The 225,617-nt window shown below is 71.0% G+C and carries 200 protein-coding genes and 4 pseudogenes (2 of these 204 cut by a window edge); 102 read left to right on the forward strand and 102 right to left on the reverse strand.

Annotated features, from left to right (window positions below):
• The 7 genes from ACTMTF_RS17445 to ACTMTF_RS17475 all read right to left on the reverse strand — a co-directional run.
• A protein-coding gene (locus ACTMTF_RS17445) for an AMP-binding protein (RefSeq protein WP_441111609.1) crosses the window boundary here: on the reverse strand, positions 1-8 show its beginning. Its footprint begins 1,627 nt before the window's first position; the window shows 8 of its 1,635 coding nt (coding positions 1-8); the start codon lies at positions 6-8; its stop codon lies off the left edge, out of view.
• 16 nt (positions 9-24) lie between these two features.
• On the reverse strand, positions 25-1,197 hold the full coding sequence (locus tag ACTMTF_RS17450; RefSeq protein WP_441111610.1) for an acyl-CoA dehydrogenase family protein: 1,173 nt from the start codon (positions 1,195-1,197) through the stop codon (positions 25-27).
• A 22-nt stretch (positions 1,198-1,219) separates the two neighbouring features.
• Positions 1,220-2,419 carry an FAD-dependent oxidoreductase gene (locus ACTMTF_RS17455; protein ID WP_397007219.1) on the reverse strand — a complete coding sequence of 400 codons (1,200 nt, stop codon included), beginning with the start codon at positions 2,417-2,419 and terminating at the stop codon, positions 1,220-1,222.
• Entirely contained in the window at positions 2,419-3,537 is a 1,119-nt protein-coding gene (locus ACTMTF_RS17460) for an alpha/beta hydrolase (protein WP_441111611.1), read from the reverse strand. The genes ACTMTF_RS17455 and ACTMTF_RS17460 overlap by 1 nt, the downstream gene beginning before the upstream one ends.
• Positions 3,538-3,622: 85 nt before the next feature.
• The gene (locus ACTMTF_RS17465; RefSeq protein ID WP_397007223.1) at positions 3,623-4,126 is read right to left on the reverse strand and encodes a VOC family protein; all 504 of its coding nucleotides are present in this window, start codon (positions 4,124-4,126) and stop codon (positions 3,623-3,625) included.
• A gap of 90 nt (positions 4,127-4,216) precedes the next feature.
• Entirely contained in the window at positions 4,217-5,302 is a 1,086-nt protein-coding gene (locus ACTMTF_RS17470) for a zinc-binding dehydrogenase (RefSeq protein ID WP_441111612.1), read from the reverse strand.
• A gap of 27 nt (positions 5,303-5,329) precedes the next feature.
• Complete coding sequence (locus ACTMTF_RS17475; RefSeq protein WP_441111613.1) at positions 5,330-6,844, reverse strand: aldehyde dehydrogenase family protein; 1,515 nt, start codon at positions 6,842-6,844, stop codon at positions 5,330-5,332.
• A 164-nt stretch (positions 6,845-7,008) separates the two neighbouring features.
• On the opposite strand from ACTMTF_RS17475, the gene ACTMTF_RS17480 reads away from it, so the two are divergent.
• A complete protein-coding gene (locus tag ACTMTF_RS17480; RefSeq protein ID WP_441111614.1) occupies positions 7,009-8,010 on the forward strand; it encodes an aldo/keto reductase in 1,002 nt (333 codons plus the stop codon).
• Between the two features lie 22 nt (positions 8,011-8,032).
• On the opposite strand, the gene ACTMTF_RS17485 is transcribed toward ACTMTF_RS17480, so the two are convergent.
• From ACTMTF_RS17485 to ACTMTF_RS17505, 5 genes are read right to left on the reverse strand one after another with little or no spacing between them, the layout of a single operon-like run.
• Entirely contained in the window at positions 8,033-8,914 is an 882-nt protein-coding gene (locus ACTMTF_RS17485) for a CoA transferase subunit A (RefSeq protein ID WP_397007229.1), read from the reverse strand.
• The gene (locus ACTMTF_RS17490; RefSeq protein WP_441111615.1) at positions 8,911-10,494 is read right to left on the reverse strand and encodes a class I adenylate-forming enzyme family protein; all 1,584 of its coding nucleotides are present in this window, start codon (positions 10,492-10,494) and stop codon (positions 8,911-8,913) included. The genes ACTMTF_RS17485 and ACTMTF_RS17490 overlap by 4 nt, the downstream gene beginning before the upstream one ends.
• 20 nt (positions 10,495-10,514) lie before the next feature.
• On the reverse strand, positions 10,515-11,285 hold the full coding sequence (locus tag ACTMTF_RS17495) for an alpha/beta fold hydrolase (RefSeq protein WP_441111616.1): 771 nt from the start codon (positions 11,283-11,285) through the stop codon (positions 10,515-10,517).
• Positions 11,285-12,130 carry an alpha/beta fold hydrolase gene (locus tag ACTMTF_RS17500; RefSeq protein WP_441111617.1) on the reverse strand — a complete coding sequence of 282 codons (846 nt, stop codon included), beginning with the start codon at positions 12,128-12,130 and terminating at the stop codon, positions 11,285-11,287. Before ACTMTF_RS17500 ends, ACTMTF_RS17495 begins: the two co-directional genes overlap by 1 nt.
• Positions 12,131-12,136: 6 nt before the next feature.
• Positions 12,137-12,931 carry a CoA-transferase subunit beta gene (locus ACTMTF_RS17505; protein ID WP_441111618.1) on the reverse strand — a complete coding sequence of 265 codons (795 nt, stop codon included), beginning with the start codon at positions 12,929-12,931 and terminating at the stop codon, positions 12,137-12,139.
• A gap of 193 nt (positions 12,932-13,124) precedes the next feature.
• Between ACTMTF_RS17505 and ACTMTF_RS17510 the strand changes: the two genes are divergently transcribed.
• The 6 genes from ACTMTF_RS17510 to ACTMTF_RS17535 are packed head-to-tail and all read left to right on the forward strand — an operon-like array spanning position 13,125 to position 17,814.
• Positions 13,125-14,015, forward strand: a complete 891-nt coding sequence (locus ACTMTF_RS17510) for a DUF6282 family protein (RefSeq protein ID WP_441111619.1) — start codon at positions 13,125-13,127, stop codon at positions 14,013-14,015.
• A gap of 17 nt (positions 14,016-14,032) precedes the next feature.
• Positions 14,033-14,968, forward strand: coding sequence for a hypothetical protein (locus ACTMTF_RS17515; protein WP_441111620.1), 936 nt, complete (start codon positions 14,033-14,035; stop codon positions 14,966-14,968).
• Positions 14,965-15,732 carry an HpcH/HpaI aldolase family protein gene (locus ACTMTF_RS17520; RefSeq protein ID WP_441111621.1) on the forward strand — a complete coding sequence of 256 codons (768 nt, stop codon included), beginning with the start codon at positions 14,965-14,967 and terminating at the stop codon, positions 15,730-15,732. The genes ACTMTF_RS17515 and ACTMTF_RS17520 overlap by 4 nt, the downstream gene beginning before the upstream one ends.
• Positions 15,729-16,139, forward strand: coding sequence for a lipocalin-like domain-containing protein (locus ACTMTF_RS17525; RefSeq protein WP_441111622.1), 411 nt, complete (start codon positions 15,729-15,731; stop codon positions 16,137-16,139). The genes ACTMTF_RS17520 and ACTMTF_RS17525 overlap by 4 nt, the downstream gene beginning before the upstream one ends.
• Positions 16,136-17,002, forward strand: a complete 867-nt coding sequence (locus ACTMTF_RS17530) for an amidohydrolase family protein (RefSeq protein WP_441111623.1) — start codon at positions 16,136-16,138, stop codon at positions 17,000-17,002. The genes ACTMTF_RS17525 and ACTMTF_RS17530 overlap by 4 nt, the downstream gene beginning before the upstream one ends.
• On the forward strand, positions 16,999-17,814 hold the full coding sequence (locus tag ACTMTF_RS17535; protein ID WP_441111624.1) for an amidohydrolase family protein: 816 nt from the start codon (positions 16,999-17,001) through the stop codon (positions 17,812-17,814). The genes ACTMTF_RS17530 and ACTMTF_RS17535 overlap by 4 nt, the downstream gene beginning before the upstream one ends.
• 74 nt (positions 17,815-17,888) lie before the next feature.
• Here ACTMTF_RS17535 and ACTMTF_RS17540 read toward each other — a convergent pair whose 3' ends face one another.
• The 10 genes from ACTMTF_RS17540 to ACTMTF_RS17585 all read right to left on the reverse strand — a co-directional run bounded on the left by ACTMTF_RS17540 (position 17,889) and on the right by ACTMTF_RS17585 (position 30,393).
• The gene (locus ACTMTF_RS17540) at positions 17,889-18,776 is read right to left on the reverse strand and encodes an SDR family NAD(P)-dependent oxidoreductase (protein WP_397007251.1); all 888 of its coding nucleotides are present in this window, start codon (positions 18,774-18,776) and stop codon (positions 17,889-17,891) included.
• Positions 18,777-18,792: 16 nt separating this feature from the next.
• Positions 18,793-20,331, reverse strand: coding sequence for an ABC transporter substrate-binding protein (locus ACTMTF_RS17545; protein ID WP_441111625.1), 1,539 nt, complete (start codon positions 20,329-20,331; stop codon positions 18,793-18,795).
• 179 nt (positions 20,332-20,510) lie between these two features.
• Positions 20,511-21,707: a cobalamin-independent methionine synthase II family protein gene (locus ACTMTF_RS17550; RefSeq protein ID WP_441111626.1), complete on the reverse strand. Its 1,197-nt coding sequence runs from the start codon at positions 21,705-21,707 to the stop codon at positions 20,511-20,513.
• On the reverse strand, positions 21,704-22,795 hold the full coding sequence (locus tag ACTMTF_RS17555; protein ID WP_441111627.1) for a peptidyl-alpha-hydroxyglycine alpha-amidating lyase family protein: 1,092 nt from the start codon (positions 22,793-22,795) through the stop codon (positions 21,704-21,706). The genes ACTMTF_RS17550 and ACTMTF_RS17555 overlap by 4 nt, the downstream gene beginning before the upstream one ends.
• Positions 22,753-24,003: an amidohydrolase family protein gene (locus tag ACTMTF_RS17560; RefSeq protein WP_441111628.1), complete on the reverse strand. Its 1,251-nt coding sequence runs from the start codon at positions 24,001-24,003 to the stop codon at positions 22,753-22,755. The genes ACTMTF_RS17555 and ACTMTF_RS17560 overlap by 43 nt, the downstream gene beginning before the upstream one ends.
• A 113-nt stretch (positions 24,004-24,116) precedes the next feature.
• Positions 24,117-26,537 (reverse strand): CaiB/BaiF CoA transferase family protein, encoded by a 2,421-nt coding sequence (locus ACTMTF_RS17565; protein WP_441111629.1) that lies wholly within the window; start codon positions 26,535-26,537, stop codon positions 24,117-24,119.
• The gene (locus ACTMTF_RS17570; RefSeq protein WP_397007263.1) at positions 26,534-27,556 is read right to left on the reverse strand and encodes an ABC transporter ATP-binding protein; all 1,023 of its coding nucleotides are present in this window, start codon (positions 27,554-27,556) and stop codon (positions 26,534-26,536) included. Before ACTMTF_RS17570 ends, ACTMTF_RS17565 begins: the two co-directional genes overlap by 4 nt.
• Complete coding sequence (locus tag ACTMTF_RS17575; RefSeq protein WP_441111630.1) at positions 27,549-28,580, reverse strand: ABC transporter ATP-binding protein; 1,032 nt, start codon at positions 28,578-28,580, stop codon at positions 27,549-27,551. The genes ACTMTF_RS17570 and ACTMTF_RS17575 overlap by 8 nt, the downstream gene beginning before the upstream one ends.
• Complete coding sequence (locus tag ACTMTF_RS17580; RefSeq protein WP_441111631.1) at positions 28,577-29,461, reverse strand: ABC transporter permease; 885 nt, start codon at positions 29,459-29,461, stop codon at positions 28,577-28,579. The genes ACTMTF_RS17575 and ACTMTF_RS17580 overlap by 4 nt, the downstream gene beginning before the upstream one ends.
• The gene (locus ACTMTF_RS17585) at positions 29,458-30,393 is read right to left on the reverse strand and encodes an ABC transporter permease (protein WP_441111819.1); all 936 of its coding nucleotides are present in this window, start codon (positions 30,391-30,393) and stop codon (positions 29,458-29,460) included. The genes ACTMTF_RS17580 and ACTMTF_RS17585 overlap by 4 nt, the downstream gene beginning before the upstream one ends.
• A gap of 406 nt (positions 30,394-30,799) precedes the next feature.
• Here ACTMTF_RS17585 and ACTMTF_RS17590 point away from each other — a divergent pair, with 406 nt between their 5' ends.
• Complete coding sequence (locus ACTMTF_RS17590; protein ID WP_441111632.1) at positions 30,800-32,146, forward strand: PucR family transcriptional regulator; 1,347 nt, start codon at positions 30,800-30,802, stop codon at positions 32,144-32,146.
• Here ACTMTF_RS17590 and ACTMTF_RS17595 read toward each other — a convergent pair.
• The 10 genes from ACTMTF_RS17595 to ACTMTF_RS17640 form a co-directional block, all read right to left on the reverse strand.
• Positions 32,136-33,038 (reverse strand): VOC family protein, encoded by a 903-nt coding sequence (locus tag ACTMTF_RS17595; protein WP_441111633.1) that lies wholly within the window; start codon positions 33,036-33,038, stop codon positions 32,136-32,138. The two genes, ACTMTF_RS17590 and ACTMTF_RS17595, sit on opposite strands and share 11 nt — an antisense overlap.
• A gap of 79 nt (positions 33,039-33,117) precedes the next feature.
• Positions 33,118-34,110, reverse strand: a complete 993-nt coding sequence (locus ACTMTF_RS17600; RefSeq protein WP_441111634.1) for a PfkB family carbohydrate kinase — start codon at positions 34,108-34,110, stop codon at positions 33,118-33,120.
• A gap of 22 nt (positions 34,111-34,132) precedes the next feature.
• Complete coding sequence (gene purU / locus ACTMTF_RS17605) at positions 34,133-34,999, reverse strand: formyltetrahydrofolate deformylase (protein ID WP_441111635.1); 867 nt, start codon at positions 34,997-34,999, stop codon at positions 34,133-34,135.
• Positions 34,996-36,225: a methionine adenosyltransferase gene (gene metK, locus ACTMTF_RS17610; RefSeq protein ID WP_441111636.1), complete on the reverse strand. Its 1,230-nt coding sequence runs from the start codon at positions 36,223-36,225 to the stop codon at positions 34,996-34,998. The genes purU and metK overlap by 4 nt, the downstream gene beginning before the upstream one ends.
• A complete protein-coding gene (locus ACTMTF_RS17615; protein ID WP_441111637.1) occupies positions 36,222-37,295 on the reverse strand; it encodes a hypothetical protein in 1,074 nt (357 codons plus the stop codon). Before ACTMTF_RS17615 ends, metK begins: the two co-directional genes overlap by 4 nt.
• Positions 37,295-38,785: a hypothetical protein gene (locus ACTMTF_RS17620; protein WP_441111638.1), complete on the reverse strand. Its 1,491-nt coding sequence runs from the start codon at positions 38,783-38,785 to the stop codon at positions 37,295-37,297. Before ACTMTF_RS17620 ends, ACTMTF_RS17615 begins: the two co-directional genes overlap by 1 nt.
• On the reverse strand, positions 38,775-39,740 hold the full coding sequence (locus ACTMTF_RS17625; RefSeq protein WP_441111639.1) for a methylenetetrahydrofolate reductase: 966 nt from the start codon (positions 39,738-39,740) through the stop codon (positions 38,775-38,777). The genes ACTMTF_RS17620 and ACTMTF_RS17625 overlap by 11 nt, the downstream gene beginning before the upstream one ends.
• Complete coding sequence (locus ACTMTF_RS17630) at positions 39,737-40,288, reverse strand: methylenetetrahydrofolate reductase C-terminal domain-containing protein (protein WP_441111640.1); 552 nt, start codon at positions 40,286-40,288, stop codon at positions 39,737-39,739. Before ACTMTF_RS17630 ends, ACTMTF_RS17625 begins: the two co-directional genes overlap by 4 nt.
• Before the next feature lie 149 nt (positions 40,289-40,437).
• Positions 40,438-40,845: a RidA family protein gene (locus ACTMTF_RS17635; RefSeq protein WP_441111641.1), complete on the reverse strand. Its 408-nt coding sequence runs from the start codon at positions 40,843-40,845 to the stop codon at positions 40,438-40,440.
• A 67-nt stretch (positions 40,846-40,912) separates the two neighbouring features.
• Positions 40,913-41,566, reverse strand: a complete 654-nt coding sequence (locus ACTMTF_RS17640; RefSeq protein WP_441111642.1) for a class I SAM-dependent methyltransferase — start codon at positions 41,564-41,566, stop codon at positions 40,913-40,915.
• Between the two features lie 105 nt (positions 41,567-41,671).
• Here ACTMTF_RS17640 and ACTMTF_RS17645 point away from each other — a divergent pair, with 105 nt between their 5' ends.
• A complete protein-coding gene (locus ACTMTF_RS17645; protein ID WP_441111643.1) occupies positions 41,672-42,229 on the forward strand; it encodes a TetR/AcrR family transcriptional regulator in 558 nt (185 codons plus the stop codon).
• Positions 42,230-42,244: 15 nt separating this feature from the next.
• On the opposite strand, the gene ACTMTF_RS17650 is transcribed toward ACTMTF_RS17645, so the two are convergent.
• Positions 42,245-43,285 (reverse strand): cation diffusion facilitator family transporter, encoded by a 1,041-nt coding sequence (locus tag ACTMTF_RS17650; RefSeq protein ID WP_441111644.1) that lies wholly within the window; start codon positions 43,283-43,285, stop codon positions 42,245-42,247.
• A gap of 50 nt (positions 43,286-43,335) precedes the next feature.
• On the opposite strand from ACTMTF_RS17650, the gene ACTMTF_RS17655 reads away from it, so the two are divergent.
• The 3 genes from ACTMTF_RS17655 to ACTMTF_RS17665 all read left to right on the forward strand — a co-directional run bounded on the left by ACTMTF_RS17655 (position 43,336) and on the right by ACTMTF_RS17665 (position 45,484).
• Complete coding sequence (locus tag ACTMTF_RS17655) at positions 43,336-43,692, forward strand: ArsR/SmtB family transcription factor (RefSeq protein ID WP_441111645.1); 357 nt, start codon at positions 43,336-43,338, stop codon at positions 43,690-43,692.
• 152 nt (positions 43,693-43,844) lie between these two features.
• On the forward strand, positions 43,845-44,561 hold the full coding sequence (locus ACTMTF_RS17660; protein ID WP_441111646.1) for a class I SAM-dependent methyltransferase: 717 nt from the start codon (positions 43,845-43,847) through the stop codon (positions 44,559-44,561).
• Positions 44,561-45,484 (forward strand): NAD(P)/FAD-dependent oxidoreductase, encoded by a 924-nt coding sequence (locus tag ACTMTF_RS17665; RefSeq protein ID WP_441111647.1) that lies wholly within the window; start codon positions 44,561-44,563, stop codon positions 45,482-45,484. Before ACTMTF_RS17660 ends, ACTMTF_RS17665 begins: the two co-directional genes overlap by 1 nt.
• A gap of 46 nt (positions 45,485-45,530) precedes the next feature.
• Here the strand turns inward: ACTMTF_RS17665 and ACTMTF_RS17670 are convergent, their stop codons facing one another.
• From ACTMTF_RS17670 to ACTMTF_RS17700, 7 genes are read right to left on the reverse strand one after another with little or no spacing between them, the layout of a single operon-like run.
• Positions 45,531-48,155: a methyltransferase gene (locus ACTMTF_RS17670; protein WP_441111648.1), complete on the reverse strand. Its 2,625-nt coding sequence runs from the start codon at positions 48,153-48,155 to the stop codon at positions 45,531-45,533.
• Positions 48,142-49,668 (reverse strand): ABC transporter ATP-binding protein, encoded by a 1,527-nt coding sequence (locus tag ACTMTF_RS17675; protein ID WP_441111649.1) that lies wholly within the window; start codon positions 49,666-49,668, stop codon positions 48,142-48,144. Before ACTMTF_RS17675 ends, ACTMTF_RS17670 begins: the two co-directional genes overlap by 14 nt.
• Complete coding sequence (locus ACTMTF_RS17680; protein ID WP_441111650.1) at positions 49,665-50,444, reverse strand: ABC transporter permease subunit; 780 nt, start codon at positions 50,442-50,444, stop codon at positions 49,665-49,667. The genes ACTMTF_RS17675 and ACTMTF_RS17680 overlap by 4 nt, the downstream gene beginning before the upstream one ends.
• The gene (locus ACTMTF_RS17685) at positions 50,441-51,376 is read right to left on the reverse strand and encodes an ABC transporter permease (protein WP_441111651.1); all 936 of its coding nucleotides are present in this window, start codon (positions 51,374-51,376) and stop codon (positions 50,441-50,443) included. The genes ACTMTF_RS17680 and ACTMTF_RS17685 overlap by 4 nt, the downstream gene beginning before the upstream one ends.
• A gap of 1 nt (position 51,377) precedes the next feature.
• Positions 51,378-52,943: an ABC transporter substrate-binding protein gene (locus ACTMTF_RS17690; protein WP_441111652.1), complete on the reverse strand. Its 1,566-nt coding sequence runs from the start codon at positions 52,941-52,943 to the stop codon at positions 51,378-51,380.
• Positions 52,944-52,954: 11 nt separating this feature from the next.
• Positions 52,955-59,587 carry an SDR family NAD(P)-dependent oxidoreductase gene (locus tag ACTMTF_RS17695; protein WP_441111653.1) on the reverse strand — a complete coding sequence of 2,211 codons (6,633 nt, stop codon included), beginning with the start codon at positions 59,585-59,587 and terminating at the stop codon, positions 52,955-52,957.
• Positions 59,584-63,702 carry a non-ribosomal peptide synthetase gene (locus tag ACTMTF_RS17700; RefSeq protein WP_441111654.1) on the reverse strand — a complete coding sequence of 1,373 codons (4,119 nt, stop codon included), beginning with the start codon at positions 63,700-63,702 and terminating at the stop codon, positions 59,584-59,586. The genes ACTMTF_RS17695 and ACTMTF_RS17700 overlap by 4 nt, the downstream gene beginning before the upstream one ends.
• 114 nt (positions 63,703-63,816) lie before the next feature.
• Between ACTMTF_RS17700 and ACTMTF_RS17705 the strand changes: the two genes are divergently transcribed.
• From ACTMTF_RS17705 to ACTMTF_RS17735, 7 genes are all read left to right on the forward strand, one after another.
• Positions 63,817-64,935 (forward strand): class I SAM-dependent methyltransferase, encoded by a 1,119-nt coding sequence (locus ACTMTF_RS17705; protein ID WP_441111655.1) that lies wholly within the window; start codon positions 63,817-63,819, stop codon positions 64,933-64,935.
• Positions 64,936-64,958: 23 nt separating this feature from the next.
• On the forward strand, positions 64,959-66,953 hold the full coding sequence (locus ACTMTF_RS17710; RefSeq protein ID WP_441111656.1) for a phosphopantetheine-binding protein: 1,995 nt from the start codon (positions 64,959-64,961) through the stop codon (positions 66,951-66,953).
• Positions 66,950-68,038 carry a saccharopine dehydrogenase NADP-binding domain-containing protein gene (locus tag ACTMTF_RS17715; RefSeq protein ID WP_441111657.1) on the forward strand — a complete coding sequence of 363 codons (1,089 nt, stop codon included), beginning with the start codon at positions 66,950-66,952 and terminating at the stop codon, positions 68,036-68,038. The genes ACTMTF_RS17710 and ACTMTF_RS17715 overlap by 4 nt, the downstream gene beginning before the upstream one ends.
• Positions 68,039-68,105: 67 nt before the next feature.
• A complete protein-coding gene (locus tag ACTMTF_RS17720; RefSeq protein ID WP_441111658.1) occupies positions 68,106-69,305 on the forward strand; it encodes a cytochrome P450 in 1,200 nt (399 codons plus the stop codon).
• A gap of 66 nt (positions 69,306-69,371) precedes the next feature.
• Positions 69,372-70,832, forward strand: coding sequence for an FAD-dependent oxidoreductase (locus tag ACTMTF_RS17725; RefSeq protein ID WP_441111659.1), 1,461 nt, complete (start codon positions 69,372-69,374; stop codon positions 70,830-70,832).
• The gene (locus ACTMTF_RS17730; protein WP_441111660.1) at positions 70,829-71,428 is read left to right on the forward strand and encodes a TetR/AcrR family transcriptional regulator; all 600 of its coding nucleotides are present in this window, start codon (positions 70,829-70,831) and stop codon (positions 71,426-71,428) included. The genes ACTMTF_RS17725 and ACTMTF_RS17730 overlap by 4 nt, the downstream gene beginning before the upstream one ends.
• Positions 71,429-71,605: 177 nt before the next feature.
• Positions 71,606-72,148 carry an acyl-CoA-like ligand-binding transcription factor gene (locus ACTMTF_RS17735; RefSeq protein WP_441111661.1) on the forward strand — a complete coding sequence of 181 codons (543 nt, stop codon included), beginning with the start codon at positions 71,606-71,608 and terminating at the stop codon, positions 72,146-72,148.
• Here the strand turns inward: ACTMTF_RS17735 and ACTMTF_RS17740 are convergent.
• Positions 72,145-73,356, reverse strand: coding sequence for an MFS transporter (locus ACTMTF_RS17740; RefSeq protein ID WP_441111662.1), 1,212 nt, complete (start codon positions 73,354-73,356; stop codon positions 72,145-72,147). The two genes, ACTMTF_RS17735 and ACTMTF_RS17740, sit on opposite strands and share 4 nt — an antisense overlap.
• A 173-nt stretch (positions 73,357-73,529) precedes the next feature.
• On the opposite strand from ACTMTF_RS17740, the gene ACTMTF_RS17745 reads away from it, so the two are divergent.
• The 7 genes from ACTMTF_RS17745 (at position 73,530) to ACTMTF_RS17775 (ending at position 79,698) form a co-directional block, all read left to right on the forward strand.
• Positions 73,530-74,432 carry an SDR family NAD(P)-dependent oxidoreductase gene (locus ACTMTF_RS17745; RefSeq protein WP_397007359.1) on the forward strand — a complete coding sequence of 301 codons (903 nt, stop codon included), beginning with the start codon at positions 73,530-73,532 and terminating at the stop codon, positions 74,430-74,432.
• Position 74,433: 1 nt separating this feature from the next.
• The gene (locus ACTMTF_RS17750; protein WP_441111663.1) at positions 74,434-74,895 is read left to right on the forward strand and encodes a MaoC family dehydratase; all 462 of its coding nucleotides are present in this window, start codon (positions 74,434-74,436) and stop codon (positions 74,893-74,895) included.
• Between the two features lie 277 nt (positions 74,896-75,172).
• Positions 75,173-76,174: a PstS family phosphate ABC transporter substrate-binding protein gene (locus tag ACTMTF_RS17755; protein WP_441111664.1), complete on the forward strand. Its 1,002-nt coding sequence runs from the start codon at positions 75,173-75,175 to the stop codon at positions 76,172-76,174.
• Positions 76,174-77,112, forward strand: coding sequence for a phosphate ABC transporter permease subunit PstC (pstC, locus tag ACTMTF_RS17760; protein WP_441111665.1), 939 nt, complete (start codon positions 76,174-76,176; stop codon positions 77,110-77,112). Before ACTMTF_RS17755 ends, pstC begins: the two co-directional genes overlap by 1 nt.
• A complete protein-coding gene (pstA, locus tag ACTMTF_RS17765) occupies positions 77,112-78,002 on the forward strand; it encodes a phosphate ABC transporter permease PstA (protein WP_441111666.1) in 891 nt (296 codons plus the stop codon). Before pstC ends, pstA begins: the two co-directional genes overlap by 1 nt.
• Before the next feature lie 9 nt (positions 78,003-78,011).
• Positions 78,012-78,860 (forward strand): phosphate ABC transporter ATP-binding protein PstB, encoded by an 849-nt coding sequence (pstB, locus tag ACTMTF_RS17770; RefSeq protein WP_397007369.1) that lies wholly within the window; start codon positions 78,012-78,014, stop codon positions 78,858-78,860.
• Positions 78,861-78,987: 127 nt separating this feature from the next.
• Positions 78,988-79,698, forward strand: coding sequence for a response regulator transcription factor (locus tag ACTMTF_RS17775; protein WP_441111667.1), 711 nt, complete (start codon positions 78,988-78,990; stop codon positions 79,696-79,698).
• Between the two features lie 77 nt (positions 79,699-79,775).
• On the opposite strand, the gene ACTMTF_RS17780 is transcribed toward ACTMTF_RS17775, so the two are convergent.
• Together ACTMTF_RS17780 and ACTMTF_RS17785 are read right to left on the reverse strand one after the other, a co-directional pair.
• Positions 79,776-81,398 (reverse strand): AMP-binding protein, encoded by a 1,623-nt coding sequence (locus tag ACTMTF_RS17780; protein ID WP_441111668.1) that lies wholly within the window; start codon positions 81,396-81,398, stop codon positions 79,776-79,778.
• Between the two features lie 148 nt (positions 81,399-81,546).
• The gene (locus ACTMTF_RS17785; protein ID WP_441111669.1) at positions 81,547-82,137 is read right to left on the reverse strand and encodes a hypothetical protein; all 591 of its coding nucleotides are present in this window, start codon (positions 82,135-82,137) and stop codon (positions 81,547-81,549) included.
• Positions 82,138-82,276: 139 nt separating this feature from the next.
• Between ACTMTF_RS17785 and ACTMTF_RS17790 the strand changes: the two genes are divergently transcribed.
• From ACTMTF_RS17790 to ACTMTF_RS17800, 3 genes are all read left to right on the forward strand, one after another.
• On the forward strand, positions 82,277-83,269 hold the full coding sequence (locus ACTMTF_RS17790) for an epimerase (protein WP_441111670.1): 993 nt from the start codon (positions 82,277-82,279) through the stop codon (positions 83,267-83,269).
• A gap of 201 nt (positions 83,270-83,470) precedes the next feature.
• Positions 83,471-84,829: a TrkH family potassium uptake protein gene (locus tag ACTMTF_RS17795; RefSeq protein ID WP_441111671.1), complete on the forward strand. Its 1,359-nt coding sequence runs from the start codon at positions 83,471-83,473 to the stop codon at positions 84,827-84,829.
• A 39-nt stretch (positions 84,830-84,868) separates the two neighbouring features.
• Positions 84,869-86,221 carry a TrkH family potassium uptake protein gene (locus ACTMTF_RS17800; protein WP_441111672.1) on the forward strand — a complete coding sequence of 451 codons (1,353 nt, stop codon included), beginning with the start codon at positions 84,869-84,871 and terminating at the stop codon, positions 86,219-86,221.
• On the opposite strand, the gene ACTMTF_RS17805 is transcribed toward ACTMTF_RS17800, so the two are convergent.
• The 3 genes from ACTMTF_RS17805 to ACTMTF_RS17815 form a co-directional block, all read right to left on the reverse strand.
• The gene (locus ACTMTF_RS17805) at positions 86,192-87,430 is read right to left on the reverse strand and encodes an RNA polymerase sigma factor (RefSeq protein ID WP_441111820.1); all 1,239 of its coding nucleotides are present in this window, start codon (positions 87,428-87,430) and stop codon (positions 86,192-86,194) included. The two genes, ACTMTF_RS17800 and ACTMTF_RS17805, sit on opposite strands and share 30 nt — an antisense overlap.
• A complete protein-coding gene (locus tag ACTMTF_RS17810) occupies positions 87,427-87,780 on the reverse strand; it encodes a YciI family protein (protein WP_441111673.1) in 354 nt (117 codons plus the stop codon). The genes ACTMTF_RS17805 and ACTMTF_RS17810 overlap by 4 nt, the downstream gene beginning before the upstream one ends.
• A 111-nt stretch (positions 87,781-87,891) precedes the next feature.
• Positions 87,892-89,064, reverse strand: a complete 1,173-nt coding sequence (locus tag ACTMTF_RS17815; protein WP_441111674.1) for an acyltransferase family protein — start codon at positions 89,062-89,064, stop codon at positions 87,892-87,894.
• 119 nt (positions 89,065-89,183) lie between these two features.
• On the opposite strand from ACTMTF_RS17815, the gene ACTMTF_RS17820 reads away from it, so the two are divergent.
• Both ACTMTF_RS17820 and ACTMTF_RS17825 read left to right on the forward strand, forming a co-directional pair.
• Positions 89,184-90,230 carry a class I SAM-dependent methyltransferase gene (locus ACTMTF_RS17820; RefSeq protein WP_441111675.1) on the forward strand — a complete coding sequence of 349 codons (1,047 nt, stop codon included), beginning with the start codon at positions 89,184-89,186 and terminating at the stop codon, positions 90,228-90,230.
• 104 nt (positions 90,231-90,334) lie between these two features.
• The gene (locus tag ACTMTF_RS17825) at positions 90,335-90,835 is read left to right on the forward strand and encodes a hypothetical protein (protein WP_441111676.1); all 501 of its coding nucleotides are present in this window, start codon (positions 90,335-90,337) and stop codon (positions 90,833-90,835) included.
• Here the strand turns inward: ACTMTF_RS17825 and ACTMTF_RS17830 are convergent.
• Both ACTMTF_RS17830 and ACTMTF_RS17835 read right to left on the reverse strand, forming a co-directional pair.
• On the reverse strand, positions 90,832-92,949 hold the full coding sequence (locus ACTMTF_RS17830) for a transglycosylase domain-containing protein (RefSeq protein ID WP_441111677.1): 2,118 nt from the start codon (positions 92,947-92,949) through the stop codon (positions 90,832-90,834). The genes ACTMTF_RS17825 and ACTMTF_RS17830 overlap by 4 nt on opposite strands.
• Positions 92,950-93,062: 113 nt before the next feature.
• Positions 93,063-93,881, reverse strand: a complete 819-nt coding sequence (locus tag ACTMTF_RS17835; protein ID WP_441111678.1) for a hypothetical protein — start codon at positions 93,879-93,881, stop codon at positions 93,063-93,065.
• Positions 93,882-94,125: 244 nt separating this feature from the next.
• Here ACTMTF_RS17835 and ACTMTF_RS17840 point away from each other — a divergent pair, with 244 nt between their 5' ends.
• From ACTMTF_RS17840 to ACTMTF_RS17855, 4 genes are all read left to right on the forward strand, one after another.
• Complete coding sequence (locus tag ACTMTF_RS17840; RefSeq protein WP_441111679.1) at positions 94,126-95,574, forward strand: aldehyde dehydrogenase family protein; 1,449 nt, start codon at positions 94,126-94,128, stop codon at positions 95,572-95,574.
• Positions 95,575-95,846: 272 nt separating this feature from the next.
• Complete coding sequence (locus ACTMTF_RS17845) at positions 95,847-96,242, forward strand: spore-associated protein A (RefSeq protein WP_441111680.1); 396 nt, start codon at positions 95,847-95,849, stop codon at positions 96,240-96,242.
• A gap of 259 nt (positions 96,243-96,501) precedes the next feature.
• Positions 96,502-97,044, forward strand: a complete 543-nt coding sequence (locus tag ACTMTF_RS17850) for an ATP-binding protein (RefSeq protein ID WP_441111681.1) — start codon at positions 96,502-96,504, stop codon at positions 97,042-97,044.
• A 472-nt stretch (positions 97,045-97,516) separates the two neighbouring features.
• Positions 97,517-97,864, forward strand: a complete 348-nt coding sequence (locus ACTMTF_RS17855; protein ID WP_441111682.1) for a DUF6247 family protein — start codon at positions 97,517-97,519, stop codon at positions 97,862-97,864.
• Between the two features lie 443 nt (positions 97,865-98,307).
• Here ACTMTF_RS17855 and ACTMTF_RS17860 read toward each other — a convergent pair whose 3' ends face one another.
• On the reverse strand, positions 98,308-99,123 hold the full coding sequence (locus ACTMTF_RS17860; RefSeq protein ID WP_441111683.1) for a helix-turn-helix domain-containing protein: 816 nt from the start codon (positions 99,121-99,123) through the stop codon (positions 98,308-98,310).
• 123 nt (positions 99,124-99,246) lie between these two features.
• On the opposite strand from ACTMTF_RS17860, the gene ACTMTF_RS17865 reads away from it, so the two are divergent.
• From ACTMTF_RS17865 to ACTMTF_RS17875, 3 genes are all read left to right on the forward strand, one after another.
• On the forward strand, positions 99,247-99,669 hold the full coding sequence (locus ACTMTF_RS17865) for a hypothetical protein (protein WP_441111684.1): 423 nt from the start codon (positions 99,247-99,249) through the stop codon (positions 99,667-99,669).
• A gap of 14 nt (positions 99,670-99,683) precedes the next feature.
• Positions 99,684-99,965 carry a permease prefix domain 1-containing protein gene (locus ACTMTF_RS17870; RefSeq protein ID WP_441111685.1) on the forward strand — a complete coding sequence of 94 codons (282 nt, stop codon included), beginning with the start codon at positions 99,684-99,686 and terminating at the stop codon, positions 99,963-99,965.
• Between the two features lie 411 nt (positions 99,966-100,376).
• On the forward strand, positions 100,377-100,961 hold the full coding sequence (locus ACTMTF_RS17875) for a hypothetical protein (RefSeq protein ID WP_441111686.1): 585 nt from the start codon (positions 100,377-100,379) through the stop codon (positions 100,959-100,961).
• Between the two features lie 12 nt (positions 100,962-100,973).
• On the opposite strand, the gene ACTMTF_RS17880 is transcribed toward ACTMTF_RS17875, so the two are convergent.
• From ACTMTF_RS17880 to ACTMTF_RS17890, 3 genes are all read right to left on the reverse strand, one after another.
• Complete coding sequence (locus ACTMTF_RS17880) at positions 100,974-101,198, reverse strand: hypothetical protein (RefSeq protein WP_441111687.1); 225 nt, start codon at positions 101,196-101,198, stop codon at positions 100,974-100,976.
• A 286-nt stretch (positions 101,199-101,484) separates the two neighbouring features.
• Entirely contained in the window at positions 101,485-102,048 is a 564-nt protein-coding gene (cpt, locus tag ACTMTF_RS17885; RefSeq protein ID WP_441111688.1) for a chloramphenicol phosphotransferase CPT, read from the reverse strand.
• Positions 102,049-102,117: 69 nt separating this feature from the next.
• The gene (locus ACTMTF_RS17890) at positions 102,118-102,978 is read right to left on the reverse strand and encodes a TIGR03619 family F420-dependent LLM class oxidoreductase (protein ID WP_441111689.1); all 861 of its coding nucleotides are present in this window, start codon (positions 102,976-102,978) and stop codon (positions 102,118-102,120) included.
• Between the two features lie 142 nt (positions 102,979-103,120).
• Here ACTMTF_RS17890 and ACTMTF_RS17895 point away from each other — a divergent pair, with 142 nt between their 5' ends.
• The 8 genes and pseudogenes from ACTMTF_RS17895 (at position 103,121) to ACTMTF_RS17930 (ending at position 110,039) form a co-directional block, all read left to right on the forward strand.
• A complete protein-coding gene (locus ACTMTF_RS17895; protein ID WP_441111690.1) occupies positions 103,121-104,074 on the forward strand; it encodes an aminoglycoside phosphotransferase family protein in 954 nt (317 codons plus the stop codon).
• 3 nt (positions 104,075-104,077) lie between these two features.
• A pseudogene (locus ACTMTF_RS17900) lies at positions 104,078-104,323 on the forward strand (respiratory nitrate reductase subunit gamma); the annotation flags it as partial.
• A gap of 70 nt (positions 104,324-104,393) precedes the next feature.
• On the forward strand, positions 104,394-104,699 hold the full coding sequence (locus ACTMTF_RS17905) for a DUF3040 domain-containing protein (protein ID WP_441111691.1): 306 nt from the start codon (positions 104,394-104,396) through the stop codon (positions 104,697-104,699).
• Positions 104,700-104,719: 20 nt separating this feature from the next.
• Positions 104,720-105,292, forward strand: coding sequence for a TetR/AcrR family transcriptional regulator (locus ACTMTF_RS17910; RefSeq protein WP_441111692.1), 573 nt, complete (start codon positions 104,720-104,722; stop codon positions 105,290-105,292).
• Between the two features lie 72 nt (positions 105,293-105,364).
• Positions 105,365-106,543 carry an SDR family oxidoreductase gene (locus tag ACTMTF_RS17915; protein WP_441111693.1) on the forward strand — a complete coding sequence of 393 codons (1,179 nt, stop codon included), beginning with the start codon at positions 105,365-105,367 and terminating at the stop codon, positions 106,541-106,543.
• A gap of 22 nt (positions 106,544-106,565) precedes the next feature.
• Positions 106,566-107,612, forward strand: a complete 1,047-nt coding sequence (locus ACTMTF_RS17920) for a S1C family serine protease (protein ID WP_441111694.1) — start codon at positions 106,566-106,568, stop codon at positions 107,610-107,612.
• A gap of 118 nt (positions 107,613-107,730) precedes the next feature.
• Positions 107,731-109,350 (forward strand): cytochrome bc1 complex cytochrome b subunit, encoded by a 1,620-nt coding sequence (qcrB, locus tag ACTMTF_RS17925; RefSeq protein WP_441111695.1) that lies wholly within the window; start codon positions 107,731-107,733, stop codon positions 109,348-109,350.
• Positions 109,351-109,442: 92 nt separating this feature from the next.
• Entirely contained in the window at positions 109,443-110,039 is a 597-nt protein-coding gene (locus ACTMTF_RS17930) for an FMN-binding negative transcriptional regulator (protein WP_397007431.1), read from the forward strand.
• Positions 110,040-110,085: 46 nt separating this feature from the next.
• Here the strand turns inward: ACTMTF_RS17930 and ACTMTF_RS17935 are convergent, their stop codons facing one another.
• A complete protein-coding gene (locus ACTMTF_RS17935; protein WP_441111696.1) occupies positions 110,086-111,414 on the reverse strand; it encodes a M14 family zinc carboxypeptidase in 1,329 nt (442 codons plus the stop codon).
• Positions 111,415-111,517: 103 nt separating this feature from the next.
• Between ACTMTF_RS17935 and ACTMTF_RS17940 the strand changes: the two genes are divergently transcribed.
• From ACTMTF_RS17940 to ACTMTF_RS17970, 7 genes are all read left to right on the forward strand, one after another.
• A complete protein-coding gene (locus ACTMTF_RS17940) occupies positions 111,518-113,125 on the forward strand; it encodes a PucR family transcriptional regulator (RefSeq protein WP_441111697.1) in 1,608 nt (535 codons plus the stop codon).
• 78 nt (positions 113,126-113,203) lie between these two features.
• Positions 113,204-114,679 carry an amidohydrolase gene (locus ACTMTF_RS17945; protein WP_441111698.1) on the forward strand — a complete coding sequence of 492 codons (1,476 nt, stop codon included), beginning with the start codon at positions 113,204-113,206 and terminating at the stop codon, positions 114,677-114,679.
• Positions 114,680-114,778: 99 nt separating this feature from the next.
• Positions 114,779-116,374: a peptide ABC transporter substrate-binding protein gene (locus ACTMTF_RS17950; RefSeq protein ID WP_441111699.1), complete on the forward strand. Its 1,596-nt coding sequence runs from the start codon at positions 114,779-114,781 to the stop codon at positions 116,372-116,374.
• Between the two features lies 1 nt (position 116,375).
• Positions 116,376-117,302 carry an ABC transporter permease gene (locus ACTMTF_RS17955; protein WP_441111700.1) on the forward strand — a complete coding sequence of 309 codons (927 nt, stop codon included), beginning with the start codon at positions 116,376-116,378 and terminating at the stop codon, positions 117,300-117,302.
• A complete protein-coding gene (locus ACTMTF_RS17960) occupies positions 117,268-118,161 on the forward strand; it encodes an ABC transporter permease (RefSeq protein WP_397007443.1) in 894 nt (297 codons plus the stop codon). The genes ACTMTF_RS17955 and ACTMTF_RS17960 overlap by 35 nt, the downstream gene beginning before the upstream one ends.
• A gap of 8 nt (positions 118,162-118,169) precedes the next feature.
• On the forward strand, positions 118,170-119,141 hold the full coding sequence (locus tag ACTMTF_RS17965; RefSeq protein WP_441111701.1) for an ABC transporter ATP-binding protein: 972 nt from the start codon (positions 118,170-118,172) through the stop codon (positions 119,139-119,141).
• Positions 119,138-120,118 (forward strand): ABC transporter ATP-binding protein, encoded by a 981-nt coding sequence (locus tag ACTMTF_RS17970; RefSeq protein ID WP_397007447.1) that lies wholly within the window; start codon positions 119,138-119,140, stop codon positions 120,116-120,118. Before ACTMTF_RS17965 ends, ACTMTF_RS17970 begins: the two co-directional genes overlap by 4 nt.
• A 61-nt stretch (positions 120,119-120,179) precedes the next feature.
• Here ACTMTF_RS17970 and ACTMTF_RS17975 read toward each other — a convergent pair whose 3' ends face one another.
• The 3 genes from ACTMTF_RS17975 to ACTMTF_RS17985 form a co-directional block, all read right to left on the reverse strand.
• The gene (locus ACTMTF_RS17975) at positions 120,180-121,076 is read right to left on the reverse strand and encodes a sugar phosphate isomerase/epimerase family protein (RefSeq protein WP_441111702.1); all 897 of its coding nucleotides are present in this window, start codon (positions 121,074-121,076) and stop codon (positions 120,180-120,182) included.
• Positions 121,077-121,091: 15 nt separating this feature from the next.
• On the reverse strand, positions 121,092-123,188 hold the full coding sequence (locus ACTMTF_RS17980; RefSeq protein ID WP_441111703.1) for a PQQ-dependent sugar dehydrogenase: 2,097 nt from the start codon (positions 123,186-123,188) through the stop codon (positions 121,092-121,094).
• A 137-nt stretch (positions 123,189-123,325) separates the two neighbouring features.
• A complete protein-coding gene (locus ACTMTF_RS17985) occupies positions 123,326-123,883 on the reverse strand; it encodes a carboxymuconolactone decarboxylase family protein (protein ID WP_441111704.1) in 558 nt (185 codons plus the stop codon).
• Positions 123,884-124,032: 149 nt separating this feature from the next.
• On the opposite strand from ACTMTF_RS17985, the gene ACTMTF_RS17990 reads away from it, so the two are divergent.
• Complete coding sequence (locus ACTMTF_RS17990) at positions 124,033-125,112, forward strand: trypsin-like serine peptidase (RefSeq protein WP_441111705.1); 1,080 nt, start codon at positions 124,033-124,035, stop codon at positions 125,110-125,112.
• Positions 125,113-125,253: 141 nt separating this feature from the next.
• Positions 125,254-125,472, forward strand: coding sequence for a hypothetical protein (locus tag ACTMTF_RS17995; protein WP_397007461.1), 219 nt, complete (start codon positions 125,254-125,256; stop codon positions 125,470-125,472).
• Between the two features lie 66 nt (positions 125,473-125,538).
• Here the strand turns inward: ACTMTF_RS17995 and ACTMTF_RS18000 are convergent, their stop codons facing one another.
• The 4 genes from ACTMTF_RS18000 to ACTMTF_RS18015 form a co-directional block, all read right to left on the reverse strand.
• Entirely contained in the window at positions 125,539-126,066 is a 528-nt protein-coding gene (locus tag ACTMTF_RS18000; protein ID WP_441111706.1) for a hypothetical protein, read from the reverse strand.
• Complete coding sequence (locus tag ACTMTF_RS18005; protein WP_397007465.1) at positions 126,063-127,763, reverse strand: PHP domain-containing protein; 1,701 nt, start codon at positions 127,761-127,763, stop codon at positions 126,063-126,065. The genes ACTMTF_RS18000 and ACTMTF_RS18005 overlap by 4 nt, the downstream gene beginning before the upstream one ends.
• Positions 127,764-127,923: 160 nt before the next feature.
• Positions 127,924-128,796 (reverse strand): GntR family transcriptional regulator, encoded by an 873-nt coding sequence (locus tag ACTMTF_RS18010; RefSeq protein ID WP_441111707.1) that lies wholly within the window; start codon positions 128,794-128,796, stop codon positions 127,924-127,926.
• Positions 128,797-128,842: 46 nt separating this feature from the next.
• Positions 128,843-130,099, reverse strand: a complete 1,257-nt coding sequence (locus tag ACTMTF_RS18015) for a carotenoid oxygenase family protein (RefSeq protein WP_441111708.1) — start codon at positions 130,097-130,099, stop codon at positions 128,843-128,845.
• A gap of 183 nt (positions 130,100-130,282) precedes the next feature.
• Between ACTMTF_RS18015 and ACTMTF_RS18020 the strand changes: the two genes are divergently transcribed.
• A complete protein-coding gene (locus ACTMTF_RS18020; RefSeq protein WP_397007471.1) occupies positions 130,283-131,479 on the forward strand; it encodes an SRPBCC family protein in 1,197 nt (398 codons plus the stop codon).
• A 5-nt stretch (positions 131,480-131,484) separates the two neighbouring features.
• Here ACTMTF_RS18020 and ACTMTF_RS18025 read toward each other — a convergent pair whose 3' ends face one another.
• On the reverse strand, positions 131,485-132,690 hold the full coding sequence (locus ACTMTF_RS18025; RefSeq protein ID WP_441111709.1) for a phospholipase D-like domain-containing protein: 1,206 nt from the start codon (positions 132,688-132,690) through the stop codon (positions 131,485-131,487).
• A 239-nt stretch (positions 132,691-132,929) separates the two neighbouring features.
• Here ACTMTF_RS18025 and ACTMTF_RS18030 point away from each other — a divergent pair, with 239 nt between their 5' ends.
• A complete protein-coding gene (locus tag ACTMTF_RS18030) occupies positions 132,930-135,083 on the forward strand; it encodes a WD40 repeat domain-containing serine/threonine protein kinase (protein ID WP_441111710.1) in 2,154 nt (717 codons plus the stop codon).
• Between the two features lie 9 nt (positions 135,084-135,092).
• Here the strand turns inward: ACTMTF_RS18030 and ACTMTF_RS18035 are convergent, their stop codons facing one another.
• Positions 135,093-135,923, reverse strand: a complete 831-nt coding sequence (locus ACTMTF_RS18035) for an alpha/beta fold hydrolase (protein ID WP_441111711.1) — start codon at positions 135,921-135,923, stop codon at positions 135,093-135,095.
• An 85-nt stretch (positions 135,924-136,008) separates the two neighbouring features.
• Between ACTMTF_RS18035 and ACTMTF_RS18040 the strand changes: the two genes are divergently transcribed.
• Complete coding sequence (locus ACTMTF_RS18040) at positions 136,009-136,551, forward strand: CGNR zinc finger domain-containing protein (RefSeq protein ID WP_441111712.1); 543 nt, start codon at positions 136,009-136,011, stop codon at positions 136,549-136,551.
• Here the strand turns inward: ACTMTF_RS18040 and ACTMTF_RS18045 are convergent.
• Positions 136,537-137,562 carry a LacI family DNA-binding transcriptional regulator gene (locus ACTMTF_RS18045; RefSeq protein WP_441111713.1) on the reverse strand — a complete coding sequence of 342 codons (1,026 nt, stop codon included), beginning with the start codon at positions 137,560-137,562 and terminating at the stop codon, positions 136,537-136,539. The two genes, ACTMTF_RS18040 and ACTMTF_RS18045, sit on opposite strands and share 15 nt — an antisense overlap.
• Positions 137,546-139,999, reverse strand: a complete 2,454-nt coding sequence (locus tag ACTMTF_RS18050; protein WP_441111714.1) for a glycoside hydrolase family 3 N-terminal domain-containing protein — start codon at positions 139,997-139,999, stop codon at positions 137,546-137,548. The genes ACTMTF_RS18045 and ACTMTF_RS18050 overlap by 17 nt, the downstream gene beginning before the upstream one ends.
• Before the next feature lie 394 nt (positions 140,000-140,393).
• On the opposite strand from ACTMTF_RS18050, the gene ACTMTF_RS18055 reads away from it, so the two are divergent.
• The 5 genes from ACTMTF_RS18055 to ACTMTF_RS18075 all read left to right on the forward strand — a co-directional run bounded on the left by ACTMTF_RS18055 (position 140,394) and on the right by ACTMTF_RS18075 (position 146,842).
• Positions 140,394-141,701: an extracellular solute-binding protein gene (locus tag ACTMTF_RS18055; protein WP_441111715.1), complete on the forward strand. Its 1,308-nt coding sequence runs from the start codon at positions 140,394-140,396 to the stop codon at positions 141,699-141,701.
• 8 nt (positions 141,702-141,709) lie between these two features.
• The gene (locus ACTMTF_RS18060) at positions 141,710-142,609 is read left to right on the forward strand and encodes a carbohydrate ABC transporter permease (RefSeq protein ID WP_441111716.1); all 900 of its coding nucleotides are present in this window, start codon (positions 141,710-141,712) and stop codon (positions 142,607-142,609) included.
• Between the two features lies 1 nt (position 142,610).
• A complete protein-coding gene (locus tag ACTMTF_RS18065; protein ID WP_441111717.1) occupies positions 142,611-143,504 on the forward strand; it encodes a carbohydrate ABC transporter permease in 894 nt (297 codons plus the stop codon).
• 116 nt (positions 143,505-143,620) lie between these two features.
• Entirely contained in the window at positions 143,621-144,754 is a 1,134-nt protein-coding gene (locus ACTMTF_RS18070; protein ID WP_441111718.1) for a N(5)-(carboxyethyl)ornithine synthase, read from the forward strand.
• 54 nt (positions 144,755-144,808) lie between these two features.
• Complete coding sequence (locus tag ACTMTF_RS18075; RefSeq protein WP_441111719.1) at positions 144,809-146,842, forward strand: ATP-binding protein; 2,034 nt, start codon at positions 144,809-144,811, stop codon at positions 146,840-146,842.
• Between the two features lie 18 nt (positions 146,843-146,860).
• On the opposite strand, the gene ACTMTF_RS18080 is transcribed toward ACTMTF_RS18075, so the two are convergent.
• Entirely contained in the window at positions 146,861-148,081 is a 1,221-nt protein-coding gene (locus ACTMTF_RS18080) for an NAD(P)/FAD-dependent oxidoreductase (RefSeq protein ID WP_441111720.1), read from the reverse strand.
• A gap of 172 nt (positions 148,082-148,253) precedes the next feature.
• Here ACTMTF_RS18080 and folE point away from each other — a divergent pair, with 172 nt between their 5' ends.
• Positions 148,254-148,820 (forward strand): GTP cyclohydrolase I FolE, encoded by a 567-nt coding sequence (gene folE, locus ACTMTF_RS18085; RefSeq protein ID WP_397007497.1) that lies wholly within the window; start codon positions 148,254-148,256, stop codon positions 148,818-148,820.
• 210 nt (positions 148,821-149,030) lie between these two features.
• Positions 149,031-149,858 carry an SAM-dependent methyltransferase gene (locus ACTMTF_RS18090; protein ID WP_441111721.1) on the forward strand — a complete coding sequence of 276 codons (828 nt, stop codon included), beginning with the start codon at positions 149,031-149,033 and terminating at the stop codon, positions 149,856-149,858.
• A 3-nt stretch (positions 149,859-149,861) separates the two neighbouring features.
• Here the strand turns inward: ACTMTF_RS18090 and ACTMTF_RS18095 are convergent, their stop codons facing one another.
• On the reverse strand, positions 149,862-150,746 hold the full coding sequence (locus tag ACTMTF_RS18095; RefSeq protein ID WP_441111722.1) for a helix-turn-helix domain-containing protein: 885 nt from the start codon (positions 150,744-150,746) through the stop codon (positions 149,862-149,864).
• Between the two features lie 251 nt (positions 150,747-150,997).
• Here ACTMTF_RS18095 and ACTMTF_RS18100 point away from each other — a divergent pair, with 251 nt between their 5' ends.
• Both ACTMTF_RS18100 and ACTMTF_RS18105 read left to right on the forward strand, forming a co-directional pair.
• Positions 150,998-152,446, forward strand: a complete 1,449-nt coding sequence (locus tag ACTMTF_RS18100) for an AAA family ATPase (RefSeq protein WP_441111723.1) — start codon at positions 150,998-151,000, stop codon at positions 152,444-152,446.
• Positions 152,440-153,639, forward strand: a complete 1,200-nt coding sequence (locus ACTMTF_RS18105) for a tetratricopeptide repeat protein (protein WP_441111724.1) — start codon at positions 152,440-152,442, stop codon at positions 153,637-153,639. Before ACTMTF_RS18100 ends, ACTMTF_RS18105 begins: the two co-directional genes overlap by 7 nt.
• A 66-nt stretch (positions 153,640-153,705) precedes the next feature.
• On the opposite strand, the gene ACTMTF_RS18110 is transcribed toward ACTMTF_RS18105, so the two are convergent.
• Positions 153,706-155,301, reverse strand: coding sequence for a serine/threonine-protein kinase (locus ACTMTF_RS18110; RefSeq protein WP_441111725.1), 1,596 nt, complete (start codon positions 155,299-155,301; stop codon positions 153,706-153,708).
• A 201-nt stretch (positions 155,302-155,502) separates the two neighbouring features.
• Between ACTMTF_RS18110 and ACTMTF_RS18115 the strand changes: the two genes are divergently transcribed.
• Together ACTMTF_RS18115 and ACTMTF_RS18120 are read left to right on the forward strand one after the other, a co-directional pair.
• The gene (locus ACTMTF_RS18115; protein ID WP_441111726.1) at positions 155,503-157,308 is read left to right on the forward strand and encodes a flavin-containing monooxygenase; all 1,806 of its coding nucleotides are present in this window, start codon (positions 155,503-155,505) and stop codon (positions 157,306-157,308) included.
• Positions 157,309-157,314: 6 nt separating this feature from the next.
• Positions 157,315-158,049 (forward strand): YqjF family protein, encoded by a 735-nt coding sequence (locus ACTMTF_RS18120; protein ID WP_441111727.1) that lies wholly within the window; start codon positions 157,315-157,317, stop codon positions 158,047-158,049.
• A 354-nt stretch (positions 158,050-158,403) separates the two neighbouring features.
• On the opposite strand, the gene ACTMTF_RS18125 is transcribed toward ACTMTF_RS18120, so the two are convergent.
• Together ACTMTF_RS18125 and ACTMTF_RS18130 are read right to left on the reverse strand one after the other, a co-directional pair.
• Entirely contained in the window at positions 158,404-159,192 is a 789-nt protein-coding gene (locus ACTMTF_RS18125; protein ID WP_441111728.1) for a glycoside hydrolase family 16 protein, read from the reverse strand.
• Entirely contained in the window at positions 159,189-160,820 is a 1,632-nt protein-coding gene (locus tag ACTMTF_RS18130) for a serine/threonine-protein kinase (protein WP_441111729.1), read from the reverse strand. Before ACTMTF_RS18130 ends, ACTMTF_RS18125 begins: the two co-directional genes overlap by 4 nt.
• Positions 160,821-160,989: 169 nt before the next feature.
• On the opposite strand from ACTMTF_RS18130, the gene ACTMTF_RS18135 reads away from it, so the two are divergent.
• Entirely contained in the window at positions 160,990-161,607 is a 618-nt protein-coding gene (locus ACTMTF_RS18135; protein WP_441111730.1) for a hypothetical protein, read from the forward strand.
• Here the strand turns inward: ACTMTF_RS18135 and ACTMTF_RS18140 are convergent.
• Positions 161,538-163,388, reverse strand: a complete 1,851-nt coding sequence (locus ACTMTF_RS18140; protein ID WP_441111731.1) for an ABC transporter ATP-binding protein — start codon at positions 163,386-163,388, stop codon at positions 161,538-161,540. The two genes, ACTMTF_RS18135 and ACTMTF_RS18140, sit on opposite strands and share 70 nt — an antisense overlap.
• Positions 163,389-163,699: 311 nt before the next feature.
• Between ACTMTF_RS18140 and ACTMTF_RS18145 the strand changes: the two genes are divergently transcribed.
• Positions 163,700-163,981 carry a metal-sensitive transcriptional regulator gene (locus tag ACTMTF_RS18145; protein WP_441111732.1) on the forward strand — a complete coding sequence of 94 codons (282 nt, stop codon included), beginning with the start codon at positions 163,700-163,702 and terminating at the stop codon, positions 163,979-163,981.
• Between the two features lie 63 nt (positions 163,982-164,044).
• On the opposite strand, the gene ACTMTF_RS18150 is transcribed toward ACTMTF_RS18145, so the two are convergent.
• On the reverse strand, positions 164,045-164,239 hold the full coding sequence (locus tag ACTMTF_RS18150; protein WP_327107529.1) for a CsbD family protein: 195 nt from the start codon (positions 164,237-164,239) through the stop codon (positions 164,045-164,047).
• Positions 164,240-164,329: 90 nt separating this feature from the next.
• On the opposite strand from ACTMTF_RS18150, the gene ACTMTF_RS18155 reads away from it, so the two are divergent.
• Complete coding sequence (locus tag ACTMTF_RS18155) at positions 164,330-164,680, forward strand: DUF488 domain-containing protein (protein ID WP_441111733.1); 351 nt, start codon at positions 164,330-164,332, stop codon at positions 164,678-164,680.
• A gap of 20 nt (positions 164,681-164,700) precedes the next feature.
• On the opposite strand, the gene ACTMTF_RS18160 is transcribed toward ACTMTF_RS18155, so the two are convergent.
• The gene (locus ACTMTF_RS18160) at positions 164,701-165,168 is read right to left on the reverse strand and encodes a PPOX class F420-dependent oxidoreductase (protein ID WP_397007529.1); all 468 of its coding nucleotides are present in this window, start codon (positions 165,166-165,168) and stop codon (positions 164,701-164,703) included.
• Between the two features lie 119 nt (positions 165,169-165,287).
• Between ACTMTF_RS18160 and ACTMTF_RS18165 the strand changes: the two genes are divergently transcribed.
• From ACTMTF_RS18165 to ACTMTF_RS18180, 4 genes and pseudogenes are all read left to right on the forward strand, one after another.
• Positions 165,288-166,532: a serine/threonine-protein kinase gene (locus ACTMTF_RS18165; RefSeq protein WP_441111734.1), complete on the forward strand. Its 1,245-nt coding sequence runs from the start codon at positions 165,288-165,290 to the stop codon at positions 166,530-166,532.
• 65 nt (positions 166,533-166,597) lie between these two features.
• Positions 166,598-166,861 (forward strand): annotated as a pseudogene (locus ACTMTF_RS18170) (LysR substrate-binding domain-containing protein); the annotation flags it as partial.
• Positions 166,862-166,934: 73 nt separating this feature from the next.
• Positions 166,935-168,206 (forward strand): C39 family peptidase, encoded by a 1,272-nt coding sequence (locus tag ACTMTF_RS18175; protein WP_441111735.1) that lies wholly within the window; start codon positions 166,935-166,937, stop codon positions 168,204-168,206.
• Between the two features lie 145 nt (positions 168,207-168,351).
• The gene (locus ACTMTF_RS18180; protein WP_441111736.1) at positions 168,352-168,642 is read left to right on the forward strand and encodes a hypothetical protein; all 291 of its coding nucleotides are present in this window, start codon (positions 168,352-168,354) and stop codon (positions 168,640-168,642) included.
• A 71-nt stretch (positions 168,643-168,713) separates the two neighbouring features.
• Here ACTMTF_RS18180 and ACTMTF_RS18185 read toward each other — a convergent pair whose 3' ends face one another.
• From ACTMTF_RS18185 to ACTMTF_RS18220, 8 genes are all read right to left on the reverse strand, one after another.
• A complete protein-coding gene (locus ACTMTF_RS18185) occupies positions 168,714-169,964 on the reverse strand; it encodes an NAD(P)/FAD-dependent oxidoreductase (RefSeq protein ID WP_441111737.1) in 1,251 nt (416 codons plus the stop codon).
• A gap of 102 nt (positions 169,965-170,066) precedes the next feature.
• Positions 170,067-171,599 (reverse strand): PucR family transcriptional regulator, encoded by a 1,533-nt coding sequence (locus ACTMTF_RS18190; protein WP_441111738.1) that lies wholly within the window; start codon positions 171,597-171,599, stop codon positions 170,067-170,069.
• Between the two features lie 200 nt (positions 171,600-171,799).
• A complete protein-coding gene (locus ACTMTF_RS18195; RefSeq protein ID WP_441111739.1) occupies positions 171,800-172,315 on the reverse strand; it encodes a LysR family transcriptional regulator substrate-binding protein in 516 nt (171 codons plus the stop codon).
• 121 nt (positions 172,316-172,436) lie between these two features.
• On the reverse strand, positions 172,437-172,913 hold the full coding sequence (locus tag ACTMTF_RS18200; protein WP_441111740.1) for a hypothetical protein: 477 nt from the start codon (positions 172,911-172,913) through the stop codon (positions 172,437-172,439).
• A gap of 162 nt (positions 172,914-173,075) precedes the next feature.
• Complete coding sequence (locus ACTMTF_RS18205; protein ID WP_441111741.1) at positions 173,076-174,284, reverse strand: AI-2E family transporter; 1,209 nt, start codon at positions 174,282-174,284, stop codon at positions 173,076-173,078.
• A 119-nt stretch (positions 174,285-174,403) separates the two neighbouring features.
• On the reverse strand, positions 174,404-174,553 hold the full coding sequence (locus ACTMTF_RS18210; protein WP_441111742.1) for a hypothetical protein: 150 nt from the start codon (positions 174,551-174,553) through the stop codon (positions 174,404-174,406).
• Between the two features lie 50 nt (positions 174,554-174,603).
• Complete coding sequence (locus tag ACTMTF_RS18215; RefSeq protein ID WP_441111743.1) at positions 174,604-175,776, reverse strand: zinc-dependent alcohol dehydrogenase; 1,173 nt, start codon at positions 175,774-175,776, stop codon at positions 174,604-174,606.
• Positions 175,773-176,243: a hypothetical protein gene (locus tag ACTMTF_RS18220; protein WP_441111744.1), complete on the reverse strand. Its 471-nt coding sequence runs from the start codon at positions 176,241-176,243 to the stop codon at positions 175,773-175,775. Before ACTMTF_RS18220 ends, ACTMTF_RS18215 begins: the two co-directional genes overlap by 4 nt.
• A gap of 78 nt (positions 176,244-176,321) precedes the next feature.
• Between ACTMTF_RS18220 and ACTMTF_RS18225 the strand changes: the two genes are divergently transcribed.
• The 5 genes from ACTMTF_RS18225 to ACTMTF_RS18245 all read left to right on the forward strand — a co-directional run bounded on the left by ACTMTF_RS18225 (position 176,322) and on the right by ACTMTF_RS18245 (position 181,372).
• Entirely contained in the window at positions 176,322-177,278 is a 957-nt protein-coding gene (locus ACTMTF_RS18225) for an NAD-dependent epimerase/dehydratase family protein (protein ID WP_441111745.1), read from the forward strand.
• Positions 177,279-177,385: 107 nt separating this feature from the next.
• Positions 177,386-178,207 carry an SAM-dependent methyltransferase gene (locus ACTMTF_RS18230; protein ID WP_441111746.1) on the forward strand — a complete coding sequence of 274 codons (822 nt, stop codon included), beginning with the start codon at positions 177,386-177,388 and terminating at the stop codon, positions 178,205-178,207.
• Between the two features lie 83 nt (positions 178,208-178,290).
• A complete protein-coding gene (locus tag ACTMTF_RS18235; protein ID WP_441111747.1) occupies positions 178,291-178,995 on the forward strand; it encodes a TetR/AcrR family transcriptional regulator in 705 nt (234 codons plus the stop codon).
• Positions 178,996-178,997: 2 nt separating this feature from the next.
• Entirely contained in the window at positions 178,998-180,041 is a 1,044-nt protein-coding gene (locus tag ACTMTF_RS18240) for a VOC family protein (protein ID WP_441111748.1), read from the forward strand.
• Positions 180,042-180,136: 95 nt separating this feature from the next.
• A complete protein-coding gene (locus ACTMTF_RS18245; RefSeq protein WP_441111749.1) occupies positions 180,137-181,372 on the forward strand; it encodes a hypothetical protein in 1,236 nt (411 codons plus the stop codon).
• Here the strand turns inward: ACTMTF_RS18245 and ACTMTF_RS18250 are convergent.
• Both ACTMTF_RS18250 and ACTMTF_RS18255 read right to left on the reverse strand, forming a co-directional pair.
• Entirely contained in the window at positions 181,366-182,085 is a 720-nt protein-coding gene (locus tag ACTMTF_RS18250) for a hypothetical protein (RefSeq protein WP_441111750.1), read from the reverse strand. The genes ACTMTF_RS18245 and ACTMTF_RS18250 overlap by 7 nt on opposite strands.
• Complete coding sequence (locus tag ACTMTF_RS18255; protein ID WP_441111751.1) at positions 182,072-183,277, reverse strand: hypothetical protein; 1,206 nt, start codon at positions 183,275-183,277, stop codon at positions 182,072-182,074. The genes ACTMTF_RS18250 and ACTMTF_RS18255 overlap by 14 nt, the downstream gene beginning before the upstream one ends.
• A gap of 230 nt (positions 183,278-183,507) precedes the next feature.
• On the opposite strand from ACTMTF_RS18255, the gene ACTMTF_RS18260 reads away from it, so the two are divergent.
• Complete coding sequence (locus tag ACTMTF_RS18260; RefSeq protein WP_397007575.1) at positions 183,508-184,083, forward strand: hemerythrin domain-containing protein; 576 nt, start codon at positions 183,508-183,510, stop codon at positions 184,081-184,083.
• Between the two features lie 18 nt (positions 184,084-184,101).
• Positions 184,102-184,278 (forward strand): annotated as a pseudogene (locus ACTMTF_RS18265) (DUF4383 domain-containing protein); the annotation flags it as partial.
• 63 nt (positions 184,279-184,341) lie between these two features.
• Here ACTMTF_RS18265 and ACTMTF_RS18270 read toward each other — a convergent pair.
• A complete protein-coding gene (locus ACTMTF_RS18270) occupies positions 184,342-184,593 on the reverse strand; it encodes a hypothetical protein (RefSeq protein WP_441111823.1) in 252 nt (83 codons plus the stop codon).
• 560 nt (positions 184,594-185,153) lie between these two features.
• Between ACTMTF_RS18270 and ACTMTF_RS18275 the strand changes: the two genes are divergently transcribed.
• Positions 185,154-185,708 (forward strand): hypothetical protein, encoded by a 555-nt coding sequence (locus ACTMTF_RS18275; RefSeq protein ID WP_441111752.1) that lies wholly within the window; start codon positions 185,154-185,156, stop codon positions 185,706-185,708.
• A gap of 7 nt (positions 185,709-185,715) precedes the next feature.
• Here the strand turns inward: ACTMTF_RS18275 and ACTMTF_RS18280 are convergent, their stop codons facing one another.
• Together ACTMTF_RS18280 and ACTMTF_RS18285 are read right to left on the reverse strand one after the other, a co-directional pair.
• Complete coding sequence (locus ACTMTF_RS18280; protein ID WP_441111753.1) at positions 185,716-186,156, reverse strand: hypothetical protein; 441 nt, start codon at positions 186,154-186,156, stop codon at positions 185,716-185,718.
• Positions 186,157-186,306: 150 nt separating this feature from the next.
• Positions 186,307-187,332: an NADP-dependent oxidoreductase gene (locus tag ACTMTF_RS18285; RefSeq protein ID WP_441111754.1), complete on the reverse strand. Its 1,026-nt coding sequence runs from the start codon at positions 187,330-187,332 to the stop codon at positions 186,307-186,309.
• Positions 187,333-187,431: 99 nt separating this feature from the next.
• On the opposite strand from ACTMTF_RS18285, the gene ACTMTF_RS18290 reads away from it, so the two are divergent.
• Both ACTMTF_RS18290 and ACTMTF_RS18295 read left to right on the forward strand, forming a co-directional pair.
• Positions 187,432-187,932 carry a TetR/AcrR family transcriptional regulator gene (locus ACTMTF_RS18290; protein WP_441111755.1) on the forward strand — a complete coding sequence of 167 codons (501 nt, stop codon included), beginning with the start codon at positions 187,432-187,434 and terminating at the stop codon, positions 187,930-187,932.
• A gap of 104 nt (positions 187,933-188,036) precedes the next feature.
• A complete protein-coding gene (locus ACTMTF_RS18295) occupies positions 188,037-188,720 on the forward strand; it encodes a GAP family protein (protein ID WP_441111756.1) in 684 nt (227 codons plus the stop codon).
• 9 nt (positions 188,721-188,729) lie between these two features.
• Here ACTMTF_RS18295 and ACTMTF_RS18300 read toward each other — a convergent pair whose 3' ends face one another.
• The 3 genes from ACTMTF_RS18300 to ACTMTF_RS18310 form a co-directional block, all read right to left on the reverse strand.
• Positions 188,730-189,485: an SDR family NAD(P)-dependent oxidoreductase gene (locus ACTMTF_RS18300; protein ID WP_441111757.1), complete on the reverse strand. Its 756-nt coding sequence runs from the start codon at positions 189,483-189,485 to the stop codon at positions 188,730-188,732.
• Positions 189,486-189,562: 77 nt separating this feature from the next.
• Positions 189,563-190,141 carry a TetR/AcrR family transcriptional regulator gene (locus tag ACTMTF_RS18305; protein ID WP_441111758.1) on the reverse strand — a complete coding sequence of 193 codons (579 nt, stop codon included), beginning with the start codon at positions 190,139-190,141 and terminating at the stop codon, positions 189,563-189,565.
• 15 nt (positions 190,142-190,156) lie between these two features.
• Positions 190,157-192,952 (reverse strand): ATP-binding protein, encoded by a 2,796-nt coding sequence (locus ACTMTF_RS18310; RefSeq protein WP_441111759.1) that lies wholly within the window; start codon positions 192,950-192,952, stop codon positions 190,157-190,159.
• Between the two features lie 125 nt (positions 192,953-193,077).
• Between ACTMTF_RS18310 and ACTMTF_RS18315 the strand changes: the two genes are divergently transcribed.
• Entirely contained in the window at positions 193,078-194,346 is a 1,269-nt protein-coding gene (locus tag ACTMTF_RS18315) for an FAD-binding oxidoreductase (RefSeq protein WP_441111760.1), read from the forward strand.
• A gap of 9 nt (positions 194,347-194,355) precedes the next feature.
• Entirely contained in the window at positions 194,356-195,012 is a 657-nt protein-coding gene (locus tag ACTMTF_RS18320; protein ID WP_441111761.1) for an alpha/beta fold hydrolase, read from the forward strand.
• Positions 195,013-195,132: 120 nt separating this feature from the next.
• On the opposite strand, the gene ACTMTF_RS18325 is transcribed toward ACTMTF_RS18320, so the two are convergent.
• The 4 genes from ACTMTF_RS18325 to ACTMTF_RS18340 form a co-directional block, all read right to left on the reverse strand.
• On the reverse strand, positions 195,133-195,798 hold the full coding sequence (locus ACTMTF_RS18325; RefSeq protein ID WP_441111762.1) for an AIM24 family protein: 666 nt from the start codon (positions 195,796-195,798) through the stop codon (positions 195,133-195,135).
• A gap of 44 nt (positions 195,799-195,842) precedes the next feature.
• Entirely contained in the window at positions 195,843-196,505 is a 663-nt protein-coding gene (locus tag ACTMTF_RS18330; protein ID WP_441111763.1) for a sensor domain-containing protein, read from the reverse strand.
• Positions 196,506-196,588: 83 nt separating this feature from the next.
• Positions 196,589-197,806 (reverse strand): CU044_5270 family protein, encoded by a 1,218-nt coding sequence (locus tag ACTMTF_RS18335; protein ID WP_441111764.1) that lies wholly within the window; start codon positions 197,804-197,806, stop codon positions 196,589-196,591.
• 35 nt (positions 197,807-197,841) lie between these two features.
• Positions 197,842-198,396 carry an RNA polymerase sigma factor gene (locus ACTMTF_RS18340; protein ID WP_397007603.1) on the reverse strand — a complete coding sequence of 185 codons (555 nt, stop codon included), beginning with the start codon at positions 198,394-198,396 and terminating at the stop codon, positions 197,842-197,844.
• Positions 198,397-198,519: 123 nt separating this feature from the next.
• Here ACTMTF_RS18340 and ACTMTF_RS18345 point away from each other — a divergent pair, with 123 nt between their 5' ends.
• Positions 198,520-199,134, forward strand: coding sequence for a TetR/AcrR family transcriptional regulator (locus tag ACTMTF_RS18345; RefSeq protein WP_441111765.1), 615 nt, complete (start codon positions 198,520-198,522; stop codon positions 199,132-199,134).
• A 43-nt stretch (positions 199,135-199,177) separates the two neighbouring features.
• Here the strand turns inward: ACTMTF_RS18345 and ACTMTF_RS18350 are convergent, their stop codons facing one another.
• The 5 genes from ACTMTF_RS18350 to ACTMTF_RS18370 are packed head-to-tail and all read right to left on the reverse strand — an operon-like array spanning position 199,178 to position 206,366.
• Positions 199,178-201,940 carry a DUF5682 family protein gene (locus ACTMTF_RS18350; RefSeq protein ID WP_441111766.1) on the reverse strand — a complete coding sequence of 921 codons (2,763 nt, stop codon included), beginning with the start codon at positions 201,938-201,940 and terminating at the stop codon, positions 199,178-199,180.
• Entirely contained in the window at positions 201,937-203,052 is a 1,116-nt protein-coding gene (locus tag ACTMTF_RS18355; RefSeq protein WP_441111767.1) for an ATP-binding protein, read from the reverse strand. Before ACTMTF_RS18355 ends, ACTMTF_RS18350 begins: the two co-directional genes overlap by 4 nt.
• A 13-nt stretch (positions 203,053-203,065) precedes the next feature.
• Entirely contained in the window at positions 203,066-204,427 is a 1,362-nt protein-coding gene (locus ACTMTF_RS18360; protein ID WP_441111768.1) for a vWA domain-containing protein, read from the reverse strand.
• The gene (locus ACTMTF_RS18365; protein WP_441111769.1) at positions 204,424-205,860 is read right to left on the reverse strand and encodes a hypothetical protein; all 1,437 of its coding nucleotides are present in this window, start codon (positions 205,858-205,860) and stop codon (positions 204,424-204,426) included. The genes ACTMTF_RS18360 and ACTMTF_RS18365 overlap by 4 nt, the downstream gene beginning before the upstream one ends.
• Positions 205,860-206,366, reverse strand: a complete 507-nt coding sequence (locus ACTMTF_RS18370) for a hypothetical protein (protein WP_397007615.1) — start codon at positions 206,364-206,366, stop codon at positions 205,860-205,862. Before ACTMTF_RS18370 ends, ACTMTF_RS18365 begins: the two co-directional genes overlap by 1 nt.
• Positions 206,367-206,605: 239 nt before the next feature.
• Between ACTMTF_RS18370 and ACTMTF_RS18375 the strand changes: the two genes are divergently transcribed.
• Positions 206,606-207,349 (forward strand): intradiol ring-cleavage dioxygenase, encoded by a 744-nt coding sequence (locus ACTMTF_RS18375; RefSeq protein ID WP_441111770.1) that lies wholly within the window; start codon positions 206,606-206,608, stop codon positions 207,347-207,349.
• Between the two features lie 7 nt (positions 207,350-207,356).
• Here ACTMTF_RS18375 and ACTMTF_RS18380 read toward each other — a convergent pair whose 3' ends face one another.
• Positions 207,357-207,917, reverse strand: coding sequence for a hypothetical protein (locus tag ACTMTF_RS18380; RefSeq protein WP_441111771.1), 561 nt, complete (start codon positions 207,915-207,917; stop codon positions 207,357-207,359).
• A gap of 237 nt (positions 207,918-208,154) precedes the next feature.
• Here ACTMTF_RS18380 and ACTMTF_RS18385 point away from each other — a divergent pair, with 237 nt between their 5' ends.
• The 11 genes and pseudogenes from ACTMTF_RS18385 to ACTMTF_RS18435 all read left to right on the forward strand — a co-directional run bounded on the left by ACTMTF_RS18385 (position 208,155) and on the right by ACTMTF_RS18435 (position 219,997).
• Entirely contained in the window at positions 208,155-208,727 is a 573-nt protein-coding gene (locus ACTMTF_RS18385; RefSeq protein ID WP_441111772.1) for a hypothetical protein, read from the forward strand.
• A 77-nt stretch (positions 208,728-208,804) separates the two neighbouring features.
• The gene (locus tag ACTMTF_RS18390; RefSeq protein ID WP_441111773.1) at positions 208,805-209,515 is read left to right on the forward strand and encodes a hypothetical protein; all 711 of its coding nucleotides are present in this window, start codon (positions 208,805-208,807) and stop codon (positions 209,513-209,515) included.
• Positions 209,512-212,763 carry a helicase HerA domain-containing protein gene (locus tag ACTMTF_RS18395; RefSeq protein WP_441111774.1) on the forward strand — a complete coding sequence of 1,084 codons (3,252 nt, stop codon included), beginning with the start codon at positions 209,512-209,514 and terminating at the stop codon, positions 212,761-212,763. Before ACTMTF_RS18390 ends, ACTMTF_RS18395 begins: the two co-directional genes overlap by 4 nt.
• Positions 212,764-212,905: 142 nt before the next feature.
• Positions 212,906-213,757 carry a DUF1996 domain-containing protein gene (locus tag ACTMTF_RS18400; RefSeq protein ID WP_397007627.1) on the forward strand — a complete coding sequence of 284 codons (852 nt, stop codon included), beginning with the start codon at positions 212,906-212,908 and terminating at the stop codon, positions 213,755-213,757.
• A 129-nt stretch (positions 213,758-213,886) separates the two neighbouring features.
• Entirely contained in the window at positions 213,887-215,008 is a 1,122-nt protein-coding gene (locus ACTMTF_RS18405) for a class I SAM-dependent methyltransferase (protein ID WP_397007629.1), read from the forward strand.
• Between the two features lie 52 nt (positions 215,009-215,060).
• Positions 215,061-215,666 (forward strand): VOC family protein, encoded by a 606-nt coding sequence (locus tag ACTMTF_RS18410; protein ID WP_441111775.1) that lies wholly within the window; start codon positions 215,061-215,063, stop codon positions 215,664-215,666.
• Positions 215,667-215,833: 167 nt separating this feature from the next.
• Positions 215,834-216,520 (forward strand): hypothetical protein, encoded by a 687-nt coding sequence (locus ACTMTF_RS18415; RefSeq protein ID WP_441111776.1) that lies wholly within the window; start codon positions 215,834-215,836, stop codon positions 216,518-216,520.
• Between the two features lie 202 nt (positions 216,521-216,722).
• On the forward strand, positions 216,723-216,851 hold the full coding sequence (locus ACTMTF_RS18420) for a hypothetical protein (RefSeq protein ID WP_441111777.1): 129 nt from the start codon (positions 216,723-216,725) through the stop codon (positions 216,849-216,851).
• Positions 216,827-218,002 (forward strand): annotated as a pseudogene (locus ACTMTF_RS18425) (catalase); the annotation flags it as partial. The gene ACTMTF_RS18420 and the pseudogene ACTMTF_RS18425, both read left to right, overlap by 25 nt.
• A 305-nt stretch (positions 218,003-218,307) precedes the next feature.
• Positions 218,308-218,505 (forward strand): hypothetical protein, encoded by a 198-nt coding sequence (locus ACTMTF_RS18430; protein WP_441111821.1) that lies wholly within the window; start codon positions 218,308-218,310, stop codon positions 218,503-218,505.
• Positions 218,506-218,641: 136 nt separating this feature from the next.
• Entirely contained in the window at positions 218,642-219,997 is a 1,356-nt protein-coding gene (locus ACTMTF_RS18435; RefSeq protein ID WP_441111778.1) for an FAD-binding oxidoreductase, read from the forward strand.
• A gap of 26 nt (positions 219,998-220,023) precedes the next feature.
• Here ACTMTF_RS18435 and pdxR read toward each other — a convergent pair whose 3' ends face one another.
• The 4 genes from pdxR to ACTMTF_RS18455 form a co-directional block, all read right to left on the reverse strand.
• A complete protein-coding gene (pdxR, locus tag ACTMTF_RS18440; RefSeq protein WP_441111779.1) occupies positions 220,024-221,514 on the reverse strand; it encodes a MocR-like pyridoxine biosynthesis transcription factor PdxR in 1,491 nt (496 codons plus the stop codon).
• Between the two features lie 77 nt (positions 221,515-221,591).
• Complete coding sequence (locus ACTMTF_RS18445; protein ID WP_397007639.1) at positions 221,592-222,032, reverse strand: ATP-binding protein; 441 nt, start codon at positions 222,030-222,032, stop codon at positions 221,592-221,594.
• A gap of 124 nt (positions 222,033-222,156) precedes the next feature.
• Positions 222,157-223,542: a glycosyl hydrolase family 28-related protein gene (locus ACTMTF_RS18450; protein WP_441111780.1), complete on the reverse strand. Its 1,386-nt coding sequence runs from the start codon at positions 223,540-223,542 to the stop codon at positions 222,157-222,159.
• A 132-nt stretch (positions 223,543-223,674) separates the two neighbouring features.
• Positions 223,675-224,805 (reverse strand): monooxygenase, encoded by a 1,131-nt coding sequence (locus ACTMTF_RS18455; protein ID WP_441111781.1) that lies wholly within the window; start codon positions 224,803-224,805, stop codon positions 223,675-223,677.
• Between the two features lie 225 nt (positions 224,806-225,030).
• On the opposite strand from ACTMTF_RS18455, the gene arfA reads away from it, so the two are divergent.
• On the forward strand, positions 225,031-225,617 hold the start of the coding sequence (gene arfA / locus ACTMTF_RS18460; RefSeq protein WP_441111782.1) for an arabinosylfuranosidase ArfA. The gene runs 904 nt beyond the window's last position; the window shows 587 of its 1,491 coding nt (coding positions 1-587); it begins with the start codon at positions 225,031-225,033; its stop codon lies beyond the right edge, outside the window.

Here is a 225,617-nt window from a genome sequence, read left to right on the forward strand (position 1 = left end):
ACGCTCATTTTGCGATCGGTGGAGTCAGGCAAGATGGCCTCCGATTCGGGTATGGCCGCGCAACAGGTCGCGCGAAAGGATGAGCCGCTGCACCTCATCGGTGCCTTCGAAGATGCGCATCGCCCGGATGGCGCGATACCAGCCTTCAAGGGGAAGCTCTTTGGTATAGCCCATCCCGCCGTGGATCTGGAGTGCCCGATCCACGACGCGGCCGACCATCGCGGTGCAGAAGAGCTTCGCCATGGCCGACGCGTGTCTGGCGTCGGCCCCTCGGTCGACGTCCCAGGCGGCCCGGAGGGCCAGCCAGCGGGCCGCTTCGAGCTCGGTCTCGGAGTCGGCGATCATCCATTGGATCGCCTGGTTCTCGCCGATCTTGCGGCCGAAGGTCTCGCGCAGGCCGGCGTAGTCCACCGCCATCCGCAGACAGCGCTCGGCGATGCCGACACACTGCGCGGAGATCACGTAGCGGCCCTTGCCGACCCACCGCATGGCCAGCTGGAACCCGCCGCCGACCTCGCCGAGGACCTTGCCGGCCGGCACCCGTACGTCGTCGAAGGAGAGCGACGCGGGCTGGTGCCAGCTGCCCATCGTGCTGATCGGCGAGGAGGTCCAGCCGGCCTCCCGGTCGACGAGGAACGCGGTCGCGCCGTGGCGGGCGCCCTTGTCCCTGTCGGTGAGCGCGATGACGATCGCGTAGTCGGCCTCGTGGCCGTTGCTGATGAAGGTCTTCTCGCCGTTGATCAGCCAGTCGTCGCCGTCCCGCCGCGCATAGGTGCTGATCGCCCCGGCGTCGGACCCCGCACCCGGCTCGGTCAGCGCGAAACAGCCGAGGCGCTCGCCCTCGATCGTCGGCTTCAGGTACTCCTCCTGCTGGGCCGCGTCCGCGCCGTACAGGATGTTGTCGGCCTCCCCGCCGAAGCGGAAGGGCACGCAGGTCTTCGCCAGCTCGGCGTGGATCAGCGACTGGGTGACCGCCGGAAGCGCCATCCCGCCGTACTCCTCGGGCGTGCTGAGCCCCCAGAAGCCGAACTCGCGCGCCTTGGCGCGCAGCCGGCGCTCCTCGTCCCGGGGCAGCCGCGATCCGCCGTCGCGCACCAGCCGGAGGAAGTCCTCCTCCAGCGGGAGGATCTCCTTGGTGACGAAGGCGCGCACGGTGTCGCGGATGTCCCGCTGCTCGTCACTCAGCTCGAAGTCCATCGGCTCTCCTTCGGTACGCCGGTCATCCGGCCCGCGGCGGCAGGTCGTGGGCGCGCACGTTGGAGATCATCGCGGCGTCCATCATCCAGTCGTGCGCCCGCAGCGGATCGGCCACGATCTCCGACATCTGAAGCTGGAACTTGCGCCGCTCCGACTCGTCCTGCTCCGCCATGGCGGTGGTCGTGCGGTGCGTGAGCTCCTGCACCGCCTCGACGGCGGCCTTGCGCCTGCGGTGCGCCCAGGCGTCCAGCACGTCGGTGCCGGCCTCGCCGCGGAGCACCGCGCTGAGCTGGATGGACAGGTCGAAGGCGTCGTGAATGCCGCCGTTGAGGCCCATGCCGCCCATCGGGCTGTTGACGTGCGCCGCGTCGCCGATCAGCAGCACCCGGTCCCGGCGGAAGGTGTCGGCCACCCGCTGGTGCACGGAGTAGATCTTCCGTTCGCGCAGCGGCAGCTCGGGGTGGTCGCCGAAGACACCGCGCAGCCGGTCCGCGACGTACTGGTCGGACAGGGCCTCTTCGGTGGTGACGTGCGGCGGCACCGAGACGACGATCCGCCAGACGTCCGGCACCCGGAGGATCAGCAGGTGCTCCACGGGGTCGGCGATGTAGTTGACGTCACAGATGCCCGGCAGCAGCGTCTCCACCGGATAGTCGATGCTCAGCACGAGGTAGCGGTGCTCGTAGGTGAGCCCCTCGAACGAGCTCCCGAGCGCCTTGCGGATGGTGCTGCGCGCGCCGTCGGCGGCGAGCACCCAGCGGGCCGCGACCCGCTCTCCCGAGGCGGTGGTCAGCACCGCGCCGTCCTGGTCCTGGCTGACGTCCGCCACACCCGTGGCCAGCCGTACGTCGACCGGGGCGGGGCAGTCGTTGATCGCGTCCTTGATGATTTGAGTGTACTTGTACTGTTCGAGCTGCAATCTGAAGGGATAGGCGGTCTCGTCGGCGAGCATGCCGAAGTCGAACTCCGCGATCAGCCCGTCGCGGCGATCGTGCACCTGGTACTTCCGCGCGACGATGCCGGCCTCCAGCATCGTGGAGACGACGCCGAGGTCGCGGGCGATCTCGATCGTCGGCGGGTGGAAGGTCGAGGCCCGCCACTCGGTGCTGAGCCGGTCGGCCTCCTCGAAGACGGTGACGGACGCGCCGCGCCTGGCCAGGGCCAGGGCCGCGGTGAGCCCGACCGGGCCGGCGCCGACCACGGCCACGTCGAGGATGCCCATCACTTGCTCCACTCGGCGATGTGGTCGCACATGATCCTGGCCAGATCGGGGCGGCCCTGGAAGTAGTGGTCCGCGCCCTTGATCTCGACCAGTTCACGCCTGTCGTGCGCGACGGCCTCGTACATGGTGCGGGCGTGGCTGGGGAAGGCCGCGCAGTCGGCTGATCCGTAGACGACCATGACCGGCGCCTGCACCTCGGGGAGGGCGACGTAGGCGTTCGCCCGGCTGTGGTCGTAGCTCCACTGGCTCAGCCAGGACCGCAGGCTGGTGAGGTGGCCCAGCGACGCCGGCTGGAAGTTGGCCGCCCAGGGGCTGCCCCACAGGGTGCCGGCCTGCCGGTCGGAGGGGTCGAGGGCCAGGTCCAGGAAGCGCGGGTCGGCGGCCGTGCCGTGCACGACGAAGGGGAGGTCGTCGGGGGCCACCTTCTCCCCCGCCGCCGACTCGCGGACGTACCCGCGCAGCGCTTCTATCTGCTCGGTCGCCCAGGCGGTGATCCGGCGGTTGCGGTCGATCTGGGCGAGGCGGTAACGCTCGACGAACTCCTCACCGTAGGCCGGGCCGTTGGCGGGGTCGAACATGTCGAGCGAGGCGTCCCGGTCGAAGGGCCGCTGCTCGTCGGTGATGGCCGGGTCGAGCCCCTCGGTGTAGACGACCGCACGCCCGGGGTGCGCCATGGCCATGACGATCTTGTCAGCCGGGATGAGCCCGGCCCCGGCCAGGTCGACGGGGTCGCCGGCCGGGGTGTGGGTGATGGTGGGGTTCTCCGCCTGCGCCTGGTAGAGCGCGGCGAGCCCGCCGCCGCCGGAGTTCCCGACCAGGACGACCCGCTGGTAGCCCAGCTCGCGAAGGTGGCGGATCGCGGCGCCGATGTCCAGGAGGCAGTTCTCCATGATGAGCGCGGAGTCGTTGCCGACGTAGCGAGTGGCGAGCCCGACTGCGGCCACCCCGCGGGCGGCGAGCTCTTCCAGGGCGTAGTGACCGATGAAGTTGGACGCTGGGTGCACGATCAGCACGGCGGTCGACGGCGGCCGCAGATCGTTCTTCCAGAGGGTGGCCCAGATCTTCCCGCTCATCCGGGCGACGCCGGAGTTGATGTCCAGGCGTCCGCCAGGCGTCATCGGTATGGGGAGTAGTTCGCGGGACAGCACGGGGCGGCTCCTGATCAGCGCGGATGGGGACAGGGTGGGATCGGCAGGCCGTGCGCTACCGGCGCGCGGTCCACTTCCGCAGCGTCTCGGCGCCCGCGCGCGCGTCGGCGTCGTCGAGCGGGCGGGTCTGCAGCGTCAGCTCGATCCGGACCCCGTTCGGGTCGAAGATGTACAGCGACTCCCAGACCCCGTCATGGTCGACGATGCCCACCGTCTCCACGCCCTTGGCCGCGAAGTGCGCCTTCCACTCGTGGAGCTCCTCCATGGAGTCGACGTTGAGCGCGATGTGCCGCACCCAGGAGGGCACCGAGTCGGGTCCGGGGTTGGGCATGTCGTCGACCTCGAAGAAGGCGATGGCGCTGCCGTCGCCGAGCCCGAAGAAGGTGTGCAGGTAGGGCGTGCGGGCTCCGTTGGAAGGCACCTCGTCCAGCTGGATCGCGGTGAGCAGCTCGCACTTGAGGACCTCGGTGTAGAAGTCGTGCGTGGCTTGGGAGTCCCACGTCGGATAGGCGATGTGGTTGAGCGAGCGCGGTGCGCGGAGATCGGCTGTCGCCATCATCTGATCCTCAGTGTGTGTCAATTATCGGACAAGTAGTCCGGAATTTGAATTGATTGTCCGGCGGTGGATGTCAACTTGTCAACTACGACCTCAGGGGACGACCACGCTGCGCAGTGCTTCTCCGGCCAGCAGCCGGTCGTAACCCTCCTGCGCGTCGGTGAGGCCGAACGTCCCCGAGACGTACTCGTCCAGCGGGAGCCGGCCCTCCAGATAGAGCCTCGCGAGCAGTGGCAGGTCCCGTGCCGCGACGCAGTCTCCCCAGATGGAGACCCTGATCGACCCTCCGGTCAGGAACAGCCGTCGCAGGGGCACCTCGGCCACGTCCCCCTGCTTGGGGGCGCCGACGATCACCAGCCGCGAGCCGGGGGCCCGCAGGCCGTCGGCCGTCGCGAAGGTGGCGGGGCCGCCGACCGCGTCCAGGACGACGTCCGCGCCCAGGCCGTCGGTCAACTCGCGGACGCGTTCGCCGGGGTCCTCCTGGGACGCGTCGATGAGGTGGGTGGCGCCGAACCGTTCGGCGACGGCGAGTTTGCCGGGATTGGTGTCGATCGCGATGATCCGCCGCGCCCGCGCGTACGCGGCCCCGGCGATGGCCGCGATCCCCACGCCACCGCAGCCGATGACCACCACGTCGTCGGCCGGCCCGGTCTCCGCGGTGTTGACGGCCGCGCCGAAGCCGCTGGGCACGCCGCAGCCGAGCAGCGCGGCGATGGGCGGCGGCACCCTCGGGTCGATCGCGATCGCCTGCCGGGCGGGCACGATGACCCGTTCGGCCAGGCCGCCGACGCCGAGCACCGGAGTGGCGGCGGCGCCGTCGCCGAGGGTGACCTTCGGCCGGCGCGGCAGTTTCGACGCGCACGCCTCGGGCCGTCCCGAGCGGCAGTGCTTGCAGTCCCAGCAGGCCACCATCGGCGCGACGACGACGCTCTCACCCGGCGCGACGCCCGTCGCGTCCGGCCCCAGGGCCTCGACGACGCCGGCCACCTCATGGCCGACCAGGTAGGGGAAGTCCGTTCCTGACGTGCCGTGCATGAAGTGCACGTCGCTGTGGCACAGCCCGCAGGCGGTCACCCTGATCAGCACCTCGTCGCCGGTCAGGTCACGCAGCGGGATGTCCTCGAAGCTCAGTGGCCCGTGCGCCTCTCGGACGACGGCGCCTCGGTAGTGCTCGGACATGGATCACTCCTAGGGTCTGGCTGAAGGTCAGTACCAGCGGGGCGCGTCGGCCGCTGCGGTGTCCACGATCACCGTTTTGAGCTCCGTGTAGGCCTCGTGGCCCACCCGGCCGAGCTCCCGGCCGACGCCTGACAGGCCGACGCCGCCGATGGGGGCGTCCAGCGCCAGCGCCCCGTACGAGTTGATCCAGAAATAGCCCGATCGAACGGCTCTGGCGGTCGTCAGCGCCCGGTCCAGGTCACGGGTCCAGCAGCCGCCGACCAGGCCGAAGGGCGAGTCGTTGGCGAGCGCGACGGCCTGCTCCGCGCCGCTGAACCGCTGGACCGTGAGCACCGGCCCGAAGACCTCGTCGTACACGATGGCGGGCACGCGCGGCAGCCCGGAGGGGATCTCCAGCACGGTCGGCGCGACGAACGCGCCGCCGGGATGGACGCCGGGCGGCCGGTCACCGCCCGCCAGGACACGCGCTCCTTGCTCCACCGCCGTGTCGATCATCGCGCGGACCCTGGCGGCCTCGCCGGTCGAGATCAGCGCGCCCAGCTGGGTGTCCGGCGCGAACGGGTCGCCGACCCTGATCGAGCGCGCCACGTCGACGACCCGCTCGACGAACGCGTCCGCGATCGACTCCTCGACCAGGAGCCGGGAGCCGGAGAAACATCGCTGCCCGGCGTTGCGGAAGATGCCGCCGACCGTGGCGTGCAGGGCGGCGTCCAGGTTCGCGTCGGCGTAGACGATGTTCGCGGACTTGCCGCCGAGCTCCAGCAGCACCCGTTTCATCCCGTCCGCCGCCGAGCTCATCACCTGCCGGCCGACCGCGGTGCTGCCGGTGAACGACACCATGCTCACCCCGGGATGCTCGACCAGCTGACGGCCGACCTCCCCCGCGCCCTGGAGCACCTGAACGAGGCCGCCGGGGAGTCCGGCGGCCGTGAGGATCTCGGCGAACACGGGCGCCGCCAGCGGGCTGAGCTCGGGGGCCTTGATCACGATCGCGTTGCCCGCCGCCAGCGCCGGGCCGGCCTTCTGCGCCGCGAACATGAACGTGGTGTTGAACGGGATGACCGCCGCCACCACCCCCACCGGCTCCCGGAAGGTCATCCGCAGCGTCGAGCCGTCCGCCGGCAGGGTGCTGCCTTCGAGGGTGGCGGCCCACCCCGCCGCGGCGCGCAGGTGGGCCGCGGCCACGAAGACGTCGCCACGCGCCTCCGCCAGTGTCTTGCCGTTGTCCAGCGCGACCAGGTGGACGAGTCGTGCGGCTCGCGCCTCGATCAGGTCGGCGGCCGTGCGCAGGATCCGCGCGCGTTCGTGCGGGGAGGTGCGCGCCCAGGCAGGCTGAGCCGCGACGGCGCCCGCGACGGCTTCGTCGACGAACCCGGCCGTGGCCGCCTCGACCTGCGCGATCAGCGAGCCGTCGCCCGGATGACAGGTCGGGAAGACCGCCCCGCCGCCACCGCGCAGCGCCCCTCCGGCGAAGCTGTGCGCCGCCGGCAACTCCGCGACGGCGATGTGGACGGCGATGTGCTCGGACAGGTTTGTGCTCATCGAGGAGTCTCCTTGGGCAGATCTGTGCCGTGGCCCAGGTACACATGCGGCCAGAACCGTGACTGCCTGCCGGACCAGCGCTCTTTACCTCGTCTGCACCGGAACGCTACCATCAAAATTCAAATATAGGACTCATCGTCCGATAAATGGAATTTGGAGATCCCATGGAGTTCACCCACCTCGGTCGCAGCGGTCTGACCGTCAGCCGTCTGGTGCTCGGCACGGACAACTTCGGCACCCAGACGACCGAGGAGGACGCGTTCCAGATCATGGATCACGCCCACGAGCTGGGGATCAACCTGATCGACACGTCCGACGTGTACGGCTGGCAGTTCGGCGAAGGGCTGACCGAGCAGATCATCGGCCGGTGGCTGTCCACCGGCGGGGGCCGCCGCGAGCGCACGGTGCTCAGCACCAAGCTGTACGGCCGCATGTCCACCTGGCCGAACGACGCCGGCCTGTCCGCGCTGCACATCAGGCGCGCCTGCGAAGCGTCGCTGCGGCGGCTGAACACGGACTACATCGACATCTACCAGATGCACCACATCGACCGATCGACCCCCTGGGAGGAGATCTGGGAGGCGATGGACGTCCTCAAGACCCAGGGCAAGATCGTCTACGTCGGGTCCTCGAACCACCCCGGCTGGCACATCGCCGCCGGGCAGGAAGCCGCCGCCCGGCGCGGCCACCCGGGCCTGGTCAGCGAGCAGACCATCTACAACCTGCTCGAACGCACCGCCGAGCTGGAAGTGCTGCCCGCCTGCGCGCACTACGGCGTCGGCATGATGCCGTGGTCGCCGCTCGACGCCGGCCTGCTCGGCGGGATCCTGCGCAAGGAGCGGGAGAACCAGATGGGCACCCCGCTGCCCGGCGCCAACGTGGCCACCCACCGGGGCAAGCGGCTGATCAAACTGGACCGGCACCGCGCCGCCGTCCAGGCCTTCGAGGACCTGTGCGACGAGATCGGCGAGAGCCCCGCCGACGTCGCGATGGCCTGGCTGCTGGGCCGCCCCGGCGTGACCGCGCCGATCATCGGCCCGCGCACCCTGGCCCAGCTCGACGCCGCCACCCACGCCTTCGAGGTGACCCTGGACGACAAGACGCTCGACCGCCTCGACGCCATCTTCCCCGGCCCGGGCCCCGCGCCGGAGGCCTACTCCTGGTAGGCCCCCGGGTGACCGGCCCCGCTCAGCGGAACGTCTGCTGGAGACCCAGCAGACGCCGGGCGCCCATCTTGTCCAGATACTCCTGGTGGTCCTTGACCCCGAACACGTACTCGTCCAGGTACTCCTTGGTCCGGTCCTGGACGGCGAGATCCCGATACTCCACCAGCCGCTCCCGGTCGTAGGCGTAGTGCCCCGGCGAGGACAGCGGATGCGAGCCGTAGGGCGCGTGGGCGACGATGTCCACGATCGCGCCGGGGATGGACACCAGCCGCGGGTCGGGGGCCGGAGCATACTCGTCCAGGATCTCGTCCGAGCTGATGATGACGTGGTCGCTCGCCTTCGCCATCACGTCCTCGAACCGCCGCTGGCCGAAGATCTGCGCGTTGCCCTTCCGGTCGGTGACCTGCGCGTGGAACAGCCCGTAGTCCGCCCGCAGCGCGGGAATCGTGGTCACGGTACGCCCGGTGTACGGGTCGATCGTCGTCCGGACATTCTTGTTGACCTTGGGCAGGTCGGTGCCCTCGTACAACGGGGGAAGCGGCAGGAACGGCAGCGTGCTCGCGCCGGCGCGGAAGCCGTAGACGATGTACGCCTCATCCCCCTCGACGATCTCGATCGACTGGCTCTCCGCGGCCCGGCGGTAGTTCGGCGCCATGCCGAGGAACTCCAGCCCGACATAGGACACGTGCAGCCGCTTGACGCAGCCGGCGGCGATGAGCATGTCCACGGGCGCGCCCGCGCTCGGCGTCGGGATCAGCTCCAGATCCCTGACCCCGCGCCGGATCAGCGCGTTCACCAGCGCCATCGGGCCGTTGTGGGAGTGCACGCCGCCCAGCGCGATCGTGGCTCCGTCGGGGATGCCGGCGACCGCCTCCTCGGGGGTCGTCACCTTGTTCGCGCTCATCGCCTGAACTCCTTAGCCGCGGCGTCGCCGCCGGTGGTCACCTCGCCGAGCAGGCGCGTCCCAGTGACGCGCTTCAGCTCGGCCCTCCTGATCTTGCCGCCCTCGTCGACCGGCAGGTCGGTCACGAACTCCACCTCGCGTGGCCGCTTGTAGCCGGCCAGCCGTTCGGCGCAGTAGTCGAGGACCTGCTGCTCCGTCAGTTCCACATCCGGCGCCCGCTGCACCAGCGCCTTGACCGACTCGCCGAACCGCTCGTGCGGCACGCCGATCACCGCGGCGCGGGCCACGCCGGGGCAGGCCTGCAGCACCGCCTCGACCTCACCGGCGTACACGTTCTGCGCCCCCGACCGGATGACGCCCTGCGCCCGGTCGGCGAGGTAGATGTAGCCGCGCTCGTCCCGCCAGGCCATGTCGCCGAGCCGGAGCCAGCCGTCCTTGAGCACCGCGCGGGTCACCTCCGGCTGACTCCAGTAGCCGGAGAACACGCTGGCCGCCCGGATCCGCATCTCGCCGGTCTCCCGTACGGCCACCTCACGGTCCTCGGCGTCGAAGATCTTGACCTCGGCGAACGCGGCGGGCCGGCCCACCGGGACGATGGAGGCGGCCTCGGTGCGCAGGAAGTTACGGTGGTCGTCCGGGGTGAGCAACGCCACGAAACCCCCCGCCTCAGTCGCCCCGAACGCGTGGTAGAACTCCAGGTCCAACGCCTCCGCCAGGGACCTGATCAGGCTCCACGACACCGACGCGCCGCCGTACCCGACCAGCTTGAGCGCGCTCGCGCGCGTGAGGTCGAGCTCGGGCAGCGCCCGCACCAGGTCGACCAGCATGGTCGGCACCAGGAAGGCGTGCTCGACCCCGAACCTGTCGATGTCCTCGACGAACGCGGCCGGGTCGAAGCGCCTGCGCAGCAGCAGCGGGACGCCGAGGTAGGCGGTGGTCGTCACGAAGGACGCGCCGACCCCCAGCGTCAGCGGCACCGAGATCCAGGTCGGGCCGCCGCGCGGCACGTTGACCTCGCACAGGTAGTTGGCCGTGCTGGCGAGCTGCTGGTCGTGCGTGGCCATGCAGCCCTTGGACGCGCCGGTGGTGCCGCTGGTGTAGCGCAGTGAGCGCAGCTCGTCGCCGGTGCCCGTCTCGGGCACCTCGCCCGGGTCGCCCGAGGCGACCAGGTGCACGAACGATCCTTGCTCGTCGTCGCCCAGGCCGATGGTGTAGACGCCGCGGATGCCCGGCACCTGCCTGGCCGCCTCGACTGCGGCGGGGGTGTCACAGATGATGACGGACGCGCCCGAGTGGGTGAGGATGCGGGCGATCTCGGGCGCGGTCAACCGGGTGTTGATCCCCACGGTGACCAGGTTGGCCTTCCACGCGCCGTGGAAGGCCGTCACGATGTGATGGCAGTTGGACATCACCAGCGCGACCCTCTCCTGCGCGCGGTATCCGAGCCCGATCAGCGCGTTGGCCAGCCGGTTGGTCTCGATGTCCAGCTCGGCCCAGGACAGCTGGGCCTGGTCGCAGATGACTGCGGGCAGCGGGCCTCGTCGTACCGCGTTCTGCCGCAGCAGGTTCTCGATTCGCATGCGTGTCCGTTCGTCGGTCGTCAGCGGCCGAGTGCCCGCTCGACCAGGTCGGCGATGAGGTCGGGGCGCTCGATGTGGACGTTGTGCCCCGCGCCGGGCAGCACGGTGACCGGGTGCCCGAGCACCTCGGCCATGTCCGCCGGCTCGATGCCGGGATCGTGGTCACCGCAAGCGAGCTCGACCGGGCAGGTCACCCGGCGCATGCGCGCGGCCAGCTCGGGACCGGTGGCCGGGCCGGCCTTGGCGATGCCCGGATCGCCGGAGAGCCCGTAGCCGCCGTCGCGGGCCGTGACCCCGGTGGCGCGATCCTCGTCGGTGAACGCGGGTCCGGTCATCCCGGACACCCGCCCGAACAGCTCGCGCGCCTGCTCCTCGCCGGGGAAGACCCGGACCGGCCGGTCGGCCGTCGCGGCCCGCCGGGCCAGTTGCTCCTCGGTCCAGGCGACCTTCATCGCGACCACCGCCAGGGAGCCGACGGTGATACCGCGAGTCCCGTCCGCGAGGGTCATCCCGATCATCCCGCCGAGCGAGTGGCCCACGACGGTGACCGGGCCCTGGACGCCGGTGAGCGCGGCGGCCACCGCGTCGGCGTAGCCCTCGGGCGAGTAGTCCTGACGATGGCCCGAGCGGCCGTGCCCCGGCAGGTCGGCGACCAGCCACCGGCATCGGGTGCCGCGCTCGCGGAGCCGCTCCAGCACCGGTTTCCAGACGGCTCCGGACGCGCCCGAGCCGTGCAGGAAGAGCACCGCGGGACCGTCCTCGCCGCCGGACTCCAGGTATACGTCGGCCATCACGCCTCCGCCTTCACTCGCGCGAGGAACCCGAGCGCCGCCTCGACGAACTCGGCCGAGCGCTCGATCTGCGGGTAGTGACCGCTGCCGTCGATCGTCTCGGTCCGCACGCCCGGGATCTGTGCCGCCAGTTCCTGCCAGGTCAGCGGCGGCACCAGCCGGTCGTGCTGCCCCCGGACGAGGAGGGTGGGCACGGCGACGCGCCCGTAGTCGCGGGCGGGCGGGCGCACGTGCGGCCGTCGTTCGCCGCTGTCACGACCCGGCGCGCGCAGACTGCCCGCCGCGGCGGTCTCCCACGCGCCCGGGACCATGCAGTACTCATGGCGGCGGCGCAGGTAGTCCTCGCTGTGCTTCCAGCGCGGGTCGTGGAAGAGGACGTCCATCGACGGGCGCAGGCCGTCGAGCGTGCCGTCGAAGTCCTCCAGTACGGCGCGGGCCTCCGCCACCGGGGCGGCCAGGCCGGTGCCCACCACCACCATCGAGCGGATCGGCCACTGGGGTGCCGGCCGGTTGGCGACGTCGAGCAGCATCCGCCCGCTGAGTGAGGTGCCGATGAAGTCCGCCGAGTCGATGCGCAGGGTGCGCAGCACGCCGGCGACCTGCCGCAGCATGAGCCGGCGCTGGCCGCCGAAGTCGCGGAGCTTGTCGCTGTGCCCGAAGCCGACGAAGTCGAGCGCCAGCACGCGATGGTGCTCGGCCAGCGCCGGGACGCAGTTCTCCCAGGCGAGCCGGGCGGAGGCGCCGTACTCGCCGCCGTGCAGGAGGATCAGCGGCGGACCGTCCCCGGCTTCCAGATAGTGGGTCGTGCAGCCGTCGGCGACGACGTACCGATCGTGAAAGCTCATGAGCGCTCAGACCACGGCTGGGTAGCGGCGCAGCACACCGTCGCGATCGACCTGGGTCCGGAGCAGGGTGAGCTCCTCGTCACTCGGGGCGCCGACGGTCTGCACGTCGTCGGCGATCAGCAGCTCGAATCCGGTCGCCGCCTGGATCTTCTCGATGCTGCTCCACGGGTGGACCTTGATCAGGCGCATCCGCTTGCTCTCCGGCTCGAAGTCGAACACGCCCAAGGGGGTGAACACCCGCCGGGGGCCGTCGGACTCCGGGCGGAAGACCTTGGAGCGGGCGTCGCCGCCGTCGAGCCAGCCGGCGCCGCTGACGAAGTCGACCTTGTCGACGAAGATCTTCGGCGTGTGGTGCTGGGTGTAGATGTAGCTGGTCTTGAAGCCGCCGAGGAAGATCAGGCCGATGGTGCCAGGGCCGCGCACCTTCGGCTTGTGCCAGTCGCCGATCATGGCCATGTTCAGGTTGCCGTGCTTGTCGATCTGCATGCCGCCGAGGAACGCGAAGTCGAAGCGCATCGCGGTCTCGAAGTCCACGACGTCGTCGAGGCTAAAGTGATACTCGCTGGTCACGAGGTTGCGGTAGTCGGCCGAGGACTCGGTCAACCGCTGGATCTTCGGGTTCATCGCGCCGCTGCCTCCACAGAAGAAGGACAGGTTGGGCGCGTGCGTGAGCTGCGCCAGGCGCAGCCCGGCGGCGGGAATGTGCGATGCGGCGCCCACGGAGCCGAAGGCACCGTCGGCCATCTCGTGCGAGATGGAGATCGCCATCATCTCCGCCCAGGTATAGGTCGCCTCCGGCACGTGGCCCCCAATCGGGTTCGAGCGACAGCGCAGGTCATCGCGCTGGACATCTCGCCGGGACAAGTACTTGTCAGAACAGCGAGTCGCATTTATCGTACAGTAAGTCCGTAATTTGTAACAATGCTATCGTGGCGGTGTTTCTGTCAAGGGTCATCGCACCCTGGCCGGTGGCTACCGCGCAGGAGGAACAACGATGACCCGACCCGCTATCGAGCGAGTCCTGCACGGCCTTGTCGACCTGCACTGCCACTCCGGGCCCAACCCGCTGCCACGCGCGTTCGACCACGTCCAGGCCGCCAAGGACGGCGAGCGGCTGGGCATGCGCGCCTTCCTGGCGAAGTCCCATCACCACAACACGGTGATGGACATCCTCGCGATGGGCGACCGCCTGGCCGGCGTGAGCACCGCCGTCTACGGCGGCATCGCACTGAACAACCAGGTCGGCGGCATCAACCCGTACGCGGTGGAGATGTGCCTGCGGATGGGCGGGCGATGCGTCTGGTTCCCCACCATCTCCTCCAGCGCGCACGTCGCGCACCACAACTCCGGCGGCGGCTTCCCCAAGCCGACGATCCCGCTGACCACCACCCAGGTCGACGTCCGCGGCCCGGACGGCGCGCTCCTCCCCGAGGTCGGCCAGGTCATCGAGGTCATCGCCGAGACCGGGGCGCTGCTGTCCGCCGGGCACATGGCTCCCGACGACATCCGGGAGGTCTTCACCGCCGCGCGTGACGCGGGAGTCCGGCGACTGGTGGTCAGCCATCCGAACTTCGTGATCGGCTCCGACCCCGCGCAGTGCAAGGACTTCATCGAACTCGGCGCCTACATCGAGCACGAGACCAGCATGTACGACTCCGAGGTCGCCCAGGCTCGCGGCGGCCCGGAAATGCTGATGGACTGGATCGAGCGGATCGGGCCGGAGCACACCGTGCTCGCCTCCGACCTGGGCCAGGTCGGCCGCCCGATGCCCGTCGACTCCTTCATCCGGGTCGGGTCCGCCCTGCTGGATCTCGGGCTGCCCGAGAAGGACCTGCGGCAGATAGTCCGCGTCAACCCGTCGTACCTGCTCGGCCTGGACGACTGACCGTAAGGACGCATCACATGTACAGCCCCAACGATCCTCGTGCGGCGCTCAACACGAGCACGACCACGAGCACGACGGATCCGAACGCCCCCATCGCCGCGCTCGCCACCTACGAGTTCCTGACGCTGCCGCCGGACGAGGTCACGGAACTCGGCAGCAGGACCTGGTACGTGCGCGCCCAGAACTTCGTGCTCGCCTTCACCCGCCTGATCGCCGGTGACACGCTGCGCCGCGACGCGGCCGCGCAGCGGGAGGAGTACGTCATCGTCCTGCCCCACGACGACATCACGATCGACGTGACGGCCGGCGCCGAGAGCCAGGAGGTGAGCGGGAGCGGCGTGATCATCGTGCCGCCCGGCGACAGCCACCTCAGCGCTCACGGCGACGCCGACCTGGTCCGCCTGTTCGACGTGCGGACCACCGACCTCCTCGCCCGCTGCGGCAACGCCTCGGCGTACGCCGAGGCCCACCCGCGCGTCGCCCTGCTGGAGCCGTGGCCCGACCCGCCCGCCGGCCACCGCCTGCGCGTCTACCGGAACGCCGACTTCCCGCTGAAGCCCGGCCGGTTCGGCCGCATCTTCCGGTCCAGCGCTTTCATGGTCAACTTCGGCGACCCCAAGAACGGCCCGCGCGATCCCGACCGGCTCTCCCCCCATCACCACGACGACTTCGAGCAGTGCTCGCTGACCGTCGCCGGCGACTACATCCATCACGTCCGGACGCCCTGGACGTCGAAGCGCTCGCAGTGGCGCGCCGACGAGCACGCGGCCGTCGGCAGCCCCGCCGTCGCGATCATCCCGCCGCCCACCGTGCACACCAGTCAGGCGGTCGGCGAGGGCACGCACATGCTCATCGACATCTTCAGCCCACCGCGCGCGGACTTCTCCGCCAAGGCCGGATGGGTGCTCAACGCCGATGAGTACCCCGCCCCCGAGCACATCACGACGGCATGACCTTCTTCGCGAACGCCTCCGCGCAGGCGCCACGGCTGGGTACCTGGATCAAGCTGGCGACCACCGAGAGCGTCGACATCATGGCCAGCGCCGGATTCGACTTCGTGGTCATCGATCTCGAACACTCCCCGCTCGACCTCACCCTCGCGGCCCGGATGATCAGCGCTGCCACGGCCTACGGCGTCGACCCCCTGGTCCGGGTGCCCGACCACCAGGGCTCGACCATCCAGCGGGTCCTCGACGCCGGCGCGCGGGGCATCCTGGTCCCCCACGTCGATTCGGTGGCCGACGCCGAACGGGTGGTCGCGGCCACCCGCTTCCCGCCCCTCGGCCACCGGGGCGCGGGCGGAACCAGCCGCGCGGGCAGATGGGGGCTGACGCCCCGGGACGAGTACATCCGGGTCGGCAACGAGGACGTCGTCTGCATCCCCCAGCTGGAGAGCCCGGCCGCCATCGACGCCGCCGCCGGCATCCTCGCCGTGCCCGGGATCGACGCGGTGTTCCTGGGCGCCGGCGACCTGTCCGTCTCCCTCGGGGTCCGCGTGAACGATCCCGTGGTCAAGGAGTCGCTCGACCGGGCGCGAGCCGCCGCCGCTGCGGCGGGCAAGCCCTGCGGCGCGGCCTGCGTGGACGCGCCCTCGGCCGTCCGGACCGCGGCTCTCGGCCACCAGTTCCTCATCATGGGCAACGACGCCACCATGCTCGCCCGCACGGCCCACTCGATGGCGCAGGCGTTCCGGGAGCAGATCGGCGGCGCTTCATGATCGTCGGCAGCTGGCGGCTGGTCGACTACGTGATGGAGGGCGCGCCCGACGACGGCGCGCGCCCTCTCGGGGACAAGCCGCTCGGGCTGCTCATCTACGGGCCCGACGGCCACATGTCGGTGCAGTACATGGCGGGCGACCGTCCGCCCCTGCGGTCGGACAACTGGCGCTGGGCCACCGACGCGGAGAAGCTCGCCGCCGTACGGACCTTCGGCGCGTATGGCGGACGCTACGAATGGTCCGGCGACCGCGTCATCCACCAGGTGGAGACCGCGATCTACCCCAACTGGATCGGCGCCAAGCTGGTCCGCCTCGCCGTCGTGGACGGGGACCGGCTGATCCTGCGCGCCGAGCGAACCCCCGGCCGACCGCCCACCCCCATCCTCACCTGGGAGCGCATCCGATGACCATGATCGACGCCCACGCGCACCTGGTGACCGGCGACCCGGCCTACCCGTTCAACCCGCCCGGCGGCACGGTCAGCGAGGCCGTACGGAACGACCCGATGACCGCGGAGCGGCTGCTCTCCGCGCTGCGGGAGCACGGGCTGTCGGGCGCGGTCGCCGTCCAGCGCGCGCACGTGTACGGCTACGACAACAGCTACGTCGTGGACTCGGCGACTCGGCACCCCGGCCGGCTCGCCGCCATGTGCGTGCTCGACGCGCAGGCGCCGGACGCGGCGGAGAGCGTGCGCCGCTGGGCGGAGCGCGGCGCCGTGGCCGTCCGCCTCACCTCGCCGGGCGGGAACCAGCACGGCGGCACGCCGGGCACCGACTGGTTCGCCGGTGCGGAGGCCCGCCAGGTGTGGCGGCAGGCGAGCGAGCTCGGGCTGTCGATGTGCCTGCACATCTACCGCTGGAACCGCGACGAGAGCCTGCGGGCGCTCGCCGCGGTGACCCGCGAGTTCCCCGGCACGCCGGTGGTCCTCGATCACATCGCGAGCGTCGAGACGGACCGCGCCGCCCCCTACCCGGGGGCCGACGGGCTGCTCGCGCTGGCCGACCTGCCGCAGGTCCTGGTCAAGGTGACGACGCTCAACTTCGCCCGGATCATCGCGGCGGGCGTCAAGCCGTCGGTCGTGGTCGAATGGCTGGTCTCCCGATTCGGCGCCGAGCGGGTGCTGTGGGGGTCGGACGTCACCCAGACCCCCGGCGCCTACGCGGACATGGTCCGGATCGCCCGCGAGTCGGTCTCCGGCCTGTCCGACCGGGACGCCGCCCAGGTCCTCGGCGGGACGGCCGCCGCGCTCTACCGCATCACGGCACCATGACAGGCGACCTGTCGGGCGGCATACCTCTCGTGGACACTCATGTCCACCTGTTCACCCGCGCGCTGCCTCTCGCGGCGCGGGCGTGGACCCGGCCCGAGGGCGAGCTGACGGCGGAGACGTTCCTGTCGATGATGGACGAGCACGGCGTCGACTACGGCGTGCTCTCCGCGATGAGCCTGCTCGGCGACCTGAACGACTACACGATCGACGCGTTGCGCAAGCACGAGCGGCTGCGCGGGACCGTCATCGTCGAGCCCACCACCGATCGGTACGTCCTGGAACGGATGAAGGCGGACGGCGTGGTGGGCGTCCGGTTCCAGTGGCGGCGGCTCGCCGACCTGCCGGATCTCACCGACCCGGCGTACCGGCGGCTGCTGTTCCGGGTGGCGGACCTCGACTGGCACGTCGAGCTGAACATCGAGGGCGACCGGTTGCCGCCGGTGCTCGACCGGCTGACCGCCTCCGGGGTGAAGGTCGTCGTCGACCACTTCGGCGATCCGGACCGGGACGCCGGCTACACCGGAGCCGGCGGGGCGGCGCTGCTGCGGGCCCTCGACACCGGCAGGGTATGGGTGAAGCTGTCGGCGGGCTACCGCTTCGACATCAGCCCGGACACCCTGGCAGGCCACGCGGCGACACTGCTCGGGGCAGCCGGGCCGGAGCACGTCTTCTGGGGCAGCGACGCCCCGTTCGTCGGCGCGCGCCGCCCGGTCACCTACCGCGACGCCGTCGGCTCCTTCGCCCACCTGGTGCCCGACCCCGCCCTGCGCCGCCGGATCTCACTGGCCGCGCACGCGTTCTACTTCGGCTGACCACCAGGTCTCCTGCGGCACCCGCGCCGAACGGGCCGAGCCGCCCCAGCACCGGCTGGGGCGGCTCTCGCCGGTCACTTCGGGGGCGGGGTGTGGCTCTGCAGATGCTCCGAGAACCCGGCGAAGTCGGCGGCGAGTTGCTCCGCGCTCCACCCACCGTCGCGATGCGTGACGAACGCCTCCTTGGGATGCGCCCAGATCGCGAACCGGTCGCCACCGAACCCGATGTACTGCCCGGTGACGCCGGCCGACTCGTCCGAGGCCAGGTAGACGACGAGCGGCGCCACGTCCTCGACCTTGCCGATGCCGCGCCGGCGCAGGTCGGCCGGGACCGGCCCGCCGGCCTCGACCGCGGCGACGACCTCGGTCAGCGCCGGGATGGTGGCGGCCATCCTGGTCAGCGCGGTGGGCACGATCGCGTTCACGGTCACGCCCAGCTTCGCCGTCTCGATCGACCACACCCGCACCATGCTGATGATGGCCGCCTTGGACGCGGCGTACGCCGTCTGCCCGAAGCTGCCGTACTGACCGGCCGGTGAGCCGACCAGGATCAGCCGGCCACCGCCGCCCTGCTCCCGGAACTGGCGCACCGCGGCGCGACCGCAGGTGAAGGTGCCACGTACGTGGCTGTCCACCACGAGGTCGAACTCCTCGTCCGTGACCTTGGCCAGGGTCCGGTCACGCAGCGCGCCGGCGTTCGTGCACATCACGTCCAGGCGGCCGAACTCGGAGACCGCCCGCCGCACCAGCGCGTCGGCCGACTCCGTGGCGCCGACCGCGCACACCTCGGCGACGGCACGACCTCCGGCCGCGGTGATCGCCTCGACGGTCTCCTTGGCGACATCGGCGTCGATGTCGTTGACCACCACGGCGGCACCGGCCGCGCCCAGCGCCTCGGCGTACGCGCGGCCGAGGCCACGCCCTGATCCGGTGACGATGGCCACCTTGTCGTTGAGCCGCATGGGCTTCCTTTCTCCGTTATCCGCTGATCTTCACCGTGTTGAAGTGGTAGTCACCGATCACCGGCACGTCCAGGCCGGTGACGCCCTTACGGAAGGCCCCCACGTAGGTCACGCCGCACACCGGGATCACCGGCGGTCCGGCTTCCGTGACCTTCTTGATGATCTCCTGCATCGGGGCCGTACGCTCCGCGACGTCCTCGCTGGCCCGTGCCTTGGCCAGCAGCTCGCCGACCCCGTCGAGGGAGAAGGCGCCCGGGTTGTACGAGCCGCCCTTCATGTAGAAGTCCTTGACGAACTGGCTCGGGTCGGGCCGCCCGGACTGTACCAGCGCCACCGTGGCGGTGAACTTGCCGGTCCGGCGAGCGGTGATCATCTGCTGGAACTCCAGCACCTTGATCGTGGCCTTGATCCCGACCTGCTGCAGCTGTGCCTGCAGCGCCTGGGCCAGCACCTGGTACGACGTGTTGGGGCCGACCTCCAGCGTCAGCTCCATACCGTTCGGCAGGCCGGCCTCGGCCAGGAGCTTCTTGGCCTTCTCCGGGTCGTAGTAGGAGGACACGTCGTTCAGTTCGGGCACGTTCGCCCAGAAGCCCTCCTGGAACGGCTGGACCAATCCGGCGCAGGAGTTCTCGTACAGGTTCTTGTTGATCGACTCGCGGTCGATGGCGTACAGCAACGCCTGCCTGACCTTCGGGTCGTCGAGCTTTCCGGCGCCCGTGTTCAGCAGGATTCCGTTGAAGGTGGTGTTGGGGGCCTTGATCACGGTCATGCCGGCCGCCTCGGCCTCCTTGATCTGGCCCGGCGTGATCGAGGTGCCGTCGGCCTGCCCGGACACCACCGCCCGCAGCCGGGTCGACTCGTCGGAGTAGACCGTCATCTCCACGCCACCGATGGTCGTCTCAGCGGCGTTCCAGTAGCCCTCGAACTTCTTGAAGGCCACCTTCCCCACCTGCAGCGAGGCGAGCTCGAAGGCTCCGGTGCCGACCGGCTTGGACGGGAGGCTCGGGTCGTCGAGCGCCCCGGGCGCGACCACGATGCCGGCCTCACCGGCGAGCAGGTTGATCATGTAGCCGGCAGGCTCGGAGAAGGTCAGTTTCACCTCGGCCGGGCCGACCACGTCGACCTTGTCGAGCACCGACAGCGACGACACGAGGGCGCCGCTCTTCTTGTACGCCTCCAGCGACGCCTTGACGGCCTCGGCGTTGAACTCCTCACCGTTGTGGAACTTCACCCCCTCGCGCAGCTTGAAGGTGATCACCTTGTTCTCGTCCGAGAACTCCCACTCGGTCGCCAGGCCTGGCTCGATCTCACCGGCCGCACTCCGGCCGACCAGGCTCTCGTAGACCACGTCGAGGAACACCGGGTCCAGCGGGGCGGCCTTTCGGGGGTCGAAGGAGGTCGGGTTGCCCGGCACGGCCCAGCGCAGGACGGCCGCACCGTCGGGAGCGCCGGCAGCGCTCGACGACGGCTGGTCGGTCGTTCCGGCGCCACAGCCGGAGAGGGCGAGACCGGTGGCGAGGACCGCACTGGCCGATTTGACTGCTGCTCGTTTCACGGCTTTTGCCTCCATATTTCAGAAGCGAGCTTGGCTGGTTTGACTGGCGACCCGCGGTGCTCCCCGGCTCCGTCGTCAACGTGCCGGCCCGTATCCGCGTGTCCCGTTGTTCTCGGTGACCTGTCTTCAGCCGTGACGCTGAACTCCGCCCCCACCAGGTCCTGGTCTTGAGCCGCGGGCTAGTCGGCCCACAAGCGGCCGCTGGCGATCGCGGCGCCTTCGGAGAGCGCGGCGAGCTTCGCCCACACGATCTCCTCGTGGCCCACGCGCGATCCGATTCCGCAGTCGGTCCCCGCCTGCAGGTTCTCCTTTCCCACCACACTGGCGAAGTTCGTCAGCCGTTCGGCGATCAGTTCCGGGTGCTCGACCAGGTCGGTGGCATGGCTGACCACGCCGGGCACCAGGATCTTGCCCTCGGGCAGTTTCACGTCCTCCCACACCCGCCACTCGTGCGCGTGCCGGACATTTCCTGACTCGATGGCGTAAGCCTGTGTGTTGACCTTGATGAGCAGATCCGCGATGTGTTCGAGGCCGATGTCGTGCGTGTGCGGCCGGTGACCGCTGCCCCAGCAGGTGTGCATCCGGATCTGCTCGGCGGGCAGCCCGTCGATGCTGTGGTTGATCACCTCGACCGCGAACTCGAGGTAGCGGCGCAGGTCCTCGACCGTCCACGTGGGGTGGAACTGCCAGGTGGTCGCGAACTCGGGCTCGTCGATCTGCAGCACCAGTCCGGCGTCGGTGACCGCCCGGTACTCCTCGCGGAGCGCCTCGGCGACGGCGAACATGTACTCTTCCTCGCTCGCGTAGTGCTCGTTCCTCGCGCCCGCGCCCAGGCTGAGCGGCCCCAGCGCGGCGATGAAGCCGTCCACCTCCTTGCCGTCGACGGCCGTCCTCATCGCCGCGATGTCGGCGGCGATGGCGTCCTGGCCGATGTACGTGATCGGCGAGGTGCACACCCGGCCCGACGTCGGCATCTTCGGTACGGCGCCGGGGGTCGCGAAGCCGGGCCTGACCGGCCCACCGGCTCCCGACAGCCACAGGCCGGAGGCGTAGGTGCCCGGGAAGTCCGCCTTGTCGCGCGCGGCGACGTACTCGCGCTTCGGCGGGACGCTCGGGTCGATGGGCAGGCTCTCCCAGCCGGTCACCCGGGCGTGGATGTAGCCGCTGTAGCCGGCCATGTTCGCGGCCTTGACGTACTCGCCGTCGTTGACGGTGTCGATGCCGCACTCGATCTGACGGGCGACGACCTCGGCCACCGCCCCCGGCAGGCGCGCGTCGATGGCCTCCCGGTCGCCCTGGGCGATCAGCTCGTCCAGGTCCTTGGGACGCGGCAGGTTGCCGCCGTGCGAGGTGAGGATCCGGTTTTCGCGCCTCATGCGAGTCTCCTAGCCACGATGTCTTCTCCCGCGCCGACGCGCAGGAACTTCTGCAGTTGGTGCCGGGCGCTCGACTGCGCGACCCAGCCGGGTCTGATGGCGAAGCTGTACGTCACCTCCGCGACGTACAGGTCACCGTGGGAGTCCAGGGCGATCCCGTGCGGTGCGATGAAATTGCCGACCGCCGTGCGATCCGTCGTGGAGTCCCCCCACCGCTCGACCACGCGGCCGTGCGGGTCCAGCACGGTCAGCCGGGCGGGCTGGTCCTGCTCCACCTCGCCGTGCACGAAGGACCTCTTGCCCTCCGGCCGCCACAGCTCGACGACGTATACCGAACCGTCCGGGGCGATGGTGAGGTCGCACGGGCGCCGGATGTCGGTCCACTCCTCGACGAAGCGGCCGTCCGGGGTGAAGATCTGGATCCGGTCGTTCTCCCGGTCGCCGACGAACACCCGCCCGTCCGCCGCGATGTCCAGGCAGTGCGGCAGGTGGAACTGCCCCGGACCGGTGCCGGGCTCGCCCCAGGAGCCGATCAGGTCACCGGACGCGGTGAACCTGTGCACCCGGCTGTTCCCGTACCCGTCGGTCACGTAGAGGTCGCCGTCCGCGGCGACGGCCAGGTTGGTGGGCCGGTTGAACGGCCCGCCCGCGTACCGGACGCCCTCGACGCTGTGCACCCGCACCGGACGGCCGGAGACGAACCCGGTGTCCGACGCCACGCCGGCCGTGCCCAGCGTCATGAGCAGGTCTCCCTCGGGGGTGAACTTGCGGACCGTGTGGTCGCCCGCGTCGACGCAGTAGACGCCGCCGTCCGGCCCGACGGTCAGCCCGTGCGGCGTGGTGAACAGGCCCTTTCCCCAGCTGCGGACGAAGGTGCCGTCGCGCTCGTACACGATGACCTGGCCGTCGAAGCGGGTGAACAGGTAGACGCGGTCGGCGGCGTCGACGTCCACCGCGGCCACGTCCGCGTGCTGGAGGTCGGCCGGCAGCCGCTCCCAGTCACCGTCGACCTCGAACCGGTGCCCGTGCCCGCGCATAACCGCCGTCATGACGCCGCCCCGGAACGCGGCGCCGGCAGCCAGCCCCACGGGTGCGTCCCCCAGCCGGGCGAGACCAGCGCGCCGGCCCGTACGGTCTGCACCGGCCGCAGGCCGAAGCCGCCGTGGAAGACCTCCTGCTTGGTGTCGACGAACTCGAAGTCACCCTCGACCAGGTCGAGCACCGTCAGGTCGGCTTCCCGGCCGACCGCGATCGCGCCGAGCTCATGCTCGGCGCGGATCGCCCGCGCCGCGTTCGCCGTGGTCATCCGGACCACCTCGGACAGGGTGTAGCCCACGGCCATGAACTTGGCCATGCACTCCAGCAGGGAGTGGAAGGTCTCGCCCGCCGCCGTCAGGTCACTGCTGATGGTGTCGGGGAGGAGACCGAGCGCGCGTTGCTCGCTCGCGACCCGGTAGCCGAAGTTCCCCCTGCCCAGCGCCGAGTCCAGGGTGATGCCGCGCTCGCGGGCGGCGAGCAGGGCGGGCATCATCCGGTCCGCCGCGTCCATCACGCCACCGTGGTTCGGCGTGCACAGATGGGTGAGGATGTCTCCCGCGTCGAGCTGTTCGATGGCGAAGCGGGTGGCCGGTTCGAGCAGGTGCGGATCGGGCCGCCGCCGCGCGGACAGGTCGCCGATGTGCACCATCAGCGGAACCCCGTGCTCCCTGGCCACCGCCTTGGCCGCGGACACGATGTCCTTGCCGTGCGTGGCGACCAGCGGTCCGACCAGCCGCAGCTTGATCCCCTGGACCAGCCCCGGATTGGCGGCGACGCACTTGGCGATCGCGACCGGGTCGATCTCGGCGAGGTCGTTGACGTCGATCATGGTGGGCATGGTGTGCGCGTAACTGCCGATGTTCAGGTACGGGATGACCCGCGTCCTGGCGTTCGGCTGGATGTAGGCGGAGAAGACGCCGATGTTGGCGACGCCGACGGATCCGGCGTCGACCAGCGTGGTGACTCCCGACCGCACGCCGATGTCGTCGGGGTCGCAGCCTTCCATGCCCACGCCGGGGGTGATCGCCCCGTGCGCGACGTGCGTGTGGATGTCGATCAGGCCGGGGACCACGTAGCGCCCGGAGCCGCTCGCGTCGATCACCCGGCGGGCCGAGTCCGCCGGGATGTCCTTCCCCACCGCCGTGACCCGGCCGCCGGTCACGGCGATGTCCATGACACCGTCGAGCCCCTGCCCGGGGTCCAGGACCCGGCCGCCCTTGATCAACAGGTCGCACCGGGTGGCCTGGTCGTCGCTCATCAGTCCTCCTGTCAGTGCCGCGGATCGCGGCGCGTCCCGCTCAGCGGGCCGGGGATGTGCTGGTGACTTGCTCGTCGCGGTGGGGAAGGGGTGGGGTCGGAGATGGCTCGGGGTCAGAAGTGGTCCCAGCCCGCGGGCAACGCGGACATCTGCACGGCCCAGGCCTGTTCGAGCGTCTCGGCCGAGCCGGCGAGCCCGATCCGGTCCAGCACCTCGTACGCGTCGGCGCCGGGCCGGCGTACCGGATGGCCCAGGCGCGGCGGGTTGCCGTGCACCCGGATGGCGATGCCCGGCATCACCACCTCGCCGACCTCCTCGGAGATCTGGGTGACGGTGAGCCCTTTGGACCGGGCCCACGGGTCGGTCATCAGCTCCGCCAGGGTCGTGACCGGATGCGCGCCCAGCCCCGCCTCGGTGAGGCGGTCGGTCCACTCGCGGGCGGTGGCGGTACGGAAGGCGGCCTCCAGGGCCGCTGCCACCGCGTCGCCGTCGGACCCGTCGAGGCCGGACAGCGCCCGCTCCAGGCCGGGGACCTCACGGAGCACCGGCAGGGACCGCCGGGCCGCCCCGAGGAAGAACCACCGATCGGCCGCCTGGTAGAACCGATGCCACGCGCCGAGCCCGAGAGCCGACGGCCCGCTCGGCTCGACCGGGAGCGCACCCGTGGGAACGTTCCCACCTGGCGCGACGGCGGTGAGCTCGCGTGCGGGGCGCACCGCGAAGCTCGCCTGCTGGTAGCCGCCCGTCTGGGTGAGTGAGGTGCGCACCTGCTGGCCGGCGCCGGTCAGCTCGCGATGGTAGATGCCCACCGCCGCGGCGAAGGCGGCCATGGCGCCGGTGCCGTAGTCCAGAAGGTTGTAGGGGCCCAGCACGGCCGGCCGGCCGTCGCCGCCCGCCCTGGTCATGATCCCGGTCGCCGCCTGGCCCTGGGTCTCGTATCCCCGGCGGCCCGCCCATGGCCCGCCGTAGCCGTAACAGCTGACGGAGACGTAGACGATGTCCGGGCGGCGGGCCCGGACGTGCTCGTAGCCCAGGCCGTAGCGCTCGGCGGTCCGCTCGGGGAAGTTGTGGGTCAGGACGTCCGCTTCGTCGATGAGCCGCCAGAGGACCTGCTGGCCCTGGCTCGACTTCACGTCCACGAGGATCGTCCGCTTGCCGCGGTTGACGAACCCGTGCGCGCCGACGCGCCGCTGCGGCGAGTTGATCTTCACGACGTCGGCCCCGAACTCGACCAGGATCCGTCCCGCGCTCGGCCCGGCCAGGATCTGGGTGAGGTCGACGACCCGCCGCCCCGCGTAGGGCAGCGCGATCGGATCGGCCTCGACGCGCAGCGGGCGGGCGGGGGACGCCTCGGCGGGCGACCCGAGCTCGGCACTCGACAAGCGGGCCGGTGACGCGAGCTCGGCGAGGATCTCGGCACGGTCCGCGTCGGGCAGGTGCCGGGGCCTGCCGGGCAGCGCGGGGGTGGCGGACAGCCACACCGCCGAGCCGGGCATCGCCGTCGCGCCCAGCTCCGGATCGTCGACCACGACGACCTGCCCGGAGGCGAGCGCGTGGTCGTTCTCCAGCCACTCGGCGAGCGTCCGGACGGCGGCGAGCGGGACGCCCGCCACGCCGGCGAGCTCCTCCCACTCGCCCGCCGGGCGGGTCCGGAACAGCGCGGTGAGCCGGTCGTGCAGCAGCCGGCGCAGCTCCAGGTCGCGATCCAGCCGGGCGCGGTCGGTAAGGCCCTCGCCCACCCAGGCTGTTACCCCGGCCGCGTCCAGGAACCAGGCGAGGAAGCGGGGCGTCGCGCCGATCGGGTTGAACTGCACGTACCTGCCGTCCGAGCAGCGGTACGTGCCGCTGCCGTTGGAGCTGATCGCCCGGTCCGGCGGCAGCCCCTGCGCGACCGGGTAGGCGCCGCTCCCCCCGATGGCCTCGAACATCGCGTCGAACAGCGGGACCTCGACCCGGTCACCACGCCCGGTGCGCTGCCGCGCGGTCAGGCTCGCCACGATCGCGAAGGCGCCACAGAACGCCGCGAAGTTGGACGCGACGGGAATCGCGGTGTAGGTCGGCCGGGTGTCGTCCCAGCCGTCCGGCGCGTGACCGGCCCGGATCCGGCAGTTGCCGGTGGCGGCCGCGATGACGCCCTCCCAGCCGGGGACCCCGGCGCGCGGGTCGTCGGCCGCGAAGCCCGGCAGCGAGCAGTAGACGAGCCGCGGGTTGGCGGCGCGCAGCTCCTCCCAGCCGAGCCCGAGCCGGTCCATCACCCCTGGCCGGAAGTTCTCGATGAGGACGTCGGCCCGCTGGACGAGGTCGCGGGCGACGCTCAGGTCCGCCGCGTCCTTCAGGTCGAGGCTGATGCGCCGCTTGCCCCGATTGAAGAACGCGTCGTGGGCCGGGGGTGTGACGCCAGGACGGTCGACGTGCACCACGTCGGCTCCCTGGTCGGCGAGCATGACCGCGGCCAGCGGCCCGGCGACGTGGTGACCGAAGTCGACGACGCGGATCCCTCGGAGAGCTCCCGGCCGTTGCTCTGGGGTGCTCATCGCGATGTCTCCTGGGGCTCGTTGACCGGCGCGTCGTCCGGCTGGTGCAGGACACAGGCCACGCTGTGCTGGACGCCGATCCGCAGCAGCGGCGGGTCCTGGTGCGCGCACTCGTCCTGGGCGACCGGGCAGCGGGTGCGGAAGCGGCAGCCCGACGGGGGGTTCGCCGGATCGGGCAGCTCGCCGCTGAGCACGGTGCGGCGGCGCGACCGCTGCACCTCCGGGTCGGGCACGGGCACCGCCGACAGCAGCGCCTTGGTGTACGGGTGCCGCGGGTCGGTCGCGATCTGCTCCGCGGTGCCCTCCTCGACGATCCGGCCCAGGTACATCACCGCGATCCGGTGCGACAGGTGCCTGACCGTGGCGAAGTCGTGGGACACGAGGACCATCGCCTGCCCGGTGTCCTGCTGGATCGACAGCAGCAGGTTGAGGATCTCCGAGCGGGTGGACAGGTCCAGCGCGGAGGTCGGCTCGTCGGCGACGAGGACGCTCGGCGAGAGCGCCAGCGCGCGGGCGATGCAGACCCGCTGCCGCTGCCCGCCGGACAGCTCGTCCGGATACCTGTCGACGAACGCCGGATCGAGGGTGACCCGGCCGAGCAGCTGGGCGGCGCGCTCACGCATCTCGCCCCGGCCGATCTTGCCGTGGACCAGGAGGGGCTCGGCGATGGCGTGGCCGATCGTCTTGGTCGGGTCGAGCGCGCCGTACGGATCCTGGAAGATGACCTGGAGCCGGCTGCGCATCTCCTTGAGCTCGCTGCCGCGCGCCCTGCTGACGTCCTTGCCCTCCACCTCGACCGTGCCCTGGTCGGGCTTGAGCAGCCGGGCCATCAGCCGGCCCACCGTCGTCTTGCCCGATCCGGACTCGCCCACGATGCCGACCGTGGTGCCGGCCCGTACCTCCAGGTCGACTCCGTCGACGGCGCGGACGCTCTCCAGCGTCCGGCCCAGCATGCTGCGGCGCAGCGGGAACGACTTGGTCAGGCCGCGCACGCGCAAGACCACATGATCCTCAGCCACGGACGGTCCCCTTCAGAATCAGGTCGCCGGAGGCGACGCGCCCGCACCGGGTGCGGCGATCGTCGCCGATGGTCGTGTCGGCCTGTGGTCGCCGGCAGACGTCGTCGACGCTGTGCCCGCAGCGGGGCTCGAACCGGCAGCCGCCGGGGAACTGCCCCGCGGACGGGACCCTGCCCGGGATGACCGTCAGGCTGGTCCTGGCCCGGCCCGCCTGCGGCACGGCGGCGAGCAGCGCGCTGGAGTACGGGTGCTGCGGCTCGTAGAAGAGCCGGTCGACGGGGGTCCGCTCGGCGATGTGACCGGCGTACATGACGACCACGTCGTCGCAGAAGTCCGCGACCACGCCGAGATCGTGGGTGACCAGCAGGACGGCCAGATCGAGGTCCCGTCGCAGATCGCGCAGCAGCTCCAGGATCTCGGCCTGGATGGTGACGTCCAGGGCGGTGGTCGGCTCGTCGGCGATCAGCAGCTTCGGGTCGCAGGCGATGGCGGCCGCGATCATGACGCGTTGCTGCATGCCGCCGCTCATCTCGTGCGGGTAGGACCCGAGCCTGCGTTCGGCGTTCGGGATGCCGACCCGGCTCAGCAGCTTTCCCGCCTGCTTGAGCGCCACCGACCGCCGCTCGCCCAGGTGCAGCCGGCGCACCTCGGCGATCTGGTCGCCGACGGTCATCGTCGGGTTGAGGCTGCTCATCGGCTCCTGGAACACCATGCCGACCGGCCCGCCCCGGATCCGGCGGAGCTCCCGCCGGCTGCAGGTGAGCAGGTCGACCCCGTCGAAGCGGATCGAGCCCGCCGAGACCCGGACGGCCGCGGGCAGCAGGCCCAGGATCGCCATGGAGGTCAGCGACTTGCCGCAGCCGGACTCGCCGATCAGCGCGACCGCCTGCCCCTTGCGCACCTCGAAGGTGACGTCTTCCACCAGTCCGGGCTGCCCGACACCGCCGGGCAGATCGATGGTGAGGCCCTCGACGGACAGCAACGGCTCGGCGGCGTCGCTTCGCTGTCCCGGTCCTGCTGTCATGTCCGCCTCCTGAGTCCGACGGCGTCACGGATCGAGTCACCGATCGTGTTGAACGCGAGCACGGTCAGCACCATCGCGATTCCGGACGGCACCACCGAGAAGGGCGAGTGGAACTGGTTGGTGTACGCGGCTTTGAGCATCGAGCCCCAGCTGGCGTCGGGTGGCTGGACACCCAGGCCGATGAAGCTCAGGCTCGCCTCGGCCAGGAGCGCGACGCCCATCAGGATCGTGACCTGGACCAGCAGCGGAGCGGCGATGTTGGGCAGGATGTGCACCCACAGGGTGCGTCGGGTGGACGAGCCGATGGCCACCGCCGAGTCGACGAAGGTCTCCTCCGCGACGGCCAGCGTCGCGCCGCGTACGACTCTGAACAGGCCGGGCGCGAAGATGATGCCGACCGCGAGCATGGCGTTGACCAGCCCCGGGCCGAGCACCGCGACGATGGCCAGCGCCCCGACCAGCGCCGGGAGGCTGAGGATCGTGTCGGCCAGCCGGCCCGCGACGGCGTCGACGACACCGCGGCGCAGGCCGGCCCACAGCCCGAGCGGCAGGCCGATGAGCAGCGCCACGCCCACCGAGATGAGCGGGGCGATGACGGCGATGCGCGAGGCCTGGATGATCCGGCTCGCGACATCGCGCCCGAACTCGTCGGTGCCGAGCAGATGCGTCCAGCTGAGCTCGGCGAACCTGTTGCCGAGGTTCTGCGCCTCCGGGTCGTGCGGGGAGACGAGCGGGCCGGCGATCGCCAGGAAGACGAGGAGGGCGACGAAGGCGACGGCGGTGGCGCTGGCCGGCCGGCGCAGGATCGTCAGGACGACGTGACGCGCGGGGCGCGAGCTCTTGACGGCGGCGGTGGGGAGCGTGGTCGTCGTGGTGGTCATGCCGTACGCACCTTCGGGTTGATCCAGCCGTAGGCCAGGTCCACGATGAGGTTGATCGCCACCACGATGACGGCGCTGAACAGGACGTAGCCCTGGATCATCGGGTAGTTCCGTTGCAGCACCGAGTTGATGGCCAGGGAGCCGAGGCCGGAGATGCCGAACACGGCCTCCACCACGATGACCCCCCCGAGCAGTCGTCCGGCCTGCAGGCCGAGTACTGTCACGACAGGGATGGCCGCGTTGCGCAGGATGTGCCTGCGGACCAGCCAGGCTCCCGACGCGCCTCGTGCCCGTGCCGTGCGCACGTACGGGCGGGTGAGCACGTCGGCGACGCAGCCCCGGGTGTGTCTGGCGAGCTCCGCCGAGGTGGCCAGGCCGAGTGACGTGGCCGGGAGGATCACGTGGGAGAGCCACACCCCGAATCCCTCCCTGATGTCGACGTATCCGGTCGCCGGTAGCCAGGGGTTGGCCAGGGCGAACAGCGATACGAGCACCATCGCGAGCCAGAAGCTGGGCATCGCGATGCCGAGCGTGGCCAGGGCCGACACGGCCCGGTCGATCCAGCTGCCCTGGGTCAGGCCCGCGACGATCCCGGCCGTCACGCCGACCACGACCGCGACCCCGATCGCCATCAGGGTGATGATCACGGTCGGGGGCGCCGCCTCGAGGATCGTCGAGGAGACCGACCGGTTGGTGAACAGCGAGTCACCGAGATCTCCCTGCAGCACGCCGGCGAACCAGCTGACGTACTGCTCCAGGACGGGCTTGTCCAGGCCGAGCTCGGCGCGGATCCTGGCCACTTCGGCCACAGTGGCGTTCTCACCTGCGATCACCTCGGCCACATCGCCGGGAATCAGCTGCACCAGCAAGAAGGTGAGTATCGAAACAAGCCACAAGACCAGCAGACCGCCGCCGAGCCGGCGCATTACCATGCCTGCGCTCACCGCCACCTCCGTCCAGCACTGCGCGGAACGAAGACTGTGTCGGAGCCGGGCGAGACACTCGCCGGCTCCGTCCGTGTCACATCGATCCACCGCGCCGTTGTCCGATAATGGGACAAAATGTGCAATAGTTGTAAACGCAATGCTGCCCTGCGGCTACGTGGGCGTCAAGAGGGAGCCGTTGCGTAAATGGGCGGTTTCGGGATCGTTACCGGACACCCGTCGCAAGGCGGTGACCACCCGAAATGCCGTCACGGTCAGACGGCGGCGGGCACAGGTCAGTTACCACGTATAGCCGACAGGACGAGGTAGCACTGTGGGCCACAGCACAGCATGGGGACGTACTCTTTGTCGTCACACACATGGCAACCCCGGCGTTCGACCTTAGGATTCGCTCATGGCCGCAGAGTCACAGTTCACCGGCCTGACCAGTGTCACCAGCGGCTCTACCGAAATCACCCAGGAAAACCGGACTCTCCGCGACCTGGTGGAGATCTACCGCCACCTGTCCGGCCTGGCTCTCCAGGACGCCGACATCGGCACGGTCGCCCATCTCGTCGCCCACCGGACCGACGTGACGGTGGCCGTCATCAGCCAGAAGATGGGCATCCTCGCCGCGGCCTCGCCCGGCGAGAGCGACGAAAGCGCCATCCAGTACGTCCACGACCATCTGATCCACCCCCGGCTGGCGCACATGCTCGCCAACGCCGGCAAGTCCCGCCACCCGCTCCGGCTGCCGGACCCGGCGCGCGGCCGGGCCCGCATCGTGGCCCCGATCCTGGTCGGCGACACCGTGCCCGCCTATCTCGTCTCGCTCGTCGCGGCGGCCCCGGACCAGGGCGAGGACATCGACCTGCTGATCGCCGAGCACGCCGCGACGATCTGCGGGGTGATCCTGGCCCGCGAGCGCGTCATCTTCTCAGCGGCCAGCCAGGTGCGTGACGACCTCGTCGAAGGGCTGCTGTCCGGGTCGGGCCGGGACAACGACGAGGTCGTCCGCTGGGCGCAGCATCTCGGCTACGACACCGAGCGCGACCACCGCGTCCTGTCGATCATCCTCGAACCGCCCGCGGGCGACACCCAGCGCAGCGCCCTGGTCGCCGAACGCGCCGCGGGCGCGACCGCGCGCCTGTTCCTCGCCCAGTCCCCGGACGCGATCACCTCCGTGCGCACGGAGGAGGTGGTCGTGGTGCTGACCGAGAGCACCACGACGGGCTCGACCACGGGCTCATTCACCAGGGCCGAGCAGCTCGGCACCCTGTGCGTGCAACGCCTCGGGGCGCTGTTCCCCGATGTCGGCGTGTCCATCGGCGTCGGCGGCGCGTTCCGCGAACCGGCGCACATCGCCCGCTCGTACGAGGAGGCGCGGCGGACCACCGAGGTGATCCGGCGGCTCGGCCAGCGCGGCGCCGTGGTCGCCTTCGACAAGCTGGGCATCAGCCGCCTGCTGCTCCAGGTGCCCGACATCGAGACGCTGCGCGAGTTCGCCACGGACATCCTCGGCGAGGTGCTGCGCCACGAGAGGAAGCACCACTCGGAGTTCATCGCCACGCTGATGTGCTACTTCCGGGAGAACAACAGCCCGCAACGGGCGTCGAAGCTGCTGCACGTGCATCCCAACACGGTCACCTACCGGATCCACCGGATCGAGGAGATCACCGGCCTGGACCTGAACACCTATCGCGACCGCCTCGCCGCGCAGGTGGCCCTGGAGATCATCGACGCCCTCGACGTCAGCGCTTGACCTCGGGGGAAGGATCGCCCGCCGTCACGACGGCGGCGGCGGAGTAGACGATGCCGGCGCCGGTCGACGAGTCGATGTAACGCGGGATCCAGCTCTCCTCGTCGTCGACCGGGGTCGCACCCCACCCGTAACAGACGTTGAAGCCGGTCGGGGTGTGGACCCGGAACAGGAACATGTTGTCCGACAGCCGGCGTCCGGGGCTGACGAAGGCGTCCATCTCGCTCCTGGCCAGGTCCCAGGCGATCTCCACCTCCTCCAGCGTCGTCGCCTCGATCATCAGGTGTTCGAGCCGGAGGGCGTCGCCCCCTTCGAGCAGGGCGATGCTGTGGTGGCGAGGATTGCACCGGAGGAACCACATCTCGCCGAGGTGCGCGCCGAGGTTGATCGCGTCGGACACCTTCATGCCCATCACGCCGGCGTAGAAGTCGAGCCCCCGCTGGAGGTCCGGCAGCCGCAGCACGACGAAGCCGAGGCCGAGCGCCCCGGTGACCGTCCGCGACGTCGGCCGCCGGCCCTGGTAGGAGCCCGCCGTCTCCTCCTGGCCGACGAAGAACTCGTGCCGCAGGCCGAAGGGGTCGTCGAAGAAGATGAGCCGCTCGACGGAGCGCTCGGCCGCCAGCTGGGCCGAGCCCGCCGTCACCTCGAACCCGGCGGCGGTCAGCTGGGCCGCGACGCCCTCCAGTGACTCCTCGGCGCCGATCTCCCAGCCGAGGTAGAGCAGCCGGTCGGAGTCGCCCGGGTGGATCGCGAGGCGGTGGGACCGGTCGCACCAGCGCACCCGGACCGTGCCGTCCGGCAGCCGGTAGGTCTCGAAGCCGAAGACGCGCGGGCCGAAGCCCAGCCAATCCTCCCCCGACGCGGACCGCACGCCGATGTATCCGATGCTTCGCATGCCGCATCTCCTCGCACTTCGCGGCGCACAGGGTGCGCCACGACAAGAATACGCGGCCGGGGAAACGCGGCACCGCCGCTCAGGTCAGCGCGGCGCGCAGCACCGGCTCGATGTCCGCCGCCGCCTCCTCCCCGTAGGCCTCGCGCAGGCGTGCCACGTCGGTGTCGGCGTCGATGACCCACTCCTGGGCGCCGTTCGTCTCCAGCACCAGCGTGGCGACGAGCGCGCCGAGCTGGGCGGCCCGCTCCAGCCCCAGCCCGCCGTTCCCGCCGGCCAGGAATCCGGCCCGGAACCCGTCGCCGACGCCGGTCGGGTCGGCGATCGTCCGGGCCGGCACCACCCCGACGTGCAGCGCGGTGCCGTCGCGGCCGACGATGTCGACGCCTCGGTCTGACAGGGTGGTCACCCGCAGGCCGACCCGGCCGGTGATCTCGTCGGCGTCCCAGCCGGTCTTGCGGATCAGCAGTTCCAGCTCGTACTCGTTGGTGAACAGGTAGGTGGCGCCGTCGACCAGGGCCCGGCACTGGTCGCCGTCGAGGCGGGGCAGCTGCTGCGACGGGTCCGCGGCGAACGGCACGCCCAGCGACCTGGCCTCCTCGGTCTGCGCCACCATCGCGTCCGGATCGCTCGCGCCGACCAGCACCAGGTCGATGCCGTACCGCTCCACGATGGGGGCGAGTGCGATGTTCTTCGTCTCCGTCATCGCCCCCGGGTAGAAGGACGCGAGCTGGCACTGGTCGTCATCGGTGGTGCAGGTGAAGCGCGGGGTGTGGGCCGACTCCACGGTGAGGACCCCGCCGCAGTCGACGCCGTGCCGTTCGAGGATCGCCCGGTAGTCGGCGAAGTCGGCGCCGACGGCTCCCACGAGCACCGGGCGTTGTCCCAGGACTCCCATGCCGAAGGCGATGTTCGCGCCGACCCCGCCACGGTGGACGACGAGATCGTCGACCAGGAAGCTCAGTGACACCCGGTTGAGCCGGTCGGCCACGAGATGGTCCGCGAAGCGGCCCGGAAAGTGCATCAGGTGGTCGGTGGCGATCGATCCGATCACCGCGGTCGTCCCTGCGGGCACGGTTACTCCTCAGTGGATGTGGTCAGAAGATGATCGTGGTGCGGCCGTTCACCAGGACGCGGTCCTCGCAGTGCCAGGCCACGGCTCTGGCCAGCACGGTCCGCTCGATGTCGGCGCCGCGCCGCGTCAGCTCGCGCACGCTCGCGCGGTGCGAGACCCGGACGACGTCCTGCTCGATGATCGGTCCCTCGTCGAGCTCCTCGGTGGCGTAGTGCGCGCTCGCGCCGATGAGCTTCACGCCACGCTCCTTCGCCTGCTCGTACGGCCCGGCGCCGGCGAAGGCGGGCAGGAAGGAATGGTGGATGTTGATCACCGGTACGCCGATCCGGTCCAGGAAGTCGCCCGAGAGGACCTGCATGTAGCGGGCCAGGACGAGCAGGTCGACCCGGCCCCGCAGGAGGTCGAGCTGGCGCCGCTCGGCCTCCGGTTTGGTCGCCCTGGTCACCGGGACGTGCTCGAACGGCACCCCGAACGCGGCCACCTCGGCGGCGAGGTCCGGATGGTTGGAGACCACCTGGCACACCTCGATGGGCAACTCACCCCGGCGGGCCCGCCACAGCAGATCCAGCAGGCAGTGGTCGTACCGCGACACGAAGAGCGCCACCCGGGTCGGCGCGGAGGCGGCGCGGAAGCGGAAGTCCGCGCCGAGGCGGACCGCGACCTCCTCCCGGAACTCGCGCTCCAGCCGGGGCAGCTCCTTGTCCAGTCCGGGCAGGTGGAACACGACGCGCAGGAAGAACCGGCCGCCGGCGGGCCCGGTGGAGTCCTGGTCGGACTGCACGATGTTGGCTCCACGCCGATACAGGAACGACGAGACGCAGGCGACGATGCCCGGCCGGTCGGTGCAGGACACGACCAGCCGGCCGACGTCGGAGGCCGTTCCGGTCACAGCGTGGCGGGGACGGCGTCGGCGGACAGCGCGGCCGCCCGGCGGAGCACGTCGGCCCGATCGGTCCGCTCCCACGGCAGGTCTAGGTCCGTACGCCCGAAGTGTCCGTAGGCGGCGGTCTGGCTGTAGATGGGGCTGTGCAGTCCGAGATACTTGCGGAACGCGGCGGGGCGCAGGTCGAAGTGCTCGGCCACCAGCGACCGGATCAGCGACCGGCTCACCCGCTCGGTGCCGAACGTCTCGACCAGCACCGAGACCGGCCTGGCCACCCCGATGGCGTACGCGACCTGCACCTCCACCCGGCGGGCGAGGCCGGCGGCGACCACGTTCTTGGCGACGTGACGCGCCGCGTAGGCGGCGGACCTGTCGACCTTGGAGGGGTCCTTGCCGGAGAAGGCGCCGCCGCCGTGCCGGGCGAATCCGCCGTAGGTGTCCACGATGATCTTGCGTCCGGTGAGTCCGGCGTCACCCACCGGGCCGCCGATCACGAACCTGCCGGTGGGGTTGACCAGCAGGCTGCGGTGCAGCGCGTCGGCGTCGTACAGCTCGGCCGGCAGCTCCGGGACGACGACGTGCCGCCAGAGGTCCTCGCGGATCCGCTCCAGCGTCGCCTCCTCGGCGTGCTGGGTCGAGATCAGCACCTGCTCCACGGCGACCGGGACGTCACCCTGGTAGCGCACCGACACCTGGGTCTTGCCGTCCGGGCGCAGGTAGCCGAGCGTCCCGTCCTTGCGCACGGCGGCGAGCCTGCGGGACAGACGGTGCGCCAGCGCGATCGGCATCGGCATGAGCTCGGGCGTCTCGTCGGTGGCGTAGCCGAACATCATGCCCTGGTCACCGGCCCCGGCGCGGTCGAACTCGTCGCCCGAGCGGTCGCTGCGATGCTCGTGCGCCAGGTCGACGCCCTGCGCGATGTCGGGTGACTGCTTGTCGAGCGCCACGAGGACGGCACACGAGTGACCGTCGAAGCCGTAGGCGCCGTCGTCGTAGCCGATCCTGTTGACGGTGTCCCGGACGATCTGCGTGTAGTCGAGCAGCTTCGGCGTGGTGATCTCCCCTGCCAGGACGACCATGCCGGTGGTGATCAGGGTCTCGCAGGCGACCCGGGAGTAGGGATCGAGGGTCAGGGCCGCGTCCAGCACGGCGTCCGAGATCGCGTCGGCGATCTTGTCGGGGTGGCCCTCGGTCACGGACTCTGAGGTGAACACGTAGTCGTCGTCGGTCATTGCGCAGGCTCCTCGTGCGATGGGTTGAGCGGGTTCAGGGGGCGGGCGCCGGTCAGCTCGGACCGCACGGCGGCGGCTCCGGCGACCATGGCCGCGAGCTTGGCCCTGGCGACGGGCGCGGAGACGTTACGCAGCCCGCAGTCGGGGTTGATGACCAGCCGTTCGGCCGGGACGAGGCCGAGCGCGCTGCGGATCCTGGCCGCGACCGCCTCGGGGGTCTCCACGTCGGAGGACTTGACGTCGATGACGCCGAGCCCGATCGTGCGGTCCCAGCCGAACTTGTCGATCACCGGCAGATCCGCGTAGCCCTTGCGCGCGAACTCCAGGACGAGCTGGTCCACCTCGGCGTCGAGCACGGCGGGGAACAGGAAGTCGTAGTGCCCCTCCCACGAGGGGCGCGCGTAGCGGTTGCCGTAACAGACGTGCAGCGCCCAGGTGACGTCGACGCCCTCGGTGACGATGTTGACGGCCTTGATCGCCGTCTCCACCTCGCCGGGGTAGCCGGCCAGGAAGGGCTCGTCGATCTGCAGCAGCCGCGCACCGCGCGCGGCCAGGGCGCGCGCCTCGGCGTTGAGCACGCGCGCGATGGCCAGCACGAGCTCGGCGGGGTCGTCGTACGCCTCGTTCCGCACCCGCCGCGACAGCGAGAACGGCCCGGTGAAGGAGAACTTGACCGGGTCCGAGGTCTGCTCGGCGGTGAAGGAGAAGTCGTCGGCCAGCATCAGCGGCGCCGTGTCCGTGACCGGCAGCCGCTCGGTGACCCTGGCGTCGTAGTAGTCGAAGTAGAAGTCCTTCGACGTCTGCGGGATGTCGATGCCCGGCATCCTGGCGAGGAAGTAGTCGATGTCGTTGTCGCGGCGCAGCTCGCCGTCGGACACGATGTCGATGCCGGCCAGCTCCTGGTCCCGGAGCGCCGCCTTGATCGCCATGTCGTGCAGGTCCCGGAGCTGCGCGTAGCTCATCCGGCCGCGGTAGTAGTCGGTCTTCAATCGTTCCATCCACTCCGGGACGGGGTAGGAGCCGACGACGCTGGTGGGGAGCAGCGGCAGCCCGCTCATCAGGTCGGACATCAGTCCCTCACCTGCGCCGTCATCGTGATGATGTTCCCGCCCACCCGGTGGGCGAAGGGCGCGTAGTGCACGTCGAAGCCGTTGCGCCGGCCCACGTGCGCCAGCAGCGGTCCGTTCACCCAGTTGACGACGGACCCCTCGTATTTGCCGGGGCCCCGGAAGTTGGTCCGGTACGCCTGCACGTCGGTGACGAACAGGTCATGGCAGACGAGCCTGCCGAACGGATGCAGCAGTCTCAGGCTGTCGGCGAAGCTCGCCACCGCCCCGTTGTTGACGTGCATGCGGATGTCGGCGCCGGATTCGAGCAGCGGCCGCAGCAGCTCCCCGCTCATCTCCGGCGCGAGGGCGTAGAGGTCGAGCCCGGCCAGCGGGACGTACCTCTCCTCCAGCCTGACCAGGTCCCACACCGCCCGCCAGAAGGCGACGGCGGCGTCCACGTCGGCGAACCGGGCCGGATCGGCCTCGGCCAGCAGCCCCGGCCCGAGCCGCAGCAGCTTGTGCACCAGAGCCGGCAGCTCGGCCACCGTGACCCCTGCCGACTCGGCGAGCCCGGCCACGCCGGCGTCGTCGAGGTAGGCGCGGACCTGCACGCAGTAGGTCCGCCCGCCCAGCTGGGCGACCTCGTCGGTCGGCAGGTTGTCGTAGACGTTGGAGACGTAGACGAGGAAGACCTTGTACTTCAGGAAGCCGAGCGAGGTGCACGGCGCCGTGGCGTCCAGCGCGAACGAGCTGATCCGCGCCCGGTGCTCGCCCACCGCCTCGCGGGCCAGGTCGAGCACATGCTGGGAGTAGTCGCACATCATGTAGTGCAGGCGCCGGTAGTAGTCGCGCCCGTGCTCGGCGTCGAGGGCGCGGAACTCGTCCAGGAAGACCTTCGCCTGGCTGCCGTTGCCCACCCCGAGCTCGACGACGTAGAGCTCCTCGGGCAGGGCGTCGCCGTCGGCCAGCGCGTCCCAGACCTCGAAGAGGTCACGGATCACGTCCCGCGCGGCGTCGTGGTTGTTCGCGTCGCTCTCCCCGCCCGGCAGCGCCTGCTCGTATCCCCGGCCGGTGGACTTCTCCCAGAGGTCCAGGTCCTTCCAGTAGCGGGCGTTGAACTCCCAGACGCAGCTGCCGCTGCCCGGCCCCCAGTCCTCCAGCGGGACCCGGCCGCTGTCCCGCTCCCGCCGCAGGGCGGCGGTGACCTCCTCAAGGGACATGCCGGCACTGCGTCGTACGTCGACCGCGATCTCGATGGCGTCGTCCCGGACGCCCAGGGGCACGATGGCGGGGCCGGGTCCCGCGCTCAGTTGGGGGCACAGCAGGATCGGCCTGACGTCGACCACCTCGCGGAAGTTCGACTTGTACTGGACCCAGTCGCACACGAGCCGGACCTTGCCGAGGTCCGTGGAGACCTCCCGCAACGCCTCGACGACGGGCGCGAGCGAGGTCATGAGGTCCAGGGGACTCGTACCGCTGAGTTTGGCGTGGGGCCGGAAGTCAACGAGCATGACCGATGCCCTCCATGGGGTGGTGGCGGTTGTGGTCGGGAAGCGCGGCCGGCGGCCGGGGGATGCCGGCCCGCCGCAGGATGTCGGGCACGCCGTGCTCGAAGCCGAGCGCCATGAGATGGACGCCCGCGACACCGGGGATCGTGGCGAGCCGCTGCACGGCCTCCACGCACATCTGGATCCCCTCCTCGGCGACCCGGTCGGCGGGGACCCCGCGCAACCTCCGGTCGACCTCGTCGGGAACGTGCACGCCGGGCACGGCGGTGCGCATGTACTCCAGGGCACGCAGCGAGCGGATGGGGCCGACGCCGGCGATGACCTTGCAGTGGTCGGTCACGCCGAGATCCCGCAGGCCCGCCATCCAGCGCTCGAACACCTCGAAGTCGAACACGTACTGCGTCTGGACGAACTCCGCGCCCGCGCTCACCTTCTTCGCCAGCCGGCGGGCCCGGAACTTCAGCGGAGGCGCGAACGGGTTCTCCACCGTGCCGATCAGCCAGGCCGGGCGGGCGGAGACGGCCTTGCCGGAGATGAGCACGCCGTCGTCCCGCAGGGTGCGCGCGGTCCAGACGAGCTGCACCCCGTCGAGATCGAAGACCGGCTTGGCCTCGGGATGGTCGCCGAACCGGGGATGGTCGCCGGTCAGCAGCAGCACGTTCGGGATGCCGAGGGCGCCCGCCGCGAGCAGGTCCGACTGCAGGGCCATGCGGTTACGGTCGCGGCAGGTCAGCTGCATCACCGGCTCGACGCCGGCGCGCTGGGCGAGCAGGCTGCCGGCCAGGCTCGACATCCGGACGTTCGCCCCCTGGTTGTCGGTGACGTTCGCGGCGTCGACCCAGCCGCGCAGCAGGTCCGCCTTACGCGTGACCGCCTCCGCGTCGGCCCCTCTGGGCGGCCCGATCTCGGCGGTGACGGCGAACCTGCCGGCCTCGAACGCGGCACGCAGCCCGTTCATCGCGGACTCAACCCCAGCTCGCGTCGCAGCAACGGGCGGGGATCGTCCTCGCCGTACGCCACCCCCAGCCCGTCGTCACGCCCCTGCCAGTAGTTCACCCACGAGCTGCGGTCCCATTCGCGGTGATCGACCGGGCGCTGCAGCAGATCGAGGTCGGCGCCGTGCCCCGCGCCCTGGGCCCGCTCGATCGCGGTCACCCAGACGCAGACCAGATCGGGATGCACCTCACAGCGGCCGTCGGCCGCCACGCCGCCGCAGGGGCCGTTGCGCAGCTGCTTCGGGCAGGTCATCGGGCAGGTGTAGCCGGTGTCGGGCAGCGCGCACTGGCCGCACATGCGGCATCCGTACAGCTGCTCCTTCGCCACCCGCTCCACCCGGGTGAACCACCGGTAGGCCGGCCGCCTGCGTTCGAGCCAGGCCGCGAGCCTCCGGTACAGGGGGTTGGCGGCGAGGACACGGTGCAGGCCGTAACTGAGCCGAGCCCCGACCCGGGGGACCACGGGGCGAGGCCAACCGCCACCGCCCGCACGCTGCTCGCCGAAGCCCACGATCACTCCCTCTGGCTGAACGGCTCACCGTCGATGCCGATGAATGTCGTTCAACCGCTGAGATCGAGGCTGCCAGAGCGCTCAACGCGTGTCTTAGGCCCGCGCACCAACGCTGAGGGGCCGTTCATTGTGACGACCCACAGGGCGGCTCAGGAGTCGAGCACCGCGGCGACGGCCTCGATCTCGACGAGCTGGTCGTCGTAGCCGAGCACGGTGACGCCCAGCAGAGTGCTCGGTACGTCATGCTCACCGAACGAATCCCGGACCACCTCCCAGGCGGCCACCAGGTCCTCGCGCCGGGTGGACGCGACGAGCACCCTCGTGCTGATGACGTCCGGCAGCGATGCGCCCGCGTCGGCGAGGGCCACCCGCATGTTCTCGACGGCCTTGGCGGCCTGACCCGCGTAGTCCCCGACCGCCGCCGTCGAGCCGTCCTCGTTCAGCGGGCACGCGCCGGCGAGGAAGATGAGCCGCGACTCGGCAGGCGCCGTGGCCGCGTAGGCGTACTCGGCGGCGGACAGAGAGGCTGAGCGGATCAAGGTGATGGTGCGCGACATGATGCCTCGGTCCCTTTCCCATCAGGGGTGTGGACTGCCAGCTTCCCATCAACGCCGGTAGGGCTGATCAAGAGGCAGGGCGCGAGCACCGTACGTAGGAGAGCATGACCGGCAGGTCGCCCTCGTCCTCTACCTGGAACCCGGCCTGCGGGAGCAGGTCGCCGAGCAGCTCTTGCGGGCTGTGCCGCATCGCCGGGCCCGCCAGCATCGCGACCAGGTGGGCGAGCAGCGGCTGGGCCGGCGGCCGGAACTCGGCGATCAGCAGCCGGCCGCCCGGCCGGAGCACCCGGAACATCTCCCGCACGGCGGTGCCGCGCTCGGCCGCCGGCATGTGGTGGACGGCCAGGCTGGAGACCACCACGTCGTAGCCGGCGTCAGGAAGATCGAGCGCCTGGCCCGCGCCTACCTGGTAGGTGCAGTTGCCCGGGGCGCGGCGCCGGGCGTAGTCGATCACGGGCGCCGACGGGTCGACGCCGGTCACCTGCCCGGCCGGGCCGATGAGAGGGGCCAGGATCCGGGTGAGGTAGCCGGTGCCGCAGCCGACGTCGAGCACCCGGTCACCCGGCCGGGCTCCGGACAGGGCGGCCATCCGGGTGAAGATCTCGCGCCGCCGTCCGAAGAATCCGGCCTCGGCCGCGAACTCGTAGAGGCGAGGGCGATCGATCGTCCCTCCCTCGTCGGCGTGCTCGGCATGATCGTGCAGCAGTCTGCCCAGTCCCATCGCATCTCCTTTTCCGGAACACTCTGTTCAGTTATGTATGGTGTGTTCGCCAGGATCAATCAGCAGTTCCGACCCGCTGTGCGTTACCGAACAGGGAGCGGCGCATTGCCCGGAAACGTGGACAGGCGGGTGCGGCGCACCCGGCAGGCGATCAAGCGTGCCCTGGTGGAGCTGATCCTGGAGAAGGGCTACGAGTCGGTGACCGTCACCGACCTCATCGACCGGGCCGACGTCGGCCGCTCGACCTTCTACGCGCACTTCGACGGCAAGCAGGAGGTGCTGTTCGCCAACCTGGACGAGATCACCTTTCTGCGCCCCGCGGCGAGCGCCGACGGCCCGCTGTTCGCCTTCAGCCCGGCGATGTTCGAGCATGTGCGGGAGCAGCGCAGGCTGGTGCGGGCGTTGATCGGGCGGCGCAGCGGCCGGGCGGTGATGGCCCACGGCGAGCGCCTGCTGCACGCCCTCGTCCGTGACGAACTGCTCGCACGGGGCGCGCGTGCGTCGACCTCGCTCGACCTCGTGGTGACCTGTGTCGTCGGGGCGCTCATGGCCTTACTGACCCGATGGGCGGACGGGGAGATCACCGCCACCCCGGCCGAGCTGGACCTGGCCTTTCGCACGGCGGTGGCTCCCGGCGTGGAGGCGGTCCTGGCCCAGGTGTGACACCCGGGCGCCCGGCTACCGGTGGGTGAACAGAACGGCGTGGTGATCGGCGCCGGCCGGGCCGTCGGGGTCCGCGTGCACCGTGGCGGCCCGCAGTCGCGGCAGATCGTGGATCAGCCGATGCTCGGCCGCCACCGCCACCGCGTGCGCTTCGATGAGCGACATGTCGTGCCGTACCGCTATCTCGACCTCGGCGCGCAGCGTGTGACCGATCCAGCGCAACCTGACCGCCCCGACGCGCTCGACCCCGGGCACGCCGGCCAGGATGCGTTCGGCCTGCGCGATCAGCTTGGGGTCCACCGCGTCCATGAGCCGGTGGTAGATCTCCCGGGCGGCGTCGCGCAGCACGAACAGGATGGCGACCGTGATCAGCAGGCCCACGATCGGGTCGGTGAGCGGGAGCCCGAGCGCGGCGCCCCCGGCGCTCAGCAGCACAGCCAGCGAGGTGAACCCATCGGTCCTGGCGTGCAGGCCGTCGGCCACCAGCGCGGCCGAGCCGATCTCGCGCCCCACCCTGATCCGATAGCGGGCCACCCACTCGTTACCGAGGAAACCGATCACCCCGGCCGCGGCCACCAGGCCGAGCGCCCGGATGTCCTCCGGGTCGATCAGCCGTTGTACGGCCTCGTAGCCGGCCAGGCCCGCCGAAGCGGCGATCAAGAGCACGATGACGACCCCGGCCAGGTCCTCGGCCCTGCCGTAGCCGTAGGTGAACCGGCGGGTGGCCGCCCGCCGGCCGAGCGAGAAGGCGATGGCCAGAGGGACGGCCGTCAGCGCGTCGGCGAAGTTGTGCAGGGTGTCGCCGAGCAGCGCCACCGAGCCGGACACGGCCACGACGGCCGCCTGGGCCACGGCGGTCACCATGAGCACGGCGAACGAGATGGCCAGCACCCGCATGCCACGGCTGCTGGACTCCAACGCGGTGTCGGTCTTGTCGGCACTGTCATGACTGTGCGGGGTGATGGCGTGGCCGACCCTCGCCAGCAGCCGCCTGAGCCCGTGGCTGTGTTGATGTCCGTGTCCGTGGCCGTGTCGTGGAGGATCCTGATGCGCCATTCGGTGTGCCTCGCTTGCCGCTGACCTCTTTGGGTGGATTATATGTAGTCATGTACGCACGCGACAACGAATCAGGTACGACCCCTTCGCAGGAGCAACCGACAAGCGCGCAGGTACAGACCGCTGTCGACGCCTTCCGCATGCTCAGCGACGCCACCCGGCTGCGGCTGATGTGGCTGCTGTCCACCGGCGAGTACGACGTCAGCTCCCTCGCCACGGCGATCGGGACGGCCCGCCCCTCGGTCTCCCAGCATCTGGCCAAGCTGAGACTCGCCGGACTGGTGCAGACCCGCCGCGAGGGCCGCCGGGTGCTGTACCGGGCCAGGGACGCGCACGTCCGAGCCGTGATCAACGAGGCCCTTTCCCACGCCGACCATGAGGTCTCCGGCATCCCCCGGCACGACTGACCCGCCCCCGTCACAGCCCCGCGGTGCGCTGCCGGACCTCCCGGCGGACTTCTTCGACGGATGGCGGTGACCCCCTGAGCCCTTGACGATCTCCCCTTCTTCTCTTTAGTCTCAAAATGGTTATGATTATCACTTTAAGACGAGAGAGTGGGATGGCCGACCAATACGAGCGATCAGCGGAGTTCGTCGATGTGATGATCGCGCCGCACTGGGCGGCGCTGGGCCCGCCGCTGGCGAAGGCGCTGCGCGGGGTGACCGGCCCGGTCGTGGACGTGGGCGCCGGGGGCGGGCACGGCACGCGAGTGATCGCGGAGGCCGTGCCCGCCGCCGAGATCGTGGCCGTCGAGCCCTCACCGGCGTTACGGTCCGTGCTGCTGACCCGCGTGCACGAGAGCGCGGAGCTGCGTGACCGGGTGACCGTCCTGCCGGAGGGTCTCCTGGAGGCGAAACTGCCGCAGCGGCTGGGCGCCGTCGTCGCCATGAACGTCATCGGCCACTTCGACCCGGCCGCCCGGCAGGAGATCTGGGCCCTCCTCGGCGAGCGGCTCGCCCCCGGCGGCCGGGCGGTACTGAACCTCCAGCCACCCGCCGAACCGGTCGCGGTGCCGGAGTCCCGGATGGCCGACGTACGCATCGGCCGGCGCAGGTACGAAGGATGGGCCCGCGCCGAGCCGGCCGGACCCGGCCGGATCACCTGGCACATGACCTACCGCACCTACCACGACGACCGCCTCGCCGACGAGCTGCAGGTCGCTTACGACTGGTGGGTGCTCAGCGAGCAGCAGCTCAAGGTGGAGCTCGACGGTCACGGCCTCGTGCCGGCCCTCGTGGAGCCCGGCGTGTACGCCGTCGACAGAGGAGACGCGTGATGTACGAGGTGATCGTGGTCGGCGGCGGGCCCGCCGGGCTCAGCGCGGCGCTGGTGCTGGGACGGCAGCGGCGGCGTGCTCTGGTGGTGGACGCCGGGCGTCCGCGCAACGCGCCGGCCGCCGAGATGCACATGTACCTGGGCCGGGACGGCGGCTCCCCCGCTCGCCTGCTCGCCGACGGCCGCGCGGAGCTGGCCGCCTACCCGACGGTCGAGTTCAGGCAGGGGCGCGTGGTCGCGGCGGAGGGCGGGTCCGGAGACTTCACGATCACCCTGGACGACGGGGATCGCGTGGCGGCGTCCCGGCTGCTGCTGGCCAGTGGGCTGACCGACGAACCCGCCGACGTTCCCGGCCTGGCCGAACGGTGGGGCGCGAGCGTGTTCCACTGTCCCTTCTGCCACGGCTACGAGACGAACGGGAAGGTGCTCGCCGTCATCGGCAACGGCCCCGACGCGATGCTCGCGGCGTACGTGGCCGACCGTTACAGCCACGACGTGGTGTTGTGCACGAACGGTCCCAGCGTCATGCCGGAACCGGTGGCCGCCGTCGTCAAGGCCGGTGGCATCCGCGTGATCGAAACTCCGCTGGCGGGCATCGAAGGGGCGCTGGACGCGCTGACCCTGCGCTTCACGGACGGGACCACGCTGACCCGCGAGGCGATCTATCACCGGGCGCCCACCCGGCCGAACACCGAGGCGGCCGTCCAGCTCGGTTGCGCGCTGCTGGCCGACGGCTGTGTCGAGGTGGACGAGTACGGCAGGACCAGCGTCGACGGCGTCTACGCGGCAGGGGACGCGGCCCATCTGAAGGCGGTGCCGGAACCGGTGACGCTGGTGGGGCCGAGTGCCGCCGACGGGGTGCGCGCGGCGGTCTGGCTGGAGCAGGAGCTCTTCCGGGCCGGTCTGCCGGTGGCCCTGGGCTGACCCGCTGGGTACGGCGGGCGGTGATCCGCCCGCCGTACCCAGCGCGTCAGAGCCCGGCCGCGACGAACAGGTGCTGGGCCGGCGCCGCGAGCGGGGAATCGGCCCCGGGCAGCTCCAGGATCGGGCGCAGGCCCGCCTCGGCCAGCTCGGCCGTGAGCTCCCTGCCGGTGAAGAACACCCGGCCCGTACCACCGCGCCGGTCACCGGCGCCGAGCTCCGGCTCCCCCTCCCGCGGCGACAGCAGGAACTGCATGGTGGCGAGGACCAGGTAGTGCTCGCGGATCGCCTCGGTCACCACGACCAGCCCGCCGGGGGCCAGCAGCTCCCTCATCCAGCGCAGCGACCGTCCCCCGTGCCGCGCGCAGTGCAGGACGTTGGCGGCGATCACCACGTCCGCGCCGCCCCGGACCGCTCCCTGGGCGACCAGGTCGGCGTTGATGTCCAGCAGGCCGTACCGGAGCCGGTCACCGAACCGCTCCTCTGCCGTGATGGTGAAAAATCTGGATACGTCGGTGAACAGGTAGTCCACGTCCGTGTCACCGAGCCCCTCCAGCGCGGCATCGGTGCTGCCCCCGGCGCCCGCCCCGAGCTCCACGACCCGCAGCGGCGTCGCCCGGGTGGCCGCCGCCCGCGCCAGGACGTGACCCATGGCTGCGTTCAGGTAGGTGTTGCTCACGTTCTTCTGGTCCTTGCTGAGCGAGGTCAGCAGATCACCGTCGGGGAACAGCAGTGACTGCGCCATGATCTCGTCCCGCAGCAGCTCGGGAAGGCGAGCGAGAGCCGTACGGAAGAAGACCGCCATCTCGGGCGGATACCCGAGCGTCGCGCAAGCGCGATCCAGCACAGCGCTGTCGCCCTCCGCGCCACCCTCCGCCGAGCCGAGCGTCGCGCGGGCAGGGTCCCGTTCGGCGTTGTCGTCCCCCGCCGGAGCCTCGCCGCCGAGGAACCGGCCGCCGGAGTCCACCCGTACGAGCCCTTCGGCCCGCAGCACTTCCAGCCAGCGCCGGACGATCCAGCCGTGCCGGGCTGCCGCGCCGAGTGCCGCGACGATCTCGTCGGCCGTCAGGGCATCGCCGGAAGCCAGGACCCCGCCGACCAGTGAGGCCAGCGCGCGCAGCGCGATCTCGTCGAACCGGCGGATGGCGTCGGGGATGTCGGCGAGCGTAGTGACGCCGCTGCGCGCGGATGCAGCGACGCCAGCGGGCGCGGACGCGGTGCGCGCGGACGCGGTGACGCCGGTGCGCGTGAGGGCAAGGTGCCCGGCTTCGTCGGCGTCCACGGCGTCCAGCGCCAGAGCGGCGGCATCCCGACCCGCACCGGTCGGGACCTGCGCGGTCAGCTTGCCGGGGATGGGCAGTCCCGCGCGCCTGAGCTGCCGGCGGGTCACCTCGGCGAGCCGGGTCCGGGCGAACGCGCCCAGCGGCTCGTGCGGCCGGCCGACGCCCGCCAGCGCGTCGGCGGGCGTGGCGGCGGCCGTGGCCGGCACCGCGACCTGCAGCCGCATGGGGTCGTCCGGGTCGAGGAGGACCACCCCGCCGGTTCCCTCCAGCACCGCACGCAGGCTCGCCGCCGTCGGAGCTCCGGCGGCGGGCCGAAGCAGGCCGTTGGGGATGCCGACCACCCGGATGGGGCCGCCCTGCCGTGCGAGTCCCGCCAGGGCGTCGGGCCCCACGCTGTCCCACGCGTGGACGATGGCGTCCGGACTCGCCGGGGGATCGACGTGCAGAACGGCATCGAACCGGTAGCGGGTCAGCTCGGTGTCGGCGGTGAGGGTCTTGGCGAAGAGGCTGATGGTGACCCGCCGCGTGCTGTTCGCGGCCAAGGCGGCGAGGGTCGCCGGGTCGAACAGCAGCTCGGTGTCGGCAGCCGGAGAACGCTGCGCTGCCCGTCCATCCTGCTGCGGCCCGGTACGCCGCGCGGCCCGGCCGTCCGGCACGGACTCGGCGGACGCGGGCTCGGCGGGCGTGTCCAGGCGGCGGTAGTGCTCGTCGAGCAGACCCGAGTGGCGTACGTCGCCGACGATCACGGTTCCGCCCGGGGCGACGGCGTCGATGGCGTCGCCCAGCACGGCCGCCAGGTACTCCACGCTCGGGAAGCACTGGGTGACGGAGTTGAGCAGCACGCAGTCGGGCCGTTCGCCGAGGCCGGCCAGCGCCTCGCGGACCGCGGCGCCGTTGATCTCGTGGGCGGCGGCCCGCACCACCGTGACGCCGGGCAGGGCGAGCCCGTCCAGGCGGGACACGACGTGGTCGGCGATGTCCGTGCCCACATACCCCTTGAGGTGCGGGTGCAGGCGGTGCAGCAGCATTCCGGTCCCGCAGCCGAGTTCGAGCACCCGGGAGGGCCGGTGGCGCAGCACCAGCTCGGCGGTGCGGTCGGCCCATTCGGCCATGTGCTCGGCGGGCAGCGGCTCGCCCGTGTCGGTGGCGCGCCAGCCCGACAGGTCGAGGTCCGGCCGGTGACCGCCCTGCGCGGATCGGTAGGTCCAGTCGTAGACCTCGCCCCAGTGCTCCAGGTGCTCGGCGACCAGGTCGCCCAGCACGGGCGGCTGTCCTGACTCATGCCGGACGGCCAGCGCCGCCGGATCCGCGGTGACGACGAGCCCGCCGTCCTCGGTGTGGTCCACCCGGGCGATCCATGGGTGGGCGAGCAGGGATTCATAGGGCGTCAAGAGAGGGTCTCCGATCGTCGTGATGGGCACCGTCATGGGCAGGGATATGGGCGCCGTCATGGGCAGGGACGTGGTGCGACCGGCCGTCCTCGATCCGCAGCACGCGGTCGGCGCGGGCGGCCACGGCCGGGTCGTGGGTGACGGAGAGGACCGCGAGTCCGGTGTCGCGGCGCAAGGCGTCGATCAGGTCCAGGACCAGGCCGGCCGTACGGGCGTCGAGCGCGGCGGTGATCTCGTCGGCCAGCAGCACGGCGGGACCTGCGGCGAGCGCCCTGGCGAGAGCGACCCGCTGGCGCTGCCCGCCGGACAGCGCCGCCGGGTATCGGCGTGCCAGCTCCGCCGGTAGGTCGACCGCGGCCAGCAGCCCGAACGCCCGCGTCCGTGCTTCCCGCCGCGTGAGCCCGTGCAGCGCGCGAGAGGGGCGCAGCAGTGCGGCGCCCACCGTGCGCGCCGGGTTCAACGCGTCGAGGGGGTTTTGCCCGACGAGGGCCAGCGCCCTGAGTGCGGCCGGGCTTCGCTCCGCCACCGCCCAGGGCAGCGGTTCGCCGAGCACGGTCGCGTGCCCCCGCTCGGCGGGATGCAGGCCGGCGAGCACCCGCAGCAACGTGCTCTTGCCACAGCCGGACGGCCCCAGCACGGCGACGGCCTCCCCCGCCGACAGCGTGAGATCGACGCCCGACAGCAGCGGCGCACCACCGGGCGGCTGCGCGACCTCCAGCCCACCCACCTCCAGCACCACCCGGCCAGGCACCCCCACACCGTCTCGCTCCGGACCACCCGGCATCCGGGCCCGACCGTCGTCTCCCCCGTGGCCGGGCAGCCGTACGACCTGCTCATCCGACCGCACCACCCCGGCCGGCCGTACGGCCTGGTCAGGCAGCCGTACGACGTGGTCGGCCAGCTCGGTCACCACGCCCATGTCGTGCGAGACGATGAGCGTCACGGAGCGGCCGTCACCGCGGCGACGGCGTACCAGCTCCAGGACCAGGGCGAGTGCGGCGGGATCGAGGGCGCTGGTGGGCTCGTCGAGGATGAGCAGCTCCGGGTCGGCGGCGAGGGCGCGGGCGAGCGCCACCCGTTGGGCCTGCCCGCCGGAGAGCTGGTGCGGGCGGCGCCGGCCGAGTGCGGCCGGATCCAGGCCGACCTCGGCGAGCGCGCGGTCCGCGGCGCTGTCGCGGACGGCTCTCGGCAGAGCCTCCCCCACGGCTGAGCGCGCGTCGAGCAGGGGATGGAGCGCGGAGGCCGGGTCCTGGCCGAGGAAGCCGACGGTCCGCCGCCGCCAGCGACGCGGAGCCCGTACAGGAGCGCCGTGCCACTCGACGACGCCCGCCGTACGAGTCAGGCCGTCGGGCAGCGCGCCCAGGACGGCCCGCAGCATGGTCGTCTTGCCCGTGCCGGACGGGCCGACCAGGGCGAGCACCTCCCCGGGGGAGATGCGCAGGTCCAGCCGGTCGACGATCACCGTTCCCGCCCGGTCGGCGATGGTGAGGCCGCGTACGGTCAGCCCGCTCACGAGGCGGCCTCCCGGGTGGCGAGGGCGTGGGAGAGTGCCGCGACGCTGCCGGTCAGGGCGGCGAGGGCGAGGGCGGGGGCGATCGTCGCCGTGGGGTTGAGCCCGAGGCCCTGGAGGTTCTCGCGGAGCATGGCGGCCCAGTCCGGCGCGGGAGGCGCCGGTCCGAAGCCGAGGACGCCGAGCGCCGCCGCGAGCTGCACGGCCAGCACCAGCCGCTGGCCGAGGTCCGCGCCGACGAGGCCGGCATGCGCCGGAAGGACCTCACGCAGCAGTACGGCGCGTCCGCGCTCGCCACGGGACAGCGCCGCCTCGACATATCCGGCCCGCCTGGCCCCGGCCGTGGCGTCGGCGACCACGCGCAGGGTCAGCGGTGTCCCGCCGAGCACGGTGCCGACGATCACCGCGGCCGGCCCCGGCAGGGCGGTCACCGCGAGCAGCGCGAGCAGCAGGAGGGGCAGGGCCAGCAGCAGGTCGGCGGCCCCGGTGACGGCCCGGCCGGCCCGGCCACGGTCCCATCCCGCCCAGAGCCCGCCCGCCACCCCGAGCGCCGACGCGATCAGGGCGGCGGCGAGCGCGGTCAGGGTCAGGTCCCGGCCGCCCGCCAGCACTCGGGCGAGCACGTCCCGGCCCAGCCCGTCGGCGCCCAGCGGCAGTCCGGGCGCGGGCTCGGCCCACGGAACCGCGGCGAGTTCGATCGGATCGCGCCCGGTCAGCATCTCGCCACCGAGGGCCATCAGGAGCGCGGCCCCGGCGACGAGACCGAAAATCAGCTTCATGGGCGGGCCGCCTGCCGGTGGCGGCGCGGAGCGACCAGGTCGGCGGCGAGGAGCCCGGCCACCACCACCGCCGCGGCGAGCAGCGCAACGCTCTGCACGACCGGCACGTCCCGCGTCGAGATGGCCGTGACCAGCAGCTCCCCCAGCCCGGCCAGCCCGAACAGGGTCTCCGCCACCGCGGTGCCCGCCACCAGCCCGCCGAGGTTCACCGCGAGCAGGCGGGCGGCGGGCGCGGCCACCATCGGGAGCACGTACCTGAACAGGATCGCGCCCGGTGACAGGCCGCGCAGTTCGGCGTCCCGCACGTACGGCCGGTCCACCACGTCCGCGATCGCCCCCCGGAGCAGGGCGGCGGCGTAGGCGGCGGTCGGCAGCGCGAGCGTGAGCACGGGAAGCGCCAGCAGATCCGGCCGATGCCACGGCGGCTCGCCCACGGGCAGCATCGACACCGGCGGGAACAGCCCCCACGCCGCCGACAGCCAGGCGACCAGCGCGGCGGCCACCACGGCCTGGGGCAGGGCGGCGCCGGACACGATCACGGCGTTCACCACCTGGCGCAGCCGCCGGGGACCGCGTACGGCGGCCCAGGCCAGGACCACCGTCAGGGGGACGGCCACCGCCAGCGCGGCGACGGCCAGGGCGAGCGTCACGGCGGCCCGCTCGGCCACCACCTCGGCGACCGGCCGCCCGGTGATGAGCGAGATCCCGGGCCCGCCGGTCAGCCAGTCGAGGTAGCGGACATGCAGGGGATCGTCGAGTCCCGCCTCCGCCCGCAGCCGGTCCAGCTCCGCCGCGGTGGCCCGGCCGCCGACGAGGGTGTCCGCCGCGTCGCCGGGCAGCGCCGCCGTGCACAGGAAGATCACTACGGAGGCGGCGGCCAGCAGCAGCCCGCTCCTGGCCAGCACGGCGACCGGCCGCGGCACCCGTGGCACGTCAGCCGTCCAGGCTCACCTGGTCGATGAACGCCGAGGCGAAGCCGATCCCCTCGGGCACGCCGCTCAGCTCGGCCCTGGCCAGGTCGAGCCGGTCGCTGAGCGCCCAGATCGCGTAGCCGCCCTGGTCGCGGAGCCGGGCTTGCAGGTCACCGAGCAGGGAGCGCCGCTCGGCGTCGTCCGGCTCGGCCAGGGCCTTGTCCAGGTCTGCGGACCAGGCGGCGTCCTTCCACGCCGTCTCGTTGGTGGGGGAACCGGGCGTGAGCGCCACCCGGACCACGTCGAGGAACGGGATGCCGCCCAGGTAGCTGACGTAGAAGGGCTTCTGGGCGTACACCGCCGAGAAGTAGGTGTCGGGCGGTTCGAGGCGTACCTTCGCCCGGATTCCGATCTCGGCGAGCTGCTGGGCGATCAGCGTGGCGGCGCTGTCCATGCCCGGGTAGGCGGTGGTGCTGTGCAGCGTCAGGTCGACGCCGCCGGCGAGGCCCGCCTCGGCCATGAGGGCCTTGGCGCGGGTGAGGTCGCGGGTGCGCTGCGGCAGGTTCGCCGGGCTGGAGGGGTCCTTGGGGGTGATCAGGTCGTTGCCGAGCTCGCCGTATCCGAGGAAGACGGTGTCCAGGAGCTGCCGGCGGTCCAGAGCGAGCCGTACGGCCTCGCGTACCCTGCGGTCGTCGAAGGGCTTGGTGTCCATCCGCATGACCAGCGGGTACAAGGTCGCGCCCGGCCTGCGGACGACGCGCGTCGCGGTGTCGCCCTCGTGCTGCTTGACCAGGGTGGCGGGCACCCCTCCGGCCAGGTCGACCTGGCCGGACAGCAGCGCCTGGGCGCGGGCCTGCGGATCGGGTACGGCGCGTACCTCGATGACCTTGGCCGGCGGTTCGGGGCCCCACCAGTCGTCGTTCCGCTCGAACACCACCGCCTGCGCCCCGCCCTTGCCGGTCGGCCGGAACGGGCCGGAGCCGGGGACCGGCTTACTGAAGTCGGCGCTGCCCTCCGGCACGACGAAGGTCGCGCCTTCCAGCGCCTTGCCCACTTCGGCGTACGGCTTCCTGGTCACCAGCTCGACGGTGGTGTCGTCGATCACCTTGGAGGCGTCGAGGTCGAACATGGCCATGCGGCCGAAGTTCTCCGCCGCCTTCTCGCCCATCCGGCGCAGCGAGAACAGCGCGTCGGCCGCCTTGACCGGCCGGCCGTCGGAGAACGTCGCGTCGTCCCGGATGGTGATCCGCCACTTGGTCAGGGTGGCGTCGGGCCGCCATGCGGTCGCCAGGCGCGGCTTGGTGACGCCGTCGGTGCCGGGGAGGGTGAGGACGTCGTAGGTCAGCGCCATTCTGACCACGTCGCTCTCACCGGGCAGCAGGCCGTGCGGATCGGTGACGGCGTTGGAGGGGGAGCCGGGCGCGGCGTACCGCACGGTGGCGGTCTCCGCCTGCGGGGAGCCGGCGGTAGGCGCGCCAGTGGCGGGCCCAGTGGCGGGCGCGGCGGCGGGCGCGGTGCTCGCGCACCCCGCGAGGAGGGCGACCGCGGCGACGACCGCCGCTGATCGGCGACGGATCTGGGAGTGCATGGTGACCTTTCTCAACGTGGCGCCAATGCTCTGTCGAGCGCGGCGTTGATCAGCCGGGCCACGGCGGGCAGCGCGGGAGGGCGCAGCATGCCGTAGTGGTGGGCGTCGACCCCGGCGACCGTGACGGGCCCGGCCAGGTGGCGTCCCCAGCCGAGGTCGTCCTGGCCGGGCGGGGTGTCGTCGACGCCCATCCCGATGCCCGCGTTCCGAGGGGACGGCCGGTCTGCCCGGATCAGCAGCGTCGCCGTGTCCTGGTCGGCCAGGCGTCCCGGGGTGTGCGCGGCGAGCGCCCGCAGGTGCCTGGCGAACACGGCCAGCCGTCCCGGCAGGTCCTCGCCACGGCCCAGCAGCCGATGCGCGCGCAGGCGATCGGCGACCGCGCTCATGCGGCGTGGTTCCGGTACGGCCGCCAGCGCGTCACCGGCGTCCAGGTCGATGCCGAGGTACGCCTCCAGCGCGTGCAGGTGTCGGACCGTCACCTGCCAGGCGACCTCGTCGGCGTCCCGGCCGGGGACGTCGCGGATCAGCGCCGGGTCGTTGGAGTCGAGCAGCGCCAGCAGGGCGATGCGACGCCCGCCGGCGTGCAGCCGCCGGGCCATCTCCTGGGCCACCGTGCCGCCCATGGACCAGCCGCCGACCAGCCAGGGCCCCGCCCCCGGGCCGCCGGTGGCGTCGATCGCGCCCAGGTACTGCTCGGCGATCCCCTCGATGGTCTCGGGGCCCGCCCCGGCGCCACCGGCGAGCTCGGGGTCGGCCAGCGCCATGACGTCCACGCGGGGGTCGAGCAGCCTGGACAGCTCGGCGTAGCACAGCACGTCACCCCCTGAGGGGTGGGCGAGGTAGAGCGTGGGCCGGGCCGATCCGCCGGGCTCGGCACGCAGCGGCAGCACGATGTCCCGCGCGGCGCCAACCTGGACGGCGGACCCGGCTGAGCCGGGGGAAGGCGACTCGGGCCGGGCCCGGACGTCCGGCTCGGTGGCCGAAGGCTCGGACCTGGTCCCGGCGTCCGTGGCCAGCGGCTCGGGCCGGGTCCAGGCGTCCGGTTCGGTGGCCAGTTCCCGTACCCGTGCCGTGTGCTCGGCGATCACCGCCTCCAGCTCGTCGCGGGGCAGGACGCCGTCCAGGGCGTCCCACTGCAGGCGTAGCTCGCCGGCGTGTTCGAGCACCTGGTGGTCGAGCCAGGTCTGCGGGGTCTGCGAGACCGCGTACACCTGCTCGCCGGCCCACTCCAGGCCGGCACCGCTCTCCACCATGTCCGCCACGGCGAGCGCGCTGGTGAACACCACGGGCACCGACCGCACCTCTCCCTTTCTGGTGGCCTGCTCGGCGAGCACGTCCAGGGCGGAGAAGCGGCGGTGGTCCAGGTCGTCGAACATCCGGGCCTGCGCGGCGGCGGCCCGTTCGACAAAGGTGTCGGCGGGCGCGGCGGGGACCTCGTGCAGCATCAAGGAGGTGAAGTCGCCGACGACCCGGTTCACGTGCGGGTGGATGGGCGGGCGATCGAACAGGGTCAGCGTCACGCAGAACCCGGCCGAGCCCGCCCAGCGGGTCAGGACATCCGTGTAGACGGTCAGCAGCACCACCCCCGGCGTGACCCGGTGCCGGGCGGCGGCGGTCACCAGCCCGGCCCATTCCTCCCGGCTCAGCCGCGTCGCGCGCCGAACGAACCGGGGGGACGCCTCCTCGTCGCTGACCGGCAGGGCGGGCGGGCCGGGAAGCGTGTCGAGCCGTTCCCGCCAGTAGAGCGCGGCGCGCTGGTCGCCGCCCCGTTCCGGGACGCAGGCCGCCGGGTGAAGGTCGAGCGGCGGCAGCACGGCGTCGGGGTCCTCGTAGAGGGTGCGCAGCTCCGACTCGATGATCCACCAGCTGGCCGCGTCGCAGACGAGCACGTCGACCCCGATGAACAGCCTGACCACGCCGCCCGGCAGCCGGGCCGCCTGCAGCTGCGCGAGCGGCCAGCGATCCGGCGGCCCGGGCTTGGTCGACAACCTCTCCCGCAGTACGGCCAGCCGCGCCGACCTGCGCTCCTCCGGCATCGAGGTGAGGTCGTGCACCCGGATCCGGTAACGCGGCGGGCTCTCCAGCACCCGGAACCGTCCCTCGGGCGTCGCCACGGCGCGGAGCATGGGATGCCGGGCCACGACCCGGTTCCACGCCCGCTCGTAGCGGTCGAGGTCGAGACCGGGACAGTCGTATTCGAGGAAGAAGTGACAGGGCAGGTCCCCCCAGCGGTAGCCGCCGTCCCGGCCGACCCAGTAGGCGTGCTGGACGCGGGTCATCGCGAAGGTGCCGTCGGCGTCGACGGGGTCCTCGGCCGGCCCGGGCCCGGGTGCCGGGTCCGGCCGGAGGTCCGCGGACCCGATCAGCCGGGCGACTCCCGCCACGGTGGGCGCGGCCAGCAGGTCCCGCATCCCCGGCTGGGCGCCGAACCGTTCGCCCAGCGCGGCCAGCATCCGCACGCCCAGCAGCGAGTGGCCGCCGAGCGCGAAGAAGTCGGCGTCCGGATCGGTCACCGGGACACCGAACAGCTCCGACCACAGCTCGGCCACCGCCCGCTCGACCGGGCTCAGCTCGGCGGCGTCACCGGTGGCGACGACCTGCCGGGGCCGGCCGGCCGCGACGATCCGCGGATGGAGATCGGTCGCCGCCACCGCCACGGCCGGGGGCAGGCTGTCCCTGTTCCGGGCGGCCAGCAGCCGATCCAGCGCCTCGGTGCCGGTGCGGGCGTCCAGCGCGTCGGCGAGCACGACGGCCTCCTCGGCGACCCGCCAGCCGTCCCATACGGCGCTGATCCACCGGGTGGGGCCGGGCGCGGCGAGCGCGAGCGCGTCCATCGCGGCGTTGGCCGCCGCGTAAGGCCCCATGCCGACGCCGCCCACCAGAGTGGTCGCCGAGGACATGAGGAGCACGGTCCGGGGGCGGCGCTCCTCGGGCAGCGCGGCGATCGAGTCCCGGAGCGCGATCGTGGCCTCCGCCTTGGCCCGCAGGTGCTCGGCGACCTGGCCGGGGTCCAAGGACCGCAGCGGGTCCAGCCGTGCCCCCGCGGCCACGCCCGCCGCGTGCACGACGAGCTCGATCGGCCCGTCGGCGGAGAGCTTCCCGATCAGGGCCGAGGTGTCCGTGTGATCGGCCGCGTCACAGACTCGTACGTCCACACCGGCCTCGTCGAGCGTGCTCCCGTGGCGGGCCGCCGTGCGTGAGGTGACCACGACCTGGTGTCCGCGCCGGGCCAGATGCCTCGCGAACACCTGACCCACGGCGCCCAGTCCACCGATGATCAGCACCTTGCCGGGCGGCGCGGCGTTCCCCTCAGGGTCGGCCGGGCGCCCGGGGGCCGGGCGTCCCCCGGCATCGGCCGGGCGCCAGGGGGTCAGGCGGCGCTGCCACCTGGTCACACCCCGCAAGGCGGTTTCCGCTCCCGGGTTCTCCCCGCTCATCAGCGTGCCGAGCTCGCGCAGTACGGATCGCGCCTCGGCGTCGGGGTCAGCCGGCGCCCCGAGGTCGAGCGTGGCCCACCTCGATCCGGGCTGCTCCTGACCCAGCACCCGGGGCAGCACCCGCAGGGCCGCCTGAGCCGGGTGCGGCGCCGGATCACCGGCCACCTGTTCGCCGTGCCGCGTCACCAGCAGCAGCGCCGGCTGCTCGTCCTGCGCGGCCGACACGCCCGCGACCTCGCCGAACGCGAGCACAGCGGCAGAGACGGCAGCAGCTTCCTCAGCCACCGCGCCCTGCTCAGCGGCGGAGACGGCAGCGGTTGGTCCCGCCGCTTCCGTCTGCTCGGCGGCGATGACCACCAGGCCGGTCAGCGGCTCGGACGGGTCGCCCGCCGTCAGCCGGGTGCGCAGCGTGTCCGCCAGGGCGCCCGACCCGGTCACCAGCCAGCGGCCTTCCGGTGCTTCGGCGGGCTGAAGCGGGGGAACCTGGGTCCAGACGGGAAGCTGCAGCGGCTCGTCCGCATCGACGGCCGACCGCCCATCCGACAGCGCCGGGTCCGGGGGGTCGATCCACAGGCGGCGGCGCTGGAACGCGTAGCCGGGCGCGTGCACCCGCCGTCTGCCCCGTGCGGACAGGGCCGCCAGATTCACCGGGACGCCGTGGGCCCACAGCGTGCCGGCCGCCTGCCGTACACCTGCGGTCTCCGGCTCGTCAGGCACCAGCGTGGTGAGCACCGACCGCAGGCCGGGCAGGGCGTTGCTGCGGGCCAGGGAGGACAGGGCGGTGCCCGGACCGACCTCCACGAGCAGGGCCTCGTCCGCGAGGGCCGCCCGCAGCGCGGCGGAGAACCGCACCGGCCGGCGCAGCTGCCGCGTCCAGTGCGCGGCCTCCGCAAGCTCGGCGCCGATGGCGGCGCCCGTGACCGTGCTGAACACCGGCACGGCAGGGGCCCCACCGGTCAGCCCGGCCAGGGCCGCGCCCAGGCCGGGCAACGCCGGGTCCACTGCCCGCGAGTGCATCGCGGCGTCCACCCGCAGCCTCGTACTCTTGATGTGACGCTCGCGCAGCTCGTCCGCCAGCCTGTCGATGGCCGAGGCGACGCCGGACACGACGCACGCCTCCGGGGCGTTCACGGCGGCGAGGTCGAGCTCGGGATGGCGGTCCAGCAGCTCACGAACCTCGTCCTCGCCCAGCGGCACGGCCAGCATCGCGCCTCCGCCGGCCGCGCGGACGGCGGCCTCGCACCGGGCGGCGACCAGCCTGGCCGCCTCGGGAAGGGGCAGCGCGCCGCTCACCGCCGCGGCCGTGCACTCACCCAGACTGTGCCCGACCAGCGCGTCAGGCCGTACCCCCCATGACTCCAGCAGCCGCGCCATCCCGAGCGACACCGCGAAGAGCGCGGGCACGCCGAAGGCGACGTCGCGGAAGCGCTTCTCGGCTGTCCTCGGATCCATGGCGTCGCGGACGTCGGCGCCGAGCAGGGGCAGCAGCAGTTCCGCGCACTCGTCGACGGCCTGGGCGAAAACCGGCTCGTCCCGGTAGAGCTCGCCGCCCATCCCGGGGTACGGGCTGCCTCCTCCGGGGAAGGCGAACACCACCCGCGCGGCCGAAGCCCTGACCGGCGTCGCCGCGTCCAGCCCGGCCCGCCCCACACCCGCCACCCGGTAGGCCTGATGGGAGCGCCCGACCGCCAGCGTGTACGCCAGATCGGCCTCCTGACCCGCTGGGAAAGCCTGAACGGCCACGGTTTCCTGGTCCGCCGCGAGAGCCTGAGCGGTGGCGGTCGCCGCCTCGGGGGTGGCGGCGGAGACGACCAGCAGCTGGGGGCGCGGATCGGCGGGCGTCGGCGGTCGCTGCGGAGGCGGCCCGAGCACGGCATGGCAGTTGGTGCCGCCGATGCCGAAGGAGCTGACCCCGGCCAGCGGAGGGGTGTCCCAGTCCCTGGTCTCGGCGATCACCTCGAAGGGGGACTCCTCCAGGGCGAGGAGCGGGTTGAGCGGACGCGCGTGCAGCGACGAGGGCAGCACTCGATGGTGTACGGCCAGGACCGCCTTGATGAAGGAGGCGATCCCGGCGGCCGAGTTCGCGTGGCCGATGTTGCCCTTCACCGAGCCGAGCCCGCACCACGCCGGGCCGGTGTCCCCGAACACCCGCTTCAGCGCGGCGACCTCGATGGGGTCGCCCAGCGTGGTGGCGGTGCCGTGTGCCTCGACGAGCCCGATGTCGCGCGGCGAGACGCCCGCCACCGCGAGCGCCTCGGCCACCGCCCGAGCCTGCCCCCGTACGGACGGCGCGGTGAACCCCGCCTTGTCGGCCCCGTCGTTGTTCATCGCCGAGCCGTGCAGCACGGCGAGCACGGGGTCACCGTCGGCGAGCGCGTCCGCCAGGCGGCGCAGGACCACCACCCCGACGCCCTGCGTGTAGACGATGCCGGTGCCGTGCGCGCTGAACGGCCGTACCGTCCCGTCCACGGCGAACACCCCGTCGGTGACGTGCACGTACCCCTGACCCTGCGGCACGATCAGCGACACCCCGCCCGCCAGCGCGGTGTCACACTCGCCGGACAGCAGCGACTGCGCGGCCAGGTGCACCGCGACGAGCGACGTCGAGCAGCTGCTCGCCACCGCGACCGCCGGTCCCGTCAGGTTGAGCCGGTACGCCGTCTGCAGCGGCAGGTAGTCGGCCTGGGTGGAGATCGCGGTCTGCATGCTGCCGAGCGGATCACGGCCCCCGCCGGTCGGGTCCCACCGGTCGGAGAGGTTGGCGGCCAGGTACGCGCTCTGCATGGCGCCGGCGAAGACGCCGACCGCGCCGGCTCCGCGTCCGCCGCCGTGCCCGGCGTGTTCCAGGGAGTGCCAGGCGCATTCGAGGAACAACCGATGCTGGGGATCGAGGAGGGCGGCCTCGGCGTCACTGAACCCGAACGGCTCCGGATCGAAGTCCGCCTGGCCCTCGATGAGCCCTCCGACGGGTACGAAACCCGGGTGGGCCCGCAGTCGCGCGGGCACGCCGCGACCGGCCAGCTCGTCATCGGCGAACCTGGTCAGCCCTACGCGGCCGTCGCGCAGCAGCTCCCAGTAGGCGTCGGCATCCGGCGCCCCCGGATAGCGGCAGGCCAGCCCGACGACGGCGATCGGCTCGGCATCCGTCGGGTCGGGATCGGTCTGGTCGGGATCGGTCTGGTCGGGATCCGTCGGCTTGGCGTTCATCCGGCCAGCTCCTCAGCGTGTGCTCGGGCCGCCCGTCGAGCGCCGGCCCGCCCGGCGACGGGCTCCGGTCGCGCGCCGTCAGGCGGTGGTGGGTCGGCCGGGTCCTGCCCGGACGTCTGCCTGCGGGCGGTGATGAACGCGGCCAGGTCCCGGACCGTGGGCCGGGCGAACATGTCCACCACGGCCAGCCCTTCGTCCAGCTCGGCGCGCAGGGCGCGCTGCGCGAGCACGATGGTCAGGGACGACGCCCCCAGCTGGAAGAAGGGCGTGGTGACATCGACCGGCGCCTTGAGCAGGTCACTGAACACCCGGGCCACCACCCGCTCCACCTGCGGATCAGCGCCCACCCGCCCCTGCTCCCGAACCGAGGACCCAGCGACCGACCCGAGCCCAGCCTCCTCAGCGGCCGAGCCGCCGGGCCGTACGAGAACTGACCCGCCGGCCGGACCACCAGGCCGTACGAGAACGGACGCGGCAGCCGAGTCGCCAGACCGCGCCAGAACGGACGCGGCGGCCGAGTCGCCGGGCTGCGCGAGGGCGCGCGGGGCGGGGTCGCCACCGTCGGCGCCGCCCTCGATGACCAGCTCCATCGCCCCGTCGGGAGACACGGTGATGCTGAGCCGCAACCCGCGCGTCACCGTCGAGCTGACTGCCCGCGTCCCCACCGCGTCCACCGACACGCGGCCGACGTCCAACGCCCCCTCAACGCGCCCTTCACCCGAACCAAGCGCCCGGACACCCGCCTCTCCCTCGACGCCCCCTCCACCCGAACCAAGCGCCCGGACACCCGCCTCTCCCTCGACGCCCCCACCACCCGAGGCGAGGGGCCGGACGTCCGACGCTTCCCCGCCGGCTTCGCCCTCTCCGCCTGAAGCGAGGGGGCGGGTGTCCGGGGTGGACGTGGGTGGGTGGGCCGATCGCTGGTACGGGTTGGTGAGCGCCCTGTAGTCGATCTTGCCGTTGTCCGTGATCGGCAGGTCGTCCAGGAAGAGGAACCGGTTGGGCACCATGTAGGCGGGCAGGCTCGCCTGCAGCGCCGAGGTCAGGTCATCGTCCGACGGGGGCGCCGACGGCTCGGCGGGCACGACGTAGCAGACCAGCCTGGGCCGGTCGTCGGGCCCGCGTACCGCGCGGGCCACCGCCTGCCGCACCGTGGGGAGCCGGTCCAGGGTGGCCTCGATCTCACCGAGCTCGATGCGGTGCCCCCGGATCTTGACCTGCCGGTCCAGCCGGCCGAGGAACTCGATCGTCCCGTCGTACCGCCAGCGCCCCAGGTCGCCGGTGCGGTAGAGGCGGCGGCGCAGGATCGGGTGGGTGACGAAGCGTTCGGCCGTCTGTCCCGGGTCGCCGACGTAGCCGCGGGCCACCCCGTCGCCGCCGATGTGCAGCTCGCCCGGTTCGCCGACCGGGCAGGGTGTGCCGTGTTCGTCGAGGATGTGGAAGGACTGGCCGCGTAGCGCTCTGCCGTACGGAATGCTCGGCCAGGAGGGGTCCACCTGGCCGATGGGGTGGCAGATGGACCAGATGGAGGCCTCGGTCGCCCCGCCCAGGCTGACCACCTCGGCGTGCGGGGCCAGCGCCCGCAGCCGGTCGGGCAGGGTCACCGGGATCCAGTCCCCCGACAGGAACGCCAGCCTGAGCGCGGACAGCGCCCGGCGGACCGTCTCCGGCTCCAGCTCGGCGTACTCGACCAGCATCTCCAGCAGGGCGGGAGCGGTGTTCCACACGGTCACGCGGTGGCGGGCCATCAGTTCCAGCCAGTGCCCGGGGTCGCGCTGGCGGGGCGCTTCGGGCAGCACCATCGCGCCGCCCGAGCCGAGCACCGAGAAGATGTCGTAGACCGACAGGTCGAAGCTGAACGCGGACAGGGCGAGCACCCGGTCGCCGGCGTCCAGCGGAAAGCGTTCGGCGAGGTCGTCCAGGGTGGTGCGGGCGGCGCGGTGCTCGATGGCCACGCCCTTGGGCCGTCCGGTCGAGCCCGAGGTGAAGATCGCGTAAGCGAGATCGTCCGGCTCCGCACGCCGTACCTCGGACGCAAGCAGCCCGTCGGTGAGCACTCCGTCGGTGAGCACCCCGTCGGCATCCAGCCGGTGGGCCGTGACCTGGTCCGGCCAGAGCGTGACGTCGGCCTCGGGGGACACCAGCGCGTGCCGGATGGACGCCTGCTCACACACCGAGGCCACTCTGCTCGCAGGCCACCCGGGTTCGACGGGAACGTACCCGGCCCCACTGGCCGAGACCCCCAGTAACGCGGCGACCTGCGCGCTGCCCTTGTCCGCCGCCACCGCCACCAGCTCGCCGGGCCCGACCCCGAGCGCGGCGAGCGCCCGGCCGGTCCGCGCGGCTCGCTCGGCCAGCTCGCCCGCCGACACCTCACCGGCCGGTTCGAACAGGGCGGGCGCGGACGGGTCCCGCTCGGCGGCGGCACGCAGGGGAGCGTCCAGCAACGGCCCGGCACCGTCGAACGCCCCGCTCGGCGGCTCCTCGTCCCGGAGGAACGACGGGTCCCAGCCGAGCGCCGGGTCGGTCCACAGCTCGGGCTCGGTGGCCAGCCGCCGCAGCAGGGAGGCGTGCGCGGCCAGCATCCCGTCGACGAACCCTTCGGGCAGCGCCTCGTCCACGGCGTCCCAGGCGATGCGGAGCCGGCCCTCCTCGTCCCAGATGATGTGGTCGAGCAGCACCTGCGGCGTCTGCGAGACGCCGAACACCTCCGCGCCGAGCCAGGCGGCCGGCGCGTCGCCCGGTCCGGCGAGTCCGACGCCGCTGGTGAACACCACGGTGTGCGTGGGCAGGGGCAGCCCGGTGGCCGGGTCGGTCACCCGGGAGCGCTCGCCCGCCTCGATCGCGGTTCGCAGTGTCTCCATCCCCGAGACGGCCCGGTGGTCGAGGTCCGTCCAGAACTGCCGGTTGACGGCCGCGGCGTACCCGGCGAAGCCGTACCAGCGGCCGGGGTCCGCAGTGGGGATCTCCACCAGGACCGTGCTGGTGAAGTCGCCGACGACGCCGTCCAGGCCCGGGATGTCGGCGCCGCCGCGGTCGAACAGGGTGGTGTTCAGGCAGAAGGGGTCGCGGGCGCCCCAGCGCTGCAGCACCAGGCCGAAGGCGGCCAGCAGCAGCCCGGTGGGGCTCAGCCCGTGCGCCGCCCCCTGCTTGCGCAGCTGTCCCCACTCCTCGGCGGACAGCTCGGCCGCGTGCCGGGTGAAGCGCTGCCCCCTGAGGTCGGCCGGGCCTCGGCTCCACGGCAGCGCGGGCCCGTCCGGCAGGTTCGGTGCGCGGCCGGCCCAATAGGCGGCGTCCAACTCGCGCCGCCGCCGCTCGGCGGGGTCTTCCAGGCGGCGTCGTACGAGATCCGCGAAGCTGAGCGGCGGCGCCGGCAGTTCCGCGCCGGGATCGGCCACGAGCGTGCCCCACTCCCGCATCAGCCGCATCCAGCTCATGAGATCGAGGGCCAGCACGTCCACCCCGACGAACAGCCGGGTACGGCCGTCCGGCAGCAACGCGGCGCGCAGGTCGAACAGCGGCCACCGGTCGGTGGGCAGCACCTGGTGTGAGCACTCGGCCCGCAGCGCGTCCAGGGCCTCCTCGACGCGTTCGGGGCTCTCGCCGCGCAGGTCGGTGCGGGCGATGACGTAGTCGGGCACCTGGTCGAGCACCCGCTGCTGAGCGTTCGCGTCCACGACCATGCGCAGCATGGGGTGGCGTCGCACCAGCCTGTTCCAGGCGCTCTCCAGCCGATCGAGGTCCTGGGAGGAGCGGTCGTACTCGTAGTAGTAGAAGGTGGCCACCCCGCCCAGCGGGAACGCGGGGTCACGGCCGACCAGGTAGGCGGTCTGGATGGGCGTGAGCGGGAAGGGCCGACTCTCCGGTTCGTCCGGTACGTCCGTCGCGTCCGGCTCGATGCCGGCGGCGACCGTGCGGGCGGTCGCCGTTCCGAGGAAGGCGGTCAGCTGCAGGTCGAGCCCGGCCTCCTCCAGCAGCCGTCGGCGCAGGCGTACGGCGGTGAAGGACTCCAGCCCCAGGGCGGTGAGCGGGGTGTCGGGATCCAGATCCGAAGGCCGGAGTTCCAGCACGTCTGCCAGGCAGGCGAGCACTTCTTCGACGGTGGCGGAACCCAAGGGAGACCCCTTCCACAGAACAGCAGAATGGAAACGGTTTTCATTCCTACACACTTTCATGGTGTTTGTCTAGATCTTGAAAATGATTTCCGTTATCTCGTACGATCTCGCCCTATGTCGTCCTTGACCGACCGAGCCGACCGCGCAGGGCAGGCCACGACCACCGGGACCGACACCGGCGGCACCGCCGAAGCGGTCGCGCACCTGGACCGCCTGGCCCTCCTCGGCATAGCCGCCGACCTGCGCTCACGCACCCGGCTGCGGGGCCCAGGGGCGCACGAGGCCGACGCGGTCGCGACCGACCTCGGCGCGGCCCGGCGGCACCGCTGGATCGCCGGCCACTGGCTCGCCGCCCTCCACGAGGCCGGCCTGGTGAGCCGCGACGCCACGGGCCGCTACCACGACCTGCACGGCCCACGCCGCGCCGAGCTGACCGCCGCCCGTGCGCACCTGGAGTCCGCGGGACCGGCGCTCGACTATCCCGCCGAGCTGGCCGAGATGATGCTGCGCTCGCTGCGGATGCTGCCCGCCCTGCTGCGCGACGAGATCGGCGTGCAGGCGCTGCTCTACCCCGACGGCGAGCCCGCCACCGCCGAGGCCGTCTACCGCGACAACCTGATCAGCCGCTACCTCAACACGGCCGCCGCCGAGGTCGTCGCGGACCTGGCCGAGCGCGCCACCCGGCCGCTGCGGATCCTGGAACTGGGCGCGGGCATCGGCGCCACCACGGCGGACCTGCTCCCGGCGCTGGCCGGGAGTCCGGTCGAGTTCTACCTGTTCACGGACCTGTCGCCGTTCTTCCTCGACATCGCGCGCCACCGGTTCGGGACCGGCTTCCTGCGGTACCAACTGCTCGACATCGCCCGCGACCTGCCGCACCAGCCGAACGACCTGGACCTGGTCGTGGCGGCGACCATGGCCCACAACGCCCCGCACACCGGCCGCCTGCTCGACCAGGTCGCCGCGCGGCTCGCGCCCGGCGGGCGGGTGCTGCTCATCGAGACCGTCCGCGAACACCCGCAGTCGCTCACGTCGATGCCGTTCGCCCTGTCCACCGGGGACGGCCCGCCCGAGCGGCACGACGGCCGCGCGGGCACCACCCGCACCTACCTGCGCCGGGCGGAGTGGCTCAGCGCGCTGGAGACCGCCGGCCTGCGCGTCGAGGTGGACCTGCCCCGCCAGGGGGACCCGCTGACCGCGCTGTCGCAGCGCCTGTTCGTCGCCACCCGCTGAATCACCTGATGATGGGAGTGCCCATGATGGAGCTGGCCGAGATCTGGTCGGAACTGCTCGACCTGCCACCCGACGAGATCCCGCACGATGTCGGTTTCCTGCGCCTGGGCGGCGACTCGGTGCTCGCGGTCCGCATGTCCGCCCTGGTGCGCAAACGCCTCGGCGTCGCGCTCGCCCTGTCGGACGTGCGGGTGGAGACGACGCTGGGCGAGCTGACGGAGCTCGTACGCCGCCGCTCGTCGGGCGAGCCGGCGGCCCGCGCCCTGCCGCTCAAGGTCACCCCGCGCCCCGACCCGCACGCGGAGTTCCCCCTCCTCCCCCTGCAGCAGGGCTACTTCGTCGGCCAGCAGGACGGCTGGGAGCTGTCCTACGACTCGGCCCACTACTACCTCGACTACGCCCTGACCGGGGTCGACGGCGACGAGGCCGCCGACGCGCTGACGGACGCGGTCGAACGGCTCGCCGCGCACCAGCCCACCCTGCGCGCCCGCGTCACCTCCGACGGCCGCCAGTACGTCCTGCCCGCCGACGCGCCGGGCGCCGTCCCCCAGGTGCGGGTGCACGACCTGCGCGCGGCCGGCGCCGAGGAGATCGCGGACACACTCCAGGACGTACGGCAGCAGATGAGCACCACCGGACCGGATCCCACCCGCGGGCCCGGCCTGGACATCCGGCTCACCCTGCTCCCCGGCGGCGAAGGGCGGCTCCACCTGGGCCTCAGCCTGCTGATCTTCGACGGTTGGTCATCCAGCGTGCTCAGCCGCGACCTGGTGACCTTCGTCGCCGACTGGAACGCCGCCCTGCCGCCCCTGGAGATCAACTTCGGCGACTACGTCAACGCGGTCGCCGACCTGCCCGCGACCGAGGCATGGCAGGCCGACCGGGACTGGTGGTGGTCCAAACTCGACACGCTGCCCACCCCGCCCACCCTGCCGCTGGCCGCCGACCCCCAGCAGGTGCGGCCGATCACCATGGGCAACCGGGAGCATCGCTGGAGCGCCGACCGCTGGGCCGCGCTGCGGCAGCAGTGCACCGGCCGGGGCGTCACCCCGTCGACCGCCATGCTCACCGCGTTCGGCGTGGTCCTGGCCCGGTGGGCCGGACATCGCCGGATGCTGCTGAACTCCCTGCAGCTCAACCGGCTGCCGCTGCACCCGGATGTGCAGCGGGTGGTGGGCGCCTTCGCCGCCACCATGCTGCTCCCGCTCGACCTCGACCCCGGCGCCACCTTCGGCGAGCTCGCCGCCACCGTGCAGACGACCTCCGGCGAGCACGCCGCGCACAACCTGATCACCGGCGTGGAGGTCGGACGGGAGCTGGCCCGCCGTCGCGGGAGCTGGCGGCCGGTCGGGCCGGTGGTGTTCCAGAGCGTGCTGGGCGTCGACGCCGCCATGGGCGGCCGCCCGCCGGAGGATGCCGGGCCGCTGGGCCGGGTGGTCGCTTCCGACTACTTCCACCAGCTGCGCACTCCGCAGGTCGCGATCGAGGTGCGCTGCTTCGAGCTGGGGCCGGAGATGGTCGCCGTCTTCTCCCTGGTGGACGAGCTGTTCGAGGCCGACCAGGTGACGGCGGCGTTCGCCGAGTTCGTCGAGCTGGTCGACGCCCTCGCCGACGGGCCGGGCTGGGACCGGATGCCCGGCCTGCCGGAGGCGGCCGAGCCCGAACCCGACGACGAGGGGCTGCGTCTCGGCCTGCTGCTCGAATCGGCCGTCAGCCACCCGGAAGGGCCGCCCGCCGACGACCTGGAGCAGGCGATCGCCGACGTCTTCGAGGAGCTCCTGGAGGTGCCCGTGCTCGACCGAGGCGCCGACTTCTTCGGCCTCGGCGGCGACTCGCTGCTCGCGGTGCGGGCGGTGGTCCGGCTCTCCAAGGAGGTCGGCATCCCCGTGCCGGTACGCGAGTTCCTGTCCGACTCGACGGTGGCCGGGGTGGCGTCCGCCGTCCGCTCACGCCTGGGTGACCAGCCCACTGACCAACCCAGTGATCAGCCCAGTGACCAGCTCGGGGGTCAGCGGTGATCGGGCTGCTCGGCGCCACCGGTGCGGTCGGCCGGACGGCCGCGCAGCGCATCACGGCCTACGGCCTCGGGCCGCTGCGGGTAGGCGGCAGGGACCTGGCGGGCGCCGCCGACCTCGCGGCCACGCTCCCCGGAACGGCGCACGCCGTGCGGGTGGACCTGAACGACCCCGGCCGGCTGGCCGCCTTCTGCGACGGTTGCCGCGTCGTCGTCAACTGCGCGGGCCCCTCGTACCAGGTCCTGGACACCGTGGCCCGCGCCGCCTTCGCGGCCGGCGCCGACTATGTGGACATCGGCGGCGAACTGGCGGCCAAGGACGCGCTCAGCACGGGCGGCGTGCCCGAAGGCAGGACGGCGGTGTTCTCCGCCGGCGTGATGCCGGGCCTGTCCGGGCTGCTGCCCCGGCTGCTGGCCAAGGGCCGCCCGCTGCGCCGCCTGGATCTCTACGTCGGCGGCGCGGCCGTCTTCACCCCGCTCTCGGCGGTGGACGCGCTGCTCACCAGGGGGCCGAAATTCGGCACGCCGATGGCGGCCTGGCGGGCGGGCCGGGTGGCGCCCAACACGCTGGCACCGCTGAACGGCGTGCGGCTGCCGGGCTTCCCCGTCCCCGTCCACGCCTGGCCCTATCTCACCACCGAGGCGCAGACCCTGGCGATGGACACCGGGGCGGACGAGGTGCGCTCCTACAACGTCTTCGTCACAGAACGCCTCCCCGAGGCACTGACCGCGTCGTGGGCCCAGCTGCCGGACATCGACCCCGCGACCCTGAGCCCCGCCACCCTGGCCCCGCACGCCGACGCCGTGGTCCGCGCCTCCCTCCAGGACAACGCCGACCTCGGCGCCTTCTACGTCATGCTCTTCACCGGCCGGCCCCGTCCCGGCGCCTCGCCCGGCCCCACCCGGGTGCTGCTCACGGCCGTGGACTCGTACGCGCTCAGCGGGGTGGTGATGGCGCTCGCCACCCGCGCGGTGCTGACCGGCTCCGTGCCTCCCGGCGTCCACCTGGCGGCCGAGGCCCTCGACCCGGACGCCACCGCCACCGCCCTGCACGACGATCCCTTGGTGGAGGAGCTCACCATCAGGTAGAGGCGCGGTGCTTTGAACGGGCGCATGACAAGCGTAACGTGACTTGTCGACCTGATGGGGGGTTGCGATGGCCGACTTCGTCGAGCGGTACAACGTTCACCCGCAGCACTTCTGGCTGCACGGTCCGCGAACCGGTCAGCCGGTCGAGTTCGACGCCGGGACCGGCATGTGGAACGTCTACGGTCATCCGGAAGCGCATGAGGTCTTCAGCGATCCGGCGACCTTCTCCTCTGACACCATGCGCCTGGTTCCCAAGAGTCTGATGCCGGGGGGTGGGGACTTCTCGATGGCGGGCTTCATCACGCAGATCGACCCGCCGGAGCACGGCAAGCTGCGCAAGCTGGTCAGCAGCGCCTTCACCCGGAAGGTCGTCGCGGATCTCGAACCGAGGATCGCGGCACTCACCCACGAACTGCTCGACGCGGCGGCCGGGCGGGGCCGGTTCGAGCTGGTGACCGATCTGGCCTATCCGCTTCCGGTCATCGTCATCGCCGAGTTGCTGGGGGTGCCCAGCAGCGATCGTGCCCTGTTCAAGCGGTGGGCCGACGCGCTGTTCGAGCGCGACACCCAGATCTCGCTCGCCGAGCCCGCCGAGAACCAGGACGTGGACATGCAGGCCACGCTCCGCCCGTGGAAGGAGATGTCCGAGTATCTCGCCGGCCACGCGGGGGAGCGCAGGAGCCGGCCGCGCGCCGACCTGCTCACCAAGCTGGTCGAGGCCGAGGTGGACGGCGAGCGCCTGCCCGACGACCAGGTGGTCAACTTCGCGATCGTGCTCCTGCTCGCCGGGCACATCACCACGACGATGCTGCTCGGCAACACCGTGCTGTGCCTGGACGCCTTCCCCGAGCAGCAGGACAAGGTCCGGGCCGACCGCTCCTCGGTCCCGGCGGTGATCGAGGAGTCGCTGCGCTACCTGACGCCGTTCGCCGCCGTCGGCCGGTCCACCACCCGCGAGGTGGAGCTGGGCGGGGTGACGATACCGGCCGACCAGATGCTCCTGACCTGGGTGGCCGCGGCCAACCGAGACCCCCGGCAGTTCCCCGATCCTGACGTCTTCGACCCCGGCCGTGACCCCAACCCGCATCTCAGCTTCGGCCGCGGCATCCACTTCTGCCTGGGCGCCCCGTTGGCCCGGCTGGAAGGCCGGGTCGCGCTGAACATCCTGCTCGATCGCTTCCGCCATTTGGGCACCGATCCGGATGATCCAGTGGTTTTCATGCCCACTCCGACCATGACGGGAGTGCGCCACCTCACGCTGATCTGACCGGCCAAGGGATCGCCCGTCCATTTTGTTTACGGTACCGTTCCGTAAAGAAAATAAGGAGGTCCCATGGAAACCGACGTCCTGGTGGTCGGAGCCGGGCCGGTGGGCCTGGCGCTGGCCTGCGCGCTGCTGCAACACGGCGTCTCGGTACGCGTGGTGGACAGGGCCCCGGGGCCGGCCACCACGTCGAGAGCCAACTTCGTGCACGCGCGCGGCTCGGAGGTACTGGACCGGCTGGACGCGCTCGACGGCCTGCCCGAGGAGTCGGTGCGGGCGATGACGATCACCACGTACGCGGGCGACCGGCCGATGATGCGCATCCGGTTCGGCGACCCCGGCCTGCGGACCGCCGCCGCCCCGATGGTGATCTCGCAGGCGCGGGTCGAGGCGCGGCTCCGCGACCGCCTGGCCGAGCTGGGCGTGCGGCCGGAATGGAACTCCGCCCTGGTCGCCGCCGACCAGGACGAGCACGGGGTCGACGCCGTGCTGGCCGACGGCCGTACCGTACGGGCGGGCCGGCTCGTCGGCTGCGACGGAACGAGCAGCACGGTGCGCAAGCTGGCCGGCATCGGCTTCCCCGGGGTCAAGGTCAGCGAGCGCTTCCTCCTCGTCGACGCCCGCCTCGACACGACGCTCGACCGCTCGGGGACGAGCGGCTGGGTGCACCCGGAGGGCATGTTCGGCGCCATGCCCATGCCTGGCGGCCAGTGGCGGCTGCTCGCGTACGACCCGGCGTTCGGCGAGGACAAGCCGGGTGAGGAGCGGATCGTCGAGCGGATGCGGCAGATCCTGCCCGAGCGCACCGGCCTGCGCGACGTGCGACTGCTCGACGCCTCGTGGGCGTCGCTGTTCAGCGTGCACCGCCGGCTGGCCGACACCTACCGGCGAGGACGCGTCCTGCTGGCCGGGGACGCCGCGCACGCGCACGCGCCCTTCGGCGGCCAGGGCATGCTCACGGGGCTCGGCGACGCCGAGAACCTCGCCTGGAAGCTCGCCCTCGTGGTCCACGGCCGGGCCGCCGACCGCCTGCTGGACACGTACGAGGCGGAGCGCCGCCCGCTGGCCACCCAGGTCCTGCGCGGCAGCACCGCCGCCACCAAGGTCAACATCGCCGCCGGGCCGGTCGGCCGGTTCCTGCGTGACCAGGTGCTGATCCGGCTGTTCGGCATCGCCTGGCTCCAGCGCTGGGTCACGTACACGACCTCTCAGCTGTGGGTGAGCTACCGGCGCGGCCCGCTGGGCGGCCGCGGCCGCCGGCCGCGGCCGGGCGACCGGATTCCCGACACGGCCTGCGAGCGCCCCGACGGCACGCGTACCCGGCTGCACGCCGAGCTGCGCGGCCGGTGGGCGGTCGTCGGCGACGAGAGTGCCCTGGCGGCGGCCCGGAGCCGCCTCGGTGATCGCGTGGTGCTCCTGCGGCCCGCCGACGGGCCGCTCCCCGCTATGCTCGTACGCCCGGACGGGCACCTGGCCTGCCAGGGCGGCGCCGCCGAGCTGACCCGCTGGCTGGACGGAGCACTCGCTTGACCGCTGCCCGAGGACGTGGCCGTCCCCGCGCCCCCGAGACGGACGCCTCGATCCTGCGCGCGGCGCTGGAGCTGTTCGTCGAGCGCGGCGTCGAGGGCACCAGCATGGAGCAGATCGCCAAGCGGGCGGGGGTCGGCAAGCTCACCGTCTACCGTCGCTGGAGCACCAAGGAAGACCTGATCGCCCAGGCCGTCGAGGAGTCGGTCGGCGGCGAGGTGACCCCCACCGCCGCCGAGGTCGAGGCCCTGTCGCCCCGGGACATCATCGAACGCGCCCTTCCGGCGGCGGCGGAGATGGTCGCGAACCCGGAGTTCCGCGCGCTGGTGGCCCGGATGATGGGCGCCGCGGTCAGCCATCCGAAGCTGATGGCCGTCTACTGGGAGCACCACATCCTGCCCCGCCGCGAGCTGGCGTCCGCGATGTTGCGGCGTGCCCAGGCGGACGGCGCGGTGGCTGCGGACGCCGATCTGGACGTGCTGATCGACATGATGGCCGGGGCGGTGACGTGGCGCGTGCTCCAGCCCGACCCGCCGGACGCCGCCGGCATGCTGGTCTATCTCAAGGCCGTCTACCGCCAGATCGGCCTGTACGCCTGAGCCTGCCGCCGGACGCCGTGCACAGCGGGCGTTCCGGGCCGTGCGCAGCGGGCGTTCCGGCAATCTTTTGTCTTCCGTCTCACGAAAGCCTGCTTTGCTCAGCGAATCGCAGGTCCTTAGCTCATGAGTGAGTGAGCTAGGCCACATCGCCGGGGTGGTCGGGGGCCCACGGCTTGTGTGTTCGGTCTTTGCCTGGAGCGCTTCGCGACGCCGTCACCAGCAGCCGACCGAAGCAGGCGCAGAGGCAGGCGCCCGGCCGCCGCCCCGCCACCGACCTCGGCGCGATCGAGCGGGCGGCGTTCCGGCTGTTCGCCGTCCGAGGCCGGCCTCGCCCACCTGCGCGAGTTCCTGCGGGCCACGCCCCTGGACATCCCGGTCCACCGGGCGGTGCACCAGGCGGTGCTCGACTTCAACCACCTGGACGACGACGCCATCCCCCAGCACCGCGAGCGCATGCGCCTGCTGCTCACCACCCCCGCGCTGCAGGCGCACTCCGCCCTGAAGTACGCCGCGTGGCGCGGCGTGATCGCCGACTACACCACCGAGAGGTACGGCCTGGCCCCCACCGACCTGCTGCCCCGGACGGTAGGGCATGTAAGCCTGGGGATGGCGCTGTCCGCGTACGAGCAGTGGCTCGACAGCGAGGACGCCTCCCTCCCCCTGCTCCTGGACGCCGCCCTCAACGGCCTGCGCCACCACCTGTGCGAGGAGCCCGCCTAACGCCGGGCGCCTCGCAGCCCGGCCATCCCCCGGACGAGGAGCAGGCCGGGCGGGATCGCCAGCACCAGCCCCGCCGCGCACAGGAGGACGACGTCGGTGCCGAGCAGGGTGGTCAGGGGGCCGGTCAGCGCCTGGCCGAAGGGCATGAGGCCGAAGGTGCTGAGCCAGGCCAGCGAGGTGATCCGCCCGATCAGGTGGTCGGGCACCTCCCGGTACATCGCGACGTCCCAGGTGAGGGCGTACGTCTCGACGCCGAAGCCGGCCACCAGGTAGCAGCAGAGGAGCACTCCGACGGAGGGGGCGTACAGCAGGCCCAGCGGGACCAGGGCGTACAGGGACATCGACCACATCGCCACCACCCCCGGCCGCCTCGGCTGCCAGGTCATCATGGCGACGCTGCTGATCAGGCCGCCGGCGCCGTAGCACGCGAGTGCCGTGCCGTACGCCGTGTAGGAGCCGAAGGTGTCGCGGCTCAGCAGCGGCAGCAGGACCTGGCTCGGGGCGATCACGAACATGAGGCTGATGGGCGAGAAGAGGAGAAGCGCCGTCAGCCACGGCCGGCGCCCCGCGTCGGTGACCCCCGCCCACGCCTCCTTCAGCACCGACCGGCGGGCCGCCGGGGTCCACGACGGTTCCCGCACCCGGCGGAACGCGGCGGCGCTGCCCGCGAAGACGAGCCCCGCCAGCAGGTAGGGGAGGATGTCGAGGCCGCTCGCCAGCATGGTGCCGATCACCGGGCCGGCGATGACGCCCACCCGCGTGCAGATGTTGACCAGCGCCCGGCCGGACACCCGCTGGTCCTCGGCCAGCGTGCTCGCCAGCATGGCGTTGAAGGCCGGCCGGATGAACGACTCCGCCGCGCCGACCGCGAAGAGGACCGCGGCCAGCGACCAGGCGGACGGGTGGCCCATGAGGAGCAGGACCGGGACGATCGCCGCGGCGGCGTCGACGCCCAGCATGATCGCCAGGATCCGCCGTCGCGGCAGGCGGTCGGACCAGACGCCTCCCACCAGGAGCAGGCTCAACGACGCGATGCCCTTGGCAGCGAGCACGACCCCCACCGTGGCCGCGTCGCCTCCGGCGTCGAGCAGCGAGACGGTGACGGCGACCACGAGGATCTGCTCGCCCAGCACGAACCCGATCTGCGCCAGGGCGAGCAGTCGGAAGGCGGGGTTCCGGAACGCGGTGAAATCGATTCTCAGGGGCATCGGATCCACGGTCTCAGCCCGCGCCATGTGGGACAAATGACGTAGCCCGTACACGCCAGAGGCCCTGCGCCGGTGCCGTCATCGGCCGCATCCGCCGCGCCGCCGCTACTCCATAACGTCGAACCAGGTCAACACGCTCACCGTCGCCCCAGCGCCGGTCCAAGGGAGGACACATGCTCGACGGCAGAGTTGCCGTGGTCACTGGATCGGGCCGGGGGCTGGGCCGCTCCTACGCTCGCGCGCTCGCCGCCGCGGGCGCGTCGGTCGTGGTCAACGACCTGGACGGCGACGTCGCCGAGGAGACGGTCCGGACGATCGCCGACGCGGGCGGCGCCGCGGTGGCCGTGGTCGGCGCGGTGGGCAGCGCGGAGCTGGCCGACACGCTGGTACGACGCGCCGTCGACGAGTTCGGCAGGCTCGACGTCATGGTCACCAACGCGGGCGCGCTGCGGGACAAGACGTTGCGCAACACCACCGACGACGATTTCGACCTGGTCGTGAACAGCCACCTGCGCGGCACCTTCACCTGCGGCCGGGCGGCCGCGGCACGGTTCAGGGAGCAGGGCGAGGGCGGCCGGCTGATCCTGGTGGGGTCGCCCGCCGGCCAGCGGGCCAGCTTCGGGCAGACCGCGTACTCCGCCTCCAAGGGCGCGATCGTGGCGATGATGCGGACCTGGGCCGTCGAGCACGCCAAGATCGGCGTGACGGTCAACGCGATCGTCCCCACCGCCCTGACCCGGATGGTCGCGACCATCCCCGGCCTGGCGGACCTGGTGGCCAAGGTCGACGCCGGTGAGGCCGTCCCCGAGGCGGCCAGGCGCCAGGGCCTCGGCTCGCCCGACGACGTCGCCCCCGTCATCGTCTACCTCGCCTCCAAGCTGTCGGACGCGGTCACCGGCCAGGCCATCGCCGCCGGCGGCGACCGGATCGCCCTGTGGACCCATCCGGGCGAGGTGGACGAGCAGTTCCAGGCCGGCGGGTGGAGCCCGCAGTCCGTCAGCGACCTGTTCGCCGGCCCGTACGCCGGGCGGCTGCAGGACTTCAAGCCGGCCCCGCTCGACCTCGGAGGATTCTGACATGGCGGCCATCATCGTCAACGGCGTCGAGGGCGTCCGCTCGCTGCCGATCGGGGAGCCCCTCGGGCAGAGCGGCCTGTACGAGGTCACCCAGGAGGCGGTCAACCAGTTCGCCGAGGCCACGGGCGATCACCAGTGGATCCACGTCGACCCCGAACGCGCCAAGGACGGCCCCTTCGGCGGCCCGATCGCGCACGGCTATCTCACGCTGTCCCTGGTCCCCCGGCTCCTCCCGGAGATCATGAAGCTGACCGGCTTCAGCCTGGCCATCAACTACGGCTGCGAGAAGGTCCGGTTCCCCTCGCCGGTCCCCGTCGGGAGCAAGCTGCGCGCCACCGCGACTCTGGACAACGTCGCCGACGTCACCGGCGGGGTGCAGCTCACCATCACCATGGTCTTCACCGTCGAGGACGCGCCCAAGCCGGCGTGCGTCGCGACCATCCTGCTCCGCCAGATCGTCTGACGACAGCCCTCTCCAACGCCACAGCACGGCCCGCGAGTCCGCAGAGACTCGCGGGCCGGCCCATTTTCCGAGCGCTGAAGACCTCATGACGTTCGCGTGAACGTCGGCTGTCCACGTTTGCCCCCGCCCTGGTGAGAACCCCCCATACCAAGGGTTCACACCTTTCCGCATACGCCTTCCATCCGTGGTCACGACCCGTTTTCCGTCTGTTCACCTTGTGCCGTTTGTATCGAGGTGAAGCAAAGAACAGCTCTTACTACGGAGAAGGACGCACACCGTGACCAGTGGACAGCGCCGCCTCAGCGCGGCGGCGACGGCCGCCATCGTTGTGGCTCTTTCCGCCGCATGTGGCGGCACCAACACCACTCCGCCGGCCGGGGACGGCACCGCCAGCGCGACCGCCTCCCAGGGCGCGGGGGCCGAACTGAGCGGCCAGGTCAAGGCAGATGGCTCCAGCACAGTAGCCCCCTTGACGAGCGCCGCGGCCGAGTTCTTCGCCGAAGAGCAGCCCAAGATCAACGTGACGGTCGGCACCTCCGGCACCGGTGGCGGCTTCGAGAAGTTCTGCAACGGCGAGACCGACATCTCTGACGCCTCCCGTCCGATCAAGGACGAGGAGAAGGCCGCGTGCGAGGCCAAGGGTGTCAAGTTCACCGAGCTGACCGTCGCGACCGACGCCCTCACGGTGGTCGTGAACAAGGAGAACACCTGGGCCTCCTGCCTCACCACCGACCAGCTCAAGAAGATGTGGGAGCCGGCGGCCGAGGGCAAGGTCATGACCTGGAAGCAGGTCGACCCCAAGTTCCCGGACGAGCCCCTGAAGCTGTTCGGCGCGGGCACCGACTCGGGCACCTTCGACTACTTCACCGATGAGATCAACGGCGAAGAGGGCGCGAGCCGCAAGGACTACAGCCCCAGCGAGGACGACAACGTCACCGTCCAGGGTGTCACCGGCTCCAAGGGCGGCCTCGGCTACTTCGGCTTCACCTACTTCGAGGAGAACGCCGACAAGCTGAAGGCCGTCGAGATCGACTCCGGCGACGGCTGTGTCGCGCCGAGCGTCGAGGCCGCGCAGAACGGCACCTACACGCCGCTGGCCAGGCCGCTGTTCATCTACCCCTCCGCCGCGATCACCAAGAAGCCCGAGGGCGTCGCGTTCCTCGACTTCTACGTCGGCAACATCAGCAAGATCGCGACCGACGCGAAGTACATCCCGCTCAACCCTGAGCAGGAGGCCAAGCTGAAGTCCGACTACGCCGCCCTGAAGACGCAGGGCTGATGGCCACCCCGCCCTCCGCGACCGCGCCAGGGACCTCACCGTCCCTGGCGCGGTCGCGCCCGCGTTACGGCGAGCAGGTCATCAAGGTCGTGCTCCTGGTGGCCTCCCTGGTCTCCGTCGCCACGACCGTCGGCATCGTGGTGTCGCTCCTGGAGCCCACCGTCAGGTTCTTCGGCGAGATCAGCGTGGTGGAGTTCTTCACCTCCACCAACTGGGGCCCGCTGTTCGAGCCGCCGGGCTACGGCGTGCTGCCACTGGTCAGCGCGACCCTCATCACCACGGGCATCGCCGTCGTCGTGGCCGTGCCGCTGGGCCTCGGCGCCGCCATCTACCTGTCGGAGTACGCCAGGCCGCGCGTCAGGCAGATCTGCAAGCCCGTCCTCGAGGTGCTCGCGGGCATCCCGACCGTGGTCTTCGGATTCTTCGCGCTGAGCTTCGTCACCCCGCTGCTCCGCAGCGTCCTCCCGTTCGAGATCGAGATCTTCAACGCGCTCTGCGCCGGTCTCGTCGTCGGCTTCATGATCATCCCGATCGTGGCCTCGCTCTCCGAGGACGCGATGACGGCGGTGCCCCGGGCGCTGCGCGAGGGATCGTTCGCCCTGGGCGCGTCCAAGATGACCACCTCGGTGCGGGTCGTGCTGCCCGCCGCCTTCTCCGGCATCGTGGCGGCCGTCATCCTGGCGGTCTCCCGTGGCGCGGGCGAGACGATGATCGTCTACATCGCCGGGGGCGGTCAGCCCAACTTCACCTTCGACCTCGGCAAGGCGATGCAGACCATGGCCGCGTTCATCGCGCAGGCCGGGTCCGGAGACGTGCCGATCGGCACCGTCGACTACAACACCATCTTCGCGGTCGGATCACTGCTGTTCGTGATGACGTTCGCGATGAACTACGTCAGCGCCCGCCTTGTGCGCAGGTATCGTGAGGTGTACGAGTAATGGCCGTTCTCTCGACACCACGCTCGGCCGTACAACTGGCGAGCAAGGGCCAGCCGATCAAGGAACACCTGTTCAGGACCGCTCTGATCGCGAGCCTGGGCATCGCGTTCGTCTTCCTGATCGCGCTGCTCTCCTACGTCCTCCTGGAGGGCTGGCCGAGGATCGACTCCCGCCTCTGGGAGAACATGCCGTCGGTCCGCAACCCGGACATCGCCGGAGCCCAGTCGGCCATCACCGGCACCCTCTGGGTCATCTCCCTGACCGCCGTACTCACCCTGCCGACCGGCATCGCCGCGGCTATCTACCTGGAGGAGTACGCCGACAAGACCCGCTGGTGGAACCGGGTCATCGAGCTGAACATCCAGAACCTCGCCGCGATCCCCTCGATCGTCTACGGCATCCTGGGCCTGGGCATCATCGCCCGGACGTTCGGCCTGGGATTCAGCGTGCTCACCGCGTCGATCACCCTCGGCCTGCTCGTCCTGCCCATCGTGATCATCGCCTCCCGTGAGGCGATCCGCGCGGTCCCGCCGTCCATCCGGGAGGGCTCGCTCGCTCTCGGCGCGACGCAGTGGCAGACGATCTCCCGGCAGGTGCTGCCCGCCTCGATCCCCGGCATCGCGACCGGCTCGATCCTGGCGCTCTCCCGCGCGATCGGCGAGGCCGCCCCGCTGCTCATGCTGGGCGCGGTGTCCTTCATCCGCTTCAACCCGGACGGCGTCTTCGCCAGCTACACCGTCCTGCCGATCCAGATCTTCAACTGGATCTCCCAGTCGCGCGAGGGCTTCCACACTCTGGCCTCGGCGGCGATCGTGATCCTGCTGCTGATCCTGCTGCTGATGAACTCTGTCGCCATCTGGCTCCGTAACCGCTACCAGAAGCGCTGGTAAGGGAAGACAATGACTGAAACAGGAACGTCCATTCCGAACGTCGTGGTCCGTGGGCCCAAGGCCCCTGGCAACACCGAAGCCCTCGACCCGGTCTTCACCGTCTCCGACCTCAGTGTCTTCTACGGCGAGTACGAAGCCGTGCGCCAGGTCGACATGTCCATCGGCAATCGCGAGATCACCGCGATGATCGGCCCCTCCGGCTGCGGCAAGAGCACGGTGCTGCGCTGCTTCAACCGGATGAACGACCTCATCCCCGGCGCCCGCGCCGCCGGCAAGATCCTTTACCACGGCGAAGACCTCTACGGCGACCACGTCGACCCGATCGAGGTGCGGCGGCGCATCGGCATGGTCTTCCAGAAGCCGAACCCGTTCCCCAAGTCGATCTACGACAACATCGCCTACGGCCCCCGGGTCAACGGCACCAAGGGCAAGATGGACGACCTCGTCGAGCAGGCGCTCACCCAGGCCGCGCTCTGGGACGAGGTCAAGGACAAGCTCAAGCAGAACGCCCTGTCGCTGTCCGGTGGCCAGCAGCAGCGGCTGTGCATCGCGCGCGCGATCGCGGTCAAGCCCGAGGTCATCCTGATGGACGAGCCCTGCTCGGCCCTCGACCCGATCGCCACCACCAAGATCGAAGACCTGATGCAGGAGCTGGCGCGCGACTACACGATCGTGATCGTCACGCACAACATGCAGCAGGCCGCCCGCGTCTCCAACCGCACCGCCTTCTTCACGGCCGATGTCGACGACAACGGTGAGCGGCACGGCCGCCTGGTGGAGTTCGACGAGACCAGCCGTATCTTCACGAACCCGACAGACCAGCGCACGGAGGACTACATCACCGGGCGCTTCGGGTGACCCGACTCAGAGGAGGACCCGGGTGATCCAGCCGCAGGCAACACTCGACGGGGGCGAGGACGCCCGAGGCGGTGAAAGCCTGACACGGGCGCGTCAAGGGGCGCCCACCACAGCGTCCGCTGTGCCCATGCTGCTGGTGGCCGACCCGGACACGTCCGGCGTGCAGAGACTCTCGGACGCGCTGGGGCGGGAGGGCGTGGGCGTCACCGGCGTGTCCGACGGCGCTCAGGCCCTCCTCCAGGCCGGCGCCCTGCGGCCGGACGTCGTGCTGGTGAGCGCCTCGCTGCCGCTCATCGGCGCGGTGGACTTCATCAAGGCCATCCGCGCCAGCCGGCCGATGCCGGTGCTGCTGGGCGTGGGCGAGGGGCACGCGGAGCTGGCCGTCCAGGCGCTGGCGGCGGGGGCGACCGCCTGCGTCGCCATGCCCTACCGGCTGCACGAGCTCCTGCCGCTGGTCCAGGCCACCGCGTCCGGTGAGGCCAACGGCAACAGGGTCATCATGGTGGGCAACGTCGAGCTCGACATCAACGCCTACCAGGTCCGGGTCGACGGCGAAGTGGTGCATCTGCCGCTGCGCGAGTTCGAGCTGCTGCACTACCTGATGCGCAACCTCGACCGGACGGTCACGCGTGAGCAGATCATGCGGCACGTCTGGCAGGCCTCGGGGGACAACGTCGCGACCAACACGATCGCCGTACACGTCAAGCGACTGCGGGCGCGCCTCGGGGACACCGACGACACCGTGATCCAGACGGTCCGCGGGGTGGGCTACCGACTGGCCGCTCCGCGCCTGGACCCGCACGCGCATCCACACGCGCATCCACACGGGGAGCGCTGAACGCGGTACGTGACGCCGGCCGGCTCATCTGGCCGGCGACCGCGTCACAGTGATCGCCCGCCCGAGAGCACCGGTCGTCAGCCCTGAGCGTGCTCCTGGACGACGCTCTTGGCCCAGGACACTTCCAGCTTGCCCGTCGGCGTTCTGCGCAGCGCGGACATGAGCACGATGGTGCGGGGGACCTTGTAGCCGGCCAGGCCCCGGCGTACCCACTCCTGGAGGTCCTTCTCCGTCAGGGTGCCGTCCGGCGTGGCGACCACCGCCGAGACGCGCTCACCCCAGGTGTCGTCCGGAGCCCCCACCACGATGGCGTCGGTCACCGCCGGATGGGTGAGCAGCGCGTTCTCGACCTCCTGGGGGAACACCTTCTCCCCGCCCGTGTTGATCACCCCGGAGCCACGGCCGAGGAACCGGATCGCGCCGTCCGCCTCCACCTCCACGAGGTCACCCGGGATGGCGTAGCGGACCCCGTCGATCACCCGGAACGTGGCCGCGGTCTTGGTGGTGTCCTTGTAGTAGCCCAGCGGCATCGGCCCGGAGTAGCCGAGCATGCCCGTCTCCCCACTGCCAGGGACGACCTCGGTGTCCTCGGAGGAGATGACCTTGGTCGCGGGCACCGGGAAGAACCGGCCCGGCAGGTCGTCGACCGAGGAGGTGATGGCGAAGGCGAACGGCCCGCCCTCGCTGGAGGCGATCGCGTCGATGATCGTGACATCGGTGCGTTCGTGCAGGGCCTGCTTGAGCCGGTCGCTGAGAGCCGTACCGGAGCTGAGCACCGACCGGAGCGGCCCGAGGTCATGCGGCCGGCCGGCCTGCTCGGCCGCGACGAGCTCGGTGACGAGCGGCTGGCACACGGCGTTCCCGGCCACGATGATCGTGCTGGCCCGCTGTTCGGCGACGGTCTCCCAGATGTGCCGCGCGTCGAAGCCGCCCTGGCGCGCGGTGATGACCCGGCCGCCGACGAGCAGCGCGCCCATCGAGTTGAACAGGCCCGTGCCGTGCATGAGCGGGACCGCCGGCATCGTCGCGGGCGCCCGGCCCTCCGTCCGCGCGCGCACCGCGATCTCCACCGCCTCGTCGAGCGTCTCGGGCAGTGCCGGCACACCGAGCGGATGGAAGATCGCCACCGCGATCGAGTGCAGGAGGTCGCCCTGGCGCCAGATGACGCCCTTCGGCTTGCCCGTGGTGCCGCCGGTGTACATGAACAGCTGGTCGGAGCTCGGTCGGGGCTCGGCGGGCCGGGGCTCGGTCCTGGCGAGGAGGTCGTTCAGCTCGATCGCCTCGGGGCCGGCTCCCTCGCCGGCGGCGCCGACCCGGACGAGCAGCCGCAGCGTGGACACCGTCCGCGCGGCGTGCGCGACGTTGGCGGCGAGCTCGCCGCTGAAGACGACCGCCGCCGCGTCGGCGTCCTCCAGCACCGAGGACAGCTCCTCCCCGGTGTAGCGGTAGTTCGCGTTGACCGGCACGGCGCCGATCTTGAACGCGGCGAAGACGGTCTCCAGGTACGGCGCGCCGTTGTACAGGTAGCAGGCCACCTTGTCACCCGGCCCGACCCCGGCACGGACCAGCGCCGTGGCCAGCCGTGCGGCACGGTCGTCGAACTCGGCGTAGGTGTAGTCGCGTCCCGGCTCGGAGACGGCCACAGCGTCGGGAAGGCTACGGGCGACGGCCTCCCAGATCGTGCCGAAGGAGACGTCCATCAGATCAGTCCCTCTCACTCCCGGCCCGCCGCGTCGGCCCGTCCTCGCCACACGGTAGGCGCGGGCGCCTTCGGGGACACGACCCCAAAGACTGGCCCTCTCCTCGCAGGATGACCAACGACGAACGCGACAAATGACGTAGACGCGATCAGACCAGCTGCAGGACGACGATGGCAACGCCGAGAGTGAGGTCGAGGACGGCGCAGAACTCGGCGAGCGACCGGGTCACCACCTCCTTGGCCCGCCAGACGATCACGTCGAGCACGGCATGGCCGATCAGGGCGGCGGCGACGAGGTAGCTGCCGAGGGCGGGGTCGAGGGACAGCGCGACGAGCGCCGCCGCGCCGAAGACCAGCATCGCGGGGACCTGCGCGGCGCTGAGCCGTGGCCCGCGCAGCAGGCCGCCCGCCAGGCCCACGATGGCGATGGAGACCGCCCCGGCGACCAGCGCGGTCCACAGCTGTACGTCGAGCAGGCGCAGCAGCGTGACCGCCACCACGGAGACGCCGAACAGCGGCCAGACCACTCCCGGCCTGCCCACCACCGCCGTGGCGAGGTAGATCAGCGCGGCCAGGAACACGACGAGCCCTTGACTGCGACCGTCGTCCATGGCCGTTTCCATGGTCATGTCCAGAACGGATAAGGCCATGGCGACCAGGCCGGCCAGAGTGGGCCAGCGGTGCGCCAGGAAGGTGAGCACGGAGTGCGTTCGCGGTTCTCCGGTGGAGATGTCTGCCATACGACCGACCTTCGCCACCCGACCGTACGAACGCCAAGGCCGGCCGATCGAGCCGTCCAGAAACTTGGGCACCTGGTCGTTAATACGCCGCCTGCGAACCTCGCCGCGGCCGGGCTCACGAGGCGGTTGACTATCGGTCATGAACATACTGATTCTTGGTGGCACGGCGTGGCTGGGGCGGGTGGTGAGCCGCCTGGCGGTCGAGCGCGGGCATGCGGTGACCTGCCTGGCGCGAGGTGAGAGCGGGCCGGTGGCCGACGGCACGGCCCTGGTGACCGCCGACCGGCGCGCCCCCGAAGCCTACGACGGGGTGCGTCACCGCGACTGGGACGCGGTGGTCGAGGTGTCCTGGCAGCCGGGCTTCGTCCAGGGCGCGCTCGCGGCGCTCGGCGAGCGGGCCGCCCACTGGACCTACGTCTCGTCGGTCAGCGCCTACGCCGACCGCGCCCAGCTCGGCGCGGACGAGACGACGCCGCTCCTGCCGCCCACCGACCGGCAGGAGGTCGGTCGGGAGGAGTACGGCGAGGCGAAGGTGGCCTGTGAGCAGGCGTCCACGGCGGCGGTGGCCGACCGGCTGCTCATCGCCAGGGCGGGGCTGATCGGCGGTCCCGGCGACCACTCCGGCCGCACAGGCTACTGGGCGGCGCGGGCCGCGCGCGCCCCCGAGGACCCGATGCTCGTGCCCGACACCTCGCAGGCCCCCACCCAGGTGATCGACGTGCGCGACCTGGCCGAGTGGATCCTCGACTGCGCCCGGTCCCGCGTCACCGGCGCCTACGACGCCGTCGGGCCGGTCGTGCCGCTCGGCGACTGGATCGAGGAGTCCCGGCGGCTCGGCGGCCACACCGGCCCGGTGGTCACGGCCGGGTCATCCTGGCTGCTCGACCAGGGGGTCAACGAGTACATGGGGCCGGAGTCGCTGCCCCTGTGGCTGGCGACCCCCGGCTTGGAGGGCCGGACGGCGCGGTCGGGCGCGGCGGCGGCGAAGGCCGGGCTGCGTCACCGTCCGCGCGCCGAGTTGCTGGCCGACGTGCTGGCCTGGGAGCGTGAGCAGGGCCTGGACCGGCCCCGGCGGTCCGGCCTCAGCCCCGCCCGCGAGCGCGACCTCCTGGCGGCCCTCGCCGTGGACTGACCGGCCACCCGCCCTGGATGAGGTGCGCGCGACGGGGCCCGTAAGCTGTCCCCGCCCGGGTCACCCCCGGCGCCGCGCTGAGCGAGTTCGTCGCCATCGCCCACACCTCTGAAAGGAACAACCGGACATGATCGTCGTGGTTCGCGGGCTGACCGGCCGGCGTGCTGGGCACGGCGGCCTCCTGGGGCGGGCGCCTGTTTCATGAGTCGCGGTGAATGGGTGGCGGCCCTGGGCGAACGCTTCCAGCACCCGGCACAGGTGATCTCGACCGGTTTCGGGGCCGCGGTGCTGGCCGGCACCGCGCTGCTGTCGTCGCCCCTGGCCAGCGCCTCGGGCGAGCCGACCCATTGGATCACCGCCCTGTTCACCGCCACCTCGGCGGTGTGTGTGACCGGGCTGGTGGTCGTCGACACGGCGGCGCACTGGTCGGCGTTCGGCGAGGCGGTGATCGCCGTGCTGATCCAGGTGGGCGGCCTGGGCATCATGACCCTGGCCACCCTGTTCACCGTGCTGGTCTCGGGCCGGCTGGGGTTGCGCGCGCGGCTGTTCGCGCAGGCCGAGACGAAGTCGCTCAGCGCCATCGACCTGCGGCGGGTGGTGCGCAACGTGGTGCTGTTCAGCCTGTTCAGCGAGGCGGTGGTGGCCGTCGTGCTCACCCTGCGGTTCATGCTCGGCTACGGCGAGCCGTTCGGGCGGGCGGTCTACCTGGGCGTCTTCCACGCGGTGTCGGCGTTCAACAACGCCGGGTTCGCGCTCTGGCCGGACAACCTGATGCGCTTCGTCACCGACCCGTGGATCTGCCTCACCATCGCCATCGCCGTGATCGTCGGCGGCCTCGGCTTCCCGGTGCTGTTCGAGCTGCGGCGCTCCTGGCGGCGGCCGAGCCGCTGGTCCCTGCTGACCCGCATCACCCTCGGCGTCACCGCCGCCCTGCTGCTGGCCGGCACCGTGGCCCTCCTGGCCACCGAATGGGCCAACCCGAGGACGCTGGGCCCGTTGCCCGACTCCGGGAAGGTGCTGGCCGGCTTCTTCGCCGCCGTGATGCCGCGCACCGCCGGGTTCAACAGCCTGGACATCGCGCAGATGCACTCCTCCAGCTGGCTGGTCACCGACCTGCTGATGTTCATCGGCGGCGGCAGCGCGGGCACCGCGGGCGGCATCAAGGTCACCACCTTCGGGCTGCTGGCGTTCATCGTCTGGGCCGAGTTGCGGGGAGAGCCCCGGGTCAACATCGGCAACCGCCGGCTGCCGGAGACCGTACCCAGGCAGGCGGTCACCATCACCATGGTCGGCATCATGGTGGTCGTCGTCTCCACCTACCTTCTGCTGGTGCTGACGCCGCACAGCCTGGAGAAGGTACTCTTCGAGGTCATCTCCGCCTTCGGCACGACCGGTCTGTCCACCGGGATCACCGCCACCGCCACCCCCGCCGGGCATCTGCTGCTCTCCCTGCTGATGTTCGTCGGCCGGATCGGGCCGCTGACCCTCGGCTCCGCCCTGGCGCTCAAGGAACGCACCCGCCGCTACGAATTCCCCGAGGAAAGGATGATCGTTGGCTGACAGGAGCAGCGACCATCGGCCCGAGGGAGGTGTGACGCGTTGATAGGGCGATCACCGGCCGCCCCCGGCCGCGCACGGCATCCCGCCACGGTGCTGGCCGTCGGTTTCGGCGCCACGATCCTCATCGGCACCGCCGTGCTGGCCACGCCACTCGCCACCACGGCGGGTGACTCGACGCACTGGGTCACCGCCCTGTTCACCGCCACGTCCGCGGTGTGCCTGACAGGCCTGGTCGTCGTGGACACCGCGTCCTACTGGTCGGATTTCGGCGAAGTCGTCATCGCCCTGCTGATCCAGGCGGGCGGGCTGGGCATCATGACCCTGGCCACCCTGGTCACCCTGCTCATCTCCGGCAAGGTCGGCCTGCGCGCCCGGATGTCGACCCAGTTGGAGACCAAGGCCGTCAACGCGGCCAGCCTGCGCCAGGTGGTGCGCAAGGTCGTGGTGTTCAGCCTGGTCTGCGAGGTCATCGTGGCCGTGGTCCTCACCGGCCGCTTCGCCCTCGGGTACGGCGAGCCGTTCGGGCGGGCGGTCTACCTGGGCGCCTTCCACGCGGTGTCGGCGTTCAACAACGCCGGTTTCGCGCTCTGGCCGGACAACCTGATGCGCTTCGTCACCGACCCGTGGATCTGCCTCACCATCGCCATCGCCGTGATCGTCGGCGGCCTCGGCTTCCCCGTGGTCTTCGAGCTCCTGCGGTCCTGGCGGCACCCCACCCGCTGGTCGATGCTGACCCGGCTCACCATGAGCCTGACCGTCATCCTGCTGACGGCCGGCACGCTGATCTTCATGGCGACCGAGGCCCGCAACCCGGACACCATGGGCCCGCTGGACAACTCCGGCAAGCTGCTCGCCAGCTTCTTCGCCGCGGTGATGCCGCGCTCGGCCGGGTTCAACAGCATCGACATCAGCCAGATGGAGCCGTCCAGCTGGCTCGTCACCGACGTGCTGATGTTCATCGGCGGCGGCAGCGCCGGCACGGCGGGCGGCATCAAGCTCACCACCTTCGGCTTCCTCCTCTTCATCGTCTGGGCGGAGCTGCGCGGCGAGACCCAGGTCAACATCGCCCACCGCAGGCTGCCGGAGTCCACCCAGCGCCAGGCGGTCACCATCGGCCTCCTGGGTGTCTTCCTGGTCGGGACCTCCACCTGGCTGCTCATGTTGATCACCCCGCACAGCCTGGACCAGGTGCTCTTCGAGGTCATCTCGGCCTTCGCCACCAACGGCCTGTCCACCGGCATCACCGCCGACATCTCGCTGGCGGGACACGTACTGCTCAGTGTGCTGATGTTCATCGGCCGGATCGGCCCGCTCACCGTCGGCTCGGCGCTCGCCCTCAAGAAACGGACCCGCCACTACGAGCTACCCGAGGAGCGGATGATCGTCGGCTGACCCTCCGGCATTCAGGCAGTCGGCACGGCGCCGCCGCAGGTGGTCGCGTTCGGCGTCGGTGCGGACCAGCCGCAGGGCGGCGTCGAACGCGGCGGCCGCGTCCTCGCGGTGGTCCAGGCGGCACAACAGCTCCGCCCGCACCGCGGGCACCAGGTGGCTGGCCGGCAGAACCTTCTCCAGGCCTTCGACCAGGCTCAGTGCCGCCTGCGGGGAGCCGGCCTCAGCGATCGCGACCGCCCGGTTGAGCCGGACGACGGGCGAGGCGGTGCGCCGTTCCAGTTCGGCGTACAACCGGGCGACGCGCGGCCAGTCCGTGGCACCGGTCGTGCTGTGCTCGGCGGCGATCAGCGCCTGCAGATGATATTCGCTCACCGCTGGGCCCAGCCTCCGCAGCAGGTCCATGCCGCGATCGATCTCGTCGTGGCGCCACTTCGCCCGGTCCTGGTCCGGCAGCAGGACCAGGCGGCCCTCGTCGTCGAGGCGGGCGTCGCGCCGGGCGTGCTGCAGCACCATCAGGGCGAGCAGGGCGACGATCTCGTCCTGCTCGGGCAGGAGCTCGCCGAGCAGATAGCCGAGCCGGATCGCCTCGTCGGCCAGCCTCGGCCGCTGGTACTCCGGACCGGCGGTGGCCCGGTAGCCCTCGGTGAACAGCAGGTAGACGACCTTCAGCATGACGCCGAGCCGTTCGGGCAGGTCATCGGCACTCGGCCGGCGCAACGGGATGCCCGCTCGCGCCATCTTCGCCTTGGCCCGCGTCAGCCGGGCGGACATCGTCGGCTCCGGCACCAGGAACAGGCGGGCGATCTCGGCGGTCCTCAGTCCGGCCCCGAACCGCAACGTCATCGCCGCCCGCGCGTCGGCGGACAACGCGGGGTGGCAGCAGGCGAACAGCAGCCGCAGCCGCTCATCCGCGATGGCGTCCGGGTCGGCGTCCTCCCGCGTCGTACCGGTCACCAGCAGCGGCAGCCGCCGCCGGTCGTTGTCCTCGCGGCGGATCCTGTCAAGCGCGCGGCGATGCGCGGTCGTCAGCAGCCAGGCCGCCGGGCGATCCGGCACGCCCTGATCCGGCCACGTCCGAGCTGCCGCGACGAAGGCGTCCTGCAGGCCGTCCTCGGCGACGTCGAACCGGCGCAGCCGGGTCAGGAGCAGGGCGAGCAGGCGCGACCAGTGTTCCCGGTAGGCCTGCTCGACCGCGTCGTGGGCGTTCAGCTGCCACTCTCCTTCGGGGGGACGATCGGCCGGATCTCGACCACTCCCTCCGGCATCCGCTTGGCCAGCGCGATCGCCTCGTCCAGGTCGGCCGCCTCGATCACGTAGAAACCGCCGAGCACCTCGGCGGTCTCGGCGAACGGGCCATCGGTGACGCTCACCTCGTCGCCCCGTCGCCGCAGAGTGGTCGCCGAGCTCGTCGGCTCCAGCTCCTTGCCGCCGCGCATCGCATCCCGTTCCGCCAGAACGGCGGCGAAACGCGCGTGCCCCGCGTCCTTCTCGCGAAGCTGGCGCTCATCCTCCTCGGCCCAGACCTTCTCGTCGCCGTAGATCAGCAGTGCGTACTCCATGACAGGATCCCTTCTCCAGGCGTCGCCGGTGCGGCGTCGCGTGATAGTGACTCCGCCGCACGCCGGAATTCGACATCTCCGCCAGATCGATTTTCGACAGGGTGTGGGCGCTCAGGCGGGCTGAACGGCGAGGCGGCGGCCGACGCGTTGCAGGGGCAGCTCAAGGAATCGGTGGGACAGCCAGCTGGCCGGCAGGAGCAGGGCGAGGAAGGCCACGCTGATGCCGATCTGCGCGAGCGGCGGCGCCCCGCGCATCTCCCCTGCCAGGTGCATGAAGACGAGAAGGATCGGCAGGTGCACCAGATAGAGGGAGTAGCTGATCGTGCCGAGCCAGCTGAGGAAGGCCGGCACGCGGCGGGTCCGCCAGGCCATGGCGGCGGCGAAGGTGGCGATCACCAGGACGATGGTCAGGCTCCACACGGCCGGTCGCACCCACCACCAGCCGGCGTTGATCGCCCAGATCGGGGTCAACGTCACGAGCAGGGCGGCGACCGCCACCGGCCACAGCGGCCCCTCGCCGCGTTCCCACCGGTGGATCGCCGTGCCGGTGAACATGACCGCCAGCACCGCCGCGGCGAACCAGGGCACGTTGCTGCTCAACAGCACCAGCGCCAGCGCCATGACGCCCAGCACGCACGCCCCCGCCTTACGGCCACGCCCGGAGATCACACACCCCAGGCCGACGACGAACACCACGAACGACACCCAGGCCAGCCACCGCCCCGACAGCAGCGCCCCGGACAGGACCAGCCCGGCGATGGAGCACATCACCCCGAACAGGACCGGAAGCAGCCCGCGATCGTCCCGCACGCCGACGACGAACAGCGCGGCGGCGATCAGGTAGAAGACCATCTCGTACGACAGCGTCCACATGGTGTTCAGCACGCCGCCCACGCCGACGACGTCCAGCAGCATCGTCGCGTGCGCGGCCACGGAGGAGACGTCCCTGGGCACCGCCTCACGGACGGGGATCCACCACGACATGGCCAGGACCAGGCAGATGACGGCGAGGTAGAGCGGATACAGGCGGAAGGCGCGGCCGATCCAGAAGGCCCGCACGTCACCGTGCCGCTCCAGCGAGGCCGGGATGATGTAGCCGCTGACCAGGAAGAACACCAGCACGCCGTACACCCCGGCGTTGTACGACACGGGCCGCAACCACGGCATGGCCCAGGTGCTCAGATGTTCGCACACGACCGCGAGCGCACCGATGCCGCGCAGCGCGTCCAGCCAGGCGAGCCTGGCAGGCACTGTCTGAACAGTTGCGGCAGGAGTGGTCGCCATATGCACCAACGGTATAGGAGGGGGTGATCTCCCTGTTAGCACGACCATATCCCTGGTAGTGGGACGAAAAGCCCTGGTGCTGAAGACCGGCATCGGCCGGTGCACGAAGGAGTCCAGGAATGAACAACGAGAAAGTCGAAGAGTTCATGGGCCGGGTCGTCTCCGACATGGCGGCGACCGACGCCGCCGGCTCGGTCGTGATCGGGCAGCGGCTCGGCCTCTACCGCGCGCTCGCGGAGGGCCCCGCGACGCCCGAGCAGTTCGCCGAGCGCACCGGCTGCCACCCGCGCTACCTCACCGAATGGCTGCGCGGCCAGGCAGCGGGCGGGTACGTCGGCTACGAGCCGGAGACCGGCCGGTTCTCGCTGAGCGAGGAGCAGGCGTTCTGCCTGGCCGATCCGAACGGCCCCAACGTGCCCGCCGCGTTCCTGCTCGCGCTGGGCACGCTGCGCGCCGAACCGCGCATCACCGAGGCGTTCCGTACGGGAGCCGGACTCGCCTGGCACGAGCAGCACGAGGACGTGATCGTCGGGTGTGACGCCTTCTACCGGCCCGGATACGTGGCGGCGCTGGTTTCGAGCTGGATCCCGGCACTGGACGGGGTCGACGAGAAGCTCACCGCCGGCGGCCGGGTCGCCGACGTCGGCTGCGGTCTCGGCTCCTCGTCGATGCTGCTCGCCGAGGCGTACCCGCGCACCACGATCGTCGGCTCCGACTACCACGACGAGTCGATCGCGCAGGCGCGTGAGCGAGCCGCCGAGGCGGGGGTCACCGACCGGGTCCGCTTCGAGGTGGCGACCGCGCGGACGTTCACCGGGACGGACTTCGACCTGGTGACCATGTTCGACTGCCTGCACGACATGGGCGACCCGCTCAGCGCCGCCCGGCGGGTGCGGGAGGCGCTGGCTCCGGACGGCACCTGGCTGCTGGTGGAGCCGAACGCCTCCGACAAGGTCGAGGAGAACTTCAACCCGGTGGGGCGGCTGTACTACAGCGCCTCCACGTTCCTGTGCGTGCCCAACGCCCTGTCCCAGGAGGGCGGGTACGCGCTGGGCGCGCAGGCGGGCGAGTCCGCGATCCGCGAGGTGGCCACGGACGCGGGCTTCACCCGGTTCCGGCGGGCCGCGGAGACACCGTTCAACGTGGTGTACGAGATCCGGCCGTGAGTCTGGACATCGCCAACGTGCGGCCATCGCTTCCCAGGTGAGGGGTCGGCCCGGGCTGCTCGGGTAACCGCAAGACAGCCGCCTGCTCCGCGATGGAGGAAACGATGAGATGGCCGGTCCTCGTGCTCGTCCTGCTGGCTCTGTGCGCGTGCGGCGGATCGGAGCCTCCGGGACGCAGTACCGATGAGTACGCGCCCAACGAGGGCGCCAACGCGACCGTGAACGACATGGTGCTCAGGAACGCCTTCGCGATCGGCGCGAAGCCGGGGCAGGCGCTGCGGAAGGGCGACGACGTCCCGCTCTACTTCGTCCTGGTGAACGACCGCCGCCGGCCCGACGAGCTCGTCTCGGTGAGCGCCAAGCCCATGTTCTCCGGTGCCACCATCTCCGGCCAGAAGCTGCTGGTACGGACGAACGAGCTGGTCGGCGGCGGCGCGGCGCCCCAGGTGGTGCTGACCGGCCTGGCCAAGGAACTGCGCAGCGGCAGCTTCATCCCCGTCACCTTCACCTTCAAGGCCGCCGGCCCGCTGAAGACACTGGTCCCCGTGCTGCCGCCCACGCAGTGGCGCGCCACCTTGTCCCCCGCGCCACAGTCCTCCGGCTAGTCGTCTTCGAGGCCGGGCTCCACCGTGACGTCGCCGTCGTCCGCCACGGGCCGGCAGTCCTGGGAGCACCCCTCGAACCGGGCCGAGTCGATGGGTGTGAACGACGTCGGCGGCACGCCCTCCAGCGCGGCCATCATGGTGTCCCGCCAGATCGGCCCGGGAAGAGTGCCTCCGGCCACGGCCCCGTAGTACCGGCCGCCGATCGTCACCCCGGTCAGCTTGTGCCGCTGGGAACCGCGCGGGTCACCGAGGCTCACCGCCGCCGCCAGATCCGGGGTGAACCCGGCGAACCACGCGGCGGCGTAGTCGTCCGTGGTGCCGGTCTTGCCCGCGGCGTCCCGCCCGATGCCACCGACGTGGCGCATCGTGCCCTTGGTGAACACGCCGGACAGCACGTCAGCCGTCGCGTCCGCGGTCGCGGGGTCGAGCGCCCGGCGGCACTTCGGCCGGTAGGTGGTCGCCTCGCCGTCGCGGTCGGCGATCCGGGTGATGGCCATCGGCGCGCAGTAGGTGCCGCGCGCCGCGACGGCCGCGTACGCGGTGGCCACCGTCACCGGGTCCATCTCGTTGATGCCGAGCGTGAAGGTCTCGTACTCCTGCAGCTCGCGCCCGTCCGCGCGCCGGATGCCCAGCGACTTGGCGGTAGTGACCGTCTCACAGAGCCCGACCCGCTGCTCCAGCTCCATGAAGAAGGTGTTCACCGACCCCCAGGTGCCGGTCCGCAGCGTCTTGAAGCCCGGGGAGCCCTCGTCGTTGGTGACGGTGTGCGTCGGGTCGCCGATGTTCTCGCCCGCGCAGTTCTTGAACGTCGCGTAGCCGGGCGCGCGGTATCCGGCGCCTGCGGTGAGGCCGTCGTCGACCTTCATGCCCTGCTTCAGGGCGGTGATCAGGGTGAAGGTCTTGAAGGTGGAGCCCGCCTGGAAGCCGATGCCGCCGCCGTGCGCGGCGTCCGCGACGACGTTGTACGAGATCTCGTCGCGGGCCTTGCTGCGCCCGTAGGGCCTGCTCGCCGCCATCGCCTTGACCGCGCCGGTGCCCGGCTCGACCAGGGCCTCGGCGGCCACGGGGGCGTCGGAGGCGGAGACGTACCTCTTGATCGCCTGGTCCGCCGCGACCTGCATGGCGGGGTCGATCGTGGTGGTGATCGTCAGGCCGCCTCTGTTGAGCATCTTCAGGCGGGCGTCGGCGGTGGGGCCGAAGTCGGGGTTGCTCAGGATCTCCTGCCGGACATACAGGCAGAAGTACGGATATTTGCTGGCTTCGCAGCCGCCGGGGAGCTTTGTGCCTTTGTAGCCGAGCTTGGTGGCCTTTGCCTTGGCCGCCTGCTCTGGGGTGATCTTGCCTAGTTCGGCCATGCGGTTCAGGACGACGTCGCGGCGGTCCTGGAGGCGGTCGCGGTGCTTCCTGCCCAGGTTCGGATCGGTGGCGTTGGGATCCTGGACGGCTCCGGCCAGGGTCGCCGCCTGGGGCAGTGTGAGTCGGGCGGCCTTGACGCCGAAGAACCGCTTGGCCGCCGCCTCGACGCCGTAGGCGCCGGCGCCGAAGTATGCGATGTTCAGATATTTCTCGAGAATCTGGTCCTTGGTGTACTTCTCCTCGACGCCCATGGCGTACCGGAGCTCGTTCAGCTTGCGCGCGTAGCTGGCCTCCAGGGCGGCTTCGCGGCCTTCGTCGGTGTCGGCGGAGTTGAGCAGCACCTGCTTGACGTACTGCTGGGTGATGCTGGATCCGCCCTGGCTCACCTGGCCCGCCCGCAGGTTCGTGGCCAGCGCCCGGAGGGTGCCCTCCAGGTCGATCGCGCCGTGCTCGTAGAAGCGGTAGTCCTCGATCGCGACGATCGCCGTCTTCATCACGTCGGCGATCTCGTCGAAGGCGACGACCTCCCGGTACTCCTCGTAGAAGCGGGCGAACGCCTTCCCCTTGGCGTCCCGCACGACCGTGACCTCGGCCGGCGGCGGCTCGACGAGGTCGACCGGCTTGATGTCGACCTCGTTCGCCACCGTCCTGAACCCGAGCCCCGCGCCCCCCACGACCGGGAGCACGATCCCCGCCACCAGCACGCCCGCCGCCCCGCCCGCGACGGTGAGCCGCGCGACCTTCGTCCCCCAACGCATGCTTTGCCCTTGTTTGTCATTCAACAGAGGCCAGGAGCAAAGCAGATCCGGTCAAGCGATGTCTAATAGCGCTATCAGCAATGGACCGATATCCGATCCCCTATGGACGCAGGTCAGGGCTTCCATAGCCAGTTGCGCCGGGTGTACAGCGGCCGGAAGCCGGCCCGCAGCATGTTGTTGAGCGACGGATTGGCCAGGCCCATGGGCGGCAGGTTCGTCTCGGCGACCAGCCACCGGCAGCCCGCCTTCGCCGCGGCGTCGGCGCGCAGCCCCAGCAGCGCGGTCTGCGCGCCCCGATTACGGTGACCCCGCAAGGTCGCCGCCCCGGATAACTCGGCCGCCTCCCCGTTGAACAGCACGTAGGCGTTGGCGACCATGTCGTCGCCGTCCCAGGCGGCGAAGGCGCCGAACCCGTCGAGCCGCACGACCGTGGCGAACATGTCCGACAGCGCGCCCTCGGGCATCTCGAAGCCGCGCAGGAAGATCGAGGCCGCCTCGCCCGCGCGGGAACCGTCCACGGGACCGACCCGCAGCTCAGTCGCGCCGTGCCGGAACTCCTCGATCGGGCAGACGAGCTTCACCCACTCGTCCTCGGCCGTCAGGCCGTGGGCGGCGCGGATCTCGTCCCAGTCCGGCGGCAGCACCGACGGCGCGATCTGCAGGTGGGCGCCGGGGCTGCCCCGCTCGCGCAGGAAGTCGCAGACCTCTTCGATGAGCCCGTGGGTGATCGGCTCGGTGAAGCCCAGGCCGAGTGCCTTGTTCCAGCAGCCGCCGATCGGGTCGTTCCGCATCGCCAGGACGACGCCTCCCCCGATACGGGCCGAGGCCATCCCCAGCGCGGTCTTGACCGCTTCGGGCGCCTCATCCTGAATGCGGAACAGGTTCTCGGCCTCGGCGAATTCGGCGATCTCGCTCAGCCTGTCCTCGGGCATTGACGACGTCCTCTTCGTGACCGTTCGGTCTAAGAGGCATGGTCGCTCAGGTGGCGGCTCAGGTAACCGGGCTGAGGTCGTCCGTCCACTACGTCATTTGTCGCGCTCGCCCTCGCCGAAACGCACCGAATGGAACGGTCCTCTTCATCTAGGACGCCGTCAGAAACGTGATATACCGTGCACTAACCCATCAGGTTCGGGACCGGTTACCCGGCCCCCTGGGACGACCCCGAGGTAACAGTCGATGACGCCGCTGGACCAGCTGCCCGAGATCCGAACCGAGCTCTACATCGACGGCGAGAGCGTCGGAGCCGATGACGCGCTGAAGGTGATCGACCCGTCCGACCTCACGTCGGTCGTGGGTTACGCCGCGGCCGCCAGCGCCAAGCAGGCCACGTCCGCGGTCGCCGCCGCCGACCGGGCCTTCCCCGCCTGGGCCGCGCGCACGCCGCAGGAGCGCGCCGAGGCGCTGATCGCCGCGCTGGCCCCGCTGGAGGCCGACCGGGCCGCGACGGCGGAGGTGCTCACCCGCGAGAACGGCAAGATCCGGATGGAGTCCTTCATCGACTCCATCGTCTTCGACCACCGCTTCCGCCTGGCCGCCGGCCTGGCCGACCAGGTCCAGACGGTGACCCACCTCCCGGCGCCGCCGTACCGCACCGAGATCTCCTACCTGCCCCTCGGCGTGGTCACGATCATCGTGCCGTTCAACTGGCCGCTGGCCATCCTGGCCGCCTCGCTGCCGCAGGCGCTCCTGGCCGGCAACACCGTCGTGGTGAAGCCGCCGCCCACCACGCCGCTGTCCGTCGTCCGTACCGTGGAGCAGGTCGCGCGGCTGCTGCCGCCGGGCGTCCTCAACGTCGTCACCGGCCACGACGCGGAGATCGGCGCGGCGCTGATCCAGGACGACCGGGTCAAGAAGGTCTGCTTCACCGGCAGCCCCGGCGGCGGCAAGCGGATCATGTCCATGGCCGCCGGCTCCCTCACCCGCGTGGCCCTGGAGCTGGGCGGCAACGACCCGGCGATCGTCCTCGCCGACGCCGACCTCGGCCCCGACGCCCTGCAGAAGCTCTTCACCGGCACGTACGACTCCACCGGCCAGATCTGCATGGCCACCAAGCGCCTGTACGTGCACCGCTCGCGTTACGACGAGGTGGTCGAGGGCCTGTCCGGCCACCTCGCCGCCACCCGCCTGGGCCACGGCCTCGACGAGCAGACGACCATGGGCCCGCTGCACAGCTCCCGGCAGAAGGAGTACGTCCTGGAGCTCCTCGACCAGGCCCGCGCCTCCGGCGCCGAGGTCCGCGAGTTCGGCAACGAGATCTCCCAGGGCAACTTCTTGCGCCCGTCCCTGGTCCTCGACCCCGCCGACGACACCCGCGTGGTGGTGGAGGAGCAGTTCGGCCCCACGTTGCCGATCCTGCCCTTCGACGACGAGGCCGACGCCGTGGCCCGCGCCAACGACACCTGGTCCGGCCTCTGCTCCTCGGTCTGGACCACCGACCTCGACCGCGCCGCCGCTCTCGCCGCCCAGCTCCGCACCGGCTACACCTTCGTCAACGCCCACGGCGCCGCCCACCTGGACGAGCGGGCTCCGTTCGGCGGCTTCAACCACAGCGGCATGGGGCGCGAGATGGGCCTTGAGGGAATCCGCGAGTTCATGGACACCCACTCGGTCGGCTTCCCCGCCTGACGGATCGGCCTCCGGCTCCCCTTCGATCACCTGTCGAAGGGGAGCCTTCGCTTGTCGGAGGAGTGCCTCTCCTGTGATCGCGCGGTCACTGTGCGATCACACGGTGTTTCGGTGTGGTTACGCAGGTGTTTGCGCGCCATTGACGGCATACATAACACGTATGTAGGGTCAGGCCCGTTGATCGGCTCCCGTCGCCGGAGGTCCGGCCGGCGGTTCGAGTTCTGTGTGCAAGGAGACCTGGATGAACATGCGAAGGATCGCATTCAGCCGCGATGGCCGTGGTGGCACTGACGGGTTCGGTGGCCGCGTCCTCGCCCGCCTACGCAGCGTCCTATAACGGCTCGTGCGGCGCGGGCTACAGCGTGGTGAACTCAGCGGCGGTCGGCACTCTCGGCACGGTGTTCCTGACTTACAACAGCTCCAACGGCTACAACTGTGCCGTCATCATCAGGCACAAGAAGGTATCTTCCGCGAATGCGGATTGGATGCGCGTCCAGTTGAACAACCAGGCGGCGTTCGACGGGACAGTGGAAGACTCAGGCGTGTACACCTCCTACGCCGGACCTGTTTACAAGTACGGAAAAGGCCACTGCATGTGGTGGAGCGGAATGGTCTGGCTCCATCCTCAGAAGGCCAACACCTACAAGAAGAAGACCAACTGCGGTTGATCTTCCGCCGTAACGCCCTTCCTCTGAACGACCACCGGACCACGGACCAGGCGCTCAGGCGGCGAGACGTTCGGGGTCTCGGCCGTCACTGATACGACACGCCATGCGCGTACCGGCACCCGCATGGTGACCCGCCGTGCGGGCATTGGCCTCTCTCACCACCACTTCACCACCACGGGCCCGGCCTCGATACGGACCACCCAGAGCGCGGGCCAAGTCCCTTTACCTCATTCCTTGTGACCCTCTCTGGTTCGCCATCTTGCAGGGCAGCAGTCGATATAGAGACAACTCGACCAATGTGGTGATTCATGTGATTTCACGGACCGGCCTGACGGAATTGGGAGAAGCGAAACTCGTACGCGACGCCCAGGCACCGCGCCTGGCTCGCGAGACGGTGACCGCCTGGATCGGGCGCTCTCATCCTGTACGGGATGTTCTGGTGTTGGTGGCATCCGAAATGGTCACCAACGCGGTGCGGCACGCGGACACCGGATGCGACCGGCGCTGGGTCCTTGTCCACCTGTCCCAAGGCATCGATTTCCTCCGCCTGACAGTGACCGACCCTGGTTCATTGTTCTCAGCTCCGCACCGCATTCCGGCGCAGGAGCAGTTGAGCGACAAAGCCGAAGGCGGGCGTGGCCTGGCTATCGTGGCCGAGCTATCGCGGGAACGGTGGGGCAGCCAACTGCTCCCCCCGAGCATGCACCGTGTCGTCTGGTGTGATGTGGACGTCGAAAAGAGCGCTCCGGCCATGGGAACCCGAGGCCTCGCGGCGCAGGCGCCACAGTGGTCACTGACGTGATCGGGATCTGCTAGTTTTACCCCTTCTGGTCGGAAGCTGTTTGTATGACCACTTTTCAGGCAACCGTGCGGCCCGTGACCGCCGCAGACCTCCTCACCGTCGAACGGCTCTGGCTCATGTTCCGCCACGACATGGCGGAGTTCCAGGGCGGACTGCATCTCCCGGCACCCCGGCCCCTGGAAGATCGCCTTCCAGGACTCCAACACGGCGGCCGTCGCAAAGATCTCCAGGACGTACCTCTGGTCCTTCGTCTCCACGAACGGCGGGTACGCCAACGCCAACAGGGCGCAGCACGACGTCCTCCAGGCACTGCCCCAGGAATCCGCCTCGTCCGCACACAGAATCAGCTCATGTAGCCGACTGTCCGGAATTTGCGGGGCACCTCAGTCACCTGGGAAGTTCCGCCGAGCCCGCAGGCCACGACGGCCAAGTGGCGTAATCTGAGGTGAATCTATGAGAGGGGGATCATCTCATGACCGCGCAGCCCCATGAGCCGACAGGCGTGAGCGCCCCGATGCTGGACAAGAGCTTGCGTTCGATCCGTGCGGCCTTGACCGTGCCACAAGATCGGGAGGCCTTCGACGCGGGCCTGCGTATGGCTCTGAACGAGGTAGGAGCCACGCTCGACCTCGGCAAGCTCAATGAGTTCATCCACACCTGGTGGCTGATCGCGCACGACTCCCTGCACGACCGCGCTGGCCGCGAACGCATGTATGCGCACGCCGCGCACGTACAAGACCTCGCCGAACGTGGTCAAGCGGTGCCACGTGGAGACAGAACCTGGCGCGAACTGCTCGCCGAGCGTGGCGTACAGGCGTAGGTGTACGCGCTCACCGAGCCGGATCCGGTTGCCCAGGACCAGATCGCGGCTCTACCGGTTGACGCAGCCCGGTACCTTGCCGAAGTCTTCGCCCTGTTGGAGACAGCTCCTTGGGCCGGCAATCCCTCCAACCCAGCCAAGCCGGAAGGAAACCTCCGAGTCATGCCCTTCGGGGATGGTGGGTTGGTGACCTACCTCGTACTGGAACAACAGCGTGAGATCTACGTCGTCCGCGTCCAGTGGCTCTCAATCGCATAGCACTCTGCCATGCGTCTCAGAAGTCGAACTTGGCCGGAGCTCGCCTTGGCGGCGACGACTTCGGCGACGGCGGGGGAAGCGGCTCACGTAGTACTCATTGATCCGGTCGCCCACGGTCATCGGCTCCCAGCCATTACCGGCGGGAAGAACATGGCCGATCTTGGCAACATGCGAGCACGACCGGCTCAAGCCCCGCCACGCGATAGGGCGCGGAGGGTATTGGCAGTGAAGTCGTCGAGGGGATAGAAGAGCTCGATCGCCAGCTCAGACAGCGTCACGTCGGCCGGGGCGCCGAAGGTCGCCATGGTGCTGAACATCGCCAGTTCGCCGAACGGGGTGCGGATTCTCAGGGGCACCTGAATCGGGCTCGGCTGGTGTCGCGGGGCTCCGTTGCGGTGCGTCTCCTCGCTCGATGGCACCGGGTAGCTGGAAACCTCCTTGTAGAGACGGCGGAGCTCGGTGTCTCCAGTGGCGTTGACCTGGCGTGACAGCCGTTCCAGGAAGAGTTTTCTCACTTCCTCCAGGTTGGCCAGCCGCGCGGCCAGCCCGTCGGGGTGCAGGGCCAGCCGGAACACGTTCGGCTGCGGCTTCAGCAGGTGCGGCGGGATGCCGTCCATCAGGACGCCCATGGCGTGGTTGCCCTGCAGCACGTTCCAGATACGGTCGACCACGACGGCCGGGTACGGCTCATGCGCCGTCAGCATGGTTTCCAGTGCGGAGCGGATCGAGGCCATGTAGTCGTCGTCGAGGCTGCTTTCCCGGTAGGCCGGGGCGTAGCCGGCGGCCAGCAGCAGCGTGTTGCGCTCGCGCAGGGGCACGTCGAGTGCGGCGGACAGGCGCAGCAGCATGGCCCGGCTCGGGCGGGCGCGGCCGTTCTCCATGTACGACAGGTGCCGCGCCGAGGTGTCGGCCAGGTTGGCGAGATCGAGCTGGCTGAGTCGGCGCCGCTGTCGCCACTCCCGCAGCAAGGTCCCTACCCGAGACGGCTGTTCCACGTCCATGCCGAGGAGGATAGGCCACCACCAGGTGGGCGACGCCATGACCTCGGAGGTTATTGAGCTCGTAACCGCTGCGGTGGCATGGTCTTGTCCAGTTAGGACCCACTCAGGACGAAGGAGACCTGTATGAGCACGCCAACCGGGACCGCCCGGCATCCACAGACCGACGCCATGGGCCCGCTGCGCACAATTTTGCGGATCGACGGGTGGAGCACCGCTGTTTTCGGCGCGGTCATGCTCGCCGCCGCCCAGCCGCTCAGTGGCCCGCTTGGCCTGCCGACCGCCTGGTCCATCCCGTTCGGCGTGGCCATGCTGGGCGGGGCCGCAGCGCTCGGCCTCATCGCTGGTCATCCGCGGATCCCTGTGCGATATGTGGCGTTCGTCGTGGCGGGCAACGCGCTGTCCTGTGTGACGCTGCTGGCCTTGGCATTCGCGGACGTCATACCGCTGACCGGCTTGGGGGTTGCCTTCATGCTGGTCGGCGCGCTGGTGGTCGCCATCTATGCCGGGCTTGAGTTCGCTGGGCTTCGGCGACTGGGGGCGAGGTGATGACAAGAGCGGCTATGGCAGAGAAGGTCGCGGCAGGTACGAGCGTCATCGACGACTACGTGGACCGTCTGCACCGCAGGTTGAAAGGTCCACCTCGCATCAAGCGCGATCTCCTTGCCGAGGCGCGCGATGGCCTGCTCGACGCAACGGACGCCTGGCAGCGACGTGGGCTCGGCCGCGCGGAGGCGGAGAGGACGGCCGTGCGCGAGTTCGGTCCGTTTGGCGAGATCGCGCGCGGCTATCAGAGAGAATTGTCTTTCGAACTATGGACAACATCCCACCGCACCGCAGTTTGACGGCTCACCTCACGGTGTAACGGCAGCCCAACGTGGATGATCATTGCTCGGGCTTCCGTCTCCTACGGAGCGATAGGGATGGCATGGTGAGGGTCAGGTCGATTCCTTCGATTCCTTCGATTTCACCGATCCAGCGCTCTGCTACGGCGTGTTGGCGGCGGGCGAGGAGATCAGTTTCGATCTCATTGAGACGGTCGAGTCATCTTCGGGTTGACGTTCAGCATCGGGCAGCGGATGCAGGCTTATCCGAACTAGCCCAGACGGCTTGGCGGGGTCGGATCGCAGTCGAGTTGCTCAAAGTAGTGGGCAACAATCTCGGCGCCGGAGAGCATCCGGACGTGTCGCGCTGCCAACTCCGGTTGGCCTGGTCGCCTTTCAATGGGCGTCCGGGGACGGGGGAGAATGCAGCACATGGATGACGCGTTCACACTCCTTCGGCAGGCCGTCGATCTACTGCCGGAGGACGCAGCGGCAGAGAACGGACAGACAGTCGGGGGTGTGCGCGAGGACATCGTGCGCCAGGAGTGGGAGATGGTGCTCGAGGTTCTCATTGAGATCGGGGATGTCCACCCCGTGTCCGTTGACTTCTGGGAACTCCTCGCCGAGGCCGCTCGCCAGATGATGCTCGACCGCAGCCGGCGCTGGTGCGAGTGGCGGGGCTGGGAAGTCCGACACGGCACCGTCCGGGCGACCCTGAGCCTGGTGGGTGCGAAGGAGGGCCGACGCCGGACTGCCTTTGCCGCAGACGGGCGGCTCCGGCCGATGTGGGACATTGGCAACCGCACCGCTGGCGGGGAGCGAGAACTGAACATCGCCCGGTTGTGGGTGGAGTATGCGCAGGAGCTCGGCCCGGGAGAGACCGCCGACGTTCGGCTGGCTCCTCTGAGCCCCGAGCAGTGGAGGCACCTGAAGTGCGGCGATGTGATCACCATGTACGAAGCCCGACCTGTTGCCGGAACGGCCACCGTGATCGAGGTCCTGCCGCCGCGCGCTTGAGCTCATCTCGCGTCAGGCGGGCTCCGGCTGCAGCCAGGTGATCTTCGAAAACTGTCCGGCCTCAGATGGCGGGACCAGTACTGTTCCAACGTGATGAAGCCGGATGGGATGAAGCTGGGGATAGAAGCAGCGCGCCTTCTCGCCGCTGCGGACTGCTGCGAGATAGCGCCGGGGCTGAGCGAGATCGAGTTCCAGCGTATTGAGCAGGAGTACGGCATCGAGTTTGCCGACGGCCACCGGGCTTTCCTGACGTCGGGCTCGGGCTCGTTGGCTGCCCAGGTGTGCAGGTCGTAGTAGAAGCTGCGGACGATGCCGTCCACGCCGGCGCGGGGCCGACGGCCCTGTGCTGCCTCCGCCTTGGTGCGAGTCACCGGCAATACTTGGCGAAATATCCCGTCAGGTCGTCGCGCGAGATGAGGCCGTCGTTGGCGGACCTGCGCTGACCGAAAACATCCAGATCCAAGAACCAAGCAGGACTTACAGTCGCCCTGGCCGCAGCCTTCCGACGCATTCAGGCGCATCGCTAGTGCTGTGACCGGGGACGTTCGCCGGATTGCCGTACGTGATCGGCGATGGCCTCCGCGCACACCAGGGCCTCGGTCTGCGTGGTGTCCACTTCCAGGCCGTAGACCACACCTTCGTGCACGACCTCCGCCTGCGCCACGGCCATTCCCTGGATCCGGTCCCCCCGAGCTTTCTCCCGCTCGGCCGCGACCGCGCCGGCGCACCTGACGCCCACCCACAGGACGTCCAGTCCGCCGAGAACTCGCTGCCACCGCTGCTGGGACCCCGCCCCACCGAGGAAGACGTCATCGATGATGACCCGAGCTCCGGCACGGGCCATCGCGGCGATCCCCTCCATCCACGCCGCCTGCAGCGCCATGAAATCGGGTCCGACGCTGATCCCGCCGTCGGGGGCGAACTCGATACCCGCATCCGAGGACTGCATGGACAGGGGCATCGCCTCAATGAGCGAGTCGACCCCGAAGGCAAGCCATGGCTGCGGCAGGACAGCCTGCAGGTGCCGGACGATCTCGGACTTACCCGCGCTGGATCCGCCGTTGAGCACGATCACCTGAGTCGTCACGGCGTACAGGCTAGAGCTTCGGCCTTCAGGACGCGGAACCCTTTTCGGCCCGCACCCGTTCAGGGGCCGTCAGCCGATACCGCGGAGGGCGAATCTCCGGGCGAACGCGCACATCTCATCTCGCTGCTGTTCCGGTTCCGTCGCAGTGGGGCTGACCACGATGCGGGTCACGCCTTGCGCGGCGAAGGTCGCGACCCGTTCGGCGGACATGTCGATTGACCCCCATCGCGTGTACTCCAGCGCGCCAGGGTCGCGACCGGCCTCGACGGCGGCGGCCCGGGCAAGATCCAGTTGGATCGCGCGCTCCTCGGGGGTGAGCGCGCCGCCGGGGAAGTAGCCGTCGCCACGCCGCCCGGCGCGGCGTGCGGCCGCCCTGCTCGATCCTCCGACGTGGATCGGCAGGTGGGCGACCCCATGAGGCTTGGGATAGCTGGTCACGTCGTCGAAGTTGAAGAACTCGCCGTCGAAGCCGATGCCCTCCTCGCCGCCTTCCCAGAGCAGCCGCAACACGTCGATGGCTTCGTCGGCACGGCGTCCTCGCGTGCCGAAGTCGACCCCCACCGCTCTGGCCTCGCCGGGCAAGGTGCCCAGCCCTACGGTCAACAGCCGCATCCGCCCCTTGGACAACACGTCGATGGTCGCCAGGCGCTTGGCCAGGATCACTGGGTGGTGGTACGGCAGCAGCAGCACGGCGGTGCCCAGCAGGATGCGCTGGGTGGCCGCCGCGACGAAGCCCAGACAGTCAAGCGGATCGGGGTAGGGCAAGGCCGGCGGGAATTCGAAAGGGCCGAGCGTGGCGCCGGGATACAGCACGATGTGCTCCGGGAGATACAGCCCCTCGAAGCCGCAGTCCTCGGCATGCCGGGCATAGGTCACGAGCTTGTCGGGGTCGACACCGTCGGCTGTGGAGTAGCTGATCGCGAATTTCATCGTCATCCTCATGGTCGGTATGCGCGAGCACGCTACAACCCTGTCGTCGATGTCAAGGCAAGCGCGGAGCCGCCGATTCGGTACGTGCTGACCTCACGCATGGCCTGACCCCTGTAGCGGAAATGGAGTTGACGGGCACCCCGTGAAAGCGTTCGGATGGCGCGCGTACATCAGGAGGGTGGTCATGGGCGCGGGCAAGATGCATGCCGACGAGTGGGACATCGACGTGGAGCTCGTGCGGCGGTTGCTGTGCGCGCAGTTTCCCCGGTGGGCCGAGTTGCCTGTGGAGACGTTTCCGTCGGGTGGGACCGTGAACGCGGTTTACCGGCTGGGGGACGACATGGCCGTGCGGTTGCCCCGGATCGAGGGTGGGGTCGGGGACGTGGTGAAGGAGCGGCGGTGGTTGCCGTCGCTGGCTCCGGTGCTGCCGGTGGCCGTGCCCGTCGTGCTCGGGGAGGGGGAGCCGACTGAGGAGTTTCCGTGGGCCTGGTCCGTCTATCGATGGCTCGACGGGGTGAATCCGGAGGCTGGACGGCTGACCGACCCCGAAGGGCTGGCGGCGGATCTGGCGGGGTTCGTCGCGGCGTTCCGGCAGGTCGGGCTGGACGGTGGGCCGCCCGCCTACCGGGGTGGGCCGTTGAAGGCGCAGGACGCCGGGACTCGCGACGCGATCGGGGCGCTGGAGGGGATGATCGACACCGGCGCGGCGACGGCGGCGTGGGAGGCGGCGTTGCGGGCGGGTGAGTGGGATGGGCCGCCCTGCTGGGTGCATGCCGATCTGATGCCCGGCAACCTGCTGGTCGATCGGGGGCGGCTCAGCGGGGTGATCGATTTCGCGACCGCCGGTGTGGGTGATCCCGCGTGCGATCTGATTCCGGCGTGGAACCTGCTCCCGGCCGCGGCGAGGCGCGTCTTCCGGGCGGGCCTGGACGTCGATGACGCGACCTGGGCGAGGGGCCGGGGCAGGGCGCTGTCCATGGCGCTGATCCAACTCCCCTACTACGTCGACACGAACCCGGTGATCGCGGCCAATGCCCGGTATGTGATCCGCGAGGTCCTGGCCGATCACGAAGGGCGCGGGATGCTCGAACGATGAAAGCCCTGGTTCCGGTCGATCTTCTTCTTCAGCCCGGATCCGGCGTTGATGGCGGGCGCGCCGCCGCAGTTCCAGCTGCACGCGCTGAGCGCGCTGGTGCTGTTCGCCAGCTGGCCCTTCACCCGGCTGGTGCACATGCTCACCGCGCCCGTCGGCTATCTGACCCGGCCCTACGTGGTCTACCGCGGCCGCGACGAGCAACCGACCGGCGCCCGACCGCCCCGGCGCGGCTGGGAGCCCTCCCGCTGACACTTCTCTCCACGGACGGAAAGTCGCATACTGCAAGAAAGGGGGTAAATCAGGAGGCGACATTGCGGTCATGGGCCTTTCACGTGAGGAAGAACGGGCGCTCCAGGAGATCGAGGAGCAGCTGGCCTTCGACGACCCCGATCTCGACGCCCTGCTGACCAGAGCGCAGTCCGCACAGCCCGCACAGCCCGCGCGGTTCGAGCCCCGGCGGAAGTTCTCGATGGGCCTGGCCGCGTGGTGGGTGCTCGCCGTCCTGGCCTACGTGGTGTTCGTGATCGGCCTGGTCATGACGGTGACCACGCCGGAGGAGGCCTGTCGCGGCGCGCAGGGCCCCTGTGAGCAGCCTTCGGTTACGAAAGTTGCGCAAATTATGTAGATCGGTCTAGCTTTAGCCGCATGGCGGTCAAGGGTGACCAGACGCGCGCGCGGTTGATCGACGCCGCGCGCACACTGGTGGAGGCGCGGGGCTACTTCGGCACCGGCCTCAACGAGGTGATCGAGGCCGGCAAGGCCCCCCGGGGCTCGCTGTACCACCATTTCCCCGGCGGCAAGGATCAGCTGACCGCCGAGGCCCTCACCGCCTCCGCGCGGGAGATCGACACGGTGATCGGCGACCTGGCGGAGCGCGCTCCCGACACCCGGGCACTGGTCGAGGCGCTGCTGGACGCCCTGGCCGACCGGATGGAGGAGGCGGCGTACACCAAAGGCTGCCCGATCGCGACGGTCGCCCTGGAGGTGGCGGCCACCAACGACCCGCTCCAGAAGGTCTGCGCGGACGCCTATGACGGGTGGCAGCGGGCGCTCGCCGACCGCCTGGCCGCCGACGGCCACGCCGCCGGGGACGCCGAGGACCTGGCCTGCTCCTTGCTGGCCCTGATCGAGGGGGCGCTGGTGCTGGCCCGCGCCCAGCGCAGCCGGACCCCGATCGAGCGGGCCCGGCGCACGGCGGGAGCCCTGCTCGGCTCCTGAACCAAGCGGCCTTTCGGCTGGGTCGTCGCACGGCATCAGATTATGTAGATCGGTCTACAGGAAAGAGTGGTCATGGAACCGGACACCCTGGTCGTCGGCGCTACCGGCTTCGTCGGCCGCTGGCTGACGGCGGAATTACTCGCTCGGGGGCGTCCGGTCGCCGCAAGCGTCCGGGGCGGGCCCGCCCGCGCCGCCGAGCTCCGCACCTGGCTGCGCGAGCACGGCGTGGACGATCGCGCGCTCACCGTCGTCCCGGCTGACACCACCCGGCCAGGGCTCGGGCTGCCCGCGACGAACCGGACGGAGTCCGTACGAGATGGGGAAAACCGGCCGGATTCCGTACAGGACGTGGAGGACCAGCTGGGGTCCGTACGGGACGTCTTCAACACCGCCGGCACCTTCCGCTTCGGAATGAGCCGGCAGGAAGCGCGGCGCGCCAACGTCGACGGCGCCCTGAACGTCCTGCGCTGGGCCGGCGCCCGCCCCCACCTGCGGCGGCTGGTCCACGTGTCCGGTTACCGGGTCGCCGAGACGCTGACCCACCCCGTGTCCGAGGAGCGGCTGGCCGGCCTCTACCGGCGCTACGGCGCGTACGAGGCGTCGAAGCGGGAGGGTGACGCGGCGGTCCGCGCCATCGCGGAGAAGGAGGGGATCCCGCTGACCACGGTCAATCCCGCCACCGTGATCGGGCACTCGGTCACCGGCGAGGCCGGGCAGTATCTCGGCCTGGCCGACCTGGTCCGGCAGCTGTGGACCGGCCGGCTCCCGGCGCTGCCCGGCACCCGGCGCACGTTCGTCCCGGTCGTCACCGTCGACCACCTCGCCCGCTTCCTGGCCGCCGTGCCCGAGCACGACCGTGGGCCGTACCACGCCCACTGGGTCCTCGACGACGCCACCCCCGAGCTGCCCGAGCTGGTCGCGCTCCTCGCCCGGCACCTCGGCGTACGCGCGCCGCGCCTGCTCCTGCCGGTCGGTCTCGTACGGCGACTGCCGCGCGCGCTGACCGGAGCCGACCCCGAGACGCTGACGTTCCTGTCCGAGGAGCGCTACGACACCTCGTCGGCCGACGCCGTCGGGCTGCGCCACCCGCCCGTGGCCGACGCCCTGCGCCGCTGGGCCGACCGGCTCGTCGCCGACCGCTTCGGCCAGGCCGACCGGCCGGCGGGTTCCACCAGGTCACCGGGGCCCGGGCCTGCCTCGCCGGCGACGGCGTCTCGCCCAGGTCGCTGCCGCTTCGGCCGTTTGACGTGAGTATGCCGGGTAGGCAACCGCCATGTGCCTGGTTCGCTTGCTCGCGACGCTGACCGCCATCGCCTGCCTGGCAGGGTGCGCAACGGGGGCTCCGGCGAGCCCGACGGCATCTCCGCCGGCGAGTCCGACGGCCACCGACCGACCGCAGAGCTCGCCGAGCCCGGACGGCCTGTTCAGCCGCATTCCCGGCATCGTGCGGCAGGTGGAGCCGTCGGTGGTGACCATCTTCACCCCCGGGTCGCTGGGCAGCGGGGTGGTCTACCGCGCCGACGGCATCATCCTGACCAACGAACACGTCGTCGAGGGCCAGCGGCGCGTCCAGGTGGCCTTCGCCGACGGCAAGCGGGCCGACGGCCGGGTGCTGGCCACCGACGCCCGCACCGACCTGGCCGTGGTCAAGGCCGAGCGGGACGACCTGCACCCGGCCACCTTCCAGCCGAAGCTGCCGGTGCCGGGTGAGCTCGCGCTGGCCCTCGGCAGCCCGCTGGGCTTCGAGAACACGGTGACCGCCGGCATCATCTCCGGCCTGGACCGGGAGGTGCCGGACTCGGCGCAGGCGGGCCACGCCCTGGTCGACCTGATCCAGACCGACGCCGCGATCTCGCCCGGAGTCTCCGGCGGCGCGCTGGTGAACGCCCGCGGCGAGGTCGTCGGCATCAACGAGGCCTACATCCCGCCGCAGGAGGGCGCGGTGTCCATCGGCTTCGCGATCCCCGCCGGGGTCGTCACCTGGGCCGCCGACCAGCTGCTCGACAAGGGCAAGGTCACCCACTCCTTCCTCGGCGTCGGCCTGCGGACGCTGACGCCGGAGATCGCCCAGTCCCTCGACGTCGGGACCGAGGGTGGCGCCATCATCACCTCCATCGTCAGGGGCGGCCCCGCCGCCGACGCCGGTCTCCGGCGGGGTGACGTGATCACCGCCTTCGCCGGGCAGCCGGTCCGCACCTCGGAGGACGTGGTCGACAAGCTGCGCGACCTCCGGCCGGGTACGAAGACCGCCGTCGAGGTCCAGCGTGACGGATCCACCGAGCAGGTCGACGTCACGATCGGCGAGGCTCCGGCGTCATGAGGGGCCGCGCGGCCGGGCAAGGCTTGCTCAAGATGGCCCCCCAGATCGGCGTGGAGTCTGGGCCGGCCGCTCGCGACAACGTGCGATGGCGGTCGGGAAGGTTGATTGGAGCCCGTACATGACCAAGATCAGCAAAGCCATCGCGGGGCCGAGCCGGTTTCTCGACGAGCGTCTGGGCGGGGCGAACTTCCTCAAGCGGAACCTGCGCAAGGTCTTTCCGGACCACTGGTCGTTCCTGCTGGGCGAGATCGCGCTGTACGCGTTCATCGTCCTGCTGCTGACCGGCACGTTCCTCACCTTCTGGTACGTCCCGAGCATGGAGCACGTCACCTACGACGGCCCGTACGCGCCGCTGAGGGGCGTCCAGATGTCGGCGGCGTACGCCTCGTCGCTGGAGATCAGCTTCGAGGTGCGCGGCGGGCTGCTGCTCCGGCAGATCCACCACTGGGCGGCGCTGCTGTTCATCGGCGGCCTGATGGTGCACATGCTCCGGGTGTTCTTCACCGGCGCCTACCGCAAGCCGCGTGAGCTGAACTGGCTGATCGGCCTGACCCTGTTCACCGTGGCCCTGGTCGAGGGCCTGACCGGCTACTCGCTGCCGGACGACCTGCTGTCGGGCGCCGGGCTGCGGATCACCCAGGGGGTGATGCTGTCGATCCCGGTCATCGGCACGTACCTGTCGTTCTTCCTCTTCGGCGGCGAGTACCCGGGCGAGGTGGTGATCCCGCGGTTCTACTCGATCCACATCCTGCTCATCCCGGGCCTCCTGCTGGCGCTCATCACCGCGCACCTGATCCTGATGTGGGTGCAGAAGCACACCCAGATGCCGGGCAAGGGCCGTACGGAGATGAACGTGGTCGGCGCGCCCTTCTTCCCCGCGTTCATGGCAAAGGCGGGCGCGTACACGCTGTTCACCATCGCCGTGCTCACCGGGCTGTCCACCTTCGCCCAGATCAACCCCATCTGGCTGTACGGCCCCTACAGCCCGGCCGACGTCTCCGCCGGGTCGCAGCCCGACTTCTACATGGGCTTCCTGGAGGGAGCCCTGCGCCTGATGCCCTCCTGGGAGATCAACGCCTTCGGCTTCACGCTGGCGCTCAGCGTGCTGATCCCGGCGCTGGTGCCGCTGGGGTTGATCTTCACCGGCCTGGCGTTGTACCCGTTCCTGGAACAGTGGATCACCGGCGACCGGCGCGAGCACCACATCGCCGACCGGCCGCGCAACAACCCGCACCGCACGGCCATCGGCGTGGCCGGCGTCACGTTCTTCTCCATCCTCACCATCATGGGGGCGAACGACCTCTTCTCCGCCTTCTTCCACATCCCACTGTTCTGGACCACCTGGATCGGCCGGTTCGCGCTCTTCCTCGGCCCGGCCATCGCCTACGTCGTCACCTACCGGATCTGCGTCGGCCTGCAGCGCGCCGACGCCCGGGTCCTCGCTCACGGCGTGGAGTCCGGGGTGATCACGCGGCTGCCGCACGGCGAGTTCGTCGAGGTGCACGCGCCGCCCGCCGACGACCTCGCGGCGCACGTACGCGGCAAGAAGTCGATCCCGATGCTGCCGGGAGCGGACGGCGACGGCCAGGTGCCGCCCGAGACCGCGCGCGGCCTGATCGGCCGGCTCCGCACCAGGATGAGCCGGGCCTACGGTGGCGAGAAGGCTCCCCTGGAGGAGAAGCACGAGGAGCACGAGGCGAAGGTGCCCGCCGGACGGGACGAGCCGCCGCGCAGCTGACCCGCCGGCTTGTCGAACTCGGCAAGCCGGGCGGCCCAGGCTTGTCCCCGGCCACGCTGACACCGGCCGCGACCTGCGGGTTTCATGGCCTTGTGCTGGAACAACCAATCTTCGCCCTGAACGAGCCCGCCACCCTGCGCGCCCTGATCGCCGAGCAGGGATGGGCGCTGCTGGTCAGCGACGGCGGTCCCGTGGTCTCCCACGTGCCGATCATCCCCGACCCTGCGACGGCCGGGCCGGAGATCGTCGGGCACGTGGCCAGGGCGGACGCCGAGCTGCACGGGCTGGGCGAGCGGCCCGTCGCCGTGGTGGTGCAGGGGCCGCACGGGTACGTCTCCCCCACGCTCTACCAGGACGGGCCGTACGTGCCGACGTGGAACTACGTGACGGTGCACCTGTACGGCACGCCGGAGATCCTCGGCCCGGAGGAGACCTACCAGGTGCTGTCCGACAGCGTGGACCACTACGAACGGGATCGGCCGCGGCCGTTCCGGTTGTCGGGCGTCGAGGAGTACGCGCACCGGCTGCTGCCGGCCGTGACCGGGTTCCGGCTGGTGCCGGATCGGGCGGTGGGCAAGGCCAAGCTCAGCCAGGACAAGCCCGCCGAGCTGGCCGACCGGGTGATCGCCGGTCTGGCCGAGGGCGCCCTGGTGGCGGCGATGCGGGAAGCGCACCGCCGCACACCCTGAGCCTCAACCGCGGGCCGCGTGTCGCACCGCCGCGCGCCCTGACCCGTCAGGCGTGGGCCGCGCCCGCCAGGATCGCGCCGTACTGGATGGCCACCAGGTCGTGGATGGGGATCGTGCGGGCGGCGGTCTCGCTCTCCTCGCACCAGCGCGCGTGCAGCTCAGCGAGCTCGCCGGCCCTGGCGCGGATGACGGGAGTGCCGTTGCCGACGGCCATCTCGCCCTCCAGCGCCCTCAGCAGGATCCCGCCGAAGCGCAGCCGCGCGCTGGCCAGGCTGTCCCGGCAGGAGAACACCTCGGCCACGGTCGCGGGCCGGTCACCGGAGGGGTCGACGGCCCGCCGCTCGTCGGTCTCGGCCCACTCCGCCAGCATCGGCACGAACGCCCTGCTGGCACTGAGGAACGGCGAGGCCGTCACCAGGTCGCCGCTGACGGCGGACAGCGTCGCCTCCAGGATCTCGTGGGTCTCGCGCATCCGCTTGGCCTGCTCCTGGATCAGGTCACGGTAGGAGCGGCCCACGGGCGAGGTGTCGGCGGCCTCCGGCTCGGTCCAGTACGGGATCTCGGCGGTCAGCCCGAGGGTGCCGTACTTCTTGATGTAGGAGTCGCTGGCCGCGCCGCCGATGTGCGGGACCGGGTCCTGGCCGTTGGCCTCCAGGTAGTCGTAGGCGTCCTCCATCGTGGGCGCCTGGTAGATGGCCTGCTCGAAGGAGCGGACCGCGGGATGCTCGGCCTCGCCGGCGTGCAGCGGCACGCCGTATCTGCCGGGCAGCTCCTTCAGCACGGCGTGCAGCTCGGGGACCGGCCGGTTCAGGTAGTAGAAGACGCCGCCGGACTCGCCGTTGTGCAGGGTGGTGAAGAAGGCCGGCCGGGTGTCGTCGATGAGCCGCATGAGGGCCAGCGTCTCGGGGAGCACCCGGTCGAAGTAGGAGCGTTTGTAGGAGAACGGGAAGGTCCATTCGACCTGCTCGTCGGGGGCCGGCCGGTAGAAGTGCCTGCCGTAGTGGGCCTTGGTGAACGGCCCGGCGAACCAGCCCTCGTTGAGGCGGGTGCCGTCCGGGTCGAGGCAGCCGACGATGTGCCAGGTGTAGCCGGTGGCGCGGCGCAGGTCGGCGTCGGTGCAGAGCCGGGTGGCCAGATGGGTGACGGTCAGGCCGCCGATGGGCTCGTTCGGGTGCGGCCCGGCGGCGACGATCGCGTGCCGGGGGCCGTCGCCCACGGTGAGGCAGAGCAGGGGGTCGCCGAGGCGGGAGGTGCCGATCCGGCGCAGGCCGGCCACGCCGGGGTGGGCGTCGGCGAGGGCGGCGAGGCTTTCGTGCACCTCGTCCACGGTGGCGAAGCGGTCGAAGGCGGGGACGGAGTCGAGTTCGTCGAGCACGCTCCAGTGTGCGAGACGAGCCGGGTGCCGGGCATCGTCGCAGGTCCCAACGTCCGAGACGACGACTTGTCGGAATCGTCAAGCCGGTGAGAGCCTAGCCCGCATGGGTGCTGACGGTTCGATGACCAGGCCGTACCAACCCCTGCTCGACCAGGTGCTGGAGACGCTGGGCAGTCATGTGCTGTCGGCCGCTTACCTGCCCGAGGGCGCGCCCGTCACGGTGGGTGAGCCGGAGGTGCACGATCCCGCGGACCACCTCGAGGAGGGAGCGGGGCGGGTGCTGCTCGCGGTCGGCTCGGCGACGGCCGAGCTGGTGGAGCAGGCGGGGCTGAACGGCTATCACGCGGTCGTGGTCAAGGATCGCGGCGCCGACCTCGCCCCGCTGGTGGCGGCGGCGAAACAGGCGGAGGTCGCCCTGCTCATCGCCCCCGAGCGGCTGCCGTGGCGGCAGCTGGACGCGCTGCTGACGACCGCGATCGCCGGGCCGGGGGCGGCCGGCACCACCTACTCCTCGGTGGGCATGGGCGACCTGTTCGCGCTGGCCAACGTGATCGCCTCGACGATCGGCGGCGCGACCTGCATCGAAGATCCGCAGGGCAACGTGCTGAGCTACTCCAACCTGCCCGGCCAGGAGATCGACGAGATCCGCAAGCAGGGCATCCTGGGCCGCAGGACGCCGCAGCGGCCGACGAACCGCACCGAGTACGGCCGGGTGTTCAACGCCGACGGGCCGGTGCGCTTCGACAGCCTCTTCGACGGGCACACGCCGCGCCTGGCCACGGCGGTGCGGGCCGGCGCCCAGCTGCTCGGCTTCATCTGGGTGCTGGACGGGGTGCCCGGGGTCGAGCCGGAGGCGATGCGGCTGCTGGACGACGCCGCCAGGATCGCCGCCCTGCACCTGCTGCGGGCGCGTACCCCCGTCGACCCGCGCCGCTGGCATCGGGCCGAGACGCTGCGCGCGCTGCTGGAGGGCCACACCTCCGAGACGGCCGCCGCCGCCCGGCTCGGCCTGCCGGCGGACACGCCGGTCGCCGTGGTGGTGTTCGCGCCGGCCGCGCCGACGGCCGAGCCGGGCACCGCGATGGCCGGGGTGCTGGAGCTGGTGAGCCTGGCCTGCGAGGCGGGACATCCGGAGTCGGCGTGCACGATGGGCGGCGGCCGCATCCACGCCCTGCTGCCGATGATCGCCGATAGTTCCGTTGAGCAGCTCGTCAAGTCCGTCACCGAGGTGACGTCGGCGGTGCTGAAGTCGGCGCGGGTCGGGCTGCACGCGGGCATCGGCCCGGTGGTGCAGGGTCTGGGCCTGGCCGCCGCCTCCGGCAGGCTCGCCGAGCGGGTGGTCCAGGTGCTGGCCGAGAGCGGCGGCACGACTCCGTCGGTCGCCACCGACGAGCAGGTGCGCAGCCGCATCGCCCTGCTCGACCTGGTCGAACGCGGCGGCGCGGAGCGGGACCGGCTGCTGGAGCCGGTGCGCAGGATGATGGAGCACGACGCCGCTCACTCCACCACGCACGCCGCCAGCCTGCTGGCCTATCTGGACGCCTTCGGCGAGGCCGCCAAGGCCGCCGCCGAGCTGTCGGTGCACGAGAACACGCTGCGCTACCGGGTGCGCAGGCTGCAGGAGCTGTTCGCGCTGGACCTGGGCGACCCGACCGACCGCCTGGTGGTCTGGCTCCAGCTGCGGTTGCTGCAACTGGCGGGCGAGCTGTAGAAGGGAACAAGGCGCCCCCCGGGGGACGTCCGCTTTCAACGATGAGCGCGCGGTGCCCTCACTCCTAACGTCATGGCCATGTCCTCCTCTCTCTCGCTGTCCTCTCTCTTGCTGCGCAACGCGCGGATGGGCCCGCGCGGGCCGATCCGCCACGTCCTGATCGCCGGCGGCCGCGTCACCGAGGTGAGCGCCGAGCCGCCTCCCGCCGACGAGTCGGTGGACGTTCAGGGCGCCACGCTGCTGCCCGGACTGTGGGACGCGCACGTGCACGCCGTCCAGTGGGCGCAGGCCCGCCGCCGCGTCGACCTCAGCGGCGCGCGCTCGGCGCGCGAAGCCGTCTCCCTGATGCTGCCCTGCTCGGGGCTCAGTGTGGGGTACGGATTCCGCGACGGGCTGTGGCCCGACACCCCCGGCAAGGCGATGCTGGAGGCCGCGGCCCCCGGCAGACCCATCGTGATGATCAGCAAGGACCTGCACACCGCCTGGCTCAGCCCCGCCGCGCTGACCCTCATCGGCAGGGGTGATCACCCGACCGGGGTGCTGCGCGAGCAGGAGTGCTACACGGCGGTGGCCGAGCTGCCCCCGCCGCCGGCGGCCGAGCTGGACCGCTGGGTGGCCGAGGCGACCACGGCCGCCGCCGCGCGAGGCGTCGTCGGGATGCAGGACTTCGAGCTGGCCGACAACGTCACCGACTGGGCCCGGCGGGGCCGCGAGCACCGCCTGGACGTGCGGGTCACCTGCACGATCCCCAAGGGGCGGCTGGAGGAGGCCATCGACCGAGGTCTGCGCACCGGTGACGTCGTGGCGGGCTCCGGCGGCCTGCTGGAGGTCGGGCCGCTGAAGATCTTCGTGGACGGCTCGCTGAACACCAGGACTGCCTACTGCGAGAGCCCCTACCCGGGCACGAGCTCGCACGGGCTGCTGGAGACCCCGCCGGAGGACCTGCGCGCCACGATGGCGCGGGCCTTCGTGCACGGCCTGCATCCGGCCGTGCACGCCATCGGCGACCTGGCGGCGGGCATCGCGCTGGACGCCTTCGACAGCGTCGGGTGCCCCGGCCGGATCGAGCACGCCCAGCTGCTCCGACCTGCGGACTTCGCCCGGTTCGCCAAGCCGGGACTGGTGGCGGGGGTGCAGCCCGCGCACGCGCCCGACGACAGGGACGTGGCCGACCTGCACTGGCACGGCAGGACCGGCCGGGCCTTCGCCTACGCCGACCTCCTGGCGGCGGGCGCGCGGCTGGAGCTCGGCTCGGACGCGCCGGTCTCGCCGCTGGACCCCTGGGACGGCATCGCCTCGGCGATCTCCAGGACCGACGACGACCGCGCCCCCTGGCATCCCGAGCAGGCGATCCCCCTGTCCGCGGCGCTGCCCGCCGCCAGCAGGGGCAGGGCGGGGGTGCGGCCGGGCGATCCCGCCGATCTGATGCTCACCGCGTCCGATCCGGCCGACCTCGGCCCGGCCGGGCTGCGCGGCATCGAGATCGTCGGGACTCTGCTCGGCGGCCGGTGGACCCACCGTTCGCCTTCGCTGTTCACCCGCTGTTCCATGTGACAAAGGCACCCGTCCGGGTTCAACTCTCTCGACAATGTCACGCCTGGGAGCGCTGTGGGACTCTCGTGCCCTCCCCCACAGCGCCCCTGGAGGTCACACATGACACTTCGATCACGCCGCGGATGGGCGGGGGCACTCCTCGCGATCACGCTCACCGTCACGGCCTGCTCGGCAGGGCAGGGTGGAAGTGGTGGCGCCACCGCCGGGCCGTCGGCCTATTCGGTGGGGGTGACCTCCTACTTCCTGACGCACCTCTCGCCGGGCAAGGCCACGGGCAGCAACCTGGACTCCGCCCTGTTCACCCCGCTCACCCGGGTCGACCCGGCCACCGGCAAGGCGGTCAACGCCGTGGCCGCCTCCATCGAGACGACCGACAACACCACCTGGACGATCAAGCTCAACGCCGGCTGGACGTTCCACAACGGCGAGGCGGTGACCGCGCAGTCCTTCGCCGACTCGTGGAACTCGACCGCCTACGGGCCGAACGCCGCCACCAACAACTACATGTTCATCCCCTTCAAGGGCTACACCGACCTCAACCCGGCCAAGGGCGAGCCCAAGACCAAGACGCTGTCCGGCGTGGAGGTCGTCGACCCGACCACGCTGAAGGTCACGCTGGACAAGCCGCTGTCGCTGCTGCCGTACATGCTGGCGCAGGCGCCCTTCGCGCCGATGCCGAAGGCGGCCTTCGCCGACCTGAACGCCTTCGACCTCAAGCCCGTCGGCAACGGGCCGTACCAGATCGACGGCGCCGGCGTGACGACCGGGGCCACCAAGATCGCGCTCAAGCGGTTCGCCGCCTACCAGGGCGACCAGGGCCAGTCCGAGCGCATCGAGGTCAAGTCCTACCAGGACGAGAACGCCGCCTACCGCGACCTGCAGTCCGGCGCCCTGGACGTCACCCTCGTCACCGGCAACAACCTGCCGAGCGCCTCGACGCAGTTCAAGGACCGGCTCGTGCAGGTGCCCTTCCCCGCCGTGATCTACCTCGGCTTCCCGATGTGGGACAAGCGCTTCGCCGACCTGAAGACGCGGCAGGCCTTCTCCCATGCCGTGGACCGCGACACCATCGTCAAGACGCTGCTGCGCGGGTTCGGCTCGCCGGCCAAGGGCCTGGCCGGGACCGCCGTCCCGGGCGGCGGCGAGGCCGACTGCGAGGTGTGCTCCTACGACCCGGCCAAGGCCAAGACGCTGCTGGCCGAGGCGGGCGGCTGGGACGGCCCGCTCAAGCTCTGGACCTACCAGGACCCGCTGAACTCCACCATCCTGGAGGCCATCGCCAACCAGCTGCGCACCAACCTCGGCATCGAGGCGATCACCACCCAGGCGCAGCCGGTCGACCAGCTCTACCCGAACCTCGACGCGCAGAAGATCGACGGTCCCGTCCTGCTCTACATGGGCGCCGGGTACCCGCACCTGTACGCGCTGGCCGACCAGCTGTTCACCAAGGGATCGGCCGCCAACGTCACCGGCTACGACAGCGCGGCCTTCGCGGACCTGATGGCCAAGGCCGCCGACGTCCCCGAGGACCAGGTGCTGTCCGTCACCCAGCAGGCCACCGCCCAGGCGCTCAAGGACCTGCCGCTGTCACCGCTCTTCCAGCCCACCGGCGCGCTGGCCCACTCGGCCAAGATCAGCGGGGTCACGCCCGAGTTCCTGGGCGGCGTGCGGCTGGCGGCGGTCAAGGTCGGCTGAGGTGGGCGCCTACGTGCTGCGCAGGACGGTCATGGCGATCCCCGTCCTGCTCGGCACCACCTTCATCATCTTCATGGCGGTCTACGCCCTGCCCGGTGACCCCATCCGGGCGCTGGCCGGGCCCAACCAGGCGATCTCGCCCTCGGTCGCGCAGGCGCTGCGCGAACAGTTCCACCTGGACGAGCCGCTGTTCGTGCAGTACGGCCTCTACCTGCGGGGCCTGCTGTCCGGCGACCTCGGCACCAGCTTCAGCGGCCGGCCGGTGGCCGAGATCATCGCCGCCGGCTGGCCCGTCACCGTCCAGCTCGGCGTCACCGCCTGGCTCATGATGGCGACAGCCGGGGTGCTGCTGGGCGTGCTCGCCGCGGTCCGGCGGGGCAGCACCGACATGGTCATCCTGGCGGGCACCACGCTCATCATGGGCGTGCCGTTCTTCGTCGTCGCCTATGTCGCCCAGATCATCTTCGGCGTGCAGCTCGGCTGGCTGCCGACCTCCGGCACCGACGCCGGCTGGCCGCTGGCGTACCTGATGCCCGGCCTGGTCCTGGCCCTATACGGGCTGCCGGAGGTGGCCCGGCTGACCCGGACCAGCGTGCTGGACAGCCTCGGCGCCGAGCACGTCGACACCGCCGTCGCCAAGGGCCTGCCCCGCCTGGCCGTCCTGTCCCGGCACGTGGTGCGCAACTCGCTGATCCCGGTGGTCTCCCTGCTCGGCGTCAGCCTCGGCTATCTGCTGGGCGGGACCGTGCTCATCGAGGGCATCTTCAACCTGCCCGGCCTCGGCTATCAGATCTACACCGCGATCCCGCAGCACGACGGCCCGGTCGTCGTCGGCATCGGGACCGTCCTCGTCATCGTGTTCCTGTTGGTCAACCTTCTGGTGGATCTGCTCTATGGCCTTCTCGACCCTCGTATCCGCCTCGGCTGAGGCCCCGGCCGCCCGCCGGGACGGGCCGTGGCGCTCGCTGCTCCGCAGGCCCGCGTTCCTGGTCGCCGCCGTGGTGACCGTGCTGGTGTGCGCGATGGCCGCCTTCCCCCAGCTGTTCGCCGGCTGGTTCGGCGCCGGTGACCCGCGCGCGTGCGAGCTGTCCCGCAGCGGGCAGCCGCCCAGCGCGGGGCACCCGTTCGGCTTCGACATCCAGGGCTGCGACCTCTACAGCAACGTCGTGTACGGCGCCCGCTCGTCGGTCCTGGTGGCCGTGCTCGCCACCGCGGGCATGCTGGCGATCGCCGTCCTGCTGGGCTGCCTGGCCGGGTACTTCAGGGGCTGGGTGGACGCCGTCATCGGCCGGATCACGGACGTGTTCTTCGGCTTCCCCGCCCTCGTCGGCATGATCGTCATCCTGCAGATGCTCAGCGTGCACAACGAGGTCACGGTCGCGGCCGTGCTCGTCCTGTTCGGCTGGCCGACGCTGACCCGCGTCATGCGCGGCTCGGTGCTGGCCACGTCCGCCAGCGAGTACGTCGCCGCCGCCCGCGGCGTCGGCGCGAGCACCCCGCGCGTGCTGCTGCGCCATGTGCTGCCCAACTCCTTCGGCCCCGTCGGGGTGCTCGCCGGGGTGAGCATCGGCACCGTCATCGCCTCGGAGTCGGCCCTCACCTTCCTCGGCGTCGGCCTGCGCACCCCGGCCATCTCGTGGGGCGTCCAGCTCAACACCGCCCAGCAGTACTTCACCACCGCACCCCACCTGCTGATCTTCCCGTCGCTGTTCCTGACCGTGACGGTGCTCGGCTTCGTCCTGATCGGCGACGCGATGCGCGACGCCTTCGACCCCCGGTTGAGCTAGGAGCCGTCGTGCCAGAGCCACCCATCCTCGCCGTGTCCGGCCTGCACGTGCGCTTCGGCGCCACGCACGTCGTCAACGGCGTGGGCTTCTCCGTCGCCGCCGGGCAGACCCTCGCCCTTCTCGGCGAGTCGGGCAGCGGCAAGAGCGTGACCGCCCGGGCGATCATGGGCCTGGTCAGGCCGCCCCGAGGCCAGGTCACGGCCGGAACCGTACTCCTGCACGGACAGGATCTGCTCGCGCTGCCGGAGGAGCAGCGGCGCAAGCTGCGCTCCACCACGATCTCCATGGTCTTCCAGGACGCGCTGTCGGCGCTCAACCCGGTGCTCAGCGTCGGCTACCAGATCGCCGAGCTGTTCCGGGAGCATCGCGGCATGTCCCGCGCCGAGGCCCGGCGCGCGGCCGTGGACGTGCTCGGGCAGGTGCGCATCCCGGCCGCCGCGCGGCGCGCCGGCGACTACCCGCACCAGTTCTCCGGCGGCATGCGCCAGCGGGTCGGCATCGCCCTGGCCATCGCGCTGCGGCCGGACGTCATCATCGCCGACGAGCCCACCACCGCGCTCGACGTCACCGTCCAGGCGCAGATCCTCCGCCTGCTCGCCGAGATCCAGCGGGAGCACGGCACCGCGCTGGTGCTCATCACGCACGACATGTCCGTGGTCGCCCAGGTCGCCGACCAGGTCGCCGTCATGTACGCGGGCCGCGTCGTCGAGCAGGCCACCACCGGCCAGATCTACGCCGCGCCCCGCCATCCGTACACCGAGGCGCTGCTCGGCGCCATCCCCCGCCCGCACCTGCGCGGGCAGCGGCTGCCGGTCATCCCGGGCGCGCCGCCGGACCTGTCCGTGCCCGACCCCGGCTGCCGCTTCCGCCCCCGCTGCCGGTACGGCGCCGACGCCTGCGAGCAGGCGCCCCCGGAACACGACCTCGGCGACGGCAGGCTCACCGCCTGCCACGAGTGGGAAAGGGTGGGCAGCGCATGAGCGAGACCGTGCTCCGCGTCACCGACCTGGTCAAGCACTTCCCCGTCCGGCGCGGGCCGATGCGCCGCACCGTGGGCGTGCTCAAGGCGGTGGACGGCGTCAGCCTGGAACTGCGGGCCGGGGAGACGCTCGGCATCGTCGGCGAGTCCGGCTGCGGCAAGTCCACGCTGGCGCGCATGCTCACCGCGCACGAACGGCCCACCTCGGGGCGGGTGGACGTGCTCGGCATGCCGCTGAGCGACCTGCGCGGCGGCGAGCTGCGCCGGGCCAGGCGGCACGTCCAGCTCATCTTCCAGGACCCGTCGGGCTCCCTCGACCCCCGGATGACGGTCGCGGCGGCGGTGCGGGAGCCGTACGACGTCAATCCCGACCTCGCGCCGCGCGGTGAGCGCGACCGGCGCGTGCGCGAGCTGCTGGAGGTGGTCGGGCTCAACCCCGACCACGGCGACCGCTACCCGCACCAGCTGTCCGGCGGGCAGCGGCAGCGGGTCGGCATCGCCAGGGCGCTGGCCCTGCGGCCCGAGGTGCTGGTGTGCGACGAGCCGGTGTCGGCGCTCGACGTCTCGGTGCAGGCACAGATCGTGAACCTCCTGGAGCGGCTGCGCGGGGAGTTCGGGCTGGCGTACGTGTTCATCGCGCACGACCTGAGCGTGGTGAGCCACCTGGCCGACCGGGTCGCGGTGATGTACCTCGGGCGCGTGGTCGAGACCGGCCCTCAGGACCGGGTGTACGCCCACGCCGCCCATCCGTACACCCTGGCCCTGCACGCGGCCGCGCCCGTGCCGGATCCCGCCCTGCGCGGGAGCCTGGACGACCTGCTGGAAGGCGAGCCGCCGAGCCCGCTCGACCCGCCGCGCGGCTGCTCCTTCCACCCGCGCTGCCCGGTCGCGGTGGACGTGTGCGCCGAGCGGACTCCGGAGCCGGTGGAGCTCGCGCCGGGACATCAGGTGTCCTGCCACCTCGCCTCGGCCGGCTGAGTCCGGTCTTCGATCAGCCGCGCCGGACCCGGCGCGGTGGCCGGGTCCGGCGGCATGCGTACTAGAACTTCACCCTGCGCAGATAGCGGTATCCGACTCGCGAGGTCTGCTCAGGAGTGACATCGGGGGTGTCGTTCTCCACGATGTACTCCTGCACCCGGTGTTTGTCGAAAATGCGCCGGAAATCGATGGTCCCGGTGCCGAGGTCGGCCATGTCGCCGTCCAGGTGCCGGTCCTTGACGTGGAATTGCAGGACGCGCTGCGGCGCCTTGCGGATGACGTCGAGGGCGAAGCGCACCGGGTCAGGGGCGCCGCGCCCGACGCCGCCGGTGACCGCCCAGTAGAGGTCGATCTCCAGGTGGACCAGGCGCGGGTCGAGCTCGGAGGTGAGCACGTCCCACGGCGTCTTCCCGCCGCCGAGGTCGGTGGTGAACTCGTGGGCGTGGTTGTGGTAGCCGTACCGAAGACCGGCCCGCCGGGCGGCCGCCGCCTCGACGTTCATCTGCTCGGCCCACGTCTTCCACTGGTCCAGGCTGTCGGAGGCCAGGTACGGCACCACCATGTACTTCTGGCCGAGCGTCAGCGCGTTCTGGATCTTCGTGTCCAGGGCGGCGGCGTCGGGGGCGATGCCGTCATGGCTGGACGTGGCGCGGATGCCCAGCCCGTCCAGGAACTCGCGGAGCTGCTGAGCCGTACGGCCGAAGTAGCCCAGCGCGACCTCGATCCTCGGATAGCCGATCTCCGCCAGGTACTGGAGGGTGGTGTCGTAGTTCTTGGCCAGGTCGTCGCGCACCGTCCACAGCTGCATGCTGATCTGGCTCGGGGGGATGTGGCGGCGCCAGCCGGGGCGGTCGGGGTGCGCCGCCGCGGCGGGAGAGGCGGCGGCGACGGCGGCCGCCCCCAGCCCGAGGCCCGCGGCGAGCAGGGACCGCCTGCTGGGGCCGTAGCCGTAGCACATGGATATCTCCTCTTCCTAGGGGGTGGGATCCAGAACGACCCTGGCGGTGCCGGTCAACGGAGGCAGGTCGCCTTCGCCGGAGTCGGTGTAACTGGCGACGAAGACGCCGGTGAGGTCGTCGGTTCCCGGGTCGTGCCCGCTCGGCACGGTGGTCTGGATGGATCCCGTGCAGCCGCGGGCCGTGGACTGGCCGTGGCCGTGGTCGTCATGGCCGAGGATGTAGTCCACGGTCACGCGGGCGCAGTCCACCGGCTGGTCGTCGGTGACCCGCACCTCGAACTCGACCACGTCGCCGAAGGCGAACGCGTCTCCGGTGGCGGGGCGGACCAGCTCCACGACCGGGGTGGCGTTGCCGATCACGATCCGCACCGACGTGGCGGCGGACCGGCCACGGCTGTCGCTGACCCTGAGCGTGGCGTTGTACAGGCCGTTCTTCTCGAAGGTGTACGACGCCTCCGCCCTGCGGGAGTCGACCCTGCCGTCGGCGTCGAAGTCCCACGCGTACTGGAGCCTGTCGCCGTCCGGGTCGGTCGTGCCCTCGCTGGTGAACTGGACGGTGAGCGGCGCGTGGCCGGCGGTCACCGACGCCGAGGCCACCGGGAGAGGCGAGTGGTTTCCGTCGCGGCCGATGTAGTCGATCCGTGCCAGCTGGGCGTCCGGGTTCTCCCGGAAGTAGCCGTCGCCGTACTCCAGCACGTAGAGGGCGCCGTCGGGGCCGAACTCCAGGTCGATCGGGTTGTCGAAGACGATCGACGGGAGCACGTCCTCGATCCGCCGCCCGTCCTGGTGAAACGCCTTGACGTAGTCGCGGGTCCACTCGTAGAACAGCGGGACGCCGTCGTAGTGGCGCGGCCAGGCCACGGTCGCGCGACCGCGCGCGTCACGCGGGTCGTAGTCGTACGCGGGTCCGGCCATCGGGCCGATGCCGCCGGTGCCGAGCTCCGGGAACTCCTGCGACGCGCCGTAGGAGTACCACACGTCCGGCTGGGAGACCGGTGGCAGCTCGCGCAGGCCGGTGTTGTGCGGTGACTCGTTCACCGGCGCGGTGCAGCTGAACGGCTCGCCCGACGTCTCGGTCGCGAAGTCGTAGTCGGTGTAAGGGAGCTGCGCGGTCGCGCAATACGGCCAGCCGTAATTACCGGCCTTGCGGATCGTCATCCACTTGCCGGTTCCCGCCGGGCCGCGCTGCGGATCGGCCTCGCCCGCGTCCGGCGAGTAGTCGGCGACGTACAGCTCGCCGGTGGACCGGTTCAGCTCGATCCGGAAGGGATTGCGCAGGCCCATCGCGTAGATCTCGGGCCGGGTGCGCGCCGTGCCGGGCCGGAAGAGGTTGCCCCGGGGGATCGTGTAGGACCCGTCCGAGCCGACCTTGACGCGCAGGATCTTGCCGCGCAGGTCGTTGGTGTTGCCGGAGCTGCGCTGGGCGTCGAAGGCGGGGTTCCGGTCGGCCCGCTCGTCGATCGGGGTGTAGCCGTCGGAGAAGAACGGGTTGGTGTCGTCGCCCGTCGACAGGTAGAGGTTGCCGTGGGCGTCGAAGACGATGTCCCCGCCGACGTGGCAGCAGATGCCACGGTCCACCGGCACGTCGAGCACGCGCTGCTCGGTGCGGAGGTCGAGGGTGGAGCCGGTGAGGCGGAACCGGGACAGCCGGATCAGCCCCTTGAAGGGCTCGAAGTCCTCCGGCGTGCCGGTGAAGGGGGCGTCGCCCTCGTTGACGTCGGGCGTCGCCGGGTCGTCGATCGGGGTGTCGAGCGGCGGAGAGTAGTAGAGGTAGACCCAGTCGTCCTTCTTGGAGCCCTTGCCGAAGCCGGGGCTGAGGGCGATGCTCTGCAGGCCCTCCTCGTCGTGCTGGTAGACGTCGAGCTCGGCGGCCACCGTGTTGAGGCCGGTCTTCGGATCGTGCAGCCAGACCACGCCGGCGCGGGTGGTGTGCAGCACCCGCGAGTCCGGTAACACCGCCAGGTCGACGGGCTCACCCGGGTTGTCGTTGAGCGTCACCTTCTGGAACCGGTCGTCCGGCGGCGGAGCCGTGCCGCCGATGGCTTGGGCACCGCCTGCCGGCAGGAGGATCACCGCAGCAGCTACGGCCGCGATCGCGGTTCTCGCTCTCATACCTCTCCCTTCGGTCGATGTGGGGGGATAAGAGAGGGCAAAGCACCGTGAATGTAACCCGAGTTATGCCGAAAGAGGAGGACCTAATCGCGGTTTAACGATCGACTTCCGCGCTTGATCGGCCGAAGTGACCGGCCCTAGACGACCCGGAAGACGCGCAGTTGCAGCGCAAGCGTCGCGTAGTAGCCGACCAGCGTGGTCAGCTCGAAGATCGCCCGCTCGCCGACGGCGGCGACCGCGTGCGTGTACGTCGCCTCGTCCGCGTCCCCGTCGAGCAGGGCCGACACCAGCTCCATGGCGGCCGCCTCCGCCCGGTCGGCGAGCGTGGGCGCCGAGCCGCCGCGCAGCGCGGCCAGCTCGTCCTCGGTGAGCCCGGCCGCCCGCCCGGCCGGCTCGTGCGCGTGGCGCTCGAACTCACTGTCCCACCGCGCTGCGACCGCCAGGACGGCCATCTCACGGACGCGCGGGGAGAGCGAGGACCGGTAGCGGATCGCCGCCCCGAGCGCCTGGAGCGCCTGCCCGAGCTCCGGCGCGAGCAGCATCGCGTTGAACGGCCCGTTCAGCCGCCCGGCCGCGTCCACCAGGGCGAACGGCGACGGGCCGGCCGCGCGTGGGCCGCCGGTGATGGTCTCGTACAGCTCACGCTGCGCCGGGTCGAGCTCGTCGGGGGTGGGGCGGTGCAACCGGTTCGTCATGGGATCAGTGTCGCCGATCGACCACCACGCTGGGCGACAGCCCGCATACCCGCTGTATTGCTGCTATATCCATATCTGCATACCTTGAGGCAGATCCGAAGCGCGGTGCGTACCTCCTGACGGCAGATTCCGGTTTCGGGAGGTACGTCATGCACCGCAGAGTCGCCCTGCTCTCCGCCGTCGCGCTGGCCGTCACAGGCGCCCTGATCCCCATGGGCGCCCAGGCCGGCGCCTCGACCGGCCTCGATCCACAGCCGGTCCGGTGGTCCGCCGCCGACTCCTGGCAGGAACGCAGAACCGTCTCGAACTACTGGACCTCGCGGCGCATGCTGGCGGCCGAGCCACTGGACGCCCTCGCCCCGCGGCGCACCCGATCGAACGGCCCGACCCGGGGCAACCCCTGGTCCACGCGCGGCGCCTCGACCACCACCGGCCAGCGCACCCCCTGGGTCACCCAAGGCGCCGCCGCCACGCAGGGCAAACCGTGGGCGGTCAAGGGCACCATGTCCACCGTCGCCCGCCGGCAGGCCCAGGTGCCCAACAGTCCCGGCCTTCGGTGGACCGACGACGGCGCCATCGTGCGCACCAGCGGACGGGTCTTCTTCACCACCGCCGACGGCCAGAACTCCTCCTGCTCGGGCACCGCCGTGACGAGCGCCAACGAGAGTGTGGTGATGACCGCCGGGCACTGCGTGAAGCTGAACGGCACCGCCCACCGCAACTGGGTGTTCGTCCCCGCCTTCGACAACGGCCGGCGTCCGTTCGGCACCTGGGTGGCCAGCAGGATGCTGACCACGCAGCAGTGGAACGCCCGCGAGGACATCAATTTCGACATCGCGGCCGCCGTGGTCGCGCCCCTGCAAGGCCAGACGCTGAGTGACGTCGTGGGCGGTCAGGGGGTGGCGTTCAACCAGCCGAGACAGCGGCAGATGTACTCCTTCGGCTACCCGGCGGCAGCGCCCTTCGACGGCTCGGAGCTCATCTACTGCAGCGGGCGCTCCTTCAACGACACCGTCATGACCAACGACCTGGGGCTGCGCTGCAACATGACCGGCGGATCGAGTGGCGGCGGCTGGTTCCAGGGCTTCGACGAGTCCACCGGACTCGGCTGGCTCAACTCCGTTAACAGCTTCAAGTACGATTTCGCGCAGAATTTCATGTTCGGCCCCTTCTTCGGCAACGAGGCGATGGCCGTCTACCAGGCCGCCCAGGGCACCAACGCGCTCTGACCGGGCACGAGCAGGGCACGAGCAGGGCACGAGCAGGCACGGCCGGGGCGGGTGGCCCATGTGCCCGGGACGGCGGGCGGGTGAGGCTTCGGGTGTTCGGAGAGCCGGGCTCCGGCTCGAAGCCCGAGGAAGGGAACCCTCATGAAGCGCATGCTCACCATCGCCGGCTTCCTGATCGCCGCGGTCGCCGTCCCGCACGCCGTGAGCGCCCAGGCGGCCGTGGACCTGCCCGTCCACCGGGGCAAGTTCTGGTTCCACAGTGACTGCATCACCGCCGGCCAGCAGGGGATCGACCGAGGCCACTGGTCGCACTACCAGTGCGCGGAGGGCTGGCTCTGGAACCTGTGGACCGACCGATAGGCCAAGCGGCGCGCGGCTCGGGATGACGTCCCTCCGGTCATCCCGAGCCCGGACCCGCCTCGCTTGTCAGGTGTGGTCGGCGCAGCAGGGGGTGGGGTCCGGCACCTCGAAGGGCGCCACCCGTCCCCCCGCCACCGGCATCGTGACCAGCGTGAGCACGCCGTCCTGCCAGTGCGGGCGGACGAAGTCACGGGTCTCCAGCACCGTCTCCGCCTCCGGTGGCGGGCCGCCGAGCCGGGTCACCCGCTCGATCGCGCTCAACGCCGTCACCTCCCCCACGGTGAGGGTGCCGACCAGGCGCTCCACACCGGGATAGAGCACCGCCCTGCCGGACCGCCGGGCCGCGTGCTCGGCCGCCGCGTGCGCGGCCGCCTCGGCCAGCTCCGGCGGGGTGACGGGCAGGCCGACGACCTCACCCTCGTCGCCCTGCCGTACCGACCCCTCGGCCGCCAGGCTCACCGCAACGTGCGGGTACGGGATCCGTACCAGATGGGTGCAGGCGAACAGGCCCGGCAGGCCGAGCGGCAGCACGCTCTCGCGCAGCCAGTGCTCGGCCTCCCGTTCCGTGCGGTGCCCCGCGCTGATCCCGATCAACTGGGCAGGACCCAGATCGGGTTGGCGTAGAACCACAGGTCGTCCCACGGGTTGGCGTCGCCGACGACGTCCAGCGCGGGACCGGTGGGGTCGACGTCGGCGCCCATCAGGCCGGGGGCGCTCCGCTTGCCGTCCGTGCCGCGGATGCGGAAGTAGAACGGCTCGCCGACCCGGCCGAAGGAGTGGGTGAAGGAGACCCGGCCGGTCGCATCGCCGACCTCGAAGCTCTTGACCACCCGGGTGGTCGGGGCGGTGAAGGTGTCCTGGTCGGATACCGGCCCGGTGACCTGTCCGGCGATCACGTCGACGCGGGCCAGCTTGGGCAGGAACTGCGACCAGTTCGGCATCGTGGCGAGGTCGATGTCGATGGTCACCTCCACGCTCGCGCCCCGCCTGACCCGCATGACGCCGCCCAGCGGGGTGCCGGAGTTCCCGCGCCGGTCGCCGGCCTGCCGGGCGCGCACGTCGAGGCCCTTGATCAGGCCGCCGTGGTCGACCCAGACGCGGCCGGAGCGCAGTCCGTCCATCACCGCGCGGTAGCTGAAGGAGTCCGCGCCGACGTGGGTGCGGCTGTACTGGCCGGGCCAGTAGTCACCGGCCTGGTCGAGCACCGGCCCGTGCACCGGGTCGTTGTACCTGCCGTTGGCGTTGAAGTCGCTGCCGGGGCCGCGCTGGGAGGTGTCCAGGTAGTTGACGTGGGAGTCGGAGTTGGCGCTGATCCACCAGGGCCGGCCCTCGGCGAGCAGGCTGTCCCAGAGGCCGCCGACGGTGGCGGTCATCCAGTCGAAGCCGCCCCAGGTGCGGTAGCTCTCCAGCGGGTAGCCGGGGAACGACGCGGCCGACGGGTTGTTGTCGTAGTAGCCGCGGGCCCGTCCGGCGGTCGGCCTCGGCAGGCCGGCGGCCTGGTGACCGGGGGCGCCCTCCATGCCGATGGCCACGGTGGGGTCGGCGTCGCGCCAGGCGCGCACCTCGTGCGGGGAGTCGATCCCGCGCCGGGCCGGGTGATTGGCCAGGAAGAGCGCGCCTTCGACGCGCCGCCTGCGCACCTGCTCGCCGAGGAACTTGATGCCGGCGATGGCCAGCGCCTCGTTGGCCGGGGTGGGGTCACCGGCGCTCTTGACCGAGCCGTCGTAGGCGTTCTCGAACTCCTTGAGCACCGCCACCTCGTGGCGTCCGGGGTGGACGAAGACGGTGGCGTGCTCGGCGGCCGGGATGTTCCACTCCAGGCCCTGGTAGATCAGCAGGTCCTTGAGCTGCTCGCGCGCCGCCACGATGTCCGGATTGACCTTCTCCACGCCGATCTTGGCGTGCGCGACGCTGCCGTGGTCGGTGACGACCATCCAGTCGAGCCCGTACGCGTTCGCGTGCCGGGCCTGGTCCACCACCCGGTACTGGGCGTCGGAGCTGTACTGGGTGTGGATGTGGTGGTCACCGGCGAGCCACTGGAACCCGCCCTTCCGGTCGCGGTCCCGGTCGTGGGTGACACCGTGGGCGTGGGCCGCGTGCGGCACCGACAGCACGGTCGCGGCGGCGCCGGCGCCGAGCAGGCCGGTCCGGCGCAGGAAACCCCGGCGGGAGGAGTCGGCGGGGGACAGTTCGCTGTCCGGCACGGACAGGTCGAGCGCCGGAGGCGCGTCCGCACCGGCCGCGCCGATGTGCTCGTGATCATGGTCGTGGTGGTGGTGGCCGTGGCCCATGGTGGCTCCCTCTGGGCGGTGGCCCAAGTGGTCGTTCCAGGTGAAAGGCGAAGACGCCGGGGCCAATCTCACGGAGCACGAGGAACGGCGGGTGTTCGGACAGGGGCGTCCGCACGAACATGAGGTTTCAGGTGCGGGAGTGAAGCGACGAGTCAGGTGGTCAGCGCCGCGCGGGTATCACGGTGGACAGGCCGTCCAGCATCCGTTCGAGGCCGAAGGCGAACAGCGACTCCAGATCGAGCTCCACCCCGAGGTCCGTCACCTGCGCCGCCAGCCGCCCCTCGATCGGCAGGCGGGCGGCGACCCACTGCTTGCTGGTCATCCCGGTGTCCCGTTGCGCGGCGACCTCGCTCTCGATGTTCACCGCCGTGCCGCGCACGTAGTTGACCATCGTGGAGTAGATGTGCAGCCGGGTGCTCGGGTCGATGGCGAGCCCGTCGAGCGCCCGGATGGACCAGCGGGCATAGGCCATCATGCCGGGCAGCATGACGGGCCGGGTGAGGGAGACGACGCGCGCCAGCCACGGATGGCGGTGATAGGCCTCCCATTGCAGAAGGGCGGCCAGCCTGAGGTGGGAGCGCCAGCCGGGCGGCGGGGTCGGCAGGTCGATCTCGGCGAAGGCGGCGTCGGCCATGTGCTGGGCGAGGTCGGCCTTGGTGTCGATGTGCCGGTAGAGGGTCATCGTCGCGACGCCGAGCCTGGAGGCAACCGTGCGCATGGACAGCGAGGCCAGCCCGTCGGCGTCCGCGATCTCCATGGCGACCCGCACGATGCGGTCGTGCTCCAGCCCGCCGGCGGCGCTGCCGGGCAGGGCCCGCCCGGCGACCACGGCGCCCACCCGAGGCGCGGACTCGATGACGCCCGTCTGCTTCAGCGTGGTCAGCGCCTTGGTCGCGGTCGCCATGGCGACGCCCCACTCTGCGACGATCGCCCTGGTGGTGGGGACGGGATCGCCTGGCGCCAGCTCGCCTTCGGCGATGCGCCGCTGGATGTCGGCGACGATCTGGAGATACGGGGGGCGCGGGTCGTCCACGACGCTCACTCTGCCATCACCGCGCCGTTACCGCGCCCTGCGCACGTCAGAGGTCCGGCAGCCAGTTTCCGTGCAGCCCGAGCGGCACCCGTACCGGAAGGTGGATCCGCGCGACGGGCTCGCCGGTGAAGTCCTGCGCGGACAGGATGACCAGATCGGTGGCGCCCCTGGCGGGATCGTGCACGTAGGTGAGGAGGTAGCCGTCGTCCTCGCCGGCCCCCACGGCGGCGAACACGGCCTCACCGACGGCCTCGTCACGACCGAACCCGTGCACCTCGGCCGTACCGCGTTCCAGGTCGTGCTTGACCAGCGCGTTGGTGAAGGCCTCGTCGCCGGGCATCCCCTCCGGGGCGAACGGCATGCCGTACAGGGCCGTGGCGGCCGAGTACCCGAACCGGTGCGGGCGGGTCGTCCGGTCCAGGTTGACGCGCGGGAAGTCCTGGGGCCGGTCGTCGATCCGCCGCTGGCGCACCTGGTCCGCATCGATCGTCCAGCGGTCCAGGACGGGACGGATCGCTCCGGGGTCGGCGGGGTCGAACGGCCCCTCGGCCGTGATCAGGTCGACCACGATCGAGTCGCCGTCGTCGTAGGCGTTGAGCGTGTGGCTGACATGGACGGGGTCGATGTCCAGCCAGCGCACGTCACCGCCCGTGCGCGGCATGACCCCCACCCGGGTGGGATGTTCGGGCAGCCAGCGGCACTCGAATCCGTCGAAGCCCAGCGGTGTGTCCCAGATGACCACGTTCTTCTCGGTGAGCGCGAAGTCGTGCATGAACGGCGTCCGTGCCACCGGGATGCCGGTGGTCTGAACGACCGTGCCCTCGGGGTCCATCACGATGTACTGCACGAAGTCGCGGCCCACCAGGTACGACAGCGAATGCAGCGTGCCGGTGCGGGGATCGTGCTTGGCGTGCGCCCCGGCCGTGAAGCCCTCGGCCGTGCCGCCCAGCGCGCAGACGCCCACCGTGTTCAGCTCGTCGTCCAGCTCGGCGGGCGGCGCACCCCCTTCGAGCAGCGCGAAGGTACGGCGAGCGTGCTCGATCACGTGCACCATCGGCCCGAAGTCCGTCCGGACCCAGCGATTGCGATACCACTCGGCCCGGCCGTCGCGCAGCCGCACGCCGTGCACCATGCCCTGCCCCATCCCCCAGATGTGCACGACGGGATCTTCGACGTTCAGCGGATTCGGGCCGTTGCGCAGGTAACGGCCGTTCAGCTCGGCCGGGACGCGCCCGGTGACCGGCAGATCGTAGACGGTGACTTCCTCGTTGACGGGCGCGAACGGCCCTTCCAGGTACTTCATGTTGACACCGTACGAAGATCCGCTCGCTTCGCCTTGTCCAGCGGCTAGAAAGGCCGGTGTGCACTAGTGCAGATCCGGCTCGGGGCGAGCATCTGCTGGAGCTTGGGCGCGTCGTGGCCAAAGACTTGCCCGGCTCTGGGTAGGGACGCGCTGTGAAGTCCGAAGCGCAAGGAGTTGATGGCAATGCCCGCTGACCAGCGTCGCACCACCTGGGCCGATCTCGTGGTCGTACAGGAAGGGCCGTCACGATCGCGGATCGCGGGCCTGATGCTGGCCGGCGGGTGCGCGGGCGCGGCCATCGCGTACCTGCTCGATCCGCAGCGCGGGCACACCCGCCGGGCACACCTTCGCGACCAGGCCTCGCACGCCACCCACGAGCTGCAGGACGGGCTCGGCGTCCTGGCGCGCGACGCCGGCAACCGTGGCCGCGGGGTGGTGGCCGGCGCGCGCTACCGGATCACGGGAGGGTCCGCCGACGACCGTATCCTGCACGAGCGCGTACGCGCGGAGCTGGGCCGGCACGTCACGCATCCGCATGCCGTGGAGATCACGGTGGCCGAGGGCGTGGTGACCCTGGCCGGCGACGTGCTCGCCGGGGAGACCGAGCACGCGCACCGGGCGATCCGCCGCATCCCGGGCGTGCGGCGGGTGGAGCCGTCCTGGAGTGTGCACCGTGACGCCACCGACGTGCCGCGACTGCAGGGCGGCCGGCCGCGCCGGGCCGTCCCCGGGGTGCTGCAGGAGCACTGGGCGCCGACCACCCGGCTGCTGGCGGGGACCGCCGCCGCGACGATCTGGAGCATGGCCGGGCGGCTGCCGAGGCCGCTCCGCAGGACGGCACGCTGCGCGGGCGCCGCGCTGGCCGTGCGGGCCGCGACGAACCTGCCGATGAAACGGCTCACCGGGATCAGCGCCGGCCGGCGGGCCGTGGACATCGACGACGCCATCTCCATCGGGGCGCCGGTCGAGGCGATCTGGCCGCTGGTGAGCGACTACACCGTCTTCGCCGAGCTCATGCCCGACGTCCGCGAGATCCGCCGCTCCGAGGACGGCCGCCTGTCCCACTGGACGATCGCGGGACCGGCGGGGGTGCCGGTCCGCTTCGACGCCGTGGAGACCAAGCGCGAGGAGGGCAAGGAGATCGCCTGGAAGACCACCGATGGCCAGCTCGTCGCCCACACCGGGGCGATCCGCCTGATGCCCGAGCCCGGTGGCCGGACCCGGGTCCAGGTGCGGTTGACGTACAACCCGGTGGCGGGCGCGGTCGGGCACGCCATCGCGGCGATGCTCGGCGCGCACCCGTCGCACCGGATGAAGCAGGACCTGATGCGGCTGAAGTCGTACGCCGAGACCCGGGCCGCCCAGCCCACCAGGACCTGAGGGGCTCAGGTCACCGGGACGGCGGCCGCGCGCATGGTGTCGAAGTTGGCGACGTACTGCTGGTAGACGGTCTTGTCGTTGAGGCGCAGGAGGGCCTCGTCGTTGCGGCGCAGGGAGGTCAGGTTGTAGTTGTGGCTGCCCGTGAAGACCCAGCGGGCGTCGCGGTCCCCGTCGTAGCCGCCCTCGATGAGAAGGTACTTCGAGTGGACGCGGCCGGGCAGCGCGCCGCCGGTGCCGAGGGTGCGCAGCTCGATGCGCGGCTCGCTCCGCAGGACCTGCTTGACCTCGTCGTCCATGATGCCGTAGACGATCTTGACCGTGCAGCCCTGGGCGGCCAGGTCGCGCAGCTTCTCGGGGATCGCGATGCGGTAGGTGTCCCACTCCGACATCCCGACGCGGACGGTCGTGCCGCCGCCCTGGCAGGAGACCTTGCCGAGGTGCTCGACGACGGGATCGGTGGCGGCGCTGTCGCCGGCCCTGGGGAAGAAGTGCGCGCGTACGGAGCCGCCCGCGGAGCCGGTGTTGACCACGCGGTAGTAGTCGAGGTTCTTCCGCTCCGCCGCCAGGTCCTTGAAGTAGTTCTCGTAGGCCTGGTAGAGGCGCTTGTTGCCGGGCAGGACGACCGCGTTGTTCCAGTAGGTCGTGGAGTTCAGGTCGGTGAGGTTGGCCGACGACTGCACCACCACGTTCGAGGCGTCCCCGGTCTTCGAGAACAGGTAGAACTTGTTGTGCTGCCCCTTGTCGCCGACGCAGGCCGCCGTGCCGCCCGACATCGGGCCGGTGCAGACGTGCAGCCAGGAGCCCGCCGACTGGTCCGTGCCCAGGCCGCTCGCCAGCCGCGCCGCCACCGTGCGGCCGCGCGTGTCGCCGTCCAGGATGACCTGCACCTTGACACCGCGCCGGTGCGCCTTGATGAGCTCGTCGGCGAACTCCGTGCCCGCGGTGCCGGACATGACGAAGTGCGCGACCTGGATGCGCGCGCCGGCGGGGGCCTGCTTGACCAGGGCGCAGATCTTGCGGACGATCGCGACCGGGTCACCGCCGACCGGCTCGCTGAAGACCGCGCCGGCGGACACCGGCGTCTCGGGCGCGTCGGCACAGGTGCCCGAGCTCGCCGCGGCGGGGCTGCTCAGCGCGAGGACCGGCAGGGCCACGGCGGTGGCCGCCAGCATGGGCAGCACGGGCAGCACGGTCAGTGATCTGCGGGGCATGGATGACTCCTTCAAGGACAGGGGACGGAGAACGGCACGCGACCGGCTCCTCCTTCCGGCAGTGATCCTCGGGGTGCCGGCGGCGAGTTCGGGAACGACAGCACAAAGATCGGGACAACGGGGAGGAAACATCTCTCTGAGGGCGATTTCCCCCAGCTGGCGGCGTACGGTCCTCTTTCAGAGCCGACACACGGCCCCTTATCGTGTGGAAAGCTGAAAGATCCGAGAAAGGACGTGGGATGCCGGACGTTCGCCCACTCGGGCCCGGCGATCCCGAGCGGATCAACGGCTATCGCCTCACCGGCGTGCTCGGCTCCGGCGGGCAGGGCGTGGTCTACCGCGGGGTCACCGGCACCGGCCGCGACGTGGCCGTCAAACTGCTGCACAGCCACCTGAGCCACGACGACGACGTCACCAAGGGGTTCCTGCGCGAGGTCGAGGCGGCACGCCGGGTGGCCGCGTTCTGCACGGCCGCCGTGCTGGACTTCGGCATGCTGGACGACCGGCCGTACATCGTGAGCGAGTACGTCGCCGGCGAGACCCTGCAAGCGCTCGTCCGGGCCTCGGGGCCGCGGACCGGCGGCGCGCTGGACCGGCTCGCGATCTCCACCCTGACCGCGCTGGCCGCCATCCACCAGGCCGGGATCGTGCACCGCGACTTCAAGCCGGGCAACGTGCTGATCGGCCCGGAAGGCCCGATCGTCATCGACTTCGGGATCGCCAAGGCGCTCGACGCCGCCACGCGGGCGTCGGGGCCGGTCGGCACCCCTACCTACATGTCGCCGGAGCAGTTCAGGGGTGAGCGGATCGGGCCCGCGTCCGACCTTTTCAGCTGGGCGGGCACGATGGTGTTCGCCGCCACCGGGCGGCCCGCGTTCGCGGGTCAGACGGTGCCCGCCATCCTGCACGCGGTGCTGAGCGGCTCTCCCGATCTCACGGGCGTGCCGCCGCACCTGCTGGAGCCGATCCAGGCGTGCCTGGCCAAGGACCCGGCCGCCCGGCCGAACACGGCCGACCTCCTCCAACGCCTGATCAGGCAGCAACCGGGAGCACCGGCCCCCCTCGGACCTGACCTGCGGCAGAGCCCGCCGGTTCAGCCCCAGAACGGTCACCGGCCGGGGCCGATGGAGTCGCCTCACGCCGGGCCCGTGTCCTTACCGGTGCCGGAGAGCACGACGGCCCCCGGGCGGGACCGGGTGGTCAGTCGGCGGGCCCTGATCACCGGTGGTGTCGCGGCCACGGCGGCGGTGGCGGTCTCCGCCTTCGCCGTGTTCCGGCCGGCCGGCGGCACCCTCGGGCCGGACGGCGAGGCGCTTCAGCCGATCGGCGGGGTCCGGCAGCCCGGCACCCCGACGGACTCCCCCGCGACGACGACCGGCGGCACGCCCACCCCGACTGCCACGCCCACCCCGACGGCGGCCGAGCCGTTCGGCACACCGGTCAAGGACCCCGTCTCGCTGCCCGGGACCGGCGGCCGGGCGACGGCGCTGACCGCCACGGGCGCCACCGTCGCCTGCGGGACGGAGAAGGGGCAGGTGCTCGCCTGGGACCTGGGCTCGGCGGAGATCACCGAGCTGGGCGACGGCGGCGGGACGGTGACGTCGGTGGCCACGGGCGACCTGAACGGGACGGCGGTGGTCGCCTCCGGCCACTCCGACGGCCGGATGCGGCTTTGGACCGTGACAGGAAAGAGCCTGGGCACGCACCGGGCGAGCGACCCCGTCCGCGCCGTCACGGTCGCCGGCCGGGCGGTCGCGGTCACCGAGAAGTACGACGGCATGACCGACCTGCACAGCGTCGTACGGCTCTGGGACATCGCCACCGGCAAGCAGATCGGCGCCACGATCCGGGACCACTTCCAGGGCATCCACGGCCTGACCTTCGGCAGGCTGGGCAAGGTGGACGTGCTCGTCACCGGCTCCGGCGGCAACCAGATCCGCGTGTGGCGGCTGTCGACCGGCAAGCTCATGCACTCCTTCCACACCGGTGACGTCGGCGGCATAGAGCGGCTGGCCTGCGGCGAAATCAAGGGCAAGGCCGTCCTGGTCTCCACCCACCTGGACGCCACCCTGCGCGTCTACGACCTGGCCACCGGCAAGCGCCGGAAGAAGTGGACCTTCAGCGACCAGAGCCCCGACGACCGGGGCGCCGCCGCCCTGGTCACGGGCATGATCGGCGACCTGCCCATCGCGGCCGTCGCCCACACCCCGGCGGGCGGCGACGTCATCGTCCGGGTCTGGAGCCTGGACGACGGAGACATCGTCGGCGTCCTCGGCCCCGGCGTCGGCGGCGAGATCCGTACCCTGGCCCTGAGCGAGCTCGGCGGCCTGCCGGTCATCGTCGGAGCCGACGAGCAGGAGTCCCTCCGCACCTGGAGCCTCGGCCCGGCGTGACGCCTCCCGTCAGGAGAGCGTCCTCAGAAAGCGGTCGATGAGCGGGGCGATCTCGGGGAGCCGGTCCTCCAGGGCGAAGTGGCCGGTGTCGAGCACGTGCAGCTCGGCGTCCGGCAGATCCTTCAGGTAGGCGCGGGCTCCCGGCTCGGGGAAGAAGGCGTCGTTACGCCCCCAGACGATCAGGGTGCGGGGCCGGTGCTCGCGCAGCCACGCCTGCCAGACGGGGTAGAGCTCGACGTTGGCCCCGTAGTTCCCGGCCAGCGCCAGCTGGGCCCGCTTCCGGCCGGGCAGGTCGAGGAAGTGCTGGTCCAGCGTCCAGCCGTCGGGCGCGATCAGCGAGACGTCGGCCACGCCGCCTTCGTACTGGCCGCGCGTCACCGGCAGCGAGAACAGCTCCTCGGTGGGATGCGGGATCAGCTGCCTGGCCAGGTCGGAGAGTCCTTCGTCGTAGGCGTTGGCGTTCTGCACGATGAGCCCGGCGATCCACTCGGGGTGCCGGGTGGCCAGCCGGAAGCCCACCGGTCCGCCGAAGTCGAAGGCGTACAGCACGAAGCGCGTCAGCCCGAGCCGCTCGGCGAAGCCCTCGACCACGTCGGCCAGCCGGTCGAAGGTGTACGTGAAGCCGGCGGGCGGCTCGGTGTGCCCGAAGCCCGGATAGTCGGGGGCGATCAGCCGGTGCCGGTCGCCGAGCGCGTCCATCAGCCGCCGGTACTGGTGTGAGCCCGACGGGAAGCCGTGCAGGAGCAACACCGGCAGGGCGTCGGCCGGTCCCGTCTCCCGGTAGAAGACCCGCACCCCGTCGACGTCCACGAACGCGTGCCGTACCTCGGGAATGTTCATTTCTAATGCCTCCAACACCTTGGGATGCATTAGTTATAGCCTCGCGAAACCTAACGGGTCAACCGGCCCAGGTAGCATTAGAGTCATGGATCTCGTGACAGGCGAGCCACTCGCGCTGGATCTGCTCAACACGCTGACCGACGAGTACGACGCACTGGACGATGTTCAGCCCTGGCTGGAGCTCCAAGCAGGGCGACTCACCGCACCGTCCCTACCGCTCACCGACACGGACCTCGCCGCCGTCCGGGCGCTGCGCGAGCACGTACGGGCAGCGGTGGACGCCGTACGACAGGGCCGGTCACCTGCGGGGAAGTCCATCGAAGCGGTCAACCAGGCGGTCCGGGCGGCTCCGCCGTACCGGATCCTGGGAGCGGACCTCGGCGCGGTCATTCGCCGGGACGGCGACGAGCGGGCGAGGCTGCTCGCCCAGCTCGCGGAGGCGGCCGTCGAGCTGCTCACCGGCCCTGACGTGGGCAGGATCCGCGCCTGTGAGGGGCCGCGGTGCCGCATGCTGTTCGTGGCCGGGCATCCCAGACGGCGCTGGTGCTCACCCGCGCTGTGCGGCAACCGGGTCCGGGTGGCACGCCACTACCAGCGCCGCAGGGGCGGCGGCTCAGGCGCCGGGTGACGCGGGCGCGGTCGAGCCGCGGACGACCAGCTCGGTGGCGAGCTCGACGTGATGGGAGTCGATCTTCTCGCCGGCGGCCAGGCGCAGCGCCGTGCGCAGGGCCACGCGGCCCATCTCGCGCAGCGGCTGGCGGATGGTGGTGAGCGGCGGGGAGGCCATCTGGGCGAGATGGGTGTCGTCGAAGCCCACGATGCTCAGGTCTTCGGGAATGCGCAGGCCACGCTCCCTGGCGGCCTCCTTGACGCCGAGCGCGATCTCGTCACAGCCCGCGAAGATCGCTGTCGGCGCCTGCGGCAGATCGAGCAGCACCGAGCCCCCGGCCACACCGTCGTAGTAGCGGAAGCTCCCCGTCTGCACATAGTCGGGGAGCACCGGCACCCCCTCGGACTCCATGGCGGCGCGATATCCGTGCAGGCGGGCCTGATTGCAGGCGGCGGACGCCGGACCGCCGACGTAGGCGATCCGGCGATGACCGAGAGAGAGCAGGTGCTGGGTCGCGGTGAGACCTCCGGCGAAGTTGGTCGCCCCGATGCTGGTGATCCGGGCGCGCGGCAGGTTCAGCGGGTCGATCACGACCAGCGGCAGTCGCGCCCTCGACAGAGCGGACAGCTGCCCGGAGGTCAGTTCGCTGGTCACCGCGATCAGCGCCCGCCGCCCCGCGTTCATCAGGCCCCGGGCCCACGCGGCGGTGCGGTCCGCATCCCCCCGGATGCTGACCACGACCCCGACGCCGACCTCGGCGGCGGCGCCCACCGCCCCCTGGATGATCTCGGTGGAGTAGCCGTTGAGCCCCGGTTCGAACTGCAACTCCACCGTGCTGAGCCCCACGCCCTCCACACGTCGCGGCGACGGCGCGACGTAGTCGTACCGCTGCAGCATCGACTGCACCAGCGAACGGGTCGCCGGCGCCACGTCACTACGGCCGTTGAGCACCTTGGAAACCGTCGCGACCGAGACCCCGGCCGACGCGGCGACGGTCGCCAGTGTGGCGCGCCTAGGACTGACCGGCATCTCTGCCCTCCTGTCGCCCGGCCGCGGCCGGGCTCACGTCCACCGGTGTGATGAGCCGCCGATCATGGCCGACGGTGCGCGACGCGCCGGTCAGCCGTACGACGCCCTGGCACGGCAGGTCCGCCGCCGAGGTGCCGACGAGCACCTCCACGTCGCCCGGCTCGACGATCCGCCGCAGGTCGCGCCCGGTGAAGGCGGTCCGGTCAGCGTGTACGTGGAACCGCACGTCAGCGCTCTCCCCCGGCTCCAGCCGGACCCGCGCGAACCCGGTCAGCTGCTTGACCGGCCGGGTCACCTGGGCGACCACGTCGTGCAGGTAGAGCTGCACGACCTCCTCGCCGGCCCGGACACCGGTGTTGCGGACCCGCGCCGCGACGGTGAACTCCCCGTCGGTGGGCACCTCGGTGTCACTGATCCGCAGGTCGTCGACCTCGAAGGTGGTGTAGGAGGCGCCGTAGCCGAAGGGGAACAGCGGGGTCGGGTCGAGGTTGCTGATGCCCTGGCTGTCGGCTCCCAGCGGCGGCTGCAGATAGGTGCCCGGCTGCCCGCCAGGCCCGTTGGGGATCTGCACGGGTAGCTTGCCCACCGGCTGGACGCGGCCGGACAGGACGCCGGAGATCGCCGCCCCGCCCTCCTCGCCGGGCATGAACGCCTGGACCAGCGCGGCGGCCTCGGCGTGCACCTCGCCCAGGGCGTACGGACGGCCGGAGACGACGACCACGACGACGGGCGTCCCGGTGGCGGCGAGCTCGGCCAGCAGGTCGGCCTGCACGCCGGGCAGCCGCAGGTCGTCGGCGTCGCAGCCCTCACCGGAGGTGCCCAGCCCGAACATGCCGGCCCGGTCACCGACGACGGCGACGCACAGGTCCGCCTCGCGCGCGGCGGCCACCGCGGCGGCGAAGCCGGAGCGGTCGGCGTCGCGCACGTCGCAGCCGCGCTCGTGCACGATCGTGCTGTCCGGCAGCTCCGTGCGCAGCGCGTCGAGCACGCTGGGCGCCTCGATGCCGAGCCCGAGCTCGGGGTGGCGGGGCAGCACGTGGTTGGGGAAGGCGTAGCAGCCCATGAAGGTGTGCGGGTCGTCCGCGCAGGGGCCGACGACCGCGACCCGGCGCGGGGCCGTGCGCCCCTCGCCGAGCAGGGGCAGCGTGTCGCCGGCGTCGAGCAGGATGACGGACCGCTCGGCCATCTCCAGGGCCAGCTCACGGTTGGCCCGCGAGTCCAGGTCCACGGTGGCGGCGCCGGACACCGAGCCTTCCGGCGTCCAGTCCGGGTCGAGCAGGCCGAGCTCGATCTTCTGGGTGAGCAGGCGGCGCGCCGCCCGGTCCACCAGGGACTCCGGCAGCTCGCCCCGGCGCACCCGCTCGACCAGGCTGTCGCCGAAGCCGACGGTGTCGGGGAGCTCCACGTCGAGGCCCGCGGCGAGCGACATCGCGCCCGCCTCGCCGACGTCCGCCGCGACCCGGTGCATCGAGGCGAGGAACGGGACCGACCAGTAGTCCGAGACGACGGTCCCGGTGAATCCCCACTCATCGCGCAGCAGGTCGGTGAGCAGCCAGGAGTCGGCCACGGCGGGGACGCCGTCCACGTCGGAGTAGGAGTTCATCACCGAGCGGGCGCCGCCGTGCGTGATGGCCGCCTCGAACGGCGGCAGGATCATGTCCATCAGCTCGCGGCGGCCCATGGGAACAGGGCCGTGGTTGCGGGCCGCGCGCGAGGCGGAGTAGCCGGCGAAGTGCTTGAGCGTGGCGATGATCCCGGCCTTCTCCAGGCCGCGGACGTAGGCGGCGCCGAGCGTGGAGACGAGGTGGGGGTCCTCCCCCATCGTCTCCTCGACCCGGCCCCAGCGGTAGTCGCGCACCACGTCGAGCACCGGGGACAGGCCCTGGTGCGCCCCCACGGCGCGCATGTCGCGCCCGATCGCGGCGGCCATCCGCTCGACCAGGTCGGGGTCGAACGTCGCGCCCCAGGCGATGGCCGCGGGGTAGACCGTCGCACGGTAGGCGGTGAAGCCGGTGAGGCACTCCTCGTGGACGATCGCCGGGACGCCGAGCCGAGACCGCTCCATGATCGTGCGCTGCAGCCTGACCACCTCCTCGGCGCCTTCCTGCGCGGTCACGGGGGCGCTGCCGAAAACGCGCGTCAGATGGCCGAGCCCGTTACGGACCATTTCGTCGAAAGGAACCGTCCCGGAGGCCGCGAACACGTCCTGCATGGGCGCGACATTCTGCGTGCCACCGGCGTCGGGATCGATGACCGGCTCGGGCTTGTCATCGGCGCGCATCTCGTTGCCGACCCAGCGGCTGCCGAGCTGGCCGACCTTCTCCTCAAGGGTCATCTCCGCAAGGAGAGCATCGACCCGGGCGGCCACAGGAAGAGTAGGGTCCTGCCACGGGCCGAGCGCCCGGCCTGCCGGCGCGGTCGAGTCTAGAGCGGTCATTGTGCTGCTCTCCTTTGGGCACGGTTCTTACCGCAGGTTTCGAAATATTTCGGTGCCGTCAGCAACCCGGGCGGGGAACCTCCTCGACACCATATCGCCGGGACAACCCCCTGGCGGAAGTACCATACACGTGGTTTTCCCGAGACCTGTTCGAGACCCTTGGTTGCAGTCTTGACACGACAATTGCCGATACTTAGATTGGCGTGCCACAGTCTGTTTCGTAAATGTTTCAATAGCCGGCTCACTGAGGAGTGGACGAGCGGCATCGGGGGGTGCTGATCCACCGCCGGCCCGTTCGAAGTTCAGCGAGCCGCGGCAAAGCCCCCGGCATACGAATACGGAGATCAGCGTGGAGCCCAGGACAACATCGCGTCGCAACTTCCTTGCCCTTTCCATGGGCCTGCCTCTGGGAGCCGCGCTCGCCGCGTGCGGCACTTCAGGTCCGAGCAGGCCCGGCGCCGAAGCGAGCAGCAGCGGCGCCGCAGGTGCCGCGACCGCCACTTACTGGTACCTGTCGGTGCAGCCGCAGGAAGGCGTCCGCACCAGGGCCATGGAGCGGTTCAACAAGGCCAACCCCACGGGCACCATCGAGGGCACGACCTTCGCGAACGACGCCTTCAAGACCAAGATCAAGACGGCGATCGGCGCCGGCCAGGCCCCCACGCTCATCTGGGGCTGGGGCGGCGGCGGCCTGCGCAGCTACGTGCAGGCCGGCCAGGTCGAGGACCTCACCTCCTGGTTCGAGGAGAACAAGGCGGTCAAGGACCGGCTGTTCGACTCCTCCTTCGGTGCGGCCACCATCGACGGCAAGATCTACGCGATGCCCTGCGAGACGATGCAGCCCATCGTCCTCTACTACGACAAGCGGGCCTTCGAGAAGATCAACGCCAAGCCGCCGGAGAGCTGGGGCGACATCATGGCCCTGGTGCCCAAGTTCAACGCCGCGGGCATCGCGCCGTTCTCCCTCGGCGGGCAGTCCCGCTGGACGAACATGATGTGGCTGGAGTTCCTCTTCGACCGCCTCGGCGGCCCCGAGGTCTTCCAGGCCGTGTTCGACGAGGAGAAGGACGCCTGGAACAACCCGGTCGCCATCGACGCCCTGACCAAGATGCAGGAGCTGATCAAGGCCGACGGGTTCATCAAGGGCTTCTCCTCGATCACCGCCGACTCCAACGCCGACCAGGCGCTCCTCTACACCGGCAAGGCCGCCATGATGCTGCACGGCGGATGGTGCTACGGCAGCATGAAGGCCGACGGCGGCGACTTCGTCTCCGGCGGACACCTCGGCTACATGAACTTCCCCCCGATCGAGGGTGGCAAGGGCGACCCCACCAACACCGTCGGCAACCCCGGCCAGTACATGTCGATCTCCTCCAAGGCGACCCCCGAGGCCAAGGAGATCGCCAAGAAGTTCTTCGCCACCGAGCTGGTGAGCGACACGTCGGTCAAGGAATGGGTCGCGACCGGCGCGGTGCCGATCGTCAAGGGCGCCGACAAGGAGTTCGCCGCCTCCGAGGACAAGGAATTCCTGACCTTCGTCTACAACATCGCGGTCAACGCCAAGACCTTCGCCCAGTCCTGGGACCAGGCCCTCAGCCCGACGGCCGCTGAGGTGCTGCTGGACAACATCTCCAAGCTGTTCCAGCTGTCGATCACACCGCAGGAGTTCGCCACGAACATGAACGCGGTCATCGGCAAGTGAGCACGTTCGTGACATCCGCCACGGCCCCCAGAAAGAAGGGCCGTGGCGGCTCGCTCGGATGGCTGGCCCTGCCGGCGCTAGCGTTCTTCGTCGCCTTCGCCGTGGTCCCGCTGGTCGGAGTCCTGTGGCTCAGCTTCACCACATGGGACGGACTCGGCGAGATCCGGCTGACGGGTCTCGACAGCTGGCGCGCCGTCCTCGACAACCCGGGGCTCATGCACTCGCTCTGGGTGACGTTCCTGGTGATGCTTCTGTCGTGGGCCTTCCAGACGCCGCTCAGCATCCTGCTCGGGGTGTTCCTGGCCGGTCGGCAGCGCTACCGCGCGGTGCTCGCGGTGGTCTACTTCATCCCCCTGCTGCTCAGCTCGGCCGCCATCGCGATCACCTACAAGGCGCTGCTCGACCCGAACTTCGGGCTCGGCGCCGGGCTGGGGATCGAGATCCTGATCCAGGACTGGCTCGGCGAGCCGACCCTGGCCCTCGGCGTGGTGATCTTCGTGGTGTCCTGGCAGTTCATCCCGTTCCACTCGCTGCTCTACCAGGGTGGCGTACGCCAGATCCCGCGCTCGATGTACGAGGCCGCGGAGCTGGACGGCGCGGGCCGGGTGCGCATGTTCTGGAGCATCACGCTGCCGCAGCTGAAGTACACGATCATCACGTCGTCCACGCTCATGGTCGTCGGGTCGCTGACCTTCTTCGACCTGATCTACGTGATGACCGCGGGCGGACCGGGCGACGCGACCCGGGTGCTCGCACTGGACATGTACAAGCGCGGGTTCCAGGCCAACCTCATGGGCCCGGCCAGCGTGATCGCCGTCATCCTCGTCGTTGTCGGCCTCCTTTTGGCGCTGTTGCTGCGTCGAATCGGTGGCGGTAACAACAGCGACAGCCAGTTGGAAGGTGCCTGATATGGGGACGCCCGTAGCGACGCGCCCCAGAGAGAGCGCTCCCAGACAACATCGACGCCACCGCAACGTCCGGCCGACCAGCAACAAGAACTGGCTCGGTGGTGCGGCCGGGTGGCTCTGGCTGCTGATCGTCGTGGTGCCGATCTACTGGATCGTCATCACCAGCTTCAAGACGCAGAGCAACTACTACGCGACCAACCCGCTGGTGCCGCCGACCGAGCCGACCCTGGCCAACTACGTCATGGTCATCGAGTCGGACTTCCCGCTGTACTTCGTCAACAGCATCATCGTCACCCTCGGCGCGGTCGTCCCCGCAGTCGCCATCTCCTTCATGGCGGCCTTCGCGATCATCCGGGGTGGCAGAGGCCGGTTCCTGAGGTCGGTGAACTCACTCTTCCTCATGGGCCTGGCCATCCCCCTGCAGGCGACGATCATCCCGGTCTACCTGATCATCATCAGGCTGAACCTGTACGACTCCCTGCTGGGGATGATCCTGCCGTCGATCGCCTTCGCCATCCCGCTGTCCGTGCTGGTGCTGTCGAACTTCATCCGGGACATCCCCAAGGAACTGTTCGAGTCGATGCGGCTGGACGGCGCCACCGAGTGGGGGACGTTGTGGCGGCTGGCGTTCCCGCTCACCCGGCCTGCCGTGGTCACGGTGGCGATCTACAACGGGTTGACGATCTGGAACGGCTTCCTGCTGCCGCTGATCCTGACGCAGAGCCCGGACAAGCGGACCCTGCCGCTCGCCCTGGCGGCCTTCGAGGGCCAGTACAGCGTGAACGTGCCGGCCGTGCTCGCCTCGGTCCTGCTCACCACGCTGCCCATCCTGGTCATGTACATGGTCGGCAGGCGTCAGCTGCTCAGCGGTCTGACCGCCGGTTTCGGTAGGTGACGGCCGTCCGCGTGCACCACGCGGACGGCCCGTCCAGCGACTCCCTCGACATTTCCTATGCTAAACATGGGGTCTATTAAGGGAGCCATTCCATGGATCAGCTCAGTCTCGGAGTCGTGTCTAAGTCACGCAAGGAGAACGAGCACCGGCTCGCCATTCACCCGCTGCACGTTGAGCGGGTCGACGCGGATCTGCGCGAGCGCATCTATCTCGAACGCGGCTACGGCGAGCGGTTCGGCATCTCGGACGAGCAACTGGCGCCACTCGTCGCCGGACTGCTGCCACGCGAGGAGCTCGTGGCGCGGTGCGACGTCATCCTGCTCCCCAAGCCGCTGGCCGAGGACCTGCAGGAGCTCCGCGAGGGGCAGATCCTGTGGGGGTGGCCGCACTGCGTGCAGGACGAGCGGATGACGCAGCTCGCGATTGACCGCCGGCTCACTCTGATCGCCTTCGAGGCGATGAACCACTGGAAGAGTGACGGCACCTTCAACCTGCACGTCTTTCACAAGAACAACGAGCTGGCCGGCTACAGCTCGGTGCTGCACGCGCTGGCGCTCACCGGCACGACGGGTGACTACGGGCGGCGGCTGCGGGCGGTCGTCATCGGCTTCGGGGCGACCGGCCGAGGCGCGGTGACGGCCCTCAGCGCCCACGGCGTGAACGACGTCGATCTGCTCACCTTCCGCGACGTCGCCGCGGTGGCCTCCCCGATCCACTCCGCGCGCATCGTCAGTTTCGAGCACGAGGCCGACGACCCCAACCGCAGTTACGCGCTCACCGACGCGGGCCGGGTGCCGCTGGCCGCCTTCATCGCCGACCACGACATCGTCGTCAACTGCGTGCTGCAGGACACCGATCATCCGCTGATGTTCGTCACCGAGCCGGATCTGGCCGCCTTCGCGCCGGGCACTCTCATCATCGACGTGTCCTGCGACGAGGGGATGGGCTTCAGCTGGGCGCGGCCCACGCCGTTCACCCGGCCGATGTTCGAGGTGGGGGACAACGTCCACTACTACGCCGTGGACCACAGCCCGTCGTATCTGTGGAACTCCGCCACCTGGGAGATCAGCGAGGCGCTGCTCCCCCACCTGCGGACGGTGCTCGACGGCCGTCACGCGTGGGACAAGGCCGACACCATCAGTAAGGCCATCGAGATCCGCGACGGCGTCATCCAGAACCCCGCCATCCTCTCCTTCCAGCACCGGTCACCGGACTACCCGCATCCGCACGAAGCGCCGCTCAACGTGTAAAAGTACACATCCGTCATACGCGGCCTTGAGCAGGCAAAAAGCTAAGGTTGCCCCATGTCTTCGGGGGATCTCACGCTGCTGGAAAGCCACTTACGGAGCGCGCGAGCGCGCGCCTTCGTCGGGCGGGAGCAGGAGCTGGCGGCCTTCCGCTCGGCCCTGCACGACGGCGGTCCCAGCGTCCTGTACGTCCACGGAACCGGAGGAATCGGCAAGTCGGCGCTGCTGCGCCGACTTGCCGAGGAGGCGACGGCGGGCGGGCGGCCGGTGGCGATGGTGGACGGGCGCACGCTCGACCCCTCGCCAGCCGCGTTCGAGGCCGAAGCGGGCCTGGTGCTGCGCGACGCGCGGGCGGTGCTGCTGGTCGACACCTTCGAGCGGTGCCAGGGGCTGGAGGGCTGGCTGCGTGAGCGGTTCCTGCCTCGGGTGCCGGTCGGCGCGCTCGTCGTCGTGGCCGGACGGTCCCCGCTCGACGTGCGCTGGCAGGCGGACCCCGGGTGGGCCGAGGCGCTGACGGTGATCCGGCTCCGCGATCTCGCGCCGGTGGACGCCAAGGCGCTGCTGTCCGCCCGTGGCGTGGCGCCCGCCCTGCTCGAACCGCTGCTCGCCTTCGCCGGCGGCCACCCGCTCGCGCTGTCGCTCGGCGCCGCCGTGGCGATCAAGGACCATCAGGCGAGCGACCGGTGGGCGCCCACCCAGGACGTGGTCACCACCCTGCTGGAGCAGCTGATCGGCGAGGTCCCGTCACCCGCGCACCGGCACGCCCTGGAGGTCTGCGCGCACGCGTACACGACCACGGAGGACCTGCTGCGCGCGGCCCTGCGCGAGGACGCCGCGCCGCTGTTCGCCTGGCTGCGGCGGTTGCCGTTCGTCGAATCGAACGACTGCGGGGTGTTCCCGCACGACGTGGTGCGCGAGGCGCTGGAGGCCGACCTGCGCTGGCGCGACCCGCAGGGGTACGCGGCGATGCACGGCCGCATCCACGACCACCTCGCCACCTGGGTGCGCACCGCGGCCGAGCCGGAGGTGCTGCCGGCCGTCCAAGCGCTGTTGCACCTGCACCGCCACAACGGGATGAGCGCGGGCTCCCCCGTCTCGCAGGGCGTGGGCGAGATCCAGGAGGACCCTTTCCAGCCGGCGGACGCCGACGCGCTGATGCGGCTCGCGGGCCAGGTGGACAACGAGGAGTCGGCGGCCTGGGTCGCCTACTGGCTGGCACGGCAGCCGGGCGGCTTCCGGGTGTACCGGCGCACGGAGACCGGCGAGCCGGTGGCCTTCAGCGCGTGGCTGCGCCTGGAGGAGTCCGACGAGAAGGACTTCGCGGCCGACCCGATCACGGCGGCGGCCTGGGCGCACGCCCGCGCCACCGCGCCACCGCGCACGGGCGAGTTCGTGGCCGTCGGCCGCACCTGGGTGCTGCCCGACCAGCAGGGCGACTCCCCGGTGATGGACCTCATCCACTGGCGGGCCGTGGCCTGCTGCCTGCGCGCGGACCGCATGGCCTGGTCGTACCTGGCCGTGAGCGGCCCGGAGTCCTCCAGCGCCTACATGCGGCACCACGACATGCATGACATCACCGTGCGCCCGATGCTGGGCGACGAGCCGTACGCGCTGTTCGCCCATGACTGGCGGCTGGTGCCCGCGCAGGCGTGGCTGGACCGGCAGAACCAGCTGCTGATGTCCGGCGCGCGGGAGCTCGCCCCCGCCCCGCAGCCGGAAGCGGCGGTGCTGACGCGGGAGGAGTTCGGCGACGCGGTACGCAAGGCGCTGCGCGGCCTGAACCGCCCCGGCACGCTGACCGGCAGCCCGCTGGCCCGCAGCAGGCTCGTCGAGAGGCACCCCGCGCCGGACCCGGCCAGCGCACTGCGCGAACTGCTCGTGCGGACGATCGAGTCCCTGCGGGAGGACCCCCGGGCGGTCAAGCTCCATCGGGCCCTGACCACGACGTTCCTGCGGGGCGTGCCCACCCAGGAGGCCGCCGCCGAACGGCTCGGGCTGCCGTTCACGACCTACAGACGCCACCTGGGCGCGGGCATCGAGCGGGTGTGCGAGGAGCTGTGGCATCGCGAGTCGTACGGGGCCGGACGGTGAGGTCGGGCCCCGTGCGCGTCAGGCGCCGACCTGATCCAGCGGGACGCCGGGGTCGGCGAGCCTGGCCCTGTCGACGGGCCCGGCGGCGCGGATCAGCGCCTCGACCTGGTCGGTGACCTCCCAGATGTTGACGTTCATGCCGGCCGTCACCCGGTCGCCGTCGAGCCAGAACGCGATGAACTCGCGGGAGCCGAGATCGCCCCGGACGACCACGTCGTCGTTGTTCCCGGGCAGGGCGAGGCCGATGTACTCCATCCCGAGGTCGTACTGGTCGGTGTAGAAGTAGGGCAGCTTGTCGTAGGCGGCCTCCTGCCCGAGCATCGAGCGGGCGGCGACGGCGGGCTGGTTGAGGGCGTTGGCCCAGTGCTCGACGCGGATGCGGCGGCCCAGCACCGGGTGGTGGGCGCCGGCCACGTCGCCGGCGGCGAAGATGTGCGGGTCGGAGGTGCGCAGGGCCGCGTCCACCACGATGCCGTCGTCCACCTCCAGGCCGGCTTCTACCGCCAGGCCGGTGTTGGGGACGGCGCCGATGCCGACGATGACGACGTCCGCCGGGAGGTGCGTGCCGTCCGCCAGCCGGACCCCGTCGGCCTTGCCGCGCTCGCCGGTGATCTCGCTGACCCGCACGCCGAGCCGCAGGTCGACGTCGTGCTCGCGGTGGAGCCCGGCGAAGACGGAGGCGATCTGGGCGCCGAGGGCGCGCAGCAGCGGCTGCCGCTCGGCCTCCAGCACGCTCACCGCCACGCCGGCGGCACGGGCCGCGGCGGCCACCTCCAGGCCGATCCAGCCGGCGCCGATGATCACCACGCGGGAGACGGTGGCCAGGGTGGCGCGCAGGCGCTCGCTGTCGTCCACGGTGCGCAGGTAGAGGACGCCGTCGAGGTCCGCGCCCGGCAGCGGCAGGCGGCGCGGCCTGGCGCCGGTGGCCAGCAGCAGCTTGTCGTAGCCGAGACGCTCGCCTCGCGACAGGGAGAGCTGGCGCGCGTCACGGTCGACGCCGATCACCGTGGTGGCCTGGCGCAGGTCGACGTCGTGGGTGGCGTACCAGGCGGCGTCGTGGACGAAGATCTTGTCCCGCTCGGAGCCGCCCTGGAGGTAGTCCTTGGACAGCGGCGGGCGCTCGTAGGGGAGGTGGGGCTCGTCGCCGATCAGCACGAGCCGGCCGTCGAAACCCTGCTCACGCAGGGCCTCAGCGGCCTTGGCAGCGGCCAGGCCGCCGCCGGCGATCACGAATGTCATGGTGGGGCTCCTGTCGGGTCGCGGACGGCTCTCCTCCATTTAACACCCATGGTGGTTGACAAAATAACTGGTCATCGCGCCCGTATCCGGATATAACTAACAACTATTAGCTAAATAGGAGGTGGGAGCCATCCGGTCCCTCACATCACACCGACAAGCCCCCGCCCAGGGGATGGACCTGGCCGCGGCCGAGCTCGCGGCCGAGCGGTTCCTGGCCGCCCTGGGCATCGACACCGACGCGGAGAGTCTGCGTGAGACGCCTCGCCGGATGGCGCACGCCTACGCCGAGATGCTCACCGCGCGGCCCTTCGAGCTGACGACCTTCCCCAACGACGAGGGCTACGACGAGCTCGTGCTGGTCCGCGCCATCCCCGTCCGCTCGATCTGCGAGCACCACCTGTTGCCCTTCACCGGCGTCGCCCACGTGGGCTACCTGCCGGGCGAGCGCATCGTGGGCCTGTCCAAGCTGGCCAGGATCGTGGAGCACTTCGCCTGCCGCCCCCAGGTGCAGGAGCGCCTCACCAAGCAGGTCGCCGACTCGCTCCAGGACCGGCTGGCGCCCAGAGGGGTCGGCGTGGTCATCGAGGCGGACCACAGCTGCATGACCCTGCGCGGCGTGCAGGCCCCGGGCGCCATGACGGTCACCTCGACCCTGCTGGGCACGCTGCGGGACGACGCCCGCTCCCGTGCCGAGTTCTTCGCCCTCACCGGCCATCCGAGCTCCACCGGACGCGGCTGACCACCGGACACCCCGCCCCGTCCAGCACGGCCGGACGCGGCCGACCACCGGACGCCCTGCCTCCGCCCGGCATTGCCGGGCGGAGGCAGGGTCTTTTTTGTTGATTTTTCACGAAAAATCGATGGGTGACACATGGTCGGCTGACAGGTCAGCAGAAAGCCACGACACTGGGTTGATCACGGTGGATGCGACACAACAGGAGAGGCTCTCGTGACAGAGGAATCGGCCATTCCCGACCCGGCGCTTTCCCCCAAAATCGACACCACCGTGCCGCACTCGGCACGGATGTGGAACTACTGGCTCGGCGGCAAAGACCACTATCCCGTGGACCGCGCCGCCGGCGACCAGTTCAGCGAGGCGTTCCCGGACATCGTCAACATCGCCCGCCTGTCCCGGCACCTGCTCGCCCGCATCGTGCGCCATCTGGCCGGCGAGGCGGGGGTCCGGCAGTTCCTGGACGTCGGCACGGGCCTGCCCACCGTGGACAACACCCACGATCTCGCCCAGCGGGTGGCCCCGGACGCGCGGGTGGTCTACGTGGACAACGACCCCCTGGTGCTGACGCACGCCCGCGCGCTGCTCGTCGGCACCCCCGAGGGCGCCACCGACTACGTCCAGGCCGACCTGCGCGAGCCCGAGGCGATTCTCGCGGCGGCGGCCAAGACACTGGACTTCGACCGGCCGGTCGCGCTGATGCTGATGGGCATCGCGGGCTACCTGCGCGACGACGAGGAGCCGTACGCGATCGTGGGGAGGCTGGTGGACGCCCTGCCCTCCGGCAGTTACCTGGCCATGTGGGACGGTGTCAACGTGGTCACCGGCGACGCCCTGGAGCAGGCCCAGGAGGACTTCAACGAAGGGGACGGCGCGCCCGCGCCCTACACCCTGCGCAGCCGCGCGGAGTTCAGCGCCTTCTTCGACGGGCTGGAGCAGGTGGAGCCGGGCGTGGTGTCCATCCCGCTGTGGCGGCCGGACCCCGACCCGTTCGCCTCGCCGGCCGAGGTCGACGCGCTGTGCTGCGTGGCACGCAAGCCGTAGGCCCTAGAGCGAGGCCATGATCTCGCGCAGGATCGCGGGGGTGTCGGTCGCGGGGCGGGCGTGCAGGCCCAGCTCGTTCATCAGCTGCTGGTACGGATCGACGTCGGACTGCTTCGTGAGGTACTGGGCGCTCGCGATCTGCTCCAGGTAGACCACGTCCTTCACCTCCGCCTCGGCGAAGCGGAGGATGGTGATGGGGCCGACGCCTCCGACGTTGCCGCCGTAGTCGAGCGGGAGCAGCTGGATGGTGATGTGCGGCTGTTCGGCCAGCTCGGCGAGGTGGGCGAGCTGGCCGCGCATGACGGCGGCGTCGCCGACCTTACGGTGCAGCACCGACTCGTCCATCACCAGCCACAGCCTGTGCGAGGTGGGGGGCGTGAGAATCCGCTGGCGGCGCATCCGCAGGGCGACCCGGGGCTCGACGTTGTCCGGCGAGTCCTCGTGGATCCGGCCGAGGACCGCGCGGGCGTAGTCCTCGGTCTGCAGCAGGCCGGGCACGAACTGGACCGCGTAGGCGCGGATCAACGCCGCGTCCTGCTCCAGCCCCAGATAGGTGTCGAACCAGTCGGGCACCGCGTCCCGGTACTCGTGCCACCAGCCCACGGCGTTGGCCCGCTCGGCCAGGATGAGCAGGGCCGAGCGCTCGGCCTCCTCGACCACCCCGTAGAGGGAGAGCAGGTCGGCCACGTCGCGGGCCTTGAAGGTGCTGCGGCCGAGCTCGATGCGGCTGATCTTGGAGTGTGAGCTCCGGATGGCGTATCCCGCGGCTTCGCGGGTGATGCCCTGTGACTCGCGCATTCGGCGCAGTTGGGCGCCGACGAGGATACGCAGTGCCGTCGGCCCGGACTGGTGGGGATCCTTACCGGTATTTTCGGTCAGATCGCCCATGCTCCGAGCATTCGGCATATGCGCTCCTATATCGGCAAAATTGACGGTCTAACCTTTGGTAATCCTGCCACGCCGCCCGGCTGGAATGCCACGACCATGCCAGCATGACCGTTGCACTTTCATCTACCGCTTCGGCGCCATTACCCTGACCTGCTTTCCGCAGGGGCGGGAGCGGCCCCGAAGGCGTGTGGTTTCGGTAGCCTTGCCTGGTTTGAGACCGACCGAATCCTGCAACAGAAGGGACCGGACACGTGCTCGACGACGCCGGCCTCCAGCCGCTCCGCGATGCCGCCCGGCTGTCCCCGGACAACCTGCCCCTCCGGCAGCTCCTGGCCAACCAGCTCCTGGCCAAGGGCTACCTGGCCGAGGCCGAGGCCGAGTTCCGGGCCGCGCTGGTGCTCGCCCCCAAGGACGTGAACATCACGACGGGGCTGGCGGAGGCGTTCGTCCGGCAGAGCGCGCACGGGGCCGCGCTGGCGGCGCTCGAACCGTTCCTGGTCACGCCCGGTTATCCGCCCCCGATGGGCGTCATCGCGGCGCGGGCGCTGCTCGCCGAGGGTGACCTCGCCGCCGCGGCCTACCGCTATCACGAGGCGGTCTCCCGCGATCCGTCCGTCGCCGACGCCGCCCTGGCCGCCAGGCTGGCCACCCCACCGGCTCCTCATCCGACACCGGCTCCCCGTCCGACACCGGCGCCGTCTGCTTCGCCGTACACGAACCCCACGCCCCCGGCCCCACCGGCCGGCCCGCCCGCGCAGCCTGCCGCGCCGTACGGGACGGGCGGGGGGTATCCGGCGCAGGCCGGCGGGGCGAGTGCTGAGGTGGAGCGCTCCGGCACGACGTTCGCCGACGTGGCCGGCATGGAGGCGGTCAAGGAGGCGCTGCGGGTCAAGCTCCTGCTGCCGGTCCAGCAGCCCGAGCTGTTCGCCGCGTTCGGCAAGCGCGCCGGTGGCGGGGTGTTGCTGTACGGGCCTCCAGGAGGCGGCAAGACGCACCTGGCCAGGGCCGCCGCGGGCGAGCTCGGCGCGTCGTTCGTGAACGTCGGGCTGGCCGACATCCTCGATATGTACATCGGCTCCAGCGAGCGCAACCTGCGGGCCACGTTCGACCTGGCCCGCCGCAACCGGCCGTGCGTGCTGTTCTTCGACGAGGTCGACGCCCTCGCCGCCCGCCGCTCCGACATGCGCCAGGCGCACAACCGGCAGCTCGTCAACCAGTTCCTGGCCGAGCTCGACGGGGTGGACCAGAACGCCAACGAGGGCGTCCTGGTGCTGGCGGCCACGAACGCGCCCTGGTACATCGACGTCGCGTTCCGCCGTCCCGGCCGGTTCGACCAGCTGGTGTTCGTACCGCCGCCGGACGCCTCCGCGAGGGCGGCCATTTTGCGCATCCTGTGCCGTGACAAGCCGCTGGCGGAGATGGACTTCGACGCGGTGGCGCGGATCACCGAGCACTTCGTCGGCGCGGACCTCAAGGGCGTGGTGGACCGGGCGGTGGAGGCCAAGCTGCACCAGTCCATCAGCGCGGGCCGCGCCATCCCGCTGGAGACGCCCGACCTGCTGGCCGCCGCCCAGGCCGCACGGCCCACCTCTGTACGCGAGTGGTTCGCGACCGCGCGCAACTACGTGATGCACGCCAACGACTCCGGCGCCTGGGACGAGCTGATGCCCTGGATCAAGGGCGGCAAGGGCAAGTGGTAGCGGTCTCCGACGCGATCGAGCGGGCGCGCACGCTGCTGGAGTTGCGCCGCCCGGCCGACGCCGAGCGCGAGCTGCGCGGCCTGCTCGCGCAGAACCCGCAGCACAGCGCCGCGCACTCCTTCCTCGCCCTCGCCCTCCTGGAGCAGGGAAATCCGGCCGACGCCGTCACCGAGGCGTACGAGGCGGTGCGGCTGGCGCCCGACCACTGGTTCCCGCACTACGTGGCCGGGCACGTGCACTACCGCGAACGCCGACCGGATCTGGCGATGGCCGCCGTCCAGGCGGCGCTGGCGATCTCCCCCGAGCACGTGCCCACCTGGACGCTGCTGTCCCGCACCCACATGCTGACCGGCCACTGGCGCGAGATGGCCGACGCGGCACGCCGCGGCCTGGCCATCGATCCGGAGGCCGCCGAGCCGGCGAGCCTGCTGGCGCTGGCACTCGTCGCGCTGGGCGAGGCCGAGCCGGCCAAGGCCGCCGCCGCGCAGGCCGTACGACTGGACCCGGACAGCGCCACCGCGCACCTGGTGTACGGCCGGGCGGCGCTGGCCTTCGGCGATCCGCGCGAGGCGGCCGACGCCTTCCGTGAGGTGCTCCGCCTCGACCCCGGCTTCGACCAGGCCAGGGAGCTGCTCGTGGCGGCGCTCAAGCGGCGCAACCCGCTCTACCGGTGGCTGGCGCGGTTCCAGAGCAGGTTCCGTGGTGGGTGGTGGCTGGTGTTCCTGCTGCCCGCCGTGCCGCCGGTCATCATCGTCTTCGTCCTGATCGCGCTGCTGCACTGGGCGGCGTGGATCGCCGAGTCGTGGACCACGCTGCGACTGGCCCGCGCCAAGGCCACCCGCCTGCTGTTCGAGGGGGCCGAGTCGCGCGTGGCCCTGCTGTGCTGCTGCCTGCCGGCCCTCGGCGCGGCGCTGCTCGCCCTCGGGATCACGCTCGGCCAGGACGCGCTCGGCACCGGTGGCGTGGCGGTCATGGCCCTGGTCACGCCCGTGCAGGAGGCCGCGCACACCAGCGCGGCCCGCGCGCGGGCCATCCTGTACGGCTGGACGGGCTTGCTGGGGCTGGCCATCGTCGCCTCGGTGGCCCTGGGCTCAGTGGGGCCCGCGCTGCTGAGCGTCTACGCGGCGCTGGCCACGATCTGGGTGGCAGCGGGTGTACGGCGCGTGTTCCGTAAGGAGCAGGCGCCGCTGTGAGCATCATGTTGCCCGGGAGCACCGCTTGTCCGGGGAGCACCGCTTGTCCGGGAGCACCGCTGACGGTCACGGCCGCGTCTGGCACATGGCGAACGTGACGGACTCGGTCCTGACGACCGGCGCGGTGATCCGGAAGGTGACCCGGTGCGTGCCGTCCTGCGGTCGCAGCATCCTCCTGGAGGGCACGTAGTCGCTGCGGCTGCCCGACGGCAGCCGGGACGAGCCGCTCTCGATGACCTTTCCGTCGTGGAGCCACTGATAGGAGTACGGCGCGGCAGGCTTCGTCGCGTCGATCCCGACGCCGAAGTTCATCGATCCCGTGTAGCACGTCACGCCATCAGGGTTGATCTTGGATGAGCCCTGGACGCGCACGTAGGCCAGCGAGAACGAGGCGGTCGCCGCCTTCTTGTTCGGACGGACGCGCGACGGCGTGGGGGTGGCGCGTGGCCCGGTCGTCGGCCCGGTCGTCGTCCGGGTCTTCGTGGGGCCGGGCGTAGCGGTGCGGCGTGGCCGCGTGGTCGGGCGGTTGGTCTTCGCTCTCGGCTGGGTGGTCGCGCGCCTGGTCGCGGGCGTCCTCGGCGCCCCCTCCCCGGTCGTCTCGTCCTCGGTCGTCTCGTCCCCGGCTGTGTCGTCCCCAGCCGTCTCCGGCGGGACGGTCGGCGATTCGCCGGCGTGCGCGGCGAGCTGCGGGGTTCCCATCCCGCCGGTCGAGGAGGCGTTCCAGATGATCGCGGCGGACACGGACAGGGCGATGACCGCGGCGGACGCGGCGATCAGCAGGGCCCGCGCCGGCCGGCGGCGGACCTGTCGCGGCCCGGCGGTGAGCCGCGTCAGCACGTCCCGCATGGCCGGGCGGGCGGTGGGGTCCTTGGCCAGGCAGTCGTGCACGACCGAGCGCAGCGGCTCCGGCAGGTCGCCCAGCCACGGCTCGGCGTACATGACGCGGCCTGTGACAGCAGGCACGGAGTCGTCGCCGAACGGCGGCGTGCCGGTGGCCGCCGCGGCGACGACGCAGCCCCACGCGAAGACGTCGGCGGCGGGCCCGGCGGCGGAGCCCGCGAGCTGCTCGGGGGCCAGATAGGCCGGCATGCCGGCACCGCCGCCGACCGGAACCGAGGCATCGGCGACGCGGTCGGATCCCGTTCCGGTGCCGAAGCGGGTGCCGCTTCCGGTGCCGGTGTCGAAGCCGGTGGCCGGGGTCCGGGTGTCGCGGGGGTGGGCGAAGTCGGCGACTCGCGGGCCGTCTCTGCCGAGAAGGACGTCGGCGGGTTTGAAGTTCCGGTGCGTGAGGCCCGCCTGGTGGATGGCGGTCAGCGCGGTGGCCGTGCTCACCGCCAGTCGTTGCAGGTCCGCGCCGGTGTGGCGGCCCGTCTGCGCCAGCGAGGGGCCCTCGACGTACTCACTGACGATGTACGCCCGCCCGCCCGTCGACGCGTCCAGCACCTGTGCGACGCAGAACGGCTCGACCCGGCGAGCGGCGGCGAGTGCCCTGGTCAGGTCGCCGGACACGCCCTCGCGCAGCACCTTGACGGCCACGAGCCGGTCGTCGGGGGCCTGGCCCAGGTACACGACTCCGTGACGGCCCGCTCCCAGCCGGCCGACGATCCGGTAGACCCCTACGGCTGTGGGGTCGCCTTCGCGTAGAGGTGCTGCGTTCGGCATGACCGGGGCGACTCCTGAGAAGATCGGGGATCAACCCCACGCACCTTAACGGCATGAGTCAGGACATGTTGTCACAACATGCTGATTGTCGCCGACGGCGGGGCCTGCCCTGAGCGTCGGCTTCGGCCGGTCGCCCTTACCGAGGCGGTCGCCGAATGCCATGCTGGTATCAGGCCGATGGTCCCCGGATCGGGAGCAGGCATGTCCGTCACTGACCGTCCAGACGTCGACAAAGAAGCACTGCGCCGCAAATACCTGGAAGAGCGCGACAAGCGGCTCCGCCCTGACGGCAACGACCAGTATCTCCGGCTGACCGGGGAGCTGGCGCACTATCTCGACGACCCGTACACCCCCAGGACCGAGCGCGAGCCCAGGACCGACCACGTCACCGTCGCGTTCGTCGGCGGCGGCTTCGCCGGGCTCGTCACCGGCGCGCGGCTGAAGGAGGCCGGGGTCGACGACGTGCGCATCATCGACAAGGGCGGCGACTTCGGCGGCACGTGGTACTGGAACCGGTATCCGGGCGCGCAGTGCGACACCGCGTCGTACGTGTACATGCCGCTGCTCGAAGAGACCGGGCACATGCCGACGGAGAAGTACGCGCACGGCCCCGAGATCCTGGAGCACTGCCGGCGCATCGGCAAGCAGTACGGGCTGTACGACCACGCGCTGTTCCACACCGAGGTCCAGGACCTGCGCTGGGACGAGAGCCGGTCCCACTGGATCGTCCGCACGGACCGGGGCGACGCCTTCACCGCCCAGTTCGTCGCCATGGGCATCGGTCCGCTGCACGTACCGAAACTGCCCGGCATCCCGGGCATCGAATCGTTCGGCGGGCACTCCTTCCACACCAGCCGATGGGACTACGGCTACACCGGCGGCGACCCCTCCGGCGCGCCTATGGACAGGCTGGCCGGCAAGCGGGTGGCCATCATCGGCACCGGCGCGACGGCCGTGCAGTGCGTGCCACACCTGGCGCGGGCGTGCGAGGAGCTGTACGTCTTCCAGCGCACGCCGTCGTCCGTGGACGTCCGGGACAACCAGCCGACCGATCCGGGGTGGTTCGCGGAGATCGCGCAGCCCGGCTGGCAGCAGCGCTGGCTGGCGAACTTCACCGCCAACCAGAGCGGCGCGATGCCCGAGGAGGACCTGGTGATGGACGGCTGGACCGACATCGCCGGTCGGGTGCGTTCGAGGATCATGGCGCTGCCCGCCGAGGAGCGGAGCCTGGAGCGGATGCTGGCGGCCTTCGAGGACGCGGACTTCGAGAAGATGTCGGAGATCCGGGCCCGGGTCGACGCCGTCGTCGCCGATCCGGAGACCGCCCAGCGGCTCAAGGCGTGGTATCGCCAGCTGTGCAAGCGGCCGTGCTTCCACGACGAGTATCTGCAGGCCTTCAACCTGCCCGGCACGCACCTCGTCGACACCGACGGCAAGGGCGTGCAGCGCCTGACCGAGACCGGGGTGGTCGCCGGCGGCAGGGAGTACGCCGTCGACTGCGTCATCCACGCCTCTGGCTTCGAGGTCGGCACCGCATGGACGCGGCGGGCCGGCTTCGACCTGACCGGGCGCGACGGCGTCAGGCTCTCCGAGCGCTGGGCCGAGGGGATGCGCACCCTGCACGGCATCCACACGCACGGGTTTCCGAACGCCTTCCTGGTGCAGCTGGGTCAGGGCGCGAACCTCGTCGCCAACATCCCGCACGACCTCACGGAGTCGGGCCGGACGATCGCCGCCGTCATCGGGCACGCCCTGGCTCACGGCCACCGCGAGGTCGAGGTCTCCGAGCAGGCCGAGAACGCGTGGGTCGAGCTGCTCGGGTCGGGGACGGGCAGGATCCTGGGGGCGCCGGGCTGCACCCCCGGCTACTACAACAACGAGGGCCACGAATCCGACCAGGCGACCGGGTTCCGGGTCGGTTACCCGAAGGGCGCGGTGGCCTACTTCGCCTACCTCGACCGGTGGCGCGAGTCAGGCGCTTTCGAGGGCCTGGACTTCAGGGAGTGACGGGGTATGGACGACACGAGTGAGCGCGACGGCGGCCCCCGGCCCACGCCGAGGGTCGCCCGGCCGGTGATGCACCACCGCTGGTCCGACATCACCTTCCTGCACTGGCGCTATCCCGCCGCGCTCATCCAGTCGATGCTGCCGGACTCCCTCACGGTGGAGACCTTCGACGGGACGGCCTGGATCGGGATGACGCCCTTTGTCATGGAGGACGTCCGGGCGGCGGGCCTGCCCGCGCTACCGTGGCTGTCCCGCTTCCCCGAGACCAACCTGCGGACCTACGTGCGCGACGATCGCGGGCGCAGCGGGATCTGGTTCCTGTCGCTGGACGCCGGACGGCTGCCCGCCGCGCTCGGCGGTCGCGCCGGTTACGGCCTGCCCTATTTCTGGTCGGACATGTCCGTACGGATCGCCGGGGCGCTCACGCAGTACCGGTGCCGTCGCACCTGGCCGGGCCCCAGCGGCGCGCGGTGCGACGTGGACGTGGAGCGGGACACGGCATCCTGGGACGGCGACGAGCTCGCGTGGTTCCTGACGGCGAGGTTCAGGCTGTTCACGAAGATGGCGAACCGGCTGGCCTCGGCCGAGATCGAGCACGAGCCCTGGCCGTTGCACCGCGCCGCGCTGATCCGCCTCGACCAGAGCCTGCTCCAGGCCGGCGGCCTGCCCGCGCCCGACGACGATCCCATCCTGCACGCCTCCCCTGGGGTGCCGGTACGGGTGGGCATGTGGAGCTGGTGAGCCCGGACACAGGAGAGAGCCGGCGGTGATCCGCCGGCTCTCAGTCTCGCTTCTTCAGCTGCTACCACCACCAGGACGACTTGCGCCAGCCCCAGCCGCCGCCCCAGCCGCCGCCCCAACCGCGACGACAACCGCACCTACGACGACGTCGACAGCCACCTCGGTGGGAGGTCGGGTATCCACTGGTGAGCATCTCGTCTCCCCCTTTCGGTTCTTCCAAAAGGGACACTAATGCCTATATCGCGATAAATCACGACCTGGACATCGATCAAAAAAGACTTGACTGGCGGCACCCGTAAGGAATAGCCCGTATTTGGTTACGGCAAAAGGCGCGTAACGTGCTATTCGTTTGCGTCAAAGCGCGCGATATCCCCGTACATAGTCAACGATGAATTCCTTGGGATATGGGCGCTCCCCCACCACAGGATCCCCCGGGAACTCATAGATGTTGAGCATGAGCTGCATCGGATAGTCCGGCGCCTGCGGCACGGTCCTGATGTGCCGGCCGTCCACGAAGAAGGACACCTGGCCGGGCTTCCACTGCGCCGCGTACACGTGGAAGTCGCGGGCGTCGATGGGCAGCGGCTCCGCGGTGAAGTCGTCGGTGATCGCCGGGTCGCCGAAGGGGTGGACGCCCATGCCGACGCGGGTGGTGTCCGGCCCGACGTCGCGGCCGAAGATCTCACAGACGCAGATCTCGGCCGAGCGCTCGGGCCGGTCCTCGTAGCCGATCATCCAGAGCGCGACCATGCTGCGCGGGTCGTCGGTCGCCTTGGCGCGCATCTCGATCAGGCCGTAGTGCGGGGTGTAGAGCCGGACGTTCCGCTGGGCCTCGCGGACGACCGCGCCGGAGTCACGCCCGTGCTGCCCGATCGTGCTGCCGACGGGTCCGGCGAAGACGCCGGTCTGCAGGGACGACACCCGGAGCCCGCCTTCGAGCTCCGGCGACCACGGCGGCTGATCCTCCTCGATCAGCAGGCGCAGCAGCCCGTCGCCGACCCGGTGGCGGGCGGCCGAGGATGCGGAGGTGGTCCACTGCGGCAGATAGTGGGCGACCCAGCGGGTCGCGTCGAGGCGGTCGCCCTCGAAGGTGTCCTCGAACTCCAGCTCGTAGCCGTCCTTGATGACGTCGCCGGTCGTCACGAGGCCTTCATCTTCTTCACCACCCGGCCGTCACGGTCGGCCGCCAGATAGCCGGTGCGGTGGTACTCGTCGCCGACGTAGACCATCAGCACCTCCTTCGTGCTACCGAACGCGAAACCGGGGTTCACGATGAGATAGCGCGTGGTGGGCTTGGAGATGCCCAGCTCCTTGTCCGCCCTGCGGATCAGGCCGGGCAGGACGTTCCAGTTGAACGTGCCGAGGTCCACCACCGACATGGTCGCGTTGATGGCGCCACCGGGCCCCTGGCGCGAGGCCACGCCCTCCCGGTAGACGAAGCGGTCGTAGACGCCCTTCTTCCCCTTGACCGGGGCGTCGACGCTGGCGTAGGTCGGGTAGACCACCATCCGGACGACCTTGGTGCCGCCGATCACCGGCTTGAGCGCCTTGATCATGGCTCGGGTCCCCGCGGGGGTCAGCAGGTTGACGGGCGCGTCGTCGGTGGGCTCGGGGTCGTTCTCGGGGTCGTTCTCGGGGTCGTCGATATTCTCGCGGTCGTCGGCCGACCCGGTCCTCTCCGAGTCCGACGGAGACTGCGAGCGGGACTCCGCGTCGGCGGACGACTCCAGGCCGGTCAGCCTGTCCTCGGGATCGCCGCCCGTCGGCTGCAGCACCCCCCACACCAGCGCGCCCGCCGTCACGACGGCGGCGACCGCCGCGGCCGACACCCCGGCGATCAGGCCGCCCGAGCCCCGGCGCGGACGGCGTGACGGCATGGTGTGGGCGTGCGGGATCGGCTGCGACGGGCCCCATCCTGGCGGAGGGGGCCCGGGTAACGGCGGGCCGCCCGCTGCCGCCGAGGCGAGCATGCGGTCCAGGCTGTCGGGGTCGGGACGCGCGGGCGGGTGCCGCCTGAGCAGCGCCATCAGCACGGGCCCCAGGGGTCCGGCCCGCTCGGGCGGCGGCACGTCCTGGTTGAGCACGGCGGCCAGCGTCGCCATCGTGGTGGCCCGGCGCAGCGGATGACGGCCCTCCACGGCCACGTACAGGAGCATGCCGAGCGACCAGAGGTCGGAGGCCGGGTCGCCCTCGTAGCCGTTGATGCGCTCAGGCGCCATGTACTCGGGTGAGCCGATGAACGCGCCGGTCGCGGTCAGGTTGGTGAACTCGCGGATGGCGGCGATGCCGAAGTCGGTGAGCACCGACTGGCCGTCCTGGCGGAGCAGCACGTTGGCGGGCTTGACGTCGCGGTGCTGGATGCCGACCGCGTGGGCCGCCCGCAAGGCGGACAGGACCTCGCGACCGAGGCGGGCCACCTCTCCCGGCGCCATCGGGCCGTGGGCCAGCCGGTCCTGCAGCGACCCGCCGCTGACGAGCTCCATGACCAGCCACGGGTAGGCGTCGGGGCTTTCGTCGACGATGTGGTGGATGGTCACCACATGCGGATGGTTGAGGCGGGCCAGCGCCCGAGCCTCTCGCAGGACACGCTCCCGCAACTCGCGAACGGTGGCGGGGTCCTGCTCCGCCATCGCGGGGTCCGGGGGGCGGACCTCCTTCAGCGCGACTTCTCTGTGCAGTGCCGTGTCCCAGGCCCGCCACACCAGGCCCATGCCCCCGCCGCCGAGCCGCTCCACCAGCTCGAATCGGTCATCGATCACCCGTCTGTGCATTCCAGCAAGAGTACGCGTTCGGGCGTGTTCAGGCGGATATCAATCGTCACTGGCGGTACACCAGTTCAGATCGGTAAAGACTGCCTGATCCAACCATTAAGTAGATGATCCACTTCGGCGGGTAATGATCACAGCGGATGATCCGAATCACCACCCGCAGGGAGCACCCATGTACAAACACGTCTTCACCACACTGACCGCGACGGTCGCCGGGCTGGCTCTGATGGCCGGCCCCGTTTCCGCCGACGACACCGCCGCCGCGCTGCCGTGCGTGGGCGGCACCCTCATCTACCAGGCGCCGCCGGCGACCGAGTCGGTGCTCGACGTCATCTCCGCCGAGGAGCTGATGCAGGGCATGTTCGGCGCCGTGGACGAGAACGGCATCCTGGCCGAGGACTGGACCCCGGCCGCGTCGCTGCCGGAGGAGGACGACGTCGAGGCGTTCGCCCAGGGGCTGATCGCCAACGTCTACGAAACCCCCTTCCTGGCCGCGTACCGGCCGGATCCCGCGCCGATCCCGGCCCTGTCCCGCGCCGTCGGCGTCGACAACCTGCTCCAGGGCGTGCTCGGCACCACCATGGCGGTCTGCGTGACCGGCACCGGCGTCGTCACGACCTCGCCGTACGGCACCGCGCTCGTCGCGACGTCGCCGTACGACGCCTCTGCCGTCACGACCTCGCAGTACGAGACCTCCGCCGTCACGACCTCGACCCGGTCTCAGTCGCTGTTCGACACCCTCGGCGTCAACAGGCTCGTCGAAGGGATCGTCGGCCGCTTCACCCCGTGACGCCCCTGGCGCTTGAGGCGGAGCCGGCCAGGACGAGCGACCGGCTCCAGCTCGATCACGCGCGCGTCGCGCGGCACCTGGCGCAGGTCGTGGGTGATGAGGATCGTCGTCCGCCCCGCCATCAGCAGGCGCAGCGGCTCCATGATCCGCGCGGCCGAGACCTGGTCCAGGCCGGTCATCGGCTCGTCGAGCACGAGCACGGGGGCGTCGCGCAGGATCGCCCTGGCGATCGCGACGCGCTGCCGCTGACCTCCGGACAGGAGCCTGCCGCGCTGCCCCACCCGCGTGTCGTACCCGAACGGCAGCGTCCTGACGAAGTCGTGCACCCCGGCCAGCTCCGCCGCGCGGATCACCTCGTCCAGCGTGGCGGCCGGGCGTCCGTAGGCGATGTTGTCGCGCACCGACCCGGAGAACAGCAGCGTCTCCTGGTGCAGGATGGTGATGTTCGCGCGGAGCGAGTCGCGGGTCACGTCGCGGATGTCGGTCCCGTCGAGCAGGATGCGGCCGGCGCTCGGGTCGTAGAACCTCAGCAGCAGCTTGGCCAGGGTGGACTTGCCCGCCCCGCTCGGCCCGGTGCACACCAGCAGCTCTCCCGGCTCGGCGACGAACGACAGGTCCTGCAGCGCGAGCCGCCTGCGGCTGGGATAGCGGAAGCTGACGTGCTCGAACTCGACCCGGCCGCGAGCCCTGGTGGCGAGCGGCACGGCGGTGGCGCTGTCGGTGACGGCGGGCCGGGTGCCGAGGATCTCCATCACGCGGTCGGAGCCGGCCGCCGCCTCCGACACGGTGAGCGCGATCTCCCCCAGGCTCTGGACGGCCGGATAGAGCATCGCCAGGTAGGCGGCGAAGGCGAGCAGGCCGCCGAGGGTGAGCCGGCCGGCGGCTATCTCCCAGGCGCCGAAGCCGAGCACGACGATGAGGCAGATGGTCTCGAGCACCTGGACCGCGGGGCCGTACAGGCCTGAGAGCCACGCCTGGGTCAGGTTGGCGCGCAACCAGCCCTGCCCCGTGCGGTGCAGGCGCTGCGACTCGCTCTGCTGGCGGTTGTACGCCTGCACGAGCGACTGGTTGGCCAGGCCCTCCTCCAGGACGCTGTTCATGTCCCCGTTGCTGCGCCGCTCGCGCGCGGCCGCCGTCCTGAACCTGGACGCGAAGACCTTCGAGACCACCAGGAAGATGGGCACCAGCGCCATCGTGATCAGCGCGAGGTCCCAGCGGACGTAGAAGGCCGCGCCGGCGAAGAAGATCACGCTGGCGACCGTGGTGAACAGCTTCACCAGGCCGGAGCCCATCATCTCCTCGATGGCCTCGATGTCGTCGGTGAGCCGGGCCATCAGGTCGCCCAGCCGCCGGTTCTCCGAGAAGTCCGGGGACAGCCGCTGGACGTGCGAGAACACCCGGTCACGCAGCCGCAGCAGGAAGCGCTCGGCGCCCACGGCCGTGGAGTACGTCCCGGCGAGCGACGCCATCCCGGCCACGATCGCCAGCGCCAGCCAGGAGAACGCCGGCCCCCAGAACGCCTCCAGGTCGCGGGTGGTGAGCACCTCGTCGGTGATGCGGCCGAACAGCCCGATCGCCGCGACCTCGCACAGGGCGGCCAGGATCGCGAAGAGCACACCGGCCACGAGCAGCCAGCGCAGGCCGTGGGTGTCGGGCCAGAACTCGCGGAACGTGCGGCGCAGGGAGACCGCCGGCGCGAGGGCCGGATGGTCTCCCCGGCTGGTGCTGGAGAACGAGAGCCGGCGGTGGGGCCGCCGGCTCTCAGCGTGTTCTCTTACCACCAGCAGCACCTACGGCGGCGCCAGCCGCATCCACAGCGACGACGACAGCCGCACCCGCAGCCGGACCTGAAGCCAGTAGGAATGAGGTTCATTGCTTACCCCCCTGTGTTGGAGCGTCGATTAGGACGCTAACCGCTATATACCCATAAACCACACCAAACACGTAAGCCAAAGAAGGCTTGACCCATATCGCCAGTTACGAAAGGTGGTTGCTGAATTCCCGTAATGGGCGGGTAAACAGGCAGGTGCTCGCGTTGACATCCGATGCCCGGACCTGACACGGGATACGGTACGGGGGTATAGTAGACCGCATGGTCGGCTACACCGAGAACAAGCAGAACCACCAGCGGCGGCTGCGCCGCATCGAAGGCCAGGTGCGCGGCCTGGAGCGGATGGTCGAGGAGGACAAGTACTGCATCGACATCCTCACCCAGGTGTCCGCGACCACCAGCGCCCTGCAGTCTTTCGCGATCTCCCTGTTGGAGGAGCACCTGGCCCACTGCGTGGCCGAGGCCACCCTCAAGGGTGGCCCGGAGGCGGAGGCCAAGGTCAAGGAGGCGTCCGAGGCGATCGCCAGGCTCGTCCGCTCCTGACGATCCACGGCGGTGGCACGGGCGCACCGGCATCCCGCCGGAGGTCCCCGTGCCCTGGCCGCGTCAGTGCTTGAAAGCGTCCTTCACGTTCTTCGTCGCGTCCTTGGCCTTCTCGCCGGCCTGCTTGAGCTTGCTCTTGCCCTGGTCGGCATGGCCCTCGGCCTCAAGCCGCTCGTCGTCGGTCGCCCGGCCCACACCCTCCTTGGCCTTGCCCTTCAGCTCTTCGGCCTTGTTCGAAACCTTGTCGTCGGCGCCCATGTTCGCCCCCATCGCTGTGTCGGATGAGCCCGTCCCCTATCCGAGTCCACCAGCGGAAAACCTCACCGGGCGGCTGGGTAGGGGGTGGGGATGGGATCGATCCGCATCCAGCGCGTCTACGACCACGAGACGCCGTCCGGCGCGGTGTTCCTCGTGGACCGCGTGTGGCCCCGAGGCATACGCAAGAGCGACCTGCGGCTCGACGGCTGGGCGCGCGACGCCGCCCCCTCGACGGAGCTCCGCCAGTGGTTCGGCCACCGCCCCGAGCGCTTCGCCGAGTTCGCCGAACGCTACCGGGCCGAGCTCGCCGAGCGTCCCGAAGCGGTCGAGCCCCTGCTGGAGGCCGCCGCGAAGGGCCCGGTGACGCTCGTCTACTCCGCCAGGGACACCGAGCACAACCAGGCCGTCGTGCTGCGCGACCACCTGCTGGATCTGATCTAGCAGCTGGTCAGGGCCGTGGGTCAGTCGGTGGCCAGGCGGGCGGGGAAGCCGCCCGTGGCGATGGGGCCCCAGCGTTCGATGTGCAGGCGGATCAGTGACTTGTCCTGGCGGCGCATGGCCTCGCGGTATTCGTCCCAGTCCGGGTGCTCGCCGGAGATGCACCGGAAGTACTCGACCAGCCCGTCCAGCGCCTCGGGCATGTCCAGAACCTCGGCACGCCCGTCGACCTGGACGTACGGACCGTCCCAGGTGTCCGACACGACGCAGATCGACACCCGCTGGTCGCGGCGCGCGTTGCGGGCCTTGGCGCGGTCGGGGTAGGTGGAGACCACGATCCGGCCGTCGCCGTCGACGCCGCAGGTGACGGGCGAGAGCTGGGGCCGGCCGTCGGCGCGGGTGGTGGACAGCAGGCCGTGGTGCCTCGGGCGCAGGAACTCGAGCAGTTCGGGCAGTTCGACGCGGTCAGCGGTCGCGATATTCGGGGCCATCTCAAAATGCCTTTCCGCCTGTGGTGATACGCCGATCCTGCCACGCCGGACGGGTGGAATCGGTGCCGTGTTGGGCGGATGCGTTGTGCGAGGTTACCTTGATCCGATAGTTCTGGCTCATGGCCATTGCGCGGTACGAGGGATGGTTGCTGGGCGGACGCTACCGTTTGGGAGCCAAGCTGGGCTCCGGCGGCATGGGCACCGTCTGGCGCGCCCGTGACGAGCTGCTGGATCGTGAGGTGGCGGTCAAGGAGGTCACCGTCTCCGGCCCGCAGCGCGAGGAGCAGATCGCGCGCACCATGCGGGAGGCGCGCATCGCCGCCCGCCTGACGCATCCGAACATCGCGGCCGTGTACGACGTGGTGCTGGCGGACGAGCGGCCGTGGATCATCATGCAGTACGTCCCCTCCAGCAGCCTCGCCACCATGATCGCGAACCGCGGGACGCTGCCGGTCCCCACCGTCACCCGGATCGGGCTGGAGGTGCTGGCCGCGCTGCGCGCCGCGCACGCCGCGGGGGTCCTGCACCGCGACGTGAAGCCGGCCAACATCCTGCTCACCGGCGAGGGGAACGCGATCCTGACCGATTTCGGGCTCGCCACCACACTGGACGAGGAGCACCCCCAGGCGAGCGTCGTCATGGGGACGGCCGCGTACATCGCCCCGGAGCGCGCCCGCGGCGCTCCCGCCACGTCGAGCTCGGACCTGTGGTCGCTCGGCGCGACGCTGTACGCGGCCGTCGAGGGCCGCACGCCGTTCGCCCAGAACAGCGAGCACGCCACCCTGAGCGCGGTGGTGACCTCCGCGCCCGCGCCGTTCGACAGGGCCGGGGAGCTGGCCCCGGTCATCAGCGGCATGCTGGAGAAGGACCCTGAGGACCGTACGGGTGCCGCGCGCGTTCAAGAGCAGCTGGAGCTCGTGGCGTCGCGGTACGAGCCGAAGCCGGACGTCGCCCCCATGCCGCAGGGCAGGACGCGTGACCTCCCTGCACGGCCCTCCCGGTGGAGCGCGGCGTGCCGGCGGCTCGCGGCGCACCGGCGGGAGGCGGTCATCATGGCGGCTCTGGTCACCTGCGTCTTCACCAGCACCACCTGGCACGTCCAGTCACCCGTCCAGACGGCCGCGCATCCCACCGTCACCAGCACGCCGTCCCCCACCCCCACCGCCGCGGAGAAGACCGTGCGCGAGGAGCGAACCGACAGTGTCCGCGTCCAGCGCATGTCGCGGACGAAGGCCCCGGCGCACCGGCGCGAGCAGCCACGGGACGAGGCCACCGCCACCAGGTCGGACAGCTCCTGGGTCCCGCCGGGCCAGGGGAAGAAGAAGCAGGTCCCACCCGGTCAGGCCAAGAAGTACAAGGGATAGCGATCAGGACGAAGCGCCCGGCACGACCCGGTACTTGAGGTGGGTGACGCCGGGCGCCTCGACAGGAGGGCTTCACGCCACGCATCGCCTCGCTCAGCGACGACATGGTCGTCCTGCAAGCCCTCGTCACCGCCGGCGCGGGCGTCACCTCCCTGCCCGGACTCGCGCTCCAGGCCCACCGCCGGCCCGACGTCCACGCCACCGAACTCCCCGGTTTCACCCGCCGGCTCTACACCGTCACCTACGGCGATCCACCCGACCCGCCCGCCACCGTCGCGCTGGTCCAAGCCCTCCAGGACTCCGCCCGGCGGCAAGTGCCCCCTACGTAGATTTGCCGATGCATTCCATGCCCCTGTTGCCTACTGTCTGCCGGGACCGAGCGCCGTCGGAGAAGGTGGGTCCATGCGCAGGCTGACCGTGTTGACCGGCTTCCTCTCCACCGTCCTGCTGGCGACGGCTCTCACCACCCCCGCCGCGGGCCAGGCGAAGGTGGGGACGAAGCCCCCGCCCGGCGCGGCGGACGTCCGCTATCAGCGGGCCGTGTTCGCCGACGGCGCCTCCGACGGGACGGCCACCGCCGACGGCCTGTCCTTCGCCGCCGCCACCGGCACCACCTCCTACACCGACGCGCTCGGCACCAAGAACTGGGAGTACGCCCGGTGGACCGGCCCCGAGCGGGCGGTCGGCTTCCCCGCCACCGAGCTGATCGCCTCCTGGACCGCCGACGTCCCGGCCGGAAGCTGGATGCAGGTCGAGGCCCGCGCCCGCAACGACTCGGGACTGACCAAGTGGTACGTGCTCGGCCGCTGGGCCTACGGTGACGGCGACATCCAGCGCACCTCGGTGCGGGGCCAGCGCGACGCCGACGCGGACGTGGCCGTCGACACGCTCGTCGCGGCGAAGGGCAGGCGGATCCGCGCCTACCAGCTGCGGGTCACCCTCTACCGGACGCCCGGCTCCACCGTGACACCGCGCGTGCGCACCCTCGGCGCGATGGCCTCCCATGTCCCGCAGCGTAAGAAGGTCCCGGTCAGCCCGGCGGGCGGCGCCTGGGGGACCGAGCTGAACGTCCCGCGCCGCTCCCAGAACGTGCACCAGGGCCACTACCCGGAGTGGGACGGCGGCGGCCAGGCGTGGTGCAGCCCCACCTCGACGACCATGGTGCTCGGCTACTGGGACCGGTGGCCGAGCGCGGCGGACACCTCCTGGGTGAACCCGTCCGACCCCGATCCGGAAGTGGACCACGCCGCCCGCCACACCTACGACCACGCCTACGAGGGCGCCGGCAACTGGCCGTTCAACACCGCCTACGCCGGGCGGTACGGCCTGGACGGGTTCATCACCAGGCTGCGCACGCTGACCGAGCTGGAGCGCCTGGTCGGCGCCGGCATCCCGGTGATCACCTCGCAGTCGTTCAAGAAGGGCGAGCTGCCGGGCGCGGGCTACGGCACCGACGGTCACATCATGGTGGTCGTCGGGTTCACGGCGACCGGTGACGTGATCGCCAACGACCCCGCCTCGCCCAGCAACGCCGCCGTACGGCACGTCTATCCGAGGGCCGCGTTCGAGAACGTCTGGCTGCGCGGCTCCAGCAGCGGCGGTGTCGCCTACGTCATCCACCCGCCGGGCCACGCCCTGCCCCCGACCACGCCGGGGCTGCCCGCCAACTGGTGATACGCCATACCCGGTCGTGACCAGAATTTAAGCCAGGTGCGCCATGCCGTTCCAGCGGCCGGGTGACCTCCGACGCGAGCATGGCTACGCAACGTTACGAATCGCGGCACCGGGCGACCGGCGTCGCCTCACACGGAGGTCAATCATGCTCAAGCGCACCCTTGTCATGCTCGCCACCCCCGGCCTGATCGCAGGCGGGCTCATCTTCTCGGCCGGGACCGCCTCGGCGGCCGCGGTGCCGCCCGTGGAGTGCAAGCTGTACACCAGCAACGCAACCTCGATCGCCAGCTGCCGCTACACCCGTGAATACCAGCACTGGATCCGCTGCGAGAACGGCGACATCACCGCGGAGCTGACCGAGGAGTTCAACGGCAGGCGTAACCACCTGTCCTGCCCGACCGGCTACGACCTGATCAACCACGCCATCGGCGTCTGATCGGTGCTTCAGTGTCGCCGCCACCTCGGTGAGGTGGCGGCGGCACGCGTTCCAGCAGCTTTTCCAGCAGGTCAGCGGGTGGGATCGAACTCCCGCAGCGCCGCCGACAGCTTGCCGGTCGTGATCCGCTCGGCGAGCATCCGGCCGGTGGCCGGGCCGTGGGTGAACCCCCACATGCCGTGGCCGCCGGCGACGTAGATGCCGGGCACTGCCGTGGCGCCGACCAGCGGCCTGCCGTCGGGCGTGACGGGACGGGGACCGACCCAGGTGTTGGTGCGCTCCTCCCAGGAGACGCCGGACAGCAGCGGCCGCGCGGACGCGATGATCGCCTCGACCCGCCGCTGGTAGAGCGGGGCGTCGGCGTCGCGGAACTCCATCGTGCCGGCCACCCGCAGCTTGCCCTGGTACGGCGTGCACGCCACCCGGACGGCCGGCAGGTAGATCGGACCGGCCACGGGCTCGTCCGTCGGCACGGTGAAGGAGTAGCCGCGCCCGGCGCGCACCGGCGTCCGGACGCCCCACGCCTTGCCGAGCTGGTTCAGCCAGGCGCCGGTAGCCAGGACGACGGCGTCGGCCCTGAGCGACTCCCCGGTGTCGGAGACGACCGTCTGCCCGCCCTTCTCGGAGCGTACGCCGCTCACCCGGAAACCTGCGCGGATCGTGGCGCCGCGAGCGGTGACGGCACTGGCCAGCGACTCAGTGAACGCGCCGGGGTCGACGTAGCGCTGCCCGTCCAGCCGGATGCCCGCCGTCGCCCTGGCCGAGAGCTGGGGCGCCTGCTCGCGCAGCTCGTCCCCCTCAAGGGCGGTGTACCGGATCTCCAGCCCGGAGTCGTTGATCCGCCGCAGCTCGTGCAGGAGCGACACGGCCTGCCGTACGCTCCCGAACGCCGCCATGATCGGGGCCTCGTTCGTGGGCGCCTCGACGCCGTTGGCAGCGAGCACGTCGAACGCCTCCAGGGCCTCCTCGTTGAAGGGCAGGTTCGCCTGTACGGCGCGGCCCCAGTCCTTCCAGTTGCAGTGCAGCGCGAACCGGGCCAGGAACGACCACAGGCCCACGTCGGGAGTGGCCGGGACGTGCAGGGGGGCGTCCCGGTCGAGCAAGGAGCGCAGGCCGTAGCGCAGGACACCGGGCTCGTTGAGCGGGATGGCGAGGCCGGGCGAGAGCCAGCCCGCGTTGCCCCAGGACGCGCCGGCGGCCACGCCGTCGCGGTCCACCACGGTCACGTCCACCCCGCGCTCCTGCAGGAACCAGGCGGTGGACAGGCCCACCACACCGGCACCGATCACCACTGCCGTACGTGGTCCACCGTCGATAGCCATCGCCACTTCTCCGCTCTTTTCCGGGTATATGACGAGCATCACCCGTACGGGGCCGAAAGCAGCTGTAGGCGGCGGACAACCGGGAGATGGACCTTTGTCCCGCTACGACAAGCCTTGATCGACCGCGAGTGCGATGATCATCGCCAGCCGCTTCTCCGGGGCGTCGAGCCGCAGGGTGGTGATCGCGGCCATCTTGCGCAGCCGGTAGCGAACCGTGTTCGGGTGCACGCCCAGGCGGGCGGCCGCGTCGCCCAGATCTCCCTGCGCCTCCAGCCAGGCGCGCAACGTCTCGATGTAGCGGGTGCCGTGCTCGGCGTCATGCCTGGTCAGGTCGGCGACCGGGCCACGGGCCGGGGTGCGGCCCGCCGAGGCTGCCGCCCGCAATCGCTGCAGGAGGATCTCGTCCCACGACTCGTCGTACACGACCGGCTGGGCGCCGCCGCCCGGCCGGGCCGCGCGCAGGGCGAGGCTCTCGTCCGCCTCCTGCCTGCCCGGCGCGAGCTGCGCGGGCGCCGCGGGCCCGCCCACCCCGGCGAACACGGTCACCCGCCGGGGCAGCACGTTCACGATCGCGGCCAGCCAGTCGCGGGCCGGCGTGACGTCGTTGCCGCAGGGCAGCACCGTGTAGAGAGTGTTGCCGAACAGCGCGCTGCGCCCCGGCCGTGACCAGCCGAAACCCGTGGTGGCGCGCTCGAAGGCGAGCAGGATCGCCGCGTGCCGCTCCTCGCCGATGTGCGCCTGCAGCGCGATCACCCGGAACTGGCCTCCCGGCAGCCCGAGCCTGCTGACCAGCGCGGGAGCGTCGGCGGTGCCCTCCATGAGCTGGATGACCAGGTCGGACTCCACCTGCCGCTCCAGGTCGGCGCTGACCCGCGAGCGCAGCAGGTGCAGCGCCACCGCCCTGGCCCCGTCGCTGAGCACGGTCCTGGCCGTACCGGTCAGCGGGCGCTCGCACTCCACCCAGATCGACCCGAGCAGCTCCCGCCCGGCACGCACCGCCACCACCATCCGGCCGCGCAGCCCGTGCTCCGGTGCGGGCTCCACGAACAGCGGCTCCTCCGAGGTCGCCAGATGCGCGAAGACACCCCTGCTCTCCAGCAGCCGGCGCATGCCGTCCGGCACCCGGCGGCCCAGGATCGTCTCCAGCCGCACCGGGTCGGCCGCCTGTTGCGAACCGGAGTAGGCGAGCACCCGCGACATCTGGTCCTCGATGGTCACCGGAGAGGCGAGCTCCCCGGCGAGCGTGTCGGCGAAGGAGAACAGGTCGGTCGGCCCCCGCCCCGCCTCGGTCTCACGCCCCTCCAGCACCAGGCCGTACACCACACCGAACAGCTGGCTCCAGGACACCTCGGGATCCACCAGCAGCACGGCGATCCCGCCGTCGCGAACGCTCTCCCCGATCGGCGCGCCCTCGCGCACCAGCACCACCACGGCCCGCGCCGCCCGCGCCAGCCGCACCGCCTCGTCCGCCGACTCCACCCCCACGGGCAGGAACACGTCCCCGCTGGCGGGGCGCGGATCGGCCGGATCGTGTACGACCACGCTGCGGAGCTCCACCTGCCGTGACACGGGGGCACTGAGCAGCCGGGCGCCATAGCCGCCGAGAACGTTCACCAACCGATCCAGCTTCAGCATCCACCGCGCCCCATCTGCCCCTGTCCTGGCGATACGTCGCAGCGTACAGGCAAGGTGACCAAGGGAAAGGCCCCGGCATCGGGTAGGCGGACGCCAGTGATCCTCGCAACACCGGAGTGTCGCGAGGGCTGCGGTGGTGGGTCGCCGTCCCGGCCCTGGACCACAGACCGAGAAGCGGAACTCGCAGGTGACCGGCTATCTCAGCGTCCCTTCGGAACAGCCGCACCCACATCATAGTTCCCGCATGCTGCCGTGATCTCGGCCGTCGCTTGCGCCGCGGTGAAGAAATCGTCGGCCAGCGGCGAGGTGCGCGATGCCGCCATCGCGAGGCTCACCTGGTCGGGCGCGAGTTCGGGGATGGGTACGTAGCTGATGTCCGGACGTGAGTAGAACACTGTCTCCGAACGCCCCACGAACGAGATGCCCCGGCCGGCCGCGACGTGCTCGAGCTTCTCCTCCACATCGCGCACCCGGAGCCCGGAGTCGGGGTGGGGGCGCCTGGTGGGGTGCGTGCTCGGCTCGGCATGCCAGACCAGCGGCTCACCGGCCAGGTCGGCCTCGGTGACCTCCTCCTTGCCGGCCAACCGGTGGCCTGCGGGCAGCACCACCATCAGCGGCTCGGTGTACAGCGGGGTCACGCGCAGGCCGGTCTCGTCGATGGGCAGCCGCACAAAGCCGACGTCGATGCGGCCGTCGAGCAGCGCGGCACTGGCCACCGCAGCGCGGTAACCGCAGGTTGGCGCGGGCCGCGAAACCACGATCCCCGCGACTCCCTGAATCTCAGGGTGTCGCGGGGATCGCCGGAACCCACGGCAGGGATGCCGGGGCCGACGAACGTCAGCCGCAGTTGGCGAACTTGCCGCGCCTGGCGTGGGCCAGGGCGTAGTCGACGCGGGTGTCGGTGGTGTAGCCCTCGAAGTCGACGCACTGGCCCTTGCCGTAGCCGATGGCGGCGGCGTAGTGCTTGTACTTCTTGGCGGTCAGCTTGCCCGGGTCCCGGTAGGCGCCACCGCCCTTGATGTGCAGGATCGCCTGGGTATAGGTGGGCGTGCCGGCGAAGGCGGTCTTGATCGCGGCGACGCAGTTCTTCTGCAGCGACCTGTTCCACATCAGATAGACGTAACCGAAGACGGACTTGCCGCTCTTCATCGTCCGCTTGTTGTCGCGCACGTGGGTCCAGCCGCCGCGCCCGGACTCCTTGGCACAGGCCGCCTCGGGAGAGTAGGCGGCCGCGAGAGCGGGGGCGGGATGCACGAGGACCGTGCCGGCACTCAGCATCGCGGCGAGGGCGAGAGCCTTGGCAGGCTTGCGCACGTGTTCGTCCTTTCGAAGGGCGGTCAAGAGGACCGTCATGACCGACAGCATGACTGCCAGTCGGCATGATCGGGCCCGGGTCATGTTCTCACACCAGAGATCCCTTTGCTGGCATTTAAGCGCTCCGAATCCGATATTTCCGGATGAGGGAGGGGGTCGCCTTCAGCCGCTTTCCTGGGTTTCCGCCCGGGTCCTACCGGGCTCTGTTCCGGGGATCTCCCGGGCCTGTTCATCCTTCGGTTCGTCGACGGGGCCTTCCTCGGTGGGCGGTGTCAGGGAGGGCTGGATCGCATGGCGGGTGCCGAAGGTGTCGAGGACCGAGAGCAGCATCGCCACCACGGGGATGGCCAGCAGCGCGCCGACCGCGCCGAAGAGCAGCGCGCCCATGATGGCCGCGGCGAAGGAGACCCCCGGGTGGATGTTGACGGAGCGGGCGCTGATGCGCGGCTCCAGGGTCAGGTTCTCCACCTGCTGGTAGACGACCGCCCAGACCAGCGCCGCCACCCCGATCCAGGGCGTGGGCGAGGCCAGGCCGACCACCACCGGCAGCGCGATCGCGATGTAGGTGCCGATCGTCGGCACGAACTGGGCGACCACGCCGGTCCACACGCCCAGCGCCAGCCAGGACGGCATGCCGAGCAGCAGGAACACCAGCGCCGACGTGCCGCCGTTGATGGCCGCCAGGACGAGCCGGGCCGCGACGTAGCCGCCGGTCTTCACCGTGGACAGATCCCAGATGCTGACGAAGACCTGCTGGAAGCGGCCCGTCAGGAGCCCCGCGATCCAACGGCGGGCACGGGGGCCGTCGGCCGAGAGGTAGAAGGTCAGCAGGACGAGGGCGAAGGCGTTGAACACGACTCCGGCGACGGTCCCGACCAGGCCGAGCAGCCCTCCCAGAACGTCCTGCGCATAGCCGGCGGCGTCCTGCGGGGTCAGCCTGATCGATTCCAGAATGTCGGAAATTTCGTACTTTGTGCCGAACTGATTGTTGACCCACTGCGTGACGGCGCTCAGCACCTCGGGCAGCGACGCCACCAGCAGCGCCACCTGCTGCAGGAAGAGCTGCCCGAACAGGACGAGGAAGATCACGGCCGCGATGCCCATGGCGACCATCACCAGCGCCGTGGCCATACCCCGCCGCATGTGCCTGGCCAGACGCGCCACCGGCGGCTCCATCGCCAGCGACAGGAACCAGGCCATCACCACCACGAAGAGGAACGATCCCGCGTCGGTCAGCACGAAGTGCAGGAAGAACACGAGCGCGACCATGGCCGCGACCGCGAACCCCACCCGCCACACGTTCGAGGGCGACAACACCACCTGAACGGTCGACGACGTCCCGGGGGGTTGCTCCTCGCTCGACGCCGCCATGGACTCTCCTTCTTCCGGAAGCACGCATGCCGCACTGGCAGGATGCCCCCGGAACCCCCGATGTCACCTGGGTTCCGCGAAACAGGTGAGCCTGATGCCGGTCCCCCGCTGGTGATCGGTTACTCGAAGTCGTCCGGGTTGAGCTCCTTCAGCCGCTTGAACTCGTAATCCAGGGCCGTGTCGACCTTCTCGGGCCCGGCCTGGCTCTCCTCTTCCACCGGCGTCTTGGCGGCGGCCTCGGTCTCCTGCTCTCGTCGGGTGCTCATCATGTCCCCCATGGTTACCGCAGATACAGAACCCCTAACCGGAGGTCTTGCGGTCAAACCGCAGGCTGGAACACGGCCCGTACGCACCCGTCCTGCTTGTGTTTGAACAGCTCGTAGCCCTTGGGCCCGTCCTCCAGGCTCATCGGGTGCGTCAGCAGGGCCGAGGCGTCGAGCCTGCCGCGCGCCATCCGTTCCAGGATCATCGGGATGTACCGCTGACCGTGCTGCTGGGCGCCGCGCATCGTCAGGCCCTTGTTCATGAGCGCGCCCATCGGGAACTTGTCGACCAGCCCGAGATAGACGCCCAGGACCGAGACGATGCCGCCCTTACGGCAGGCCTGGACGGCCTGGCGCAGCGGCAGGCCCCGGTCGGTCTGCAGGCGCAACGCCTGCTTGGCCCGGTGGTAGGCGTACTGGGCGCCGGTGCCGTGGCTCTCCATGCCGACGGCCTCGATGCACTTGTCGGGCCCGCGCCCGCCGGTCAGCTCCTTGAGCGCGTCCAGCACGTCGGTCCGCTCGTAGTCGAGCGTGGTCGCGCCGAGGCGCTCGGCCATGGCGAGCCGTTCGGGGAAGCGGTCGATGGCGATGACCTGCTCGGCACCCATCTGGACGGCGGCCACGGCCGCCATCTGGCCGACGCCGCCGCAGCCCCACACCGCCACCACGTCGCCGGGCCGTACCTCTGCCAGGTCCGCGCCCATCCAACCGGTGGGCACCGCGTCGGAGGCGAACACCGCGGAGGCGTCGGGCACGTCGTCGGGGACGGGAAAGGCGTTGACGTCGGCGAAGGGCACGCGGACGTACTCGGCGTGGCTGCCGACGAAGCCGCCCATGGCGTGGGAGTAGCCGAAGATGCCCGCGGTGGCGTGGCCGTTCAGCTTCTCCAGGAAGCCGGGGTCGGGGTTGCTGTTGTCGCACAGGGAGAAGAGCTGGTTGGCGCAGTAGTAACAGCGGCCGCAGCCGATGATGGAGCAGACCGTCACCCGCTCGCCGACCCGCCGCTCCCGCACGTCCGGCCCGATCTCGACGATCTCGCCGACGAACTCGTGGCCGATCACGTCCCCGGCCATCATCGTCGGCACGTACCCGTCGAGCAGGTGCAGGTCGGAGCCGCACACCGAGCTGGCGGTGACCTTGACCAGCGCGTCCTGGTGGTTCAGCAGTTCGGGGTCGGGCACGTCCTGCACGCTCACCTCGTTGACGCCCGACCAGCACAGCGCCCTCATCGCGTCCCCCTTCTCGTCAGCTGCCTCATCACCGGGATGCCAAGCCGGCCGAGCGGGGTGCGGTGGCCTTCCGGCCGGCCTTCCATCCGCAGCACCTCGCCGGTCTCCAGCAGTTGCTTGAGTGCCCGTACCCGCTCTCTGATCTCGCCGTCGTCGGTGCGTACCGCGATCTGACTGCCTCGCCCGGCGGGGGCGGGGGTGATGCGGGTCTCGTGGTGTTCGGCGAGCCAGGCGAGCAGGTCGGGGCGTTCCGGGCCGGTCAGCGTGCCGGGTTCGGCGGCGACGGTGACGGCGTACCATCCGGACGGCCGCGGGCGGCGCGCGCGCTTGCCCAGCGCGCGGGTGGCGATCGCCGCGCCCGCACCGAGCGCGACGCCGGCGGCCGCGGTGCCGATCAGGCCCCTGGCTCTGGTACGTGCACCGCGCGGTGCGGCGGCGTTCACGTGCTGGCTGTTGTTGTCGCCCATGTCCCGCGGCTGCCCGAGCCCGGCATCGGCAAACCGCGGGGGTTGCCGACGGCCGGTGGAGGCGGACAAGCTGTGCGCATGCGAGTAGTGGTGATCGGCGCCAGTGGTCATATCGGCACCTATCTGGTTCCCCGGCTGGTGGAGGCGGGGCATGACGTGGTCGCGGTGAGTCGCGGCAAGCGGGAGCCCTACAGTCCGCACGGGGCCTGGCGGCAGGTCACCACCGTGCTCGCGGATCGGGAGGCGGAGGAGGCGGGCGGCACGTTCGGCAGGCGGATCGCCGCGCTGGAGGCCGACGTGGTCATCGACCTGATCTGCTTCGAGGAGTCCAGCGCACGCGAGCTCGTCACCGCCCTGACCGGCCGGGTCCGCCACTTCCTGCACTGCGGCACCGTGTGGGTGCACGGCCCGAGCGGGCAGGTCCCGACGACGGAGGACCGGCCGAGGCGGCCGTTCGGCGACTACGGCGTGAAGAAGGCGGCCATCGAGGCCTACCTGCTGGAGCGGGCGCATCGCGACGGCTTTCCCGCCACGATCATTCATCCCGGTCACATCACCGGCCCCGGCTGGGTGCCGGTGACCCCGGCGGGCAACGTCAACCCGGCCGCGTTCCAGACCCTGGCCGACGGCGAGGAGCTGGTCCTGCCGAACCTCGGCATGGAGACCGTCCAGCACGTGCACGTCGACGACGTGGCACGGATCTTCATGGACGCGCTCGCCGGCCGGTCCACGGCCGTGGGTGAGAGCTTTCACTCGGTCGCCACCACGGCCCTGACGCTGCGCGGGTACGCCGAGGCGGTGGCGGGCTGGTTCGGGCGGGAGGCGCGGCTGGCGTTCCTGCCGTGGGAGCAGTGGCGGACCACCGTGCCGGCGGACGAGGCCGAGGTCACCTACGACCACATCGCGCACAGCCCGCACTGCGGCATGGCCAAGGCCGAGCGGCTGCTGGGCCACCGGCCGCGCCACACCTCGCTGGAGGCCATCGCCGAGGCCGTGGACCGGCTCATCGCGGACGGCGTCATCATCCGACGGTGACCTGCGGAGATCAGTTATCCGAATTGGCTGGATTTATCGGATGGTAAGCACCCGTGTCGGCTGCCGTAGTTGCTAACGTTTCACGTGCTGCTATCAGGAGGTGACGGATGAGTGAGGCGTCTCAGCGACCGCCCGCGCGCGTGTCGGCCAACACTCCGAGTGTCGCCCGCATGAACGACTACTTCCTGGGCGGCAAGGACAACTTCGCCGCCGACCGGGAGGTGGCGGAGCAGGTCCTCGCCCTCGCGCCCGAGGCCAAGGCCATGGGCGAATACGTCCAGGCCTTCCGCGAGCGGGCCGTGCGGCACCTCGCCGAGCAGGGCATCAGGCAGTTCGTGAACATCGGCGTAGGGCTGCCGACCGAGCGCAACGTGCACGAGATCGCGCAGGCGGTCGGGCCGAAGTCGCAGGTGGTCTACGTCGCCGACGACCCGGTGGCGCTCAACCACTCCCGCGCCCTGCTGGCCACCGACGAGCGGACCGGGGTGGTCGAGGGTGACATCCTCCACCCGGACGAGCTGGTCGCCGACCTGGTGAAGCGGCGGCTGATCGACTTCGAGCGGCCCGTGGCCGTGCTGGTCTTCGGCGGCACCCTGCAGTACATCCCCGACGACAACGGGCCGCAGGAGAAGGTGGCGCGGCTGCGCGAGCTGCTCGCACCGGGCAGCTATCTCGGCCTCACCCACGCCGTCTTCGACTCCCGGCCGGACATCCGCGACGCGATCACCGACATCTTCCGCAAGGCGCTCGGCCGCCCCTCGGGCGGCCCGCGCACCCGCGACCAGGCGCTGCGCTTCTTCAACGACCTGGAGCTGGTGGAGCCGGGCTTCGTCTACGTCCGTCAGTGGCGCAACGACGAGCACGTCTCCGACGCCGAGGCCCAGCGCGCCTGGGTCATGGCCGGCGTCGCCCGCAAGCCCGAGGCATAGATCCGCCTTCCTGCTGTAACGGGCTGACCTTTGGGCACTTGATGACCAATGTGCTAATTTGGTCATCAGTCACTGGAGGCTCCATGCTCGATGCCGACCGGGTCGCCCGCGCCGACCGGATTCTCGACACCGCCAAGGACCTGCTGCTGCGCTGGGGCTATCGGCGGGTGTCCATCGACGAGATCGCCAAGCGGGCCGGGGTCGGCAAGGGCACCGTCTACCTGCACTGGCGCTCCCGCGAGCAGCTCTTCTTCGCCGTCGGCGCGCGAGAGGCCGTCGAGATGATCGAGGCGGTCACCATGGCGATGCGCGACGATCCCGCCGAGGTCGCCCTGCACCGCTACATGCGCCGCTTCTTCGTCGAGGCGATGCGGCGGCCGGTGCTGCGCGCCATCTTCACCCGGGACGCGGAGACGCTCGGCGCCTTCCTGTCCAGCCCCGCCCGCGGGCCTCTGGAGGGCGCCAAGCTGATGGCCTCGCGCGACTACCTCGCCGTGCTCGCGGAGTACGGCCTGCTCCGGGAGGATCTGCGCCCCGAGGACCTCGACTATCCGCTGCCGACGATCGTCTTCGGCTTCTTCGGCATCGAGCCTCTCCTGCCCCCGCACCTTGACCTTGACCTGGAGGCCAAGGCCGACCATCTGGCCGACACCCTGCGGCGGGTCTTCGGCCCCGCCGCCACGCCGTCCGCGACCGCGTACACCGCTGCCGCGAGCCGGGCCATCAGCGTCTTCGACCAGCTCGGCCGCGACTTCCGGGACGCCGCCTACGCCGCACCCGAAAGGTGATCATGCTGCATCACATCGGCCATCTCGTGCACGACATGAGCGAGGCGATCGAGCGCTACCGCCGCCTCGGCTTCCTGCTCCCGGCTCCCGCCTATCCCGTCATGCCGCCCTCCCCCGGGGCCGCGCCGGAGCCGTTCGGGCTGGCCAACACGCACGCGTACTTCCCGCGCGACTTCATCGAGCTGGTCACCGTCGCGGGCGGGAGCCGGATGCCCGACGACGCCCGGCCGATCCCGCTGAACGTGCCCGATGACAGGCTGCCCGCGATCGTCGAGGCCGTCCGCGCCACCGCCGCCACGCTCACCGCGAGCCTCCGGCGCTTCCAGGGCGTGCACATTCTCATGTTCGACGCACCCGACCTCGACGCCGCCGTCGTGCGCATCGACGCCGGCGGGGTGCGCCATGGCGGGGTCCACGCGGTGCGGCGCCCCATCGAGACGGCCGACGGGACCCGCATGGAGCCCGTCCGCTACCTGGAGTTCGGCACCGAGGGCCGCGTACCCGAGGGCAGGGTCGGCCTCGCGGAGAACCCGCAGCCCGAGGGCAGGGTCGGCCTCGCCGAGAACCCGCAGCCCGAGGGCAGGGTCGGCCTCGCCGAGAACCCGCAGCCCGAAGACAGGGCCGGCCTCGCCGAGAACCCGCAGCCCGAGGCGCTGGACGGGCCGCGGCACGCCGATCACCCCAACGGCGCGGTCGGGCTGGCCGGGTGCCTGCTGTGCGTGGCCGACGCGGACCTGGCCGAGACCGAGAAACGCTACGCCGCCTATCTCGGGCGGTCCGCGCGGCAGGACGGTCCCGCCCGCACGTTCGACGGGGCCGGGATCACGTTGGCGCCCGCCTCGGCGCTCGCCGGCCTCCTGCCGGGCGAGCGTCCCCCGGGCATCCCCGGATTCGCCGCCTACACGGTGACCGTCCGCGACCTGCCCGCCGCCGAGCGGATGCTCCGCGGCAACGGCGTCCCGCTCGGCCGGAGCGCCTCCGGCGACCCCTTCGTGCCCTCGGCCGAGGCCCTCGGCGTCGCGATCATCCTCCGCCAGGCCGATTAACCCGATTAACCAGCAAATTTGACCATTTCTGGTAAGGATGATCCTCCACGGGAGGGACGGGGGAATCGCCCCTCCACTTCGCGAAGGGGACAACCATGCCGACGAAGTTACGACTCATCGCGGGCGCCGCCACCCTGGCGGTGGCGGCCACAGGGGTGGGGATTCTCCTGCCCATGGCACCGGCCTCGGCCACCCGGGTGGACGCCACCTGCGCCAACACCCTCGATGACGCCAAGACCCTGCAGACCGCGATCGACTCCTCCCAGGAGGGGGACGAGATCGTCATCAAGGGGACCTGCCTCATCAACCAGACGATCAGCCTGCTCGACCGCCGTACCTACCGGGGCGACGCCAAGGCCGGCACCGTGCTCAAGCAGGCCGACGGCACCAACCTGCCCGCCGTGCTCGCCTCGGCGGGATGGCTGGAGAACACCGAGTTCAGCGGCGACACCGTACGCATCGAGCGGCTGACCATCGACGGCAACCGCGACCACAACACCGGCACCGCCGGCCTGCTGCTGCGGTCCTGGAACACCAGGGTCCACGACATCGACGTCTACGGCGCTCCGGGCGACGGCATCCGCATCAGCAACCCGTCCCAGAACGGCACCCCGCTGCGGAACACGATGGTCAACAGCATCATCAGCGACGTCTACATCGCCGGCGCCGTCGAAGCCGGGATCCGGGTGATCGACCCGGGCAACTCCGTCACCGACTGGACCCTGCAGCGCTCGTGGATCGGCTTCAGCGGCACCCACGCCATCCAGACGGACAACGCGGCCGGCTGGACGATGAGCGACCTGCACCTGTACGCGACGCCGAAGCACGCCATCGACGCCCACCGCTGCTTCGGCACCTCCATCCACAACAACTACATCGAGGACTTCGGCGCCGAGGGCACGGCGGGGCAGACGTACTACGGCATCCGCTGCGACCTGCAGGGCGAGGCGGCCACCACGATCACGGCCAACCGGATCCACAAGTTCCTGCCGCCGCCGAACCAGCTCGCCGCGATCACCAAGGCGCGTAAGCAGGGAGCGGCACCGCCCGAGCGCAAGCCCCGCCTCGGCGGCGACGACGGGCCGCTGCCCGCCGACGTCGACTTCGTCTACCTGGCCCTGGACGCCGTCAACTACGGGATCGGGCACGCGGCGGTGTCCGGCAACACCATCCTGGGCCACGGCACCAAGCGCGAGATCGGCATGCTGTTCGACAAGGGCGCCGACAGCGAAGGCGAGTCGATGTCCGTCGCCTCCAGCGGCAACCTGGTCGACCAGGTCGGCGACCGGCGCAAGACCGGCCGGGGCGTGAAGCTGAACCGGGGTTACTGACCTGCCCCGGTGTCCACCTCGGCGGCTCTGGCCTGGCGCGAGCCCAGGTACGCGCCACGCCGCAGCCGCCGCAGCCACTCGGGCTGACGCAGCGACGGGTGGTCGTTCAGCACCGGATCGAAGGCCACGTCCGTCTCCGGCAGCGGCGCGCGGACCCGCAGCGTCGCCACCCGCACCGCACGCCTGTCCTTCTGTACGGCGTGCAGGTGGAACTGCAGCGGCCCCCGGTCGAGCGCGACCGCCAGCAGCCGAGGGTTCGCGGGCACCGACATGCCCTCGGGCCAGGCCATGAACCAGACGGGGCCCGTACCGCTGTCATAGGGAACGAGCGTGGAGTACGGCCCGGCGGTGAAGCCGGTCCTGGGCCGGAGCAGCCACGGCACCCGGCCGCAGGTGGACAGCAGCAGGTCGAGCGGGCCCGGCAGGCGGACGGCCAGCCCGAGCACGTCCGGCAGGCTGCCCGGCAGCGAGCCGCCCTTGGACAGCCGGGCGAGCACCTCGTGCTCGCCCGGCGTGTCCAGCACCAGCACGCCGAGCGCCGCGCCTCCCGTGACCCGGAGCGTGGCCGCCACCATCAGGCCGCGAGGATGCAGCGCGCGGCCGTGCCGCAGGCGCGCCACGAGCCGGGCCGGCCCTTCGGCGGCGCGCTCCGCCCGGGCGGGAACGGCGTGGCCGGGTCGCGGCCGCGCCGTCACGCGGTCAGTGGCGGTCAAGTCGCAGGCTGCCGACGGGGTGCGGGCCCTCTGTCTCCAGGCGGTACTCCTCGCCGGACTTGTCGCGGTTCTCCTGCATGACCCGCTCCGACGGGGGCTTCTCGCCGCCCATGATGTCGTTCTGCAACTTCTCGAAGCGCTCGTGGGCGTCCTGCACGTAGCCGGTGCCCAGCGTGGTGACGTCGATCTGGGTGCTGAGCAGCTCGCGGATGTAGCCCTTGTTCGGCTCGAACGTGACCGGCGCGGGCAGCTCGGGCGCCACCACCTGCTGCGGGTCGCGGCCGTCGTGCTTCTTGAACAGCTCCGCCGCCAGCCGCAGGTGCTCCAGCTCCATGTTGAGGTGCAGCTCCCAGATGGCCTTCACCTTGGGGTCGGACTCGGTCTCCATGAACGAGTGGTAGAGGTAGCACTCGTTGTACTCGTGGTTGAGCAGCATCTCCCACCAGCTCTCGCCCGGGTCGACGAGCGACTCGTAGTGGGTGACGTGCTCCTCCTCGATCAGCCCGATCTCCTGGTAGAGCTGGCGGGCGATCGGCTCCATGTAGGTCGGGCCGACGTTCATGTAGAAGTTCATGGTCTGCTGCTCGGCCGACATGATGGTCAGCGCGTGCAGCTTGGAGATCGGCGCCGCGGCGCTCTTGTCGTACGGCTCGCGTACGTTGTCGACCGGATTGCGGTGGTGCAGATAGGTCGGACGGCCGGGCATGATCTCGGTCAGGTTGTCGACGATCTTCTCCGCCTTGCGGTGCTCGATCATCTCGTACAGGTTGGCGTACCTGTAAAGGTGGTCGAAGTCCTCCAGCACACCGAACTGGTAGGCCTGCATGAGATACGGGTCGGGCTCCATCCGGGCGACCCACGCCGTCAGGTCCACCGCGACCTGCTCGTAGGCGATGGTCGTCTCCAGCACCGAGGCGACGCCCGGCAGCAGCCAGTTGACCGCCTTCTGCTGCTGCGCCTCGATGTAGCGGACCTGGGCCAGCTGCTGCTTGACCTCCATGTCGGGGCAGTGCCGCGCCATGTGGTGGCTGAACATGACGGCCTCGACCTCGATGCCGTTCATCGTGATGACGCGGCAGCGGGTGTACGGGTCGGCGTGGTCCGGATCGATCGGCATGACGTTCAGCTCGTGCCAGTTGCGTAGCTGCTTGTCCAGCGGGATGCCCCGCTCCTGCAGTGGATTGAAGGTCATGTCCATGCTCTCCTTGAGCTGCTCGACTGGGGCTCAGCCGCCCTTCTCCCGCCCGCAGCACCCCCTCCGGAGCAACGGACGACCTCGGCGGCGACGTCCGCAAGCGGGCCTACCCGAGGACATGGGGGACAATCTCCGCGCCTCGCCGCCGGACCTCCCGAACTTGGTAAGGCCGTGCGTGACCTGCTGCCCCAGGGGTAGACACCGGCCGTATTCGAGAGGGGATCGACATGACCGACCAGAAGACGGTTCTGGCAGAGACCGACGTCATCGAGCTGCTCCAGGCGCAGCACGGGATGATCAGGGACCTGTTCGACGAGGTCGAGCAGGCGCCCGCGAACCGGCGCGGCGAGGCGTTCACCCGCCTGGTGCGGCTGCTGGCCGTGCACGAGACCGCGGAGGAGGAGATCGTCCACCCGTACGCCCGCGCCAAGCTCGACGGCGGCGAAGGGATCGTCAACGACCGCCTCACCGAGGAGGACCAGGCCAAGCGGCTCCTGCAGCGGATGGACGAGGCCGGCCCGGACGCCCCGGACTTCATGCAGAACCTGCTCGTGCTCCGCGGCGCCGTCGAGGCGCACGCCCGCGCCGAGGAGCGCTACGAGTTCGCCCAGCTCCGCGCCCACACCAGCGACGCCGAGCGCCGGGCCCTGGCCGCCGGGGTCAAGGCCGCCGAGGCCATGGCCCCCACCCACCCGCACCCGGGCACCACGTCGGCGACCAAGAACCTGCTCGTGGGCACGCCGATGGCGATGATGGACCGGGCCCGCGACGTGATCCGTAAAGCGATGGGCAAGCACGACTGACGCCAGGGCCACGGAGGGGTGTTCCTCCTGGTCGGCATCCTGGGCTTCGTCCCCGGTGCCACCACGAACGTCGACGACCTGCGGGTCGCCGGTCACCACTCGGACGCGCTTCTGCTCGGCGTCTTCCAGGTCTCGATCCTGCACAACATCGTGCACCTGCTGTTCGGGGTCGCCGGCATCTGGGCATCCTCCTCACCAGGGGACGCGCCGCGACCACCCGCTGACCCTTTCGAGCGCGGCTGCACCCGGCAGTCGCGCTCACGGCTGCTCCTGCCGTACGGCTCCGTACGGCTCATTCGCCAAGCGGACACAGGCCCGGCAGGCTCGCATGGCCGTCGGCACGAACGGCAGGGACCAGCCGAGGGTCGGCAGCGGGGACACCCGCTCCCCGCACAGGCTGATCCCCCCGTCTGCAGCCACAGCATGCTGCACCGCCTCGCGTTCCAAGCTGGACAACCCCAGCCGATAACCACTGGCGTCCTCGTCCGGCCCGGCCTGCGAGGTGCTCATAGCGCCTTCTCCGCCTCTTCCTGGTCCTTCAACTGCTGCGCGAGTTGCGCGACGTCGTCGGCGTCGAGTGTTTGACAGAGGCCGTGATATATCTCCAGCGAGGTGAGGCGCCGCCCATTCCTGGTCGCCCACATACGCCCCGCTGAGCTACGCCAGATGGACCACCCAGGAAAGGCCGCTTGGAGGTCTTCGAGAATCGCCGGTGTTGACATGTGATCAGCGTGCTTACTTTCACGTGACAACCCCACCGCGTTATCGAGACGTCCAGGACGTTACAGCGTTACGCTGCGAAACGTCCCTCACGTCCTCAGCCGCCGAGGTGTACCGTGACCAACGTCGCTCTACGCCGCGCCATGCTTGACGCGCACGTCACCAGCCGAGACCTGGCGGATCGGTGTGGAGTGGACATCAAGACGGTAGAACGCTGGCTGCAGGATGAGGCTCGAGTTCCGCACCTGCGGCATCGGTGGTCCGCCGCAGAGGCACTAGGAGTTGAGACAGCCGTGTTATGGCCAGACGCTATTCGCAATACGGTGAAAACAGGCCCAGATCGAGAAGTTTTGACCGTTTATCCGTATCGTTCCGCTTGCCCTAAATCCGTTTGGCGTAATCTCATCAGCGCGGCGGGCGGCGAGATCGTATTCGCCGGTTACACGAATTACTTCCTGTGGCTGGAGCACCCCAACCTGGCCAAGGTCCTCAAGCGGAAGGCCCAGCAGGGTTGCAAGATCCGGTTCCTCCTGGGCGACCCGGACAGTGACGTCACCCGCCGTCGCGAGACCGTGGAGAACGTCCCCTTGACGGTTTCCACGCGCATCAGGATCACCCTGTCGGAGATCGAGCACCTACGCGACGTCCCGGGAGTGGAGGCACGGTACGGCGACGAGCACATCGCCATGAGCGTCTTCCGGTTCGACTCGGAGATGCTGGTGACCCCGCACCTGGCCAAGCTCGTCGGACATGACTCACCGATGCTCCACCTACGCCGGCACCAGGCTGATGGCCTGTTCGACCGGTTCGCCTACCACGCCGCCGAGCTGTGGAGCAGTGGCCGGGACGTGTGGGCGGACGAGTCGAAGGAGCCGTCGGAGAACGTGACCTCTCCAGCTGGATAACCCAGTCTCAGCGTCGTGCGGCGGGGATCAGGCGGGACAGGAGCCAGCCGACCGCTCCCGTCGCCGCGCCGACCCCGACGCCGGTCAGCAGGCTGCTGCCGAAGGCGAAGGTGCGCAGGAGTACGGCCTCCGTCGCCGGTGAGAGGGCGCCGGCCAGGTTGCCACCGAGGCTGGGCTGGTTGTCGCCGAAGGACGCCGACCACAGCACCTGGTGGGTGAGGCCGAGCAGGACGCCGTAGGCGGTGCCGATGGCCAGCAGGGTCAGGAACGGGTTCGGGACGCGTTTCCGCAGCACGACCGCCAGCCAGACGGCGATCGGCAGGAAGACCAGCAGGGCGTTGACCGCTGGGCCGACCAGTCTCAGATCGTGCGCGATCACTCTGGGGACGCCGAGTGCGGCAAGGCCCAGGATGGCGATCGGCGACAGGCCGAGGGCTTTGGATCTCATGGGACGGGGTCCTTCGCGTGTCGGGGTCCTGCCCGACGTTAGGTTCGAGGTCGGCGGCCTGTCGTCCGCCTTGTGTCCCATTCGTGCCATGCGCCCGTACAGCCCGGGTTGCGGTGGGTGTCAACACACAGACGTACGAGGCCGGCGGCGTCAGGCCGTGCCGCCCACTGCGACGACGACTTTGCCTTTCGCGCGGCGGGTTTCGACTCGGGCGAACGCATCTGCCGCGTGCTCGAAGTCATAGGTGCTGTCGAGCATGATCTCCATGTCACCGGAGTCGATGAGAGCACTGAGCTCTTTCAGATCCTCACTGCTGGGCCGCATCGAAAGGAAGCGATAGGTGAATCCTCCTTTCCGTGCACGGCGTCGTTTCCCGAACGTGGCGACCCACAGAGCTGTTTCGAGGGTTGCGGCGCGCAGGGGACTCATCACATAGTCGTGTCGGATCGAGCCAGGAGTCGGCGTCGAGGCCACCGAGACCAGACGCCCGCCGGCAGACACCAACGTCATGAGAGCGTCGGTTTGCGCGCCGCCGACAAGATCGAACACCTTGTCGAACCGGCCCAGGCTCTCGTCCACCGGACGCGATCTGTAGTCGACCACCTCGTCGGCGCCCAGACGGCGCAGCAGCGATTCGCTGGCGGCGGATGCGGTGGTGACGATGCGCGCACCCACGCGTGCGGCCAGCTGAATGGCGAACATGCCCACGACGCCGGATCCCCCTGTGATGAGCAGGCGGTCACCGGGCCGCACCGACAAGGCGTCCCGAACTCCCTGAAGAGCGGTCGTGCCGGCCAGCGGAATGGCCGCCGCCGAGGTGAAGTCGACCGAGCGAGGCATGGGTGCCACGAGACTCGCGTCGATGGCGACCCGCTCCGCGAGTGCGCCCAGGCGGGCCTTGTCGGTGCGCCCGATGACGGCGTCGCCGATGGCGACAGACTCCACCTTCGATCCCACTGCGGTGACGACCCCGGCGAACTCATTTCCCGGTACGAAGGGAAAGCGCGGAGGATTGGCGAGCCGGAAGGTGCCCGACCGCTGCAGGATGTCGATCGGGTTCAGCCCTGCCGCACGAACATCCACGATCACGTCGCCGGCCTCGGCGAGCGGTTCGGCCCTCTCAGCCAGTGAGAGCACCTCTGGGCCACCGAATCGTGCCACCTCGTACGCCCGCATACAGGCCCCCTAGAATGTGGACAATGCTTACATTGCCGAGCCATCGGGATGTTATCAGTGCACACATCGCCGTATCATCACGGAGATCTTCGGAACGCCTTGCTGCGCAGCGCCCGCGACCTTCTGAAGCGTTCGGGCGAGGCCAACCTCTCGCTGCGCTCCGTCGCCCGTGACGCCGGCGTGTCGTCGGCAGCTCCGTACCGCCACTTCGCCGACAAGGACGAACTGCTGGCCGCACTGGCCGCCCTGGGATATCGCGAACTCACCGATCGCTTCGCATCGATACCGGCCACGGACGGCGCTCTCACCGAGCTGATCGAGAGCTTCCTGACCTTCGCCGAGTCAGAGCCCCACCTGTTCCGCCTGATGTTCAGCCACCCCAGCACGCGCGAGGACGCGGAACCCGCACGCGCCGGCCGCGCGGCGCTCGAAGCCGTCGTACGCCAGCTGCCCGACTTCTCGGAGGAAGCCCTCATCGCGGCATGGGCCTTCGCTCACGGCCTGGCCGCCCTCATCGTGCACAACCAGATCAGCCCGGGCGAGGACCGCAGGAAGTACGTCGCGGCCATCATCAAGGCGGCCGCGAAAGCCTCCTCCTGACGACGCCTCAGCTAGCTCTTTCATGGGGATATCAGCACAAGGATGTACGCGGCTTCGGCCCTCGGCAGGATGTGCGGAACGCCCCGGGCCTGGAGGATCGGCTCATGACCGCCGGCCTCCTGATCGCGCTCGCCGCTCTGGCCCTCGTCGACAGCACGAGCTTCGGGACCCTGGGCATTCCCGTCTTCCTCCTGCTGGCCGCTGGACGGGGGCAGACGTCGCGGCTGCTGATCTATCTGGCGACCGTGGCAGGGTTCTACTTTCTCGTGGGCGTCGGGCTCATGCTGGGTTTGTCCACACTTGTGGATAACTTCGGGGATGTCCTCTACAGCCAGGCGGCGTACTGGGTGCAGCTCGGGTTAGGGGTCGGGCTGTTCGCGTTGAGTTACCGGTTCGACCCGAAGCGGCGCGAGAAGCTCGGCAAGCCCGAGCGGCGCTTCGAGCCCCGGGTGGGCGGGCCCGGGGTGATGATGCTGCTGGGGCTGACCGCCGGGCTGCTGGAGGTTGCCACCATGGTGCCGTACCTGGCGGCGATCGGCATGATGACGAGCTCGGACCTGGCGCCCGGTCAGTGGGTGCCGCTGCTGGGGGCGTACGTGCTGGTGATGGTGCTGCCTCCGCTGGTGCTGCTCGCTCTGCGCGGCGTGGCCCGTGGGTGGCTGGAGCCGAGGCTGGAGCGGTTGCGGGCCTGGATGGTCAAGAACTCGGCGTCGATGGTCAGCTGGACGCTGGCCATCGTCGGGATTTGGCTGGCTCTGGACGCGGCCTCACACCTGTTCTCCCGCTGACGGCGTCGGTCAGGCGGTGGCTCCGCCGTCGATGACCAGGTCGTGGCCGGCGACGAAGGACGCCTCGGCGCAGGCGAGCCAGAGCACCGCCGCGGCGATCTCCCCCGGGTCGCCGACGCGGCCGAGCGGGATCTGCGGCACGATCCGGGCGTCACGGTCGGCCCTGGTCTCGCCGGGCCGGTAGGACATGGCGGTGTCACTGGCGCCGGGGCTGACGGCGTTGACGCGGATGCCGTCGCCGGCGTACTCGCGGGCGGCGGCGCGGCTGAGGACGCTGACCCCGGCCTTGGAGGTGGCGTAGGCGGCCAGGCCGTCCAGGCGGCGGTGCGCGCCGATGTTGGACGCCATGTTGACGATCGCGCCGCCACCGTGCTCCTTCATGTACGCGATCTCGTACTTCATCGACAGGAACACCCCCGTGAGGTTGACCTCCAGCACGGCCGACCAAGAGGCGGGGTCGAGGTCGGCCACCGGGGCGAAGTCACCGATGATGCCGGCGTTGTTGAAGGCCGCGTGCAGGCCGCCGTGCCGCTGGACGGTGGTGTCGACCATGCGGGCGCTGTCCTCGGGGCTGGTCACGTCGGCGGTGACCCAGTCGGCACGGCCTCCCTCGGCCTGGATGTGCTTGACGGCGTCGGCGAGCCTCGCCGGGTCACGGCCGGCGAGGACGACGGTGGCGCCCTCGGCCGCGAACGCCTGCGCCGTGGTCCGGGCGATGGCTCCGGCGCCGCCGGTGATGAGGACGACCTTGTCGGCGAATCGCATGGGTGAGCATCCTTTGCATATCGAGAACGATCGGTCTTGAATAAAGGCATGAGAGAACCCCCGCCTTACGGGCGGGGTCAGTCGAGCAGGGTGAGCGCCTGCGCGGCGGCGTCGCGCAGGCGGGGGCCGCCGCCCGCGGTCCGGCCGAGCACGCGCATGCCCTGCAGCAGCACCAGCAGCAGCCGGGCGATCGCCCGCGGATCCTTGGAGTCGGCCAGCTCACCCTGCGCGCGGGCGCGCACCAGGGCGGAGGTGAACGCCGTCTCCAGATGGCTCCAGCTCGACTCGACGAACCGGGCCGCCGCCGGGTCGTGCGGCGCCAGCTCCACCGCGGTGTTGACCACCATGCAGCCACGCCTGTCGTCGCCGGCGGACTGCTCGGCGTAGGACCGCACCAGCGCGCGCAGTGCCGGCAGCACCGGGCCCGGCTGGGCCAGGGTGGCCACGACGCCGGGGTCCGTCGTCTCCAGATAGCGCTCCAGCGCCTTCAGGTAGAGCTCGTGCTTGCCGCCGAACGTGGCGTAGATGCTGGCCCTGGCGACGCCCAGCCGCGCCACCAGGTCCGCCATCGAGGTCGCCTCGTAACCGCGCTCCCAGAACAGCTCCAGAGCCCGCTGGAGCGCGACCTCAGGATCGAACTCCTTGGTTCTCGCCATGCCAGAACGCTAGAGCTATTGAGACCGTTCGGTCAAATATGCGCCGAGCTCGGCCCGGCCCTCGTCGGCGCGGGCGGGCAGCAGGAGCAGGGTGCAGGCGCGCTCGAACCGGGCGCCGATGCGTTCCCAGCCGTCGACGGCGGCCTCCAGGGCGGCGGCGTCGCCGTACAGCCTGCCCGTGGCTCGGGACAGGCAGGCGGCGGCCCAGTCGTTCTCCCGGCCGGCTTCGGCCGCCGCGGCCAGCCGCTGACCGGCGTCGGGGAGCTCGGCGACGACGGCCAGCTCGGCGCAGGCGGCGGTGGCGTACCTGTCGAACAAACCGGGCACGAACCCGGCCGCGGCCCGCTCCACCAGCCCGGCCACGTCACCGGCGGACCGGCCGGTGTGCACGGCGACGCGGGCGTCCACGAACGCGACCAGCGCCGCGTGGCCCGACGACGCGGTGACCTGCCCGACCGTCAGCGCCCGCGCACGCCAGGACCTGTACGCCTCCTCCTCGCCGAGCAGACCGTGCGCGAGCGCCACCGAGCACAGCGCGTGCGTCATCCACCTGCCCGGCGGGCCGTCCATGCGCGCCTGGCCGTCCCACATCTCGGCCGCCCTGGCCAGCGCCTCCTCGAAGTCGCCGGCGAGCACCAATGGCGTGACGAGCCTGCTCCTGGCGAGCGCCGGGTGGCTGCCGGTGACGTCGTCGCGCATCGCCATGCCCGCGAGGTCCAGGGCCTGCCGCAGGTCGCCGGCGGCGATGGCGTACACCGTGGCGACGTGCAGGGAGTCGACGATCTCGATGCCCGAGCGCGGGTCGTCGCGATCCATCGCGTCCAGCAGGGCTAGGCGCTCCCTGGCCAGCCGGAACGCCTCCCGGGGGTGCCCACGGCGGGCCGCCGCCGAGACCACCGCGTCCAGGGCGGAGCTGACCAGCACGGGGTCGCCGGTCTCACGGGCCGCCGCCAGGGCCTGCTCGCTGGTGGCGGCGTCCGTACCGCTCCAGGCGACGGCCGCCGCCACATGAGCGGCCACGAACGGGTCGTCCGGGTCGCCGGCGGCTGCCGCCTCCTCGGCCAGCGTGTCCAGGCGCTCCTGCGGCACCCCGATGCCGGCGCCGAAGCCCGGGTGCCGCCTGGCGATCACGGCGGCGCGGGCGAGCGCGACCGCCCGCGCGTTCCCGTCACCGGCCGCCGCCGCCCGCTCGGCGGCGGCCAGCTGCAGCTCGACCGCCTGCCCGGCATCGGCGAACGCGAGCGCGCACTCGGCGGCGTCTGCCAGGTCCTGAGCCGCCTCCGCCGCTCCCGTCGCCAGCCTGGCGGCCTGCCGATAGTGCGCCAGCGCCTCGCTCAGGAACCTCCGCCCATAGGTGAGCCGGGCCAACGCCCGAGCCAGCCGATGCGCCAACGTCTGCGGGCCGTCGGGCGCCGGCCGCGTCTGCCGGCCGTCCGGTGGGGGCGTCTGCGGGCCGTCCGTCAGATTCGGGGGTACGTCCGCGCTCACGGACGCCTGTGCAGCCACCAGCGCCGCGCGCAGGTCGTCGGCCACGGTGTCGAAGGCGTCATGCCGGCCACCGTCCGGGCTCTTCGAGGACGCGAGGCGGACCAGGGCTTCGGCCGTCGTGGCGGCCCAACGCAGGTGACGATCCTGGAGGGCGGGGCGTTCGCCGCTGTCGTCGAGCCGTTCGGCGGCGAACGCGCGGACCGTCTCCAGCAGCCGCCACCGGCCGGCGTCACGCGCGACCAGGCTCTTGCCCGCCAGCCGGCCCAGGACGTCGGCGACCTCGGCACGACCGCCGGACACCACGGCGGTGACCGCGTCCAGGTCGAAGCCGCCGGTGAAGACCGCCAGGCGGCGGAACAGCGTACGCTCGTCGTCTTCCAGCAGGTCGTGGCTCCAGCCGAGCACGGCACGCAGCGAGCGGTGCCGCTGGTCGACTCCCCGCCCGCCGGCCAGCAACCGCAGGTTGTCGTCGAGCGCCGCCAGGAGGCCGCCGGGCCCGAGCGCGGCGCTGCGGGCGGCGGCGAGCTCGATCGCCAGGGGAAGCCCGTCGAGCCGGGCGCAGATCTCCACCGCCTCCCCCGCGTCGACGGCGAAGCCGGGGTCGGCGGCGGTCGCGCGGTCCAGGAAGAGCCGCACCGCGTCGGAGGACAGCGGCAGCGGCTCCACGGGCACCAACCGCTCGCCCGGCACGCCCAGCCGCTCCCGGCTGGTCACCAGGGCGCGGGTGCCGGGGCAGCGCGACAGCAGGCGGTCCACGAAGGCGGCCACCGCGTCGAGCAGGTGCTCGCAGTTGTCCAGGACCAGCAGCGCCCGGTCCCGGCCGAGCCGGTCGGCGATGGCGTCCTCCAGCGGCTGCTGCGGCCGTTCGGACACCCCGAGCGCCGCCGCCACCGCCTCCGCGACGAACGGGTCACGCACCGGCACCAGGTCCACGAACGCCCCGCCGTACGGGAAGGAGCCCGCCGCCGCCACCGCCAGGCGGGTTTTCCCCACGCCGCCCGGCCCCACCAACGTCACCAGGCGGGCGGACTCGAACGCGGCCATGACCGCCGCGAGCTCCGCGTCCCGGCCCACGAACGTAGTGCGCGCCGTGGGCAGGCCCGCCACCTCCCCGGACGACGCGGCGACCTCCTCGGCGAGGGCCGCCAGCTCGCGCCGGTCGGCGACGCCGTACTTGCGCAGCAGCGAGGAGACGTGGCTCTCGACCGTGCGGATCGAGATGTGCAGCCTGCTCGCGATCTGCGCGTTCGTCAGCCGCGCGCCGAGTGCTGCGAGCACCTCCGCCTCGCGCCGCGACACCCCACCCGCACCTGACACCGTCACATGCCACATCATCGCCCACCCATGGACGTACGTGTTTTTCCGTGGTGGATCCGTGGTGAACACGGATGTCCGCGACACCCCTCCCGAAGGAGCCTGATCTCAGCCGAAACGAAGGGGTCAAGACGATGAGCCAGCAGCTGGTGGACCGGGCGCGCAGGATCGACGGGTTCCGTGGAGCCGTGCACGTGCCGGGTGACGAAGGGTACGAAGAGGGGCGTAAGTCGCTCAACCCGGCGGTCGACGCGCGGCCCGTCATGGTGGCCGAGGCGGCCGGCCGCGACGACGTGCGGGCCGCCGTGGTCGCCGCCGCCGAGCACGACCTGCCTCTCGCCGTGCAGGCGACCGGCCACGGCACGCACGTGCCGTCCGACGGCGGCATCCTGCTCAGGACGTCGCTGATGGACCGGGTCGAGATCGACCCGGTCAGGCGAACCGCCCGGGTGGGGCCGGGCGCCCGGTGGGGGCAGGTGCTGGCCGCCGCCGCGCCCTACGGCCTGGCGCCGCTGTCGGGCTCGTCGCCTCAGGTCGGCGTCACCGGCTACACGCTGGGCGGCGGGGTGGGGTGGCTGTCGCGCCGGTACGGGTTCGCCGCCGACAGTGTGCTGGGCGCCGAGGTGGTCACCGCCGGCGGCCAGGTCGTGACGGCCGACGCGGACGGCCACGGCGACCTGTTCTGGGCGCTGCGGGGCGGCGGCGGGAACTTCGGCGTCGTCACGTCCCTGGAGTTCAAGCTGTACCCGGTGGCACAGGTCTACGCCGGTATCGCCTACTTCCCGTACGAGGTGGCGGGCGAGACGCTGACCCGCTACCGGGACTGGGCCGCGACCGCGCCCGACGAGGTGAGCACCGCCGTGATGCTGACCGCCATGCCCGACGGCCGTCGGGTGCTCGGCATCAAGGCGATGTACGCGGGGCCGGCGGAACTCGGCAGGCAGGCGCTGCGGCCGCTGTGGGAGACCGCCGGACCGGCGCTGGTGGACGGGATGCGGACGATCGGGTACGCCGACGCGGCGATGGGCGGCACCCCCGCCCGCTACCTGAACTTCTTCGACGCGCTGCCCGACGAGGTGATCGGCACGCTGGTGGAGACGGGCACGCACGCGACCGTGGAGATCCGGCACTGGTCCGGTGCGATGGCCGCACCCGGTCCGGACGCCGGCCCCGTGGGGCACCGCGACGCCCCCTTCTCCGTCATCGTCGACCAGCGCACGCCCGAACTGGCCGAGACGCTCGGCCGGCACGGCACCGGCGGGACGTTCCTCAACTTCCTGCTGGACAGCACCAGGGTGCACGCCGCCTACACGGCCGCCGACCACGCGCGGCTGACCGCCGTGAAGAAGGCGTACGATCCCGGCAACGTGTTCCGGCTCAACCACAACATCGCGCCCCGGTGACGGCCCGCCATGGGCATGGTCAGATCGTGCGACGGGACCGCGATCGCGTTCCGCCGGTACGGCGCGGGACCGGCGATCGTGCTGGTCGGCGGGGCGGCCGAGCGGCTCGCGGCGCTGCTGGCGACCGGCTTCACCGTCTACCGCCCCGACCGCAGAGGGTTCGGTGACAGCGGCGACACCGCGCCGTACGCGGTGGCCCGCGAGGTGGAGGACCTGGACGCGGTCATCGACGCGGCGGGCGGCTCGGTGTCCATGGCCGGGCTCGGCTCCGGCGCCGTCCTGGCCCTCGAAGCGGCCCGCCTCCTACCCGGCATCACCAGGCTGGCGCTCCACGGGCCGACGCTGCGCCCGCGCCCGGACACCCCGGACAGGCTCCTGACACACCTGACCACCCCGGCCCGCTCGGGCGCCCCCTGTACGGGCTTCGCGGCCACCCGGTGGTCCTGCGTCTCCATACCGACGCTGATCCTCGACGAACACCCGACCGGCACCGGAACCGACGACTCGACCGACGGCGAGAAGCTGGCAGCCCTGCTGCCCGATGGCCGCCACAGGACCGTGCCCCACCTGGAGCCCGCCGCCCTCGCCCACCACCTGGCGGAGTTCTTCAGGGCGAGTACGCGGCCACCATGCCGGCGATCACTCCGGCGGCTCCCAGTGTGGTGATCGCGGTCCCGGCGGTCAGCGCCGCCCTGCGGCCTCGCCGTACTCATCACGCAAGGATGCCGACCGCCACCTGGCGGTTGGCTTGCAGGTGACTTCGGAGGGTCCGGGGCCCGCGTTCGGTCAGGAAGCCTTGACGACCGGCACGCCCTCGCTCGCCTGCACCAGGACGAACCCCTGCCCCTTGAACGCGAGCTGCATGGCCTCGCCGCTGCCGCGGCCGATGAGCGCGCCGGCCTTCATGGTCCGGTTGACGCCGACGTGCAGGCCGGTGCTCCAGCAGACGGCCGACTGGCCGTCGGCGTAGGTCGGCATCGCGGCGGCGTCGAGCAGCACGGGCGTGCCGTGGGTGGTGACGGCCACCCAGCCGGTGCCGTTGAGCGTGGTGTTGAACAGCCCGCCCGCCGCCATCCCCGCGCCCTGCACCCGCTGGATGTCCCAGGTCAGCTGCGGCTGGAAGGCCAGCAGGTTGCGCCCGTTGACGGTGAGGCCCTCGTTCTCCAGGTAGAACAGGTGGATGTCGTCGGCGTTGTCGGCGAGATAGAGCTGCCCCTGGCCGCGCACCCGCATCAGCGACGCGCCCTCGCCCGTCATGGCCTTCTTGAACAGCTTGCCGATGCTGCCGGAGCCTTCGTAGTCGAAGTCCATCTGGCCTTGGAAGGCGACCATCGAGCCCTGCTTGGCCAGCACCTCGTCGGGGAGTTGCACCCGGAGCATCTTGCCGTTCTGCAGGGCGAAGCCGGCGGGGAGCTGCTGAGCGTCCATGTTGCCGAAGAATGAGCTGCGCACGTTCGACCCTTTCGAGAGCGTTCCGGACCCTCCACGATATGAGGTCAGAACAGGTCGGACGCGGGCGTGTACGTGCTCATCGTGCGCCGCGGCGGGTAGCTGGGCCGGGTGAGCAGCGCCTGGGCGACGGCGGCCTTGGTCAGCGCGACGCCGCGCAGCACCGGCAGCGCGGTCACCGCGAACAGCAGGCCGACGGCGGTGTTGAAGACCACGGCCAGCACCGGGCCGTCACCGAGGCCGAGCAGGCTGGGCAGCCCCCGGAAGGTGACATGGTCGGCGAGGAACCACACGTAGAGCGGGGACGCCAGCCCGGCGATGGCCCCGGCCCACCAGGTGACGGTGACGACGAAACCCGCCACCGCGACCGGGAAGGCGATGATGGCGTGCAGCAGGTCCATGACGGCCTGTCCGCTGGTCAGCGGGTTCATCACGCGCCGGAACCAGCCTGCCGACGCCGGGGCCTCGGTGTAGTCGGGCCGCTCCACGGGGGTGTCGAGCACGCCGGGCAGCGCGGCTCGCTCGAGGTCGGCGAGGTTGCGGGCCACGAGGGCGGTCGCCGCCAGGATGGGCAGGCCGATGAACGTGACCATGCTGCCCACCCCGGCCGCGACACCGGTCACGATCAGGCAGAAGGAGATGATCGCCAGGGGGAAGGACAACAGCAGATAACGGGAGTCGGCGGCGATGCGGTGCGCGAAGGTCGTCATGGTGGCAACGCTACGAGCGGAAGAGCTCCGGATCTCTCCCGCTCACTACCGTCCTCAGGTAGGGGCAGCCCTACCCGCCGAGGTCAGGGGCGCTCGCCGAGCCGATCGACCCAGGCGGTCTCCTCCAGGGCCACCCGCAGCAGCGGCGCCGGGTCTCCCACCTCCGCGACCTCGTACTGCAGCAGTCCGGCGGAGTCCGGATCGATGATCAGCCGGTACTCGTACCGCTCACCGTCTGCGGTGGTCTCCTCCGTCATCAGGGCGGCCCCGGTGCGCCCCTTCGCGTCGGCGACCTCGCCCTGCGAGGTGATGCCCTTCTGACCGGCCAGCACCCTGAACAGCGCCTCCCGCGTTCCCGGCGTGATCGGCGCGCCCAGCAGGTCCACGCTCGTCTGCCACAGATAGACGGGGAAGGTTCCCTTTTCGCCCTGTTGCGCCTGGTAGAGCTGGCGCAGCTTGCGTTCCAACGCCTTGCTGTCGGTGGGCAGTTCGTCCACGTTGCGCATGTTCAGGGAGGGGTTGGCGATCGACAGGATCCGCTCGGTGTCGTCCTCGTTGCTGGATGGACGGGGACGCAGGTCGGGGCTGCCCGCCTGCCGCCATTTCGCCTCGTCGGCGGGCGAGCCGAAGGAGACCTCCTGGTCCCGGCCTCGCTGGGTGCGGTTCTTCATGCCCGGCAGGCGCGGGCGCCACGACTCCGTCGAGTCCGCGACGAAGGCGGCGTACGGGAGCGTCGCGGTCTTGAGCTTCACCAACCGCCGCTCGAACTCCCGCTCGGCGGCCCGGAGCTCGTCCGGCTTGTCCTTGAGCGCCTTCCGGCGCCGTTCGAGCTCGTCGACCAGGGACTGGACGCTCGCGTGGTACTCGCTTTCGACGTTGTGCACGCGCTGGAAGGTCCGATCGCGTACGTACCAGTAGCGGCCGGAGCCGGCCGGGGTCCGGGTGGCGCTCTCGGCCGCCGCGAGCAGCACGGTGTGGGCGTCCAGGGTGCGGCTCTCCGGCGGGCGGGTGCTGGAGGCGGTGGGCGAGACGGTCGAGGTGATCGCCTGCGGGGGCGTACCGGAGTCTCCCGGCCCCGGCACGATGACCACGGCCGCGGCCACCCCGGCGGCCAGCGCGCCCACCAGGATCAGAGGCCGCCTGCGCCGTGCGGCCGCGGGCCTGGTGGTGGCGGGCGGGGTGGCTGCGGGCGGGGTGGCGAAGGTGGCGGCCAGGTCGGCCGCGCGGCGGCGCCTGTACGTCTCCTCGGTCAGCTCGTCCAGCCCTTCGGGCTTGAGCTGGGCGAACATGCGGTCGTTCATGTCTTCCTCCTCGGGGGATCGGCCGGCGCTCGGCATCAGGCCTCCTCGACGAACCGCTGCCGGGCGGCGGTCCGGAGGGGTGGCGTGGCCGATCTCGACTGCGCGAGCAGCGCCTTGCCCAGGCGCTTGCGTGCGCGGTGCAGCCGGACGCTGTACGTACGGGTGGAACAGCCCATGACGGCGGCGGCCTGCTCGGGCGGCAGGCCGTGCCAGGTGGCCAGGGCCATCGCCTCCACGTCCTGCTCGGGCAGCGCGGCCAGCACGGCGAGCGCGAGTTCCCTGTCCACGACGTGTTCGGCGACGTCCCAGCTCACCCGGTCCCGCTCGGTGGTGAGAGCGGCGACCCGGTCGAGCAGGGCCCGCAGCCGGAACCGCGAGTCGCGCTGCTTGGCCAGCAGGTTGCGGGCGACGCCGAGCAGCCACGGCAGCGCCGGGTCGGGCAGCTCGGCGATGCGCCGCCACGCGATCAGGAACGTCTCGCTGCACACGTCCTCGGCCACGACGCTCTCGGCCCGCAGCAACGCGTAGCCGAGCACGGCGCGATAGTGCCGGTCGTAGAGCTCGGTGAATCGTTCTTCGGGATCGTTCACAAGCAGTAGTCCTCCGAGGAACCCCAGGATTACCGCTGACACCGCATCTTTTCCGGCGAACCCACAGGGAAGCACCGTCAACCTTATGCAAGACGGAACGTTCTATCTGCTATAATCCGGGCAATGGTGCAGAACACTCGAGGTCAGGTGTCCGAAGCGCGATCACGGCTGCTCGGGACCGCCACCCGGCTCTTCTACACGGAAGGGCTCCACTCCGTGGGGATCGATCGGATCGTCGCGGAGGCGAAGGTGACCCGCGCGACGTTGTACCGGCACTTCGCCGGCAAGGACGAGCTCGTCGTCGCCTATCTCCAGGCAGCCGACCAGGCCCTCCGCGAACGGGCCGGCGAGGCCGTCCGCAGCGGCCGACCGGCGGCCGACATCCTGCGAGCCATCGCCAGGTCGATCGCCGAGGACATCGGGTCACCCGGGTTTCGCGGATGCGCCTTCCTCAACGCCGTGGCGGAGTATCCGGACCCCGAGCATCCCGTGCACAAAGCCGTCCTCGCCCACCGGCAGTGGTTCCTGCGCACCATCACCGACCTGCTCGCGCAAACCGGAGAGACACCGCCCGAGCCCGCGGGCCGGCATTTCGTCATGCTGCGCGACGGCGCGATGGCGGCGGGCTGCCTGACCGACCCGGCGGCGGTCTGCGAGACGTTCCTCGAAGGAATCGAGGGCATCCTGCGGTTCCGCACCGGCCCCACGGCTCCTCGGCCCAGGGCGGAAACCGCCTGAGCGCTACGGACCGTGGGGCCTCCTCCTCGCGGATCCCGTTCTGCTACGCGCGCAGCAACTCCGCGACCGCCTCCACGGTGCCGGGATGCCGTGCGAGCAGCGCGCCCGCCTCCCCCGGAGCGGCGGGGACGGCCTGGCCGAGCGGTTGCCAGTCGCCGTCGCAGCCGAGCAGCCCCGCCACCGCGTCGATCGCCGCCGGATGCGCGGCCAGCAGCTCGGCCACCGGCCCACCGGAGGCGGCGGGCCGGGCTTCGGCACGCGGCGCGGGCTGAGCCGTCCGCGCCGCCGTCCACGGCGGCACCCAGGCGTCCACGGCCGCCAGAGTGGCCGGGAACGTACGGCCGGCCTCGCGGATGAGCACGGGCACCAGCTCGGGCGCCTCCTGGCGCAGGGTGGTGATCAGCAACGGCAGCCACGGCAGCAGCACCTCGTCGGGCAGCCGGGCGAACGCGTTGGAGACGACCTCGACCACGAACGGCGTGAGCGCGGGCGCGGGTTCGAGCGCCTGGACGAACCCGCTGATGTACTGCGGGAACGCCGGGACCACGAGCGGGTTGGCGAGCAGCTCGTCACAGCGTTCGCGCAGCTCGGCCAGTGACAGCACGCCGAGCTGGAACTGGGCGCCCCACAGCAGCGCGACCTTGCCCGGAGTCTCCGGATGTGACTGCCGCACGGCGATCTCGAGCTGGGCGCGGTCGCAACCGAGGGACAGCGCGAGGCTCTCCATGGACGACAGGAACCCCAGCATGGCGGCCACCTGCCGCACCCCGATGTCCTCGGCCACGAAGGCGGTCGGCAGCAGGGTGCAGTAGTGCGCGTAGCCGGTGGTGACGAAGCGCTCGCACCAGGCCGGCAAGGCGGGCTCGGTGGCGCGGTAGTGGGCCAGCAGCCTCCGGATCCTGCGCAGCACGTCGGGGGCGTCGTCCACGGTCCGCTCGGCGGCCAGCAGCTCCACGGCCCGCGCGCCGAGCTCCTCGGTGAAGCGGCGGCTGCCCAGGAACAGGATGGAGTCCTCGACCGCTTCGAGCGCGACGGCGGCGGTCGCCTTCGGCTCCCACACGCTGCGGCGCAGCCGCTGCTCCAGCACCTGCTCGACGGTGACGCCCTCGTAGCCGAGCTCGATGAGCGCGCGCTGGTGGTGGCCGAGCGCCACGTCCCAGCTCTCCTGGATCGACCGCTCACCCAGCCGGCGACTGCCCATGATGGGCCGTACGGCTCCGTCGGGGAGCAGCCGGACCAGGAGCCACAGCAGGTCCGAGCAGGACGCCAGGCCCGGATCGGCGTTGAGGTCGAGCAGCGCGCGGTGCACGGCGCGCTTCTTCAGGTCGAAGCCGAGCGGCGCGAGCCGGTCGTAGACGTCCTGGGCCAGCGGCGGCAGCGCCTGATAGCCGACCTCGCCGATCCGGTCGCCGCCGAGGAGGATCTCACACAGGCGGCGCACGTCGCGACGGCCCGGCACCGTGTCCTTTTCGATGCAGGTGACCGCGGCGTCCTGGAAGTCGTACGGGGTGGGACGCGCCCTGTTGCGCATGCCGGCGAGCAGGATGGAGGTCTCGAACACGGCGATGGCGTCGGCGGTGCTGGCCAGATAGCCGTTGCGGCGGGCCAGCCGGACGATGTCCACGCACCAGCCGAGCAGCTCCGCCTCGTCCAGCTCGTCCAGGGCGGGCGGCCTGGACAGGAAGCCGGACAGCCGGTCGGCGAGCGGTTCCCGCTGGGCGGGCGTCCGGGTGGGCGTCTTGCCGGCTCGCGCCGGGCGCTTGGACTGCTGCCCCTTGAGCTCGAACGGCTTGACGCCGCCGCGTGACACGGCCTTGGCGAAGGTCGCGGCGGCGATGGACACCGAGCCGCCGGCCAGCCCGAACTGCTCCTCGATGGCCGAGTGGCTGGACGGAACGAGGCCGTACAGCCAGGTGGTGGCGGTACGGGGGGTGATGTCGAACTCCTTCCGCTCCGCCGCCAGCCCGAACTGCTCGACCCGGCTGGCCGCGTGGAAGGCGCCGCACACGTACAGGCATCGCTCGGGGTCGGCGCCCGAGGTGGCGAGGTGCTCGCGCATCCGCGTCCACATGTAGCGCTCGCGGTCCTCGTCGCGGGCCAGCCGCCCGGCGTCGTCCGGCCCGAGGCGCCTGAACAGGCTGCCGATCAGCACCATGACCTGGCGGTAGGTGTCGTAGTCGGCGCCCGCCAGCGGCTGCTCGACGTACTGGTCCCACCACTCCGACCAGTGCCGGACCTTGCCGTGGTGCAGCAGGTGCTCTTCGAGCTCGGCGAAGCGGGGACGCAGGTCGCCGATCTCCACGCCCACCGCGTCGGCATGGGCGGGCTGCTCCTGCGGTGACCACTGGAAGACGTGGTCGGCCGAGCGGTCCACCAGCACCAGCTCGACGCCCGGCGTGTCGAGCGCGTAGGCGATGGCCTGGTACTCGGCGGACGCCTCGGTGATCGGCGCGATGACGCTGAGCGGCCCCCAGCTGTCCGGGAAGCCGTCCAGCTCGGTCGCGAACGCCTGCAGCGCCACCGGCAGGCGGCAGTTGCGCAGCTCGTCCAGTATCGGCTGCAGGTCCTCGCACAGCTCCAGGTAGATGACCTCGGGCTGCTTGTCACGCAGCCGCCGCGCCATGGCCAGCGCCGAGCCCGGCGAGTGGTGGCACACCGGGAAGATCTCCAGCTGTTCGCCCAGCGCCCGGTCGACGTCGTCGACCATGCCCGACAGGATGCCGGACAGCGCGCCGGGCGCGCCGGCGAAGGCCGCCGCGGCGTCGTGCAACTGCTCGCGCAGGGCGGCGAACGGGCTCTGGGTCATGACAGTGTGGCGATCGCCTGGCGGCCGCCTTCGAGGAAGTCGACCCACTCGCCGCCGTCCTTCTTGCTGCGGGGCTCGATCACGCCGTGCCAGTACTTGTTGAGGATGGCCAGGTCCTCCGGCTGGCGACGGGCCAGCGAGCCCACCAGCGAGCCGGCGAGCGTCGCGGCGCGCAGCGTGCGGTCGCCGAAGAAGTTGCTGTGCAGGATCGCGTCCTCCAGCACACCGATCTGCTCGGCCGTGGACAGCGCCGACTCCAGCTTCTCGTCGTCGCTCTGCGCCGCGGCGGCCGCGGCGCGCAGATCCGCGAAGCTCTGCAACAGGATGTCCAGCAGCGTCGGCGGCAGCTCCAGCTCGATGCGGTGGCGGCGCAGCAGCTCCACGGTACGGAAGCGGACGATCTCCGCCTCGCTGCGCTTGTTCGTCACGACCGGGATGCGGACGAAGTTGAAGCGCCGCTTGAGCGCCGACGACAGGTCGTTCACGCCACGGTCACGGCTGTTGGCCGTCGCGATGATGGAGAAGCCCGGCTGGGCGAAGACGATGTTGTCGTCGTCGAGCTCGGGGATGGAGACGTACTTCTCCGAGAGGATGGAGATCAGCGCGTCCTGCACGTCGCTGGTCGACCGGGTGAGCTCCTCGAAACGGCCGATCACACCCCCCTCCATCGCCGTCATGATCGGCGAGGGGATCATCGACTCGCGCGACTGCCCCTTGGCGATCACCATGGAGACGTTCCACGAGTACTTGATGTGGTCCTCGGTGGTGCCCGCGGTGCCCTGGACGACCAGGGTCGAGTTGCGGGAGATGGCGGCCGACAGCAGCTCGGCGAGCCAGCTCTTGCCGGTGCCCGGGTCGCCGATCAGCAGCAGGCCGCGGTCGGAGGCGAGGGTGACGATGCTCCGCTCGACGAAGCTGCGGTCGCCGAACCACTTCTGCGGGATCTCCCGGTCCAGGCCGTCGGCGCGCTCGGAGCCGAGCACGAACAGCCGGACCATGCGCGGGCTGAGCCGCCAGGAGAACGGCTTGGGGCCGTCGTCGATCGACTCCAGCCAGTCGAGCTCTTCTGCGTACTTGACCTCGGCGGGGGCACGCAGCATCTCGTCGGTCATTTTCCGGGGTCTCCTAGTTGAGGAAGCTCTTGAGCTCGAACACGAGTTTGCGGATGTGGCCCGAGATCACGGGCGTGCCCAGGTCCTTGAGCTTCTGGCGGAACCAAGGGTCCACGCTCTGGCTGCCTGAGCTGTTGACCGACCCGACGGGGATGAACTTCACGCCTGACCGGTGCACTGCCTCGAACTCACGCTGCAGGTCCCGGTTGTCGTAGAAGTCGGAGATCCACACCATCGCGGTGTTACGCGGGTCGAGAATCTTCGGGCGGGCCTGGGCCATCGCGACCACGCCGTTCGTGCCGCCGCCGAGTTGGGTACGCAGCAGCACCTCGAACGGGTCGTGCACCCATGGGGTCAGGTCGAGCGCCCGCGTGTCATAGGCGATCAGATGAACGTCCACCTTGGGCAGCCCGGCGAAGATCGACGCCAGGATGGTGCAGTTGACCATCGCGTCGACCATCGAGCCCGACTGGTCCACGACCACGATCATCCTGGCCGGGGTGGTGCGCTTGGCGGTGTGCCGGTAGTACAGGCGGTCCACGTACAGGAGCTGGTCCTCTGGGCTCCAGTTGGGGAGGTTCTTCCAGATCGTCCGCTCGATGTCCAGGTTGCGGAACACCCGCTTCGGCGGCACCGACCGGTCGATGGTGCCCGCGCTGGTCTGCTGCACCTGCGTGCGCAGCACCTCGGCCACCTCGTCGACGAACCTGCGGATCAGCGCCTTGGCGTTGGCCAGCGCGACTCCGGACAGGTTGTGCTTGTCGCGCAGGAGTTGCTCGATGAGGGACATGCTGGGGGTGAGCTGCCTGGCCAGCGCCGGGTCGGCGAGCACCTCGCGCAGCCGCATCCGGCGGACCAGGCCGCCCTCCAGGTTGCCCAGCACCCCGGCCAGCTCGCCATGGCCGTCGCCACGGCCGGGCCCATGACCGCCACGGCTCGGATGGGTGCGCAGCTCGCCCGGCTGGTGGCCGAGCGCCCGCTCGAACCAGCCGGCGTCCTGCTGCCACCTGGCCAGGTCGGTGGCGGTGACGTTGCCCTGGCCGGTCGCGAACAGGTTCAGCAGGAGCTTGGCGGCGAGCGCCGCCGTGCGGGCCCGGTCCCTAGGCAGGCCGCTCTCGTCGGCGGTCATCAGGCCGTCGAACTCGGCGGCCAGCTCGGGGAAGCGCTGCACCAGGTTGTCGACCGACACCGACGGGTCGAGCAGCGCGGTGGGCAGGCCGAGGTCCTCGACCACGGCGACGCTGGCCGCCTCCAGGGACGGCTGCTCATCGGTCTCGAACACGCGGGCCAGCAGCCGCCAGAGCAGCACTTGCCGCCGATTCTCCTCAGCCGTGGTGACCGATCGTGGCGGGGTCGTCGGTTCTGATGTGGTCATCGGCGCAGCAACCGTCCGGCTCGTTCGCGCAGGACCGACACCGCGTCGCCCGCCCTGGCCAGTGACTTGACCACCTTGGGATCGGTGGGCCCCTGCGCCCAGTCGCCGGTGTGCTCCTCGACCGGCTGTTTCTTGACCGTGCCCTGGATCGCCAGCGGCTGCAGCAGCCACCGGCCGGCATCCCAGCGCAGCAGCCCGACGCACGCGGTGGAGACGGCCATGAGCTTCGGCGTGAGCGGGCCCGAGGAGGGCAGCCGATCGACGGCCACGGCCAGCTCGTGGCCGTCCAGCGAGATGCTGTCGCCGGTCTTGGCCGTGGTGTAGCCCTCCACGAACACGGGCTCGGCGATGCGCGCCGGATGCCGGTCGAGGGGCGGTGTGGCCGGAGCCAGTGCGCCCGCGAGCATGACCCGGGCGGTGGCGAACGGGTCGGCCGGCCCCTGCAGGGCGGCCCGATCCTCCTGCCACACCAGGTCGCCGCTACCCAGCAGGGGCATGTCGGTGATCTCCACCGATCGCCGCCCGGCCAGCGCGCCCGTCAGCACGGGGTAGTCCCCCAGCAGCGACCACATCGCCGGGCCCACGATCGTGTCCACCTTGCAGGCGGAGACGGCGGCCCGCACCACCTTGGGCTCGCCGCCGACGGGCTCCAGCACCGCGTGCACCTGCGCCTGGATGACGGTCGCGTGCTCGTGTACGTCCACGCCGAGGATCAGCAGCCGGCCCGAGACGAGCGCCGCAGGGTCCGGGGCGCCGAGCCAGTCCGGCTCGGCCAGCAGCACGGCCCGCGTCCACAGGTCCGCCCACCGGCGCACCGGGAGCTTCTCCATGGCCGCGACCGGGGACGACGCCCTCAGCTCGCCTGCCAGGCCGTCGATCAGCACGGCGAGCCGCCGCGCACCGGGCTCGGCCAGCACCGCCTCGACCGCCTGATCAGCGGCGGCGGCCAGGTCGTGCCCGACACCCCGCCAGCCGGTGATGGCCAGCTCGTGCAGCCACGACCGACAACCGGCGAGCAGATTACCCATCGCCGGAGCCGCCCCGGAGGCTTGCGCAGCGGAAGGCGCTTGCGGCGCGGAGGGGGCGGCGGGCGGGGGCTGCCATGGGGGTCTGGTTCGGCCCAGGGAGTCGTCCAGGTGGGTCAGGAGGGCGTCGTGGGTGGCGCCGAGGAGGGCGGCTCGCGCTCCCGCCAACGCCGTCAGGTGCTCACCCGCCACCGAACCGGCGATGATCTTGTCGGCCGCCTCGCGGGCCCGGTCGCCGAGCGGCGTGGCCGCCACGGCTCCGGCCAGGCCGGTGACCGCCTGCGCGCCCCGCTCGTCCAACCGGCCGAGGCCGTTGGCGAGCGTCTCGTCGAAGGCTGTCACCAGCTCCAGGGCCTCCGCCACACCAGGCGGGTCCTCGGCCAGCGCGGCCAGCTGCACCGCGAGCATCAGCGCACCGCCCCGGAGGCCGGGAACCAGTGCAGCTCGGGCAGCGGCGCCGTGGTGGCGGGCAGCTCCAGGTAGGCCAGGTGGCGCAGGAAGCGGCTGAACACGACGGCCGCCGGGGCCGGCTCGTGCTGCCCCGCCCCGATGCGATGCCGCAGCTCCCCCGCCTCGGTGACGCTATCGGGGTCGGCGACCCGCAGGTAGCGGGCGACCCGCTCGGTGCCGTACTGCACGACCGCCTCGTCGATCAGCGACCGCAGGTGCTTGCAGTGGGCGCCGATCAGGCCGCCGCACTGCCGGTTGTTGTTGGTGCTGCAGTTGTAGGCGTGGGTCCCGGCGGCGATCGAGGAGACGTACACGCGCTCGATGTCCGAGCCGCTCGACACCACTCCCTGCAGGCGCCCGTCAGCCAGCTCGACGAAGGGGACCTTCGCGAGCTTGCGCGGCTGGAGGGGCGGCACGACCTGCGTCACGCTGCTCTGCTCCCACGCGGTTGGGTCCGCGTTCACGATCCTCGACCTCCAGCACAAGACAGCTCGGGGAATGCCACCGGCACGGCGGCACCTGCACGTACGGCTGATCAATGATCCGGAAATGTACCGGATGCGACCGACAACAATGGGCCGTTCCTGATCTTCGACGAGATGCGTACGCCGTGCGCTGCTCGCGACCACCGGGTCATCATCTTTCGCCGGATTTTAAGGGTGTATTTCCTAGCATGGGGCTCCTCCTAACGAAGCGAGACGTCATGCCGCACGATCACGAAGGACAGCGGGTCAGCAGGCGCAAGCTGATCGCCGGCATCAGCTCCCTGGGACTCGGCGCCCTGCTCGCCGCCTGCGCCCCGGACGCCGCCCCGGCCACCTCCTCGACCGGGGCCGTGGTGACGCCGCGCGCCACCACGGCCAAGGACCTCACCTCCCTGTTCGACCAGGCCGGCACCTGTACGCTCAGCCCCGCGACCACGGCCGGCCCCTTCTACTTCGACGCGGACCGGATCCGGAGCGACATCCGTGAGGACAGGCAGGGGTTACGGCTCCGCGTCGCGATCAAGGTGCAGGACAGCGAGACCTGCGAGCCGCTGCGCGACGCCGTGGTGGAGATCTGGCACTGCGACGCGGCAGGCTCCTATTCGGGCACTGAGTCCCAGGACGACGAGCGTTACCTGCGCGGCGCCCAGGTGACCAACGCCGACGGCATCGTGGAGTTCACCACCATCTGGCCGGGCTGGTACCAGGGCCGGACCATCCACATCCACGCGATGGTGCACTTCACTGACGTTCGCGTGCTCACCACGCAGGTGATGTTCGACGAGGCGCTCAACACCGAGGTGCTCGCCCAGGCCCCCTACACCGACCGCCCCGACCGCGACACCCGCAACGGCGACGACGGCATCTACCGCGACGACATGCTGCTCAAGGTCACCAAGGACGACGACGGCTACCTCGGCGTGATCGTCTTCGCCGCCGACTCCGACCGGGACGGCGCCTGACCTCCGATCAAGCCGCTGCCCTGCGCAGCTCGGCGAGTTGCATCCAGGACAGTACGGCGCTCCCGCCGAGCAAGGTGATCCCCGACAGCACCCCGCTCACGAAGGGCACCCACTCCAGCGCGGACGTGCCCGCCATGACGAACCCGGCGATGCCCAGCACCGTCGGGGCCACCCCCGGCACCAGCATGCTCGGCGCCTTCCACACCGGTGCCAGCGCGACGAAGTGCGCGCCGACGACGAACGCGATCCAGGCCACGTTCACCTGCTCCGGCACCCCAAGCGCGCCCAGCACCGGCAGCCCGCCGAACAGCAGGACCACCTCGACACCGACGATCACCAGGTAGGCCTTGCCGAACATCGGCCCGCCCGCCTGCCCGCCCTGCGGCACGGCACCGGTCTTGATCATTCTGCCTGCCGTCATATATACGAAGATCACGAACATGAGGGCCAGGACCGCCGCCACCCGCAGCAGGGTTCCCACCAAGGACGGCAGCGGCTCGTTCGCGTTGATCGCCACGAAGAGCATGCCGAATACGGCCCCAACCAAAAGCCCGATAAGACGTTGCATGACCCGCGACTTTACCGACCGCCTCGGGATGCCATCAGCGCCTCCCGAGGGGACCGTCGCCTTGAGGCGACGGGTGAATCGCGAGCGGGAGGGCTTGCCCTTCGCCAGGCTGCGCAAGCGACTTAGCGAGAAGCCGCTCTCTTCAGTGAGCGGAGGAGTCACATCGGGTGACAGCGTTGGCGGGCGGCGTATAGCGTCGCAGGGTTGTCAGAGTCGGCATACCGAGGGCGGCGAGCGGTGCGTTCCTGGACGGAGTTACCCGTCGGCAGGGTCGTGCGGCTGGACGGCGCCGACGCCGAAGCCGTCGCCCTGGCCATCGACCCCCTCCCCGCGGGCGCCCCCGCGATCGTCACCTACACCTGCACGGCGGAACGCTCCATCACGTCCCTGATCGCCGCCGTCCTGACCGAGTTGGAGGCGGCCGCCGCGGCCCTGTTCCCCGCATGGCTGCCCGGTGCCGAGGGCGTCTCCGGGCCCGGCGGCGCCGGCCTGCCCGCCGTACGCGCTCTCGCCCGGCGCAAGGCGGCGGACGGCGAGGACTTCGGCCCTTTCCTCGCCGGGCTCGCGGAACGGGCGCTGACCGGGCGGCCCGGCCGGTTCTCCCCCGAGATCAGGGCCGCCGGGCTCGCCAGGGTGCTGGCCGCCAGCTTCGGCCGGTCACACACGTCCCTCCTGGTCCGGGTCCCCGAGGGGCTTACGGACGCGGCGCAGGAGGTGCTGGCCGCAGGCTGCGAATGGCTCGCCCATCGCGGCGGCTTCGGCGTTTCGCCGGTTACTCCGTGCTGCGCTTCACCGATTCCCAGGTGCTGACCGATACCCAGGGCGTGCTCCGCCAGATCGAGCTGTTCCTCCGGGACCGGCGTCGTGCCACTCAAGAAGGATGAGACATGTCAGAGCAGAAGCTGTCGCTACCCGATTTCACGGCGCTGGTCGTCCTGGCCGTGGCGGCCGGAGAGATCTCCAACAACGACCTCAAGGAGCGCTTCGGCCTGACGATCGACGGTAAGAAGCGGATCAAGCTGAACGAGCTGAAACTGGTGGACAGCTGGAAACAGGGCCGCCAGTACGTTCATATGCTGACCGACCAGGGCTCGGCCCGCCTGGCCGAGGACCTGAGCGAGGGCTCGGTGCCGGCCCTTCCCGGCTCGGCGGGAAGCATCGCCCGCGCGCTGCTCGGCTGGCTGCCCCTCTACCTGCGGCACTCCGACCAGCGACTCGCCGACGTCTTCCAGCCGTACGACGACGCACCCGAAGATGCCCGGTCCGGGGGCGCCGGAGATGCGGCGTCCAGCGACGCACCGACCGATTTCACCCCGAGCGGGATAGCTCAGCCGGAGGATCTGGAGGCGAGTGTCCGGGCCGCCTACGCCGAACTGGCGCCCCGGCCGGGCTCCTGGGTGGGGCTGGCCAGGCTGCGGCCGCTGCTGGGCGACGTGCCGAGAGGGCAGGTGGACGAGACGTTGATCAGGATGGAACGTCTGCCTGACGTGAACATCGTCCCCGAGTCCAACCAGAAGACCCTCACCCCTGGCGACCGCGAAGCCGGGGTGATCATCGGGGGGCAGGAGAAGCACCTGCTGTGGATCGGTGGGGCATGACAGACGCCAAGGCGCTCACCGCCCTGAGCTTCAACTACACCGAGGGCGCCGACGACGTGTGGCGCCCCTCCCCCTTCCATGTGGAGGGCCTGCACGGCGGCTCGTCGAAGATCCTGCTCGACGGCCTGGCCGAGGCACGCGCCCAAGCGGACGGCAGCCCTGTCGGCGTGGTCGTGCAGGGCCAGCGCGGCACCGGCAAGACGCACCTGCTGGGCTGGCTGCGCGAGATGACCCAGCGGGAGGGCGGCTACTTCGTGCTGGTCGGCCTGCTGGACGCGAAGGGCTTCTGGGAGAGCACCGTGGTGTCGATCCTGGACAGCTTCTCGCGGGTGGGCGAGGACGGGGAGTCGCAGCTCAGGGTGTTCCTGTCCCGCCTGGCGTCGTCCGTGGACGTGTCGCGGATGACCCGGCGGGCGGTGACGGGCAGGAAGGACGTCACCCGGGAGGAGCTGGACTCCTTCATCGGCGCGCTGCGCCGCCTCGACGAGCAGGTCGGCAGGTGGTGCCAGGACACCGCGCGGGCGCTGGTGCTGTTCGCCTCGGCCGACATGGGGATGCAGGACATCGGCGAGGCGTTCCTGTACTCGATGCCCGAAGGGGAGCCCGGGGAGCGGGCCCGATGGGGCATCCGGCCCGTCGACAAGACGCCGCAGGAGATCGTCAGGGACATCTCGCGGCTGCTGGCGCTCACCGGGCCGACCGTGGTCGCGATCGACCAGATAGATCCGCTCATCGCCCAGTCGTCGGCCGCGACCGATTCCGCCCTGTCCCCGGCCTCGCCCGTATCCGGCGTGGTCCTCGACGCGGGCGGGAAGCTGCTGCTGGAGCGCATCGCGGGTGGCCTGATGGCACTGCGGGAGGCCTCACGCAGGACGTTGACGGTCCTGTCCTGCCTGCCGAACAGCTGGGCGCTGATCCAGCAGGAGGCCGTCGACACGGTCCGCGACCGGTTCAGGGAAGCGGTCCAGCTCATGACCATCCCCGACGCCGACACCGCTCGCGAACTCGTCGCCAGGCGGTTCGAGGCGCAGTATCGGGCAGCGGGCGTCGAGCCGCCGTATCCGACCTGGCCGATCCGGCCTGAGGCCTTCGAGCGGGTCCCCGGCATGACCCCTCGGCAACTGCTCATCGCGATCGAGGCGCACGTCAGGTCCTGCGTGCGGGACGACGAGGTCAGGGAGCTCGCGACCTTCGACGGCACCGCCGTAAGGGTGCCGTCCGCCCAACCGACGGGGCCGGAAGCGCTCACCGAGTCGGTGGCGCAGGCGGTGATCGAGCTGGACGCCCGATTCGCCGCGTTGCGGGACGGGCGGCAGCCGCCGACGATCGACGGCGCGTCCGAGGACGTCCTGATGCCCGCACTCCTGGCTGCGGGCCTGTCGGCGTGGATCGCCGCGCAGGGCGAGAACGGCCTGGCCTTAAACGTGGACCCGCCGCCGAGCGCCAAACCGCCCCTGCACGCTCGGTTGCGCCGGATTCTGGACGAGTCCACCGAGGACGAGGAGCACTGGGCGTTCCGGGCGGTCACCGCGAACAACGCCATCGCGGCGCTGAACCGTATCCGCAAGGCGTCCGTGGCGGCCGGGCTGGACGCCGAGGTGCCCAAAAGGCGGCTCTTCCTGCTACGCAACCGGGACTGGTCGAACGGAGAGCGCACCCAGGAGGTCGTCGCGGCGTTCGAGCGCGCGGGCGGGCGGAGGCTGACCTTCAACGGCGACGACCTGCGCGTCCTGTCCGCGCTCGACGAACTCCTCGCCGAGAACCCGCCCCACCTCGACACCTGGCTGTCCGTACGCGATCCGGCGGGCGACGTCAGCTTCCTCAGAGAGGCCCTGACGAAGATCTGGAGCGTTCCCACCACGCCGACGCCGCCCGCCGCCCCGGCGAAACCGCAGGACCGTACGGACGATCCGGGCCGGGCGCAGGACCGTACAGTCGTCTTGCCCGCGACCAGCGGACCGCGGTCGCCCTTCCCTACGGCGGGTCGGGGAACGGCGGGTGGGGGGCAGCGCGACGAGGGACCGAGCGTTCCTGTCGGCAGGCGGATGGCCACCGGAGCACAGGTGAGCGTGCCGTTGGAGGCGCTCAGGAAGCACACGGCGATCTTCGCCGGCACCGGCTCCGGCAAGACCGTGCTGATCCGGCGGCTGGTCGAGGAGTGCGCGCTGCAGGGCGTCTCCGCCATCGTGCTCGACCCGAACAACGACCTGGCCCGCCTGGGCGACCCGTGGCCCCAGCCGCCGCACGGGTGGCAGGACGGTGACGAGCGGAAGGCGGCCGACTACCTGGCGGGCACCGAGGTGGTGATCTGGACCCCGAGGCGAGGGGCCGGCCGCCCGCTGAGTTTCCAGCCGCTGCCCGACTTCGCGAGCGTGGCGGACGACCCGGACGAGTTCACCGAGGCCGTGGAGGTGGCGGTGGCGGCGATCGCGCCACGGGTCAAGCTGGAGGCCAAGACCGACAAGGCGCAGCGTGGGCAGGCCGTGCTCAGGAGGGCGCTGGCGCGCTACGGCCGGCGGGGCGGCAGGAATCTCAGGGGCCTGATCGAGCTGCTGGCCGACCTGCCGGACGGGGTGAGCGAGCTGGCGAGCGCGCCGAAGATCGCGGCTGAGCTCGCCCAGTCGTTGACCGCCGCGATGGACAACGACCCGATGTTCGGCGGCGGTGGCGAGCCGGTGGATCCGGGTCTGCTGCTGACTCCGTCGGAGGGGCGTCGGGCCAGGGTGTCGGTGATCAGTCTGGCGGGGCTGCCGGGCGAGGAGCAGCGGCAGAGCTTCGTGGGACAGCTCCAGATGGAGCTGTTCGCCTGGATCAGGCGGCATCCGGCGGCTGACCGGCCGTTGGGCGGCCTGTTCGTGATGGACGAGGCGCAGACTTTCGCCCCGTCGAACGGCCGGATCACGCCCGCCACCCGCAGCACGCTGGCGCTGGCGTCACAGGCCAGGAAGTACGGCCTGGGCCTGGTCTTCGCGACCCAGGCGCCGAAGGGCTTGCACAACCAGATCCCCGGCAACGCCGCCACGCAGTTCTTCGGCCTGTTGAACGCCTCCGCGCACGTCAACACGGCCAAGGAGCTGGCCCGGGCCAAGGACGGCGACACTCCGGACATCGCCAAGCTGAGCGCCGGTGAGTTCTACGTGGCGCTGGAGGGCCGCTCCTTCGACAAGGTCCGGGTGCCGATGTGCCTGAGCCACCACCCGAAGGCGCCTCTCACCACGGAGGAGGTCATCGCCCGAGCGGCCAGGTAAGGGGGAGAGCGCTCTCTAAAGCGATTGCCAGCGCCGCCACACGTTACATCCCAAGCTGAAGCGGCTCTTGACAACGCTTCCTGACAAGGCCAATCTCCTTTTCAGGGAGCGCTCCCCCCACGCTCCCCGAGACGGAGTCCGCATGTCCGCCTTACGACCGATCCTCATCCTGACCATGCTCGCCGCCCTGCTCGGCGGCGCGCCCCTCACGCAACAGCCCGCCTCGGCCGAGCCGGTGCGGGTGGCGGAGTTCCTCGCCGACTGCCCCTACAGTCACCGGCTGCCCGACGACCCGATCGTCTTCCCCGGCATGCCGGGCGCCTCCCACATGCACAGCTTCTTCGGCAGCCGTGTCACCAACGCCCACACGAACGTGAACGACCTGCTCAACGGCCCCACCAACTGCAACCCGGCCGTGGACAAGTCCTCCTACTGGGTGCCGACCCTCTACAACAACGGCGTCCCGGTCGAGCCGACCATCACCACGTTCTACTACCTGGGTGAGGGCGTGCGACCTGACATCACCGCCCGGATCCAGCCGTTCCCGCTCGGGCTGCGGATCGTGGCGGGCAACGCCAGGGCCACCGGGCCGGACTCGACCACCATCGCCCGCTGGTCCTGCCTGCACGCCGGGCACGTCGGCGCGTCCAAGGACTTCGTCACCTGCCCGTCCGGCACCATGCTGGAGTCGTACCTCGACTTCCCGCAGTGCTGGAACGGCCGTGACCTCGACTCGGCCGACCACAAGAGCCACATGGCCTACCCGGTCGACCAGCAGTGCCCGTCCAGTCACCCGGTCCCGGTGCCCAAGCTCCGCCAGGTGCTGCGCTATCCGGTGAGCGGCAACCCGGCGGGCTTCCGGCTGGCGTCCGGAGGCGGCTTCACCATGCACGGCGACTTCTTCAACGCCTGGCCGGTGGCGGAGCTGGAGCGCCGGGTGCGTGACTGCATCCGGCCGATCATCAAGTGCGGGGCCGACGGCCGGCCGTCGTGATTCCGGTAGGGCGGGCCGGGCGGCCTGCCCTACCCTTACCCGTTCGCGATGGTATGCAGGCGATCGCGATGGAATAGTCAGGGACTCACAGGGCAATACCTTTCGGCATTCGGCTGCTTGGGGGTTGCAATGGTCTCTGCTCGACGACTGCTCGGCCGGCTCGCGTACGGCACCCGCTACAACCGTGTGCCCTGGGGGCAACGGGTCTACGTCCGTCCGGGGGAGCGGATGGTCCGCGAGGCCCAGTGGCGATGGCGGTTGCGACGCGCCCCCATCATGTCGCTGGAGGACTACCGAGCAGACCTGCCGCTCGGGGAGATCGAGGAGTTCCTGAGCTGCATGATGTGCGGCGAGGCGAGCCAGCAGCCGCTGTTCGAGCCGACCGGCGGCGGCAAGTGGCACTACCGGGTCGTCCGCTGCCCGTCCTGCGGTTTCCTCTACCGCAACCCGAACGTGCGGCCCGAGCGGCTCGGCGACCTGTACGCCTCCGGCTACAGCAAGTTTCTGACCGGCAAGTACGCCGCGAACCGGCAGCGCCGCTACAACCTCACCATGCAGGCGTTCTCCCCCATTCTCGACCACGGGGAGGGGCGGCGGCTGCTCGACTTCGGCTGCGGCGCCGGGCTGTTCCTGGAGCTGGCCGAGCAGCGCGGCTTCGACGCCTACGGGGTGGACCTGTCACCCGACTCGGTCGCCCAGGCCAACGAGCGGCTGACCAAGGCGCGGGCCTACCACGGCGCGCCCCAGGACGTGCCGGAGATCGCGGCGGGCGGCTTCGACGTCATCACGCTCTGGTCGGTGCTGGCGCACCTGCCCAGGCCGCTGGACGACTTCAAGATGTTCCGCGAGCTGCTGGCGCCCGGCGGGGTGCTGCTCATCCTGACCGTGAACGCGCGCTCACTCCTGCTCAAGGCGTACGGGTCGGAGTGGAGCGGCTTCACCAAGAACCACCTGATGTTCTACTCCTCGGAGACGCTGCCGAGGCTGCTGCGCCGTACCGGCTTCGCGGGGGTCGGTTACGCCCCGAGCTACGGCGACACCATCGAGGCGGGCACCACCCGCCTGTCCGACTCGCTGCGGCAGCGGCTGCGGCGCACGGTCGAGGCGACCGACGGCGGCAACATGATGCGCGCGATGGCCTTCGCCGACGACGAGGCGATCATCCGCTGGGGCGACCGCCTGGAGATCGACCGCCTCCGGGAGGCCACCGTCAGCACGCCCCTGGACCTCACCGGCTCGGCGGGCCTCTGACGATCGGAACTTGTGGCTGCGCGGGAATAGTTGAAACGCTTACTGTTGCAGCATGGCTGCAACCCCTGAAACGGTGCACTGGCGGGGCGTGCACCACCTTGCCCTGGTCACTCCGGACATGGATGCCACCGTCCGGTTCTGGCACGGTGTGCTCGACGCCCGCCTGGTCACCACGCTCGCCGTCCCCGCCTTCAGGCACTACTTCTTCGAGGTGGGGACCGGCAACACCGTCGCCTTCTTCGAATACGCCGACCAGGAGCTCGACAGCTTCGCCAAGCCCGCGGGCGTGCCGTACGCCAAGGCCGCGCAGTTCGACCACCTGTCGCTGCACCTGCCGGACGAGGACGCCCTGGTACGACTCCGCGACCGGCTCAAGGAGCACGGCTGCGAGGTCACCGACGTCATCGACCACGGCTTCCTGAGGTCGATCTACTTCAGCGATCCCAACGGCATCGCCCTGGAAGCCTCCTGGTGGACCATCGACCCCACCGGCAGGCCGGTCGACCACGCCGACGAGCGCCTGTTCGCCGACCCCGACCCGGTCCCCGCCGTCCGCGAACTCCGCGAGCACGGCCGCCTGACCCACACGGTCAGCACCCGCCTGGTCGACGGCATCGTCGAGGACCTCCGCCGCGAGGGCATCACCCTGGAGCGCTGACGATCCCCGGCCGACTCCGGCGTCGGCCGGGCCGATCTCCAGGCCGATCACCGGCGGGTGCCCAACGAACGCGCACGAACTTGCGTCTTGACTTGACCAGCTGTAGTTATGGCTTCACGCTCAGTGGCGTACAAGTTCATACCCCCCGAAGACCAGGAGGCCAAGGCATGGCAACAGATGCCTTCGACGAACCGGTTCCGGCAGCAGCCATACGTGGGCAGCGAGTCCTCGACCTCCTGGACAAGGCAATCGACGTCCAGAGCGCACTGGTGCGCAAGAACATCGCCCGGGCCCGCCAGCGGAACCCAGAGGCGACACCAGCACAGGTGATACGCCATCTGGAGCGGATGTACGTCAGCGCCCTGACCGGGACGGGTGCTGCAGTTGGAGGAACCGCAGCCGCGCCCGGCGTCGGCACCGGAGTCGCACTGGCACTGTCGGCAGGCGAGGCTCTCTCATCTCTTGAGCTGAGCGCCCTCTTCGCGCTCTCGATCGCCGAAGTCCACGGAGTCCCCAGTGACGAGATCGAGCGCCGCCGCACGATCGTGATGGGAATCATGCTCGGCGGGACCGGCTCCGCCACCATCACCAGGGCCGCCGAGCGTACGGGGCAACACTGGGGACGTCAGGTTGTCGCCAAGGTGCCTGTCGAGACGTTGCGTCAGATCAACAGGATCTTGGGGAAGAACTTCGTCACGAAGTACGGGACCAAGCAGGGAATCATCGTTCTCGGTCGAGTGGCACCGTTCGGTATCGGCGCTCTGATCGGTGGTGGCGCCAACGCCGCCATGGCCACTCTGACAGTGAGGGCCGGTCGTCGCGCATTCGGCCCACCCCCGACGTCGTGGCCCTGACTCACACTCCATCGCAAGGGCGCGGAACGATCGCGCCACTTGACGATCGGCTCGTCATAGCTGAACGGCCGGCACGGCTGTCCGGTCTTCAACAGCTGATCGGATTCGCCTGAGGGCGCCGTAAAGGTCCGCGTGGCGACCTCCGGCGTGGGTATCTGCAATCGCCACACCCAGCGATGCGGCCTCACGCCAAGGAGAGCACATGGAGCAGTCTCACCCCATCAAGTCGGCGGTGGACAAGGTCGTCGGCGCGGTCACCGGTGACAGGCATCCGGCCGAGATTCCCGGGGTCCCGAACAGGCGAAGGTGGCGCAGGGCGGCGGCCATCTGACGACCTCCCAGGGGCTGCGGCTGCGCGACACCGACCACTCGCTCAAGGCGGGCCCGCTCGGCCCTGTCCTGCTGCAGGACCACCACCTGCGCGAGAAGGTCATGCACTTCGACCACGAACGCATCCCCGAGCGAGTCGTGCACGCGCGCGGCGCCGGGGCGCACGGCGTCTTCCGCGGCTACGGCACCGAACATCACCAGGGCCGCCTTCCTCGCCAAGGACGCCGAGACGCCGGTCTTCGTGCGGTTCTCCACGGTGATCGGCTCGCGCGGCTCGGCGGACACCGTACGCGACACGCGCGGCTTCGCGACCAAGTTCTACACCTCCGAGGGCGTGTTCGACCTGGTCGGCAACAACATGCCGGTGTTCTTCATCCAGGACGGGATCAAGTTCCCGGACGTCATCCACGCCGCCAAATGGCACCCGGACCGGGAGATCCCGCAGGCGCAGACCGCGCACGACACCTTCTGGGACTTCGCCGGCCTGCACACCGAGGCGACCTTCCACACACTGTGGAACATGTCCGACCGTGGCATCCCGCGCTCTTACCGGATGATGGAGGGCTTCGGCGTTCACACTTTCCGCCTGGTGGACGCGGAGGGGGCGACCACGCTGGCGAAGTTCCACTGGAAGCCCAAGCTCGGCGTGCACTCCCTGGTCTGGGAGGAGGCGCAGCTGATCGGCGGCGTGGACCCGGACTTCCACCGGCGCGACCTCGCCGACGCAATCGAGGCGGGCGCCCTGCCGCAGTTGGAGCTGGGCATCCAGGTCTTCCCCGACACGCCGGAGCAGACGTTCGAGGGCATCGACCTGCTCGACTCGACGAAGATCGTCCCTGAGGAGCTGGCCCTGGTCCAGCGGATCGGCCTGCTCACTCTCAACGCCAACCCGGCCAACTTCTTCGCCGAGACCGGCCGAACTCGCTCGACGGCGGCTGCCCCTTCACGGCGGGGGCCGCCGACGGGGCGTACGTCGAAGTTCCTCCGGAGGTGTCCGGGCGGAAGGTACGCGAGGCGCCCGCCTCATTCGCCGACCACTTCAGCCAGCCGCGGCTGTTCTGGCTGAGCATGTCGCCGGTCGAGCGCGAGCACATCATCGCGGCCTACACCTTCGAGCTGGGCAAGTGCTACGAGCAGGCCGTCAAGGAGCGCTATCTGCGGGTGCTCGCGAACATCGGCTCCGTCCTGTATACGCAGGTGGCCGAAGGGCTCGGGCTGCCCGCGCCGGCCGCGTCCGAGCCGCTGGCGGAATCGCCGCCGAGCCCGGCGCTGTCCCAGGTCGGGCAGACCTGGCCGACCGACGGCCGGATCATCGGCATCGTCGCCGACGGAGCCGACGTGGCGGCGCTCGGCGCCGTCCGCCAAGCGGTGCTCGACGGCGGCATGGTGCCGCTGATCATCGCGCCGACCGGCGGCATGCTCGGTGGGACGCGCCGGTCGACCCGCGCGTGCTGCTGATGATCGCGGAGACCTACCGTCACGGCAAGCCGGTCGGCGGCTGGGGAAAGGCCTCGCAGGCCTTCTCCGAGGCGGGTGTGCCCGCGCAGGCTCCAGCGTGCTCCTCGGAGACGACGGCCCGTCGGTCCTACGGGAAACGCTCGGGTTCCTGGCGGCGCACCGTGTCTGGGACCGCTTCCCCGCTGCCGCCTCCCTGACATGAGGTGACCGCGGGGTTGCCACCAGCGGGCGGGGTCTCGATGAGCGGATCCTCGGTCGGCCTGGAATTGGTACTCAAATAGCCTGAAATATCGGCCCTTATCGCGTATACCAATTCCTGTCAGGCTCAGTGGCATGACAACGACAGCGACCCGCTTCGACGGCCGGCTCCTCACGCCTGGCGACGTTGGCTACGACACCGCCCGTACCGTCTGGAACGCCATGGTCGACCGGCGTCCACGCATGATCGTCCGCGCGTCGGGCGTCGCCGACGTGGTCGCCGCCGTGCGGCTGGCCCGGGAACTGGACCTGGAGATCGGCGTGCGCTGCGGCGGCCACAACGTCGCCGGCTTCGCCGTGCCCGACGGTGGTCTCATGATCGACCTGACGCCCATGGGCGGCGTGCGGATCGACCAGACCCGTCGCCGGGCGCGGGTGCAGGGCGGCGCGCTGCTCGGCGCACTGGACCGGGCGTCCCAGGCGTACGGCCTGGCCACCACCGCAGGCAACGTCTCGCACACCGGCGTCGGCGGGCTCACGCTCGGCGGCGGCATGGGCTGGCTGGCCCGCCAGCACGGCCTGGCCTGCGACAACGTCGTCTCCTACACCATGGTCACCGCCGAGGGGGACGTGGTGACCGCGAGCCGCATCGAGAACCCCGACCTGTTCTGGGGCCTGCGCGGCGGTGGCGGCAACTTCGGCATCGTCACCGAGTTCGAGTTCCGGTTGCATCACACCGGCACGCGGACGCTGGTCGCCGAGTTCGACTTCCGCGCCGAGGACACCGTGCCGGTCATCGAGGGCTGGCGCGACCTGAACGCCGTCGCGCCCCGGCAGGCGACGTTCACCGCCGGTGTCGGCAGCGGTCCCGCCGGCCCGATCGCCACACTGGGGTACGTGTGGGTCGGCGACCCGGCCGAGGGCCGCCGGCTGCTCCCCGCGATGCGGGCACTCGGGCGTCCCGTCGCATCGCGCGTCACCACACCGTCGTACCTCGAACTTCAGCAACGCGACGACTCCACCGGCGGCCACACCTACCGTCGCTATTCCAAGGGGCACTACCTGCGGCGATTCCCCACCGCGGCGATCGAGGCGTTCCTGCTGCGCGGCGGCACCGACCTGAGCGCGAGCCCGTACCTGCCGAGCGTCGGCCTGCAGGCGCACGGCGGCGCGATCGCCGATGTCCCGGAAGCAGACGCGGCGTTCAGCCACCGGGGCACGATGTTCGAGTTCGGCGCCGGCTCTCGCTGGACCGACCCGGCCGAGGACGACGCCAGGATGGGTGCCGCCCGCGCGGCCGGTGCGTCGCTCGAGCCGTACGCGAGTGGGGTGTACGTCAACTCGTTGACGGCCGACGAGCTGGCCGATGGGCAGCGCGGCGTACGGCGAGCGTACTCGGCCGCGAAGCTGGCCCGGCTGACCGCGGTGAAGACCGCGTACGACCCGGCCAACGTGTTCCACCTGAACCAGAACATCCGCCCGGCACACTGATGCGCCGGTGGAGCTCCTGCGCGGGATCAGGGTCCCCGTACCTCCCGGATGGCCGTCGCCAGCAGCGCGACCCCCTCGGCGATGGCGCTCTCGCCGAGGATGGCGTAGCCGAAGATGAGGCCACCCGGTCCGGTGCCGGCGATCCGGTACGGGCCGACGCCGTGGATGCCGAGCCCATGCCGGGCGGCGGCCGTCACCACCGCCGCCTCGTCCAGGTCGGGCGGGAGCCAGGCGACCACATGCTGCCCGGCGGCGATCCCGGCCGGTTCCAGGTCGGGCAGGTGAGTGCGCAGGGCGTCCAGCAGCGCGTCGCGGCGGCGGCGGTACACCGGGCGCATCCGGCGAAGGTGCCGGTCGAACTCGCCGCGCGCGAGGAAGTCGGCGAACGTCAACTGGTCGATGACCGGAGAACCGCGGTCGGCGAGCACCTTCGCCGCGGCGACGTCGGCGACCAGGTGGGGAGGCACTACCAGCCAGCCGAGCCGCAGCCCCGGCGCGAGCGTCTTGCTGGCCGTACCGCAGTAGACGACATGATCGGGCGCCAGGCCCTGCATGGCGCCCACCGGCGACCGGTCGTAGCGGTACTCCGCGTCGTAATCGTCCTCGACCACGATCGCGCCGCGGCTCTTCGCCCAGCGGATCACCTCCGCCCTCGCCGCAGCCGGCAGCACTCCCCCGGTGGGCCACTGGTGCGACGGCGTGAGCACGACCGCATCGGCGTCGGCCCGGTGGAGCGCATCGACCTGAACGCCGTCCGGACCCACCGGGATGCCGACCACGTCCAGACCGGCGGCGCCGGCCAGCACCCGGGCGTCGTCGTTGGACGACGGGTCTTCCAGGGCGATCCGCGTGGCGCCCCGCCGGACGAGCACCTGGATCAGCAGGGAGATGCCCTGCCCATAGCCGTTGCAGATCACCACGTTGCCCGGGACGGACGAGGTGCCGCGCACCCGGTTGAGGTAGTCGCACAGGGCACTGTGCAGTTCCGGCACGCCACGCCCGTCGAGGTAGGCGAACCGGTCGTTGGGCGTGGTGGTGAGCACGGTACGAACCGAGCGCAGCCAGGCGGCCCGGGGGAACTGCGACACGTCGGTGCGCCCGTACCCGAAGTCGACCCTGAAACCGGCACTGAGACCGGCGCTGAGACCGGCGCTGAGACCGGCGCTGAGACCGGCGCTGGAGCCGGCACTGCGCGCGGCCGGCCGCGCCGTCGAAGTTGCGGCGCCCGCGCCGGTGGTGGCCGGCGGCATCGACGCGGCGACCTGGGTGTAACCGCCCGATCGGCTGGCGAGGTAGCCCTCGGCCACGAGCTGCTGGTAGGCCTCCACGACCACCCCGCGGGAAACCCCGAGGCCGGCCGCCAGGGTGCGGGTGGGTGGCAGCGACGCGCCCGCTCGCAGCCGGCCCGCCTGGATGCTCGCGCGGATGGACGTCTCGATCTGCCGGTGCAGTGACACCCCGGCGTCGCGGTTCAGCTCGATGAGCAGATCCTCGGCCGGCCCTGAATCGGTCCTCAATCGGCCCACAGGATCGGACCTTATCGGCGTGTACCGATTCCTGCCAGACTGGGCGATCCTGCCGGGGCCGGGTTCCGTCAGACCGTGCTGAAGGTGCGCGGGAGGGCGAACCAGGTGGCTTTGCCCATCCGCTCGGGGCAGGTGAGGTAACGCTGCGGGTGGTAGCCGTAGAAACCGTCGGACAGCGCCGCCACGATGTGCAGGCCCCGGCCGCGTTCGGAGTCGTCGTCGGGGATGCGTGGGGTGGGCAACGGCTGACCGCTGTCCACCACCACGCACACGATCTCCCTGAGGCCCGCGCTCAGGGCCAGCTCGTACGGCGCGTCCCCGTACAGGAGGGCGTTGGTCACCAGCTCACTGACCATCAGCACGGCGTCGGCGATGAGCTCGGTGTCCATCTCCAGCTGGGTGAGCACGGTGCGGATGGTCGTCCTGGCATGACCTACCGCCTGGGCGTCGCCGTCCAGCGGCCACGCGAAGTGCATGCGGTTCTGCGGAGCCGATCGCAGTGTGGTCATGTCGTCCCTCTCCTCAACGGGGCGGAAGGGCCCGTCTGGCGAGCACCGTCCAAACCTGTACGCACGAGGAGAGGACCCGGTTGAACCTCGGGGGTGACAATGTGGTTACGGACCGCCAGGCGACTCAGCCCTCGGCGTCGGGAGTGGCCCAGGAGTCGCGGAAGGCGTAGCGGGCCGGGGCGCTGTTGTAGCGGAGGAAATTGGGGGAGGCGGTGCCGACCGCGCTCGTGTTGTGGTAAAAACGGCAGCCTTCGTAGATCATCTTGCCGTGGGTCAGGGCCGACCCGGCGGCGTCGACGTCATGGAAGCCGGCCAGCGTGCAGTCCTGGTAGCGGACGATCGGCAGCCGGCCCGAGGTGGCGGCGTACCGGTGCAGGCCCCAGTTGACGGCGGCGTGGCTGTCGGGATCGGAGGACTGCAGCGCGGCCATGTCGGAGCACGAGGTGAAGACCACCGAGCCGTTGTTCCAGTTACAGTCGATGATCTTGTGATTCGGGCCCTTCGGCTCGAACCGCACGCCGGTGACGTACAGCCGGGTCGCGCTGATCTCGCCGTTGGCCAGCGGCATGTAGAAGTAGCGGACCGGCTTGTCCTTGCCGACCGTCGACCAGGAGCCGCCGATCACGTTGATCGAGCCACCCCGGTCGAACCGGAAGAAGTCTCCGCCGGCCACCGCGAAGTTGCAGGACAGCATGAAGTAGTTGAGGAACTGGTTCTGCATGTTGCGATCGGCGGGGCTGGAGATCCCGCAGTGCAGGAACGCGTCCTTGAACTCCGAGACGGTGTCCGTCGAGCACAGGATGAAGTGGTGCTCGCTGTTGTTGTTGGCCTTGTGGTCGCCGTCGAGCCCGATGACCCGGTCCCACTTGCCCTTCCACTCGATGTTCTCGTAGACGAAGTACTGGTTCTGCCCGTGGCCGTAGTCGGGATACTGCGAGTTCTCGTCGCGCGCGTTGACCGACCAGTAGTAGGCGAAGCGGTTGTTCAGGTTGTCGGACTTGAACGCCATGTCCTGGAAGTAGGTGTAGCGCAGCCGGGTCGCGGCGGTGATCAGGTTGTTCTCGCGCGGGTCGTCGGTGGCGGCGAAGTCGGTGTCGAAGGTGATGGTGGTCACCCGCGCGCCGCTGCCCCGGTAGCGCAGCCCGAAGACCTGGTCGGCGTTCCCGGTGGTGGGCGACCACATCAGGGTGTCCTTCTTCGTCACCCGGTAGGTGCCCGGCGGGAAGAAGATCTCCTTCTGGACCACGCCGCCGTTCCGGCCGGAGATCGCCGCGGTGACCGCCGCCCTGATCGCGTCGGAGTCGTCGGTCGTGCCGTCCCCCTTGGCGCCGTGGTCCTTGACGTCGACCCGGTAGACGGACGGGTCGACGGCGGTCGCGGCGGCGGCCGCGGCCGTGGCGGGATGCGCACCCCATGCCGCCAACGCGCCCACGCCCGTGGCGGCCAGGCCACCGGCCAGCGCCCGGCGGCTGAACGTGCTCGGCTGCTCATCCCTGTCGTTTCCGGACATGCTGAACACAGCTCCTCGCGTCGATGGACGCCCGATGGGGCATGATCACCGCCACCGTAGAGTCCCGCGCTCCGCCGGACAATCGAAATGAGCTAATTTTTCAGGCCCTGTCGGTAATTACCACCGCGGCCGCTAGGTCTGGGAGACGATGACGATCCCCAGGCACATCTCGTCGCTGGTGCCCTCGCCCCACACCACGTAGCGGGGCTCCAGCTTGCTCAGCTCCGGCAGCATCGAGCGCAGCTTGGCGTCGTGGGTGCAGGTCACCCGGACCACGTCGCCCTTGTCGGCGGTCACCGGCTCGGGCAGCGGGCGCAGCGCCTGGTCGTCGAAGTTGTACTTCGGCACGTCGAGCAGCGTCCGCGCCTTGTCGGTGCCGGGGTTGAGCTCGACCTTGATGGACCGGCCGAGCAGGTGCATGTGACCGGCCAGGGCGTGCACCTTCACGGGGCCCTCGATGGGGAAGTCGCAGTGCTGGGTCGGCCCCGGCTCGGGTTTGCCGCACGCCGCCGCGAGCGCTCCCGGCTGGGCCTCGGAGCCCTGACCGAACCGGCGGCCGACATCCTTGACGGCGGCCTCCCGATCGCACAGCGGGCCGGACTCCTCCTGGGTGCAGGGCAGCTCCACCGGGGCCGGGAACAGCGCGGTGTTCAGCTCCTTGACCTTCTTGCCGGTGACCCGCAGGCGGATCCCCGACCGGTCGGAGCCGGACTTCCCCTCCACGTTGAGCGTGTTGTAGTGCACCTGCATGACCAGCTTGCTCCCCGGCGGCATCGGGTAGCCGTAGGCCGAATCGAGCAGGACCTCATTGGTGCCGGGCGCCCAGTGCGCCACCCACGCGGCCTCCTCGATCCCGGCGTCACCGAAGCAGGTCCACCCCTGGCCGGGCGTGCTCTGGTCCCGCCGGTTCGCCTCGGCCGCCTGCTCCGGACTCAGCCTGAAGAAGATCGCATGGTGCACGATCTCGGCGTTCTGCGGCTGGAACTGGGCCCCCGTCAGGAACGCCTGCTCGGTCAGCCCCGGGTCGATGACGAAGCACCGGTAGTCATCGGTCCCGCCCCCCGGCGCCGACGGCGTGTAAGGCTCCGCCATCGTCAGCGACATGAAACGCTCCCCATCACGCAACGGGGAGGCCACCGGGGTGGTCCGCTGCTTGGCATGCCCGGTGTGCCCGGTGGCGGTGGTCTCCGGCGGCGTGGTTCCACACGCGGCGAGCAGAACGGCCGCAGCCAGGGCGAGGGCAGCCCGGGTGAGTGAGTTCATCACTCAACTGTGACCCGCGATACGGCCGGAGGCATCCTTCCCAAGGACGTTTTCCGTAGTCCTCTGGAAGGACGTATCAACCCTCCAGGAGTTCGCTCCAGCGACGCCCACGGCGCCGAGGCCACCGCCGAGCAGGTGTTGGCAAGCGCTTACCACCCCCTTGACCCACCCTCCTGATAGCGCTAACAATCGGGACACCCGTATGCGCAGCAAGGAGCCGCCACCGTGCACCAGGCACATCTCACGATCGATCCCGCGTTCCGGGTCGCCCCGGTCCGCCGCCGCACCTTCGGTGGCTTCGTCGAGCACCTGGGCCGATGCGTCTACACGGGCATCTACGAGCCCGGCCACCCCGCCGCCGCCGACGACGGCTTCCGGCGCGACGTCCTCGACCTCACCCGCGAGCTGGGCGTCTCCACCATCCGCTACCCGGGTGGCAACTTCGTCTCCGGCTACCGCTGGGAGGACGGCATCGGGCCCAAGGAGAACCGCCCCCGCCGGCTCGACCTGGCCTGGCACAGCACCGAGACGAACGAGGTCGGCGTCGACGAGTTCATGCTCTGGTGCCGCAAGGCCGGAGTGGAGCCGATGATGGCCGTCAACCTCGGCACCCGGGGCATCCCCGAGGCCCTCGACCTGCTCGAATACTGCAATCACCCGTCCGGCACCGCGCTGTCGGACCTGCGCGCGGCCCATGGCGCCAAGGAGCCGCACGACATCCGGATGTGGTGCCTGGGCAACGAGATGGACGGCCCCTGGCAGACCGGGCACAAGACCGCCCGCGAGTACGGCCGGCTCGCCGCCGAGACGGC

Origin of the sequence: Nonomuraea sp. ZG12 (assembly GCF_052068115.1) — a bacterium.
In the GTDB taxonomy this organism is placed as follows: domain Bacteria; phylum Actinomycetota; class Actinomycetes; order Streptosporangiales; family Streptosporangiaceae; genus Nonomuraea.

Coding starts and splice junctions, on each gene's coding strand:
- ACTMTF_RS17450 (WP_441111610.1), bottom strand. CDS start 1,197: ATGGACTTCGAGCTGAGTGACGAGCAGCGGGACATCCGCGACACCGTG.
- ACTMTF_RS17455 (WP_397007219.1), bottom strand. CDS start 2,419: ATGGGCATCCTCGACGTGGCCGTGGTCGGCGCCGGCCCGGTCGGGCTC.
- ACTMTF_RS17460 (WP_441111611.1), bottom strand. CDS start 3,537: ATGACGCCTGGCGGACGCCTGGACATCAACTCCGGCGTCGCCCGGATG.
- ACTMTF_RS17465 (WP_397007223.1), bottom strand. CDS start 4,126: ATGATGGCGACAGCCGATCTCCGCGCACCGCGCTCGCTCAACCACATC.
- ACTMTF_RS17470 (WP_441111612.1), bottom strand. CDS start 5,302: ATGTCCGAGCACTACCGAGGCGCCGTCGTCCGAGAGGCGCACGGGCCA.
- ACTMTF_RS17475 (WP_441111613.1), bottom strand. CDS start 6,844: ATGAGCACAAACCTGTCCGAGCACATCGCCGTCCACATCGCCGTCGCG.
- ACTMTF_RS17480 (WP_441111614.1), top strand. CDS start 7,009: ATGGAGTTCACCCACCTCGGTCGCAGCGGTCTGACCGTCAGCCGTCTG.
- ACTMTF_RS17485 (WP_397007229.1), bottom strand. CDS start 8,914: ATGAGCGCGAACAAGGTGACGACCCCCGAGGAGGCGGTCGCCGGCATC.
- ACTMTF_RS17490 (WP_441111615.1), bottom strand. CDS start 10,494: ATGCGAATCGAGAACCTGCTGCGGCAGAACGCGGTACGACGAGGCCCG.
- ACTMTF_RS17495 (WP_441111616.1), bottom strand. CDS start 11,285: ATGGCCGACGTATACCTGGAGTCCGGCGGCGAGGACGGTCCCGCGGTG.
- ACTMTF_RS17500 (WP_441111617.1), bottom strand. CDS start 12,130: ATGAGCTTTCACGATCGGTACGTCGTCGCCGACGGCTGCACGACCCAC.
- ACTMTF_RS17510 (WP_441111619.1), top strand. CDS start 13,125: ATGACCCGACCCGCTATCGAGCGAGTCCTGCACGGCCTTGTCGACCTG.
- ACTMTF_RS17515 (WP_441111620.1), top strand. CDS start 14,033: ATGTACAGCCCCAACGATCCTCGTGCGGCGCTCAACACGAGCACGACC.
- ACTMTF_RS17520 (WP_441111621.1), top strand. CDS start 14,965: ATGACCTTCTTCGCGAACGCCTCCGCGCAGGCGCCACGGCTGGGTACC.
- ACTMTF_RS17525 (WP_441111622.1), top strand. CDS start 15,729: ATGATCGTCGGCAGCTGGCGGCTGGTCGACTACGTGATGGAGGGCGCG.
- ACTMTF_RS17530 (WP_441111623.1), top strand. CDS start 16,136: ATGACCATGATCGACGCCCACGCGCACCTGGTGACCGGCGACCCGGCC.
- ACTMTF_RS17535 (WP_441111624.1), top strand. CDS start 16,999: ATGACAGGCGACCTGTCGGGCGGCATACCTCTCGTGGACACTCATGTC.
- ACTMTF_RS17540 (WP_397007251.1), bottom strand. CDS start 18,776: ATGCGGCTCAACGACAAGGTGGCCATCGTCACCGGATCAGGGCGTGGC.
- ACTMTF_RS17550 (WP_441111626.1), bottom strand. CDS start 21,707: ATGAGGCGCGAAAACCGGATCCTCACCTCGCACGGCGGCAACCTGCCG.
- ACTMTF_RS17560 (WP_441111628.1), bottom strand. CDS start 24,003: ATGAGCGACGACCAGGCCACCCGGTGCGACCTGTTGATCAAGGGCGGC.
- ACTMTF_RS17565 (WP_441111629.1), bottom strand. CDS start 26,537: ATGAGCACCCCAGAGCAACGGCCGGGAGCTCTCCGAGGGATCCGCGTC.
- ACTMTF_RS17575 (WP_441111630.1), bottom strand. CDS start 28,580: ATGACAGCAGGACCGGGACAGCGAAGCGACGCCGCCGAGCCGTTGCTG.
- ACTMTF_RS17580 (WP_441111631.1), bottom strand. CDS start 29,461: ATGACCACCACGACGACCACGCTCCCCACCGCCGCCGTCAAGAGCTCG.
- ACTMTF_RS17585 (WP_441111819.1), bottom strand. CDS start 30,393: ATGGTAATGCGCCGGCTCGGCGGCGGTCTGCTGGTCTTGTGGCTTGTT.
- ACTMTF_RS17590 (WP_441111632.1), top strand. CDS start 30,800: ATGGCCGCAGAGTCACAGTTCACCGGCCTGACCAGTGTCACCAGCGGC.
- ACTMTF_RS17595 (WP_441111633.1), bottom strand. CDS start 33,038: ATGCGAAGCATCGGATACATCGGCGTGCGGTCCGCGTCGGGGGAGGAT.
- metK (WP_441111636.1), bottom strand. CDS start 36,225: ATGACCGACGACGACTACGTGTTCACCTCAGAGTCCGTGACCGAGGGC.
- ACTMTF_RS17615 (WP_441111637.1), bottom strand. CDS start 37,295: ATGTCCGACCTGATGAGCGGGCTGCCGCTGCTCCCCACCAGCGTCGTC.
- ACTMTF_RS17620 (WP_441111638.1), bottom strand. CDS start 38,785: ATGCTCGTTGACTTCCGGCCCCACGCCAAACTCAGCGGTACGAGTCCC.
- ACTMTF_RS17625 (WP_441111639.1), bottom strand. CDS start 39,740: ATGAACGGGCTGCGTGCCGCGTTCGAGGCCGGCAGGTTCGCCGTCACC.
- ACTMTF_RS17635 (WP_441111641.1), bottom strand. CDS start 40,845: ATGTCGCGCACCATCACCTTGATCCGCTCAGCCTCTCTGTCCGCCGCC.
- ACTMTF_RS17640 (WP_441111642.1), bottom strand. CDS start 41,566: ATGGGACTGGGCAGACTGCTGCACGATCATGCCGAGCACGCCGACGAG.
- ACTMTF_RS17650 (WP_441111644.1), bottom strand. CDS start 43,285: ATGGCGCATCAGGATCCTCCACGACACGGCCACGGACACGGACATCAA.
- ACTMTF_RS17655 (WP_441111645.1), top strand. CDS start 43,336: ATGTACGCACGCGACAACGAATCAGGTACGACCCCTTCGCAGGAGCAA.
- ACTMTF_RS17660 (WP_441111646.1), top strand. CDS start 43,845: ATGGCCGACCAATACGAGCGATCAGCGGAGTTCGTCGATGTGATGATC.
- ACTMTF_RS17665 (WP_441111647.1), top strand. CDS start 44,561: ATGTACGAGGTGATCGTGGTCGGCGGCGGGCCCGCCGGGCTCAGCGCG.
- ACTMTF_RS17680 (WP_441111650.1), bottom strand. CDS start 50,444: ATGAAGCTGATTTTCGGTCTCGTCGCCGGGGCCGCGCTCCTGATGGCC.
- ACTMTF_RS17690 (WP_441111652.1), bottom strand. CDS start 52,943: ATGCACTCCCAGATCCGTCGCCGATCAGCGGCGGTCGTCGCCGCGGTC.
- ACTMTF_RS17695 (WP_441111653.1), bottom strand. CDS start 59,587: ATGAACGCCAAGCCGACGGATCCCGACCAGACCGATCCCGACCAGACC.
- ACTMTF_RS17705 (WP_441111655.1), top strand. CDS start 63,817: ATGTCGTCCTTGACCGACCGAGCCGACCGCGCAGGGCAGGCCACGACC.
- ACTMTF_RS17710 (WP_441111656.1), top strand. CDS start 64,959: ATGATGGAGCTGGCCGAGATCTGGTCGGAACTGCTCGACCTGCCACCC.
- ACTMTF_RS17720 (WP_441111658.1), top strand. CDS start 68,106: ATGGCCGACTTCGTCGAGCGGTACAACGTTCACCCGCAGCACTTCTGG.
- ACTMTF_RS17725 (WP_441111659.1), top strand. CDS start 69,372: ATGGAAACCGACGTCCTGGTGGTCGGAGCCGGGCCGGTGGGCCTGGCG.
- ACTMTF_RS17740 (WP_441111662.1), bottom strand. CDS start 73,356: ATGCCCCTGAGAATCGATTTCACCGCGTTCCGGAACCCCGCCTTCCGA.
- ACTMTF_RS17745 (WP_397007359.1), top strand. CDS start 73,530: ATGCTCGACGGCAGAGTTGCCGTGGTCACTGGATCGGGCCGGGGGCTG.
- ACTMTF_RS17750 (WP_441111663.1), top strand. CDS start 74,434: ATGGCGGCCATCATCGTCAACGGCGTCGAGGGCGTCCGCTCGCTGCCG.
- pstC (WP_441111665.1), top strand. CDS start 76,174: ATGGCCACCCCGCCCTCCGCGACCGCGCCAGGGACCTCACCGTCCCTG.
- pstA (WP_441111666.1), top strand. CDS start 77,112: ATGGCCGTTCTCTCGACACCACGCTCGGCCGTACAACTGGCGAGCAAG.
- pstB (WP_397007369.1), top strand. CDS start 78,012: ATGACTGAAACAGGAACGTCCATTCCGAACGTCGTGGTCCGTGGGCCC.
- ACTMTF_RS17775 (WP_441111667.1), top strand. CDS start 78,988: ATGCTGCTGGTGGCCGACCCGGACACGTCCGGCGTGCAGAGACTCTCG.
- ACTMTF_RS17780 (WP_441111668.1), bottom strand. CDS start 81,398: ATGGACGTCTCCTTCGGCACGATCTGGGAGGCCGTCGCCCGTAGCCTT.
- ACTMTF_RS17785 (WP_441111669.1), bottom strand. CDS start 82,137: ATGGCAGACATCTCCACCGGAGAACCGCGAACGCACTCCGTGCTCACC.
- ACTMTF_RS17790 (WP_441111670.1), top strand. CDS start 82,277: ATGAACATACTGATTCTTGGTGGCACGGCGTGGCTGGGGCGGGTGGTG.
- ACTMTF_RS17795 (WP_441111671.1), top strand. CDS start 83,471: ATGAGTCGCGGTGAATGGGTGGCGGCCCTGGGCGAACGCTTCCAGCAC.
- ACTMTF_RS17810 (WP_441111673.1), bottom strand. CDS start 87,780: ATGGAGTACGCACTGCTGATCTACGGCGACGAGAAGGTCTGGGCCGAG.
- ACTMTF_RS17815 (WP_441111674.1), bottom strand. CDS start 89,064: ATGGCGACCACTCCTGCCGCAACTGTTCAGACAGTGCCTGCCAGGCTC.
- ACTMTF_RS17820 (WP_441111675.1), top strand. CDS start 89,184: ATGAACAACGAGAAAGTCGAAGAGTTCATGGGCCGGGTCGTCTCCGAC.
- ACTMTF_RS17825 (WP_441111676.1), top strand. CDS start 90,335: ATGAGATGGCCGGTCCTCGTGCTCGTCCTGCTGGCTCTGTGCGCGTGC.
- ACTMTF_RS17830 (WP_441111677.1), bottom strand. CDS start 92,949: ATGCGTTGGGGGACGAAGGTCGCGCGGCTCACCGTCGCGGGCGGGGCG.
- ACTMTF_RS17835 (WP_441111678.1), bottom strand. CDS start 93,881: ATGCCCGAGGACAGGCTGAGCGAGATCGCCGAATTCGCCGAGGCCGAG.
- ACTMTF_RS17840 (WP_441111679.1), top strand. CDS start 94,126: ATGACGCCGCTGGACCAGCTGCCCGAGATCCGAACCGAGCTCTACATC.
- ACTMTF_RS17845 (WP_441111680.1), top strand. CDS start 95,847: ATGGCCGTGGTGGCACTGACGGGTTCGGTGGCCGCGTCCTCGCCCGCC.
- ACTMTF_RS17855 (WP_441111682.1), top strand. CDS start 97,517: ATGACCGCGCAGCCCCATGAGCCGACAGGCGTGAGCGCCCCGATGCTG.
- ACTMTF_RS17860 (WP_441111683.1), bottom strand. CDS start 99,123: ATGGACGTGGAACAGCCGTCTCGGGTAGGGACCTTGCTGCGGGAGTGG.
- ACTMTF_RS17865 (WP_441111684.1), top strand. CDS start 99,247: ATGAGCACGCCAACCGGGACCGCCCGGCATCCACAGACCGACGCCATG.
- ACTMTF_RS17870 (WP_441111685.1), top strand. CDS start 99,684: ATGGCAGAGAAGGTCGCGGCAGGTACGAGCGTCATCGACGACTACGTG.
- ACTMTF_RS17875 (WP_441111686.1), top strand. CDS start 100,377: ATGGATGACGCGTTCACACTCCTTCGGCAGGCCGTCGATCTACTGCCG.
- ACTMTF_RS17890 (WP_441111689.1), bottom strand. CDS start 102,978: ATGAAATTCGCGATCAGCTACTCCACAGCCGACGGTGTCGACCCCGAC.
- ACTMTF_RS17905 (WP_441111691.1), top strand. CDS start 104,394: ATGGGCCTTTCACGTGAGGAAGAACGGGCGCTCCAGGAGATCGAGGAG.
- ACTMTF_RS17910 (WP_441111692.1), top strand. CDS start 104,720: ATGGCGGTCAAGGGTGACCAGACGCGCGCGCGGTTGATCGACGCCGCG.
- ACTMTF_RS17915 (WP_441111693.1), top strand. CDS start 105,365: ATGGAACCGGACACCCTGGTCGTCGGCGCTACCGGCTTCGTCGGCCGC.
- ACTMTF_RS17920 (WP_441111694.1), top strand. CDS start 106,566: ATGTGCCTGGTTCGCTTGCTCGCGACGCTGACCGCCATCGCCTGCCTG.
- qcrB (WP_441111695.1), top strand. CDS start 107,731: ATGACCAAGATCAGCAAAGCCATCGCGGGGCCGAGCCGGTTTCTCGAC.
- ACTMTF_RS17940 (WP_441111697.1), top strand. CDS start 111,518: ATGGGTGCTGACGGTTCGATGACCAGGCCGTACCAACCCCTGCTCGAC.
- ACTMTF_RS17945 (WP_441111698.1), top strand. CDS start 113,204: ATGTCCTCCTCTCTCTCGCTGTCCTCTCTCTTGCTGCGCAACGCGCGG.
- ACTMTF_RS17950 (WP_441111699.1), top strand. CDS start 114,779: ATGACACTTCGATCACGCCGCGGATGGGCGGGGGCACTCCTCGCGATC.
- ACTMTF_RS17960 (WP_397007443.1), top strand. CDS start 117,268: ATGGCCTTCTCGACCCTCGTATCCGCCTCGGCTGAGGCCCCGGCCGCC.
- ACTMTF_RS17970 (WP_397007447.1), top strand. CDS start 119,138: ATGAGCGAGACCGTGCTCCGCGTCACCGACCTGGTCAAGCACTTCCCC.
- ACTMTF_RS17975 (WP_441111702.1), bottom strand. CDS start 121,076: ATGTGCTACGGCTACGGCCCCAGCAGGCGGTCCCTGCTCGCCGCGGGC.
- ACTMTF_RS17980 (WP_441111703.1), bottom strand. CDS start 123,188: ATGAGAGCGAGAACCGCGATCGCGGCCGTAGCTGCTGCGGTGATCCTC.
- ACTMTF_RS17985 (WP_441111704.1), bottom strand. CDS start 123,883: ATGACGAACCGGTTGCACCGCCCCACCCCCGACGAGCTCGACCCGGCG.
- ACTMTF_RS17990 (WP_441111705.1), top strand. CDS start 124,033: ATGCACCGCAGAGTCGCCCTGCTCTCCGCCGTCGCGCTGGCCGTCACA.
- ACTMTF_RS17995 (WP_397007461.1), top strand. CDS start 125,254: ATGAAGCGCATGCTCACCATCGCCGGCTTCCTGATCGCCGCGGTCGCC.
- ACTMTF_RS18005 (WP_397007465.1), bottom strand. CDS start 127,763: ATGGGCCACGGCCACCACCACCACGACCATGATCACGAGCACATCGGC.
- ACTMTF_RS18015 (WP_441111708.1), bottom strand. CDS start 130,099: ATGAAGTACCTGGAAGGGCCGTTCGCGCCCGTCAACGAGGAAGTCACC.
- ACTMTF_RS18020 (WP_397007471.1), top strand. CDS start 130,283: ATGCCCGCTGACCAGCGTCGCACCACCTGGGCCGATCTCGTGGTCGTA.
- ACTMTF_RS18025 (WP_441111709.1), bottom strand. CDS start 132,690: ATGCCCCGCAGATCACTGACCGTGCTGCCCGTGCTGCCCATGCTGGCG.
- ACTMTF_RS18030 (WP_441111710.1), top strand. CDS start 132,930: ATGCCGGACGTTCGCCCACTCGGGCCCGGCGATCCCGAGCGGATCAAC.
- ACTMTF_RS18035 (WP_441111711.1), bottom strand. CDS start 135,923: ATGAACATTCCCGAGGTACGGCACGCGTTCGTGGACGTCGACGGGGTG.
- ACTMTF_RS18040 (WP_441111712.1), top strand. CDS start 136,009: ATGGATCTCGTGACAGGCGAGCCACTCGCGCTGGATCTGCTCAACACG.
- ACTMTF_RS18045 (WP_441111713.1), bottom strand. CDS start 137,562: ATGCCGGTCAGTCCTAGGCGCGCCACACTGGCGACCGTCGCCGCGTCG.
- ACTMTF_RS18050 (WP_441111714.1), bottom strand. CDS start 139,999: ATGACCGCTCTAGACTCGACCGCGCCGGCAGGCCGGGCGCTCGGCCCG.
- ACTMTF_RS18055 (WP_441111715.1), top strand. CDS start 140,394: ATGGGCCTGCCTCTGGGAGCCGCGCTCGCCGCGTGCGGCACTTCAGGT.
- ACTMTF_RS18065 (WP_441111717.1), top strand. CDS start 142,611: ATGGGGACGCCCGTAGCGACGCGCCCCAGAGAGAGCGCTCCCAGACAA.
- ACTMTF_RS18075 (WP_441111719.1), top strand. CDS start 144,809: ATGTCTTCGGGGGATCTCACGCTGCTGGAAAGCCACTTACGGAGCGCG.
- ACTMTF_RS18080 (WP_441111720.1), bottom strand. CDS start 148,081: ATGACATTCGTGATCGCCGGCGGCGGCCTGGCCGCTGCCAAGGCCGCT.
- folE (WP_397007497.1), top strand. CDS start 148,254: ATGGACCTGGCCGCGGCCGAGCTCGCGGCCGAGCGGTTCCTGGCCGCC.
- ACTMTF_RS18095 (WP_441111722.1), bottom strand. CDS start 150,746: ATGGGCGATCTGACCGAAAATACCGGTAAGGATCCCCACCAGTCCGGG.
- ACTMTF_RS18110 (WP_441111725.1), bottom strand. CDS start 155,301: ATGCCGAACGCAGCACCTCTACGCGAAGGCGACCCCACAGCCGTAGGG.
- ACTMTF_RS18115 (WP_441111726.1), top strand. CDS start 155,503: ATGTCCGTCACTGACCGTCCAGACGTCGACAAAGAAGCACTGCGCCGC.
- ACTMTF_RS18120 (WP_441111727.1), top strand. CDS start 157,315: ATGGACGACACGAGTGAGCGCGACGGCGGCCCCCGGCCCACGCCGAGG.
- ACTMTF_RS18130 (WP_441111729.1), bottom strand. CDS start 160,820: ATGCACAGACGGGTGATCGATGACCGATTCGAGCTGGTGGAGCGGCTC.
- ACTMTF_RS18135 (WP_441111730.1), top strand. CDS start 160,990: ATGTACAAACACGTCTTCACCACACTGACCGCGACGGTCGCCGGGCTG.
- ACTMTF_RS18145 (WP_441111732.1), top strand. CDS start 163,700: ATGGTCGGCTACACCGAGAACAAGCAGAACCACCAGCGGCGGCTGCGC.
- ACTMTF_RS18150 (WP_327107529.1), bottom strand. CDS start 164,239: ATGGGCGCCGACGACAAGGTTTCGAACAAGGCCGAAGAGCTGAAGGGC.
- ACTMTF_RS18155 (WP_441111733.1), top strand. CDS start 164,330: ATGGGATCGATCCGCATCCAGCGCGTCTACGACCACGAGACGCCGTCC.
- ACTMTF_RS18160 (WP_397007529.1), bottom strand. CDS start 165,168: ATGGCCCCGAATATCGCGACCGCTGACCGCGTCGAACTGCCCGAACTG.
- ACTMTF_RS18165 (WP_441111734.1), top strand. CDS start 165,288: ATGGCCATTGCGCGGTACGAGGGATGGTTGCTGGGCGGACGCTACCGT.
- ACTMTF_RS18175 (WP_441111735.1), top strand. CDS start 166,935: ATGCGCAGGCTGACCGTGTTGACCGGCTTCCTCTCCACCGTCCTGCTG.
- ACTMTF_RS18180 (WP_441111736.1), top strand. CDS start 168,352: ATGCTCAAGCGCACCCTTGTCATGCTCGCCACCCCCGGCCTGATCGCA.
- ACTMTF_RS18185 (WP_441111737.1), bottom strand. CDS start 169,964: ATGGCTATCGACGGTGGACCACGTACGGCAGTGGTGATCGGTGCCGGT.
- ACTMTF_RS18190 (WP_441111738.1), bottom strand. CDS start 171,599: ATGCTGAAGCTGGATCGGTTGGTGAACGTTCTCGGCGGCTATGGCGCC.
- ACTMTF_RS18205 (WP_441111741.1), bottom strand. CDS start 174,284: ATGGCGGCGTCGAGCGAGGAGCAACCCCCCGGGACGTCGTCGACCGTT.
- ACTMTF_RS18210 (WP_441111742.1), bottom strand. CDS start 174,553: ATGATGAGCACCCGACGAGAGCAGGAGACCGAGGCCGCCGCCAAGACG.
- ACTMTF_RS18215 (WP_441111743.1), bottom strand. CDS start 175,776: ATGAGGGCGCTGTGCTGGTCGGGCGTCAACGAGGTGAGCGTGCAGGAC.
- ACTMTF_RS18220 (WP_441111744.1), bottom strand. CDS start 176,243: ATGGGCGACAACAACAGCCAGCACGTGAACGCCGCCGCACCGCGCGGT.
- ACTMTF_RS18225 (WP_441111745.1), top strand. CDS start 176,322: ATGCGAGTAGTGGTGATCGGCGCCAGTGGTCATATCGGCACCTATCTG.
- ACTMTF_RS18230 (WP_441111746.1), top strand. CDS start 177,386: ATGAGTGAGGCGTCTCAGCGACCGCCCGCGCGCGTGTCGGCCAACACT.
- ACTMTF_RS18235 (WP_441111747.1), top strand. CDS start 178,291: ATGCTCGATGCCGACCGGGTCGCCCGCGCCGACCGGATTCTCGACACC.
- ACTMTF_RS18240 (WP_441111748.1), top strand. CDS start 178,998: ATGCTGCATCACATCGGCCATCTCGTGCACGACATGAGCGAGGCGATC.
- ACTMTF_RS18245 (WP_441111749.1), top strand. CDS start 180,137: ATGCCGACGAAGTTACGACTCATCGCGGGCGCCGCCACCCTGGCGGTG.
- ACTMTF_RS18255 (WP_441111751.1), bottom strand. CDS start 183,277: ATGACCTTCAATCCACTGCAGGAGCGGGGCATCCCGCTGGACAAGCAG.
- ACTMTF_RS18260 (WP_397007575.1), top strand. CDS start 183,508: ATGACCGACCAGAAGACGGTTCTGGCAGAGACCGACGTCATCGAGCTG.
- ACTMTF_RS18270 (WP_441111823.1), bottom strand. CDS start 184,593: ATGAGCACCTCGCAGGCCGGGCCGGACGAGGACGCCAGTGGTTATCGG.
- ACTMTF_RS18280 (WP_441111753.1), bottom strand. CDS start 186,156: ATGAGATCCAAAGCCCTCGGCCTGTCGCCGATCGCCATCCTGGGCCTT.
- ACTMTF_RS18285 (WP_441111754.1), bottom strand. CDS start 187,332: ATGCGGGCGTACGAGGTGGCACGATTCGGTGGCCCAGAGGTGCTCTCA.
- ACTMTF_RS18295 (WP_441111756.1), top strand. CDS start 188,037: ATGACCGCCGGCCTCCTGATCGCGCTCGCCGCTCTGGCCCTCGTCGAC.
- ACTMTF_RS18300 (WP_441111757.1), bottom strand. CDS start 189,485: ATGCGATTCGCCGACAAGGTCGTCCTCATCACCGGCGGCGCCGGAGCC.
- ACTMTF_RS18305 (WP_441111758.1), bottom strand. CDS start 190,141: ATGGCGAGAACCAAGGAGTTCGATCCTGAGGTCGCGCTCCAGCGGGCT.
- ACTMTF_RS18315 (WP_441111760.1), top strand. CDS start 193,078: ATGAGCCAGCAGCTGGTGGACCGGGCGCGCAGGATCGACGGGTTCCGT.
- ACTMTF_RS18320 (WP_441111761.1), top strand. CDS start 194,356: ATGGGCATGGTCAGATCGTGCGACGGGACCGCGATCGCGTTCCGCCGG.
- ACTMTF_RS18330 (WP_441111763.1), bottom strand. CDS start 196,505: ATGACGACCTTCGCGCACCGCATCGCCGCCGACTCCCGTTATCTGCTG.
- ACTMTF_RS18335 (WP_441111764.1), bottom strand. CDS start 197,806: ATGAACGACCGCATGTTCGCCCAGCTCAAGCCCGAAGGGCTGGACGAG.
- ACTMTF_RS18345 (WP_441111765.1), top strand. CDS start 198,520: ATGGTGCAGAACACTCGAGGTCAGGTGTCCGAAGCGCGATCACGGCTG.
- ACTMTF_RS18350 (WP_441111766.1), bottom strand. CDS start 201,940: ATGACCCAGAGCCCGTTCGCCGCCCTGCGCGAGCAGTTGCACGACGCC.
- ACTMTF_RS18355 (WP_441111767.1), bottom strand. CDS start 203,052: ATGACCGACGAGATGCTGCGTGCCCCCGCCGAGGTCAAGTACGCAGAA.
- ACTMTF_RS18360 (WP_441111768.1), bottom strand. CDS start 204,427: ATGACCACATCAGAACCGACGACCCCGCCACGATCGGTCACCACGGCT.
- ACTMTF_RS18365 (WP_441111769.1), bottom strand. CDS start 205,860: ATGCTCGCGGTGCAGCTGGCCGCGCTGGCCGAGGACCCGCCTGGTGTG.
- ACTMTF_RS18375 (WP_441111770.1), top strand. CDS start 206,606: ATGCCGCACGATCACGAAGGACAGCGGGTCAGCAGGCGCAAGCTGATC.
- ACTMTF_RS18380 (WP_441111771.1), bottom strand. CDS start 207,917: ATGCAACGTCTTATCGGGCTTTTGGTTGGGGCCGTATTCGGCATGCTC.
- ACTMTF_RS18390 (WP_441111773.1), top strand. CDS start 208,805: ATGTCAGAGCAGAAGCTGTCGCTACCCGATTTCACGGCGCTGGTCGTC.
- ACTMTF_RS18395 (WP_441111774.1), top strand. CDS start 209,512: ATGACAGACGCCAAGGCGCTCACCGCCCTGAGCTTCAACTACACCGAG.
- ACTMTF_RS18400 (WP_397007627.1), top strand. CDS start 212,906: ATGTCCGCCTTACGACCGATCCTCATCCTGACCATGCTCGCCGCCCTG.
- ACTMTF_RS18405 (WP_397007629.1), top strand. CDS start 213,887: ATGGTCTCTGCTCGACGACTGCTCGGCCGGCTCGCGTACGGCACCCGC.
- ACTMTF_RS18410 (WP_441111775.1), top strand. CDS start 215,061: ATGGCTGCAACCCCTGAAACGGTGCACTGGCGGGGCGTGCACCACCTT.
- ACTMTF_RS18415 (WP_441111776.1), top strand. CDS start 215,834: ATGGCAACAGATGCCTTCGACGAACCGGTTCCGGCAGCAGCCATACGT.
- ACTMTF_RS18420 (WP_441111777.1), top strand. CDS start 216,723: ATGGAGCAGTCTCACCCCATCAAGTCGGCGGTGGACAAGGTCGTCGGC.
- ACTMTF_RS18430 (WP_441111821.1), top strand. CDS start 218,308: ATGATCGCGGAGACCTACCGTCACGGCAAGCCGGTCGGCGGCTGGGGA.
- ACTMTF_RS18435 (WP_441111778.1), top strand. CDS start 218,642: ATGACAACGACAGCGACCCGCTTCGACGGCCGGCTCCTCACGCCTGGC.
- ACTMTF_RS18445 (WP_397007639.1), bottom strand. CDS start 222,032: ATGACCACACTGCGATCGGCTCCGCAGAACCGCATGCACTTCGCGTGG.
- ACTMTF_RS18450 (WP_441111780.1), bottom strand. CDS start 223,542: ATGTCCGGAAACGACAGGGATGAGCAGCCGAGCACGTTCAGCCGCCGG.
- ACTMTF_RS18455 (WP_441111781.1), bottom strand. CDS start 224,805: ATGAACTCACTCACCCGGGCTGCCCTCGCCCTGGCTGCGGCCGTTCTG.